Here is a 163,395-nt window from a genome sequence, read left to right as displayed (position 1 = left end):
TTTGTTTATCGTTTTAGTAACTAGGTACTGTGCCCATGAAGCCCAAATAACAGCTATAAACATAATAATATCTATAGTTTGAGCAAGTCTGAACCTTATCTCAACCTCATCAAAGGCCCCAAAGTTGAATATACCTTGCTTAAATAGTAGTGAATTAAACATCCCTAAAATTATATAAATCAAGTACGCAGCACCTAAATGCTTAACATACAACTTAAATGATGAACCATTATTGCCCATTGATAATTATCCTGTGATTGCTGAGTGTTTAAATGCCTAACGCCGCCATAAGCGGTGAGCGACTGTTGGCTATACTGTGTAGCGAAGCGAAACGCAGCCAACTGTTACGAACCCGACTTGATGGCCTTGTTAGCTTTAATTTTATTAGGAATTTGAAAGTGGAACTGAGCAAGGTTATCAAAACCACTATACGCATTTGAGCATAGATCTTTTCTAATTACTTCATATAGTTCTGTAAACTCAGGCGCTTTACCACCTCCAGCAAATTTACTAACAAACTCAACAACTTCTTGAGATGCATATAGGGGTAGCCTGTTTACTTCAACACAAAACTTCCTATTTGCTGAAATTGCATCTTCACTCTCCATGTCATTGTGGTGTGAAAACTTTATTGACACTGCCTCCAGAAACATGTGGTAGTAATCTTGTTTGATCTGTCTAGCTTCAGCGTCTCTTTGTAATTTGGAGTCCTTTAAATACGCCATTTCAGATGTTAATTCATCATTTTTAGCTTTCAACTCCGATTTGAGTTTCTCTATTTTTTCGGCATATTCATGTTTAACTGCGTTAGTTAGTCTTATTTTAATCAGATTCCTAAATAAGAAACCTAGAGTAGCTAAAAGAACTGATGAACCTATAGTCGTGTAAATTATCTCCATAACTTCCCTTTAAAGCTAACGCTTTAGTATTCATGCGTACGCATAATCGTTTGTTGAACTGGGCCGCTACCTGCACGCCGTTTCCGGCTGGTGTGGTTTATGCTATGGGGATTTGCTTTTGATGAGTAACTTTTGATTTGAACCGTTTGTGACTTAAACCGCTACAACCTGACTCATTCCCTGCCTGAACAACCTTCTTTATGGGTATCATTAAACCCATTTTTTCACTCTTTGGCAAGGCTATCTGGCTCTGGCACAGCCTGACTTGCTCCACCTTTCAACATCCTTTGGCAGAGTGACCATCACCGCTGTATTCATTATTCTGGCAACCGCATCAGGTTGCTATCTCGTTCGTACTGTCTCTCCTGCTTGTCCATTTTCTTTACGCTCGCCAGACGTGTCTGCCAGTAACACCGATATCAGATATAGCCGTCCCGTTTGGCAGCGCTTGCACTGCCAGCTCGGTGGGATGGTCCCTCGCTCCTCATTGCTCGCTTCTTCTGATACCTTGACCACTGCCCCACATTGGCCACGTATCATCGCCCGTTTTTTTACCCTGCATGCATTTGCCAGGAACCCATAGTGTCGTATCCTCACAAACCCTCGGGGCAGCACATGTGACAGGTAACGCCCGATAAACGCGTCATGACTCAACGTCATTATCCGCTGTTTGTTACCATTTGCCGAGTCACGATAGGTAAAGCGTACTTGCCCGTCGCAACTATCAACCAGACGAGATTCATGCAACATGCCTTTGCGGGTATAGCGAGCAAGGTAGCTGACCAGCCGCTCGCTGTATTTCAGGCACGCTTTGCTATACACACACCACTTTTTTGGCACATTCAGAGCCTTGTCATTGACTCCCAATTCGCTCAGTGCACTCAACATTTTGCCTCTGAACACCGCAGACAACGCTTTCACCGGATACAGATAACCTTTGCTTATCCCCTGCCACTTGTCACCCATCAGGCTGCCCGCCGGGATGAGGCAATGTAAGTGAATATGCTGCACCAGTGTTTGCCCCCAGGTATGCAACACTGCGGTCATACCCAGCTGACCATGACGCTTTTTGTGCGCAAATGCGCTGAGCGTTGCCCAGGCAGCCCTGAACAAGCTGTTATACACATCCGCTGAGCGATACCGTGCCAGTTCATTCAGTTCATGGGGTAAGGTGAACACCACATGGAAATAGTGGCAGGGCAACAGATTGTGCTGCTGTTTTTCTGCCCACACTTGCGTTACCAACCCCTGGCAACGCGGACAATGTCTGTCACGACAGCTACACCCAATTTCCTGCACCTCGGCGCAACTATCACAGGCCCAGCGTTGATATCCCAGCTTGCCGGTTCTGCACGCCATCAGATGTTCACATACCCGCTTTTGCTGATAGCTCAATGAATGCGTTTGCATGTAGTCCGCCAGACTTTCATTTAGAATGTCTGCAATATGTAAGTGGCTCATTTCACTAGCCCCGGGGCCAGTAAATCAACACCGCCATGGCCCAGCTCCGGCAACCAGTGCAAGTATCCTTCTGTGGTTCTGATATCCTGATGTCCCAGCTGGTGCTGCAACTGATGCAGTGGCATACCTGCCTCAAGCTGATGCGTTGCAAACGCATGACGTAGCGCATGCGGATGACCCGCTTTGCTCAGCCCGCACCGCTGTGCCAGCGCGCGCAGTGGTTTACGAAACGTTGACGCTGATATGGGTCGCTGTGGGTAATAAGGCGCATAAAACAACCAGTCCGTTGGTCTGTACGCACACCAGTATACTCGCAGCTGAGCCAGTACGCTCGGCGGGAGCACCACGTAGCGAGCACGCTTCCCTTTGCCATGCTCGATGTATAAGGTGTTGCGTTCACTGTCTATATCCGCCACTTTTAGCTGCAAGGCTTCGCTGACTCGCAAACCACACCCGTAGCACAGCATAATTAATGTTTTAACTCGCACATGGTCGCAAGCGGCGATCAGCGCCTGGATCTCTCCTCGGCTAATATACGCCGGCGCCTTTAACGGCGCTTTAGGCAAGGCAACATCCAGTGCCAATGGTCGCTTAAGAATGTGCTTATACAAAAACGCCAGACTATTGATGATCAGACTTTGGCTGGCGCGAGACAACCGCCGAATGGAAGGATCTTTAAAGATCTGGTTCAGTTCATCCATTGATACTTCATCCAGCGGTTTATTCACCAAACGGCTGACCTTTTGGAGCGCATCACAATAGGATTTTTCTGTCTTCGCGGAGTAGCCTCGATAGCCAATCTCCAAACGGACTTGTTCGATTAGGGTATTCATCACTTACCTCGGTGTATTGTCTGGGACTATTCCCAAGGTAAGTGTGACTCAGATGGTGTGGTGCTGGATCTCCGCGTAGCGGCTTAGTTCAACGCTTGCGTAAACGGCTAATTTTAGTTGGCTATAATGTGGAGCGAAGCGGGGCCAGCCAACTGAAATTTGTCCGGTTTAACGCACTTGTTAGCTCACTTTATTCCAAAATTTAATGATTGCCTATGCATTAAAAACAAGCCGTTTCTTTTCTTATCTATTATTTTTGTTTCTGGATCTACAAATACTTGAGTAATACCAGAATGGTTATACATTTCTGGATCTAAAGGTCTTTTTGCATACGGGTTATGGAATACAAATAAACCATCACGAATATTCTCCTTTGCAGCTTGTTTGGTTATAGGCGAACCTTCCTCTTCCGACCACCAGACGGTATTTACAAACCTCATGATATCACTATTACCTGACATACTCTCAACTTTACCCCAAGTGGCAGTTGTACTTAAAACAATCGCACTTATATCTGAAAGCTGGTCATCTTCAAATAACCCTAGCTGTATTTCAGCTCCGTTGTCCTTTTCAACAAAGCCTAAATTAACACCTGGTGGGCCATTAGGGTATAAGTGAGGATTGTCATTGTAAGCATCTTCATCGACATAAAAATCATATAACAGTGCCATAATGGGAACTTCACATTGTAAATTGAAGTGGGGCTGTTCGAACGGAGCTACAGCTATAACAAAAGGGTTTCCTTTGACATGTTCAAGCTTAGAGTATTTTTCTTTATACTTTCGATACTTTGAGATAATAGAATTTGAGAGTCGAATAATAGACTCCATATTCATTTCTTTAAATTTTGTTGGAGGTGACTCCATTAAGTCCTTTTCCCACTCTGGGGTTTTACCTGATGCAGCAGCAGCTATCGTAGCTTCAATAACAATTTTTTTACTATTATGTTCAACTAAAAAGTCAGGCGTAGAATAGCTCCACTCCATAGAGTGACCAATTTCTCGGAAAAGGGCGTAGAGATAGATTTCCCAAAAACTTGAATTAAAAGTTGTTTGAAATTCTTTTACAAATTTATTATCTCGATCTGGAAAACCCTCGCACCATCTAAGTAGCTCTTGTCGATCACCTTCCTTTGATTGTCGCATTATAGAGGTATAGTTTTTGTGTAGATCTTCTTCTTTCACTAATGGTTGAAATAATTCCACTGATGATAAACTCCTTGATGAGCTAACAGCTTATTAGCGTGAATACCGGTTAGATCCAGTTCCTGAAACCGTACAGATCCACAGCCAAATCATTTTATTCATAATAAGAACAATAACCTACCACCATTACTCTTGTAGCTCAAGCCAAAATGGCTTTGTTGAAACCGAGCCGTGATCATAGCGAGACTTGGGGGTCTCGTTATGTAAAACTACTAACCTTTTGAATCTAATAAACTAAAAATGATGGCTGGCTTAAACGAGACCTTCAAGCGTGGAGAAAACGAGAAATTTGACTTGATAATTGGCCGCATTCACTTATACCTGTATAAATAAACAGCACTTGGAGTCAAGATGTCTTATTCACCTTTTTTGGAGTCTGTGCGCGTTGAGCTCAGGACCAAGCACTACAGTCTAAAAACAGAGAAAAGCTATCTGTACTGGATCAAAGGCTACATTTTATTCAATGACAAAAAGCACCCTGCTAATATGGGCAACAGGGAAATAGAGCGTTTCCTCAACCACCTGGCCGTTAACCGGGCGGTGAGCGCTGCAACGCAAAATCAAGCGCTGTGCGCCATCATTTTTTTGTACCGTTTTATTATAAAACGAGACATAAAAGGGTTGAACTATTCATTCAGTAAGCGAGATGTCGCGTTACCCACTGTTTTGAGTGCAAATGAAGCGCAAAAGGTGATAGCTAACCTTCATGGCGTACACAAACTCATCGCGTCGCTTTTGTACGGCAGTGGTTTGCGTATCAACGAAGCTTTAAAATTACGTATTAAAGACTTAGATTTTGCCAATAAGTCCATTTTTGTTTTTCGGGGTAAAGGCCGCAAGGACAGATACACCTTGCTGCCTAAGTCATGCTTGCAGGCATTAGAAGAACAAATGGCCGTGGTTAAATCGCTTCACCTAAAAGATCTGAACGCTGGTTTTGGGCTGACTTCGCTGCCACCGGCTCTGATCCGTAAATACGGAAATGCTGTGAAAGACTTCTCCTGGCAATATCTGTTTCCTTCTTCCACTCGATGCGTTCACCCGACAGACGAGTATGTTTGTCGTCACCATTTACATGAGACAGCATTTCGCAAGCAACTTAGGGCTGCGGTGCTGGCTTCCAATATCACCAAACGCGTCAAAGCGCATACTTTCAGGCACTCATTTGCCACTGAACTGCTGCGAAATGGTGCTGATATAAGGACAGTACAAGAGTTGTTAGGTCATACAGATATCAGAACAACCGAGATTTATACTCATATCATGGGCGATAAGTTTGCCTATACAACAAGCCCGATTGATAAACTCTGATATTCGAGCGCGTCACTATTTGTCCAGATATTTAAGAATTGAGCTGCGGTAGGTCCCAGCTCGTAAGCGTCCGAGATAACGGAGCTGTTTGTTAGGTTTGTCTTTGTCGAGGAACTGCCGCGTTATATTTAAGTAGATCACGGCTCGTAAGCGTCCGGGATGTCGGAGCTGTTTGTCGGGTTTGTCTTTATCTCGAGGAACTGCTGTGTGGTGTTCAAGTAGATCCCGGCTCGCATGCGTCCGGGGTGACGGAGTTGTTTGTTAGGTTTGCCTTTATCGAGGAACTGCTGTGTGGTGTTCAAGTAGATCCCGGCTCGCACGCATCCGGGATGACGGTGCTATTTGTTAGGTTTGTCTTTATCAAGGAACTGCTGCGTTGTATTCAAGTAGTTCCCGGCTCGCACACGTCCGGGATGACAAAGTTGCCTACAGCTTGTCTGTAACGAAGCACAGCGGTGTGGTGTTCAGGTAGATCCCGGCTCGCACGCGTCCGGGATGACGGAGTTGTTTGTTAGGTTTGTCTGTAGTAAGGCACAACTTTGTGGTGTTCAGGTAGATCCCGGCTCGCACGCGTCCGGGATGACGGAGTTGATTTTCAGGTTTGTCTGTAATAAGGCACAACTGTGTGGTGTTCAAGTAGATCCCGACTCGTAAGTGTCCGGAATGACTGAGTTGCTTGTCTGGTTTGTCTGTAACAAGGCACAGCTGTGTGGTGTTCAAGTAGATCCCGGCTCGCACGCGTCCGGGATGACGGAGTTGTTTGTTAGGCTTATCTTTATCGAGAAACTGCTGCGCGGCTTGTAAGTAGGTCCCGGCTCGCAAGCGTCCGGGATGACAAGATATATACAGGAGTAAGAAATCTAATTCAGCGTTAAGCGACAGCTCAAAGCCCGTTCACTTATCCAATCCATAGAGTGCATCGGCGGTTTTGCGTAAGTCGACTTCGTCGATAAAGTCGTCGCTGAGCGTTAGAATGGCGTTGAGGTTGTTTTTGAGCTTTTCCTGGCTTAGGCCATTGGGTTTGAGCGCGGTTTGCAGCAGGTGTAGCGACATGTCTGCCAGCAGCAGTTTTTGCTTTTCTGTCCAGTTGTCGTCGCCCTGTTTGGTGCTGTCTTTTAAAATGGCCTGCTCTACTTCGTCGTGCATGCTCCAGCTTAGTTTGAGCAGCTCTCGGCGTGTTTCCTGATCCATGTTTCCCTCCGTTTTTAGGCTTTTTATCTTGTCGGAGGATGGGCCGATGTGCAACGTGCGTTTTGTTATATCTTAGTCGTAGATAGCTTAATTCAGCCCTGTGCAGCCTTTGGGTCTTTAGGATAAAAATGGTCTGGCTGGCGGGCGCATAAAGTAAATTCACGGGTGTTTTTGTAGGGCAGTTTCATAAAGCCTGCCACACCAAAGTCCTGAATACTCATGGCGTATTGCATAATTCGGGTGAGCAGAGTTTTAAACTCCCGCTCTTTGCTGGCATCAAGCAGGCAGTAGTAATGGTGTATTTTAAGGCGGTCGTTGAGCGATTCAAAGATGATACAGCCGGTATGGTGGATCTGGTTAAGCTCGAACACACACTGCACTATCTGCCGTGGTAATTGCAGCTGCTCGTCGGGGTCTTTGCCATCTTCAAAGTAAGAATGGGGGCGCGCAATTTCACTGGTGCCAATGTCCGATACTGTGTATTGCAGCTCGGGCACGTGGTCAAAAATAAATGCTCCGGTGCCGTCGCGCTGAAGTTGTATGGTTTGTCTGGCATCAAACAGGCAGCATTTAAACAAGCCCTTTTGTTCTATCCCCTGCGCCAGCATCACGGTGGCGTTTACGGCATCGGTAAACGCACTTTGCAACGACTCGTCGTGCAGTACCAGGCTGGACTCCACAAACAAAGAGGCATCCTTCCAGTGAAAACTCAGGCCACCTACCACCGGATATTTTGCCAGCCGGCTGATGGATGCCAGAAACGCTTTTTCGCTGTCGCCGGTGTCGAACAAGAACTCTTTATAGTAGCGGTCAAGCTGGGCGTCGTTTACGTCCAGCAGTTGCTGATTATGATCGGCACGGCGTAAAAACTGTTTGCGCGAGCTGTAGACCACGGTATCTGGCTCTTCGTCGATCTCATTAAACCAAAAAGGGATGCTAGCCTTACGAGGCGGTGTTTTTAGTTCGGGTAAATACATGCGTGCCATGGCCGGCATGTTACGCATAAAGTAGTCGCCGGCCTGATCTCGGGTGACTTTGTCTTTGCTCAGCATCGCATCTATCATTCTGGCAAAGGCTTGCGGCAAGCCTAAGCTGGTTGCCGGGATCACAGCCGCACCAAAACGGCAAGACTGGGCACTGGCCAGCGCGTAAATGGTGGATGCCACGCCCTGCTCGTCAAAGCGTGGCGAGGAGCGTGCGCCCGACATTTGCTCATCGCCAATAAAGTACACATCGCCCATCCGGGCATTGGTGCTGCTGATATCCGACGACATCAGATCCATAATATTACTGGCAACCGGCTCGCCATGGGCATCCAGCTGGGCATAGACTGAGCTGCCCCAGTCAACCAGAGAGAAGCTGTCTGTTGCTTCATCCCAGACAATATTCGATGGCTTAATATCGCCATGTACCACAGGCTGTGGCGACATGCCATTTTTGCGATTGCGTAAATCAACCAGCACGTTTCTGAGTTTATTGGCCAGGTGCACGAGCTCATGGGGCTTAAAACGACCGCGTTTAAGTGACCATTGCTCCAGATCCTGACCTTTGGCGCGCGCCATCATCAGGATCCCCTGCTTTTTTGCCCGTTCAAAGGCATAAAACTCGGGAACCATGGGATTTTTAATCTGCGACAGCATATAGGCTTCGTCTTCCAGGCGGTCGCGTACACTCTGCGCCAGGGTAATACGGGAGAATTTAAACACCCACTCTTTGCCCTGCCCGTCAACCCCGGCAAACACAAACCCAAAGGCACCGGAGCCTATTACTTCCACATCACGGTAGCCCAGTAGTGTCAGCTGCTTCTGACAGATATTGAGCCACTGACGGTGTTTTTTTGCGTCTTTATGAGAGAGCAAATAAACCGACTGCTGTTCATTGATGTAAAAGTTATGGATCGACTTTTCTGTCATGGGCCTGTCCGTTTTCGGGTATCCAGTGTTTCTAATGCAAATTATCAGATCAATTAAGAAGATCGGGCATGCTAATTAAAAAAGGCCGACATAAGCCGACCTTTTTATTTATTGTGCGTGTTAGGCGTTTTCAATTTTTGCCCAGGAATCACGCAGACCAACTGTCTGGTTGAAGGTCAATGTGTCGCGCTTGTTATCACGACAGTAGTAGCCCAAACGCTCAAACTGGAAGCCCTGCTCTGGTGCAGCGTCTGCCAGAGACGGCTCCAGCTTAGCATTGGCGATGATCTCCAGAGAATCTGGATTCAGCGTAGTCGCGAAGTCTTCCGCCGCTGCCGGGTTTGGCACATTGAACAGACGGTCGTACTGGCGTACTTCAGCCTCGATACAGTGGCTGGCAGATACCCAGTGGATAACGCCTTTTACTTTACGGCCATCAGCCGGGTTTTTACCTAAGGTATCGGCGTCGTAGGTACAGTAAATCGTAGTAATGTTGCCTGCATCGTCTTCTTCAACGCGCTCGGCTTTAATCACATAGGCATTACGCAAACGTACTTCTTTACCCAGTACCAGACGCTTAAACTTCTTGTTGGCCTCAACACGGAAGTCATCACGCTCAATGTAGATTTCGCGAGTGAACGGCAGCTGACGTGAGCCCATATCCAGTGTTGGATGGTTTGGCGCGTCCAGCATTTCAACCTGCTCTGCGTCATAGTTTTCAATCACGATTTTAACCGGATCAAGTACTGCCATTGCACGCGGTGCGTTTTCGTTCAGGTCATCACGGATACACGCTTCCAGCATACCCATTTCAACCATGTTGTCTTGCTTGGTAATACCAATGCGCTTGCAGAATTCACGGATAGACGCAGGGGTATAACCACGACGACGCAATCCAGCAATAGTTGGCATACGCGGATCGTCCCAGCCTTCTACCTGACCGTTGACCACCAGGTCATTCAGCTTACGCTTTGACATCACGGTGTATTCCAGGTTCAGACGAGAGAACTCGATCTGTTGTGGATGACACTCAAGGCTGATGTTGTCCAGTACCCAATCGTACAAACGACGGTTGTCCTGGAACTCCAGCGTACACAGTGAATGGGTGATCCCTTCCAGCGCATCCGAAATACAGTGAGTAAAGTCGTACATTGGGTAAATGCACCACTTGTCACCGGTCTGGTGATGGTGAGCAAAACGAATACGATAAATGATAGGGTCGCGCAGCACCATGAATGAGCTGGCCATGTCTATCTTAGCACGCAGTACACACTCGCCTTCTTTAAACTCGCCGTTCTTCATTTTTTCGAACAACGCCAGGTTTTCTTCTGGTGAGGTATCGCGGTACGGGCTGTTTTTACCCGGCTCAGTGAGCGTGCCACGGTATTCACGCGCCTGCTCTGGCGACAGGAAACACACGTAGGCAAGACCTTTGTTGATCAGCTCAACCGCGTACTCGTATAGCTTGTCGAAATAGTTAGACGAATAGCAGATCTCACCATCCCAGTTAAAGCCCAGCCACTGCACGTCTTCTTTAATTGAGTTTACGTAATCCAGATCTTCTTTTTCCGGGTTCGTATCGTCAAAGCGCAGATTACACAGACCCTGGTAGTCGCGAGCGATGCCAAAGTTCAGGCAAATAGACTTAGCATGGCCTATGTGTAGGTAGCCGTTTGGCTCTGGTGGAAAGCGCGTGTGCGTACCGCCATGCTTACCGCTGGCCAAGTCCGCATCAATGATGTTTGTTATAAAATTTGTTGGGCGATTTTCTGCTTCCGCCATAGGAACTCATTCCTCTGAAAATTTAGTACCAGTTAACTGAGGCATTATTACAAAAAGTTTGAGCAACGAACAGCGTAAAACTAAGGCGAAAACAGATTTACTTCGCAATTGTGGCGACCTGGGCATAAAACAGCCAAGTCAAAGGCAAAAAGAAGCGTCATTTTTATGACAAATTTTGTTCTAGCGCAATATATCCGTCACACGCTCGCTCTATCATGGGCGTCAACAACAGAGGTATCGCAAGGAAAAACCTATGGCATCAATGAATCTTCACCGCGTTTATATTCCAACGAACGCACGTAACAACCATTACATTTTGGCTGAGTTTAAACCCAGCGACGCATTCTTCGATTGTTTTGATGATGTGCAAAGCTGCTACCAACGCCTGGCCCGAAAGTTGTTTGCCATTTGCGACGAGCACGAATTATTTAACGTTCACGTCATTGCTAACGACAAGCTGCCCATCGTGCGCTATCACGACGAGGCACACAGCCTGCAAACGGATAAGCAGATTTTGTTCTTTTACAATCCAAAGTATCACGAAGGCCACAAGATACATTATGAGGCTGATCATAAAGCACGTAAAATTCGCTTATTGTTCCTGGCAACCGGTGATGAACTGCGCGCCAATGCGGCCAGTTTTCACAGCAAAGTAAAAAAGGCGTTGGACGATCTGAAAGAGCAATACGAGCAGCAAGGCTTGTCTTACAAAGTCCGTGACCATCAGCACTTAACTTATGATATTTTTGCTAAGGTAAAAGGCCACAGAGAAAGTTACGGCTATAAACTACGCAGCTTGTACCCGCGTTACCAGGCGCGTAACTGTACACTGCCAGAGCAGCACTCAGAGATGAGCTATGTGTCTTTCTCTATCCCTATTACCCGCGCTATCAAGACCGAATATCAAAGCCAGATGCGCCCGGGGGATTACACCCAGTTTTACCGCAGTATTGAAGACAGCTTTTTAACTTTGTGCGATCAGCTGCAACTGACCCATGTCGGCTTGGTTGCCGATGGCCGCCAGCCTCTGGTTCGCAGCAGTCAGATTGATAAATCAGACGCCAATCGTGAGTTACAAAAACTGAGCTTTGATACATCCGCTCCAGATGGTCAGGTACGCTCTATCTGGGACGGTGAACACCTGTGCGACACCATGCACTTTGTGGTGGTTGCCAGCGATAAAGACAAAAAAGACGTGGGTTACGGTAAATTTATGAACAACGCCGAAACCATGATCCGCCGTTTAACCGGTAAGCTGCCAATTAACCCGGAGAAGCAAGACGTTATTGTGCGCTTCTTCCAGCATATCAGCTATCAGGATTAAGCTTCTTCAGCGGGGGGCTCTCCTCCCCCGCTTTAACAGATTTTGCACTGCCCCGCAAAACAATAAGTTCTCATCTGACCATCTCCCCGGCTTGCTCGCAGCCCGCTGGTTCACCTCAAAATGGGAGATAAAATAACTCGATAATAGCAATAAGAATCTAGCAATGTACTAATGGATGTCTGTGCAGACATGTGTGTGCAGACATGTCTGCAGATATACCTTTGTGAGCATATGGCAAAGTTAAAAAGAAAAGGCGCCCTCAGGCGCCTTTTTGAAATCATTTTAATTGCTGGAGTAGTAGCATACATCACATACACGCAAGAACTGAATGTTATGTGTAATACGACTATTCCATTGCTGATTGTCATCCTGCCTGTAATGGGTATGCTCTCGCATAAACCAATACCCTTCCCTTTGTTTATATAGCAACTTAAAATTCAGTACATTTTTCTCAGTCTGCCCACTCAGGCATTCTGCATAGGTATCTTCGTTACACGACAGAATAAAACTCATACTGTTGTCGTCTTCCATCTGCCAACGGCCATTAGGGCCGGCAATACCGCCAGTATATATAATCGCCCTGCCATCAGACTGAGGCTCAAGTACCAGGTGTCGGCCGTTGTTATTCAAGTTTCTGGTATCGATGTAAAAAGTCCGCATGTAATCTTCCTGCGTTGGCTCAACCATGTTTGGCAGCTTTGCTATGCTTGCCAGAATAAAAGGCGAGTCCCCACCGAGCTCTCTTATAAAAGCAGTTTGGTTGTTGAAAAACTGCCCATATTTAACCGTCTGCGTGTATTTATCAAATGTATAGCTCAGTGTATCTTGCGTTCTGCTTAATGATACATCCAAACTGTGTTGCTCTCCCGTTACACCATCTGTTGCTTTATAAACTCCTGCTGTTGCAGAGGTGAATTCGAGCATTGTATTCACAGCATTAAATCTTCCTCCCGTCGGCAACTCTCCACCAAGAAGCGGCGAAAGTCCCAAGGTTTGACTGCCCGCAGGAAACTCAGGAATGTCCATCATCTCCAGGCCTCGGTATATTTTATAGCTGTGCCTGGGGGCCATAACATCGTTAAGCCCTTCATAATTGTTCCATTCAGCTTCTGGCACTAAGCCTGTATCAAATGTTGGCACCATTTCAAAACGATAAACAAATTCCAGAGCCACAAAGTCGCCCTTCGCGGCAACGATTTTTGCACTGAGAATGTTGGGGTCAAAGCTTAGCCTTTTGAATGTTTGTGTATTGGTATTCAGAAATTCTTTTACTAATGAACGACCAAAGATGTCTCGCTCCGGTCCGTCACTCAAAATTTGATAGTTATCTCCATCATAGTAAGGAGCATAATGAAACGGCACATGCTGTTTGTAGTCTTCATAGTCAACAGTCAGGGAACCGCCAATCAGGCTAGGCTCGCTGGTACTTGTGGACAGCTTGCTAACGTATACGTCATCAGATAAACGTTGTTCAATGTAGTAGTTGTATTCAAGTGACTTCACATCCCCTTTTGTTAACACAACCAGCTCGTAATCCTGCTCACTGGCATATATTTTTACCGCTATTTTATCGTCTTGTTGTGCAACAACTTCAATAGGTAAAAACTGAGGACGACTACAGTGCGCGATACATTCTGCTTCTCGTGTAGTCAGTTCAATATCATCCAGGTTGTTCCAGTCAAATGCGAAGCCCTTGTTCTTATAAAGCCCCAGCCCTTTATTATCATCCGTAAAATGAAATAGCACATCGCCAGATTGGTTAGACCAGGTACCCTGTACAACATCGTCGGACAAAGCTACCGTCTCTGAGGGATTAGATTCAGGATCTACTGTTACCTGAATAACGATAGTCTGAGCAGACGTATCTTTAGAATCAGACAGCACAAGCGCGATGTTATGAGTATCTACGTCAAAGAGATCTGGCTCGGCAACTAAAGAAAATGCTGTGCCGGTTTGTTCCAACTTCAGCCACTCAGGTAGGTTTTCTGATGAAACACTAACAGTATCCCCTTCTTTATCGCTTAATTCAAAGCGCTTAGTGCTCTGCATATTGGCAGAAATGACCCATGTACCCTCGTTTTTCTCCAAGGTTGGAGCCGTATTGTGAGCTGAACTTTGGCCACCCGGCGTGGCATTACCAGTAGATTCAGATGACCCGCCGCCGCAACCAGCGAGTAAAGCTATCACTAAAGATCCCAATAAAAATCTCATATAATTTCCTTTAAACAAAAAATAGCGACCTGATTGAAAATGATGTTTTATGCTGCTACCAAACAAGGTCAAATCACAATACTGAGACAGACACGGTTATGTAATTACCTTCTAAAACAAAGAGGTAAGGCAAGCAAAAAAATCGAACGGGGATTATACAGAAAAACAAATCACATTGGGCAATAAGCTATCAGAAGAATTGTAAAGAAAAGATCAAAAAAGGCGCCCTGAGGCGCCTTTTTTACAGTACAGGTAACGTGATTACCAGCCTGCTTTTTCTTTAAGTGCAGAACCGATCTCAGCTAGTGAGCGAACGGTCTTAACGCCAGCAGCTTCAAGTGCAGCGAACTTCTCGTCAGCTGTACCTTTACCGCCTGCGATGATTGCACCAGCGTGACCCATACGCTTACCTGGAGGCGCTGTAACACCTGCAATGTAAGAAACAACTGGTTTAGTCACGTTGTGCTTGATGTACTCTGCCGCTTCTTCTTCAGCTGTACCACCGATCTCACCAATCATTACGATTGCTTCAGTCTTAGGATCGTTCTGGAACATTTCCAGTACGTCGATGAAGTTAGTGCCTGGGATTGGGTCACCACCGATACCTACACAAGTAGACTGACCGAAGCCAGCGTCAGTAGTTTGCTTAACCGCTTCGTAAGTCAAAGTACCTGAACGAGATACGATGCCTACTTTACCAGGAAGGTGGATGTGACCAGGCATGATACCGATCTTACACTCGCCCGGAGTGATAACACCCGGACAGTTAGGACCAATCATACGAACGCCAGTTTCTTCCAGCTTCACTTTAACATCAACCATATCTAGTGTAGGGATGCCTTCAGTGATACATACGATTAGCTCGATACCTGCGTCGATCGCTTCAAGGATAGCGTCTTTACAAAATGCTGCTGGTACGTAGATTACAGATGCAGTTGCACCAGTAGACTCTACCGCTTCACGTACAGTGTTGAATACTGGCAGACCCAGGTGAGTTGTGCCGCCTTTACCAGGAGAAACACCACCAACCATTTGCGTACCGTACTGGATAGCTTGCTCAGAGTGGAAAGTACCCTGACCACCAGTGAAACCCTGACAGATTACTTTAGTATCTTTGTTAATTAGTACAGACATTATTTGCCCTCCGCAGCAGCAACTACTTTCTCAGCAGCGTCAGTTAGAGACTCAGCTGCAATGATGTCAAGGCCAGAGTTAGCTAGTACTTCACGACCCGCTTCAGCATTAGTACCTTCAAGACGTACAACTACTGGTACGTTTACGCCAACTTCTTTAACCGCACCGATGATACCTTCTGCGATCATGTCACAACGAACGATACCGCCGAAGATGTTAACTAGTACAGCTTTAACGTTGTCATCAGACAGGATGATCTTGAACGCTTCAGATACACGCTCTTTAGTCGCGCCGCCGCCTACGTCAAGGAAGTTAGCTGGCTTACCGCCGTGCAGGTTTACGATGTCCATTGTACCCATCGCCAGGCCAGCACCGTTAACCATACAACCTACGTTACCGTCTAGCGCAACGTAGTTCAGCTCGAAGCTTGCTGCGTGAGCTTCACGCGCATCTTCTTGTGAAGGATCGTGGAATTCACGGATCTTAGGCTGACGGAACAATGCGTTGCCGTCTACACCGATCTTGCCGTCAAGACAGTGCAGGTTGCCTTCGTCAGTGATTACCAGAGGGTTGATCTCTAGTAGTGCAAAGTCGTGGTTGATGAACATGTCAGCAAGACCCATGAAGATCTTAGTGAACTGCTTAACTTGAGTTGGGTTCAGGTTTAGTTTGAACGCAAGCTCACGACCTTGGTAAGCCTGTGGACCGACTAGTGGATCGATCTCAGCTTTGTGAATTAGTTCTGGTGTGTTGTGAGCAACTTCTTCGATCTCAACACCACCTTCAGTTGATGCCATGAACACGATTTTACGTGAAGCACGGTCAACAACAGCACCCAGGTATAGCTCATTTGCAATATCAGTGCAGCTTTCTACTAAGATTTTAGCAACTGGCTGACCTTTCTCGTCAGTTTGGTAGGTTACCAGGTTTTTGCCTAACCAGTTTTCAGCAAATGCGCGGATCTCGTCTTTGCTGTCTGCCAGTTTTACACCGCCCGCTTTACCACGGCCGCCAGCGTGTACTTGACATTTTACAACCCACTTGTCACCACCGATTTTACCAGCAGCTTCAACTGCCTCTTGAGGCGTGTCACAAGCGTAACCATCTGATACAGGTAAACCATATTCGGCAAAAAGTTGTTTTGCCTGATACTCATGCAAATTCATGATGCTTTATCCAATTTTTTATACTAAAAAAGCTGAATATTTATGCAAATAATCAGCTATCCCAAATTGCGCCCATAGTATAGATCTCAAGGCCTTGTATGAAAACCCCAGTAAGACTAATGGCGCAAAAAAAAAGCTGTATGCGGACATTATGCTCACATACAGCTTAATCTTTAATCTAGATGATTAAACGTCCAGAAGCAGACGCGTTGGATCTTCCAGAAGTTCCTTAATTGTAACCAGGAAGCCAACCGATTCTTTACCATCGATTTGACGGTGATCGTAAGATAGCGCCAGGTACATCATAGGCAGGATTTCAACCTTGCCATTAACCGCCATTGGACGCTCCTGGATTTTGTGCATGCCCAGGATTGAAGACTGTGGCAAGTTGATGATAGGCGTAGACAGCAGTGAACCAAATACACCACCGTTAGTGATAGTGAAGTTACCACCAGTCATGTCGTCAACAGTCAGCTTACCGTCGCGGCCTTTAAGTGCCAGCTCACGGATACCTTTTTCGATTTCAGCAACAGACAGCTTGTCACAGTCGCGTAGTACAGGTGTTACCAGACCACGAGGTGTAGATACTGCGATGCTGATGTCGAAGTAGTTGTGGTAAACGATGTCATCGCCGTCGATAGACGCGTTTACTTCAGGGAAACGCTTCAGCGCTTCTGTAACCGCTTTCACGTAGAAAGACATGAAACCAAGACGGATACCGTGACGCTCTTCAAATACGTCTTTGTACTGCTTACGAAGGTCCATGATAGGCTTCATGTTTACTTCGTTGAAGGTCGTCAGCATCGCTGTTGAGTTCTTCGCTTCAAGCAGGCGGTTCGCGATTGTCTTGCGCAGACGAGTCATAGGAACGCGCTTCTGAGTACGGTCGCCCATTGGTGCCGCAGGTGCTGCTGCCGCTGGCGCAGCTGCTGGTTTTGCCGCAGGTGCTTTCAGGAATGCATCAACATCTTCTTTAGTGATACGACCGCCTTTGCCAGTACCTTTGATTTGTGAAGCATCAAGGCCTTTTTCTGCAATCAAGCGACGTACAGATGGCGTTAGTACATCTGCATTGTCATCGCTTGCAGGCGCTGCTTCTCCCTGTGCAGCTGGCGCCGCTGCTGGTGCGCCACCGGCAACCAGTTTACCAATTACTTGCTCACCCAGAACGGTTTCGCCTTCTGCGTGCAGTTGCTCGCCCATTACACCGTCTTCAGGTGCAACAACTTCAAGCACAACTTTGTCTGTTTCAATGTCTACCAGGTTTTGGTCACGGCTTACCGCTTCACCTGGTTGTACATGCCAAGTTGCAACTGTAGCGTCTGCTACTGATTCAGGAAGTACAGGTACTTTAATGTCCACTTCTTTACCTTCTGCTGCTGGCGCCGCTGCTGGCGCTGCTGTTTGTTCATTTGATTGCGCTGGAGCGGCATCTGACGCGCCCAGCTGTGCGATAACTTGCTCACCAAGAACCGTTGCGCCCTCTTCTTCAGAGATAGCGACAATAACGCCGTCTTCAGGTGCAACGACTTCTAACACTACTTTGTCAGTTTCGATATCTACCAGGTTTTGGTCACGGCTTACTTTGTCACCAACGCTTACGTGCCATGTGGCCACTGTTGCATCGGCAACAGATTCAGGAAGAACAGGAACCTTAATTTCGGTCGTCATCTCTAATTCCTTATTTCTTAATAGTTAAAGCGTCAGCAATCAACGCATTTTGTTCTTTTGTATGGGTCGACATATAGCCACATGCAGGCGCTGCTGCAGCTTTACGACCGGCGTAAGTCAACTTCGCACCACTTGGGATAGCTTCCCAGAAATGGTGTTGTGAACAGTACCAGGCACCTTGGTTTTGAGGCTCTTCCTGACACCATACGAAGTCTTTAACGTGCTGGTAGCGAGCCATGATTTCGTCCATCTCTTTGTGCGGGAACGGATATAGCTGCTCCACACGAACGATAGCGACGTTATTCAGCTCTTGCTTGCGACGCTCCTGTAGCAATTCGTAATATACTTTACCGCTACAGAACACAACGCGCTCGACGTTTTCAGGATTGATATCATCAATCTCGTCGATCATGTTGTGGAAAACACCTTCAGACAACTCTTCCAGGCTAGACACAGCCAGAGGATGACGAAGTAAAGATTTAGGTGTCATTACAATCAGTGGACGACGCAGAGGACGTACTGACTGACGACGTAACATAGCATAAACCTGTGCTGGCGTACTTGGTACACACACTTGCATGTTGTGGTCTGCACACAGTTGCAGGTAACGCTCAAGACGCGCTGAGCTGTGCTCTGGGCCCTGACCTTCGTAGCCGTGTGGCAGTAATAAAGTCAGACCACACAGACGGCCCCACTTTTGCTCACCTGAGCTCAGGAATTGGTCGAATACCACCTGGGCACCGTTCGCGAAGTCACCGAATTGGGCTTCCCACAGTACCAGTGAGGTTGGCTCTGCCGTTGCGTAACCATATTCAAACGCCAGTACAGCTTCTTCTGACAGTACTGAGTCATACACTTCAAACAGACCCTGATCGTCACGCACGTTTTGCAGCGGCAGGTAAGTTGAAGCATCGGCCTGGTTGTGAACAACCGCATGGCGGTGGAAGAAAGTACCACGACCTGAATCCTGACCGGTCAGGCGAATGTCTGTGCCCTGATCAACCAAAGTTGCGTAAGCAAGCGTTTCTGCCATACCCCAGTCTAGTAGCTTTTCGCCACTGGCCATGGTTTTACGGTCATCGTAAATTTTCTTAACGCGCGACTGCGCTTTGTGGTCAGCCGGGTAAGTCGAGATTTTTTCGCTCAACTCTTTAAGCTTCTCAACAGGAACACTTGCCTCATAGGCTGTATCCCAGTCGTGACCAACGTACTTAGACCAGTCTGAAGAGTGCTTGGTCTCAGGTTGAATTTCTTCAACTACGATCTGACCGTTGTCCAGACCGTTACGGTAGTCGTCTGCCAGCGTCTTCGCTTCATCTGCGCTCATTACACCTTCAGATACCAGTTTATCAGCATAAATCTGACGTGGTACTGGGTGCTTTTTGATCTTCTGATACATCAGAGGCTGAGTTGCATTTGGCTCGTCGGCTTCGTTGTGGCCATGACGGCGGTAACAAACCAAGTCGATCACTACATCGCGCTTAAACTTGTTACGGAAATCAAGGGCAACTTGCGTCACGAACGCAACCGCTTCCGGGTCATCCGCGTTAACGTGGAAAATTGGCGCCTGAACCATCTTAGCGATGTCAGTACAGTACTCAGTTGAACGCGTATCTTCCTGGTTTGAAGTCGTGAAACCAACCTGGTTGTTTACCACGATGCGGATTGAACCACCAACACCATAAGCGCGAGTCTGAGACATGTTGAATGTCTCTTGCACTACGCCCTGGCCAGCGATGGCTGAGTCACCATGAATAGTGATAGGAAGTGCTTTAGAACCGCTCTTACAGTTTAGACGGTCAAGACGTGCACGTACCGACCCCATAACCACAGGGTTAACGATCTCAAGGTGTGACGGGTTAAACGCCAGCGCCATGTGAACGTTGCCGCCCTGCGTTGCGAAGTCTGAAGAGTAGCCCATGTGATATTTTACGTCACCAGAACCTGCAGATTCGCCGTACTTGCCCGCGAACTCGTCAAACAGTACTTGTGGGTTTTTACCCAGTACGTTGACCAATACGTTCAGACGACCACGGTGCGCCATACCAATGACCACTTCTTCCTGGCCACTTTCACCGGCACGATGTACCAGCTCTTTCAGCATTGGCACCAGTGCATCACCGCCTTCCAGTGAGAAACGTTTTGCGCCTGGGAATTTAGCACCTAAGTATTTTTCCAGACCATCAGCAGCGGTCAGGCCTTTTAGGATGCGAAGCTTAGTTTCTTTGTTGAATTTAGGCTGTGCGAAGGTAGATTCGATGCGTTGCTGTAACCAACGTTTTTCTTCTGTTGAAGTAATGTGCATATACTCGGCACCAACAGAACCACAGTAAGTGGTTTTCAGTGCGTTGTATAAGTCTTTTAACTTCATTGTCTCTTGGCCTGAAGCAAAAGAGCCAACGTTATATTCTTTTTCCAGGTCGGCATTGTCTAAATCATGATAGGCCAGGTCGAGTTCGCGAACTCGATCACGCTGCCATAGACCCAATGGATCTAAGTTTGCGTTTTGGTGACCTCTGAATCTGAATGCATTAATAAGTTGCAAAACACGAACCTGTTTTGCATCTGCCGCACCTTCTGCAGAAACGATTACTTCTCTGTGTTTGTTTTTAGCAAGGTCAGCAAACTGAGACTTAATCTCTGAATGCTTAACATCAACGTCAACGCCTTCTACCTTTGGCAGTTGATCAAACACTTCTCGCCATTCTTCTGGCACTGAAGCCGCATCATCAAGATACGCCTCATATAAATCTTCAACATATGCAACGTTGCCGCCGTATAAGTGCGAAGATTCCAGCCATGCCTTCATCACACCTTCGTGCATTTATTAGCCCTTTTTCTAGCGCAGAAACTTAAACGAAAACAAGATGGCATGCTGAGCATGCCATCTGTAGATTTAAATATGTATTAAACCGAACGATTTAACAACATAGATTTAATGTGTCCGATCGCCTTAGTAGGATTCAAGCCTTTCGGACAAACGCTTACACAGTTCATGATACTGTGACAGCGGAAGACGCTGAACGCGTCATCAAGGTCAGCCAGACGCTCTTCTGTCGCAGTATCACGGCTGTCAGCCAGGAAGCGATACGCGTGAAGAAGGCCCGCAGGACCGATAAATTTATCTGGGTTCCACCAGAACGACGGACATGACGTTGAACAACATGCACACAGAATACACTCGTACAGACCATCCAGTTTGTCACGCTCTTCAATACTCTGAAGACGCTCTTCACCGCCGGTTGGCTTGTCGTTGATCAGGTAAGGTTTTACCTTCTCGTACTGAGTGTAGAACTGGCTCATGTCGATAACCAGGTCACGGATCACTGGCAAACCCGGTAATGGGCGAACGATGATCTTGCCTTTGCCACCTTTTTGCAATGCAGATAAAGGGGTGATACAAGCCAGACCGTTCTTACCATTCATGTTTACACCGTCTGAACCACACACACCTTCACGGCATGAACGGCGGAAAGACAATGTTGGATCTTGTTCTTTCAACATTAACAGTGCATCTAGCACCATCATGTCGCGACCTTCTTCAACCTCCAGCTTGTAATCTTGCATACGAGGTGCTGAATCTACGTCAGGGTTGTAACGATAAACAGATAATTCTAAAGTTGCCATCGCTTAGCTCCTAGTATGTACGTGCTTTCGGTGGGAATGCTTCACGAGTCTTAGGCGCAAAGTTTACTTCACGCTTAGTCATCGTGTCTGACTCTGGGTGATGCAGAGAGTGGCACAGCCAGTTCTCATCGTCACGCTCAGGGAAGTCAAAGCGCGAGTGTGCACCACGGCTTTCTGTACGGAAGTTAGCAGCAACGGCTGTTGAGTAAGCTGTTTCCATCAGGTTATCAAGCTCTAAGCACTCGATACGCTGGGTGTTGAACTCAGTTGACTTGTCGTCAAGACGCGCAAACTTAAGACGCTCACGGATCTCTTTAAGTTCTTTAAGGCCGTCAGCCATTGCGTCACCTTCACGGAATACCGAGAAGTTAAGCTGCATACATTCTTGTAGATCTTTCTTGATTTGAACCGGATCTTCGCCTTTACCTTTCTCAGATGACTCCCAACGGTTAAAGCGCGCAAATGCCTGCTCAACATCGTCAGAAGATGCGTCACCTGTAGACTCAAAGCCTTGTAGGTAAGTACCCAGGAAGTTACCTGCTGCACGACCAAATACAACCAGGTCAAGCAGTGAGTTACCACCCAGACGGTTTGCACCGTGTACAGATACACACGCGATTTCACCAACCGCGAACAGACCTTCAATGATGCGCTCTTCGCCGTTTTCATTCACGTTCAGTACCTGACCATTTACGTTGGTCGGTACACCACCCATCATGTAGTGACAGGTTGGGATAACAGGAATTGGCTCTTTAGCTGGGTCAACGTGTGCGAATGTCTTAGACAGGTCACAGACGCCTGGTAGACGCAGGTTAAGCATTTCTTCACCAAGGTGGTCAAGCTTAAGCTTAATGTGTGTACCCCAAGGACCTTCACAACCACGGCCTTCACGGATTTCAGTCATCATCGCACGAGCAACAACGTCACGACCCGCAAGGTCTTTCGCGTTAGGCGCATAACGTTCCATGAAACGCTCGCCGTCTTTATTCAGAAGGTAACCACCTTCACCACGACAACCTTCTGTTACCAGCGTACCCGCACCCGCGATACCGGTTGGGTGGAACTGCCACATTTCCATGTCCTGCATAGAGATGCCAGCACGAACCGCCATACCAACACCGTCACCAGTGTTAATATGTGCGTTAGTAGTTGATGCGTAGATACGACCTGCTCCACCGGTTGCCAAAACAACCGCTTTAGACTTGAAGTAAACAACTTCGCCGCTTTCGATGTCGATTGCAGTTACACCGACTACGTCGCCTTTGTCGTTTTTAACCAAATCAAGCGCGTACCACTCAGAAAAAACGTTAGTTTTGTTCTTAACGTTTTGCTGGTACAAGCAGTGTAGCAATGCGTGACCTGTACGGTCTGCCGCTGCTGCTGTACGTGCAGCCTGCTCACCACCAAAATTCTTAGACTGACCACCGAAAGGACGCTGATAAACACGGCCGTTCTCGAAACGAGAGAAAGGCAGACCCATGTTTTCAAGTTCAGTGATTGCCTCAGGACCCGTTTTGGTCATGTACTCGATGGCATCCTGATCACCAATGTAATCAGAACCCTTTACCGTGTCGTACATGTGCCATTCCCAGTTGTCTTCGTGGGAGTTACCCAGTGCAACTGTGATACCGCCCTGTGCAGATACCGTATGAGAACGTGTCGGGAATACTTTAGAGATCAATGCACAAGTTTTGCCTGACTCAGAAATCGCAAGCGCTGCACGCATGCCAGCACCACCGGCGCCAACTACAACAGCGTCAAATTCACGAACATTATATTTCACTTAAACACCCCACAATACAAACAGGCCAACAGCAACATACGCCAGTGCCATCAGATTAAGTACAAAGCCCAGCACAGAACGCATCGTTGAACACTTAACGTAGTCCGTAAGAACCTGCCACAAACCAATGCGAGTGTGGACCATGATGCATACCAGTGTGATGAAAGTTGCCGCTTTAACGGCCAGGTTTGAGAACAAACCTGTCCAGGCTTCATAGCTGATTTCGGGCGTTAGCAGAAAATAGCCAACGATAAATACCGAATAAGCCAGGATGATTAGTGCAGTCGCGCGCAATGACACATAGTCTTGCACACCGTCGCGCTTCAGAGTTGCTTGATTTAAGACCATATCCACACTCCTGCCAGGATGGCTACGATTACCCACAGCGCCAATGCGATTTTTGCACTGGTGTTGCCCGATTCTAATTCTTCCCAGTGACCCATGTCTTGGATCATGTGACGTACGCCACCAATGATGTGGTAAGACAATACAGTCAGGGTGCCCCACGCAATGAATTTTGCAATAAAGCCAGTCATTAGCTCTTTAACAAATTCAAACCCTTCAGGAGAAGAAAGAGACTCAGACCACGCCCAAATGACAAAGGTCAATGCGAAGAATAACGCAACACCGGTTACACGGTGCAAAATCGACGCTTTTGCCGTAGGTGGCATAGATATAGTCGTAAGATCTAGATTTACAGGTCTTTGCTTTTTCACAGTTACTTGCCCATCTTGCTCACAAAGGAGCTCATCTACTTGTTTTTATAAAACCACTTGCGCTGGTTGCACAAATGGCACACTCTAGATATACCTGTTTAAACACTGAGCGGTTCACTTTGTGAAAATGCCAATGTAAAAATAGGTTTACCCACAGACGACACGGTATAAAACCGTAGATAGTATATAAGGCCGAGCGGCCTTTTACAATTCTTGTTTAGATTGAGACGCTTGCGAATTAGCCGATGGTATAATATTTAAACGGCGTAGAATATTTATCATACATTTCTGCATAATTCTCAGAAAAATTGACTTTCCACCCCTATTTTAAGTTAGAATGATCTGAATTTGCTTAACATTAGTATCACAACATAACAATCAGAATATTGTTATTTCATAGGAGATAAATAGATGGCAGATAAGAAAGCCACAGTCCATATCGATGGTCATGATCCGATCGAACTCCCGATCTACTCTGGCACTGCTGGCCAGGACGTAGTCGACGTCCGCACACTTGGCGCTCACGGCTTCTTCACATACGACCCTGGTTTTATGTCGACTGGCTCTTGCGAATCATCTATTACTTATATCGATGGTGCAAAGGGTGTACTACTACACCGTGGTTACCCAATCGAGCAATTAGCAGAGCAATCTAACTACATTGAGCTGTGCTACCTGCTTCTGAACGGTGAATTACCAGACGATGCGCAACTTGAAGAATTTGCAAAGAACATCACGCACAACACTATGCTGCATGAAAAAATTGCGTCTTTCTTCCAGGGTTTCCGTGTTGATTCTCACCCAATGGCGATGCTGTGTGGTGTGGTTGGTGCATTGTCTTCGTTCTATCACGACGACCTGGACATCTCAGACGCTGATCAGCGTATGCGTTGTGCAATCAAACTGGTTGCTAAACTGCCTACCATTGCTGCGATGGCGTATAAGTACAACACAGGCCAGCCGTTCGTTTACCCACGTAACGACCTGAGCTACGCAGAAAACTTCCTGCACATGATGTTCTCAGTCCCAGCTGAAGAGTACAAGGTTAACCCTGTACTGGCCAAAGCAATGGACCGTATCTTCATGCTGCACGCAGACCACGAGCAAAACGCGTCTACTTCAACGGTACGTCTTGCTGGTTCTTCAGGCGCTAACCCATATGCGTGTATCGCAGCGGGTATCGCGTCACTTTGGGGTCCTGCGCACGGTGGTGCAAACGAAGCGTGTCTGACCATGCTGGAAGAAATTGGTACTGTTGACCGTATCGACGAATACGTTGCAAAAGCGAAAGACAAGAACGATCCGTTCCGTCTGATGGGCTTTGGTCACCGCGTATACAAAAACTTCGATCCACGTGCGACAGTAATGCGTCAAACTTGTCACGAAGTTCTGAAAGAGCTGAACATTCAGGATCCATTGCTTGACGTTGCAATGAAACTTGAGCAGATCGCACTGGAAGACCCGTACTTCGTTGAGAAGAAGCTGTACCCGAATGTTGATTTCTACTCAGGTATCATCCTGAAAGCGATTGGTATTCCGACTAGCATGTTCACTGTGATCTTCGCTATGTCTCGTACTGTTGGCTGGATCTCACACTGGAACGAAATGCTGTCTCAGCCAGGTCACAAGATTGGTCGTCCACGTCAGTTGTACACTGGCTACACGGCACGTGACTACAAAAAAGAAGGCGACAGATAAGCAACGCTTAACTGACGCTTTGAAAAGGGTTGCCATTGGCAGCCCTTTTTTGTGCCAGCTCTTCAGACAGGCTTGCAAGCCAATATAAATCCGGTAAAATCCGCCTGCTCAGGCGCAGTAGGAGACCCTTTTGAACGATAACCCTTGCACACAACTTCGGCGTGATTTCCCTATCTTTGAGGTGTCGGTTGACGACCAGCCTTTGTGTTATCTTGACTCCGCTGCCACCACCCAGAAACCCAATCAGGTGATCCAGGCTGTAAAGGATTTTTACCAGTCTCAGAACGCCAATGTACACCGAGGTTTACACACGCTGAGTGAACAGGCAACCACAGCCTATGAGGCTGTACGGGGCAAATTAGCGCAATTTCTTAATGTGCAAAGCCCGGAAATTGTCTGGACCAGTGGTGCTACCGCCTCTTTGAATTTAATTGCGTATGGCCTGAGCGACAGCTTAAAAAAAGACGATGTAATTTTGTTGTCTCCTTTGGAGCATCACGCCAATATCGTGCCCTGGCAACTTGCCGCAAAGCGCACAGGTGCACGTATTGAGTTACTGCCTGTAGATGCCCAAGGTATTCTTCAGCTTGAACAAGCTAAAGCACTGATAGAGAAATTAAAACCCAAAGTGATGAGTATTTGCCATGCCTCTAATGCGCTGGGCAATATCAATGATGTAGCAGCGTTGATAGCGAGCAGTAAAAGCTCAGGGACGGTTACTGTGGTAGACGGCGCTCAATCTTTATTGCATTTGCGCCCGGATTTAAAGCAGCTGGATTGCGATTTTTATGTATTTTCTGCACATAAGGCGCTGGGTCCGACCGGTTTAGGTGGCCTGTATGGACGCTATGAGCTGCTCAATGCCCTGCCCGTTTATCAAAGCGGCGGTGAAATGATAGATACTGTCAGTTTTAGTGGCACCACCTTTCGCCCGGCCCCCGAAAAATTTGAGCCAGGTACGCCCAATATTGCCGGTGTTATCGGCTTTGGCGCAGCCCTGGATTACCTTATGACGCTTGAGCATGATTCTTTGTTCCAGCACGAACAGGCGCTTTATCGCGCTTTAGTTGAACAACTAAGCGAAATTGACGGGATCCGGATTTGGGGCGATACGGCTAATAATGTCGGCACCGTCAGTTTTAGCTACAAAAACGAACACCATTACGATCTGGCAACCTTGCTCAATACCCATGGTATTGCTGTCAGAAGCGGCCACCACTGCACACAACCGCTAATGGCGCATCTGGGCATTGAAGGCACCATTCGTGCCAGCCTGGCGTTTTACAACAACCAGCAAGACATCAGTCGGTTTATTGCAGCACTGAAAGACACCATCAGTTTATTAGAAGAGTAATTATGGACTTATCACACATAGAGCACTCCCTGGCTCAGCACGGTGCCTGGCAGGGCAAGTATCGCGAAATCATGCTACTGGGCAAGGCACTTCCGGCCATGCCAGATGCACTAAAAACGGATGACGCGCTGGTGAAAGGCTGTGAGAGTAAAGTCTGGTTACACCTTGACCTGGATGAACAGCGGCAACGTCTGGTACTGATAGCGGACTCAGACACCCGCATCGTCAAAGGTTTACTGGCAATTATTCTTGCTTGCTATAACAACCAGTTACCGCAAGAAGCAGGTAAACTTGATGCCTACGAGCTGTTTGACAAGCTGGGGCTTATCAAGCACCTGAGCCCGTCTCGCGGCAACGGAGTGCGCGCCATCGTAGAGCGTATTCATCAACAGCTTCAGGTGCTGCAATAGCACCTGAGATACATGCCGCAAATTAGCCCGCTTCGCGCGTACGCTTGTCCAGGTACTTGCGAATAGCCTTTGCCGCAGCAAAAAAGCCAAAGCTGCCCGTCACCATAGTTGCAGAGCCAAATCCGGTCGCACAGTCCATATTCTTACTGCCATCGGCCATTTGCTTAGCTTTACATACACTACCATCACCAGTTGGGTAAACCAGTTGCTCCGTTGAGTAAACACAGTCAACAGCAAACTTACGCTTCGGATTGGTAGTGAAGTTATATTGCTTACGCAGCAGGTATCGGACTTTTGCAAGCAAAGGGTCATGGGTGGTTTTTGCCACATCCCCATAGCAGATCTGACTAGGATCTGTCTGACCACCCGCACCACCTGTGGTGATCACTGGAATTTTTTGCCGTTTACAGTGGGCGATCAGCGCCGCCTTTTCTTTGACTGCATCAATACAGTCGATGACATAATCAAAACCCTGAATATGCTCTTTAATATTATCCAGGGTGATAAAGTCATCTATCACCTCAACCTGACAATCCGGATTGATGGACTGACAACGCGCCTGCATGGCTTCGACTTTAGGCTGGCCTATGGTCTCAGTTTTTGCATGCAGCTGGCGATTGATATTAGTGACACAGATATCATCCAGGTCAATCAGGGTAATTTTACCTATGCCAGTGCGCGCCAGTGCCTCTGCCACCCAGCTACCCACGCCGCCAATGCCTATTACACAGAAACTGGCTTCGCCAAGCCAGTTTAGCTCTGTATCACCATACAAGCGGCCGATGCCACCAAATCTTAAGGATGTATCTTGCGTCATATTACCACTCTAACTCTCTGGGCTTTGCCCAGCTTTGCATTACTTCTGTGTCTGCCAGCTCAGCAAACCGTGCTCCGCCCTGAGGCAAAGCATAAAATGTCATTCTTTCGTTGTCCCACTCAAAGCTCAAACAGTAGGCGTGCAAATAAACTCTGTCGGCTTCACTGCCACCATAGCTGACATCGCCGAGGATGGGCGCTGATAAGCTTTTTAGCGCAACCCGTAGCTGGTGGGTTTTGCCGCTGTAGGGCTTGAGCAAACAGGCTCTCAGGCCAGGCGCTATGCTGGCACTGTAAAAGCGCGTGACAGCCGGGTTGTCCTGACTGGTTAACAACTTATACGTGCCGCGCCGGGATTTAGCCATGTCGCCTTTAACCCAGCCTTGCTTCTTTTTGGGTTTGCTATCAATGAGCGCCAGATAGAACTTATCCACGGCGCGACTGGTAAACAACTCAGTCAGCCTGGCAGCGGCATCACTTGAGCGAGCCAGCACCAGTAAACCGGACGTTACCTTATCGAGTCGGTGTACCGGATAAAGCTGCTCGCCGAGCTGCTCTGCTAATAAGGCAACAAAACCGCTTTCCTGCTCACTGTGAAAACTCACCCCGGCGGGCTTATGTGCCACCACAAAGTCCGGGTGGCAGGCAATTACCTCAAAGGGCGCCATTGAGGTACTCTACGACGCGTTTTAAGTCTTCCGGTGTATCAACTCCGGCATAAACCGGACGACACGCCTTGGCAATTTTGATGCGGTAACCGTGGTATAACACGCGCAACTGCTCAAGCGATTCCTGACCTTCCAGCGGAGAAACCGGTAAGGCCAGGTAGGTTTTTATAAAACCGGCACGATAAGCATAAATCCCCACATGGCGCTGAAAATGCGCCAGTGGAATCTTATTCTCATCCAGCTCCATCATGCTGTCACGCTGAAACGGGATGGAGGCGCGGGAAAAATACAGCGCATTTTGGTGCGCGTCCTGAACGACTTTAACGGCATTGGGGTTCAGTACTTCCTGCACATCCGTCACATCAACGCTCAGCGTAGCCATCGGCGCTTCCTGCGCCTCATGTAGCAAGGTCGCCACCTGAGTAATGTTTTCCGGCGCTAACAAGGGCTCATCGCCCTGCACATTAACCACTAAGGTATCGTCGGCCAGTCCCAGCTGTTCAACCACCTCGGCAAGACGCTCAGTACCCGATTGATGATCTTCTCGGGTCATCAGTACGTTCTCTGTAAAGACTTTAGCGCGCTCAAACACCTGAGTGTTGTCGGTGGCGATATAAACGGCTTTGGCGCCAGATTTTTGCGCCTGCTCGAACACGTGCTGGATCATGGGTTTACCACAAATGTCAGCAAGCGGTTTGCCAGGCAGGCGGGTTGAAGCGTAACGCGCCGGAATAACGACTATGAATTCCACTTTTCGACCTCTTCAAGGGATAATTCACGCGCTTCGTTTTCCAGCAGTACTGGAATGTCGTTTCTGACAGGGTAAGCCAGTTTAGCAGCCGTGCTGATCAGCTCCTGATTGTCTTTGTCAAATCTCAGTTTTCCTTTGCAAACCGGACAAGCAATAATCTCGAGTAATTTAGTGTCAAAGGCCATGGTTGACTATCCCTTTTTGTTTTAATAACGAATTCAGTTGTTGTGTCAGCGCAGCACTGGGCTGGGCTTCTACTTTTAAATAATACCAATTTTCTTTGCCGAATGACTGGCATTTTACCGCGTCTTTTTCGGTCATAAAGACAGCCTGTTCTTCGCACCTGGCAAAGTCGGCTGCGCTGTATGCATGGTGATCGGCAAAATGCAGTGTATCGGTCAGTTCAATGCCATCTGAGCGCAAGGATTGTTCAAATCGCTGTGGGTTGCCAATGGCACTTACGGCAACGCCCTGCGCGGCGTTTTGTGCAACCGCCTGATTGTCTTTCACGCTGAAATAGCCACTGCGAGCCAACTCATAACCAACCCCGTCTGACTCTCCATTATAGACAACCAGATCTGTGTGCTTGAGACGCCCGGGTGATTCGCGCAGCGGGCCGGCCGGTAACAGCAGACCGTTGCCAAAACGGCGCTGTGCATCGACAATACAGATCTCGATATCCCGGGCCAGCTGATAGTGTTGCAGGCCATCGTCACTGACGATAATATCCGGCTTATCTTCTCGCATCAGCATTTCTATGCTGGCCTGACGGTCACCACCTGTCATCACCGGACAACCCAGACGTTTATATATCAGTAAGGGTTCATCGCCCGCTTCTGTGGCGCTGCTGTTGTCCGTCACTCGGTATGGCAGGCTGGGAGGCTTGGCGCCATAGCCCCGGCTGATCACCGCTACTTTCAGGCCCAACGACTCAAGGTAAGGCACCAGCCATAGTACGAACGGCGTTTTACCGTTGCCACCTATGCCTATGTTGCCAACAATAATCACCGGTACGGGCGCTTTATAGACACGCTTGAGACCCAGCTTAAACATTGCCCTGCGCAGTGAGCTCAGTAACCAAAATAAGCCTGACAAAGGCAGCAGTAAGATATTTAACAGCCCCAGGGGCTGGTACCAGCTGCGCTCTAGGCGATTCATGCCTGATCACCATACTGCATCTGGCAAAGCGCTGCATAAATGCCCTTTTGCTCAAGCAGTGCCTGGTGTTTACCTTGCTCGACAATGCGCCCCTGATCGAGTACATAAATACAGTCGGATTGCTCTATGGTAGACAAACGGTGTGCAATCACGATAGACGTTTTATCTTTCATCAGATTATCCAGAGCCTGCTGGATCAAACGCTCCGACTCGGTATCCAGTGCCGAAGTCGCTTCATCGAGAATCAAAATAGGTGCGTTTTTAACAATTGCACGGGCGATGGCGATACGCTGGCGCTGACCGCCGGAGAGCATGACACCGTTTTCACCCACCATAGTATTCAACCCCTCAGGCAAGTCTTTAACAAACTCCCAGACATGGGCCTGCTTTGCTACCTGCTCCAGCTCTTCCTGAGTATAAGCGCGCTCCAGTCCATACATAATGTTATTGGCAATGGTGTCGTTAAACAGCACCACCTGTTGTGACACCAGTGCAAACTGCTTGCGCAGCGACGACAGTGTGTAGTCCTGAAGTTTTACCCCATCCAGGGTGATCTCTCCTTCATCCCAGTCGTAAAAGCGCGGCAGCAGGTTCGATAAAGTCGACTTACCCGACCCACTGCGACCCACCAGCGCGATACTCTGTCCAGCCGGAATTTGTAATGATAAGGATTTAATGACGGCTTCGTCTTTGCCCGGATAACGAAAGGTTACGCCTGAGACTGCAATTTCGCCCTTAACGCTGTCCGCCTCAAGTTTACCGGTGTTCTTTTCCTGCTCTTTATCCAGAATTTCAAAAATACTGGTCGCCGCAGCAATGCCGCGCTGCAGATCGCTGTTCACATTCGCCAGCTGCTTAAGCGGTCTGAGCATCATCATCATAGAGGTCGTCAGCGACACAAAGGTGCCCGAAGAGATGGTGTCTATCATTTCTGGCATCGCGATGATAGCCAGGATCAATGCCATAGCGCTGGCTGCAATAATTTGGATCACCGACACACTCAGTGCGCGCGTTGCATCCATCTTTACACGTTGCTGGCGATTGCGGTTATTTACATCGGCAAAGTGAGTTATCTCTTTGTCCTGACCACCGAAACCGTGGATCACTTTATGCCCGGCCAGCATCTGCTCTGAGCTACGGGTGACTTCCCCCATGGCATCCTGAATATTCTTTGAAATTTTCCGAAAGCGCTTGGAAACCAGGTTCACTATCACGCCGACGATGGGAATAACCACTAAGAATATCAAAGACAATTGCCAGCTGGCGTTGAACATCACCACCAGCAAAAACAGCACAAAGGCCCCTTCGCGGATCATCACCTGTAAAGCACGGGTCACTGCCTGTTGTACTTGCTCAGTATCAAAGGTGATTTTTGAGATCATTTCGCCGTTGGAGTGTTGATCGTGAAAGCTCACAGGTAAGAACAGCATGTGTTCAAACAAAGACTGACGCAGTTTTCTTACTACCTGAGAGCCCACATAGCTCAGACAATACGATGCCATGTAGTTGAAAATCCCGCGCCCAATAACCAGCAACACCACCACTATGGGTGCCATTTTTAACACTTCGGCATTGCGATCTGTCAGGCCATCGTCAATAAACGGCTGCATTAGCTGGACGAACAGTGCATCCATGGCGGCGTAACCGAGCATGCCAATGATGGCAAACAAGGCCGGCACTTTAAAATCGAAGGTGTAACTCAGAAGCCGCTTGTAGATCTGCTTGGCGGATTGTTGCATAGTGTCTCTCTGGTACGTCATAACCCGCGTATTGTAGCTGTACTGATGGCAAAACTGAATGCATTATCTTAAGAACCAAAAACTTTTCCTGTCGCGGGCGGTTTCCAATTGAACTTCTGTCCCGGTTATTTTGAATCGAATCTGACCCGCTGTGGCAGTATCCAGCATCTGGCTGCCCGTCGATTGATAACGCGCTACCACCTCATCGTGTGGCAAGCGCCAGGGCGAGTGGTATCCTCGCGAGAACACCACCCATTTAGGTGCAACGGCAGAGACAAACGCCATACTGGATGATGTATTGCTACCGTGATGGGGAGCAAGCAGTATCTCTGCTGGCAGCTTTGCCCGTTGCAATGCCAACAGTGCCTTTTCTGCAACCTGTTCTATATCTCCGGGTAATAGCAGCTCGGTCGTGCCATCACTTATCCTGACCACGCAGGAATTGTTATTGTCGCTGTTCATTGGCTCAACTGGCCACAGAGACTCGATACTCAGTTTGCCCATTTGCACCGTTTTGAGCATGCATAGCGCCTTACCATCCCCCTGGTGGAACCGTTCCAGGGAGCGGCCACCGTCGTAGCGGTATAAATCAGCTAATCCACCATTATGGTCACTGTCATCATGGCTTATCACTGTATGGAGTAACTTAATGCGATGCGCCCGCAAATATGGCTTAATCACATTGTCAAACAGCGAATAACGGGAAAAATAATTGGCGCCGAGGTCAATCAGCGCGCCATTGCCCTGAGTAGTGACCAGTACCGCCGTGCCATGCCCGACATCAAAAACGTCTACCTGCCAGTCGGGTGGCCGTTCTAAGAGGCTGACCATAAGGGCGGCGGACACCGGAACCCAGGCAAATGGCCGGGTCAAGGTACTCAAACACAGTAATAACGCTATATAGCTCAGTATCACCAGCTCTGGTGCCATCGCGCCACTGTGCCACCAATGATAAGGAAATGCGTTTAACCACTGATAGGCCGAGTTGAGCATGGCATCCGGTACAGCTAAAACGGCCCAGCCCGCGGTCATGACGCTGAGCAGGTGTACTAACAGCAGCGGAAAAATCACCACCGACAACAATGGAATGACCACCAGGTTGACTGGTATGCTACTCATGCTAAAGCCATGATAGGAATAAAGGGTAAGCGGTAGCAGAGCCGCAAATAAGCCACATTGTAAATATAACAACAGCTTAACTCGGGACAGGCGCTGCGACTCACGCACTGTGTTGCGAAACACCACAAAAATAGTGGCCACCGCAAAGAAAGAAAAATACAGTCCCAGGTTAAGCACAGCAAAGGGGTTGGCAATTAAGATCACAGTCAGCGCATAGATTAGGGTTCGTGCAGGGCTCAGGTGCCGGGCAAACAAAAAGCAACATGCGCCCAGCAAGGCCATTAACCAGGCGCGCTGCGCCGATACCTGCATGCCACTGAGCCAGACATAGGCCCCGCTTAAGAGCAGCGCAAAGGTAAAATAACCCAGCTGATAATTATGATGCTGAGCCAAACGCGACCACATTAACACCAGGGCAAGCTTGCACAGAGCAAAGCTCAGCGCAAATACAATGGCCACATGCAGGCCGGAAATAGCCAGCAAATGACTAAGACCCAGCGATTGAAAGTAAGCTTTATCGGCTTGCGGTACCGCGCTTTTGTCTCCCGTCAGTATCACATAGTAAAACCAGCTAAAATGCAATCCACCCAGCGCCTGAGACACCCAAGTGCGATAGGCCGATTGCCAGCGTTCGCTATGAGCGTAACTTGCCCTCTCCACTGACAGGCGGCCTTTGTAGAATATCTGATTGCGAAAGGCATAAAGCTCAGCGTCAAATACCGAGAAATTTTTTCGACTACGAAACAGCTTGAGTGTCGCCATGCCTGTCAGTGTTGCCCCGTTTAGATCTGTGGGCAACGCGCCACTTAATGACACATTGGCACGAACACGACGATACCAGGGTACCTTGTAGTGGCCTATGCTTGCCAGCTCAAGGGTGACATAAAGATTCGCGCCTGTGCCAGCGCCTGTGCCAGCGCCTGTGCCAATGACTTTACTGACATTACCGATGACTTTCACTTGCTGCGCTAAGCCTTTTTCAGCAAGCGGTGGTGCATAAACCAACCAATAGTGACAAATCGTCACAAAAATACCTAAAATAAAACCTGCCAAAACACTCGAAAAAGTCTTAAAATACCCGCAGAGAAAAAGGAGCACGCCTGAGCAGACAAACCACTGCCACTGACCCAGATAAAATACTGAGATCAGGCACCCGCTGATCAGGCCGCAGCAGATCAACATCGATGTAAATGGTTGCTTAACATGCCAAAGAAGACGATCCAAAGGTTTCTACCCGATCACAATAAGATCAAACAGCAAAAGTCGCTGAAAATATTCGGTAGTTTGTTACATGATGCAAATCTTTGGCATTTAAATCGCCGCTCGGCGCGTGGGGCCTTTTCCGTAGGCCTGTTCTTTGCGTTCATCCCTGTTCCTTTTCAAATGGTTCTTGCAGCCGCCCTGGCCATTCCTTTTCGCGTTAATCTGCCCTTGTCAATTGCGTTGGTGTGGATCACTAACCCGCTAACTATGCCCCCTATTTTTTACGCATCCTATCAGGTGGGCGCATTCGCACTGGGTCAGGAAGAGCAACCATTTCATTTTGAGGCCAGCTGGAACTGGCTGGTCGAGAGTCTGTCAACCATAGGGCCAGCCTTCATTGTTGGCTCACTGATCTGCGCCTGTATGGCGGCTCTTTTGGGCTTTTTCGTTATTGATTTTCTGTGGCGTCGCTCTGTCAATAAAGCCTGGGCCGCCCGTAATCAGCAATCAAATTAAGAGTCAGATAAAAAGGCAACGTTAATCCTGGAAATAGCCGTGACATGCAAAGCATGCTACGGCTGCAATACTATGCGCTTAATGTTTGCTGCGTGCCTGGCTATCCAAGCCGTTCAGGCAATCAAATACTTCCATACTGGCACTTTCCATATTTCCCAGCATACTTAACAGTTCATCATTATCACCTTTTGCACTGGCCCGTAATGCAGCAATACCCGACTCATGCACTTTTGCATGTGGAGCTTCCAGTCGCCTAAAATCCGAATAAGCAGAAAAGTTTTCCTGCCCTTCTCCTTCATAATACCATTTACCAAGGCGACACTGATGATGATCGACAAACTGGCTTTCAGCATGAGCACCTTCGCCTTTGCGTATCGCTTTATAAATATTAACTTTCCAGACCAAGTGATCCAGCTTGACGGTTTGTATGAAGGTACTCAAACTGGCAGATGAAATCACCTCAGCCATCATTTTTGACGTCGAGGCCATACTGCCCACCGACTCGTTTATCTCCGACGCCGTCGCCGAAACCGTTTCAGTTTCTTCTGTGCTTTTCTTCACATGGTCAAATGCAGTACTGGTATGAGATGTAGTCACGTTCGTCAGGCTGGCAATTTTGTCTGCCGCTTCTGCCGAGCGGCTAGCCAGCGTTCGCACTTCATCGGCAACCACCGCAAATCCACGCCCTTGTTCACCCGCACGGGCTGCTTCAATAGCGGCATTCAAAGCCAGTAAGTTAGTTTGCTCTGCAATACTTTGTACCTGAGATACAAAGGAGTTTATTTCTGATGCCGATTGCGATAGCTGTTCAAAAGAGGTATTCAACAGGTCTGTCTGGCTGGTCAACCCACACAATACTTCTACACAATTCGTTAACCCCGCACTGATCCCCTGGAAATCCTTTAAACTACCCGACAAACGATCTTCTTCCCCTCTTAATAACTCAGCTGAATTAGCAACATCTAGCCGCACAGCATCCAGCATATCCAACGACAGAAAGAAGTTTTGCACAATGGTGCGTTCTGTCTCAACGGCCTTTGCTACCTCAGCAGATTCCTCATAGGCGGTATGAAGCCTTCCTTCAACCACTTCCAAACGTGCCTTAAGATCTTCATTTTCGGTTCTGAGCAATTGCAGCTCGACATTCTGCTCGGAGCTATTGGTGCGCTTTCTAAAAAACATGCAAATTCCTTGTGAAATAAATCTGACTAACGCCTGCTAAAGCATAGCAAAGCAGCAAAATTACGCCATTTTTAACCTTGGACACCGCAATTAAGACAGGCACTGTGCCTTTGGAGTCACCTACCACAAAAAAGACGATAAACGTGGCAACAAAATCAATCACAAGATAACGCTGGCTCTATAGGAAAAAAGAAAGCGCCTGAGGCGCTTTCTTTTGCCGTACTCGCTAATGTAAACGACTGCGATGTGCTGGCATATTAGGTTCCAAAAATTCCCGCTGCAACTTCTGTTGCAGCTGCGTTTTTCCATCACGCGGGGGAAATTGCAAGTGCTGATCCTTTTGCTCGACAGCCTTTGTCGCCTGAATTGCTTGTTGGCTATTCGTTCCAATCACTGAGCCTAATGGCGTCTGCCGATTCTGACACACCAAGCCGATACAGGTAACATCATCATCTATCGTCAGCCAGGTAATATCAGGGTTGTTTGTAACATCTAACTCTGTCAGGTCGGTATCTCCCGCCAGCAACGCTGTTAGCCTGTGGTTCTGCGACACAGTTTAATCACTAAAACCTGCCGAACAAGCTTAATCAATTAAATATTTCATAATGTTTTGCAAGGTACTGGTAAAAGCAAAAACCTGGTTGACTGAAAGGTGAGACCGATGAGAAGAGGCAGTGAAAAAATTCGCATGAGGAAAGTATCTAAAAAGCGGCAGGTATGCGTGGCCTGCCGCTTGATTCAACACACTTTCTTCTTTCGAAGATAAAGGAACATAAGTATGCGAATTCTTTTGTATTGGTTTTAGGTCAAAAATAAAATAAAACCGATACTTAAGCATTAATTTATCAGAGTCTGATCCCGCCGTCAATTTCTACAACACGACCGGTAAAGAAATCATTCTCGATAATATATTTTGCCGTGTGGGCAATCTCGCCAGCTTCACCCAAACGTCCAACAGGTTTCATTTTCAGCAGACGCTCTTTGGCTTCTGGCTTCATTGCGTCGGTCATTTGTGTGCGGATCACGCCCGGTGCGATGGCACCAACACGAATACCGTAACGGCCCAGCTCTTTCGCCCAGGATGTGGTCATAGCAACAACACCGGCTTTGGCTGCCGAGTAGTTGGTCTGACCCATATTGCCCGCACGTGCCACGCTCGACATATTGATGATAACGCCACCTTCCTGGCCCTCTACCATCTTAGTTGCCGCTTCACGGCCGCACAGGAATACCCCAGTCAAGTTGACATCCAGTACCGACTGGAACTGCTGTAGTGACATTTTATCCGTCACTTCACCGTCTTTGGCTTTTAACAGCAGGCCATCGCGCAGAATACCGGCGTTATTAACCAATACCGCGATATTACCCAAGTCTGCCACTATGGCGCTGAATACCTGTTCAACATCGCTCTCCAGGCTCACATTCGCCACATAAGTTTTTACTTCAACATCCAGTGTTCTAAGCTCAGCGGCTGCACTTTGCAGCTGCTCTTCCTGCATATCTACCAATGCCAGCTTGGCACCCATTTTGGCCATTTCCGTTGCCATCGCAAAGCCCAGGCCCTGCGCACCACCGGTGATCACCACCGTTTTGTTCTTTATATCCATGATATTTCAACCCTGCTTCTGTTACTGCTTTTGTGAATAGAGTTTAAAAATAGCACTAAAATCTTCACTGCCACTGCCCTGATTCTGCATCAGGTTGTAGAGATTTTTTGCCAGTGCCCCCATCGGCGTAGCCGAGTTTGTTTGCTGTGCCGCCTGCATCGCCAACCCTAAGTCTTTGGCCATTAAATCAACCATAAAACCAGGTTTATACCCATTTGACGAAGGCACATTCTCTAATACGTCCGGACACGGATTGTATAGCTCCAATGTCCAGTTGCGACCCGAGCTGTTGAGCATAATTTCGCTCAATACTTTTGGATCAAGGCCGTGGTCAACGCCCATTTGCAGTGCTTCACTGGTGCCTGCCATGAGTATTGATAGCAGCATATTATTACAGATCTTAGCGACCTGACCGGCACCCACTGCCCCGGCATGGAAAATATTCTTGCCCATGTCGTTCAGGACCGTCTGCGCTCTGTTAAAGTCAGCGTCGCTGCCACCCACGATAAAGGTTAGCGTGCCAGCCGCAGCACCTGCAACGCCACCGGACACCGGCGCATCAACAAATGCAATGCCAGCCTGCGCCAGCGTATTACCAACAAACTGCGCTGATTCTGCGTCAATGGTTGAGCAGTCAATCACCAGCGTCGACTTTTCAAGATAGTTGATCAATCCATCTTCGCCAGTATAAATCATGCGAACGTGCTTGCTGGCTGGTAGCATGCTTATCACAAAGTCTGCACCTGCGCAGACATCAGACACATTGTCCGCAGCCACAGCGCCGTGCGCTTCAAGCTGCTTTAACGCCTCAACGCTGAGATCAAATACCGTGACCTGGTGACCGGCTTTTACCAAATTGGCTGCCATAGGGCCGCCCATGTTTCCTAAACCTATAAATCCAATCTTTGCCATGTGTTTATTCCTTATAGATCAGCAAGGGGATGTTCACTCTCTTCCCAGCGTGGCGCAAAAAAGCTGTCAATCACTTTGCTATCTACGTCAGCAATGGTCTTAAATTGCCACTGTGGCTGTCCGTCTTTGTCAATCAGCAGTGCACGTACACCTTCACGGAACTCACCCACTTCACCGCAGCGAACCGACATCGCCAGTTCACGCAAGAAGCAGTCCTTCAGTGACAGGCCTTCTGCACGCTTTAGTTGCGCCTGAATTAACACTGCGCTCAAAGGAGAGCCATGCTTGAGGGCTTTTTGCGCTTTGCTCAGCCATTTATTCTCTGTGCTGTCCAGCGCCAGAATGTGCTCAATCTGGGCCTCCAGGGTGTCAAATTCAGCAAGTTGAGCAAAAGACTCAGCCAGTGGCTTAATTTCGCTGCGTGGTGGAATGTGCGATGCTTCATCAAGAGAGATAAGTAACTGGGTCAGCTTCTCGTGATTGAGCACATTGGTTTTGCCCCAGTTTACTTCGCTGAGATTATGCAGCAGCATATCCAGGCGCTCGCCATCCATATAATGATCGGCCAGGCCAACAAACTTGGCATCGGTGGCATTAATGGAAGCACCGGTCAGGCCCAGGAACAAGCCAACGCCCTCTGGCATCTTGTTCAGGAAGTAGCTACCGCCAACGTCCGGATACAAGCCTATGGTGATTTCCGGCATCGCAATGCGGGATGATTCGGTCACCACACGGTGACTGGCACCGGCCATTAGACCAAGACCGCCACCCATGATGATGCCATTGCCCCAAAGCAGGACAGGTTTATCATAATTGTGGATGTGGTAATCAAGGCGATATTCCTCACCAAAGAAGACTTCGAGATGATTATTGCCATCTTCCGCAGCCATTGCATTGTACAGGCTAACTACATCACCACCGGCACAAAAGGCTTTTTCACCTGCGCCTTTGAGCAGCACCATAGCTATCTGCTCGTCTTCAGCCCAAGCTTTCAACTGTGGATCCAATAAGCGGATCATTTCCAGGTTCAGTGCGTTAAGTGCTTTTGGCGCATTGAGGGTGGCAACCGCCACCTTCATGCCGTTATTACAGTGCGCCAACTCAAATACCACTGGGGCATCTGCCTGGTTCAGTAACTGTAATTCAACCATTAGCCATTCACCCAGTTTGCTTTACGTTTTTCCAAGAAGGCATTGACGCCTTCTTTTTGGTCTTGTGTGTCGAACAATGTCACGAACAGCTCACGCTCAAGCGGCAATGCACTGTTGATGGTGCCAGTGCGACCTTTTTGGATCAGGGCTTTACAGGCGGTCACAGCCACCGGGCTTTGATCTTCTACTTTCTTAGCCAGCTCCAGTGCAGCTTCCAGCGCTTTGCCCTGCTCAACCACTTCTTCAACCAGTCCAATCTGCTGAGCTTTATCTGCTTTGAGGCGTTCACCACATAAGATCATGCGCTTCGCCCAGCCTTCACCGACCAGCCAGGACAGATTTTGTGTACCACCTGCACAAGGCAGCAAGCCCACTTTGGCCTCTGGCAGTGCCATTTGCGCCTGCGCTTCTGCGATACGAATATCACAGGCCAGCGCGACTTCCAGACCACCTCCCATCGCAAAGCCGTTGATGGCCGCAATAGACACACCGCGGAAATCACTCAGGGTTTCAAATGCTTCGCCAAATACGCGAGACATATCCGCCGCAACGCCTTTGTCGCCATCGGCAAACACATTCAGGTCGGCGCCCGCAGAGAAGAACTTTTCACCTTCGCCGGTGATCACCAAAGAGTAAATGTTTTTATCTGCGTTTAGCTCGTTTACCAGCTCTTTCAGACCGACCAGCGTGTCGCGAGTCCAGGTGTTTGCCGGTGGATTGGACATAGTCACAATCGCGATATGGCCTTGTTTTTCGAGTTTCAATTGTGCTGACATAATGATGCTCCTCTACAGTACGCTTGCTGCGCCTTCGGCTAGAATTCGGCGTGCAATGATCACCCGCATGATCTCATTGGTGCCTTCCAGGATTTGGTGAACGCGTACATCACGCAGGTGGCGCTCTAGTGGGTATTCTTTGATGTAGCCATAACCACCGTGGATCTGTAATGCATCATCACAAACCTTAGTACCAACGTCGGTCGCAAAGCGTTTAGCCATGGCACAGTAAGTGGTTTTTTCACTGTCGTTGCTGTCCAGTTTGAACGCCGCCAGACGGACCATCTGACGCGCAGCAACCAGTTCCGTGTTCATATCGGCAATCTTAAACTGCAGTGCCTGAAATGCAGCGAGGGGCTTACCAAACTGCTGGCGCTCCTGCATATATTCTTTGGCTGTGTTCAGTGCCTGTTGTGCAGTACCGATTGAACAGGTTGCAATATTAATACGTCCGCCATCCAGGCCCTGCATGGCAAACTTAAAGCCTTCACCTTCTTCGCCCATCAGGTTAGCCGCCGGAATACGGACATTTTCCAATGTTACCAGGCGGGTTGGCTGGGCATTCCAGCCCATTTTCTCTTCGGCTTTACCATAGATAACGCCCTCGGCATCTGCCGGAACAACAAACGCAGAAATGCCTTTCGGACCGTCTTCACCGGTACGTGCCATCACCACCAGCACATCGGTTTCACCCGCGCCCGAGATAAACATTTTTGACCCATTCAGGACATACTCGTCCCCTTCCAGTACCGCTTTGGTTTTCAGTGATGCCGCATCAGAGCCTGAACCTGGTTCGGTCAGGCAGTAAGATGCCAGTAGCTCACCCATCACCAATTGATCCATGTACTGATCTTTTACTGCCTGAGTTGCAAAACTGGCAATCATCCAGGTGGCCATATTATGTATGGTCAGCATTGCCGTTGTGGCCGTACAGCCCATCGACAATTGTTCAAAGATAATGCTTGAATCAAGACGCGACAGGCCCAGACCACCCGCTTCTTCTGGTGTGTATAGGCCACAAAAGCCCAGTTCACCGGCCTTTTTAATCACGTCTTTCGGGAAAATATGTTTTTGATCCCATTCAGCGGCATGGGGCGCCAGCTCGCTCATGGCAAACTGATAGGCGGTTTCGGCAAAAGCCTGTTGATCTTCGTTGAGATTAAAGTCCATAAAGACCTCACTTGTTGTCATTGCGGGCAAAGTGATGATTCTGCCCGGCGTTATTCTTATGTACCTGAGTCTCAGGCATTACTACGAGCGGCCCGGGCAAGTGCCGGGCCTGATAGGTTAACTGACTGGCGTTATCGCAGGTTGATACTCATATTTGGGCCCGTTACGGCCTCATCGGCAAACCAGCGTGAAGTAATGGTCTTGGTTTCGGTGTAGAAACGCACGCCCTGCTTACCATAGGTGTGTTGGTCGCCATAGAAAGAGTTTTTCCAGCCGGTGAATGAGAAGAACGGTAGTGGCACCGGAATAGGAATATTAATGCCCACCTGGCCTACTTCGATTTCATTCTGGAATTTACGTGCAGCTGCGCCGCTTGCCGTAAACAGAGACGTACCGTTACCGTAAGGGCTGTTATTGACCAGTTCAATGGCCTCTTCCAGAGTATCAACACATACGCAGTTCAGTACGGGGCCAAAGATCTCCTGCTTGTAGATGTCCATGTCTGGTGTGACGTCTGTGAACAACGTTGGACCAACCCAGTTGCCGTTTTCGTAGCCTTCAACCGTAAAGTCTGAGCCATCCAACAGACAAGTTGCACCTTGTTGTTTACCGCTTTCTATCAGCGACAGAATACGTGCTTTTGCCTGAGCCGAGGTTTGCGGGCCATAAGCCGCTTCAGGGTCGTTCCACACACCTGGACGTACTTTTTCAAGACCGGCTTTTAAGTCGTCAATCCATTCTTTGGATTTACCAACGAACACGGCAACCGAGATACCCATACAACGCTGACCCGCTGCACCGACAGATGCACCCACCAGGTTGTTAATGGTTTGCTCGCGACTGGCATCTGGCATGATCACCATGTGGTTTTTCGCGCCTACACAGGCCTGAACACGTTTCAGGTTCTCAGTGCCTTTACTGTAGATGTAAGAACCAACACCACACGAGCCCACGAAAGAAATCGCGCGCACTTCAGGGGCTGTCAGGATTTGGTCTACCTGCTCTTTGGCACCGTGTACCACTTGTAGCACGCCTTTTGGTGCGCCCGCTTCTTCGAACAGCTCTACCAAACGCATCGGTGTAAGAGGATCTTGCTCAGACGGCTTTAATACGAAGGTGTTACCACACACAATCGCCATTGGGAACATCCACAATGGGATCATCGCCGGGAAGTTAAATGGAGTGATCCCCGCACATACGCCCAGCGGTTGAATATAAGAATAAGTGTCAATGTTACGGGCAACGTTCTCAACCGTTTCGCCCATCATCAGCGCCGGCGCATTGGCCGCCTGCTCAACCACTTCAATACCACGCCATACATCGCCTTTGGCATCTTCAAAGGTCTTACCAAGCTCATGGCAGATGATAGTCGCAATCTCTTCCTGGTGTTCTTTTAATAAAGCCGCATAGCGCATCATGATACGCGCTCGTTCTGTTACCGGCACATTGCGCCAGGTTTTAAATGCTTCTTGTGCAGATGAAATCGCAGCCTGAACTTCTTCGTGCGTCGCGCACGGCACCTGTGCCAGCACTTCCTGATTGGCCGGATTGACGACATCCAGCCACTTCTCTGACTGAGACTGGGTAAATTCACCGTTGATGTATAATGGTACCTGGTGCATGTGCACTCCTCCCCCAATTAAAACGAAAAAGCGCCGCTTAATTATTGTCGTTGCGGCGCTATACTTAACTTAAACTTCGACGGCCAATGCCACCGCTTCGCCACCACCGATACACAGTGAGGCAATGCCTTTCGATAAACCGCGATTGCGCAGAGCATGAATAAGCGTTACCAGAATACGCGCGCCGCTCGCACCTATTGGATGACCCAGTGCACACGCACCACCGTTCACGTTTACTTTACTCTGTTCCAGACCAAGCTCGCTGATAGCCAACATAGTCACCATAGCGAACGCTTCGTTGATCTCCCACAGGTCGACATCGTCTTTAGACCAGCCTGTTTGCTCAAGCAGTTTATTCATTGCACCTACAGGTGCCACAGTGAACTCGGCAGGCGCCTGAGAGTGTGTGGTGTGACCAGCAATTTTACACAGTGGTGTTAAACCGTGACGTTTCGCTTCTGATTCGCTCATCAATACCAGTGCTGCTGCACCGTCAGAGATAGAAGACGAGTTCGCTGCCGTGATGGTGCCATCTTTTTTGAACGCCGGACGCAGTGATGGGATTTTATCCGGGCGTGCATTGCCGGGCTGTTCATCAATCGCTACTTCCACGTCACCTTTACGAGTAGCAATGGTGTGGGCAGCAATTTCATTATTAAAGCTGCCGTTTTCAATGGCGGCGTTGGCTTTGCTCAGAGAGCTCAGCGCAAACTCATCCATGTTGTCACGGGTAATGCCGTATTGATCGGCCGTATCTTGTGCGAAGCAACCCATTGCTTTATTGTCGTAAGCATCTTCCAGGCCGTCTGCCATCATGTGATCTTTGATTTCACCATGACCCATGCGCATACCACCACGCGCTTTAGGAATGAAGTAAGGAGCATTAGTCATGCTTTCCATACCACCGGCGATGGCGTTTTTAATGCTGCCTGCTTTGATCAAATCGTGCGCAAACATAGCGGCTTTCAAACCAGAACCACAGACTTTATTAATAGTCGTTGCGCCCGTTGAACGAGCCAGACCTGCATGTAACATCGCCTGACGCGCTGGCGCCTGACCTAATCCGGCTGGCAGTACACAGCCCATGATCACTTCATCAATACTGGCATCTGACAGGCCAGTCTCGGTCATCACCGCTTTGATTGCGGTTGCACCTAAGTCAGTAGCACTGGCACCTGACAGGCTACCCATGAATCCACCCATTGGGGTGCGTTTTGCGGCGACAATGACAACAGCTTCGTTACTCATTAAAAAAACTCCTGTTTACAAGCAAGTTGCTTGCTTTTAGTAATCTCTTACGTCGAGCATACCTAATATTTACGTTTACGCCAACGTAAATCTAAAATCAAGCAAATTGCGATCTCTGAAAGTGTAAAGTTAAGTTGCACATCGAGGTTGCCACTGGCGTGACTTCCGATGTGTCGTCCTCCTCGCCGTTCAGTCGCGGACAACGCGACGATACTGCTGTGTGACGTACCATCTGGAGTGCCTCAGCGGGTCTTCTGTAAGCTACACGAATACCTAAAGTAGACCAGTATGGGCGATTGCGATATGCGACCAATGGATGAAACAAACGCCATACTTTACCTTTACGTAAACTTCACTTATATTGGACAAATCAGTTTTGATGTAAGTGCGTAAACGATGCTAGACAACAAAGAACCAACTTATTCAATCAGCGAACTCGCCAAGGAGTTTGATATTACCACCCGAAGTATTCGGTTTTATGAAGATCAGGGATTACTTTCACCTGAACGCCATGGCCAGACCCGCATTTATTCCAAGCGTGACAAAGTGCGCCTGAAACTCATTCTGCGTGGTAAGCGATTAGGCTTCACCCTGGCAGAAACCGGTCGTTTGTTCGAGCTTTACGACGCCGATAAATCAAGCGCCAAACAGCTTCATACTATGCTGCAACTGATCGAAGAAAAAAAGGCCGATCTGAGTCAGCAAATGGACGACATTAAAGTGGTCCTGATGGAGCTGGTAACAGCGGAGCGCCGCTGTCTGGATACTTTAAAAAATTTAGACGAATAGTGATTGAGCAATGTAGCACTTAAAGCGAGTCGCGGCGAGTGCTTGATCAAGAATAACTCTCACACAGGATAACTACAGATGAGCACAGTATCACTTTATAAAGAACTTAACTTTGGCCTGGGCGAAACAGCGGACATGATCCGTGACCACGTCAACAGCTTTGCCAGCAGCGAAATCGCCCCACTGGCAGAAAAAACCGACGAAGAAAATGCTTTCCCGAATGAAATGTGGCCTAAGTTTGGCGACATGGGCCTGCTGGGCATCACAGTGCCGGAAGAATTTGGTGGTGCCAACATGGGCTATCTGGAACATGTCATTGCGATGGAAGAGATCAGCCGTGCCAGCGCCTCAATCGGCTTAAGTTACGGTGCGCACTCAAACTTGTGTGTAAACCAGATCAACCGCAATGGTAACCAGGCACAAAAAGAAAAATACCTGCCTAAACTGGTTTCCGGCGAGCACATTGGCGCACTGGCCATGAGTGAACCAAACTCGGGCTCTGATGTGGTATCCATGAAACTCAAAGCCGAGAAAAAAGGCGATAAGTTTATTCTTAACGGCAATAAAATGTGGATCACCAATGGTCCGGATGCCGACGTCTTTGTGATCTATGCAAAAACCGATTTAGAAGCCGGTCCGCGTGGGATCACTGCATTCATCGTTGAGAAAAACTTTCCTGGCTTTTCTACTGCTCAAAAGCTCGACAAACTGGGCATGCGTGGTTCGAACACCTGTGAGCTGGTTTTTGAAAATTGTGAAGTACCTGAAGAGAATATTCTGGGTAACTATAATGAAGGCGTTAAGGTCCTGATGAGTGGTCTGGATTATGAACGTGTGGTACTGGCCGGTGGCCCGCTTGGGATCATGCAGGCTTGTATGGATGTGGTTGTGCCTTATATCCATGAGCGTAAGCAGTTCAATCAGTCTATTGGTGAATTCCAGCTTGTACAGGGCAAAATCGCCGACATGTATACGCAAATGAATGCAGCACGCTCTTATGTCTATACAGTGGCGAAAGCCTGCGACCGTGGCGAAACCACCCGTAAAGATGCCGCAGGTGCAATTCTGTATGCCGCCGAGCTGGCAACTAAAATGGCGCTCGATGCAATTCAGTTGCTGGGCGGTAACGGTTACATCAATGAATATCCAACCGGACGCTTACTGCGTGATGCCAAACTGTATGAAATTGGCGCGGGCACCTCTGAGATCCGCCGTATGCTGATCGGTCGTGAGCTGTTCACCGAAAGCCGCTAAGGAGGCAGCATGACAGTACTAAACTCGACTGTTAATAGTCATGATCCGCAGTTTAAGGCAAACCAGGATGCGATGGCGTCTCTGGTTGCCGACCTCAATGATAAGGTCGCCACATTATCTATGGGCGGCGGTGAAGCGCTGATCGCCCGCCACCAGAGTCGCGGCAAGCTATTTGTCCGTGACCGCATTGAACATCTACTTGACGAGGGCTCTCCGTTTTTAGAGATCTCTCAGTTTGCCGCCTTCGGCGTGTATGAACAGGATATTCCCTGCGCCGGTGTAGTGGCCGGTATTGGCCGGGTAAAAGGCGTGGAGTGCATGATAGTGGCGAACGACGCCACAGTGAAAGGCGGTACCTATTTCCCGCTAACGGTTAAGAAGCACCTGCGCGCTCAAGAAATTGCAGAACGTTGCCACCTGCCCTGCATTTATTTAGTTGACTCGGGTGGTGCAAACCTGCCTGAGCAAGATGAAGTATTCCCGGATAAACTGCACTTTGGCCGTATTTTCTATAACCAGGCGCGTATGTCTGCCAAAGGCATCCCGCAAATTGCTGTGGTGATGGGCCTGTGTACCGCCGGTGGTGCATACGTACCAGCAATGGCCGATGAAAGTATCATAGTAAAAGAACAAGGGACGATATTCCTCGCGGGCCCGCCACTGGTAAAAGCGGCAACCGGTGAGGAAGTCAGCGCCGAGGACCTCGGTGGTGCCGATGTGCACTGCAAAGTATCCGGGGTTGCTGACCATTATGCGGAAAACGATGAGCACGCGCTGTCTATCGCCCGCCAATGTGTATCCCGCCTCAATCACCAACGCCCTGTTCGCCCCGTTCTGAAAGACTTTAAAGCACCAAGATACGATATTCGTGAGATCTACGGCATCGTCGGAACAGACCTGAAAAAGCCGTTTGACGTACGCGAAGTCATTGCCCGTATCGTGGACGACTCACAGTTTGATGAATTCAAACGCTACTTTGGTGAAACCCTGGTTACCGGCTTTGCCGAAATTTATGGCCATCCAGTTGGGATCGTCGCCAATAACGGGATTTTATTCTCCGAGTCGGCGCAAAAAGGCGCGCACTTTATTCAGCTCTGTGCCCAGCGTAACATTCCGCTGCTGTTCTTGCAGAACATCACCGGCTTTATGGTAGGTCAAAAATACGAAGCCGAAGGCATTGCCAAACACGGCGCAAAAATGGTTACCGCTGTGTCTTGTGCAGACGTGCCGAAATTTACCGTGCTGATCGGTGGCTCTTATGGTGCCGGTAACTACGGCATGTGTGGCCGAGCCTATGAACCCACCATGATGTGGATGTGGCCAAATGCCCGTATCTCTGTCATGGGTGGCGAGCAGGCTGCCGGCGTACTGACACAGGTTCGTCAGGACGGTCTGGCACGTAAAGGTCAGTCGATGAGTGATGAAGAAGTGGCAGAGTTTAAAAAGCCCATTGTCGAGCAATACGAAAAGCAAGGCCACCCCTACTACGCCAGTGCGCGCTTGTGGGACGATGGCATTATCGATCCTGCCGACACGCGTACGGTTCTTGGTCTGGCGCTTGAAGCGGCTGCCAATGCACCAGAGCAGAATTCAAAATTCGGCATTTTCCGGATGTAAGGAGGCCCTATGTCAGTAACCTTAAATATCACCAAGAGCAAAGTCGCCATTTTGGAGCTTAGCCGCCCGGAAAAGCACAATGCCTTCAATGCTGAGGTCATTGCCGAGCTAATTAAAAGTATTGAATACGCCAACGAGCTGGATATTCGTGCATTGGTTTTAAAAACTAATGGCAAGCACTTCTCTGCAGGTGCCGATCTGGTGTGGATGAAGTCCATGGCCGGCAATAACTACGACGAGAACGTCGCTGATTCTATGGAGCTGGCCAAACTGATGAAAGTGCTGGCAAACAGCCCGCATCCAACGGTTTGTTTGGTTCAGGGCGCTGCATTTGGTGGTGCGCTGGGCCTCATTGCGTGCTGTGACATCGCCGTTGCGACCCCGGATGCTAAATTCTGTCTGAGCGAAGTCAAGCTGGGGCTTATCCCCGCCGTGATCAGCCCCTATGTGATCCGCGCCATTGGCGAGCGTCAGGCACGTCGCTATTTCCTCAGTGCAGAGATATTTACTGCAGACAAAGCACTGAACATGGGCCTTATTCACGAAATCGCCGAAGACTTAGCCGGTGCCGAATCTCACTTTATTGAAACCCTGCTGAACAATGGTCCTGTCGCGGTCAAAAGTGCCAAGGCATTGATCGACGAGGTCGCAGGCCATGCCATTGATGACACACTGATTGCACACACCGCAAAACGGATCGCAGAGATCCGCGTTAGCGAAGAAGGACAGGAAGGCCTGAGCGCCTTTTTCGACAAACGTGCCCCCGGCTGGCAAAACGCGGCCAGCAAGTAAGGAGTACACTATGTTAAAGAAAATTCTGATAGCCAACCGTGGCGAAATCGCCTGTCGCGTCATGCGCAGCGCCAAGCGCCTGGGTCTGAGCACCGTGGCGGTTTACTCCGATGCTGATGCTAATGCCATGCACGTCCAACAGGCTGACGAGGCCTATCACATAGGTCCGGCACCAAGTAAAGATTCCTACCTGGTTGCTGAGCGCATTCTGGACGTTGCTAAGCGTGCCGGTGCGGATTGTATCCATCCGGGTTACGGATTCTTGTCTGAAAACGAAGCCTTTGCCCAGGCCTGTGAGCAGGCCGATATCGCCTTTATTGGTCCGCTGGCCAGTTCAATAGAAGCCATGGGATCAAAAACCCGCGCCAAAGAGATCATGGCCGAGGCCAATGTGCCTTTAGTGCCCGGCTATTACGGCAAGCAACAAGATACTGATTTTCTGGCTCAGGAAGCCGAGAAAGTGGGCTACCCGGTGCTGATTAAAGCCGCTTACGGTGGTGGCGGTAAAGGTATGCGCGTAGTGCGCGAAGCCAGTGAATTTATCAGCGCCCTTGAAGGCGCAAAGCGTGAGGCCGCAGCCAGTTTTGGTAATGACCTGGTGCTGCTGGAGCGTTTTGTCGATAAGCCGCGCCATGTTGAAGTACAAGTATTTGCCGACAGCCATGGTAATTGCGTGTATCTGGGCGACCGCGACTGCTCATTGCAGCGCCGCCACCAAAAAGTCATAGAAGAAGCCCCTGCCCCGGATCTGAGTGCAGAGCTGCGCCGTGAAATGGGTGAAGCCGCCGTGCGCTGTGCCCAGGCTATCAACTACCGCGGTGCCGGTACCGTTGAGTTCTTACTGTGTGGTGACGAGTTCTTCTTTATGGAAATGAACACGCGCCTGCAAGTAGAACACCCGGTGACGGAAATGGTCACCGATCAGGACTTAGTTGAGTGGCAAATTCGTGTCGCCAACAACGAAGTTCTGCCACTAACCCAGGACGAGATCCGTCTCAGCGGCCACAGCTTCGAAGCACGTATTTATGCCGAAGATCCGCAGGAAAACTTTATGCCCTGCTCTGGCGTATTGTCTCACCTGGGCTTCCCACAAGCCAAAGACGGTGTGCGTATCGATACCGGTGTACAACAAGGTGATGAGATCAGCCCATTTTATGACCCGATGATCGCCAAGTTGATTGTGCACGGTCGCGACCGTCGTACTGCGCTGTTAAAATTACGCAGCGCGCTGGCCGAGGTACACCTGGCCGGTCTGAAGAGCAATATTGCCTTCTTACATCATCTGGCAGGCCACCCGGCATTCAGTACCACAGCACCGGATACCCACTTTATTGACACCCAAACCGAGACGCTGACAGCATCTCAGGCGCCCAATGACTTGTTGGTTTGTCTGGCCAGTGCGGCCTATCTGGCGCATCAGCAGGCAGAAAAAGTCACCTCGCCGTGGCAGCTGTCGGGCTTTAAGCTCAACCAGCCGCGTCGCCAGGCATTGCCATTTGCCGACCATCTGGTGATAGCCGAAGCCAGTGGCAATCAGTGGCAAGTGTTTTATCAAGACCTCGACCATACGATGGATGTGCGCCTGGATGGTCACAGCCTGGTCGCTAATCTGGATGGTAAACGTTTGCTGGCGGATGTGGTGATCACCGAAGAGCAGATCACAGTGATGTTCGGTCCCTATCAATTTGATGTGGCGCTTAAGTCTAAGCACTACGTCAGCGAGCATGAACATCAGGAAGCACCATTGGCTGCGCCACTGAACGGCACGGTCGTGAAACACCTGCAAAGTGTTGGCGCTCAGGTGAGCAAAGGCGACCCTGTGGTGGTTATCGAGGCAATGAAAATGGAATACACCCTGAATGCGCCGTTTGATGGCACGCTCACCAGCTATTGTTTCGACGAAGGCGAGCTGGTCAGTCACGGCGCTATGCTTGCGATTGTTGAGGAGGCCTGAAATGGCGAACTATCCAGCCCAGGTCAAAATAGTTGAAGTAGGTGCACGTGATGGCCTGCAAAACGAATCCAGTGTATCAACCGGGGCGAAAATCGCGCTGGTCAATGCACTGGCCGACGCGGGTTTGAAACACATTGAGGCCGGGGCATTTGTCTCGCCAAAATGGGTGCCGCAAATGGCCGACTCCAGTGATGTGATCCAGGGCTTTGTGCGTCGTGAGGGCGTTGAGATCAGCGCCCTTACGCCAAATCTCAAAGGCGCCGAACTGGCGCTTGCCAATCAGGTTGACGAGTTTGCGATTTTCACCGCTGCCAGCGAAGCCTTTACACAAAAAAACATCAACTGCTCCATTGGAGAAAGTATTGAACGCTTTCGCCCGGTGGTTGAGCTTGCACAAAAAAACAACATCAAAGTCAGAGGCTACGTAAGCTGCGTGGTTGGCTGCCCGTATCAGGGAGAGGTCGAACCAAAGCAGGTGCTGTCGGTGTGTAAACAATTATTGGCATTGGGCTGCTATGAGATCAGCCTGGGCGACACCATAGGGGTGGGCACAGCCGATCAGGTCAGACAGCTGCTCACGTTATTACTGTCACATATCCCGGCTGAGCGCCTTGCCGTGCACTTTCATGATACCTATGGCCAGGCTTTGACAAACATACATACCGCACTGGAAATGGGCATTGCCACCATAGATTCAGCCGTTGCCGGACTGGGTGGTTGTCCCTATGCTAAGGGCGCGTCAGGAAATGTTGCCACTGAGGATGTTGTTTACTTGCTGCAAGGACTTGGCATTGACAGTGGAATTGATTTAGAAAGACTGGCAAAAGCAGGCTGGCAGATTTGTGAGGCGCTGGATAAAGCGCCAGTAAGCAAGGTGTCTCTGGCGCTGAAAAACAGCTGCCAGTCATAACAACCGAAAAACAACGAACAACTAGGAGTGGGCTAATGGCCGGTTTCGATAAAGTAGTTTCAAGCTATGAAGCAGCAATGGAGGGCCTCAAAGATGGCGATACCATTATTGCCGGTGGCTTTGGATTATGTGGTATTCCAGAAGGGTTAATTGCAGAAATTAAGCGCAAGCAAACCAAAGAGCTGACCGTGGTCTCTAACAACTGTGGGGTTGATGACTTTGGTTTGGGTATTTTGCTCCATGACCGCCAAATCAAGAAAATCATTGCTTCTTACGTGGGTGAAAACGCCCTGTTTGAGCAACAGCTGTTAGACGGCATTATCGACGTTGAACTGACGCCTCAGGGCACTTTAGCAGAGAAAATGCGCGCAGGCGGTGCAGGTATCCCGGGTTTTTATACCGCGACCGGCTATGGCACCCCAGTTGCCGAGGGTAAAGAAGTCAAAGAGTTCGATGGCCGTCCTTACATTCTTGAAGAGTCTATCACTGGCGAATTCGCCATCGTTAAAGCGTGGAAGGCTGATCGCTACGGCAACCTGGTATTCCGCCACACCGCGATGAATTTCAACCCTATGGCTGCAACGGCGGGTAAAATTACCGTTGCCGAGGTCGAAGAAATCGTCGAGCCGGGCGAGCTGGCACCGAGCGAGATCCACACACCGGGGATCTATGTTAATCGCGTAATTCAGGGTAGCTTTGAAAAACGCATCGAACGTGTCACAACCCGTAAGTAAGGAGATCACCATGGCTTTAAATCGTGAACAAATTGCAATGCGCGTGGCGCAGGAGCTTCAGGACGGTTATTACGTTAACCTGGGCATTGGTATCCCTACTCTGGTTGCCAACTACGTGCCTCAGGGTATCGAGGTAATGCTGCAATCTGAAAATGGCCTTTTAGGTATGGGTCCTTACCCAACAGAAGACCAGGTCGATGCAGATATGATCAATGCGGGTAAAGAAACCGTGACAGCAGCCACAGGTGCGGCTATTTTTAATAGCGCCGAAAGCTTTGCCATGATCCGCGGTGGTCATGTAGACTTGACGGTACTGGGTGCATTTGAAGTGGATCAGAATGGCAATATTGCCTCCTGGATGATCCCGAAAAAGTTAATCAAAGGCATGGGTGGCGCGATGGATTTGGTTGCAGGTGCACAAAACATCGTAGTGACCATGACTCATGCCAGCAAGCACGGCGATTCAAAGTTACTAGAGTCTTGTACTCTGCCGCTGACCGGCGTGAACTGTGTGAAAAAGATCGTCACAGATTTAGCTGTGCTTGAAGTGAAAGATGGCGCGTTCCATTTGCTAGAGCGCGCACCGGGTGTTAGTGTAGACGAAATTATCAGCAAAACTGCAGGCAAACTTATCGTCGATGGCGATGTTCCTGAAATGCAGTTTGCCAGCTAAATAAACACGGTCTGACACGAAAACACCAACTATGTACCGACCTCATTCCCAGTGCCAAAGGCGCTGAGTTACCCAAAATCCCTCGCAAGAGGGATTTTTTTTACCTGTTTTACCCGTAACTGGTGCGATTTTATTCAGTTAATAGCCCATTCATTTACTTTTATATTCTAACGCTTACACTTATAAACTAAGACTTTTCGGCAAGGTGGTACACATACCCCGTTTTGGTCGGTTTATCTTAATTACATCGAAACGTCTTTTGGACGATAAGAAGACGATTGTGATGGCAAGCCACTGGCGTGCCCATTACCGCTGTAACTAACATAAACCCATCGCATGCACTTTGCATCAAAGCCGGGTATTACAACTTTGCCATTTCATTTCTCAACTATGAGGTAACAATGGCAGACAATCACGATAAGTATAGTATCGATAATACTGACTATACGGTGGGCCAGGACAACGTACAAAAATGGGGGTTTGATGTTCACAACCCGGTTTTTGGCGTCAGTGCAGGCCTGATCTTATTATTTCTAATTGCAATCCTGGTCAGCGACGCCGAATCGGCAAAGGCAACACTGGATGGCCTGAAGTGGAAAATCATCGGCGCGTTTGATGCCGTCTTTATGTGGTCGGGTAACTTCTTTGTGCTGTTTTGCCTGGCCCTGGTGCTCTCTCCCTATGGCAAAATCCGCCTTGGTGGCGACGCGGCCAAACCTCAGTACACCACCCTCTCCTGGCTGGCCATGCTGTTTGCCGCGGGTATGGGGATTGGGCTGATGTTCTGGGGCGTTGCCGAGCCGGTGGCCTATTACACTGGCTGGTTTAAAACCCCGCTGAATGTTGTACCCAATACACCTGAAGCTGCGGAAATGGCCATGGGCGCCACTATGTACCACTGGGGCTTGCACCCCTGGGCGATTTACGCCGTCGTCGCGCTCTCTCTGGCTTTCTTTGCCTATAACAAAGGCCTGCCGCTGTCTATTCGATCTATTTTCTATCCTTTGTTAGGCGACAGAGCCTGGGGCTGGCCGGGTCATATCATAGATATTCTGGCGGTGCTGGCCACCTTATTTGGTCTGGCGACCTCGCTTGGCCTGGGCGCACAACAAGCCAGCGCCGGGATCCAGCATGTGTTTGGTATAGAGGCAGGTCTGGGACTACAGATCATGGTGATTGTGGGCGTCACTTTGCTGGCCATCATTTCTGTGGTGCGTGGCATTGAAGGGGGCGTTAAAGTGCTCAGTAACACCAATATGCTGATCGCGTTTGCTCTGCTCCTGTTTGTCATGCTGGCCGGCTTTGCCGTGGCGCTTGGTAATATTCCCACCACCATTATGGCCTATGTAGAGAACATTATTCCATTGAGTAACCCACACGGGCGTGACGACGAAGCCTGGTTCCAGGGCTGGACTGTGTTTTACTGGGCCTGGTGGATCTCCTGGTCACCGTTTGTTGGCATGTTTATCGCGCGCGTCTCTGAAGGCCGTACCATTCGCGAATTTATCATCGCTGTGCTGCTGATCCCGACTTTAGTCACAACCTTGTGGATGTCGGTATACGGTGGCATCGCCATTGATCAGGTGAAATCTGGCGTTGGAGCACTAGGTGAAAATGGCCTGACCCAGGTGCCACTGGCCATGTTTGAAATGTTTGAGCAACTGCCAATGAGCGATCTCTTGTCATTTGTCGCCATCGTACTCGTGCTGGTATTCTTTATCACCTCGTCGGATTCAGGTTCTCTGGTCATAGACAGCATTACGGCCGGCGGTAAAATTGATGCCCCTATTCCGCAGCGGGTATTCTGGGCCACAGTAGAAGGTGCTATCGCTGCGGCGCTGCTGTGGATCGGCGGCACAGAGGCCATACAAGCCTTGCAGGCGGGTGCCATCTCAACCGGTCTGCCATTTACTCTGGTACTGCTGCTGATGTGTCTGAGCCTGATCCTCGGGCTGCGCACAGAGCAGACCAAGCCCTGAATAAAGGTATATCTGTAACAGGATAGGGATTGGAAATGGCATGTTTTAAACATGCCATTTTTGTTTCTATCACATCCACAGCGACTTAATGTCTGTGTGCTGCGAGTAATGGTGCTGAAGTTGTGCCTGAAATAGCTCGGCCGTCGCCAGAGCATCACTGAGCGCGTGATGCGCCACATAGTAAGGCAGACCGTAACGTTTGCGACTGTCGGCCAGGCGAATAGACGGAATAGGCTGGCGTTTTATCCGCTGCCACAGCGTGAGCCGGTTGGTTTCAATGCGATGCTCCAGCGCCATAGTATCAATCAGCGGAAACTCAATCCCTTCGCTCAGCCGCTGCATCAGCGCCTGATTAAAAAACGGCCGCTCAATATGGCGGTAATGGACCACAATGACCTTGCCAGCAAGGCAGGCCAGCAGCTCTTCGAGTATGGTGTCCAGATCGGGCGCTTCACTGACCTGCGAATGAGTTATCTGATGCACCACCACAGATTCTTCGTGCAGTGGCGTAGCAGGCTTTAAGATCCAATGCCTGGCATCGCGGCAATAGGCTCTTCGGGCGTCAAAGGGCACCAGACCGACACTGACAATGTCATCGGTTTCATAATTCAGCCCGGTGGTTTCAAAATCCAGTGCCACGAACTGAGCCTGAGACACTGGCGTGTCGGGCGCCTGTACGCCCGCGGTATAAAATGCCCTGAGCCGCTCATCACTACTTTGCCGTGCTAAATGGGCGAACCGGTTAGGCCAGGATAAAATGTCGCCTTGCATTGCCATTACTTGAGTATCGCCTTGTTCTGGTAGCGGATCTTGAGGTAGCTTTGCGCTTTGTCCAGTACCGCAAATGCTTCTTTGAGGTTGCGCTGTTCAAACTCAGATAGCCGTTTTGGCAAAATATTGTTGTCGGGCTGTTTACCCTGCTCTATTTGCCGGGCCTGATGGCGAATACGGATCATGGCAATATACTCCAGCGCCGCCTCTAAGTCTTCTACTTTACCCGGGGGTAATAACTGCGCCTCTTTGATGTCCTCAAGGCGTTCAAACGAGTTTTGTTTACGAGAGCCGATGGCCAGGGCATGCACACGCACCAAATCGGATAGCGGCGCGGTGCCACGGCGCTTAATATTCAGTGAGTGTTTATGCTCACCGTCCTGCTCCAGTACAAAGTCTTTAAAAAAGCCCAGCGGCGGGGTTCTGCGCAGTGAGTTACTGGCCATGGCCGCTAAAAACCGTGGCGTGATCTTCGCTTTCTTTGCCACCAGCTCACTCAGGCGGCTGGCCAGCTGGGTGCGACCAAACACCCCATCCAGGTCGAAGAAAATAGAGCTGTGTAACAAGGCTTCCGGCTTGGGGTTATCCATCCAATCTTCAAACTGAGCCTGCCAGTCACTGGCACTTAAACGCCATTGCGGATTGGTTGCCATAATGCCCCCGTCACAGAGCTTATAGCCACATTGTGCCAGGCCGTCACAGACAAACTTGGCCAGCGCGGCAAAGTAACTGTCGTGTTTATCAGCCTCAAACGCATCATCCAAAATCAAGGCATTATCCTGATCGGTCACGATAAGCTGCTCATCCCGTGCCATTGAGCCCAGTGCAATAAAGCAGTAAGGCACCGGCGGTTCGCCCAGTTTATCTTCGGCCAGCTCCAGTAAGCGCTGCTTGATGGTACGGCCAATGACCGACATAGCCGTGCCCACCATGTGTGAGTTCGCATCTTCGTTCACCAGACGTACAAACACACTGGCCAGTAATTGCGCATAGTGTGCCAGGTCCTCGACACTTTGTTGCTCCATGATCCCTTTAACAAACAATAAGCTGCTCTGAGACTCATAGCGCAAAATATCCGACAGGGCTATCACACCAATGGGACGACGTTTATGCACCACAGGCAAATGATGCAGATTGTCTCTGAGCATCATCATCATGGCCTCAAACACGTAGGCATTGGAGTCGACTATGGTCAGCTCCCGGGTCATGATAGTGGCAACCGGCTGATTGGTGTCTAACCCCTCCGCTACCACTTTAATTCGCAGGTCTTTATCGCTCAGGATCCCGACAATTTGACCGTCATCATCCTCAGGATCGTCACTGACCGGTTTGCTTGGATCGTACACCAGCAAGGCGGATACCTGCTCTTCGGTCATCAGTTTTGCCGCATCGCGAATTGAGCGCGTCAGCTCTACCGACACCAGCTCGCGCAGTAACAAGGTTCTGACTTTGGCCGTGGTCAGGTCATTGCTGTCGGCCTGATCCGACACCGCCTGGATCAAACCACCACTGTCATCGGCCTCAAAAAAGTCCGCAAATGCCTCGTGCTCATCACAAAATGCTTCAAACAAGGCCACGGGAATACAGTAAACCAGGGTGTCTTCCAATGCCATTACCGGAAAACGTACTTTGCGGTTCATCAGCAAGCCGCGCTGACCAAACAGGCCCCCTTCTGAAATGCGGTTATAGAGCTCACCATTGCGACGATATACCTCCACCGAACCGGCGCGCACCACATACAAATTGGCAATCGATTCTCCGTAGTGCAGTATTTCACTGCGTGCACGGTAATAGCCAACCTCAACCTCGCTGGCAAGTTGTTTGAGCGCGTCCTCGGGTAAATCGTTAAATGGCGGATGTGCAGATAAAAACTGCATGATCTCAAAGTGTTCTATTTGCATAATGACCGTTTTATGACACTGATTATGACTATTGTGGGTAATTGCGCAGATGAACGCAAGAGAAGCACCTGAGTCGGCTTGCTCTACGCATATTTTGTCACACTAATTTTTTACCGTATGACTTGTAATAATGGTCGTTTGCCATCATATTCACAGCGTGCTTTGGAAGCTGACAATACTGCAACTAAGCCTATGATAAAACGTCGTGTTGAAGGAAATGGATCCCGCACGGCGCTGTAGGCAAACGTACGCAAGTAAAAAGAGTCCGACCGTGCAAACCGTGTTCTGTTTGGGCGCTCGGCAAACAATAAGTTGAGTATAAGCTTGAGGTTAAGATGAAACGAATCGTGCTATTTTTAATCACCAACCTGGCAGTCATGCTGGTGCTGGGGATTGTTCTGTCTATCGTCATGTCTGCGTTAGGTCTGTCTAACCGCAGTTATGGCGGCATGTTACTGATTGCCGGTGTATTCGGTTTTGGTGGTGCTTTTATTTCGCTGTTTATGTCGAAGTGGATCGCGAAAAAATCAACGGGTGCTTATATCATTGAGCAACCCCGTAATGAAAGCGAACACTGGCTGGTGCAAACCGTTGCCAATCAGGCAAAACAAGCGGGCATTGCCATGCCTGAAGTTGCCATTTACGACAGCCCTGAAATCAATGCCTTCGCAACGGGCCCCAGTAAAAACAACAGCCTGGTCGCGGTCAGTACTGGATTACTGCACAATATGACTCAGGATGAAGCGGAAGCGGTGCTGGCACATGAAGTATGCCACGTTGCTAACGGTGACATGGTCACACTGACCCTGATCCAGGGTGTCGTAAATACCTTTGTCATTTTCATTGCCAAAGTACTGGCGAATTTGGTGGATGGCTTTCTCAATGGTGACGAAGAAGATAATGGCGTGAGCTGGACGTATATTATTTTCGATATGATTTTCCAGATCCTGTTCGGTATTCTGGCATCCATCATTGTGGCTTACTTCAGCCGTCAGCGCGAATTTGCGGCCGACAAAGGCGCAGCTGATTTAGTGGGTGCACATAAGATGCGTGCCGCCCTTGAGCGCCTGCGCCATAACCATGAATCGCAACTGGAAGGGTCAATGATGGCCTTTGGTATTGCATCAGGCAAAAGCTTGTCTGAGATGTTCGCCTCTCACCCGCCACTTGAGCAACGTATTCAGGCGCTACGTTAAGTATAGTGTTCTAAAAAGAAAAGGCTTCGCAGTGCGAAGCCTTTTTTGTAGATTAAACTGTCTTTCAGATAACTGGTCAGAAAACCGATCAGATAACTACTTTTCTATCCAGGGCGTAACCGATACAACTTCGCTTAACGTATTAAAGCGTGCCGTGTCGTTTTCCCAGTCATCCGTTACCAGAAACTGGCAAACCTGCTTGTCGCAGCTAACACCCGGTGCTGACAAGTTAGGCTCACTGGCAAAGGTTACCTTGACGCCCTTTTGCTGTGGCAGTAAAAAGCCCATGAGCTTGCTGACAAAAAAGCCAGATAAGTCGGACAACAACTCATCAAATTCGTGGTGCAGCTGATACAAGCGTTGCTTGGTCAGATGTGTATTTGTGAAATACGCAGACTCAATTTGAAACTTGATCTGACAGTCGTGCTGCGGATTTTTTGGCTGTGCGACTATCACTGCCTTGTCTTTGTCGAGCTTCTCACTGAATGGCAGCAACAGCTGCGCCTCTTGAGTATAATTAAGCGGCTGCTCGGTGTTTTCTGTGACAATTTTACCTGACTGGATCTGACACGGTGCCAGTGACGCAATGTCTACCAGGTAAAAATTAACCCGGGCAAACTCAAACTCGCCCTTTTCTACCACCTTGAGGCGGTCATAAAAGCCATCATACGAAACCACAAACTCTTCTTGCGCCTGCACGCTACTTGCAGCCCCAGCCAGCCCCAGTAAAAGTGCCAACATCCTATTCTTCATCAAAATAAGCCTTGTTATGTCTGATCATATCGTTAAGTTCTTCAATATAATGCACGCCACGCTCCGAGTATGACAAGAGTCCTGCGGTCAATGCCGTGGCTTCAATCGGCTTTTTCTGCGCGCGCAGCTCAGCACGCGTAGCCCTGAGGTCTTTATAGGCATCATGGGTATTGATGTTTCTAAAATATGACTTAACCGATGCCCGAACCGACTGAAAGGCAGCCACTTCGTGAGCCGCTTCATCGTCACGGCGTTTTGGGATCATCCCGCAGCCCTTTCGATAACACCATTGACCAAAAAAGTTCAACCCGATCCGCGCAAACCGGGATGTGCCCCAGGCCGATTCATTGGCTGCCTGCATCAGCGCCAGCTCTTTGGGGATAATGTCTACCCTGCGCAGCGCCCGCTTGAGATTCTCAACAGAGATGGTCTCGTCCTCTATTTTGTAGAGTTTGAACACCTGTTCGATTCTTTGCTGCTGAATGTCGCTCAGTGGCTCTTCAAACTGCAGCATCATCAGTGCAATTTCAATGCTGGCACGTTGCTGCAAGATCAGCTCGTTCTCCGCTTCAACGTGTGGCTTGATGAAATCAAAGAAACGTTTTTTCTTGGTGGCAATATCGCGAATTTTGCCAAACTCCGGCAACTTTACCTTGTGCAGTGGCTTTTCCACTTCTTTAACCTGAGGTTTCGTCACGGTCACTTCCGGTTCGGGCGCAGGTTCAGTCGGGGCTGGGGGTTTGACGATAAATGGATACAGAATCGCGAATATTGAAATCGCGACAATAATAACTTTAACTAGTAAACGCATGATTCTCCTCACACTAGTACCAACTACCAATTCAAAGTGCTGAAAACACCCGAAAAATGGCGTGACTTCGCAGGTTTTCTGAAGATCCCTAACAGAATAACCCTGCTGTACTTTGCTCTTTCATTTTCAAATTAGCGGACAATGATACCAAAATTTACCACTGAACGCGAATTTCCGCATTCTATCGTAGCTGCCCCTGGCTGAACATCAAAAAATCACCTAGCGCTTTGATTAGTTTTTCTTTTTCCCGGCACGCTCAGTAGATATACTGAACACAATAACGTGTTTAATGAAGGACACCTATGAGCCAGTCTCCATGGCAGCAAAGACAGCTGGACCAGAAAAAACATCGCCCCAATGACAACCGCTCACCCTGGCAGATTGACCGCTCCCGGATCATTCATGCGGCAGCATTCAGGCGCCTGCAGTCAAAAACCCAAATTATGAGCATCGGCGTCAATGATTTTTACCGAACGCGTCTCACCCATTCGCTGGAAGTCTCTCAGATTGGCACTGGGCTATTACGCCATCTCAGAACCCAGCATCCGGATTTTACCTGGTTTCCTTCCTCCAGCCTGATGGAAACCATCTGCCTGGCACACGATATAGGTCACCCGCCCTTTGGTCATGGCGGAGAAATCGCCCTCAACTATTTGCTGCGTGATCATGGCGGCTTTGAGGGCAACGCACAAACGCTCCGGATCGTTACCAAACTGGAACCTTATTCCAAAGGGTACGGGATGAATCTGACTCGCCGCACTTTACTTGGCTTTATTAAGTATCCAGCTTTCATTGATGAGTTATGGCTCTGCCACCCGCAACCCGACCCAAACCAGCGTTTTATCTATGCTCAGCAATGGCTGCCCGCCAAAGGCGTCTATCAATGTGACAAAGACGTACTGGATTGGATCCTGCAACCGTTCAGCGCAGCAGATCGGGCGCTGCTGCAAAGCCACACACCCGTGAATGAGTATAAAGCCAAGACCCGCTTTAAATCGCTAGACAGTGCCATCATGGAATATGCCGACGATTTTGCCTATGCAGTACACGACTTAGAAGACGCCATTGCCACTGAAACGTTGAGCGAGCGGGAATGGCAGCGGTACGCCCTGCCAGAATTGCAAAAGATTGATTCCCCCTGGCTGGATAAGCACCTCGACAGTATCAGTGAACGCTTGTTCTCCCATGACGAGTCGCTGCGTAAAGACGTCATTGGCGAGCTGGTGAATCTGTTTATCGTCAACTGTGAGTTGGTTATTCAGGATCCCGCTTTTAGCGATCCGCTGCTGCGCCATACCGTAAAGCTCTCTGATGAGTTTGAAGCCATTTTAGGTGTGTTAAAGCAGTTTGTTTTTTCAAGGCTTATCCGCGACCCAAAAATGCAGCAAATTGAATTTAGCGGCCAGAATATGCTGATCGATTTATTTGGCGCGTTTCAGAGCGACCCTTTACGCCTACTGCCCCATACCACGCAAGCTCACTATGCGCAGGCAACAAATGAGACCGAGCAAATGCGAGTGCTGGCAGATTACTTGTCAGGCATGACAGATGAATATGCTCGTCGCTGTTATCAGCGCCTGTTTGGCAACAGTCCAATGCAAGCTCCGGTGAAAAGCGGCCCACATATGTGAGCCGTTTCTGTTATCCATCGCAGTGCAATGACCCCTGACAGCAAAATGAGCCTAGTCTGAAAGTTTGGCTACTGGGGTCCCACCTACAAACATCTGCGTTACCGGCATACTTTGGCGCAGCGCAACTGTATTTGCCGCTGTATTACCTAAGAACACGGTCTGAGCTCCTTTTGTAAAACTATCGTTGTGAATACACTGAGGCCGGATTGCCAATGCACTGCCATTGTTAGGCACTTCAAATACAGTAAAGTGGAACTGCTCCGTGGTTACTGTACGGTAGTACCCATCCTCCTGAGTATTATCAAGTCGGCGCCCAAGTAATATTCTGGACACAGTCGGCTCTTTGAACGCGGGGTCAATGCCTGTTGCTGGCAACCAAATATGTGGAAAAGGGTGATGTTCCACAAACAATCCACCCCCTTTAATTGGGCTAAATTCATATTCCGTGATGTACTCAGGGAGTTTTTGGTCATATTGAATACCCCATAAGTCCTGGGTAAAACCCAAATCAAACCTTTCACCAGGTTCAAGCAAAGTTCCGCCATAATACGCCAGCGTTTCGAGATAATTGTTGCGCTCCTGTTCTGTAGGACCAAACTGTAAAAGTGGGAACTTGAGTTCTACTGGCTCTTTGGCACAAGCTGGGTTGAGAATAAGTTGCCCCGTACTCCCGAATACGTTAGATGCGCCATCCAGCCCGGCAATACCTGCACCATCGGTTGCAGCGGTCCAAAAGCCACTTATGGCAAGCGCGTTTTCAGCCACCGGCAGTTGACCTGTTCGCTCGTGATGATATTGGTTCAGCCGTGTGATCAAGTCGCCATCAGGGTTCAATGGAGCCCGCTCACTTTGCACCACCAAGTTCTCGGCACTCGGGTCCAAATGTACGATGGTACCAGTACGAATTGGACCAAACAGACCTGTGGTGGTCTGCAGTAGTTGCCCTTTAGCCTCACGATTGAGTACTGCACCATTGAGAAACTCAAAGTTGTTCTTCAAGTCTGCGTCAGAGACACCTTGCCTGACAAGTTTCCAGCGCTGCTCCTCCATCTGGCGTGTACGATATTCAGACAGTGTTTCTCCCCTAAACCCCTGACTCTTTTTAATGTGACGTGTGACATTTGCTTGCTCCTTAACTTGATTTGCTCTGCGTATGTAGGCGCTTGATTGCCCCCTTGGTCAGTAGAGTCTAAAAATGCCGTTTTTGCCATTACGGTTGATTACCTGAAAGTGAATTGAGACAGAGGTGTATCTTTGCTATCGGTTCTTTTTTGATAATGATGCCTAGAATATGAGAAATACAATACCGGAAGCTTGGACTTTGGTATGGTTGGTGGATACTGTGGTGGTACTGGCGTTTATTGTTGGTTTGTAGATCATGAAGATATACAGATACTTCAACCCGTTCGAACAGGCTGATCAAGACAGTATTGATCTTGTACATCAAGCCGGCTCACATTGACCGGCTTGATATATCGTCAAAGTGCATAGGCGATTATAAACCGAACACCACTTTTTCACTTTTCAGCATTCTACTGCTCAGGTAAGTAAACAGCGCAAACAATGCCAGCGTTAGCCCCGAAGCTAGCCCCAGTGGTGCAAGCGGTAAGGCATTGCCCTTGATCAGCTCTATCATCGCGTATTGCTGAGCGGCGATCGGCAGCCACTGAATGGTCTCTGTGGCGATATCATAGCTGGTCATCATACTCAGACCGACGGGCACCATCAGCACCATAGTGACGTAAGACTGCGCCTCTTTAAACGACTTAGCCATAAAAGAAACAAAAATCAGCATACTGGCCGACATCAGCGCAATGGGGATCCCGATGAGCAGGCTGACTAAAATAAAACGCAGATCCAGGGTGATGCTAAAACCCAGTTGCTCCCAGGCCACCATGGCATAGGCAAACTTTGACACCACCAGTACCAATGCCAGTCCCAGAATCGAGAAAGCGGCAATCGCAGCGACCTTGGCCAGCACAATCTGCACACTACTGATGGGGTGGCTAAGCAGCAGCGCCAGTGAATTACGCTCACGCTCACCGGCACTGGTGTCTATGCCCAGGTTCATGGCTGAATAAAAAATCGCAATGATGATAGACAAAGTGACGATACCAAGAAATAACCCGCCCTTTGCATCGGGCGTGGCCTGATCCTGCGTCTGTACATCCAAAGCACGCATCAGGCCCGGGTCGATACCGCGCGCTACCAGGCGCAGCCCGGCCACTTCGCTGTTGTATCTGAGCAACGCTGTTTCCAGTCGACGGACCGACTTGATCAACTTACTGTCAGACTTATCTGCCACTATCACCACAGTGGCGCTGCGGCCTGTTGCCATATCCTGTTGAAAAGCGGCGTCTATTTCGAGCTGGATCGACTTAGCTTCGGCATCATCGCTGTGGCTTATATCGACGCTGTCCAGATACTGCACCAGATTTGGCGCGCGCTCGGCACCTGAAATGGTGATTTTCAGCGCCTCTGGCGACGCCATTTGCTGCAAAAGCACCGAAAAAAGCAAGCACATCACAATGGGCGCACCAAAGGCATAATACAGCCCGGCCATCACCGAGCGCTTATCTCGATACGCATCCAGCAGCTCTTTTTTAAACAAGATAGTAATTTGCTTCATCATGCTGCTATCCCCTCATCACTGCCGATCAGCGCGATAAACGCTTCTTCCAGGCTTGCTTTACCCGTTTGCTCACATAGTTGCAGTGGTGTGCCCTGCGCAACCACTTTCCCTTTAGCCATCACCACAACGTGGTCGCACAATGCGGCTACTTCCTGCATTACATGGCTGGAGAATAACACGCAATGCCCCTGCGCTTTGAGCATCAGTAATAACTCTCGTAACACGCGGGTACTCATGACATCCAGGCCGCGGGTTGGTTCATCAAGAATGATGTTGCGTGGCTGGTGAACAATGGCCTGAGCCAGTGCGGTTTTCATCCGCTGCCCCTGAGAAAAACCCTGACAGCGACGGTCGGCAATGTCCGCCATTTTCAGCTGCTCAATGACTTTGTCTGTGGCTGTCTGAGCTTGCGAATTGGCCATGCCGCTCAGCTGCGCATAAAACTGAATATACTCTCTGGGCGTCAACCGCTCATACAGGCCACAGGGGTCGGGAAATAACCCCAGCTGCTGCTTGGCCGCCATGGGATCTTCGTGCACCTTAACCCCATCAATTTCGGCATACCCCTGATCAGCCTGTAATAATCCAAATACCGTTCTCAGGCACGTTGTTTTACCTGCACCATTGGGGCCAAGCAGCCCGGTGATTTTGCCGTTTTCGGCGCTGAAGCTCAGTCCATCCAGCGCATTTACCGATGCAATTTGTTTTTTAAGATTATGTACTTTGATCATGTTATGGCTCCTGGCTTGCCACTGCGGGGCCATTGGGGTTCATAAAATAGCGTCTGACAGCGGCTTTCTCCAAACAGCTGGCATCCAGTTCTTTAGGCTCTGTGTGGTTAATAAACTCAGCAACCAGTTTGTCGGCGCAGCTTTGCGCAGCCACACCATGGGTTGCTTGTTCAGCAACTAAGTGCCGTGCATTTTTCATTTTGACCATAGCCAGCTCGGCCCAGCCTGGCGGCGTCGCGGGGTCGAGTCCGCCAGATAGCAACAGGGTTGGAATATCTGTGCTGAGCGGCTGATAAAAATCTTTTCCGACGGCTTCAACCTGCCAGACAGGGCAGCTGGCATCCAGGGATTCAATCATCATGCGGCCAAAATAACTCGCTGAAAAACGCGCTCTTGCTTGCTCCGTTAATAGTGGCCAGTCCTCAGCGCAGACAATCGCACTGTGCATACCCATCGCCAGCGAGCCAAACCCGGAATCACTGCCCATCAACCCGACCAGAGGTAAATAATTACCTTTTGCCGCCTCGCTGATGGCCAGCGGCACCAGGGCGCGGGTGGTATGGCTGTAAAGCGCCATACGGATGGCTGAGCGTACTTTGCTCTGCGTGAGTACCAGTGGGATAGTGTTGTGGGTTCTCGGATGTGGTACCTGAACGCTGGCAGGTTGCGCCTCAAGCTGGGTTAACAGCATTTGATATTGCTGTTCCAGCTGCGGATACTGACCGCGGCAATTCGCTTTATTGGCACAGTCGCTAAAAATGGCCTGCAATGAATCATCAATGGCGTCGCCAATAGCAACTAAGCTTTGCTGCATCGGCACGACCCCATCCAGTGTGGCACTGGCCACAGCTTGTGGGTAGCGACGCATATACTCCTGGGCAATACGTGTGCCATAGGAAGCACCAAACAGATGTAACTTCTGGTAACCCAGCGCCTTGCGGACCGCTTCAAAATCGCTGGCGGCGGCAACGGTGGTAAAGTGACTCAAGTCGGTATTGAGTTTGCTTTTACACTTTTGGGTTTCTTCCCGGCTGTATTCAAAAATGGGCAGCGCATCGTCATTAAAAGCAAACTGCGCCTCAAGAGGATCCATATCACACTGCAACAGAGTGGACTTTCCGGTACCGCGCTGATCCACCAAAATAATATCCCGCTCTTCTCGGGCATAGCGCAACACCCGTGCAAACACGGCAGCAACTTCAATAGCCGACTGCCCGGGGCCGCCGGCAAATGCCATAATGGCCTCAGTTGGGTGCACCTGCTTAATCGCTGGGATCACCGCAAAGTGTATGCTGATTTTTTCGCTATTGTTTGCCGATAAGGGCTGCTCAACACTGCCGCACATCAGCCTGTCCGCCAACCCCTTGGTATAGCAAGGCGTCAGACCGGCTGTGTCTGGACTGGCAGCATAACTCCCTGCGCTACTGAGCAGGCCCAAAGCAATCGCACTTTGCCTGATCAGTGACCGCAAGTGTCCACGTTTTTTTATCATTGTATCGTCCTTTTTTACGCCACAGCGGGCATTGGATACGTTATTTGGCCCAAGTATATCATTGTTAGAAAAGCAGTTCCCTAATCAAAAACTTTCGATTAATCCCCTAATCACATTCACTTATCTTTAAGAGTGATTTATTTCGTTGTTCTTTTTTTGTGTTTTAGTTTAAAAATTCACTGTGACGAAACGTTACACTAAACACAAAAGGAAACATCAATGAAACTATTTTCAGCCCTGGCGAGCTGCATTTTAGCCGCTACTTTAACTTCAACTTCAGTCGTTGCTGACGATACGCAACTGCAAAGTGCACCAGCCAGCTTAGTTGCTGAGCTGACACAAATGTGTGTTGAATGGGCTCAGGATGACGAAGTGACAACCGATGCGCTACGTCAATACGTTTTGCAGTGTGTTAACGAGGAGCTCTCTGCCGGCGGCTACGTGGCCGTGACAGAAGTAGACATCTGATCTCTAAGATCGAAAAAGGCCAGCAATGCTGGCCTTTTTGTTATCGGTTACACACTAACCGAAAGCGTATTTAAGATTTTGCGCTTTTGCGCTTTTTCTCTTCCTCAACCCACTTGCCGTTGACATAGGTCGCTTTCCAGCCTGTGGCTTTCCCTTCGACTTCTGTCATCACGTATTGTGACTTGGTTTTACGGGAATATCTGACAACAGCCAGATTGCCATCGCCATCCTGCTCAGGCGCATCTGCCAGATAGTAAAACTTAGGCGAGATACGATCTCTGAAGCGCTTAAGCTCGGCCACTTTAGGCGCACGCGTTTCCCGCGATTTCGGGAAAGTATGTGCCGCCAGGAAAATACCCGATGCACCATCACGCAGCACAAAATAGGCTTCTGATTTCTCACACGGTAATTCTGGCAAGTGTACCGGATCTTCTTTTGGTGGCGCAGGCTCACCGCTTTTCAGCAGTTTACGCGTGTTTTTACAGTCTTCACTGGTACAATCGAAGTACTTACCGAAGCGGCCAGACTTAAGCTGCATGTCTGAGCCACATTTATCACACTCGATCACCGGGCCGTCGTAACCCTTGATCTTGAAGCTGCCTTGCTCAATCACATAGCCACTACAACCCGGGTTGTTACCACAAACGTGCAGCTTACGCTTTTCGTCTATCAGATAAGAGTCCATCGCGGTTTCACACTTTGGACAACGCTTCATCTGTCTCAGACTTTCGGTCTCCGCGTCTTCCACATCGGCATCAACCGCTTCATCGCCCGAGATCAGGTTCATGGTGGTAGTACAGCGCTCTTTTGGCGGTAAGTTGTAGCCCGTACAGCCCAGGAATACCCCGGTAGACGCGGTGCGGATCCCCATCTTACGACCACAGGTTGGACAGTCGATGTCGGTCTCAACCATGACATTCTGACGCATGCCACCTTCAGCTTCCTCTTTACCTGCCAGTTCCAGCTGACTCGAGAAGTCGGCGTAAAACTTATCCAGTACCTGCGTCCAGACACGATCGCCCTCAGCAATTTCATCCAGACGATTTTCCATTTTGGCGGTAAAATCAAAGTCCATCAGTTCATCGAAGTTTTCGATCAAACGGTCGGTGACAATTTCGCCCATTTTCTCGGCGTAGAAACGGCGGTTTTCAACTCGCACATAGCCACGGTCCTGAATGGTCGAAATGATAGACGCATAAGTTGACGGTCGGCCAATGCCGCGCTTTTCAAGCTCTTTAACTAAACTTGCTTCGCTGAAACGTGCCGGTGGCTTAGTAAAGTGCTGCTTTGGATCCAGCGCCTGCAACTGCACGGTATCGCCCACGGCAACCGCTGGCAGTGCCTGCTCTTCTTCATTTTTCTTACGTACCGCTGGCTGCACACGTGTCCAACCATCAAAACGCAATACACGACCGCGTGCTTTTAGCGTGTAATCGCCCGCACCGACTGTGATATTGGTCAGGTCGTATTCTGCCGGTGTCATCTGACAGGCAACAAACTGACGCCAGATCAGCTCGTAGAGCTTCTTGGCATCGGCGTCTACGCCTTCTACATGGCCAGACAAAATATTTACGTCTGAAGGACGAATCGCTTCGTGCGCTTCCTGAGCGTTATCTTTTGCGCTGTATTTAATCGGTGCACCTGGCAGGTACTTATCGCCAAAGTTATCATGAATATAGCCACGTGCCATTTCAACCGCATCATTTGATAAGTTGGTTGAGTCGGTACGCATATAGGTAATATAACCGGCTTCGTATAAACGTTGTGCCAGCATCATGGTCTTCTTAACACCATAACCCAGGCGAGTACTGGCGGCCTGTTGCATGGTTGACGTAATAAATGGTGCGCTGGGCCGACTCTTACTTGGTTTCTCTTCAACCTTAACAACCTGATACTGCGCTTTTTGCAGTTCAGTAACGGCTTTGTTGGCTTGTGCTTCGTTCAGCGGCTTAAACGCTTCACCCTGATACTTAGTCACAGCAAAACGAACGTCCTGCTCTGCCAATGCAGTATCTGCGTGAATATCCCAGAATTCCTCCGGAATAAAGGCTTTGATTTCACGTTCACGTTCAACCAGTAAGCGTACCGCCACAGACTGAACACGACCTGCTGACAAACCACGTGCGACTTTTTGCCACAACAAAGGTGACACCATAAAGCCCACTACACGGTCTAAAAAGCGTCGTGCCTGCTGCGCATACACCATGTCTGTGTTTAACTGACCTGGCGCCTCAAACGCTTGTGTGATGGCATTTTTGGTGATTTCGTTAAATACTACACGTTTGTATTTGCTTGCATCGGCACCAATCACTTCTTCTAAGTGCCATGCGATGGCCTCTCCCTCTCTATCCAAATCGGTTGCGAGATAGATGGTGTCGGCATTTTCTGCGAGCTTAGCCAGCTCCTGAACCACTTTTTCTTTACCGGGCAGCACTTCATAGTGCGGCTCCCAGCCTTTTTGTGGGTCTATCCCCATGCGGGCAACCAGGTTCGCATAATCTTTCTTTTTTCTGTACTCAGCTTTTTCCTCAGGTGACATCTTTCTCACTTCAGCAGGAGATTTAGTTGCCAGGCCTTTGGTTTTGCCTGCGCCTGAGGTAGGAAGATCACGGATATGACCGACACTGGATTTCACAATGTAGTCTTTACCCAGGTACTTATTGATAGTTTTTGCCTTTGCGGGAGACTCTACGATTACTAGCGATTTGCCCATAGCTGCCTATTTGACTTCTGTCTGGTTGTTGCCCTTCATTGGGCGCGATTAAATATAGGTATATCCACAAATACCAATTGTTACAAGCTTTTCATTCGATCTTTTCGCCAAGCAGTGATTTTATGAACAATTGCTGCTGTTAATTTACCCAGGCGTATAGATTGCTTGATGGAAAGGGCGAATATAGCGGATATAAAAGGAATTTCAAGGGGTAAAGGTAAAGAGGGTAATTTAGGACGAATTTAAGCGAGCTAGTATGGACGAATTTTGGTGCCATCGAATAAAGGCCAGAGTTCCCTCTGGCCTGTACAAATTAGGTCAAGTTAACCTGCATCTTTAACGGTCACCGTATAGGTTATTATTGAGCTTTCCCCCCCCTCAAAGGGACTTGGGATAGTAAACTGAACGGTTAGATTGCCAATGTCCAGACTGTTTGCTGCTTGCTCTCTTGATATTGTAACCGTCGCGCTCTGAACGCCATCATTTGACGCTCTGGACACGGTACCCTGTAACCCACTGACCGTGGCGACGCCGTTATCCGTGGTGATTTGAACTTCTGTTCCTTCTGGTAGCGAATTGCCATAAAGATCTGAGTAATACACAATGAACGTAACATTATCGGTCGCAGGCAAAGTAGGATCTGTTAAATCAATACCAGTAAAATCACAATATGCGTCATCATCTGATACCTCTAAACCCGTCACGCCTACTCTTGGAATGTCGCGCCCATTTGCATCTTTTGCGTTTTCACAACTGGATACTTCAAAGGCAATCTGTGACACAAATGTTGGGCAATTATCGCTATCCAACGCAAGGTAGTCGCCACCCGCGTCTTCCACCAAGGTTGGTGCTCCTGTATTAAGCAAACACTCATTACCCAAATTCTGCACGCCAGGTACTGTGTCTTGCGTCGGAAAAGTGGGGCAATTAGTGTCGTCTAACAAGATATTGTCATCATCATCCAATGTCGGCATACCTCTGAAAAATGCACAGGTCTCCCCAGTTCTAAATTGATAAGTCACATCAGATCTGCTCACCGTAAACCTGACATAAGGAATATTACCAGAAGCGATTATTTCAAACTGTTTTCTCACCTCAACCAACTCACGCGAACAATAGGGGCCACCTTCTGCGTTCATCGCTTCTTCAGAACAAAGTAGACCGTTATAGATGCCATCCCCGTTATCATAGATGCCATTATTATTGGCGTCATTGAATGTTTCGTTGTGGCCTCCTCTGGTGTTATTTGGTTCGCAGGCTTCACCATCACACACTATCGGCTCTCCACAATTATTACCATCGACGTCACATAAAAATTTCCCGTCTTCGTTATGGTCTACAAAGGCTTCTGGCAAGTCAAAGGCGCTGTAAAATTCTCCCTGATCAAAACGACCATTACGTCGCTCTATTAATACATTACCGTCATCATCAAGGGTACTGGGCCGGTCAATAAACGTTTCCTGTCCTTTCGCAGTCACCAGAACGGATACTCTCCCGCCTCGGATCAATATGTTTCCATCTTTGTTTGTTTCCGGCCAGGTACGACATGGCGCAGGCTGGCCATTATACAGATCACAAACGCGGTCTAACGTATTACCCCACTTAGGATCTGTAAACGGCATATCACCCTGACTACGCCACTGAACGGTACATCGTCCATCCACAGCCAAACACTCATAAGTGTTTGTACCACCCTCACCATCTATATTACCGACAATTCCCGCCTCTACCTGCACATTTGCAACGATATTGTCACCAGTTAACTGGTTGAACTGATCACCAAAAAAGATGCTAATGTCATTGGTAAAACCCAATGTATTAAGTGCATTCATATAATAGGTGGCGGCACCGGCATCGAAACTATTTTGATCCGGTACGCCAGAAGACAAGACGATGCCAGACGAAACAGCATTGATCTGTTTATCGGCGGACAGTAAACGAAGGGTCTTACCATCTGGACATTGATCATTCGTTGGATCCGCAGTACATACGTCAATACGCGATTGCCAACAGGTGTAGTCCTCTCCATCAGGTAAGGTTGCTAATTCCTCATCGGAGATGTAACACGCTTCTACTATGATATCTCCAGGAACAATACCCGATCGGATCGTAGTTTGCGCAACGCCTTCATTATCTGTGCTGCCTGTATAAGCAGTTAACAATGCGTCACCAGTGAGATCTGATATTTTGAAGTCAATTCTTTTCTGGTTGAGAGGACGACTATCACTATCTATCAGTTTAAATCTGACTGTAGACGTTGTAGGCACGCCTCCGATGCCAGGAGGAAGACCAATGAAGCTTTGACTAGCATCCAAAAACTGAATTGCCTGAGCTTCAGCCTCTGAGACCGCAAAAGTTATGTTTGCGGGCTGATTAACACCACCACCCGAAACCACAGTTGCAGTCACAGTATCTAAACCGCGACAACCATTCGCTCTATACGTCGTATTTGCCTGACCTTCTTCAGAGCTGACAGACTGGTCAATAGTAGCCAGTCCTTCATCTACGCAGTTAGAGGTAAATTCGACATCGATAGGGTTGAGGTAAAGCGCAGATTTAAACTCATCTACATACACATTTGCGGAAATCACCATGCTTCCGCCAGCTTTCAATGGATTTTCTTCTGACGCGGTTGCCGACAACTCTACAAATAAGCTTTGCAGGCCGACGGAGAAATTTACTCTCCCGTCTTCCCCTTTATATTGTGCGGTGATAGTGCCTGCTCCTCCGGAATCTCCTGGCTGGAATTTAAGCAGAGCGATGCCAAAACGGTCTGTTAAAACACGCCCCTGAGCAGGTAGTAGCTGACCAATATCAGAGGTAACCTCGATAATGTCATTTTCAATATCCTCATCGTCTTTATCTGTGACCTTGATAAACACATCAACCGTATCTGAGGACTCTAACTGGTTAGTGTCGGTACAATTTGTCGACGGCAAATTCGGGTTCAGTTCAATGCTATCGCGCTCACTGTCCCAGCCAGGTAAACAGCCGGTTAGAACTCTGGCATTGATTCGATACTCACCCTCATCGTTCTCGATACCGTCAGAGTGGAACAGAACACCTGCACTTTCAAATACTTCACCCGCCTCGGAAGTATATTTAGCCTTGATTATACCGATACCTTTTTCCTTAGTGGGATTAAGGCTTATTTCGGCGTCGCCATCCTCATTAGTTTGTGCCCGACCATCACTGGGGCTGAGCGTCGCAATAGGCTCTACAGTGAATTCAACTAATACTTTTTCCAGCGGTTTATCATTTTGAAGGACTCTGGCAATAACAGTGCCTTTAGTATTGTCGTCAAGCTGGTTATCTTTATCGATGTTATTTCCGACGCTATCCTTAATACTTATAATTTGAATAGTAATGCCTTTTTCAACCGCGATGATCCCATCAGAATAGAAGCGACCATTTTGGGGCGAAAAACTTGGAATCTCAGGTAACGATACATTAAACGTGCCTAAACCTCCGTTGTCTAAGGCCTTTATATCGAACGAAGCACGACCACTGTCGTCTGTCAACGCCTTACCATTACCTCCGTCATCCAACTCCGCTAGTACCAGATCATTTACAGAAACCACTTGTCCCTGGAGGGCAACGCCATCTCGAGTAAGTGTAACTACAATTTTGCCTGTATTGGATGCACTTAGCGGGTTGCCTTCATCTATTGCATTACCCGGCCCTCTGTCTAGGACTTCAACAAGCATCTGTAAGCCACCATCTCCCGCGCCAACATAGCTGGCAACGGTTCTGGCTACTTCATTACCGGATACTGAGTAAGTTGCCGTAAACGCATCAAGTTGTTGCTCAATCGTCGCTGTTTCTGTCGCGAAAATCTGAATCTCGGCCAGACCATTGGCATTGGTTCTGACTGACTCTGTGGGTTTTGCAAAACGCGCACTGGCTTCAACAGATACAGCGACTTGCACATTGGCAACCGGTTGTTCATTTAAGGTCAGCTGAATTTTAGCCGTCAACGGGTTGGCCAGGGAGAGCTCGCTTGACGCTTGCTCAGAGGCATCAACCAACTGCACGCTCAACTCGTAGATTTCTTTGTCGTAAAACGGGTTACCTGCCGACTCAAAACCAATACGTGCACTGATATCTTCGTTGTATTTAACCTGTACATAACCTGCCCCAACTTTGTCTGTGGCGGCAATGATCAGGCGCGCAGCCCCGTTTGCGTCTGTTTGCACATTTGAGTTGCCATTGGTAACCAATAGGTCTTCACTGTCTACTTCTTTTGAGAACTCGAGTACCTGCCCTGATAGCGGCGTGCCGTTGTCAGTCAAAATTGCGGTCACAGTCGCAACTTCTGCACCAGAAATAGGGTTGCTGGCATCAATAGGCTGGCCATCCGACCCGGTAATACTCATCGCAATTTGGATACCACCGTCGCCGGTCGCGGCATACGGAACCGAACCACTCACAGTACTCTCGCCCACATCAGCGGTAGCCGAAATAGTACCTGCGCCGGCTAAGCGATTGGCGATAATCGTGACTTTCGCTTCACCGTTGCTGTCGGTCAGTTGTGAACTAACCGAGGCAAAATCAGAGAATTCGTCATTGCTAAAATTAACCAGGTTATTGGCAACTGGTGCGCCATCATTGGTAAGTTTTGCCGTGATCGTAATGGGGTTGCTGATACTGAGACTGCCACCACTGTCGGAACTGGTACTCAATACCAGGTCATAATCGGTCGTTGTACCGTCACCTCCCGAGGTGTCTTTTTCAATCGAACCACCGCCACCACAGGCGATCATCAGCAAGCTGAGCAAAGTAATACTAAACCAGCGCATCAGAGACATTTTCGATTCTCCCTTGCAATCTAATAATTTTGAGTTATTTTCACCATGTTAACCCAATTGTGGATCTAAAATCACAACTTTTTGATGGCCGTCATCGATTTTTTCTGTTCATCTTCAACTATCCTGTTAGGCTATAGCGATTTTGTAAAATATAAGCGTTAGGACGATGTCAAAGGCTATGTCACACAACAAAAAAATGAGCCTAACAACCCGTATCATGCTGGGCATGGTATTGGGTGTTATTCTGGGTCTGTTAATACAAACCATACTGGGCGATAAGCCCGAAGTTGCCATCCCGCTGGGCCTGTTCGATTTACCTGTTAAGGGCTTTTTTGTCGATGGGTTATTCCATATCGGCGGCCAGATCTTTATTGCCAGCTTAAAGATGCTGGTTGTGCCTTTGGTCTTTATTTCTTTAGTGGTCGGTACCTGTAGCCTGAGCGATCCCAAAAAGCTGGGCCGCCTGGGTGGTAAATCCATCTTACTTTATTTATCGACTACAGCCATCGCTATCACTGTTGCTATTTCACTGGCATTGCTGATTAGCCCGGGCGGTGGCGTAGCTATTCCAACCACGGCCACATTTGACGCACAGCAAGCCCCGACGCTTGCACAAGTCATCATCGGCATGTTCCCGACTAACCCAATCAACGCAATGGCCAGTGGCAAAATGCTGCAAGTGATTGTTTTCGCCTTGTTGTTCGGTATTGCCATGGCGCTGAGTGGTGAAGCGGGTAAACGCTGTGCCAAGGTGTTCGAAGATTTAAACACTGTGGTACTGAAGCTGGTGACCCTGCTGATGAACCTGGCGCCATACGGTGTGTTCTGTTTGATGGCCAAGTTGTTCACTACCATCGAAGTGGACCTGATTGTTGAGTTAGGCAAATACTTCCTGGTGGTGGTTGCAGCTCTGCTGATCCATGCCTTTGTTAATTACAGCATTATGCTCAAAGTTCTGACCGGACTGAGCCCGCTCACTTTCCTGGCCAAAATGAAAGATGCCTGTATGTTTGCATTCAGCACCTCAAGCTCAAGTGCAACAATGCCGGTTACGTTAGAAACGGCGACGAAAAAACTCGGTGCACATAACTCTGTAGCATCTTTCACTGTGCCGCTGGGCGCAACCATCAATATGGATGGCACCGCCATTATGCAAGGTGTTGCAACCGTGTTTATCGCCCAGGTCTTCGCCGTAGATTTAACCCTGAGTGACTATCTGATGGTAATTCTGACTGCCACTTTGGCCTCTGTTGGTACGGCTGGCGTACCAGGTGTCGGCCTGATTATGCTGGCCATGGTACTCAATCAGGTTGGCCTGCCGGTAGAAGGCATTGCCATTATCATGGGCGTTGACCGACTACTGGATATGACCCGCACCGCGGTGAATGTGACCGGCGACTGTATGGTCACCTGTGTGGTCGCTAAATCCGAAGGCGAGCTGGATATTGATGTGTTTAACGACGCAGACGCCGCCAAAGATCTGGAAGAAAACATGGATTTGGAAAAGCTGTCTAAAAAAGCTTAACTGAACGCATAAACAAAAAAGGCAGGTCGCCTGAGCGCCCTGCCTTTTTTAATGCCCGTTTAAGGGATTATTTTTTATCGTGAATTGCATCCAGGCGAGCCAGTAAACTGGAAGTATCAAAACGACCGCCCCCCAGCGCCTGAACATCCGCATAATACTGGTCAACCATAGCGGTCAGTGACAATGAAGACCCATTGCTGCGCGCTTCGTCCAGTGCAATGCCCAAATCCTTACGCATCCAGTCAACGGCAAAACCAAAATCATATTCGCCAGCAAGCATGGTTTTATAGCGGTTTTCCATCTGCCAGGAGCCTGCAGCCCCTTTGGCAATGGTCTCTACCACTTTTTCACCATCCAGCCCTGCCTGTTTCGCAAAGTGCAGTCCTTCAGCCAGCCCCTGCACCACACCGGCAATACAGATTTGATTGACCATTTTACACAGCTGACCCGAGCCCACTTCACCCAACAGTTGGCTAAAGCGACTGAATGCCGCCATAACAGGCTGCACACGCTCAAAGACTTCAGGCTCGCCGCCCACCATAACCGTCAATACGCCATTTTCTGCCCCGGCCTGACCACCTGATACAGGCGCATCCAGAAATGCAACGTTTTGCTCGGCAGCTCGCTGCGCAACCTCACGTGCTACCTTAGCCGAGGTTGTCGTGTGGTCAATCAAAACGGTATCCGGCTTCATACCAGCCAAAACCCCATTATCGCCATACACAACGGATCTCAGGTCATCATCGTTGCCCACGCACATGAATACCAGCTCAGCATCTGTAACGGCTTCTTTGGGAGTTGCAGCAAATGCGCCCTGATATTCTTGCGCCCAGCGCTGTGCTTTTGTGGTTGTGCGGTTGTAAACGGTCACCTGGAGACCTGCTTGTTGTAAATGACCGGCCATGGGATAGCCCATCACCCCCAATCCGATGAATGCGACTTTGACTGACATAAATTTGTCCTATTTGGCTGTTAAGCTAGAAAGATGGAGTTGTTATACCTGAGCCATCTAAGCATGGCAAATGAAAAATACCAGCTATGAATCAAGTGATTAAAAAGAAAAAACATCAAGGAGCCTGACAGGATGGAGAACATATATCGTTTCAGCGTGAAACTACTTAACGGCGAGACGCTGGCACTCAGATCCTTACAAGGCAGACCGGTGTTGATTGTTAATATTGCCAGCAAGTGCAGTTTTGCCCCTCAACTCAGTGCACTGGAAAAGCTCTATAAAAAGTACCACCCAATGGGACTCGAAATCATTGCTTTTCCTTGTCATCAGTTTGGCCGCAATGAGCCGCTGGAAAACGAAATGCTCAGAGAGTTTTATCAGTCGCATTTCAATTTAAGCTTTCATATCTCGGAAAAAGTCCTGGTGAACGGGCCTGATGCTCACCCACTCTTTAATTACCTCAAGGTAAACACCCGAGGAATAGCGCAAAACCGCGCGATTAAATGGAATTTTACTAAGTTTTTAGTAAACTCAGAGGGCGTATTGTTGTCCCGTTATGCACCCAGGACAAAACCCGAAACCTTAAAATCGATAATAGAGAGTCAAGTGTCCAATGAGAGTTGCCCTATTCAGTTCGCAAAAGTATGAGCTACCATTTTTTGAGCATGCACTTACCCAGTTTCCTGATATTGAGTTTGAATTTTTTGAGCAAGCACTGAATGATAAAACCGTTGCGCTGGCGCAAGGGTTTGATGCCATTTGCGTATTTGTGAACGATCAGGTTGATGCCAATGTGCTAGCCGAACTCGCTGAGCTGGGCGTTCAGAGTATCGCGCTGCGCTGTGCAGGCTTTAACAATGTTGACATAGAGGCAGCACACGCACTAGGGGTCAAGGTGGTACGCGTACCGGCATACAGCCCTGAAGCCGTGGCTGAGCATTGTATTGCCCTGATGCTGACACTGAGCCGTAAAACCCATAAAGCCTACAACCGGGTTCGAGAAGATAATTTTGACCTTAACGGCTTACTGGGTTTTAACCTGCACAATAAAACTGTCGGTATCATCGGCTGTGGTAAAATTGGTCAGGCACTGGTGGCCATTCTCAATGGCTTTGGTGCGCACGTGTTGGTGTACGACCCGAATATTGGCGAAGGCTCTTACACTCAGGTTTCTCTGGATATGCTGCTTGAGCAAAGCGACATTATCACCCTGCACTGCCCACTGACCGAAGCCACCCACCATCTGATCGACGACGCGGCTTTTGACAAAATGAAGCAAGGCGTAATGCTGATCAATACAAGCCGCGGCGCACTGGTAGACAGCAAAGCCTGTATCCGCGCCTTAAAATCCAGAAAACTCGGCTACCTTGGCCTGGACGTGTATGAACAGGAATCTGAACTGTTCTTTAAAAACCGCAGCGATGAAGTCATACAGGACGATGTCTTTATGCGCCTGGCCAGCTTCCAGAACGTACTTATCACAGGGCATCAGGGCTTTTTCACCAAAGAAGCCTTAACCGAAATCGCCCACACCACAGTGACTAACCTTAACGCCATTCGCACGGGGCAGATGCTGGAAAATCAGGTTTGATTAATTTCTGATACCTACAACAAAGCCTGACATCGCCAGGCTTTGTTGTATTCAAACAACTGCTGTTACTTAAAAAAAGCCACATTAGCAAAAACGGCTGTCATCAGCACTGGACAGACAAAGCGTACATACTGAGCAAACCAGTACATCTTACCACTGCATTCCAGTGCCAGCTGGTTACCACGACGCCATATCCAGCCTACCGTGATAAAATAGAACAAGCCCATCAGTGGCAACTGATAATGGGTTAAAATCTGGATCACCAGGCCAAACAACCAGTCGAAATTGAGGATAATAGCCCCTGAGCTTATCAACAGCACAAAGGTTACCAGCCAGGTTGCCTGAGCACGCTTAAAGCCATGATTTTCAACCAGGAATGACACCGGGATTTCGGTGGATGAAATCGTAGATGTCAGCGAGGCTATCGACATTAATATAAAGAAAGTCAGTCCAACGAACAGGCCTATTTCGCCCATGGTTGCAAACAGCTCTGGCAGAATCGCAAAGATAAGCCTGCCCTCGCCGACCAGTTTGCCATTTTGGAAAACTTCAACACCATTATTCTGTGCGATAAACAAAGCCGGGATGATCAAAAGCCCGGCCAGAAACGCCACACCGGTATCCAGCATTGCCACACTAAAGGTGAGTTTTGGCAGGTTTTCATTAGGTTTTAAGTAAGAGCCATAAATCATCATACAGCCCACACCCAAAGACAAAGAGAAAAACGCCTGTCCCATGGCAGCGATGATCAACTCTGGGTCGCCTATTTTGCTAAAATCGGGCACAAGGTACGCTTTAAACCCGGCCGCAGCGCCTTCCAGCGTGCCCATGTAGGCAATCAGCGCCACCAACAGCATAAGTAGCACTGGCATGAGTCGACGCGACCAGGTTTCAATCCCGGATTTTACCCCTTGCAAAATAATGCCAGCCGTCAGCATCAGCATCAGTGGGGTAAAAATAAAGTTCCGTAAGGTCGAATCACCGGACAGAAAAGCACTGGCTTCATCCCAGCCAACTAAGCGTGCAAGTGGCTCAAGCGAATGCGCCAACATCCAGCCGGCAACAATAGAATAGAAGCTGAGCATGACGATGGCACCGGCAAGGCCGATATAGCCCGCAGACGCACCGACTTTAGGCTGTTTTTCCTGCCAGGCTTGTTTTAACGCTTTAACCGGGTTGGCTTGCGCCTGATGCCCCAGATACAGCTCAGTGTACAAAGCGGGTAATGCCAGTAAGAAAATAACGATAAAATAGACCAGCAAAAAAGCACCACCACCGTGGTTTGCTGCCTGCGTGGGGAAGCCCCAAATATTACCAAGTCCGACTGCCGCACCGGCTGCCGCTAACACAAAGCCAAGACGGCTTTGAAAACCTTCACGCACTTGAGCCATAATCGAATGCCAAGTTAATTATTGTTGTAGACTGGCGATTATACGCACTTGTAAACAAATTGCGAGTGTCAGTTAGAGCAAATCGGAACAGCCAGAAATGGTAAGCATTTGCGCGCTCAAATCAGGGCGGTATTGTGCTTACTGACATGGTGTAGCAAACCCATAAACACCTCAGAACCTGGCTTAAAAACTCGAACCGGGCGTTTGCAAAAAAGCCAATTCTTCGGGACTCGACTCCCTGCCTAAAATGGCGTTGCGATGGGGATAGCGGCCAAACTGCTCAATGATCTTTTTGTGCGCCAATTCAAACTCATAATTTGGCAAGGACTTAAACAAGGCATCCGCCTGCTGATGTACTTTGAGGCTCTCACTGTGCATGAAAGGTAAGTACATAAAGGTGCGCTGGGTTTTCTCCAGCTGCTGGTCAAAGCCTTTTTCTATGGCGTGCTGTGCCAGGCATAATGCCAGTGGATCGCTGGCAAAGGCGGCGGGTGTATCACGAAACATATTACGTGAAAACTGATCCAGAACGATTATCTCACACAGCGCCCCCACCGCAGTTTTGCGCCATTCGGCCAGCTCTCCGGCCATGGCCTGCTCGTGTAACTGTGCAAATCTGGTTGTGATTTTATTATCAAACTGGGCTGATTTTTGCCACCAGTCCTGCTCCTGACATTCAACAAACCAGAACTGATAAATTTCCTGATATTCCATGGACACACCTGTGAGTAAAAAATTTTGCTTTCAGAGCGAGTATTACCCGCTCCGGGTGATGTGTCCAGCCAGACTTAGCCTGCGTCTGGTTTATGCAGCTTCCAATAAGCGACTATGGATCACCTGAACCACGGCATCTGATTCACCCTGCTCAACGAGGAAGCACAAGTTATGGCGACTCGCCCCATGGCAGATCAAACGAATATTAAAATCTGCCAGTACCTGCATCAGGCTTGCTTCGCCATGGCGCAACTGAATTTCAGAGCCAATCATAGCCACCAGGGTCAGGTTGTTCTCTACACTTACCTGACAAAACTCACCCAGCTCATCCAGACACGCCTGCGCCAGCTCCGGGCGAGTGGCATTGGGGGCATTATCGAGTGTCAGCGCAACACTGATCTCCGAGGTAGTAACCAGGTCAACTGAAATATTGTGTGCACTTAAAATAGTGAAGATGCGTGCCAGAAAACCACTGGCTAGCAACATCTCTGGGCTTTTCAGGGTCAGCAAGATTTGGTTCTTGCGCTGTGTGACCGCGCGAATACCCGGCTCAGAGCGGTTGTTCTTTTCAATCCAGGTGCCACCGGCATGGGGATCTCTGCTCGAGCCAACAAACACCGAAATGCCACTGCGACTGGCTGGCAAGATAGTAGCCGGGTGCAATACTTTGGCACCAAAGGTGGCCATTTCGGCAGCCTCATCGAAACTCAGCCGGGCAATCGGCCGTGCTTTGTGGCAAAGACGCGGGTCGGTGCTGAAGATACCTACCACATCCGTCCAGATATGGACGCTTTGCGCGGCAATGGCCTCCGCCAGTAGTGCTGCACTGTAATCTGAACCACCCCGCCCTAATGTGGTGGTTTGACCCTGATTATCGCTACCAATGAAGCCCTGAGTCACCACTACCTGCTCAGAAAGCTGCGGTGTCAGGTGGGCCATGGCTGCGTCGCGCGTTGCAGCCACATCGGGTACGGCTTTACCAAACTGGCGGTCAGTTTTGAGCACCTGACGTACGTCAAAACGGCCGCTGGTAACGCCTAAGTCTCTGAGAACCTGAGTGAACAAATAGGAAGAAAAACGCTCACCAAAGCTCAGCATTTCGTCACATTGCTGTGCATCCAGTGCGGGTAACTGAGCCAGCGCATAAAAAGCCTCTTTTGTGTCGTTAAAGCCCGATTCCAGATCTGCATCGAGTGTCAGGCATGCCAGAATGTCCTGCTGGATCTCCATCACAGACTGAAACAACGCCTCGCGCTCAGCCGCATCGACTTTTTGCTGTGTCAGGGTCACCAGGTGATTGGTTACACCGGCACTGGCACTGACCACCACCACGCGAACATCGGGATTATCATGGACAATAGCGGCGCATCGCTGCATGGCTTCGAAGTTTGCAACACTGGTGCCGCCAAATTTAGCAACGACATACTGGGAATTCATTTTATCTCCTTGGGATCACACGCGGCGATCAACATCAATAAGGAGAACTTGGCAATAGGATGGACTAACCATAAAGAAATGACCTCTGCCAGAAGCTCTCCACCTGAAAACGGTGACAGTCCCGAGGATTCAACCTCCAGGACCGAAAAATCATGCCGACGTAGCATGGTTTTCCTCGGCGAGTACCTCCCTCACTGATGGTCACGGGTTATCGTCACCTCACATCAGCTACCTAAGCATCGCGCCTCTTCTGCTTATTTTGCCGGGATTTAACTGAATCCTGGCAAAATAAAAGCCCGCATTTTGAGCGGGCTTGAAAAAGGTATCTTTTAGACGTCTAGGTGTCAAGTATAAAATTGACCCTGTCATTAAAGATTAAATAAATTGCCCCATAAAAAAGGCACCGGCATAACCAGCCGTGTAGGCAATTAACAAATATAGGCTCATTCTTAAGTAGCTCGTAAAGGTTAGAGCCTTTACTTTACTCATTGCAATGATCCCCGCCGCCGAGCCGATGATCAGCATAGAGCCGCCCACGCCTGTCGCATAGGTAAAGGTCAGCCATTGCTGCGGGCTCATAACGATGTCAGCTTTGAGCAAAGCGGCCGTCAATGGTACGTTATCAACTGCGGCACTCATCAGGCCCACCAGATAGCTGGCGTACTGAGGGTCAACGAACTCATACAGCTGAGTGAACATGTTAAGGACACCCACCTCTTTCAGCGCGCCAACTAATAAAAGTACACCCACAAAGAACAGCAAAGTGTCGTACTCAATTTCACGAATATAATCGATGATCTTTTTATTGACGTCCTTTTTGCGCATCAGAAACTGGGCCATCAAAAACATCACCGACAGGCCACAGAGGAAAGTCAGCATGGGCGGGACCTGGTATTGTACGCTCAGATACAGCGTAGTCAGTACGGTCGTCATAAAGATCACCGCGATCGTAATGTCCGTTTTCTCTATCCGGCGCAGCGCTTGCTTTTCAAATACCAGCTGATCTTTCATTCCCATAGACAGCATGGTTGCCAGCAAGAGTACGCTGACAATGGAAGGCGCCACCAGCAATAACAAATCTGGGATCGTGACCTTACCTGCAAGGAAAATCATCAGAGTGGTCACATCACCTGTGATCAAAGACACGCCGCCTGAGTTAACACTGAAGATGATCAATGTGGCATACTTGATAAGCTTCTTCGGATCGAGTTTCAGCGACATCACCACCGCCAGCGAGATAAGCGTTGCGGTAATATTGTCAGAAATCGAAGAAAACAAGAAAGCAAAGCCACCTACCAGGAACATCATTTTGCGTTCACTGATCTGGGTTGGCATTACCCGATGGACGATGTTTTGAATAAAACCTTTAGAGTTCAGATAGGCAACAAAGGTCATCGCAGCCATCAGGAATAACCACAAGGTGGCGATTTCAAGAATGTTGTGATCGAGCTGATGTTGTATAGTTTCTGAGCTTTCGCCATGAAGTGGGGAGATAAATAGGATAATCCAACATAAAGTGCCAAAAAAAAGGGTCGTTTTGGCCTTGTTTACATGGATAATATCCTCTATAACGATAAGCACAAAAGCGACCGCTATCAGGGTTAGGATAATGGGCGTGACCATATGCGTAAACAACCTGTAATCAAAAGTAAAAATTGTGAAAGGTAACGTTTTCGGCGCGGAGTCTATCACTTAGCAGCACACTGTGCCACGAGTAGTTACACATTATGACAATTTTCTTACCTGATACCGTCACAAAATTGATACACACTGGAAAGCTATGATCCCAGCCAAAAAAGTATTAAATACGCTGAATGAACACTGGGGCGTCCTGGAGCTGCTTTTTAAACGCTTTAAGATGGCCGATTTCAGCCTCAAAGATGTACAAAACATCATCAAAATGAAAAACCCCAACTGGTCAAGTGAGCGCATCTATAAAGAAACCAACCGCTTGCTTAATCAGGAAATTATTATTCCTTTGGCCAAATCTTCGCAGCTCGAAATTAACCGTGCCGTGGCCGACTTTGCTAGTTTCTTATTACAAGAAGAACATCTTGGCCTGGCCGAAGAGATCACTGTATTAGTCAAAGATCTGCAACGCCTGGGTGAGCGCCTGGCGCAGGCCGGTGATGAGGGCGATCACAGCGAACTGCGCCGTTTCAGCCGCATTATGGATGAACGGGTGCGTAAAATCGTCAAACTCTACCATCACAATGAAAGCGCCATCATGAACCTGGTCGAGCAGGCCAAGTCCGATCAGGGCAATCTGTCTTTGCAAAAACGCTATCGGGCTGTCATTGAAGCATTTGACGAATATATCGAACCTATGCTGGAAATGGTGGATATTCATGGCCCCTTTCAGGCCTGTTTCACCATCATTGAGCATCAGATCAGTGAACAAATTGCACAAATTGAACAACTTGGCCGGGGTGCACAGGACAAACGTATGCTTGAACAACTGCGTACCCGGATCCTCGATATGCACTTAATCGGCCGCGAAAGTTTAGGTAAAAGCGCCGATATGCTAATGCCACTGCGTGAAGAGCTCAGACGCAACACGCTTATTACCCGCCAGGCGGCCAAAGTGCTGGGCCTGATCCGTAAAAACGGCGTTGATAGCATGCTCGCGCCGGTGCAGCCGCATTTTGTTTCAGACATTCAGCGTTTCAGCCTTGGCCAGCAACGCCATATGGTGGCTTATATGGCTAGCCTCAGCGAGTTTGAGCACGAAGAATATCAGTTACCCGATCAGCAGGATGTGCCCGCTTACCAGAGCCCTAATATTCCTGATTATTCGGATGTACGTAAGTCGTTTAAAGGGTCTGGCAAAAAGCGCACCGCCCTGCTTGGCTTCCTGAGCGAGCAATACCCGTCACTGGAAGCCGATGAAATGCTGTTCCTGTACCAAAAACTGATCAGCGACCCTGAACTGGACATCGCCCAGGATGAGCAACAGCAAACGATGCAAATCGCCAACACCCGCATTCGACTTTATCCGTTCAGTGCAGCGGACAAGCAAACAGATAACCACAATTAGTAATCATCATGACACAGATTAATCTAGACGAACTCAGCCAGTTACAGGCGATCAATAAGAAATTGGTCAGTGGCTACCATATCAGCGAACAGGACACCACACAGTGGCAGGAGCTGGATCAGCATATCGAATCTTACCAGGCACTGTTCAACGCCCTTGGCCACGACCTGCAACACGACAGTCGGGGCTTTTATTATCTGGCCAGCGACGAAAGCACCCCCAACATGGGTAAGATCTCCCGGGCCATCGCGCTAACCATATTTATCCTGATCGAGCACTTTGCCAACCAGGGTAAAGATCCTTTGCGCGCCCTGTTTGACGAAGTATTAGACCTGGAGCTGATGCAGACTCTGGTGCAGCTTAACAAGCACCTGTTTGATCAGCTGGAAATTTTCTCGGGATCCGATCTGCGTAAAGACGTGTGTCTGCGCATGGTGCGCCTGGGACTGGCTCGCGAAGTAGAGCAAGGCTTTTCGCTGCTGGCACCGGTTTATCGTTATATCGATGCACTGATGGAAGTGAACGAAGACAATTACGACGCACTTGAGGATGAAGTATGAACAAGCTGTATGGTCTCAGTAAACTCGCCCTGCTCAACACCGCAGGTTATGCCAAGTGTGTGATCCCACTCGATAAAAGTGCATCTATCTGTGCCCCGAACAACACAGGTAAAAGCTCGGTTATCAATGCGCTTCAATTCCCGCTTATCAACGATTTACGCCTGACCGAATGGGATGGTCACGATCTGGAAGAAACCCGCAAATTCTACTTTTCAAGTGATCAGTCTTATATCCTGCTTGAAGCCAACCTGCCTCATGGCGACGTCGTCATCGGCGTCGCGGGCCTGGGCAAAATTGCCGGTTACGCACATCAGTTCTTTTGCTATAACGGCAAACTCAACCTGGATGACTTTACCCAGGGCAAAAGCATCATAAAATACACCAAACTGTTCAATCACTTGCAGGAAAAAGGCTTTAGCCCGGTTGAGTTAAAGGCCGCGGAGCTGAATGCATTATTGACTGGTGGTGCAACGCCATACGATGGCGACATCAACCTCAAGATGATCCCGCTGAATAATGTTCAGGATGCCGCAGTATATAAAGAAATCTTCCGTCGCATCCTGAACCTGCACAAACTGGGTGCCCATGACGTAAAACGCTTTATGCTCAAGGTATTTGAACGTCATATGTCTAACTCCAAAGTCGACTTTTATGAAGTGTGGCGTCGTGCGTTTGACAAAGTAAATCGATCTCGCCGAGAGCTAAACGCACTGGAGTCTATGCAGGAGCCCATAGCTGCGCTGGAGCAAATGATCGAAGGCGAAGCGACGCTCAAGGGCAAGCTTGCCGCTTATGCACCTAAGCTCGACAAAGCCATTGTGGAGTTTGATGAGTATCAGCAGAGCCAAATTGGCGAGCTCAATGATCAGCTTGAAAACATCGAGCAGGAAAAACGCGACTTTGAAGAAAAGCAACAGCTCTATGTGCAGCAGTCTCGCGATATTGAACGTAAACAAACTCAGATTGAGCAATGGTTTACCGACTATCACGCGCTCAAATCCGAGTTTGAGCTGACCAATCATGCCACGCTGAAAACCAACCTGACGCTGCTGAAAAAAGAGTACGAACAGCTATCGTTCTCGATTAACAGTGCTCAGGGCCAGAGCCTGCACACCCTGGATTACCGGATTGGCGAAACACAAAAGCAGGTTAAGAGCCTGAAACTGCAGATGAAAAACCTGGAGTTCAACCTCTTTACCCGAATGCGTGAAGACCTGTCACTCAAAGAAGTCGAAGAGATCTCGCGTATTCTTAACCCGGATATTTTATCTTTTGCCACCACAGGCAAGGGAGAAGTTGAGATCAGTGACGACGATGCCTTCGGTGATTTCCTCGCGCAGTTGTCCACGGCGGTCAAAGGCGGCGAACTTAAACTGCCCGGCGCCACCATCAAACTGAAAAAGCTGGCGCCGGTACAAATGCAAAGCGGCGAAAACAAAGCCCAGTTGCAGGCAAAGTTAGACGCATTACAGCAATCGTTACTGGAGCTGAAGCAACAGCGCGAAGTGTCTGCCAATGTGGCCGAAAAGCAGCAAGAGCGTGATGCCCTGTACGATGAACTGATGGCCACCGAAGCGGCTCTGAAGCGCTTTGAGCAATTCCAGACCATGGCGCAGTCGGCAGAAGCACAACAGGCATTGCAGGATCAGCTGCAGGCCGAACGTGAACAGGTCGACGACTATCTGCAAGATGTACAGCGTAATGCTGGCTCCATATCCGATCGTCGCTCTATTATCAAGAGCAAACAAGATTTGATCCTGCGCCAGGCGGATCGCCTTAAGCAAGTGAAATCGGAGCGCATCGACCACACGCTGGATTTGTATAGTGGTAAGCAAACCCCCTACCCGGTAGAGATCAATCTGGACTTTGACAACCTGGCGGAAGTGATCCATCAGTTCAACAAAGACTGTCAGGAGCTGCGTAACCTGGATGTCAATGTGCGCAATACCTATTTGCACATTTACAATGCCGGTATTACCAAGTTCGACAACGAAACGGACGACGCGACAAAATACGCCAAGCTGATCAGCGCCTATCACAACATAGACAACGAGCGTGATGCGGTAGAGCGCCAGGCACGGGTTGCACTGACTGAAGTTGCAGCGACCATTAAAGGCCTGCGTGAAGACTTAGATCGCTTGCGCCGGGAAATGAACAGCTTTAATAAGGGTATTAGTCAGCACCGCATCTCGAACCTCAAAGCGTTTAAGATCAATGTGATCCCAAGAAAAATGCTGGTCGAGAGCATAGATACCATTATCGCAACCTCCGACTTGTACGAGCAAGGCGAGAGCTTTGACTTACTAAGCGAGCAGCCAGCCGACAGTAATGCCGTTAACGAGGCCAAAGATCACATTATCAAGCTGGCTAGTGATAAAGCTGGTCTGACACTGACCGACCTGTTTGATATCCGCTTTGAGGTGGTTAACCGCGCAGGCGATACCGAGCACTTTGATAAGATTGACTCTGCCGGTTCGAATGGTACACGGATCACCATCAAGTTGTTGTGTGGTATGTTGTTTATTCGCTACCTGCTTTCCGATCAGGAACAGGCGATGTATCGTATTCCAATTTACATTGATGAAGCGGCCGACATCGACCCGCAAAACCAGAAGGCAATCATCGAAACCGCCCTCAGCTTTGGTTTCGTACCGATTTTCGCCTCAGTGAAACCGCAAATAAGTTGTGATTATCTGGTGCCAATCCGCAGCGTCAATCAGGGCAGTCAGAACTGGGTTGACGAAAAAGACTGGATCGAAGTCGAGCACAGTTAATATCGAAAGGGCACAATTGAGTGCCCTTTTTTGTGATGATCTTCCCACTTCAACTATCGTATACTAAGTTAGGCTTTAAATTGAATGCTTTTAAGGAGTAAACCATGCTGAACCAACTGAAAAAACACCTTGTCAGCACCCGGACCTTTGCCGTTGTGGCAAGTTTATTGATGCTCAGTGCCTGTGGCACTACACCGGATTGGGACTACGACAAGTCTGTTGAGTTTGCCAACTACAAAACCTATGCCTGGTCAGCTGAAGCCAGCTTGCAGGCACGTCCGCAAAACTATCAGGTCAACGGACTAATGGAAAAACGCATTCGTAACGCCATTACCGAGCAAATGGCCAGCCAGGGGTTCAAACTGGCAGACCCGGCTCGGGCCGATATATTGATCAACTACCACGTTGCCGTCGACAAAAAGCTTGAGGTAGATACCTTTAAAGTCAGCTACGGCGCGCGCTGGAATTATTGGGGCTGGGGCGTCGACCACCATACCACAGCACGAGAATATAAAGTTGGTACGCTGGTGGTTGATATCATCGACCGTACTTCTAATCAGTTAGTCTGGCGCGGTGCCAAAGAAAGCCGTTTGCGCGCAAAGCAAACCCCTGAGCAGCGTACCGAGTCGGTCAATAAAACCATCGCCGAGATCCTGGCCAACTTCCCGCCTAAAGTTCAGCATTGATTAGCTACAAAAAAGCCAGTGCCTCTTTCGATAGCACTGGCTTTTTGTACGCTTACACCGTCAATTAAAACTGATAGCCAAACTTCAGATACACCTGACGACCTAACGCGCTGTGAGTCTTGTTATCAATCCCCATAGATTCAGACGGAGCCAAAGGCGCCTCTTCATTAAACAGGTTTGACGCGCCTATAGTTACGGTCAGTTTGTCATAGCCGACATAGCTAACGCTGGTATCAACCGTAGTCCAGGAATCAATTTCATATTTATCCCCGTTGCTGTCTGCAAGATCAAGATTCTTGTCGACATAGTTAAAGCTCAGGTTGGCAATATAATCATCCATTGACCAGTCAACACCAGCCGTCCAGCGGTACTTCGGATGCTGATACTCACCATTGAGGTCTTCAACCACAGTGCTGGTATTGCCGTCATCATCACTTTCAAACGACTGCTCTTCGAAGTTCAGTGTATAAGTGAGGTTATAGTTGAAGCGCAGCTCACCCATCTCAGACGTGGTAAGCAGGTATTCGATGTCTAAGTCCAGGCCATCGGTTTCACGACCACCAATGTTCACAAAGGTATCATTGATTTCCAGAATACGGCCTAAGGTACTGCCCTGACTCGGAGCACGTACCACCAGGTTAGGATCGGTTCCACAACAGTCGACCAGCTTTTGCGCACCAATTTTTTTGATCAAGTCTTCCTGATCATAGTTCCAGTAATCCACGCCTATGCTAAAGGTATCCGTCGCCTGCCAGATCACACCCAGGTTGAAGTTTTCCGATTCTTCCGGTTGCAATAGCTTGTTACCGGCAACGATGGCGGTATATTCGGTTGGCGAACAATCGGCATCGGCGCCAGTCTGCTTACACCGCTCTTTATCGATTACGCTAGGCGATTCGTCGGTGCGGCCCAGGTGTAACTGAACAAGTGAAGGCGCGCGGAATGCTGTGCCCCAGGAGCCACGTACCACAACAGAATCGATGGGTGTCCAGCGAAAAGCCACTTTAGGATCTGTGGTATTACCAAAATCACTGTAATCTTCATGGCGCAGTGCTAACTGAAGTTCCAGGTTTTCCAGTAATGGCGCACTGAACTCCGCAAACACCGCTGTATTGTCCCGATCACCGTTCGCTTGTGTCGCTTCGGTACCAAAGATCTCGCCCCTAAGGTACTGGTTATCCGGGTTGTCTTCTATTTTTTCATAACGGTGCTCAAAACCGAACGCCGCCGACACGTAGCCATCGCCAAATTCAAACAATTCACCAGAAATAGTACCATCGAGTGATTGCATGCTGGATGAGCCGTAACGGGTTGTCGTTGTTTCAAAGAAGTCTAACCCTTCCTGTGTGTTAGTGCTAGGTTCGAATGGGTTCCAACGGCCTTCATCAATGGCTTGTTGCGCAAGACGTTTATTGGGGAAGCCATCAAAGCCTTTTTCAACCGCGCTGGAGCGAATGGCAGAGTAAGCAAACTCCCACTCCCAATCCTGCCACTGACCGCGCATACCCATAACCGCACGATAGTATTCTGAATCAACGTCTTTTTTACGGTTACCAATATCCACCGTACGGCGTCGCATTGAGATATCTACACCATGCAGGAAGTGATCGGGCTGGTTAGCCAAAGGATGGTTCGGGTTATCACCCGCCATGGTGAGTTCAGTAAAGCTTGGGCTGGCAGCGCCCTGAATAAAGGTCGAAGCATGCTGCGCCGAAAACTCTGCAAAGCCCTCTACGCCATCCATGATCTCCTGAACACCGTTGTAGTTAAAGGTAACCCGCTCGGTTGAGGGCACCAGACTCATATGCGGCGCATAGTCATAACGGCATATATCGCCGATTATCATATCAGCAGGACAGACATCATTGCCCCACACGTCAGCGAACAGGGTTTGACGAACCTGAGTGCCATCATCCTCAGTACGCACGACAGGCAGGCGTGCCCATTGCTCGTCACTCAATGACGCACGCTCCACTTCAATACTGCCCGGGAAGCCAGACGAGCTCAGTGAATTATTACCGCCGCGGAAGGTCTGATCCGCCGTGGCCGTGTAGTCCCGGTCTGAGTAAAACACATCACCGCGTTTGAAGTAATCAAGTGTAAAGTTGTGATGGCCTTTGTTGGTAGAGTTACCCCAAAGTAAGGTAAAGTTCTGCTCTTCACCACCACCATCTGCTGTATCAGAGACTTTAGCCGCAACTTCAAAACCGTCAATATCATTGCGTAGGATGATGTTGATAACACCCGCTACCGCATCCGAACCGTAAGTTGCTGATGCACCATCTTTAAGTACATCAATGCGTTTTACCGCAGAAACAGGGATGGTATTTAAGTCAACAAATGAGGTTTCAATGTCTTTTGCAAACGGGCTTACGGCGACCCGGCGTCCATTAATCAATACCAGAGTTGATGACGCGCCCAAGCCACGCAGCGCCACACTGGAGCCGCCGTTTGCTGTGTCATCGCTGGAGTTGCCCTGAGTACTGAAGGTACCCGTGCCCGCAACCGGGAGCTTTTGCAGCGCGCCAATCAGATCGGTTGAACCTGTAGCAGCCAAATCGGATGCTGAAATGGATTGAACTGGCGAGGGTCCTTCCATATCAGAACGCTTAATGTGCGAGCCTGTGACCTCGATGCGTTCGACTTCGCCTTCTTCTGCCAGGGCTGTCTGAAAGCTACCAGCAAGGACTGTTGATACTGCCAGTGCAGTGAGTGTAATCCCCTTTTTCATTCTTACTCTTCTCCATAGTGTTAATTATATTTGTAATTACCAAATATTTTATAACATATAGAAAACACTTTAAGAACACATAAATATACAAGGCAAGATGTGATGTTACTAAAAATACACATTTGAGTGTTTGGTACGAGCACAGACTCAGTATCTATGGCGCTTTGTCGGCCAGTGCGGAGAGATCAAAAAACCCGACACATCTGGCCGGGCTTTTATTGCATTATTTATTGCATTAATAACGGGTATTTAGATAGCCGTATTATTGATGTTTTTAATAAACTGCTTAACAGGTACATCATTGCACTTTAGGTTACGGGCCTGATGGCGGTATTGGTTCAGGCTAGACAGCCCTTCTTTGGCAGCTTTAAGACATAACTCAGTTGCAATCGTGTCATTTTTAGCTACTAGCTTCACTTTTGCCTGGCTGTCTGCAGACTTGGTGTCGGCCTGCTTGGCAAATGAACGAATGTCTTCACCGTTACACTCTAGTGTTTTAGAAAAACGTGATACGAATACACCGTGCTTCGCTCCATATGCACGTGCAGCACTCAGACCTTGCTTTGCCGCGATAGCACATACTTTCGATTCTGGTGAAGCGTCAGCGCTTACAACCTGTGCCCCAGAGGCAGCAGTAGCTGAAAAAGATGCAACCGAGATCAATGTAACAAGAGAGAGAGACTTAAACATAATTTACCCCAAATGAACGAATTGGTGCGCATTATATATACAAGTTTTACCGTGTAAATGGTAAAACTCAACTTTCCTGATCATTTAATAGGCTATTCACAACTCCCTAATCAGGCGCTTTAAAGCGGTTACAATTTTCGCGTTAATTAACAAAAATAGCGGATATAAACCGCCGCATTTGGCACGATAACGGGACCTAAAATCAATCCGATTAAAGGTCCAACAGGACGTGGGAAAATCACGCTTGCCCCTCCATTCACGCAGACAAAAATGATAGACTTAGCACCACTGACTATATGCAAATAAAGAACAACAACGATGAAAGTTATCTCATTCAATATAAACGGCCTGCGCGCTCGCCTGCACCAGCTACAAGCCCTGATCGATAAACACCAGCCCGATGTTATCGGCTTGCAGGAAATTAAAGTGCATGACGAAGCCTTCCCGGTCGCTGATGTTGAAGCGATGGGCTACCACGTGTATTTTCATGGCCAAAAAGCCCACTATGGCGTTGCTATGCTTTCTAAAAAGCCTGCAAAACAGATCCAAAAGGGCTTTGCGACAGACACTGAAGAATCGCAAAAACGTATGATCATTGGCACCTTTGAAAGCGACAGCGGTGAAGATGTCACTATCATGAATGGTTACTTCCCCCAGGGGGACAACATTAACCACGAGACCAAGTTTCCGTATAAACGTCAGTTTTATGCCGATCTCATGACCCATCTGAACAGCACTGCCGATAACGGCGAGCATCTGATTGTCATGGGCGATATCAATATCTCTCCGATCGATCTGGATATTGGTATTGGCGAGCCCAACCGCAAACGCTGGCTGAAAACCGGTAAGTGTTCATTCCAGCCCATCGAACGTGAATGGCTGCAAACATTAATGGACTGGGGTCTCAAAGATACCTTCCGCGAGCTCACGCCAGACGCCTGCGAAAAATACTCGTGGTTTGATTATCGCTCTAAGGGCTTTGATGACAATCGCGGTCTGCGTATCGACGTTGTTCTGGCTACAGAGTCTTTGATGGCCAAATGTGTTGAAAGTGACATTGACTACGAGCTGCGTGGGATTGAGAAGCCCTCAGATCATGCGCCAGTCTGGGCAACTTTTGACTTGTAACTAATATGTTCACCGCGCTTATCGCCATGGGCCTGTTCGCCCTGAGCATCAACAAACACCAGTATCAGACACTGCTACAGACGCCGGCAAGACAAACCGGCGTGCTGGCCAGTGCGCTGGTGCTGGCGCTGTTGTGGCAGATACAGGCAGGGATTTTACCCCAGCTATCTATTCATATTCTCGGGATCACAGCGGTAACGCTCACGCTTGGCTGGCATATGGGCCTGCTGTGTAGCACGCTGGCCACGCTACTGAGTTATTTCCTTGGCCCTATGCCCATCGACAATCTGTGGACATTTTGGCTATTCACAGCCCTGCTTCCGGTCTATCTGAGTTATGGCTTGTTTTTACTTTGCTATCACTTTCTCAGCCGCCACTTTTTTGTCTATATCTTTGTCTGTGCCTTTTTGTGCGGCGGACTGGTTGCTGCCAGTAAGATTATAATTAGTGCGCTTTATTACCTGAGTATCGGGCTGTATGACTGGCCTGTCCTGGTCGACAACTACATTTTTTATGCGGTCATCATGTGGTTCCCCGAAGCGATGCTGAACGGAATGGCCATTACCTTGCTGATCACTTACCGACCTCACTGGGTCAAAACCTTTTATGATAAGGATTACTTAGATAAATGACGCTGCATTATCGCTGCCCCATTTGCTCAGCACCTTTGACTGAACACAATAAAACACTGCATTGTGAGCATAACCATCAGTTTGATGTGGCCAAAGAAGGCTATGTTAACCTGCTGCCCGTCCAGTTTAAAAAGTCTCGCCAGCCAGGCGACAATCTGGATATGGTGCAGGCCCGTCGGGCCTTTTTCGCTACCGACCACTACCAGTTTTTACAATCTCACCTGGCTCAGGCCATTGCCGCTTTGCCCTGTCATGCGGTCATTGATATGGGCTGTGGAGAAGGCTTTTATACGCAGGCTATTGCCAATTCACTGCCCGCAACAAGCCAGGTGTTCGGTGTCGATATTTCAAAACCAGCTATCCGCTACGCGGCAAAACGCTACCCGCAGGTCCACTTTAGTGTGGCTTCAATTAAGGACACCCCCTTTGTTGCCGCTCAGGCAGATGTACTGCTAAGTGTGTTTGCTCCGGTATTTGCCGATGAAATGGCGCGCTTGCTCAAACCGCAAGGCCAGTTGTTGGTTGTAAGCCCGGGTCCCAAACATTTATATGAGCTGAAAACCCATATTTACGATGAAGTACGACTTCATGACGCCCCGGATTGCCCGCAAGGTTTTGTCGAAGCAGAGCAAACCCACCTTGAGCAGACCCAGCAGGTGCCCACAGACGTCATCAAGCACTTGATCAAAATGACGCCTTTTGCATGGAAGTTTAAAGAAAGTCACTACGAGGCACTAGACCAGGCCAGCCATCATGAAGTGACCTTTTCTTTTCTGATCACGCGCTACCAAAAAGCCTGACCAGCTTGCCTACCAAAAGAAAACCTCTGGTTTATCAGAGGTTTTCTTTTGCAAATGCCTTGTCCATTTTTTCAAACATATCTTTGAGCAATTTAGCCAGCTCACGATACTTAGGATCCCGTGAGGCATCGGCCTGATAGCCATTGGCCACCATTTTGTGATAGAGCTCTTTGTACCAGCTATTGAGGGCTGGATTAAGACGAGTGTCCGCCCGCTTTCCGAGCCATAGCAGGCCCTGCACCGGCAAAGACAAGAAGAATAAAGCGATGGTGATAGCCTGGGGTAAGTACGCCATTCCCAAGTACGTTGTTTGGACAAAAACCGAAATAATCGCCAACGCAGGCATTACCTGAAGGGCAAATTCAGTAGCTTTGATCACTCTGAATTCGGGAAATAACAGCGTCAATTCCTTGCGCATTGGCCACTCTTTGGCGTACTGACGTCCAAGTTGCACTTGTGAAATAAGACTTTTCTGCATCATAACTCCCGGGTGCAAGGGCAAATTGTTCACTCATTTATTATTGACCAAAATCGGCAACGGACAACTTACATTTAGTCCATTGAAGAACACCAGGCAACACCATTAACGCGTTGCTTACCTGTTATCGGCCAGCAGCCGTTTTGTGATCAATAAAACACTCAATAAAATACGATAAACCAATCGAGACGGCCTAACGTTTCTCAAAAAAATCGGGTAAAATTAACTTTATACTCGTCAATTACACCTTAGTCTAATATGTAGCTAAATGCGCCTTTTCATTTAGCTTAATACGCAATAACAGTTATTGTCAAAACGGATAGTCATTATGTCATCTACCCATGTTCTGGTACTCAATTGTGGCAGCTCCAGCCTCAAATTCGCAATCATAGACCCAAACACCGCTCAGGAACACCTATCTGGGCTTGCTGAACGCCTTGGCGAAAGCAATCCTCAGATCAAATACAAGCACCAAGGTCAAAAGCACACCGTCGCGCTTAATGCCGGTGAAGCCCACCAGATTGCCATCGACAAACTGGTCGAGCTGGTGAAATCCCTGGGTCTGGACAAAGAGCTGGTTGCAGTCGGTCACCGCGTAGTGCATGGGGGTGAACACTTCACACAATCGGCCCTGATAGATGACACTGTGCACCAGGCTATTGTCAAAACCGCCGACCTGGCACCGCTACACAACCCGGCCAACCTGCTTGGCATCGACGCCGCCATAAAGGCCTTTAGTCACTTGCCTCAGGTTGCGGTATTCGACACCGCCTTCCATCAAAGCATGGCGCCTACTGCGTATCTGTATGCACTGCCCTACGAGCTGTACAAATCCCATGGGATCCGCCGCTATGGCTTCCATGGCACCAGTCACTATTTCGTATCGACTCAGGCTATCAAAGCATTAGGCCTTGAGCAAAAAAGTTCTCGCATTATTACCGCGCACCTGGGTAATGGCTGCTCTGTTTGTGCAATCAAAGATGGTAAGTCGGTCGATACCAGTATGGGACTGACGCCACTGGAAGGCCTGATCATGGGCACTCGCAGCGGTGATATCGATCCGGGCCTGTTCTCCTACCTGGTTAACCAACTGGGTTATAGTGTAGAGCAAGTTGATACTTTACTGAATAAGCAAAGTGGTTTGCTGGGGATCAGTGAGCTGTCGAATGACTGCCGTACCATCGAAGAAGCCGCCGCAGACGGACACCCGCAGGCAACCTTAGCGCTGGACATGTTCTGTTATCGCCTGGCTAAGCAAATTGCCAGCTTTGCCGTGCCTCTGGGTGGCGTGGATGCGCTGGTATTTACTGGTGGCATTGGCGAAAACTCAGATGTTATCCGCGCAAAAGTGGTTGAGCAACTTAGCTTTTTGGGTATGGAGATTGATGCGCAGGCAAACCTGGATGCCCGTTTTGGTAAAGAGGGAGAAATTACCCGCTCAGGTAACACGACCAAAGCACTGGTGATCCCGACCAACGAAGAATGGGTCATCGCCCATGATGCCGCGCAACTGGCACAGGAGCAATAAGCTATGAGCCGTCGTATTATGTTGATCCCCATCTCAACCGGCGTAGGCTTAACGTCCGTGTCGGTTGGCCTGGTGCGCGCGCTGGAGCAAAAAGCCGTTGCGGTTAATTTTTTCAAACCTATCGCACAGCCTCGCAAAGAAGATACCGGCCCGGAGAAATCAACCCTGGTCGTACAGCAAGGCTCATCCATTTCACCGCCGACGCCTTTTGAGCTGAGCTATGCGGAGCAAATGATAGGCGATGGTAAAGGCGATGATTTGCTCGAAGAAATTGTTGAACGGTTTGAAAGCGCCATCAATCCGGGTGAAGTGGCCATCATCGAAGGCATGGTGCCAACGCGCCGTCAGCCTTATGCTGGCCGTGTTAACCGGGAAATCGCTCAAACACTGGGTGCGGATATTGTGTTTGTGCTGACCCCGGGCAACGATAGCAATGATCAGCTCGAAGATCGTCTGGAAATTGCCGCCGGTAACTATGGGGGTGTTGACCATGCGCGGGTATTGGGCTGTATCTTTAACAAGGTCAATGCACCGCTTGATGAAGATGGTCGCGCACGTGCCGATCTGGTCGATCAACACGAGCCGGAACAACTGGAAAACGAACTCAACCGATTGGCCTCTTTGCCTATCTTCCGCAAGCATCCATTTATGTTACTGGGCGCCATTCCCTGGGATTTTGATCTGGTTGCACCGCGTGTAGTTGACCTGAGTAACTACCTGGGCGCGGAAGTGATCAATGCCGGAGACATGGCACACCGTCGTTTAAGACGGGTCACCTTTTGTGCCAGAACCGTGTCAAATATCCTGAACCATTTTACGCCCGGCGCCCTGCTGGTCACGCCAGGCGATCGCTCCGACATTCTGGTTGCGGGCTGCCTGAGTGCCATGAATGGCACTAAGCTGGGCGCGATTTTGCTCACCGGCGGTTTTAAACCCGAAGCCAAGATCATGGAGCTGTGCGAGCAAGCGATGGCAACAGGCCTGCCGATTTTGGCAACCACAGCAGATACCTGGCGCACCTCTTTGTTGCTGCACAACTTCAACATGGAAGTACCAGCAGACGACGAACAACGTATCGACAAAGTCAAACAGCATAACGCCGATCATATTGACGCCGACTGGTTAGACTCGCTGGCTCAGGGCGTGGCGAAAACGCGCAAGTTATCACCTCCGGCATTTCGTTATTTGCTGACCGATTCTGCGCGTAAAGCCAACAAAACCATTGTACTGCCAGAGGGCAACGAACCTCGTACGATTAAAGCCGCAGCCATTTGTGGCGAGCGAGGCATTGCCAAAACAGTGCTGCTGGGAGAGCGCGAAGAAATCGAACGTATTGCCGCCCAACAAGGGGTGGAGCTTAACGACAATGTCACTATCCTCGACCCCCATAAAGAGGTTGAAAAGTACATAGCGCCTATGGTCGAGCTGCGTAAAAACAAAGGTCTGACCGAAGTCGTCGCGGCTGAGCAATTGCAGGACAACGTCGTGCTGGGCACTATGATGCTGGCCGAAGACAAAGTAGACGGCCTGGTGTCCGGTGCTGTCAACACGACCGCCAACACCATTCGCCCGCCGCTTCAGCTGATCAAAACGGCGCCGGACTCCTCTTTGGTCAGTTCAGTATTCTTTATGCTGCTGCCCGATCAGGTGCTGGTCTATGGCGACTGTGCCATTAACCCCGATCCAACCGCAGAGCAGCTGGCCGATATCGCGATTCAATCTGCCGAATCTGCCGCTGCATTTGGTATTGAGCCGAAAGTGGCGATGATCAGCTACAGCACCGGCACATCGGGCCAGGGGGCTGACGTTGATAAAGTGCGCGAAGCGACGCGCATTGCGCAAGAAAAACGCCCGGATCTGGATATTGACGGACCACTGCAATACGACGCCGCCATCATGGAAAATGTTGCACGTAAAAAGGCGCCAAACAGTAAAGTCGCTGGTAAGGCAACGGTATTTGTATTCCCGGACCTCAATACCGGCAACACCACCTATAAAGCGGTTCAGCGAAGCGCCGATCTGATCAGTATCGGGCCTATGCTGCAAGGTATGCGCAAGCCTGTTAACGACCTCAGCCGCGGTGCATTGGTTGATGATATTGTCTATACCATTGCACTGACAGCTATCCAGGCAGGACAAAACGACCAGTAGTCAGTCTGGCTTATCTGTCGCCCAATACGGGAAGCACACACGCTTCCCGTATTACAACTTAACAGAGTGTGCAGCCAACGGAAAAAGGTTTATTTTGACCATGCTTGGCTATACTATGAAAGAGTCACAAGTGTCAGGACTCGGATATGTCGAAGCAAACATTGCAGGTATTGCCGCACAATTTTACCATCCATAGTCTGGATAGTGATCAGGCTGTGCCCGCAGCAGTGATGTCTGCCGAGATATTTTTTATTGCAAAAACCTCGGAAGAACTTTCAATTGTCTGCCCAAGCGACCTCAAGTTTGACAGTTTCGCCACCGAGCCACATTGGCGCGCATTGGAGGTGATTGGGCCACTAGGTTTTTCGCTGACCGGTATTATGGCCAATATTTCTGGCGTGCTGGCCGCAGCGAATGTGTCTATTTTTTCGATTTCCACCTACGACACTGACTATATTTTGGTTAAAGAAGCACAACTTCCTGATGCCATTAAGGCACTCAAAAAAGACGGATACTTGTTTGTCTGATGCACTTATCACAGCAGATTAATTACGCACCGATTGCGCAAATTGCCAATCCCATCATGCACATTGCCAGTCCCTTTACCGGCAAAGTACACCCCCTGAGCCAGCACCCGGAGCCTTTGTTTGCCAGCGGCATGCTGGGACCAGGCGTCTGTGTGAAATTAAATACCGCGATGATGCTGGCTCCCTGCCCGGCCAGGGTTGAAAAAATCAGCCTGCAGGGCTGCGAATTTATACTGCGGGCAAAATCCGGGCTGTTAATGCTGCTCCACCTGCTATTGCCAACTGAATATCGCAAAACCGAGCACCTCATTCAGCACAGTTATGGTAAAAAGCAGGTCGCGATGAACGACGTCTTATGTTATTTCGATGTGCCGGGCGATATTGAGATCCTGGGTACCCTGATACTGCTTAATGCAGATAAGCTGGGACCCTGTTATTATCCATTGAATCAAGTCACTGCGGGCAAAGATCCGCTTATTACACTATCCAGGGCATGTAATTTATGACCACTATTATGTACGGTATCAGCAACTGCGATACCATTAAAAAAGCCAAGAAATTCCTCGAACAACACAACATCAGCTATACCTTTCATGACTACCGCAAAGACGGACTGGACGCGCAAATGCTGGCTGAGTTTGTCGATGCGCTGGGCTGGGAAAATGTACTGAACAAACGCGGCACAACGTACCGGGCACTCAGTGATGAGGACAAGCAAAACCTTGACGCAGACAGTGCACAAAAGCACATGTTAGCCGCACCGGCAATGATCAAGCGCCCTATTTTGCTGCATGCAGGCCAGTATCACCTGGGTTTTAAAGCACCGCAATATCAGGATATTTTCTCGCTATGAGTGAGACTCACAGTGAAGTAGTGGCGCTCGCAAGAGCGCTCATTCAGCGCCCTTCGGTGACACCTGAAGACGCCGGATGTCAGGCCATGATCAACGCGCGCCTGAGTGCGCTGGGGTTTAACGTCGAAGAGCACTTCTTTGTTGACACCCTCAACACCTGGGCACGCAAAGGCAGTGAAGGCCCGCATTTTTGCTTTGCCGGTCACACCGATGTGGTGCCCGTCGGTAACGAGCGAGACTGGCGTTATCCGCCATTTTCAGGTGAGATACACGACGGCATGTTGCATGGCCGGGGTGCAGCCGACATGAAGGGTTCTCTGGCTGCCATGGTGGTTGCCACTGAGCGTTTTATCGCACGTTTTCCGAATCATAAAGGCTCGATCAGTTTTTTGATCACCTCAGATGAAGAAGGCCCATTTATCAACGGCACCACTAAAGTGGTTGATTTACTTGAAGCCAGAGATGAAAAAATAGACATGTGTCTGGTGGGCGAGCCCTCATCGCGGGACAGCCTGGGTGATGTAGTTAAAAATGGACGCCGTGGTTCACTGACCGGGCACCTGACCATCAAAGGTATCCAGGGCCATGTTGCCTACCCCCACCTGGCCAGAAACCCAATCCACCAGAGCACGCCGGCACTGACCGAGCTCAGTACAACACAATGGGACCAGGGTAACGCGTTTTTCCCGGCCACCAGCTTCCAGATCTCGAATATCCATGGCGGGACCGGCGCTGGCAATGTGATCCCAGGCAGCCTGGATGTTCAATTTAACTTTCGCTTTAGTACCGAAGTAACCGCTGAACAGTTAAAAGTTCGTGTCTGTGGGATACTCGACAAGCATGGTCTGGATTATGACTTACACTGGACACTCAACGGCCTGCCGTTTTTAACCGAGCCCGGGCCGTTATTAAATGTGACTCTGGATGCCATCAAAACGGTGACGGGCATTGATGCCAACCCGGAGACAACCGGCGGCACCTCTGACGGGCGATTTATCGCACAAACCGGCTGTAAGGTGATCGAACTGGGGCCAGTGAATGCCACTATCCACCAGGTGAATGAATGCGTAAGCACAGAATCACTCGACCAGCTTGCTGAAATCTACGAACTGATTTTGGAAAAGTTGCTTACATGAGCCAGCTCAGCACACTTGCATCCCAGGCCAGTGGCCTCTGTGACAACCATTTAGTCCCATTTGGGGGCTATGCGGTTCACCGCGCCATCCAGCGTGATCTCAGTGCGCTGAGTGAGGCCGCTGAGCGAGCCGGGTTTAGTTTCAGCATAGCCTCGGCCCATCGCGACTTTCATCGTCAGTGCCTGATTTGGAATAACAAGTTTCTGGGGGTGCGCCCGGTGTTAAACGCTCAGAATGAAGCTGTAGACTTATCTGTGTTAACCCCTGAGGCCTGTGTGCACGCAATTATGCTCTACTCAGCCCTGCCCGGTGCCAGCCGTCATCACTTTGGTACCGACCTGGATGTTTATGCCCGCAACTGCCTGCCTGATGGACAACATTTGCAGCTCGAACCCTGGGAATATGAGCAAGGCGGACCTTTTGCTGAGTTTAATGCCTGGCTGAGTGAGCACCTTGGCGAGTTTGGTTTTTTTCGGCCCTACCAGCGCTATCAGGGCGGTGTTGCCGCCGAGCCCTGGCATATCAGCCACAGGCTCAGTGCAACAAGAATGATGGAAGCGGTTTCTGTGGAAACGCTGGCTGCTGTGATCCACAGTCATGATGTGGCAGCCAAACACACTATTTTGCAAATGTTGCCGACGCTTTACAGCCAATACATCGACAACATTTGTGAGTAAATCAGCAATAGGCGTTCCCTATTGCTGCCGGTAATGTTCAAAAAACCGCTGCATCCTGGCCATGGCGGGTTCCAGTTCATCCATGTGGGGTAAAAATACCAGTCGGAAATGATCTGGTTGAGGCCAGTTAAACGCCCTGCCATGCACCAGCAGTATTTTTTCTTCGCGCAGCAAGTCCAGCATCATACGCTCATCGTTTTTTACATTGAAATGTTGCGTATCTATTTTGGCAAATGCGTACAATGCACCCATAGGTTTAACGCAGGATACACCCTGCATATCATTCAGCCCCTGCCATGCAATCTGACGTTGCTCATACAAGCGCCCGCCAGGCTCGATTAGAGCGTCGATAGACTGTACGCCACCCAATGCCTGCTGGATAGCAAACTGTGCCGGAACGTTAGCGCATAAACGCATAGACGCCAGCATGTTCAGACCATCAATGAGATCTTTCATCGCCGCCACTTTGCCGCTGAGCACCATCCAGCCCATCCGCAAACCAGCTGCGCGATACGTTTTGGCAAGCCCGTTAAAGGTGATGACAGGTAAGTCGTCACATAAAGACGCAATTGACCAGTGTACGGCTCCATCGTAGAGGATCTTTTCATAGATTTCATCGCTGAGCAGCAACAGGTTGTGCTCTCTGGCAATGTCGATCAGCCCCTCCAGCAGCGCTTTGCTATACACGGCGCCGGTCGGATTGTTGGGGTTGATTAGCACCAGAGCCCGGGTGTTAGGGGTAATTTTGGCACGAATATCGGCCAAGTCAGGAAACCAGTCGGCCGCTTCATCACATAAGTAATGAACCGGTTTACCACCTGACAACTTAACAGATGCCGTCCATAACGGGTAATCCGGGGCCGGGATCAAGACCTCATCACCGTCGTTAAGCAGCGCCTGCGTGACCATCTGGATAAGCTCGCTAACGCCGTTACCAATGAAGATGTTATCTACACTGATATTTGGCAGGTTTTTCTGCTGGTAATGCTGATACACAGCGACCCGGGCAGAATAAAGCCCTTTTGAATCACAATAGCCCTGAGCATCCGACAGATTGCGAATGATGTCTCGGTGCATATCTTCAGGCATATCGAAGCCAAATGCAGCCGGGTTGCCAATGTTAAGTTTGAGGACCTTAGTGCCCTCATCTTCCATTTTCTTTGCCTGTGATAGCACAGGACCGCGAATATCGTAGCACACCCCGTTGAGTTTGCTGCTTTTAGTAATTTTTATCATTATTTCTCCCTATTCAGGCCACTAGAATAACGCTCCAGCGACAGGAAGAAAAGCAGATTCCGAACAGAGAATGAAAGGAAGATTTTAGAAAAGAGTAACACTGAGGGCACCACAGTAATGTAACGCCTGCACAGCGAAAAACAGCTCATAACACGCTGAGCTGTAATGGACATTTACACTTGCAAACGAATACCAACCTACGCGTTGGCCATCAGCCATTGTTGCAGCTTGGCAGTAGAGCCAATCACTTGCTGAGATAAACTGCCCAACGCGTCTTTGGCAGCGTTAACATCACCCTGAAGCAGCAACATTTCTACTTCACGGGCACTGTCGGACAAACTCATTGCACCAAACTGGGCCGCATTCGACTTAAGACTATGCGCGTTGCGCGTCGCCGCCTCCAGATCAACCGGCAAAGACTCTCTTACTTCGCGCTCCAACCGCTCGAACTCACTGATGCAAAATACCAGGGTGTCTGAAAATTGCTCACCTAACAGGGACTGCATCGTATCCAGGCAAGCTTCATCAATCGTTACATTCATATTAGTCCTTTCACTATATTGGCTAACAAACCCACCAACAGCCTCACTTACAGTTAATGCTAGCTAAGAGGGCCCTAAACTGCAAACTATGATATGATCTGTGACAGAAAAAACAGTAAAATAATGCGATGAAACGTCCCCTTTGCAATCACTGCCAGTTTCCTGAGCAGACTTGTGTCTGCAAGTTCCTTGGCAAGCCGCTCAAAAACCACTGTAAGATACTGGTGTTACAGCACCCCAGTGAAGTCAAAGTCGCTAAGAATACGGTTCGCCTGTTATCATTGCAACTTAGTAACCTTGAGGTCGTTGTCGGTGAGTCTGAAACCGATTTTGCGCAAGTGCGCGAGCAACTTCAGTCAGTTCAATGCGCACTGCTTTACCCTTCTGAAAACGCTATGGCGCTCTCTCCCTCCCAGGAACAAGCAAATCGGCCAATCATAGAGACCTTGGTGGTACTGGATGGCACCTGGAAAAAAGTGCACAAAATGCTGATGCTCAACCCCTGGCTGATGACACTGCCCCATGTCTCATTCGCTCAACTGCCTGAAAATCAGTACCATATACGCAAAGCAGAGCAAGCCTTTAGCCTCTCAACACTGGAAGCAACAGCCCATTTTTTACATCTTTATGAGCAAGTCTCACCCGCGCCGCTATATCAGGCACTGGCTGGCATGATTGAACAACAAACCAGGCAAATGCCTGAGCATGTAAAACAGAGGTACTTACGTGACGAGTAATCGGTCGAATAATCGGTCGAGTAATAGTTCGAACGGTCGGTTAAAGCGGCAGTTTTTTCGTGACGGGCCAGATTATCGCTTCGGCGACCAGGCCAGCTTTGATGAAATTAAAGCCACCTTTGGCTTTAAGACCATTACCTTAGGTGCCTGGGTCAGTAAAGATGAGCAGCACATAGCCGCCAACTTACTCTACGATGCGCTGGCCGACCTCACCCAACTCCTGTCACTGCCCCCTTTTGCAATTGGCCTCAGAGGCACTTTAAATTTAGCTTTTGGTAGTGGTGGGCAGGCTGGTGTGCAGGCACATTACGACAGCACAAAACGCACTCTGGCACTGGCAAAAAATGCAGGAGGAGGCGCACTTGCGCACGAATGGTGGCATGCTTTCGATCATTACATTGCCAGGCACATGTTCAGCGAAGTGGGTGCGCATGACTTTGCATCGGCGCTGTGGCTCGTGCAACCACCTTTGCTAAGCCACCCGCTTAATCAACAGCTTGATGATCTCTTTCGCATTTTGTTTCTGGATAGCAGCACACAGGAGCCGAGTGATTATTTTAAACGTGCAGCGTTACTGGATAAAGCGCGCGGTAGTCAGTATTACGCCCGACCTCAGGAGCTCACTGCTCGTGCTTTTGAATGGGTCATAGCCAGTCAGCCTCAGATCCGCAATGCTTTTTTAGTGGATGATGTACTCGGCTCGGAACTCCAGCATCAGGGCGGTTTTCCCGATGCAGCGATTGCTGCAGCAACGCTCAACTCGACTATAAACTACTTTCAGATGCTAGGTGCTGCGTTATATCGTCAAGCGCAATAAACTGCGCTAACCAGTCTTGATACTGGGTAAATGGTAAGGGCCGGGAAATATAAAATCCCTGGCCAATATCACAGCCAAAGGCCTGCAACATCTGGTAACAGTGCACACTTTCGACCCCCTCGGCGACCACCATAGATCCCAGACTGTGCGCCATATCACAGGTGGCCTTGCAGATCGTCTGATTGGTAGCAGAGCTGGCTATATTCATCACAAAGCTTTTATCAATTTTTATCTCATCAACACCCAGCTGACTGAGATAAGCCAAAGATGAATAGCCCGTACCAAAGTCGTCGATGGCCATTTTAACGCCCAGGCGCTTAAAGCCATCAATGATCTCATTGAGATCCGCCTCATTGGCTAAAGTCGCAGATTCAGTGATTTCCAGCATCAGTTGCGAAGGCGCAAGACTAAGCTGGCTTATCAGCGTGATCAGTTGCACCGCCAGCTCCTTTCTGCCAATGTCTTTACCCGACACATTTAGGGACAACACATGCTGCGGATAGAGACGACACAACTCAGCCTGGGCAGATAGCGCCTGCTCAACAACCCAATCCGTGATCTCAGGGATCATACCAGAAGTTTCAGCAATAGGGATAAACTCATCAGGCGGGATCATTCCTAACTCTGGATGATGCCAGCGCAATAACACCTCTGCACCGAACACTTCCCCCTGTTGCAGCTTGACCTGAGGCTGAAAATACAAAGTAAACTGGTTTTGTGATATCGCATATTTCAACGACGATGCCACTTTGATCCGCCGTTCTAGTGACAATGAGTCATTCTGATCGAACAAATGCCACTTTTGAGTGCCAAGCGGGCGTGCAGAGATTGCCTGTAAAGCCCGCTGCATCAGCGCTTCTGTGGTTTGTGCATGAATGGGATTGCTCGCAACACCAATTTCGAGCTGATCGACCAGCAACTCGCCTTTAAAGTTTACTCCCTCTTCAAAAATGGAGGCCAATAAGCAGGCATATTGCTCTACCTGGCTCAGCTCCAGCTTACCCCGCAGTACAATAGCAAACAGAGCGTCGTCCAAACGGTAAATTTGGGTCTTACTGTTTGGCTCAGCCGCAATCGTCACCCGGCCATAGGTATCCAGTTGAAACTGCACTTTTTTTAACAAAGATTTCAGCTGCATCGCCGCATAATCCCAGCCCATATTTAGCCTGATCACCGTCAGTACTTTGGGCCTGAACATAATCAAAGTATGGTGCTGGTGGGTACTTTGCAGACCATCTAAGGCTTTTTGTAACATGTGTCGGTTGGGTAGTCCCGTTTCTTTGTCATGATTGGCGTAGCGTAGTAGCAGCAGCTTTTTCTGTCTCTCATGCCAGTAAACATAATAGCCAAGCAGCAATATATGCCCCGTCAACAAAGCATGATTAAGCACATAGTAATGTGAATTGGCAAACACACCTAACTGCCCCAACATCAAGATCACCAGTAAAAGCAGCGCAGGCATAAAAGCAAACGCCAGCAACCGGGCTTCATATTGATATTGTCGGGGCTGCATCCAGAGTAAATACGCGACATAGGCCGTAACCACCAACCCGGCCATCACCTGAAACAATAACTGATAGCTGGCATGCAATGGCGCACTGACACACACAACCAGCAACAAGGCCCACAATAATCGCCATACATAGTGCTTATGCTGCTCATTCAGCCGTTTTTGCGCGACAAAATAATGAAAAAAGCATAAAGCACACGCTAATGACAGCAAGAAAAACTGACTGCTATACGTTGCCAGTGCACCACTTACAACCGCTGGATACAGCAGCGTATTGATACCACTCTGTGCGCCACTGACAAAAGCAACCAGCAATACATATGCCGCAAGCGCCAGTAATCCTGGCCTGAATTGAGTCACTGCCATCATCAACAGAAACAATGCCAAAAAGTAGATGCTGCCCGCTTCAACACCCAATAAAAAGACTCGGCTACTAAAGCGTTGTACAAACTCGGATTCATTCTCTGCACTTATCGAGAGCCACTGAGGGTGGCTACCCTGCGCCTGAATATAAAGCTGCGCGCTGTATTTACTTCCTGGGACTTTAACATGTGGTAAGACTGCCTGGGCAGGTGACACGAGCTCTTTGGCAGGGGCAACCAGCGTATATTGAATTAACTTACCGGCGCGCTCCAGATAAAACTTTAGTACACCCTCAATGGGCTGAGTATAGATAACTTGTTCATGCTGTACATTTGGAGGAATATCGACCCGCACCCAAGTTGCGACCCCACGCTGCAGCTTGACGATCTGCTCTGTCTCTGTCATTTGTGTTGTGACTTGACGGATCTCAGCCAGGCTCAGCTGATTGGTTGCATCATTATAAGCTTTGAGGGACATTGCCGCCTGCTCACCTGCCAATAGCGCATCAGCTCGAGCATGGCTGTCCAGCAGCAAGGCTGTCATCATAACCAAAAATACCGCCATCATGCGTATCACGCCTGACCACATCCCAACCTCCTTGAGCAAGTGGCATAGTTCGATCAATCAGCGGGCCGGTTATACCAATTTCACCTAATACCTGTTCAATTTGACGGAGCAAATTGGTATTACAACAGTGCCCAGTGTTACTGGTTTCAGGGATTGCCAACATCAAGCGAACATGTTCAATAATGCACGCTGCGATGTAGCTTTGATGTTAAGTATGGAAGCTGAAGTTTGAATTGCCAGTATCAAGTTAAAAAATCTTCATTTTTGCTGGCAATTGAAAGGGAGGGCTTGGTGCTGTATGGCACGTACTTTCCCGGTACGTACCACACAGTTTATTCGGTGCAATATAAGCTTTTTTATTAGCGATTGTCGTCGCTTATCCGGCTCGCGATGGCGCTGTTCTGGCCTTTGTATTTCGCATCTTTACGCATGTTATATGGTGCCTCAGCGGGGCTGCTCAGCGTCTCAAAGCTCAGCGCGCCAATCTTCATCTTTGGTCTCAAAGCCAATGGCAATTTACCTGAGTTATAGAATTCCAGCACAATATTCCCTGACCAGCCCGGATCAATGCGATGTGCGGTCACGTGGACCATCAGACCCAATCTGGCAAGCGAGGAGCGGCCATCCAGCCAGCCAACCAGATCGGCTGGCAAAGTCACAGATTCATAGGTCATGGCCAGTGCCAACTCACCCGGGTGAAGGAAAAAAGCCTGACCATCCTCAAGTACAATCTCGTCACTCATAATGGACTCCATCGCCGCGTTGATCTGCTCCTTAGGGCCACTTAAATCAACATAAGGTGCGGCATGATCCTGAAACACCCGGAACTTATTACCCAGACGCAGGTCAACGGTTACCCCTGAGATCATCTCATCGCCCGGCGATGGCACAATTTGAATGTGTTGATTTTTTATTGCTTCTTTTATGTCTCTGTCGGAGAGTCTCATTGCTTAGTCATCCGTTATTAGAATTTCGACTCCTTGAGTCGATTTCGATTGTAAATACAGCATACTGCTCACCAACTGCGCGCAGTAAATATAATGATCTTTTATCGCCAGTGCCTGAGCTGTGATGTTAGCCCCTTGCTCTGAGTTTTCCCGAATGCCCGTATCCAATGGAATTTCAGCAAGTAACGGGACACCATGGCGAGCAGCCAACTTCGCTCCCCCTTCACTGCCAAATATTGCATTTTTGCCATCGCAATGCTGACACGTAAAGTAGCTCATATTTTCGATAAGGCCGATGATCGGCAGATTAACTTTGTTGAACATCGCAATGCCCTTTTGGGCATCAGCAAGGGCCAGGTCCTGTGGCGTTGTTACCACAATAGCGCCGCTGGCAGGGACTTTTTGCGTCATGGTCAGTTGAATGTCGCCTGTACCCGGAGGCATATCTACTATCAGGTAGTCCAGCTCCCCCCATGCGGTCTCATTTAGTAACTGAGCAAGCGCCTGTGACGCCATCGGGCCACGCCACACAGTTGCGTCGTCCTGAGCGACTAAAAAGCCGATGGACATCGCCCTGATCCCATCTTTCTCAAACGGCTTTAAGGTCTTTTCGTCTAGTGCTTCAGGCTGTTGTCCTGTCAGTCCCAATAATGAAGGAATAGAAGGACCATAAATATCGGCATCCAGAATCCCAACCTGAGCACCCTGAGATGCCAATCCCGCAGCCAGATTCACGGCGGTTGTTGACTTGCCAACGCCGCCTTTGCCCGAAGCCACCAACACAATATGCTTGATTTGCTTAAACTGGGTTGTACCGGCCACGGCTGTGTGGCAGGTAACGCGAATGTCGGTGTTCAAGGAATCACTCAAATGTGAGGCCAGTATCTCGCCTTGCCCGGAGGCTGCAAAGGGTAAGGTCAATGACACTTGCCAGCTCGTGCCTTTCGCTTGCCCCTCTACTATCTCCGTTATCCACTGCGTATCGATCCCCATTGGAAAAATCGCACTACGGTAGTGTTGCAGGTGAGTTTTAATCTGTTCTTTGATGGGGTCCTTCCTCGTAAATAGTTTTTCAATACCAAACATACAAATAAAACGCCTTGAGGTGATGAAATGGGCGCTGGAATTATGTAACATTCACCTCATTAAAACCAGTCAAATTCGCGTCTGCCGGGATTTTCCCGGCCGTTCTGGTCAGTCTTTTAGCAATAATTGACGCACAGACCGGGCCGAAGTTTTTGTGCTCTGTATAGATGAGGTTAAAAAAAAGCACCGAGTCAGGTGCCAGTCAGCCTATCTGCAAAGCCAAACTGAGCCGCTCTATTTTCATGGAATAACTATGACAAAGAGAAAAATTCTCATAACGAGTGCACTGCCCTATGCCAATGGACCGACTCACCTGGGTCACCTGTTGGAATATATTCAAACTGATATCTGGGCACGCTTCCAGAAGCAACAAGGCCACGAAACCTATTATGTGTGCGCCGACGATGCACACGGCACCCCGATTATGCTCAATGCACAAAAGCAGGGCATTACACCGGAAGAAATGGTTCAGCAAGTCAGTATTGAAAGACAACGAGACTTTGCCGACTTCAATATTGAATTTGACAACTACCATAGCACCCACAGCGATGAAAACCGCGAGTTGAGTGAGTTGATCTATACGCGTCTGAACGACAAAGGTCACATCAAAAAGCGCACTATCTCTCAGCTGTTTGATCCTGAAAAGAGCATTTTCCTGCCGGATCGCTTTGTGACCGGTACCTGCCCAACCTGTAAAGCAGAAGACCAAAATGGCGATAGCTGTGATGCCTGTGGTGCAACATATAGCCCAACTGAGTTGATTGACCCTAAGTCTGTAATGTCGGGCGCGACACCTGTGCTGAAAGATTCCGAGCACTTTTTTTTCGACCTGCCCGCATTTGAAGACATGCTAAAAACCTGGCTGCACTCTGGCAGTCTGCAGGCTGAAATGGCCAACAAGCTGGATGAATGGTTTGCAGATGGCTTGCAGCAATGGGACATCAGCCGCGATGCGCCATACTTTGGCTTTGAAATTCCAGGTGCGCCAGGTAAATACTTCTATGTCTGGCTGGATGCGCCGATTGGCTACATGGCCAGCTTTAAAAACCTCTGTGACAAACAGGGCCTGAACTTTGACGAGTTCTGGGCTGAGGGGTCTGACGCTGAGCTTTATCATTTTATTGGTAAAGACATCATTTACTTCCACAGCCTGTTCTGGCCGGCTATGCTGGACGGTGCAAACTTCCGTAAGCCAAACAACGTCTTCGCTCACGGCTTTGTCACCGTAAACGGCGCGAAAATGTCGAAGTCAAAGGGCACTTTCGTCAAAGCACGCACCTACTTGGAGCACCTGGATCCTGAGTATTTGCGTTATTACTACGCCGCTAAACTGAACAGCGGTGTTACTGACCTGGATCTGAACCTGGAAGATTTCGCCCAGCGCGTTAACTCAGATCTGGTTGGCAAGGTCGTCAACATCGCCAGCCGCTGTGCCGGCTTCATCACCAAAAAGTTCGGTGGTAAGCTAAGCGGTACCGTAATGGATGAAGCGCTTCTGAGCAGCTTTGTGGCAGCCAAAGACAGTATTGCCGGTCATTATGAAAACCGCGAATACAGCCGCGCTGTACGCGAGATCATGACACTTGCTGACAAAGCCAACCAGTTTATCGACGCCGAGGCGCCGTGGGTCTTGGCTAAAAATGAAGACACCTTAGAGCGCGCCCATCAGGTGTGTTCAATGGGTCTTAACCTGTTCCGCGCATTGCTGACTTATCTTAAGCCGATCCTGCCGGGCATGGCGGCCAATGTTGAAGCCTTTTTAAATACCGAGCTCAGCTGGGATAGCCTGGAAACCCCACTTGTTGACCATGAAATCAACAAGTTTAAGGCACTGATGCAACGTGTTGAACTGGATAAAGTCACTGCCATGATTGACGCTTCGAAAGAAAGCCTGGAGAAGAAAGTGGGCGGTCAAAGCGCTCAGCCAGCGGCTGACAGCCCGCTGGCTAAAGAGCCCATCGCCGACGAAATCGAGTTCGATGATTTTGCTAAAGTTGACTTACGCGTGGCAAAAATTGCCAATGCCGAGCACGTCGAAGGTGCAGATAAGCTACTGAAGCTGACATTGGACTTAGGCGGTGAAACTCGTCAGGTATTTGCTGGCATTAAATCGGCCTATGCACCGGAAGATTTAATCGGCAAGCTCACTGTAATGGTTGCCAACCTGAAGCCACGTAAAATGCGCTTTGGTATGTCACAAGGCATGGTACTGGCCGCAGGCCCAGGTGGTAAAGAGATTTACATTCTTAATCCGGATGAAGGCTCACAGCCTGGCATGCGTGTAATGTAAACCGCAACCCGGTTAAAATGGAATCAAAAACGGGCCACAAGGCCCGTTTTTTGTTAAAACTACTTAGGCGTCCTGTGACAACTGGTCGCGTACTGTCATCAGGGCATAGCCCAACAGATTGAGTCCTTTCCACTTCTGAGGGACGCTTGCAAACTCGTGATCCTCAGCCAGACCAATCCCCCAGATTTTATCCACCGGACTGGCCTCAACCAGGATTTTCTTGCCAGTTGAAAACAAGAATTCCTTCAGTTCAGGGTTTTGAGCAAACTTCAGCATGTTTGCACTGACAACAATATCGAATCGCTTAGCATTCCAGGTGGCTTCATCAAAACCGGTGACAGCTCTGCCCAACTTTTTGGCCTCACCGGGGTGGCCACATTGTAAAATACGCTGCGTCACGTCATGATTATCAAATAGCATCGCCTTATGATACATCATATAGTGCTCGGCGGTTTTGAAGACCAGTCCATCCTGCTCAAAGCGCGCCGGATACCATTGACTGAAACAAGATTTAGAGACACCTGACTTGGCTTTTTGGTGGCCCCAGAAAAAGACAAATTTTGGTTTTTTTGCTTTCGCAATCTGCTCGATTAACTGCGCGTTACTCGTTACTACCACAAAGACTCCCTATGTGTGATTTTTAATACTCAGGGGCTTATCAGCGCCCCTCTGTTTCCAATTGCTCAGTGGGTTAATGCATGGACTATAATGAACTTGTGCTCGTCCATATTAGCGACGCTAAATCCATGTGACTCATATAACTTTACCAGATGCGCTTCACAGCAAAGATACAATGCGGGCCAGTTTAAGTTTTTCGCCTTGGCAATCGCAAACTCAACCAAAGCTGTTGAGATGCCTTTGCCACGCTGTTCTGTTGGCACATACACGCCATCCTGCCAGTATTGGTAGTCTGGGTGATTAGGGAATATTTGGTGCTTAATTTCACCTGCACCAACCAGCTCATCGTCAATATAGGCGGCAAACCCTGTGCGCGAATCAGAGGACGATATTTTATCAATCACACTCTGTATTGTGGCATGGGGGTCTTTATACCAATTTGCTTAATTAAGTGTGCTATTTTGAGGCGAGAAAATAGGGTCGATAACAAGGCAAAAATTTTGCTATTTAGTTGTTCTAAATGAGAGATTTTTAACGCAGTTAGCGTCATATTTGCTCCGTCAAATTGAACAGGTATTAAGTGAAATTGGTATTACTGTCCCATTGCTGGTAATACCAATTGGCGATGACTCCTAAGTCCGAATGGCTGCACGCTAATTCTGAGACTTTCACTTGGGCTGTTCTTTATTGTTCTCTTGATATCCAATTTTTAAACTCAAAGCCTTCAGAGCACAGACATAATATGCACTCATTTAAGCCTTTGCCCTACTTAGTGTAACCATGTGCCCACAAATGGATAAGCCATATACTACAGCAATATGGTCTATGTTGCTTTTACAAACGAACGATACTTCTCATTGTGCATGGACCTTAAGCGCGGCTTTGTTCCTCAAGCTCGTCGCCTTTAGGTGGGGTATATGGCACCTTAATGGTGACTTCAATGCCTTCTCCCGGGGTTGAACTCGCCGAGATCTCGCCTTTGAGCAGCTGCGTGACCAGGTTATACACTATGTGCATGCCCAAACCGCACCCCCCCTGGCTTCTTTTGGTGGTGACAAACGGGTCAAACAGAGTTTTCAACCCCGTTTTTGACATCCCTATCCCGTCATCGCGATAGGTCAGCAGCCAGTGTGTCTCAGCCATATGGGTTGTTACGTCGACCTTGCCTTTTGGATGCTTTTCAAAGCCATGGATCATTGAATTATTAAACAGGTTGGTCATGATCTGGTAGATAGCGCCCGGATAGGTATTTACCAGCATGTCATCGTCTCCTGTGATGGACAAGCTGATCTCTTTACCTTTGCTGAGCGGTAACAAAGAACTGAACACATCGGCAATATAGTCTTTCACATTGATATCCCGCTCTACCTCACTAGACTGATCTACGGCAACCTGTTTGAAGTTGCTGATCAGCATCTGAGCCCGGTCCAGATTACGCAGGATCAGTCGGTACCCCTCTTGCTGCTCGGCATTTGAGCGCTCTAAATCTGTTTGGCGTAACTGCTTCTTCTGCAACTTTTCGTCGATATTATGCAGACACTCCTGATTGTGTGTCAGCGCCGTAATGGCCACCCCCAACGGCGTATTTATCTCATGCGCGATTCCGGCCACCACGTTACCCAAAGACGCCATTTTCTCGCTTTCTATCAGCTCTTGCTGGGTGCGCTTGAGCTCCATCATGGCCTGCTCGAGTTTCTGGTTTTTCTTATACAGTTCATCCGTGCGCATCGCCACTTTGATTTCGAGCTGCTCGTTCAGCGTTTGTAGCGCATTTTGATGTGCTTTTAATTCTGCTATATCTTTTAATGCCCCCACAATACGCTGTGGCCGACCATGATGGTCACGACTTACGACCTTGCCTCGCTCCAGCACCCAGCTCCACTGATCTTTTAGTGTTTTAACCCGCATGGCGATTTCATAAGTATCCTGCTCACCTTCAAGGCATGATTCGATCTTTTCCTCCCACGCAATACAATCTTTTGGATGCACAAACTGATCTATGTCTTCAACCGTCATGGTGGTTTGGTTTCTGCCATAATCAATGCGCGGCTTTACGCAGTAACGATAAACTTTTTTGTCTTCTAGATGCCAGTCCCATAATTCGTCTCCACTGGCCCATAAGCTCAGCTCCAGGCGCTGTTGCAGCTCGTTCATCACCCGGTTGTCATTCACGACCTGACGGTAGCGGGCCTGACGCTGCCTGAGCCACAAAGCAAAGCTCAGAGTTAGTGCCACAATATAAAAGGTTTTTGAATACCAGTCCCACCACCAGGGCGCCTTAATGTGAATGGTAAAACGATGTACTGGTGACTTTTGGTTAAAGCGGTTTACGGTATAGGTCTGAACCTGATAATTACCGGGCTCCAGCTTGAGCAGGTTGATCTGCCTGACGCCATCGGCCAGCTTCAGCCATTTGTCACTCAGCCCGACAATCCGATAAAAAAAGTTCAACCGCTCTGAGCCATAATCCAGGCTGGAATAATGCAAAGAAACAATATCCTGATTGTGCGTGAGCTCCAGTTTTTCGGTCAGCTCAGGTGCCAGCGTCAGTTCACTGCTGGCCTCGGGGTGTAAGACTTCACCCAGCAATTCGATATTAGAAATAAGTAATGGCCGGATCCCAAAGGCAATCCGGATCTGCTCCGGATAAAACTGATTAAACCCTTTGGCGCCACCAATAAACACCCGACCATCCGGTGCCAGCCAGGCGGCGTTATAGTTAAACTCATTATCCTGTACACCATCAACCACCAGGAAGTTGTCGATGTTGTGGTCGTGAATATTCACCCGGCTCAGGCCACCACTGGTACCAAGCCAGACATGCTCCTGCTGGTCAAATACCATGGCCCAGATGGCTTCATTGGCCAGGCCATCCGCCACTCTTAATACCTTTTCGACCTCAAACTGTTGATTGATAATGCTGACACCAGACTCACTGGCAACCCACACAGCACCAAGCGAATCGCGGGACAACATAAAGACAATATCTGACGCCAGGCCATTATTGGTGGTGAGTGATTTGATATTCTGGCCATCGTAATGATATAGACCATCACCAACACTGCCAAAATAGAAGCCGTCGCCATCCACCAGTACCGACGACACATGGTTAGGTACCGACACAGATGGTGCAAAAAAAGGCATCAATTGGTTCTGGGCTTCGTCATAATAGAGTAAACCTAAGGTGCGGGAGCTAAGCAGTACCAGCTGTTTGAACACCGTAATGTCGTTAAAACTCAGTTCCGGCCCGTTACCGAAGTCGGGGGTAAAGTAGGTGACCTCGCCGCTTATCAGGTTAAGCCTCGCCACCCCAGCGCCGCGTGAAGTCAGCCAGGCATGATCGCCGACAATCAGCACCTTAGTGATAAAACTGTTCGCAAAACGCGCAAGCTGCGGATAGAGCTGCTCCGCTTTAACAAACCTTTGCTGCTCAAAAATATAACCGCCGTTGGAGGTTGCCACCCATAGCCTGTCAGAGGCATCCAACGCAAAGCTACGTACATCTGAGTTAGTCAAGGGGGCGTGTGGATAGTTATATTCGCCCACGTGGCCAAAGGTTTCACTCAGCTGGCTGATAAAGTGTAACCCACGGGTTTCCGTTCCAATCCACAGGTCACTGTTACTATCGCGAAACACCGAAAGAATACTACTGTCCTGTAAACCGGATTTATTGTTGCCCCGTTTGTACCAGCGCTTTTTGATATCGCCCTTCATATTGAGCAAGTACACGCCATGACTGGTTGCAACAAATAGCTCCCCGGCCGATGCAAACACCGAATGCAGTACCAGGTTTGTATCCCGCGCAATGTTACTTTGCCACAACGCTCGCTCAAACAGCGTATCATAGGCGGTGAGCTGATTATCTTTGCCAATCAAAAAGGCACGCTCACCACTGACCGTTAAAGATTTAAAGTCACCCGCTAACAGCAATGTCGTGAGCCCGGTTTGGCGATTATTAACAACCAATCCCTGATCGGATAAGTAATACACCAGATTTTTATACACAGTCACATAGCGGATGAAGTCGCCTTCCAGCGCAAGCTCTCGCGGCTCTAAAGTGGCTTTGTCTATGACGTAGTAAAAACCATCTTCGGTGGTCACCGAGATAGCAGCCCCCTGACAGCCAATGGATTGCACTCTGTCGGATGGGATAAGCGGGCTAAAATCACTCAAAAAGCTTTGGAAACGCCCCGTGACGGTATGATAAACACTGAGGCCGGTGCTGGTGCCAATCCACAACGACTCGCCACTGTGGCACAAGGCCGTAATAAAAGCGCCTGCCAGTGAAAAGGGATCTTGCTGACGACTGATAAACTGCTTAAAGGAGTGGCCGTCAAAACGATTGAGGCCCGCCTGAGTCCCTATCCAGATATAGCCGAGCTGATCTTCCTCAATCGCCGTAATACTGACCTGACTGAGGCCAGACTCATAGTCGTAATGACGCATTACCTGCGCGGTATCCGAAAACACTGGCACTGCCAAGAGGTTTGCAGAGCATAGCCACAGCACCACTGTGAGCAGGATGCAAAGCTTGGTTTGTTTTTTGTGTTGCTGATACAACCCGTTCACCTTTTATGCAGGCTCTTTGTTGTAACTATAGCAAAACTTTACAATCCGGCTGAGATGTTGCTTACCTTGCTAACAACACGTGTCATCGTGCTCTGTCAGCGCAAATTCTGTCATTTCACCATCGCCTCTTAACAGCCGGTAGCGGCTTAGGCGCCCCTGTTCTAATTCGACCAGGCTGATTGCTGACGCGCTCACCAGGTAGCGTTTTTTAGGGCTGTCACTGTGATGTTTGCGCACCGACAGTTGCCAGCGTTTTGTGAACAGGTTAAACGGGCTCCAGGGCGCAAACAGCCAGGTGTCCAGCTTTTCGAGCACATGTAGCAATCGCTTGGGAAACTCATTTTTGATCCCTGATGAGGTAAGCTGCCAGATGCGATTATCATGGCGGCCAAATCGAGCGGCCACTGAGAAACAAAACGAATAATGGACGTCCCCCGAGAGAATAATGGTTTCTGAGGGCGTATCTTCGCGCTTAAAAATGTCGATCAGCTTTTTCGCGGCTCCCTCATGGGCCATCCAGTTTTCAACATCAACCACCAAAGGATGCCCACAGGCATTGAATACCGCCTGTATGGTTTCAATGGCCTTAACCCCAAACACCGGCGCCGGGCTGACCAACAACACGCTGTCCTGATCCAGCATTTGCTCCTGCAGTTCCATCAGGGTTTCCCAGTCCATCAGCCCGCTTGGTTCATTAAAGTCCTGCTCATTGCGCCAGCGGTGTGTGCGTGTATCCACTACCACCACTTTGGGTTGTGTTTCCAGGCAATAGTGCCATTGGGTAAAACGGTGCAGGGCTTTGTCAAAGCTGGTCAGCGCCCATTTATTGTGCGCAGTCAGGCTTTGTGTAAATCCGTCGAGCAGCTTACCGGTTACAGCCAGCGCATCATTGCCCATGCCCTGAAACAGCCAGTAACTGATCAGTCCGTTGGCGATGATCCGACGGCTCGCCGGCGAATTGGCAATATTTTGCTCCCAGCGCGCGGTCAGGTTCCAGTCGTCGGTTACATCATGGTCGTCAAACATCATCAGGGTAGACACATTGGCAAACAAACGCTGTGCGGCGGGCAAAGTATCTATAAACCCTTCCAGTGCCCGCTTATCGGCGGCAAATTCCAGTGACTGTGCGTGGTTCAGCGACTGTCCGTGCAACTGCGGCAAGTCAACTAACTGCCAGGCCTGAGAACTGAAATTAAGCACATAGCAGGCAATAAATTCTTCCAGCGTAACCAGGTGGTTGCCAGCCTTTACACTGGAGAAATGAACTTCGTCTTTTTTCAACCAGTGGCCCAGCGTCCATTTACTGCGCTCCTGCCAGGGCGTTTTTGGCAACCAATGATGGCGCTGATAGAGCTGCTGCTGTAGCGAGTCAGGCAAGCTCAGCGCAACATTGTCCTCAGGATAGATTTCAAGCTGCGCGATCAGTGAATGCGCCGCCATCAGCATAGGCCCTGCCACATCGTCTGCATAAATCTGGTCGCCGGACATAATTAATAGAGCGGGCCGTTTAGCACTATTGTGTAAAGTATCGCTCAGGTAATCGTCTGCGCTTGCCAGACTATCACGGCTGTGATGATGGGGGTTACGACAGGAGCCATGCAACACACTGCGCAAAGTATTGGGGATCATTAACTGAGGCGCCTCGGTATAGCTGAGCTCACTTAAGTCCAGCCATTGACCGTCCGCCTTTACGCGATAGCTTAAATTGGTATCGCACGCAAAGCGGCCTGCTTTTGGCGTAACCAACACAAAGCAAAGATACAGGTAAGTCCCGAGGCGTATTTCGCTCAGCTGTGACTCCACGTCAGTGCCCTCAACTTCAACCTCAAAGTCGGGTGCTGCAGTAGTTACAAACTGCAGGCAAAATTGCGTGGGTTCTGCCCGGCGCACCATAGGGCCGAGCAACACATAAGGTAAATGGGCGCTGTTAGCTGGCATTACCACGCTGAGCAAGGCCAAACAAACGGTAGAAGTTTTCCGTTGTGGCGCAAGCTAACTCCTTGTAACTAATCCCTTTTAAATCCGCAATAAAATAAGCAACATCCTGCACGTAGGCAGGCTGATTGGTTTTACCACGATGCGGTACCGGTGCCAGATACGGCGAGTCCGTTTCAATCAGTAGTCTGTCGAGTGGTAAACGTTTTACGACATCTTGCAGCTCAACAGCATTCTTAAAGGTCACAATCCCGGAAATAGAGATATAAAATCCCATATCAATGGCTTGCTTAGCCATCTCCCAGTTTTCGGTGAAACAATGCAAAACACCGCCACACTGCTGCGCGTTATGCGCACGCATGATATCCAGGGTGTCCTGCCTGGCGTCGCGGGTATGGATGATCAATGGCTTGCTCAGCTCATTGGCAATATCAATGTGCTGTGCAAAACTGTCTCTTTGCACCTGGTGGGTGTCTTTTGAATAGTAGTAATCCAGGCCCGTTTCGCCGATGGCCACCACCTTAGGGTGTTGTGCCAGCTCTCTGAGCAATACCGGGTCCAATGCATCGTCCTGGTTAAGCGGGTGTACGCCGCAAGATGCAGACACATCGTCAAAGGGTAAAATCTTTTCCAGCATGGCTGGAAATTGCGCCAGGGTCACGCTCACACACAAAAAGTGCTCCACCTGTTTGGCTCGGGCATCGGTCAGGATCTCAGGCAGGTCTTTACCTATTTTATCAAAGTCCAGCCTGTCCAGGTGGCAATGAGAATCTACAATCATAACAACTCTTACATGGTGTAGGTGGGCTTGCCGGAATTCAGCTTAGTGCCCAGTATTTTTACTATTTTATCGTTCAGCAATTCGTCTTCGGCTTCAAACCCCACACCAATGCCGGGTGGATTGGAGTTCTGCGCTCCTTGTGGCGTGATCCAAACGACTTTACCGGTAACAACGTCTTCTTCCAGCGCATCGGGTAAAGTAATGCGCAACGTCAGTGCCTGCCCCATCTCGTAGCGACTATTGGTTTGCACAAACAAACCACCACTTTTCTGATACGGCATATAACTGCGATATAATTCGTCATTGTCTTCAAAATCAACGAGTATTTCTTGCACCTTGACTCCTATCTTAAGGTTTGCTGCAACTGATAGCACAATCGTGACAGACTCAGGGACAAGTTTAAGCCTAACACAGTTTGCTGGTCTACTGAAAACCGCCTTATGCTGGTGATAGCCGCCTGCGCTTTGATGAAATCCAGCTGTCCCGATGCCATTTTAGCGTTGATGGCGGCCACGGCAAACCCGCAAAATATTTTGATCAAGCTGATGTCTGCCTGCAAAGCCTTGCTCAGTGTGTCACTATTTACCCCTTCTCCAAGACGCTGCGCCTGCTGCCACAAAGCATCGATATCACCCAGCTGCTGTGCCTGTGCCCATCTGAGCAATAAAAGCGGCTGCGAGATAAACTGACTGACCCAGGGATATTGCCCGCTATGGACCCCCTGCTCTGCCAGCCATTGCTCAACCCCCCTGCCATCGACTACCGCCACATTCATCTTGTTGCAGCGACTCAATACTGTGGCTGTTACGCGGGCGGTATCATTACACAGTAGCAGTAAATAGCGGCCTTTGGCGGGCTCTTCCAGGGTTTTTAGTAATGCATTGGCCGCAGACTCGGTGAGTTTTTCTATGCCATCGATCACCACCACTTTATTGCCACCCTGCTGTGCTGAGTGAAAGATAAAGTCGTTCAGACTGCGTATCGCATCAACACTGATGCTTTGCGACTCAGCGGCGATCAGTAGCTTGTCCGGATGATTGTCAGCTTCCAGTAACAAACAGCTTTTGCATTGCCCGCAGGCAACGAGTGATGTGCCTGCTTGCTTACATAGTAATGCCGCAGCGAGCGTGTGTGCAAACTCCAGCTTTCCCACTCCCGCCATGCCATACAGCATCTGCGCATGATGGAAACGCTGTTGCTGATAACTGGTATGCAATTGGGTAAAAACCGATTCTAGCCAAGGATACATCTGGACACTCGCTAATCGTTTTTACTGTTACGATTTGTTGCAATCACAGCATCTACCACTTTGAGGCAATCCGACAGCACCGATTGTTTGTCCTGGGATGCATCAATCACACTAAAGCGCGCGGGGTCGGCCTTAGCCTGAGCCAGGTAGCCCTCACGGGCACGATGTAAAAACTCCATTTTTTCATCTTCGAGGCGATCCAGCCCTTCACCGCGCTGACTGACGCGTTGCAGGCCCAGCTGAGGGTCTAAATCCAGGATAAGGTTCATATCTGGCTTGAAGCCACCTAAGGCCAACTCATTAATGGTTGTGATCGTCTCAAGGTCGATGCCACGTGCGTAATGCTGAAAGCTGAATGTTGCGGCATCAAAGCGATCAGAGATCACCACTTTACCAGCTTCAAGGGCCGGACGGATTTTTTCCTCGACGTGTTGTGCACGGGCCGCGCCAAATAACATCAACTCGGTCATTGACCCCATTTCTGGAGTACTGGGGTCGAGGATAACGCTACGGACTTTTTCACCGATTGGCGTACCGCCCGGTTCGCGGGTCAGTACCACGTCATACCCTTTTTGCTCAAGATAATCGGCAATGCCCTGGATCACTGTTGTTTTGCCCGCACCGTTACTGCCATCACAAACCAACATAAAACCTTTACTCATACACACTCTCTGCGGTACCACGCGATACCGTATACAATTACCTGAAAATGGCTGCCATTATAGCGGTTTCGTGTCGCTATCAGTAGGATTAATTCATTGAATAGTGTACCGTTTAGTGCATTAATCGATTTTCGCAGGGAAAAATAATGCAAATTGATCTTCATCACGCTATGACCTGGGTGATAGCCCGAGATGCCGGCTTCTCGCCTGCTCAGGCCAACACCATTGCCCATGCGGCACAATATGTGGATGATGCCACCAACTATGGCCACATTGAATTTAGCAATGGCGCTGCCTATGAGCGTATTGCGACCGCCCATAAAATGCTTGAATATCGCAACCTGGACAGTCTGAAAAACATGAAAGTCTGGGTGCCATTTCATTTTTTACCGGGCAATGGCGGACTACCGGCGGGGCAAAATCCCAGTGGCAGCTTTATTCAAAAGCTCATTTGTCAGCCTCACTCGTATGTGGCCAAAGACATGGTCGCAGAGGTGTTAGCGGACAAAGACCGCCCTAATTCACTGCACAGACTGGGTATCACGGCACACGTGTTTATTGACACCTGGGGTCACCGGGGCTTTGCCGGTGTTGACCACCCAGTCAATCATGTGCGCGATATCAAAGATCACAATGGTCAGACACATCACTCGCTGATCGCAAAAGTCAGCGGATATTTTGCCAATATCCTGCAAGACAACATTCCCAGCCTGGGCCATGGTCAGGCGTTGTCTCATCCGGACTTGCCCCACCAGCACTGGTCTTATCAAAATGGTTTAGGGGAGCACATTGAGCGCAATAACCCGATTGACTTTTTGCAAGCCGCAGACGAGCTATGCAAGGTTTTTCAGACGTACCTGGTCAAGCCCATCACCGGGCTATCGCCGAATGTAAAACAGCAGATTGCACAGTGTTTTGCTCAGTTCACCAGTGATGATCCTGAGCTGCGACACCAGCAGTGGCTGGATGCCATTGCCGCCGACCACTTTGGTCTGGGTGCCCACCAGCTCAGTTATATCGCCAAAGGTCCGGGATCCTGGAAGTATCAGGCCCTTGGCACCACACTGGCACAGGGCGATGAGGCTTGCTACGAGTACCACCCGGACTTTATGCACAGTGACTGGAAGCACTTTCATGATGCGGCGAAAAAACATCGCCAAAGTATCATTGTGGATATTCTGCCCAGATATGGGATCTGTGTCAGTTAAACCCGCTTGCACCGCTAACTGGCTCTGAAGCGGTGCAGCCAAAGCTATTGTTTTTTGAGTGTCACCGGCTGACCTTTAACGCCGGCATAAAACACCACTATCTGCGCGGCTTCTTTACCTACGCTTTTACCCCAGTGCCAGGTATCGACGACCTCAACCAGGGTATCACCCGCTTTGATGTGGATGATATCCCCGCTTTGTGTTTCGACCTGTAACTCGCCGCTTAACAACAGTCCGGCATTAATATACGGGTGCTTATGCGTTGGCAGCGTCTGTCCCGCGGGAATGGTAAAACGCATGATCTGCACCTCTGGCTGACCTTGAGGATAGGCAGGTAAAACTGCACCATTCCAGCTGTGCTGCTGTTTTGTCAGGGTTTCAACCTGAATTTTTCCGCTGTGCGCTTGCTCAGCACTGACACTCATAGAACTCAGCAGCAACAGGGTCGAAAAGGAAAAAGCGATATTGTTCATAGGTGTTGTTCCGTCGTTATTTCCCCCACCCTAACGCATTAATGTGGGTTAATTGTGAAGTACCGTCTCGGTGATCTGGCGCTGCGGTGAGAGCCTGAGCATGATGTCGCATTGCTCTGGCAAAGTTGCTAATCCCCACTGTGTCAGACGCTGAAAAAACTGCACAAAATGCGCCACTTCCGACTGTGACATGCGGCGCGCCTGAGTGCCAGACAGGCTAAGCTTTTGCTCTTGTTCAAAGCGCCAGCGGGCAACATGAGTAAACGCCTGCGCATTGAGGAAAATGAGCTTGTCCAGCTGCGCAAACAGCGGCTGATAGTCTGCTTTAAGAAAGTGATTAACCGCATGGCGATAGCGCCCTTCTGGATCCTGGTTTTGTTCTAACGAATTAACCGGACCACTGAGTTGTTGCTCAGTTTGTGGCTCGACGCCCAGGCACCAGCCCTCAACAATGAGGACATCCAGCGCCTCAGTCTTTGTCCACTTTTCCGGCTCAAATGGTTCATCCGTAGACTTGTCGAAGCGGGGTAAGGTCAAAGGTTGACGGGCTCGAAATTGCGCAAGCACGTCCCCTGCTAATTCGGTGTTATGCGTGCCGGGGACGCCACGGGTTTGAAACAAAGGGTGAATATCTGCGGCACGTTTTGCGCGCTCGGCCCGGCTCAGATAAAAGTCATCCAGCGATACACATTCAGCATTAAACCCGCATTGTATCAGATAGGCTTTTAAATACGTCGCCAGAGTTGATTTGCCACTGCCCTGTGAGCCACTGATCCCAAGGCACAAAGGCACCTGTTGCTCAACCTGCTGCGCCAGCCAGCGCGTAACCGGTGCCAGTGGCTGGATATACTGCGCATCCAGGCCCTGATTGTCACAAAATGCCTGCTGCCAGGGCGACAGAGTCCGAGATTTATCCATACGAAACTGAGCTAGTTTGTCAGCTCATATTTGTAACCCGCACCATAAATGGAGTGAATAAACTCGCTGTCAGGAGACAACTGCGACAACTTTTTGCGGATCTTTTTAATGTGGCTGTCTATGGTGCGGTCACTGACGATGCGGTCGTCGTCGTAAATGTTGTCCATCAGTCGCGAGCGATTATAAATACGCCCCGGATGTGCAACCAGCGTTTGCAGCAACACAAATTCAACCTGAGTCAGTTCAACAGAGTTATTCTGATAACTCACGAACAAGGTGTTTTCGTCCAGTGTCAATTGCTCAGACTGTGGCACATTCGACCCGACCCGACGCAAAATGGCTTTAACCCGGGCAACCACTTCTCGTGGGCTGTAGGGCTTGCAAACGTAATCATCGGCCCCGACTTCAAGACCCAGTAGCCTGTCTATTTCTTCGACTTTGGCGGTTGTCATGATGATCGGTACCATAGAATGACGGCGCACTTCCCGACAGATCACGATACCGTCGACATTGGGTAACATCAGGTCGAGCAAAATAATATCGGGTTTAAAGCTTTCCACGGCGGCCATGGCATCGGCGCCATCATGCACCATGTGGAGCTCATAGCCTGCCTGGGTAACGTACTTGCCCAAAATGGTCGCAAGTTTTTGCTCGTCTTCTATGATCAGTACTTTTTGCATTTTAGGCGTTCACTTTCACCTTGGGTCTTCTCTTACCCAAAGCTAAGTGAAATCGCTTGAATTTACAACCCTTTTAAGTAAAACGCATCACCACAGCCAAGCCTCCTAACTCACTCTCGCGCGCTGAAATTGTGCCATTATGGGCCTGAACTATGCTGGTACAAATGGCCAGCCCAAGACCTGAGCCGCCCGAGACCCGATCTCGGGCCTGTTTAACGCGAAACAACCGGTCGAACAATTTATCCAGCAGCTCGGGGTCCACGCCGGGAGAGCTATCTTCCCAGACGATCTCTGTTTGTGCGCCCTGCTGTTTAATGGTCACCCGAATTTGCCCAGGATTGTGCAGCTCTGAATCGGTATAGCGCAGCGTATTTTGCATCAGATTACTAAACAGCTGCGTCATTCTTCTGTCGTCACACGTCATCAGGCTCCGTGCGTCTCCTTTAAGCTGGTACTCAAAGCCGCGGTTGGTTAGCTGCGCCTGATGATTGCCAAAGGTTTGCTCGACCAGTTCGCCGAGACAGTGTGATGACATTTGATAACTCAGTGAACCTCTGTCCGACATAGAGAGCTGGTGCAAGTCATCCACCAGCTGAGTCAGGCGACTGATTTCTTCATGTAAGGACTGCAACTGCGCGGGATCTGTGTCTATCACACCATCGATCATGCCCTCCAGCTCAGCTTTAAACACAGCGATTGGCGTGCGCAGTTCATGAGAAATATCGGCAATCCACTGTTGTCGGGCTTGCTGGTTTTCCCGCAGGGTCTCGGACAGCGTATTCAAGTCTCTTGCCAGCATGCCCAGCTCGTCATTACTGTCGGGGTTTAGACTGCTCTGATAATCGCCTCTAGCCAGGTTTTGTGCGGCGCGGCGCAGCGCCAGTACCGGCGCTACCAGAAAGTGACTGAACGGGATAGCCAGTAAACTCGACGCTATCAGGGCCACAATGGCGATGTACATAAACCAGTTTTTTTGTCGCTCTGCAAATAAGCTGTCAAAGCGATTGCTGATAACCAGGCCATCTTCCAAACCCACGTACCCCAGCACTGGTGACAATGGGGAATCCGACTGATGTACAGGCTCCCATAAAGTGCTTCTGGTTGTCGTCAAAGAACCAATCACCTGCTCACCCGCGGCGTTTTTAAATACCAGTCGACCACCCATACTATCAGAACGTCCTCTGGGGGGTCTGCGCTTTTGATGAGGGTGATCTCCGCGCTCGCCTCTGGGCGGGCGATCCGCGCCGGGCTTTGGCCGTCTGTCGGTGTGATATTGCGCCTGAGGGGCTTGCTCATTGCGCATGCCACGACCGTCCCAACCAGGTTCCGGACCCCGCTCAGTGAGATCTGATGGTCTGCGCGGGCGCTGCATGGCAGGACTGTCGTAACTGTCATAGGAAGGGGTCGCAGTGGACGAAGTGGCACTTCTGCCGTTCCCTCGTAGTTCTCTTACCAGCTGATGCCAGGCGGGATGACGAGGATATACCCAGTCGTCTCCATAGCGAGCAAAGTTGTCACGAATGCTTGGCATCAGCGCAACCAGCCGGGCGCGGCTGTTTTGCTGAATATAATCACGAAAGCTCTTTTCAAATGCCGCCTGATTAGCAAAGTAAATCGCCATGATCAATACGGTGTTGACCAACAGCAAAATAGCCAGCAGCTTGTGCCGTATTGTCAGTTTCATGGTATAACTACCTCTGTGAATGGAATTCAGAACATATAATACCAATTGTACTTAATACTTGGTCAATTTGACGGAGCAAATAGGACGCTAACGGTGTTAAAAATTTCTCATTTATAACAAATAAATAGCAAAATTCTTGCCTGGTTATCGACTCTATTTTCTCGCCTCAAATAGAACACTCAATTAAGCAAATTGGTATAAGACCAGATGCTAATCAGTATGTAAGGTCAATGTGCAAATAGTGTGGAAGTGGTGACAAAATTTACCAAAGCAGGAACACACCTGCGTGCCTGCTTGGGTGGCTGGCTTGTCGGATGCCAGACAAGCCAGGTTGCTAAGAAGATGAAGGCGGCTAATTAAACTGCACGATTTCCAGGCCCAGCATATAGCCATCGCCTTCGCTGTTATTACCGCACCGGATGACTTTCACATGGGCATTCAAAGGAGGAATAGAGCCACCGTGGCTGTCGATAAATACCTCCAGCATTTCATTCATTTCCAGTGGCTCGTCCACAATGATTGAGAGCCCCGTGGCACTTAAGTCGTGGCAGATGCCTTGCAGTTTATGACCCGTGGACAACACCGTTAACTGTGCCTGGGTATTGACCATCATGCGCATAAAGCGCCGTTTATCCTCGTGTATCATGGCGTGCTCCACTCTTTATTATCATTGCTTGCCTGCAAAAAATTACCTGGGAATAATTTGCACCATATTTTTTATTTTTTCCGATAAGGATTGCATTGAAAAAGGTTTAACCACATACGCATCGCAGCCTGCATCAAAGCCTGCTTGCTTCTCCTGCTCCGATTCAAGGCCTGACACCATAAGCACCGGAATGTCTCTGGTCTCTGGCGTATTTTTTAGCATCCGACACGTGTCGTAGCCATCCAGCCCGGGCATGCACACATCCAGCAAAATCACATCCGGCGGATCGGCTATCGCATTAGACAGGCAGCTCTTGCCCGACTCAGCATAACTGAACTTAAAGGCATCAGACAAAGCCATAGAGAGCATTTCAAAATTGAAATACTCATCGTCAACCACTAACACATGCGGCGTTTTCATCCTGCTCCCCTGTGTGGACATAGTCAATGCCGCTTCCTTTTCACAATCCAAAAATAGTTTCCTCTTAATAAGGTAATTGCCCCAATGCAAATTGCAAGTCAAAACACACTATTCGATCTCATTTAACGCATTGGTGATCCGTTTGGCCGAAATCGGATAAGGCGTTCCTAGTGTTTGAGCGAATAAAGACACCCGAAGTTCCTGCTGCATCCAGAAAATCTCGTCAAGTGCCGCAGGCATAGGGATCCCTTTTGGCTGTTTGTTACATTTATCGCTATACGCCGCCGCCACTTTTTCCAGCTCCAGCACACATAAACGGTCGCGGTTAGGATCAACAGGCAGTTTTTCTAGGCGTTTTTCAATGGCTTTCATATAGCGCAGTAAGTCAGGCAATTTATGCGCCCCGTGCTGGCTGACAAACCCTTTGAAGATCAGGCTTTCCAGCTGAGACTTGATATCTCCGTGCGCGGTGATCATGGTTAAATCAACCCGCCCTTTCATGCGCTTGTTAATGCCATGCGCAATACTCAGCACCTGCTCAACCGCTGACGCAATATCTACCACTTTGTCTCCCAGTTCAGCCCGGACATATTCTTTGGCTTTTTCAAAGTCCTGCTCAGAGCGGATCGCGGTGTAATCTCCCAGTAAGGCATCTATTCCCGCTGCAGTACAATCGTCGATCAGGTCGTTAATTTTACCAAACGGATTAAAATACAGCCCCAGCTTGGCTTTATTTGGTAAATGCTGTTGTAAATATTTCACCGGTGAGGGCACGTTCAGCATCACCAGTCGACGCAAACCGAGGCGATGCGCCTGTTGTGCCTTGAGCGGATGGTCAAATAAACTGATTGAGGTGCTTTGCTTGTTATCTACCAGCGCCGGGAAAGCTTTGATCTCATAGCCGCCCTGCTTTTTGGTGTATTCCTCAGGGAGGTCACCAAACGACCACTGCGTCAGCCCCTCCTGCTCTATGCCCTCTTCGGCCACTTTTGACAGCGTTTGCGTGACCTTGCCTTGTAATTTGGCTTTGAGTGCATCGAGGTCATAGCCATGCGCAATCACCTTGTTGTGTTCGTCCAGCACCTGAAACTGCATTTTTAAGTGCGATTCCAGTGCCCCGAGATCGAACGCCTCAGCGTCAACTTTAACCCCCGTCATACGCAACAAGCGATTGGCCAGGGCTTCAAGAAAACCGCCCTGCATCGGCTCTATGGCAGCGAGTACCGCATCGGCATAGTTGGGCGCCGGAACAAAGTTGCGTCGCAGGCTTTTTGGCAGGCTCTTGATCAAAGAGCAGATCAATTCATGGCGCAGTGCCGGAATATGCCAGTCAAACCCTTCATTAGCCACCTGGTTAAGCAGTGGTAAGGGGATGTTCACCGTCACGCCGTCAACGGGCTGACCGGGCTCAAAATGATAGCTCAAAGGCAACATCAGATTGCCCTGTTGCCACACGTCTGGATAATCCAGCGCCGTAATGTGTGACGCTTCGTGCTGCATCAGGGCATCTCTGTCCATATGCAAAAAGCGTTTGTCGGTTTTTTTCTTCTCTTTCCACCAGTGGTTGAATGCAGCCCGGTTATTGACATCGGCCGGGATCCGCTGCTCATAAAACGCCTGCATCATATGCTCATCAACCAGAATATCCCGGCGACGCGCTTTGTTTTCCAGCTCCTGAATATCTTCAATCAGGGCCTGATTGTGCTTTAAAAAGGCCTCATTTTGACCCAGTTGCTGCGCAACCAGCGCTTCTTTAATAAACAGTTCGCGACACAGCGCCGGTTCAATCTGACTGTAAACCGTACGCTTTTTGCCAACTATGATAAGGCCGTACAGGGTTTGCTGTTCAAAGGCGATGACACAGCCTTGCTTCTTTTCCCAGTGTGGTTCACTGTAACTGCGCTTAACCAGATGCTCCGCCAGCGGGGCAACCCAGTTAACATCAATCCTGGCATTAATGCGGGCATAGAGCTTACTGGTTTCTACCAGTTCAGCCGCCATCACCCACTTTGGACTTTTCTTAAACAGGCCAGAGCCCGGGAAAATATGGAACTGGCTGTTACGCGCCCCTTTGTAGAATTTTTTCTCGTCTTTTTGACCTATGTGGCTCAGCATGCCACTGAGCAGCGCCTGGTGAATGGCTTCGAAGCTGGCGTCGTTGCCTGAGGCTTTGAGGCCCATTTCTGTGCACACTGTGGTGAGCTGATAAACAATATCCTGCCACTCTCTGACCCGCATATAGGCTAAAAAGTCTTTCTGACACTGCTTTGTGAACTGGCTACGGCTGAGCGCTTCCTGCTGCTCCTCCAGATACTGCCAGAGGTTCAAAAACGCCATAAAATCCGAGTCCGGATCTTCAAATCGACCATGCTTTTCATCCGCAGCACCGCGTTTTTCCTGCGGCCTTTCTCTGGGGTCCTGAATCGACAGTGCCGCTGCGATAATGATCACCTCACGCAATGCTCCCAAAGGAGCTGCTGCCAGTACCATGCGGGCCAGGCGCGGATCAATTGGTAAGCGGCTGAGCTTGCGCCCGGTCTGGGTCAGTGTGGTTTGCTCACGTCTGGCGGCAAGCTTAACGGCCCCCAACTCTTCAAGCAGCGTGACACCATCTGTGATATTGCGGTTATCGGGGGCTTGCACAAACGGAAACCGCTTGATGTCGCCCAGGCCCAGCGCCAGCATTTGCAAAATAACCGATGCCAGGTTGGTGCGCAGAATTTCCGGATCGGTAAATTCAGGACGCCCCAGGAAATCTTCTTCTGAGTACAGTCGGATACATACGCCCGCGGCAACCCGGCCACAACGGCCCATTCGCTGATTGGCACTGGCCTGAGAAACGGCCTCAATCGGCAATCGCTGAACCTTAGTACGGGCGCTGTAGCGGCTGATCCGCGCCGTGCCCGGGTCAATAACATAGCGGATCCCAGGGACTGTCAGTGAGGTTTCAGCCACGTTGGTTGACAGCACAATACGACGGTGACTGTGGGCGGAAAAGATACGATTTTGCTCGGCATTCGACAAACGGGCATACAAAGGCAGGATCTCAACTCCTTTGAGGTTACGCTTACTCAGCGCATCCGCCGTATCGCGAATTTCCCGTTCGCCATTCATAAAGATCAGAATGTCTCCAGGGCCTTCTGCACATAGCTCGTCTACGGCATCGAAGATCCCCTGTAGCTGGTCGTTTTCGGCTTCACTCTCATCCCCACTGGCATCAATCACGGGGCGATAGCGCACCTCTACCGGATAGGTACGGCCCGATACTTCAATGATGGGGGCATTATTAAAATGCTTGGAAAAACGCTCCGGATCGATTGTCGCTGAGGTAATGATCACCTTCAGATCTGGGCGCTTAGGAAGCAGGTTTTTCAGATAGCCAAGGATAAAGTCGATATTCAGACTGCGCTCGTGGGCTTCATCTATGATGATGGTATCGTACTGGTTCAGGTATCTGTCTTGCTGGATCTCTGCCAGCAAGATACCGTCGGTCATTAATTTGATATAGCTCTTATCAGACACCTGATCGCTGAAACGGATCTTAAAGCCTACCTCCTGGCCAAGCTCACAATTAAGCTCTTCGGCAATCCGGTTTGACACGCTGCGCGCGGCCAGACGTCGTGGCTGAGTGTGACCAATATAGCCATCAACACCACGACCCAGTTCCAGACAGATTTTAGGTAGCTGAGTGGTTTTACCTGAGCCGGTTTCACCCGCAACTATCACCACCTGGTTCTCGGCAATGGCTTTTTTAATGTCGTCTTTTTTCTGGCTAACCGGCAGCGACTCGGGATATTGCACCGTCGGCAGTTCAGCCAGACGCTTTACTCTAAGCGTTTTACTGTGCTCTATGTCACGCGTTATCTGAGTAAGTACCTTTTGTTGTTTCGCTTCGTCTTTTATTTTTTTGACGCCCTGAAGACGTTTTTTAAAGAGAAACTGATCCTTTTTGAGGCAATCCGCTATGTTCGAATACAACGACTGCAAATCCACTACACGACACCTTGTTACTGAGAAAATCGTCGCGTAGTCTAACAAAAAGCATGCAGTCAGCCCAGTCCCTTTGACAAGGACCGCTACCTTAAGGATATTGTAGAATAGCTACCACACCGAATGGTGCCAAATATCGCCGACACCACATTCATCAGGCATCGAAATATGCCCTCAGGAAAACGTGCATCAGAACTCACACAAAGCGATGTCCCGATTCATAGGTATCGTGGAGGTGCTTATCAATGGCATAAAGTACGTGGGTACGACTGATCACCCCAACCAGCCGGCAGTCACTGTCACACACCGGATAGATTTTAGGTTTATCGGCGGTCATTCTGTCTGCCAGCTTTAGGATACTGTCGTCCGGGCTGACACATAAAGGCTCGGCATTCATCACATCAGCCACTATACTGTGTGATTCGTTCTGATAAGTAGCTTCGAGCATAGTGCGGATACAGTCTTGCTCTGATAAAAAGCCCACTACACGCTGCATATCGTCGATCACGGGCCCTCCGGCCTGACCACTTTGCAGTAGTTTTTCTACTGCCGACTCAATACGCATGTCCGCTTTAAAGGTCACCGGACGATGATTAAGATAGTCTGCTACTTTGACAGATTGCATATTTCATTCCCCTAAAAAAACACCAGCTTCATATTAAATAGTAGCTGGCGTTACAAAAATTGCCTAAGTTTGCAAACCTTAAGCACACTATTTAGAGGTGTCTTTGTCCTCAAAAATACCCACATAGGTAGACTGAGTGTTGGACTTGCTGGCCCGATACATGCCCTTGGTGTTAAATGGCATGCTGATATTGCCCTTGGCATCTAAAATAATCACACCGCCGGTTCCGCCCGCGCGTAACATAGGGCCAAAAATCACGTCCTGCCCGGCTTGCGCCACGGATTTGTCCTGATACTGCACCCGCGCGCAGATATCAGCGGCAACGTTATAGCGAATAAAGTACTCACCATGCCCGGTTGCTGACACCGCACAAGACTCATTGTCTGCAAAGGTCCCTGCACCAATAATCGGCGAGTCACCAACACGACCAAATCGTTTTGCTGTCATACCGCCGGTCGATGTGCCCGCGGCCAGGTTGCCCTGTTTGTCCAGCGCAACGGCGCCCACTGTGCCCATTTTATATTGCTGCGGTAACTGTTGATGCTGTGCCTGATAGTCTTTGTTGCTCTGTTCGGCTTGCTCCAGTTTCTTGCGTGCTTTTTGCCAGGCTTCATAACGATGCGGCGTGTCAAAATAGTCATTATTAACAAACGGCATACCTTCACGCTTGGCAAACTCCTCGGCGCCTTCGCCACTGAGCATCACGTGCACCGATTTCTCCATGACCGCTCTTGCCAGCTCGATGGGGTTTTTAACATGTTTAACACCGGCAACCGCGCCGGCCTGGCGGTCTCGTCCGTCCATGATCGACGCGTCCAGCTCATGCGCCCCTTCATAAGTATAAACCGCACCTTTTCCGGCATTAAAGAACGGCGAGTTTTCAAGCACTGTAATTGCCACAGTGATGGCATCCAGGCTTTCACCACCTTGCTCTAACACGGCATAGCCCTGCTCAACGGCCACTTTAAGCGTCTGCCTATAGGCTTTTTCCTGTTCTGGTGTGAAACGTGACTTTTCAATCGTGCCGGCACCACCATGAATAGCAATCGCGATGGGTGTCTCAGGTTTGGCTGCAAAAGCGGGGTGTACCGCGCTCAGGGCGGCGAATAAGGATGAGGTGATAAAGATACGGCGCATGTTGCGTTCCTGTTGTTCTTTTATTGTGGAACCAAGTTGCCGGAATTGAATTTCGAATACAAAAAAAAGCGATAAAAAAAGCGCCCTTAGGCGCTTTTTAGCAATAGATAGTCATTACTGACTTAGCTTGCCTGACGCTTTGCTTTCAGACGAGCCAGACGGCCAACCTGATGTGTAGAAGTCAGGAAAGAGAAGATAGGTGCCAGGTAACCACGCTTACGCAGTTCCAGGTATGCTTCATCGCTCAGCTCGTTCAGCTTGCGCTCGTCTACCAGGTAGATACCGTTGATGTCTTTCTTCTCACCAGCGATTTCAACCGTCAGAGTTTGTTGTACAAGTAGCTCTTTTTCAGCCAGGTACTGAGTGAAAGCTTCAGTTACACGAGAAAACTCAATGAAGTTAACCAGTGATTCTTTGCGACGCTCCAGGTACTCAGTCTCTTTACCGTCTTCGAACAAAGCGTTACCTTCTTCTTCGCCTACCAGCGGGCTTGCTTCGTCAATAACGATGCCGTACTGATCTTGCTCCGGGTGCTTAACCAGACCAAATGGGTAACGAGATGCAGCCAGTGGTGCGATACCCGCAGTCCACTCGCCATCTTGTACAAACAGGTTTTCACCTGGCTCAAGACCAAACAGGGCAACAGCCTGGAACTGGCCGCTTTCAGTGTTCTTAACAAATGCCATCGGGAATTCAGTCGCAACACGTGCAAACTCGTGTGCAACAACCGGGATCAAGTGCTGAGATTTCAAAAATTCTACGTTAATGCCATTTTTTACTTTGATGTTGGCATGTTTTTCGTTGTGTAAAGGCTGCACTTGTTGCTCCGCCATAATACTGCTCCGTTTTATCGTAAAGTTGTTATTTATATGTGTCCAAGGCTATAGCTTTTAAACACAAATTGGAAGTGAATTTTCTATCTATATAAAAAATTCATATCACTGCCTATTTACTGGGCATATTTGCTATTATTTGCACTCAAACAGGTTAAATCTTGCCCAACCCGTATTGCCGGATTTGGGTTAGTAAATCTCTGTGCTGTGGCGCCAACTCAATGGCACGCGAACGCTGCCGGGTGATTTGGGCAACACGCCCGGTGACTTGCTTCTGTTGTGCACTTGACAGCCGGTTATTATCTGTACACGTTGGATAAGACATGCCATACAAGACGTACAGGTAATTATCCAAATTGAACACATCAAATTTTCCTGAAAAATCATATTGATCCGGCACATTATAACGCCAGCGTTCAAGCTGTGCCTGAAGTGTAGGCGGAATGCTTGTGAGCTGGCGGTTATCTTGCCAGAATGCACTGTCATCTCTGTCCGAAATGCAATAATGCAATTTGATGAAGTCAATCACCTTATCCCACATATTTTGCACCACCTGATTAAACTTCTCTGCTGCGGTGCTAAAACCCTGTGGCGCACTGGGCAAAGTGTCAGCCAACATTTTTGCTGTCACATCAAAAACCAGTAAACCCGTTGCTTCCAGCGGTTCAACGAAGCCCTGAGACAAACCAAGTGCTACACAGTTGTGTTTCCAGGCACGGCGATGATACCCCACCCTCATATCTATACTGCGAACTTCTAGCGAGTCAAGATCTCGCCCGACATAACGTTCCAAGTCAGTATATGCCTGTTGCGCACTGGTGTGATTAGAAGAATAAACATGCCCGACTCCCCGGCGTGTGTATAAGCCAATATCCCAGATCCATCCTGCTGTTTGCGCGCTTGAGCGTGTAAAAGACGCAATTGGCGTGGTATCGTCCTGATAAGGTACTTGTACCGCCAACGCTTTGTCAGCAAAAAGAATATCGCTTTTGTCAACGAACGGTTCGGCCATCGCCGAACCCAATAATAAAGAGGCAAACCCGGTACAATCAATGTAAAGGTCTGCTGTCACTTCACCGACACTAGTCACTAAAGATTGTATTGCACCGTCCGCATCAAGTTTCACCTCTTGCAAGTCAGCATTGAAATAGTGGACACCGCATGTCTCGGTTGCATGTTGTTTAAGTAGCTCTGAAAACGCGCCAGCGTCTAGGTGATAAGCATAACTGGCAGCCCCCTGATATTGTGGCTGAGTGATAAGTTTAGGGGCGCGATTATGTTCGCACAGCGCTGACTGTATTCCAACTAGATCAGCGAGAGGATGAGTTTGTTCCGCTAGCCAATGTTTAATCAGCGTATCCTCTGCTGCAAAATAATCAAAGGGATGATAATACGCGTGCCCTTGCCCGCCTTTCGCTTTCATCCACCCTTCAAAACGTATCCCTTGTTTAAACGCGACGTTACACCGCTGGATAAACTTTCCTTCATCGATCCCGAAGTATTCTAGCGTTTGCCTCATCATAGGCACAGTGCCTTCGCCAACCCCTATCGTAGGGATATTTTCCGACTCCATCAGGGATACTTCTACACAGCTGCCATCAAAACGTTTGACTAAATGGTTCGCCGCCAGCCACCCGGCTGTCCCTCCACCTACGATCACAATTTTCTCTATCATTTGTTCACCAATAAAAAAAGGAGCCGAAGCTCCTTAAGTTACATTAATACGCGTGATATTAGTAGCGTACTGATACACCCAGGCTGTAACGTGTCGCCTGTTCGTATTCAAACAATGGGAAGCCATCGGCGTAACCGCTGTTGTCAACCTGGTATTGGTGATTACCGTACTGCTCTGATGATTCACCTGTTAGATTAACTACATCAAACTTGAAGTCGATGTTTTCATTGAAGTGATAAACCGCACTCAGGTCAATCGAGCCAAAGCCATGATGTAAACGGTTACCATATGCGCCCGTTTCACGGATCATATAGTCACTACGATAGTTGTATGAAATACGTGCGTAGAAGTCTTCATTCTCGTAGTAAGCCGTCGCGTTATAAGCATACTTAGAGCTATCGGTCAGCTGAATGCCGCCATCGCTGAATACGCGTTGCGTCTCACCTTTGCCGTTGACAAACTCAACATTGTCAGCTTCACCTTTCGTGTAGGTGTAGTTAACCAACGTTCCGAAGCCATTACCGAAGTCTTGCTGATACTGAAGCTCAACCCCTTTCACTTTGCCGCCTGGGCCATTGAAGTTTTCTTCAATTTCCCAGCCATTTTGGGCTTCTGAATCACCGTTTTGCGTCGGCGTATTACTCAGAGTAGGCAAGCCAAACTTCTGGATATCTTCGGCAATTGCATCGCGACGATTAATGACGATGAAGTTTGATACGTCCTTATAGAAGACTGTTGCAGCAACTAATGACGTAGAATTAAAGTACCACTCCACACCTGCTTCAGCCTGATTAGCTGTAAATGGCACCAGGCCAGGGTTACCCAGAATAACCTTTTGGTTGTCTGGCAGGTCGTCCGCAACACCTTCTAGTGACGGGTTAAAGTACATGTCATTGTACTGAGGACGAGTCATTACCTTCGCTGCAGCGAAACGCAGGATCATATCTTCCTGAAGGTCATAGGCCAGGTTGAAACTTGGTAGTACTTCTGAATAATCAGAATCTTCGCTAGTTCGTGCAGTCGCTACAGCGCCTTTATAGTAAATTGATGAAGCATCAGTTGAGACATAACGTACCCCGAAGTTACCGCGATACTTCTCGCCACTGTACTTGGCCATTAGGTAAAGGGCGGTATTTTCTTCTTTAATGTGACTATACGCACCAAAGTCCTCAGTTCTACCTGTGATGCTTGCTTTTGCCCAACGCTTCATTGCATCAACATCATAAGCTTGCATTGTCAGGTTATCGGCACCCACGTCATACGCGCCTAAACCCTGACCGTCCAGTGAATAAACTGGATCAAAACCTGCCGACTGGGTGAACTCAAAACGACGGCTGGTCGCTTCGTGTTCACCGTAGCGGAAACCGGCTTTGATTGATGTGATCAGGTCGCTTTCAAGCATATATTCAAAATCAGCCTGGAAGAACTGCTCTTCATCCGTTTTTGGTGTTGCATTGAAGTTTGTGCCTGTACCCATAGTCAATGAACCATTTGGCATATCTTCTGTTACACCCGGGACATAATTAGCCAGGTCCACTCCCTGCCACTTCTGATGACCAGAAGTGAAGTCATAGGTGCCAGTCAGGTTCATAGGTGCAGAGTCATTCATGACCATTTCAAAGTCAGTACCACCTGAAGAGTTTGTGTCACCTGCAACTAGCTCAAGCTTGTAATTATCACCAGTGTATTCAAGTTTGATATCCAGGTAATCAGAGTTCATCGTCGCTTCACGCGGACGCATCTGATAAAAAGCCACACCCAGGTCACCCGCCATTGGCGTACCCGGCGTCGCTTCTGTGCCGTCACCGTGGATAAAGGCTGTTGATTTGCCTTCACCATCACGTGTTAGCCAGACAGCAAAGTTAGTGTTGTTTGCGTCCATTTTCATATCAAGGTAGTTGACCACGATATTGACAGAATCGCTTGGCGCATACTCGAAAGTAGTGGTGAAAGCTGTGCGCTCGCGCTCTTGCTCAAAACCAACAGGACCTGCACCCCAAGCCCAAAATGCTTCGTTGCCCTGACGCTGTAATTGACGCGTCTGATTCACTGCTGAGAACAGGAAGCCTAAATCTTCACTGTCATTTTTCCAACTGTACATGCCAGAAAACTGCGGGTCAGTTTCACCGGAATCATCTGAGTGTTGGAATTCTAGAGAGCCATAAATCGTATTAGGATCCATGTCTAGCGGCGTGCGTGTTTTAACCACTACAGTTCCGCCTACACCACCTTCGATGATGTCGGCCTGAGATGACTTGTACACTTCAAGGCCACCAACCAATTCAGAGGGAAGCAGCGTATAGTTGAAAGAACGCTTAGCTGGCTCAAGCACGAACCAACCGGTTGATGCGACGTTTTGGCCATTTAAAGTCGTTTTTGTGAAGTCAGAGCCTGCACCACGAATTGATACTGCGTCGCCTTCTCCAAACTGTCCTTGAACAGTGATACCCGGTACACGCTTCAAAGACTCCGCGATATTCTTGTCTGGAAACTTACCGATATCTTCAGCAGTTACAGCATCTACCACGCTGTCTGCAAAACGCTTGGTATTCAATGAAGCTTCCAGTGAGCGGCGAATACCACGCACTTCAATAACTTCAACATCTTCTTTAACGCCAGTCTGGTTTTCTTCAGCAAACGCCACGCCTGTCACACCCGTACCCAGGATTAGGCCAACCTTTGCTGCAAGTAAGCTTTTCTTAAAATTATTAGCTAACACAGGATTCCCCTTGAATCATTTTGTTGGTTTTTAAATCACTTCTGCCCAGTGATGATGACAACGCTGTCATCTAATAACAAACCATACACCCAAAATTACAGATTCGCTACATCTTTTTGTGTGGCTAACATAAGATTTTTTCAACAAAAATCTAACCCACTGATATAGAAAGAATAAATAATTAATTGGTTATAGTTTGTTACAAACGAGGTGAATATATCACAAGCTATGCGCTTTTTTACAGTGATTGCGATGAGTTATGTAGAAGATTTGGACCTAATTAATAAACTAATCTAATTTAGGTGAGCTGTGCTATCTGATTATTCTATCAAACGTTCGGGCAGAAGCGTATTCAAGGTGATAATAGATCTCAATGACAACGCTGTCATTTTATCTTTTTCATACTTAATTTGTCCAGTGTATTTATATGACAAATTCGCGACTAGGCCTGTAAATATAGGAAGAACCTCTGCCAGCCCCCGGCAAAACAAGCAGATAACGGCTTTTACGCCGGATGAAAATTTATCACGCGGTTGTCTCTTACATTGAAATCTGCGCTGTGTTTCACTAATTCAGCCAGGCAAGTGACGCTGTGAACTTTTTGTTCTTGTGCGTGCCTGGCTGCTACTAACCATTAAAAAAAGGACTAACCTATGATATGTAATATCAAAACATTAGTTGGGGCGTCGCTGCTGTGTGTAGCAGCAACGGCTCAAGCTCAACCCGCTGACACTATGCAGGTGACGGATTACAGCACCTTCTACGAGACCCAAGTGAACAGCGCATCCTGTGGTGGTTACTGGGACGAGCGTCGTGTCTGGGTGTGTGACTACCGCACGCAGCTGGTGAATGTCTCTTACAAAAAGTGCCATTATAAGCTGACCGCAAAACACAGCGCCGTCACTGCACCCGCCTGGGACACTCGGACAGTCTTGTCTAACCAAAGCTGTCCTGCAAACTGGACCATTCCGGGCCCGGACCACTATGCGCCAGGTGGTGTCTATGTACACCAGCATAATAGCTACTTTACTCAGCAGGAGCAGCAGCGCGTGCCATACAACTGTCGCTGGGAAACGCGCTCTGTGTGGGTACCTAATAGTGGCAACTACTGCCCTATCGCGCCGCAACAATAGTCAGACACAAAAAAGCCCGGTCGAATTATTCGCCGGGCTTTTCAACACAATCAGGCTGTGTTCGATTTATTTGCTCAAATCAAGCATCAGCTTGTTCAGGCGAGCCACAAAGCCAGCCGGATCTTTCAGGCTACCACGCTCTGCAAGCAGCGCCTGGTCCAGCAATACTTCTGACCACTGTGCAAACTTGTCTTCGTCCTGTTCAACATTCAGGTGTTTAACCAGCTGGTGCTCAGGGTTCAGCTCAAAAATTGGCTTAGATTCTGGCGCAGACTGACCGATCGATTCCATCAGCTTTTGCATCTGTGAACTCATGTCGTGGTCATCTACCACCACACACGCCGGAGAGTCGGTCAGTCGGTGCGTAAAGCGTACTTCTTTCACTTTATCGCCCAGCGCTTCTTTAATGCGCTCTACCAGACCTTCGACCTGCTTCTCGCTCTCTTCCTGTGCTTTTTTGCTCTCTTCGTCTTCCATATCGCCAAGATCAAGATCACCACGGGTGATTGACTGGAACGGCTTCTCAGCAAATTCTGTCAGGTGGCTCATCATCCACTCATCTACGCGGTCCGACAGCAACAGTACTTCGATGCCTTTCTTACGGAAGATCTCCAGGTGCGGTGAGCTCTTCGCCGCTTCAAAGCTGTCTGCAACTACGTAGTAAATCTTGTCCTGACCTTCGGCCATGCGTTCAATATACTGCTCAAGCGACACATTTTGTACGCTCTCATCAGTGTGGGTAGAGCTGAAGCGCAGTAGCTTAGCAATCGCTTCTTTGTTTGCAGCGTCTTCAGCCGGGCCTTCTTTGATCACCTGACCAAACTCGTTCCAGAAAGTCTGATAATCTTCTGGCTTGTTCTTACCCATGCGGTCAAGCATTTTCAGGATACGCGACGTACACCCTTTACGGATAGCCTGAGTTACTTTGTTGTCCTGCAGAATTTCACGCGACACGTTCAGTGGTAAGTCGTTTGAATCCAGCAAACCTTTAACAAAGCGCAGGTAGCTTGGCATAAACTGCTCAGCGTCATCCATAATGAATACGCGTTGTACGTACAACTTCAGACCAGTCTGGCGGTCACGGTTCCACATATCGAAAGGCGCTTTTTTCGGGATATACAGCAAGCTGGTGTATTCCGTTTTACCTTCTACTTTGTTGTGTGCCCAGGTCAGTGGCTCTTCCCAGTCATGGCCAACGTGCTTATAGAATTCTTTGTATTCTTCGTCGCTGATCTCAGACTTATCGCGCGTCCACAGTGCTGTGGCACGGTTAATGCCTTCCCACTCGCCCGGTTGTGCTTCGATTTTTTCACCATCCGGACCTTCAGACTCTGGCACTGGTGCTTTGTACATTTCAACCGGAATTGAGATGTGATCTGAGTACTTAGTGACGATTGAACGCAGGCGGAAATCATCGGCAAATTCCAGCTCTTCTTCACGCAGGTGAAGAATGATCTCAGTACCGCGCTCGGCTTTTTCAATGTCCGCCAGGGTATATTCACCCTCGCCTTTTGACTGCCATTCAACTGCCTGAGTCTCGCCTGCTTTACGCGTACGTACAGTCACTTCATCAGCAACAATAAAGGCAGAATAAAAACCAACACCAAACTGACCGATCAGCTGAGAGTCTTTTGCTTCATCACCTGTCAGGTTTTTAAAGAATTCTGCTGTGCCAGACTTAGCGATAGTCCCCAGTGAGCTGATCACTTCGTCACGAGTCATACCGATACCATTGTCAGAAATGGTTACCGTCTTCGCGTCTTTGTCGGCGCTGATACGTACGCGCAGCTCAGCGTCACCTTCGTACAGGTCGCCGTTTTGCAGCGCTAAAAAGCGTAACTTGTCTGCGGCATCCGACGCGTTGGAAACCAGCTCACGCAAAAAGATCTCTTTGTTTGAGTACAAGCTGTGGATCATCAACTGGAGCAGTTGCTTAGTGTTGGCACTAAATGAATGATTTTCTTTAGTATTTTCTGTAGTCATTTGGTACACCCTAACTTATTTGGTACACATAGTAGTACATGGTTAATCAGTTAACTTGCGTTATGTTCAGGTATATTGTGCTGGGTAAGCGTTTTTCAAGGGTGGTAAAAGAAAAAAGTTGCGGATAGTGTCGTTTTGCTGAAAATGTAACCAAGAAAGCCCTTTCGGGCTTGTACTAAATCGCTTTTCTGCCGCTAAAGGCATGCATCAGGGTCATGCCGTCTACCAGCTCAAGCTCGCCACCGACCGGCATACCGTGGGCAATTCGCGAGGCGGTCACGTTATGCTGATGGCACATTTCACCAATAAAGTGAGCAGTGGCCTCCCCTTCAACCGTCGGATTGGTGGCCAGAATAACTTCATTGATGTTGCCATTGGCAAGCGTTCTTTCCAGTACATCCATGCCGATTTCGTTCGGACCAATGCCATCAAGCGGCGATAAATGCCCCATCAATACAAAATACAGGCCCTGGTACTGACCGGTTTGTTCAATCGCCAGCACATCGCTTGGGGATTCCACCACACACAGCAGCCCGGTGTCCTGGCGTTTTATATTGCTACAGATATCGCACACCGGCGTTTCTGAAAAAGTACGGCAGGATTCACAGTGGCCGATTTTATCCATGGCGTTGAGCAGGCTTTGACCAAGCGCCGTGCCACCACTGCGGTCTCTTTCTAACAGGTGAAAGGCAATCCGCTGTGCCGATTTAGGCCCAATGCCAGGTAAACAACGCAAGGCTTCAACCAAAGCTGAAAGTGAGGGAGATAATTGCATAATAAAGCATTCTTAATTCATCTAATGGCCGCCATCTTACTATGGCTGATATGACAGCGACAAGCCAAAGATAGAGGATACAGCAATGCCCCGACGGGCAAGAAAAAGGCGGGCAATCTCAGAGTGTTGGATCTCATGGGTAAGGGTGAGTACCCGCCTGAAGGACGTAAATTGTATCTTGTGGTGTTTGGCTTAGCTCTTAGCCACCAGCTCTTTGGTTACCTGATCTATGCCAACTTCGCTGATCCGCGCTGTGATCTCTTTTTGTTTAGCGCTAAGCAGTGAGATGCTCTCGGCAACCAAGTCGTACACCTGCCACTCACCCGCTTTGTTTTTGCGGAATTTGAATACAATGTCGATGGTAGGCGCATTAGGCTCAACAATTTCGGATTTCACCGACGCGAACTTGCTGTCGTCGCTCACAACCGGCTCAATAAAGTTAACCTGCTGGCCTTTATAGCTCATCAACGCATTGGCATAAGTGTTGGCCAGGTATTGCTCAACCGCATCAATAAAGGTCACGGCCTGATCCCGGTTGATCTCGCGTACGTGCTTGCCAAGCAGTTTAAAAGACACATATTTAATGTCGATGTGTGGCATCAGTTGCTCACGCACCAGCTTTTTCAGCTGTGCTTTTTTCTGCACTTCTTCCAGCGTATTCAGTTTGCTGATATCCACAAACAACTGGTCGCCAACCGATTTGATCAGGCCATACGGGTTGCTTTGTGTGTCTGGTGCAGCAAGCCCCGGTACGCTGCTAAACGCCAGTACTGTCACCAGTATAAGTTGCATTAGTCTTTTCATGATCCACTCCCATAACGGTTAATGGGGCAAGTTTAGCGCTAACTTTGCAGATGAAAAACACACAAATTTGCACCATATTAATGCCACTTTGGCACCAATAATATTTACCATATAAATCAACAACCTAACTTTTTGGTGCCAAATCAACATCAATACTGTGCCATTTAACGCCTTTTTAATAGCAAGTTCTAACCCGACAATAGCCATATTCCTTTATATACTCGGTGACTAATCATTATGATCAGATTAACCACACTTGCGCTGCTCCTGCTAAGCGCGCTGGCCATGCCGGTAGCGGCACAACAACACGGCTATGCTATTCATTACATTCATGGTGAAGGCAGTGTCGACGGCATTAAATTAGCGTACCAGTACCATCCTGAGCTGGCATTGCCTCAAGCCTGGCGCCACTTTGACATGCACTTTGAAAGTAGTATCAATTTCTGGCGTTACGGAGACCAAAACCGCCACGACACGAATTTTGTACTGGCGGTTTCGCCGGTGATCCTATATCCCTTCACCACCTTTAATGGCCACCCGGTTGCAGTGGAATTTGGGATCGGCATTGCCCTGCTGGATGATACGCAATTTGCAGGTAAAAACGTCAGTACGCATTACCAGTTTGAAGACAGACTGGGGCTGGTTTATCAGCTGGACGATGCCAATATCGCCATTCGCTATATGCACTACTCCAACGCCGGGTTTAAAAGCCCTAACCCCGGGCTGGATTTCTTATCCCTATCCTATTCAGCGTATTTTTAGCCAGTTTGAATCTCTGCCCGGTTAGCCGGGCGAGACATCAACCAGTTAATGCAAAAACCTTTAGCCCTGGACTGTAAGAACTCAGACCGGAAATTAATTTCTGCGTTCCTTTATCGGTCCCTCACAGCTTGACAATCAAGCAGTTTATTCTAGTCTCCAAAGACCAGAATAAGTTTCTCACCGACTATGGTATATCAGCGTTTTGCCAGAGCAACAGGTCATCGGAGCGCTACAGCTTGTAGAGCCAGGGGGAACTTATGACCAGCAAACAGTCCTGTCAAACTACAGCAGCATCTTTGCTCTTTTCAATGATTTTATTCAGCTCACACAGTGCGGCACAAGGTGATGAACTTGATACATTTATGGAGCTGAGCTTAGAGGACTTGCTTGATGTCACGGTGTCATCAGCCTCCGGCGTTGAGGAAACGTTGCGCGATGCCCCGGCGGCTATGGTGATCATTACCGCAGCGGATATCCGCCAGCGCGGTTATACCAGTATTGATGAAGTGATTTTGGATCTGCCCGGCTTTGATAGCACAGTCACCAATGGTAATGGTGGCGTTATCACCTACCAGCGCGGCTACCGCACGCCCCTCACCCAGCGCACGCTGATGCTGGTTAATGGCATAGTCGATAACCATTTGTGGTATCACGAAGCCACTTTGTCAAAAAATTATCCGTTGTCGAACATAGCACGAATCGAAGTACTATATGGTCCGGTGGGCGCTGTGTATGGCCCCAATGCATTTTTAGGGATAATCAACCTGGTTACGTCCGACGCCAAAGAGACTCACCAGAATGATGACTTTTTTAAAGTGAACGTTCAGTCGGGCAGCTACGACACACAAAGCATTGATATCGCTGCGGGCGGCAGTCATAACAAGCTGACCTACAACCTGTCCGCTAAATACTATTCAAGTGATGAAGCCGACATAGACGATCTGGCCCCCTGGGGCTTTGTTAGTAACGAACTGTTGAGTAACCGGGATATCTGGGGGCCCGTGATTTATGACACCGCATTATCTGCCAATTGTGCAGCCGATGGTTGTCCTCACGGTTCTAAATACAATGATTTTGGCGCCTACCACGACCCACAACGGGAATGGGGAATTTTGGCCGATGTCGGGTTCAAAAACCTGACGTTAGGCGTTATTGAATGGGATATGCGCCATGGCTGGGGGCCGCAATACCCCCACGATAGAGCGCAACCTGCGGCTCAGTGGTATCGCAACTCAGAGCAATATTATCTGCGACATGCAGGGACTTTAAAAAATAAAGTACAAGTAGATACCCTGCTGCTGAGCAGAAAAAGTGGCAATGGCGGGTACTGGGTCGAGTCCTTTCCCGGCTCCACCGCCTTGAGTGGCCCGGATGTGGTCTCTACCTTAACCATTTCGCACTGGCGAACCAGCAACAAAAGCTGGCTATTTAAGCAAGATTACGAGTTCGATTACACTGAGCAGTTTAAGATCAGCGGCGGCATTAAATTTGAAGACAAAGAACTCACCAAAGCCTACGATGCCTGCGGTTATTTTGCCGAAACCTTTTGCTCATCAGATACGCCCGAAACTGCCGGGGATGGCGTTGCACAAAATACAGACAGCACCATCAATATTCAACCAGATACGCTCAGCCGGATGCCGGACGAAAACCTGGCTAGTCTGACTGACCGGGGCGCGTATATTCAGGCCATCTGGAGCATCAATAACTGGCGAGTGAATGCCGGCGTAAGGTACGACAAAAACAGCCTATATGGCAGTACCACCAACCCCAGGGCCTCTGCTATTTATTTTTTGTCAGATAAATCAACCATCAAAATGCTCTATGGCACGGCTTTTCAGGAGCCAGCCCCGATACAACTTTGGGGTGGCTGGAGCGGCCGCTCTGCCAACCCTGATCTGAAACCCGAAAAGGCGGAAAACTTTGAGTTCATTTACATGTATCAGCAAGACAACTGGCTGCATGATTTGTCTTTGTTTACTGCCAGGTATGACGACGTCGTAAAAGAAGAGGCCGAAAACGCCGGAAAACGCAGCACCTACGGCCTGGAATATCGCGGTAAGTTTGAGTTTAGTAACTTTATAACAGGTGCTGCAAGCATCTCAGGCTATTTATATTACACCCGCACAAAAACCAAAAGCAGCGTTAGCTACGATCACACTCTGGGCCTGTGGGTGGGCAAGGGGATCGAAAACTGCCGGGACATCGCAAACAATAATACGCTCACCTACAACCCCTGCCAGGATATGGATGCAGAGCTTGGCGATATCGCACCACATAAAATCAACGCAGGGCTTAATGTGCCTGTCAATGAGGCGCTTAATGTTAATATCAGGGCCAACTGGGTCTCAAGTAAGCCGCTATATTTGAGAAACACATTGCGTGCCAAGGACAGAAAGAATGACGCCTATTTAACGGTAGACGCTAATATCATTTACCGGTTCGAATCGTTCGAAGTGGCATTTAAAATCAAAAACCTCTTTGATGAAATCTATTACCACTCAGGCGCAGAAGCCGCAGCCAGTGGTGATGATTTTGAACAGCGCTCAGTGGGCTGGGCAAACTCCCTAATCCCTCAGCCTAAGCGCAGTTTTATGCTCTCGGTGAGTATGCAGTTTTAATCCGTTTTTTCTGCTAACAGCCCGCACTTAGGTCATTGATTCTCGCACTTGCTGTAGGCGCTGAGCTGCTAGGAGTTCACAATCAAGTGCGAAAGGTTACACGAAGTGACTGACAAGCCATGCTGAGCTCAACGTAAAACGCTTACTATAAATTGATTAGTAAACAACCAAAGACAAAACATATTGTTGCAATCAGAATGCTTAAAAACGGAATTCTAAACCAGTATTTTTGAGCCAACAGCAAGTATGAAAAACCGAAAATAGAAGGCAACACTGAAAACCACACGTTATTTGTAATAAGCTGCATATGTAAAATTGCTAAAGGTATATAGATTGCTGCAAAAAAAATAGCCCCTAAACTATGGCTTGCATTAAAGCCAACCCAAGCCCGCCAAACTGTAGTTTCCTTCGTTATGACTGGAGATGTACTTTTCATTGCAACGACAACTTCTGCATTATATGCATCAAACTTGTTAGAAAAGAACGTAAAAATCAGATGGATTAAGCCTAAACCGCCAAATATTGCTGCCCCGATAATAAATAGGATTTGTGAAATCACTCTTAACTCCATTAAGAAACATAGTAATTTGCTCCCTCCCAAAATATCAGAACATAAACCGATAAACTGGGCAGCATTGCAAAGTTTTATAGTCCCACGGAACAAACCAAAAGTAAACAAGGTGTTGCATTTGACGCGGGGTAAGGATTACGATAATGGTTGAAAAGGGTGGCACACATCGGTAATTTAAGCTCTGAATTTTGACATGTAGCCAGGTTCAGACAAAGCCAGGGCCAATTTCTGGCGACACTCATTCAAAGTCGAGGTTCTTTAGTGTAGAAAAAGTAAGCCATTTTCAGGTGGGTGTCGCTTGTTTTTTCGAGTATCAAGCGGCTTTCATACACCAGATTTGACAATAGCTCAATCTGTTGCCTGCACTAGCCAAAACGCAAACTTAGTTAATAAACAACAAAGAAAAGTCCCTTAGCAAGTGGCTCCGATCTAGATTCTAATCTATGCGGAATGTTTGCATTAAAAGTAGTTAAACAATTTTGTTGTGCACTTATTTTATTGCCTGCTACATAAATATCTAATTTACCTTGCTGCAACCATAGGTGCTTAACTGAACCTCTCACATTAGCTGAAAAGGATGTTTTTCCAGCCTCATTAAAATAAAATTGATAAATTTCAGTAGTAAAGAGACCACTTTGCTTTTTCAATATATGGCAGGTAAATGGGCTGTCAACTTTACTGATAATATTATCTTTTGCTGCTCTGGAGGTGCTGATATTCAAAGCTCGTTCGGGCGGTTGAACTAATGTTGCTAGCTCATAGTTCATAGCTTCTGCCAGTTTTGCCAGTACCGCAATTGTTGGTACGGTTTGACCTGACTCAATTTGGGCTATCATTGAGCGACTAACACCAGATCTATCCGCCAATGCTTGTAAGCTTGTGCATTCAGCAGAACGATAGCTACGGATCAACTTGCCTATGTAATCAAAACTTAAACCATCACTCATAATATTGACTCTCGAATTTCCGTTATACTGGATATTTAATCCAACATATTACACACATTTACTGTAAATGATAGAGTGGAGCTGAATAAAACATATACAAGGTATGGACGATGCTATTAAAAGGTAAAAAGATTTTAGTGACGGGCGCAAGTTCAGGAATAGGTATGGCAGCAGCTAAGTTATTTTCTTCAGAAGGCGCATCTGTCGCACTAGCTGCACGTAGAAAAAATAAGTTAGATGCGTTAGTTGCAGAAATAAAAAGCGCAGGTGGCATCGCAGTAGCGATTGAGGCCGATATATCTAGAACTAAAGGTGTTACAGAAATGATGGAGCAAGCAGTTAACCGTTTAGCTGGTCTTGATGGCGCATTTAATAATGCAGGTACCATAGGCAATTTTTCCCCAATGTTGAATCAGTCTGAGCAAGATTGGGATGAGACGATAAATGTGAATCTAAAATCGGTCTGGTTCAGCAGTCAATGGCAGATGAGATACTTTCAGACCAATGGCATCAAAGGCTCGATTGTAAACACTTCCTCATGGTTAGCTTCCGGTGCCTTGTGTGGTTCGAGCGTATATTCAGCATCCAAAGCTGGCATTGACGCATTTGTTCGCGCAGCTGCTATTGAGGTTGCCAACAGCGGTATACGTATAAATAGTGTGAATCCTGGTGGCATCAATACCGAGATGACAAGAGAAGCATTTAACCATGACAAACTTATTCTAGATATGTTTTCACAACAGCATCCAGCAAAACGTTTAGGTGAGCCTACTGAAGTTGCCGAGCTCGCCTGTTGGTTGCTTAGCGAACGTGCAAGTTTTGTTAACGGCCAAGCAATCCATGTTGATAGTGGCTACACCATAGGTGGCCAACGGGGCAGTTAGCTACGTTGTTTAATAGCTGTATTACCCAATAAAAAACAGGCTTAAAAACGATATTAGAAAACCAAAGTAGAGAAATATTTATGTTTAAAAAGATACTAGCCATTTCCTTATTGATAACCTCAATTTCCTCGTCACAAGCCACTGAGGGCAACTTTTCAATAACCAAATTTAGGGCGGAGAGGGACATTAAAAAGGTATTAACCCTTACACAACGCCAGCAGGCTATTGTAAAAATATCTGCGCTGTCGGCTCTTGAATTAACAGAAGCCCTTCAACAAGTTGTCGCTACATCATTAGAAAAAAAATATATAGGGCAGCAAGACGTGGTGCTAATTTTGACTCAGCTTACTTCATACTATGGCTTTCCTCGGGCAGAAAAATCCATTGATGCACTTGCTTCTTCAATTGATAAACATTTATCACTCACATTACCACCCGATACAAGTAAAGCGCGATATAAGAAAGGAGTAGAAGAGTATACTAAGCTGGATAATAACGGGTATCAAACAATTATTACAGCATTTAAACCTATGTCAGTAGGGTTAACAGACACGACTTACCAACTATTTGGTGATGCTTTTGGTATACCAGGGCTTACAATTAAAGAGCGGCAATTAGCGACAATTAGTGCACTCGCCGCACTGGGTACAGCAAGACCTCAACTTCAATATCACTTAGGTACAAGTATACAAGTAGGCTTAACTAAAGCGGAAATAATGGATATGGTAATATATATGCAATTTTTAGCTGGCATGCCAGCTGCTTACAATGCAGCTCTGGCGGCAAAAGAAGTGTTTGCAGCAAAGTCAGAAAACCCTTATACGGACTAACTTGTACTAACTCTACAACAAGCGCTGCTGTATTGTGGCGCCTCGATAATAAAAACGCAAAAGCCACGAGTAATTGACGATTTGTAATTCCACAATAACCAATAAAGGCGACACCTAACCAATAAAGGCGACACCCACCCTTAAACTCACCTAACCAATGAGGCTATGTTCTAAATTGAATTTGAAATATAGTGGATTCTTGGTTCACCAAGGGCTTTGAGCAGCCAGGTGCACACATTTCAGCTCGGAGTATTTGAAGATAGACAGAGTAAGACAATACAAAAGCGTCCCCTAAACTGAGTTTGGGTGAACAGATATGTCGGTCAGTTCGGAGCTAACTCGAGCAATGCTAGCCCAATAACCGCTCACATCGAGTCAGATTAACACGTCGCTTTTTGTTAAGGTGCTCACAGTAATCTGTCATTGCCTGCTTTCGCCCTACTGCACCATGAAACACCTTGGTAAACTGGGTGGTAAGCTTAAGCCAATTGTCTGGCTCTATCTGCAACCTGGCCAGCAGCGGCTGACTATCACTGATGTAACCCCGTTTATCTGCACGCATACATCGGCCTGTTAATTCAACCAACTGAATGTAATAGGTCAAATCAAACGGAAGACCACTTGGCATATTTGTTCTAGGGTTTCCTGCAAAGCGCCGCAAGCTTTTAGGTTGTTTGCCCTGCCGCGCGCTCTCAATACGCTTTTTGATACTGGTATAATCCGAGGATTCTGGGGTGTCTGCCATTTTGGCTCTGATTGGATTCAGGTCAACATAAGCCATACAAGCTGCCAGTGCAGCAGTATCAAGTAAAGCTTGTGACTTGAATCGCCCCTCCCAAAAACGCCCCGTGCAACCATCTTCTTCATTAGCTCTGCGAGCAATGCTCTCATTAAGTACTCGCATAAACCAACTGATGCTTGCAAGCCGAAGTCTGAATTCAGTAATATCAGCCGCAAGCATACTGCGCTCTGACTCGCTCAGCTCATCACCATTGATGTATTTTTGTGTCAGCCAGTTGCCTTTAAACAGCTTGTGCCAGCGAATGACTATCGCTTTATCTGATAACCTTTCAGCTTTTTTATCATCGACATACAGCACAATATGCGTATGATTGCTCATGACCGCGTAGCCACATACTTCGATGCAAAACACTTTTGCCAGCGTCAGTAGTTTTTCTTCTACCCAGTCTCGCCGATGCTCATATGAGCGGCCCGTTAAGCGGTCTTCGCCGCATAAAAACGCCCGACGAACACACCTAGAAATACAGTGATAATATTTGGTATCGCTTAAGCTAACCTGCTTCTTCCTTGCTGTTGGCATAGTCCATTGTCCTCAATCCTTTGAGCGTGTTCTAAGCGTAGACGCCACATCAAAAGTGTGCCATTTTTAGGTGGGTGTCGCTTGTTTCCCGTTTTTCTTCTACCCAGTCTCGCCGATGCTCATATGAGCGGCCCGTTAAGCGGTCTTCGCCGCATAAAAACGCCCGACGAACACGCCTCGAAATACAGTGATAATATTTGGTATCGCTTAAGCTAACCTGCTTCTTCCTTGCTGTTGGCATAGTCCATTGTCCTCAATCCTTTGAGCGTGTTCTAAGCGTAGACGCCACATCAAAAGTGTGCCATTTTTAGGTGGGTGTCGCTTGTTTCCTTCGGTTATGTGCCTGATTTACCAAGCCTATATTGCTCTATACTACCAACCAGAAAACAAATACCAACATAAAACCAAATAGTACTTGCTACAATTTGCCATATATCAAACCCCGACGGAGTTACAAACGTTGGAATGGCGATTAAACCACGCAACGTACAAAGCAATGCAATGGTAATTAAAGCCGAATGTAGTAAAGGGACTTTGCGAATTAAGCCTACCGCAGAAAAAGCAAAAACAGAGCAAGCAAACATTAAACCTGCAACAATTACAGTGCCAATAGGTGCAAGTAAAGTACCTTGAACTGCTGAATCTATAATCGGTTGAGGTGCTCGAGCAAATACAAACCAACTAGGGCCACCGATAATACAAAGAAGATGCCAAATAGCGGAGGCTGATGCAATAACCCCAGCGCTGATTAACAACTTCGATTTAACACTAAAATTCAATTCGAGCTCCAATACTTCACTGGCACATAACGCTTGCCTAACCGGCGCGAAATAGCAGGCTAAAATTAGCGACAAAGGAGCGCAAGCCTGCTGTTTTGCGTCCTTTGGTTTAGGCACTTGTTATACTTACCCGTCACTAGACTCTATCTTGTAATAACCATCTCCGCTATCAGAATATGACATACCACTATATTGATACAAGACAATAGAGATACAAATTAAGGTTGCTGCAATATTAGTTTTTTTAATTGAGTTGTAATAGTGAGTTTTAAAATTAGGTGATACCTTTAAGTATAGAAATGTTGCAAAGAGCAGCGGCACAGTAATTATTAAAATTAGCCCAGCAACGAAAAAATGAGTCAAATAATCTTCATAGTAGTATGGGAAAAGCTTATCCCATACTAGTGAAAAAAAAGTGAAGTAAATAAGAATACATATAAATGTCGAAGCAATTGATACTAAAACTTTTTTCATCCACCGAACTCTAGGTAAGTATAACAATTTATTCTACCCCAAAATGTCGGAACATAAACCGACAAAACGGGCTGTATTACATAGCCTCATAGTCCCATGGAACAAACTCAAAGTAAACAATCGGTTGCGACCTGCAAAAACACATTTGTGTGAAAATTGGACAAAACGGCACGTAATAATGTTATTGGACAACAGCCAAAATACTGTTTATACATCCAGTACCAACTTTGCCAGCTGGAACGCTCATGAAATCACCTTTTCTACTCATGCTGCAAGCGCAGATGTACCTGCGACGTTACGCCTAACGCACCATTGAAGCGTACCAAAAATGGATGCCGCATTTAGCCGCTTTAACGATATGCGACACCCTATGCTATATACCAAAGGGGGACAGCGAAGTTGAACTATTTCTTAACCACTTGGTAAATTGCCAGAGTGCTGCTCAGGGACCGCAAGCACGCACTAAAAAGCCCGACTAACCTAGTCGGGCTTTGTAACTCATAAATATCGTGTCGGATTAATCGCGTGTAATGCGGATCACCGGGCGTTGCTGACAGGTTTTGCCCAGCAAGCAACTCAGTGCATCGCGCACGGTATCGACGCTAAAGTCGAGCAGTCTCACCTCGGGTGCTTTGATGCGGCCGTTGCTGACATCATCAAGTAACTGGCGGCCCATAAAACACAAGTGCTGCTGGGCGCACAGGCTGTTGGCCATCCAGGCGCCGGCGACCGATACCACGCCAATGTTAGGCGCTTTCTCAAAAAGCAGCTCTTCGGGAATGGTGCCAAAGCCATTAAGACAGGCAATGCGACCGCAAAACCGCAAATGGCGCAGGTCATCTAAAAAGGAGTCGCCGCCTTGTGTATTTAAAATACAGTCAAAGCCGCCTGGTCCCATTTCTCGCTTGATTTGTTCACACACCGACTCCGACTCGCAGTCGAACACCCAGTCTGCACCGAGTTTACTTAGCCTCTTGTGATGCTCTTTCTGTGCAAAGGCAAACACCTGAGCACCGCGCTGTTTGGCGTATTGCACGGCAAAATGGGCCACGGCGCCTTGTGCGCTGTTGATAGCCAGTGAGTCGCCATCCTGCACCTGCATTTTATCCAAAGCCAGCAGTGCCGCCATGCCCGCATTGGGTAATGACACCGCCACTTCGCCACTCATGCCATCGGGTACTTCCGACACCGCGTGACTGGGTACAACTGCGTACTCTTTCAGCATCCCCTGCTCTGCCAGACTGGCATTAAACAATACCCGACTGCCTTTAGGCGGAAATACCCCTTTAGCGGCTGAGACCACAGTTCCGACGGCATCCAGTCCCAAAATGTGCGGGTATTGCCACTGGCAAAACCCGTCTTTCGCCATCCGTGCGTCCAGGTGATTCAGGGCCACATAATCTATGGCAACCAGTAACTCGTTATCTCCCGGCACTGGCATGGCGTGCTCTGCCATCGCTAAATCAAACTCAGCGCCACATTGACGCAGCTCCAGTGCTCGCATGGTGGTTTTTTCGACTGACATGGTGGTTTTCTCCACTTTTCGACCCTTTTGAGGCCGGATTGCCCATAACTTTAATTTTCCGATTATGGGCAAAACTTCGCAATTGTTGCTATTAAACCATCTTGGTCTCTGTCAAACAACTCAATATTGTGACAGGTGTTTAAATCCTGTTAACGGCTATTTTTCAATCACAGGCTCGTTTGCGCTGTCTTGCAAACCTTCCTTCGCGCTGTCGTTTAAGGTAAGCAGGCGATAGAACACGGGCGTGAATAGCAAGCCAAATACCGTTACCCCAATCATGCCAAAGAACACCGCATTACCCATTGCCTGACGCATCTCTGCACCTGCGCCTGACGCCAGTACCAGAGGGACCACACCAGCTGTGAACGCAATCGAGGTCATCAGGATAGGACGCAGTCGTAAACGACACGCTTCCATAATGGCTTCCAGATGCGTTGCACCGGATTTATGCTTATCGCGGGCAAACTCGACCATCAGAATCGCATTCTTCGAGGCCAGTGCTACCAGTACAATCAGCGCAATCTGGGTGAAGATATTATTGTCACCGCCCAGCATATACACACCTGCCAGCGCAGAGAATATCGTCATTGGTACTATCAATATAATGGCCAGTGGTAAACGCAGGCTCTCGTATTGGGCTGCCAGCACCATAAAGACCAGTACCACTACCAGAGGGAACACATACACCATAGTATTGCCCGCCAGAATTTGCTGATAGGTTACCTCAGTCCATTCATAGCTGATCCCTTCCGGTAAACTCTCAGCCAGTACCGATTCAATCGCTTCTTTGGCCTGATCTGAGCTGTACCCCGGCGCCGGGCTGCCGTTCAGTTCTGCGGTCATATACCCGTTATAGTGCATCACCCGATCCGGACCTGTGGTGGGTGTCACCGTAACTACGGAGCCCAGCGGCACCATGTTGCCGGCGGCGTTACGTACTTTCAGGTTGTTGATCTGCGATTGCTTAGCACGAAACTCAGCATCGGCCTGTGCTTTGACCTGGTAAGTACGGCCAAACAGGTTAAAGTCATTCACATACACAGAGCCCAGGTAAATTTGTAGTGCATTGAACACCTCATCCAGCGGAATGCCCTGCAATAGTGCCTGCTCACGGTCAACATTAATGTCCATTTGTGGCACCTGAATACGGAAGCTGGAGTACAGACCCGTCAATGCCGGATGTTGTTGCGCCTGACCAATGGTATTCTGAAGCGCTGCAAACAAGGCTTCGAACCCTTTATTACCTCTGTCCTGAAGCTGTAATTTAAAGCCACCTGTGGTACCCAGACCAAGAATTGGCGGCGGTGGGAACACTGCAACAAAGGCTTCATCAATTTGTGCAAAACGCATGTTCAGCTGCATCGCAATCGCATGGGCAGACAGGCTTGGATCCTGACGCTCAGAGAAATCAGCCAGTGGCGTAAACACAATGCCGCTGTTGGTACTGTTGGTAAACCCGTTCACCGACAAGCCCGGGAACGCCACGGTGTGTGCCACACCTGGTACTTCCAGTGCAATTGCCTGCATTTGTTTAACCACGGCTTCGGTTCTGTCCAGGCTGGCCGCATCCGGTAGTTGCGCCACCGCAACCAGGTATTGCTTATCCTGCTGGGGAATAAAGCCACCCGGCACTGAGTTGAACAGGCCAACGGTTGAACCCACCAGCGCTAAGTACACCACACCCACGACCACACTCATGCGGATCAGTTTTTGTATCAGCTTCTCGTAACCCTGCGCACCTTTGTCGAACATACGGTTGAAGGGTTTGAACAACCAGGTGCCAAACAGTTTGTCGAGCACGCGGGTCAGGCCGTCTTTCGGCGCATCATGCGACTTTAACAGCAAGGCCGAAAGCGCAGGCGATAAGGTCAGCGAGTTAAAGGCCGAGATCAAGGTTGAAATGGTGATCGTCAGGGCAAATTGCTTGTAAAACTGGCCCGACAGTCCGGTAATAAAGGCCGTTGGAATAAACACCGCACACAATACAAAGGCGATGGCAATAATCGGGCCGGTTACTTCAGTCATGGCAATTTTAGTTGCCTCAAACGGGCTGTAGCCGTCGGCAATATTACGCTCAACGTTTTCGACCACCACAATGGCGTCGTCCACCACAATACCTATGGCCAGTACCAGACCAAACAAAGACAGTGTATTAATCGACACGCCCAGCATCTGCATGATGGCAAAAGTACCAATCAGTGACACCGGCACGGCAATTAATGGAATGATAGACGCACGCCAGGTTTGCAGGAACACCACCACAACCACAACTACCAACAAAATGGCTTCCAGTAACGTTTGGATAACTGCATCAATTGAGCCACGTACGAATACGGTAGGGTCATAGGCAATTTCATAGGTCATGCCCGCCGGGAAGTCTTTTGCCAGACGCGCCATTGTCGCACGTACGTTGTCAGACAAAGCAATGGCATTAGAACCCGGACGCTGGAATACCGGCATTGCCAGCGCAGGCTGGTTGTCCAGCATAGCGCGCAGCGCATAGTTTTCCTGGCCCAGTTCAACACGCGCAATGTCCTGCAAGCGTGTGATCTGGCCCTGCTCGCCCACTTTGATGATCACCTGCTCAAATTCATCAATCTGAGTTAAGCGGCCTTTTACATTCAACAATACCTGAAACTGGTTCTCATCCGGTGAAGGCTGAGCACCCAAAGAGCCCGCGGCAACCTGCTGGTTTTGCGCACGTAAAGCATTGATCACATCACCTGCTGTCAGGTTACGCGCTGCCAGTGCATCGGGGTTTAACCACACACGCATAGAGTATTTGGCACCACCGAATAGTTGCAGGTCGCCCACTTCCGGCAAACGCTTCAGCTCATCTTTAATATAGATGTCGGCATAGTTGGCCATGTAAGAGGTATCCTGCTGACCATCCGGAGACACTAGATGCACCACCAGTGCCAGGTTAGGTGACGACTTTTGCGCCGTCACACCCAGGCGTTGTACTTCCTGAGGAAGGCGTGGCAAGGCATTGTTCACCCGGTTTTGCACCTGAACCTGGGCCTGATCCAAGTCTGTGCCCAAAGCAAAGGTCACAGTCAGGGTAAGACGGCCATCGCTGGTTGCCTGCGATGAATGGTACAGCATGTTTTCCAGACCATTGAGCTCCTGCTCAAGCGGCGTTGCGACGGTCTGACCAATCACTTTGGGGTTCGCACCTGGGTAACTGGCGTTAACCACCACGGTTGGTGGGACAACTTCTGGGTATTCGCTGACCGGCAACTGAAACAGCGAGATGGCGCCGGTGATCACAAACACCAGCGAGAGCATGGCCGCAAAAATCGGCCTGCTGATAAAAAAGTGAGAAAAGTTCATAATTGCCTCTTAGTTTGCAGCGCTAAGCTGAGTGTCGCGCTGTGCAATCACAAGACGGGTATCATCCAGGTTCAGCGTCACCATGTTTGGGGTGATAGGCATGCCCGGACCAACGCGTGCAGGACCATTGGCTGCAACTTTATCGCCCGCTTCCAGCCCCGATTTAATCGCACGGAATGCACCGTAGCGCTCACCCAGCTCTACCAGGCGGTATTGCAGCGTGTTATTGGCATCGACCGTGAGTACAAAGCGGTTTTTCAGATCCGTTCCAATGGCACGCTCAGGCACCAAAGGCATGGTTGCTGCATCAGCCGAGCCCAAAGAGATACGCGCAAAGGCACCTGGTTTCAGGCCGTGTTGCTGCGCATCAAATACTGCACGGACCCCTAAAGTGCCCGTATTGGGGTTAATTTCGTTATCGATAAAATCAACCACGCCAGGCACAGATGCCCCACCATTGATACGCTGTAATTGCACCGTGACCGCATCGGTGGCATCAACACCAGCAAACTTGTCACTCCAGGTGCGCTCGTCGACATCAAAGTAAGCATAGATCTGCTGATCCGACACTATGGTTGCCAGCGTGGTTTCTCCGGCGCTCACATAATTACCTTTGGTTACGATAGCACGCGAAATCACGCCGCTGATGGGCGCTTCAACCTGACTGAACTCCAGATCAAGGCGCGCTTTTTTCAGCTGTGCGGCGATTGCATCACGATTAGCCTGTGCCTGGCGCAACGTTGCTGCACGCTGCTCGGCAAGCTCGGTTGACATGGCTTTTTCAGCCACCAGCTGTTTGGCACGGCGTGCTTCGCTTTTAGCTTGCATTAAAGCCGCATCGGCACTGACCAGCTGTGCGTTTAGGGTTTCAACCTGCACTTCAAACGGGCGCGGGTCGAGTCTGAACAAAGTCTGGCCCTTTTCAATTCTTTCACCTTCTTTGAATGTCATCTGCTCTACCTGACCAGATACACGGGGCTTAAGCACCACCCGCTCCGGCGCTTGCAAACGCGTGGTAAAGGTATGCCACGACTGCACCGGGGCCATTTTGACCTGTGCTACATCAATGGTCAGCGGTGGCGGCTGTTGCTGCCCTTCCTGTGCATTTGGTTGGCTACAACCGCTGAGCACCAAAGCAAGCGCGACCGCACTGAGTGTATAGCTAATTTTATTCATGACATTCTCCGACAGTATGAGTTGCTATGATGGTACGAAGAATTACCGTGAAGAAAAATGGTGGTTTTTTAAAAACATTAGTGCCAGAATGGCACCAATAAACTTTTCTTTGTGTTGAAAGGACAGATTATGGATACCACCAGCCGGTTGATTATGTTGCTCGAAGTTGTTGAGCAGGGGTCGTTTTCTAAGGCAGCTGAACTGAGAAATATAGACCGTTCAGTGATCTCCAAGCAGATAGGTAAGCTTGAAGAAGAGCTGGGCGTGCGACTGCTTAACCGCACTACCCGATCATTTTCCCTAACTGCAGCCGGCGCTGAAATGGTAAAAAAGGCCGCAGACTTGCGCCTGCTGTTACAGGATACGGTGCAATTGGCGGAAAACTATCACCAGGAGCCCAGGGGCTTATTGCGCATTACTGCATCGAGCTATATCGGCCAACATTACCTGATGCCGGTCATCAACGATTTCCAAAAACGCTTTCCGCAGGTCAGTGTTGAGATACGTATGGATGATAGGGTCGTGGATATGATCTCAGAAGGCTATGATCTGGCGTTTCGGGTTGGAGAACCCCGCGACTCCTCCCTGGTGGCCCGAAAAATTGCCCGTAATAGAATGCTGATCCTGGCAACCCAACGCTTTATTGATACATACGGCGAGCCAAAAACCATGGCCGATCTGGCAGACTTACCCGCCGCATCATACAGCAGCTCACACCTGCGCTTTGAGGCAATCAGCTATATCGACGAAGATGGCAAGCCACAGGAGCAGCCCATTACGCCAGTGTTTCGCTCCAATGATGCCGAAGCCCTGATGAGCAAAGTACTATCGCACACCGCGTTTTTTACCGCGCCGGCCTTTTTCTTTGCCGACGGAGTAGATACCGAGCAGCTGGTGCCTTTGCTGACGCACGTCAACCTGCCAGACTATAGTGCAGTATATGCGGTTTATCCGCACCGGGATTTACCGGTCAGAACCCGGCTCTTTCTGGATGCGGCACGGCATTATATCGGTGAGCAAAAGCCGCGCTGGGAGCGCAATATTCCCGGTATTGATCAGCTTTATCAGGCTAACAAAAAATAATTGCGCAGCGCGGGAATATTTATACTCATACTGAATATTCAATAATGACAGCGGCAAAATAACCATTGATTAGACATTTTGTCCGCTGTAAGACCCGTTCTTACTGGTGAGCGGTAGGTTCTCGAATTTATCTCAAACTCGCATACATCAATAATGTTATTTCACAAAGAGTAATACATGCGCGTCTACAGTATTACCTAAGCCTTTATTTTTCATAGTAATACAGTTTTAATTTGCCTGTTTTCCAAGATGTTAACACAACCAATAAAGTCATGTTCTAGCCATATATATTGCACAGAGATGCCATGAATTTTTAGCCTCTTTGTCTTTTTTGGTTTCTATAGTACTGCCCCTGAAACAATTACAGAGCCAGGACTATGAAATTAAAATTACTAACACTCGCAATGTTTTGCGGCAGTGCCGCTTTACTCACCGGTTGTTCTGACAGCGATAATGAGATCGAATTCAAAACACCCGCAAAGGAGCAGCAATCGGATGATGGCAAACAGCCAGCAGACGACAAACAACCGACTGACGATAAGCAACCAGCTGACGATAAACAGCCGACCGACGACAAGCAACCGACCGATGATGACAAGCAACCTGAGGAGCCTGTGATCGCCCCAGGCACCCTGCTTGAGTTGCGCGTGATGGAAACCACGGACTTGCATGCCAACCTGATGAACTTCAACTATTTCTCTAATAAAGAAGACAACAAGGTTGGTCTGGTCAAAACAGCAACTCTGATCCGTCAGGCACGTGATGCGGTGAAAAACTCCGTACTGGTCGACAACGGTGATCTTATTCAGGGCAGCCCGCTTGGCGACTACATGGCTAAAATCAAAGGCCTGGAAGACGGTGACGTACACCCGATTTATGAGGCGATGAACACCCTGGAATACGATGTTGCCAACATCGGTAACCATGAATTTAACTTTGGTCTGGAGTTTTTAGACGAAGCCATAGACGATGCTAAATTCCCTTATATTTCAGCCAACGTATTTGTAGACGATGGTGACGATGATCCAAGCAACGATTTGTCAGTGTTCAAACCTTACCTTATCAAGGAAAAGCAAGTTGTTGATAAAAATGGTGACACACAAACGCTGAAAATCGGTTACATCGGTTTTGTGCCACCGCAGATTATGCAGTGGGACAAAGCTAATCTCGAAGGCAAAGTTATTGCAAAAGACATTGTCGATATGGCCAAGCATTATGTGCCTAAGATGAAAGCAGCCGGTGCAGACATCATCATCGCCATTCCGCACTCCGGACTGGAAACGGCAGAGAAAAAGCCGCTGGCTGAAAACGCCAGCTACTACCTGTCCAAAGTCGACGGCATTGATGCCATCATGTTTGGTCATGCCCACGCCAACTTCCCGGGACCGCGATATGCAGGGCTTGAAGAGCATGGCGTAGATAATGAAAAAGGCACCATCAATGGCGTTGCCGCGGTTATGCCGGGCTTCTGGGGTAATAACCTGGGTATCATCGACATGACGCTGGAATACGGCAAAGATGGCTGGCAGGTGAAAGACACCCA

At 48.8% G+C, this 163,395-nt stretch carries 133 protein-coding genes, 2 pseudogenes and 1 riboswitch (1 of these 136 cut by a window edge); of the genes and pseudogenes, 46 read left to right on the top strand and 89 right to left on the bottom strand.

Annotated features, from left to right (window positions below; genetic code table 11):
- From L1285_RS08180 to L1285_RS08160, 5 genes are all read right to left on the bottom strand, one after another.
- The coding region (locus L1285_RS08180; protein WP_235411833.1) for a hypothetical protein at positions 1-240 on the bottom strand (240 nt) is incomplete at its 3' end.
- A gap of 104 nt (positions 241-344) precedes the next feature.
- Positions 345-899, bottom strand: a complete 555-nt coding sequence (locus tag L1285_RS08175; protein WP_235411831.1) for a hypothetical protein — start codon at positions 897-899, stop codon at positions 345-347.
- Positions 900-1,241: 342 nt separating this feature from the next.
- The gene (locus L1285_RS08170; protein WP_235411830.1) at positions 1,242-2,360 is read right to left on the bottom strand and encodes an IS91 family transposase; all 1,119 of its coding nucleotides are present in this window, start codon (positions 2,358-2,360) and stop codon (positions 1,242-1,244) included.
- Positions 2,357-3,193, bottom strand: a complete 837-nt coding sequence (locus L1285_RS08165) for a tyrosine-type recombinase/integrase (protein ID WP_235411828.1) — start codon at positions 3,191-3,193, stop codon at positions 2,357-2,359. Before L1285_RS08165 ends, L1285_RS08170 begins: the two co-directional genes overlap by 4 nt.
- 185 nt (positions 3,194-3,378) lie before the next feature.
- Positions 3,379-4,398 (bottom strand): glycosaminoglycan attachment site, encoded by a 1,020-nt coding sequence (locus L1285_RS08160; RefSeq protein WP_235411826.1) that lies wholly within the window; start codon positions 4,396-4,398, stop codon positions 3,379-3,381.
- Between the two features lie 351 nt (positions 4,399-4,749).
- Here L1285_RS08160 and L1285_RS08155 point away from each other — a divergent pair, with 351 nt between their 5' ends.
- Entirely contained in the window at positions 4,750-5,709 is a 960-nt protein-coding gene (locus L1285_RS08155; protein WP_235411824.1) for an integron integrase, read from the top strand.
- A 426-nt stretch (positions 5,710-6,135) separates the two neighbouring features.
- Here L1285_RS08155 and L1285_RS08150 read toward each other — a convergent pair whose 3' ends face one another.
- The 4 genes from L1285_RS08150 to glnS all read right to left on the bottom strand — a co-directional run bounded on the left by L1285_RS08150 (position 6,136) and on the right by glnS (position 10,595).
- The gene (locus L1285_RS08150; protein WP_235411823.1) at positions 6,136-6,429 is read right to left on the bottom strand and encodes a hypothetical protein; all 294 of its coding nucleotides are present in this window, start codon (positions 6,427-6,429) and stop codon (positions 6,136-6,138) included.
- Between the two features lie 174 nt (positions 6,430-6,603).
- Complete coding sequence (locus L1285_RS08145; RefSeq protein ID WP_235411821.1) at positions 6,604-6,900, bottom strand: hypothetical protein; 297 nt, start codon at positions 6,898-6,900, stop codon at positions 6,604-6,606.
- 92 nt (positions 6,901-6,992) lie between these two features.
- Positions 6,993-8,813: a protein kinase domain-containing protein gene (locus L1285_RS08140; protein WP_235411819.1), complete on the bottom strand. Its 1,821-nt coding sequence runs from the start codon at positions 8,811-8,813 to the stop codon at positions 6,993-6,995.
- 120 nt (positions 8,814-8,933) lie between these two features.
- Complete coding sequence (gene glnS / locus L1285_RS08135; protein WP_125782089.1) at positions 8,934-10,595, bottom strand: glutamine--tRNA ligase; 1,662 nt, start codon at positions 10,593-10,595, stop codon at positions 8,934-8,936.
- Positions 10,596-10,848: 253 nt separating this feature from the next.
- On the opposite strand from glnS, the gene L1285_RS08130 reads away from it, so the two are divergent.
- Positions 10,849-11,919, top strand: coding sequence for a DUF3083 family protein (locus L1285_RS08130; protein WP_046003819.1), 1,071 nt, complete (start codon positions 10,849-10,851; stop codon positions 11,917-11,919).
- Between the two features lie 282 nt (positions 11,920-12,201).
- On the opposite strand, the gene L1285_RS08125 is transcribed toward L1285_RS08130, so the two are convergent.
- The 9 genes from L1285_RS08125 to sdhC form a co-directional block, all read right to left on the bottom strand.
- Positions 12,202-14,130, bottom strand: a complete 1,929-nt coding sequence (locus tag L1285_RS08125) for a hypothetical protein (protein ID WP_235411817.1) — start codon at positions 14,128-14,130, stop codon at positions 12,202-12,204.
- A gap of 261 nt (positions 14,131-14,391) precedes the next feature.
- Complete coding sequence (sucD, locus tag L1285_RS08120; RefSeq protein WP_010381473.1) at positions 14,392-15,264, bottom strand: succinate--CoA ligase subunit alpha; 873 nt, start codon at positions 15,262-15,264, stop codon at positions 14,392-14,394.
- A complete protein-coding gene (gene sucC / locus L1285_RS08115; RefSeq protein ID WP_046003816.1) occupies positions 15,264-16,430 on the bottom strand; it encodes an ADP-forming succinate--CoA ligase subunit beta in 1,167 nt (388 codons plus the stop codon). Before sucC ends, sucD begins: the two co-directional genes overlap by 1 nt.
- A 186-nt stretch (positions 16,431-16,616) precedes the next feature.
- Entirely contained in the window at positions 16,617-18,101 is a 1,485-nt protein-coding gene (gene odhB / locus L1285_RS08110) for a 2-oxoglutarate dehydrogenase complex dihydrolipoyllysine-residue succinyltransferase (protein WP_235411815.1), read from the bottom strand.
- Positions 18,102-18,111: 10 nt separating this feature from the next.
- Positions 18,112-20,925, bottom strand: coding sequence for a 2-oxoglutarate dehydrogenase E1 component (sucA, locus tag L1285_RS08105; RefSeq protein WP_046003814.1), 2,814 nt, complete (start codon positions 20,923-20,925; stop codon positions 18,112-18,114).
- 83 nt (positions 20,926-21,008) lie between these two features.
- The gene (locus tag L1285_RS08100) at positions 21,009-21,728 is read right to left on the bottom strand and encodes a succinate dehydrogenase iron-sulfur subunit (RefSeq protein ID WP_046003813.1); all 720 of its coding nucleotides are present in this window, start codon (positions 21,726-21,728) and stop codon (positions 21,009-21,011) included.
- Positions 21,729-21,738: 10 nt separating this feature from the next.
- Positions 21,739-23,511, bottom strand: a complete 1,773-nt coding sequence (gene sdhA / locus L1285_RS08095) for a succinate dehydrogenase flavoprotein subunit (RefSeq protein WP_010381483.1) — start codon at positions 23,509-23,511, stop codon at positions 21,739-21,741.
- Positions 23,512-23,859 carry a succinate dehydrogenase, hydrophobic membrane anchor protein gene (gene sdhD / locus L1285_RS08090; RefSeq protein ID WP_046003812.1) on the bottom strand — a complete coding sequence of 116 codons (348 nt, stop codon included), beginning with the start codon at positions 23,857-23,859 and terminating at the stop codon, positions 23,512-23,514.
- Positions 23,850-24,227 carry a succinate dehydrogenase, cytochrome b556 subunit gene (gene sdhC, locus L1285_RS08085; protein WP_081694265.1) on the bottom strand — a complete coding sequence of 126 codons (378 nt, stop codon included), beginning with the start codon at positions 24,225-24,227 and terminating at the stop codon, positions 23,850-23,852. The genes sdhD and sdhC overlap by 10 nt, the downstream gene beginning before the upstream one ends.
- Positions 24,228-24,638: 411 nt before the next feature.
- On the opposite strand from sdhC, the gene L1285_RS08080 reads away from it, so the two are divergent.
- From L1285_RS08080 to L1285_RS08070, 3 genes are all read left to right on the top strand, one after another.
- The gene (locus L1285_RS08080) at positions 24,639-25,925 is read left to right on the top strand and encodes a citrate synthase (RefSeq protein WP_235411813.1); all 1,287 of its coding nucleotides are present in this window, start codon (positions 24,639-24,641) and stop codon (positions 25,923-25,925) included.
- A gap of 130 nt (positions 25,926-26,055) precedes the next feature.
- Positions 26,056-27,279: an aminotransferase class V-fold PLP-dependent enzyme gene (locus L1285_RS08075; RefSeq protein ID WP_235411811.1), complete on the top strand. Its 1,224-nt coding sequence runs from the start codon at positions 26,056-26,058 to the stop codon at positions 27,277-27,279.
- A 2-nt stretch (positions 27,280-27,281) separates the two neighbouring features.
- Entirely contained in the window at positions 27,282-27,689 is a 408-nt protein-coding gene (locus tag L1285_RS08070; RefSeq protein ID WP_125718969.1) for a SufE family protein, read from the top strand.
- A 22-nt stretch (positions 27,690-27,711) separates the two neighbouring features.
- On the opposite strand, the gene tcdA is transcribed toward L1285_RS08070, so the two are convergent.
- The 7 genes from tcdA to L1285_RS08035 form a co-directional block, all read right to left on the bottom strand.
- Entirely contained in the window at positions 27,712-28,506 is a 795-nt protein-coding gene (tcdA, locus tag L1285_RS08065) for a tRNA cyclic N6-threonylcarbamoyladenosine(37) synthase TcdA (RefSeq protein ID WP_235411809.1), read from the bottom strand.
- A gap of 1 nt (position 28,507) precedes the next feature.
- Positions 28,508-29,173, bottom strand: a complete 666-nt coding sequence (locus tag L1285_RS08060; protein WP_235411806.1) for a TIGR01621 family pseudouridine synthase — start codon at positions 29,171-29,173, stop codon at positions 28,508-28,510.
- Positions 29,160-29,924 carry a 3-deoxy-manno-octulosonate cytidylyltransferase gene (gene kdsB, locus L1285_RS08055; RefSeq protein WP_235411804.1) on the bottom strand — a complete coding sequence of 255 codons (765 nt, stop codon included), beginning with the start codon at positions 29,922-29,924 and terminating at the stop codon, positions 29,160-29,162. The genes L1285_RS08060 and kdsB overlap by 14 nt, the downstream gene beginning before the upstream one ends.
- Complete coding sequence (locus tag L1285_RS08050) at positions 29,912-30,109, bottom strand: Trm112 family protein (RefSeq protein ID WP_010381495.1); 198 nt, start codon at positions 30,107-30,109, stop codon at positions 29,912-29,914. Before L1285_RS08050 ends, kdsB begins: the two co-directional genes overlap by 13 nt.
- Positions 30,099-31,082: a tetraacyldisaccharide 4'-kinase gene (gene lpxK / locus L1285_RS08045; protein WP_235411802.1), complete on the bottom strand. Its 984-nt coding sequence runs from the start codon at positions 31,080-31,082 to the stop codon at positions 30,099-30,101. The genes L1285_RS08050 and lpxK overlap by 11 nt, the downstream gene beginning before the upstream one ends.
- Positions 31,079-32,821, bottom strand: a complete 1,743-nt coding sequence (gene msbA, locus L1285_RS08040; protein ID WP_235411800.1) for a lipid A export permease/ATP-binding protein MsbA — start codon at positions 32,819-32,821, stop codon at positions 31,079-31,081. The genes lpxK and msbA overlap by 4 nt, the downstream gene beginning before the upstream one ends.
- A gap of 63 nt (positions 32,822-32,884) precedes the next feature.
- A complete protein-coding gene (locus tag L1285_RS08035; protein WP_328285027.1) occupies positions 32,885-35,122 on the bottom strand; it encodes a DNA internalization-related competence protein ComEC/Rec2 in 2,238 nt (745 codons plus the stop codon).
- A 21-nt stretch (positions 35,123-35,143) separates the two neighbouring features.
- On the opposite strand from L1285_RS08035, the gene L1285_RS08030 reads away from it, so the two are divergent.
- A complete protein-coding gene (locus L1285_RS08030; RefSeq protein ID WP_235411796.1) occupies positions 35,144-35,659 on the top strand; it encodes a DUF2062 domain-containing protein in 516 nt (171 codons plus the stop codon).
- Between the two features lie 78 nt (positions 35,660-35,737).
- Here the strand turns inward: L1285_RS08030 and L1285_RS23955 are convergent, their stop codons facing one another.
- The 10 genes and pseudogenes from L1285_RS23955 to L1285_RS07980 all read right to left on the bottom strand — a co-directional run bounded on the left by L1285_RS23955 (position 35,738) and on the right by L1285_RS07980 (position 45,327).
- The gene (locus L1285_RS23955) at positions 35,738-36,127 is read right to left on the bottom strand and encodes a CZB domain-containing protein (protein WP_235411849.1); all 390 of its coding nucleotides are present in this window, start codon (positions 36,125-36,127) and stop codon (positions 35,738-35,740) included.
- A 30-nt stretch (positions 36,128-36,157) separates the two neighbouring features.
- A pseudogene (locus L1285_RS23950) lies at positions 36,158-36,418 on the bottom strand (methyl-accepting chemotaxis protein); the annotation flags it as partial.
- 649 nt (positions 36,419-37,067) lie between these two features.
- Positions 37,068-37,394, bottom strand: coding sequence for a hypothetical protein (locus tag L1285_RS08015; RefSeq protein ID WP_235411795.1), 327 nt, complete (start codon positions 37,392-37,394; stop codon positions 37,068-37,070).
- A 292-nt stretch (positions 37,395-37,686) separates the two neighbouring features.
- A complete protein-coding gene (locus tag L1285_RS08010) occupies positions 37,687-38,448 on the bottom strand; it encodes an SDR family oxidoreductase (RefSeq protein ID WP_235411793.1) in 762 nt (253 codons plus the stop codon).
- 21 nt (positions 38,449-38,469) lie between these two features.
- Positions 38,470-39,360 (bottom strand): 3-hydroxyisobutyrate dehydrogenase, encoded by an 891-nt coding sequence (mmsB, locus tag L1285_RS08005; protein WP_235411791.1) that lies wholly within the window; start codon positions 39,358-39,360, stop codon positions 38,470-38,472.
- An 11-nt stretch (positions 39,361-39,371) separates the two neighbouring features.
- Positions 39,372-40,511, bottom strand: coding sequence for an enoyl-CoA hydratase/isomerase family protein (locus L1285_RS08000; protein WP_235411790.1), 1,140 nt, complete (start codon positions 40,509-40,511; stop codon positions 39,372-39,374).
- Positions 40,511-41,287 carry an enoyl-CoA hydratase gene (locus L1285_RS07995; RefSeq protein WP_046003798.1) on the bottom strand — a complete coding sequence of 259 codons (777 nt, stop codon included), beginning with the start codon at positions 41,285-41,287 and terminating at the stop codon, positions 40,511-40,513. Before L1285_RS07995 ends, L1285_RS08000 begins: the two co-directional genes overlap by 1 nt.
- Positions 41,288-41,299: 12 nt before the next feature.
- Positions 41,300-42,457 (bottom strand): acyl-CoA dehydrogenase family protein, encoded by a 1,158-nt coding sequence (locus tag L1285_RS07990; RefSeq protein ID WP_235411788.1) that lies wholly within the window; start codon positions 42,455-42,457, stop codon positions 41,300-41,302.
- Between the two features lie 131 nt (positions 42,458-42,588).
- Positions 42,589-44,079, bottom strand: a complete 1,491-nt coding sequence (locus L1285_RS07985) for a CoA-acylating methylmalonate-semialdehyde dehydrogenase (protein ID WP_125782052.1) — start codon at positions 44,077-44,079, stop codon at positions 42,589-42,591.
- 69 nt (positions 44,080-44,148) lie between these two features.
- Entirely contained in the window at positions 44,149-45,327 is a 1,179-nt protein-coding gene (locus L1285_RS07980) for an acetyl-CoA C-acyltransferase (protein WP_235411786.1), read from the bottom strand.
- A 396-nt stretch (positions 45,328-45,723) separates the two neighbouring features.
- On the opposite strand from L1285_RS07980, the gene L1285_RS07975 reads away from it, so the two are divergent.
- The 9 genes from L1285_RS07975 to L1285_RS07935 all read left to right on the top strand — a co-directional run bounded on the left by L1285_RS07975 (position 45,724) and on the right by L1285_RS07935 (position 56,029).
- Complete coding sequence (locus tag L1285_RS07975; RefSeq protein ID WP_046003794.1) at positions 45,724-46,116, top strand: MerR family transcriptional regulator; 393 nt, start codon at positions 45,724-45,726, stop codon at positions 46,114-46,116.
- A 78-nt stretch (positions 46,117-46,194) separates the two neighbouring features.
- A complete protein-coding gene (locus L1285_RS07970) occupies positions 46,195-47,370 on the top strand; it encodes an isovaleryl-CoA dehydrogenase (protein ID WP_054016869.1) in 1,176 nt (391 codons plus the stop codon).
- A 9-nt stretch (positions 47,371-47,379) separates the two neighbouring features.
- Positions 47,380-48,987: a carboxyl transferase domain-containing protein gene (locus L1285_RS07965; RefSeq protein ID WP_235411784.1), complete on the top strand. Its 1,608-nt coding sequence runs from the start codon at positions 47,380-47,382 to the stop codon at positions 48,985-48,987.
- A 9-nt stretch (positions 48,988-48,996) separates the two neighbouring features.
- Positions 48,997-49,779 (top strand): enoyl-CoA hydratase/isomerase family protein, encoded by a 783-nt coding sequence (locus L1285_RS07960; RefSeq protein WP_235411782.1) that lies wholly within the window; start codon positions 48,997-48,999, stop codon positions 49,777-49,779.
- A 10-nt stretch (positions 49,780-49,789) separates the two neighbouring features.
- Positions 49,790-51,733 (top strand): acetyl/propionyl/methylcrotonyl-CoA carboxylase subunit alpha, encoded by a 1,944-nt coding sequence (locus L1285_RS07955; RefSeq protein ID WP_235411780.1) that lies wholly within the window; start codon positions 49,790-49,792, stop codon positions 51,731-51,733.
- Between the two features lies 1 nt (position 51,734).
- Entirely contained in the window at positions 51,735-52,643 is a 909-nt protein-coding gene (locus tag L1285_RS07950) for a hydroxymethylglutaryl-CoA lyase (RefSeq protein ID WP_235411778.1), read from the top strand.
- A 35-nt stretch (positions 52,644-52,678) separates the two neighbouring features.
- Positions 52,679-53,377: a CoA transferase subunit A gene (locus L1285_RS07945; RefSeq protein WP_046003788.1), complete on the top strand. Its 699-nt coding sequence runs from the start codon at positions 52,679-52,681 to the stop codon at positions 53,375-53,377.
- Between the two features lie 10 nt (positions 53,378-53,387).
- Positions 53,388-54,050 (top strand): CoA transferase subunit B, encoded by a 663-nt coding sequence (locus L1285_RS07940; protein ID WP_046003787.1) that lies wholly within the window; start codon positions 53,388-53,390, stop codon positions 54,048-54,050.
- A gap of 401 nt (positions 54,051-54,451) precedes the next feature.
- Positions 54,452-56,029, top strand: coding sequence for a BCCT family transporter (locus L1285_RS07935; protein ID WP_235411775.1), 1,578 nt, complete (start codon positions 54,452-54,454; stop codon positions 56,027-56,029).
- Between the two features lie 69 nt (positions 56,030-56,098).
- Here L1285_RS07935 and L1285_RS07930 read toward each other — a convergent pair whose 3' ends face one another.
- Both L1285_RS07930 and L1285_RS07925 read right to left on the bottom strand, forming a co-directional pair.
- Positions 56,099-56,806, bottom strand: a complete 708-nt coding sequence (locus tag L1285_RS07930) for a 3'-5' exonuclease (RefSeq protein WP_235411774.1) — start codon at positions 56,804-56,806, stop codon at positions 56,099-56,101.
- Complete coding sequence (locus L1285_RS07925; RefSeq protein ID WP_235411771.1) at positions 56,806-58,701, bottom strand: DUF294 nucleotidyltransferase-like domain-containing protein; 1,896 nt, start codon at positions 58,699-58,701, stop codon at positions 56,806-56,808. Before L1285_RS07925 ends, L1285_RS07930 begins: the two co-directional genes overlap by 1 nt.
- Before the next feature lie 335 nt (positions 58,702-59,036).
- Between L1285_RS07925 and htpX the strand changes: the two genes are divergently transcribed.
- Positions 59,037-59,897 (top strand): protease HtpX, encoded by an 861-nt coding sequence (gene htpX / locus L1285_RS07920; RefSeq protein WP_235411769.1) that lies wholly within the window; start codon positions 59,037-59,039, stop codon positions 59,895-59,897.
- 96 nt (positions 59,898-59,993) lie between these two features.
- Here the strand turns inward: htpX and L1285_RS07915 are convergent, their stop codons facing one another.
- A complete protein-coding gene (locus L1285_RS07915; protein WP_235411767.1) occupies positions 59,994-60,650 on the bottom strand; it encodes a DUF2987 domain-containing protein in 657 nt (218 codons plus the stop codon).
- The gene (locus L1285_RS07910) at positions 60,640-61,464 is read right to left on the bottom strand and encodes a glucosaminidase domain-containing protein (RefSeq protein ID WP_046003833.1); all 825 of its coding nucleotides are present in this window, start codon (positions 61,462-61,464) and stop codon (positions 60,640-60,642) included. The genes L1285_RS07915 and L1285_RS07910 overlap by 11 nt, the downstream gene beginning before the upstream one ends.
- 299 nt (positions 61,465-61,763) lie before the next feature.
- Here L1285_RS07910 and L1285_RS07905 point away from each other — a divergent pair, with 299 nt between their 5' ends.
- Entirely contained in the window at positions 61,764-63,092 is a 1,329-nt protein-coding gene (locus tag L1285_RS07905) for an anti-phage deoxyguanosine triphosphatase (RefSeq protein WP_235411765.1), read from the top strand.
- 51 nt (positions 63,093-63,143) lie between these two features.
- On the opposite strand, the gene L1285_RS07900 is transcribed toward L1285_RS07905, so the two are convergent.
- From L1285_RS07900 to L1285_RS07885, 4 genes are all read right to left on the bottom strand, one after another.
- Positions 63,144-64,091: a hypothetical protein gene (locus L1285_RS07900; protein WP_235411763.1), complete on the bottom strand. Its 948-nt coding sequence runs from the start codon at positions 64,089-64,091 to the stop codon at positions 63,144-63,146.
- 496 nt (positions 64,092-64,587) lie between these two features.
- Entirely contained in the window at positions 64,588-65,724 is a 1,137-nt protein-coding gene (locus tag L1285_RS07895; protein ID WP_046003780.1) for an ABC transporter permease, read from the bottom strand.
- Positions 65,721-66,455 (bottom strand): ABC transporter ATP-binding protein, encoded by a 735-nt coding sequence (locus L1285_RS07890; RefSeq protein ID WP_235411761.1) that lies wholly within the window; start codon positions 66,453-66,455, stop codon positions 65,721-65,723. The genes L1285_RS07895 and L1285_RS07890 overlap by 4 nt, the downstream gene beginning before the upstream one ends.
- A 1-nt stretch (position 66,456) precedes the next feature.
- Complete coding sequence (locus L1285_RS07885) at positions 66,457-67,947, bottom strand: alpha/beta hydrolase (RefSeq protein ID WP_235411759.1); 1,491 nt, start codon at positions 67,945-67,947, stop codon at positions 66,457-66,459.
- Between the two features lie 219 nt (positions 67,948-68,166).
- Between L1285_RS07885 and L1285_RS07880 the strand changes: the two genes are divergently transcribed.
- Positions 68,167-68,415: a hypothetical protein gene (locus L1285_RS07880; protein ID WP_235411757.1), complete on the top strand. Its 249-nt coding sequence runs from the start codon at positions 68,167-68,169 to the stop codon at positions 68,413-68,415.
- A 70-nt stretch (positions 68,416-68,485) separates the two neighbouring features.
- On the opposite strand, the gene topA is transcribed toward L1285_RS07880, so the two are convergent.
- Complete coding sequence (gene topA, locus L1285_RS07875; protein ID WP_235411755.1) at positions 68,486-71,128, bottom strand: type I DNA topoisomerase; 2,643 nt, start codon at positions 71,126-71,128, stop codon at positions 68,486-68,488.
- 323 nt (positions 71,129-71,451) lie between these two features.
- On the bottom strand, positions 71,452-75,936 hold the full coding sequence (locus L1285_RS07870) for an Ig-like domain-containing protein (protein ID WP_235411753.1): 4,485 nt from the start codon (positions 75,934-75,936) through the stop codon (positions 71,452-71,454).
- A 178-nt stretch (positions 75,937-76,114) separates the two neighbouring features.
- On the opposite strand from L1285_RS07870, the gene L1285_RS07865 reads away from it, so the two are divergent.
- Positions 76,115-77,461 (top strand): dicarboxylate/amino acid:cation symporter, encoded by a 1,347-nt coding sequence (locus tag L1285_RS07865; RefSeq protein ID WP_235411751.1) that lies wholly within the window; start codon positions 76,115-76,117, stop codon positions 77,459-77,461.
- Between the two features lie 67 nt (positions 77,462-77,528).
- On the opposite strand, the gene L1285_RS07860 is transcribed toward L1285_RS07865, so the two are convergent.
- Complete coding sequence (locus L1285_RS07860) at positions 77,529-78,413, bottom strand: NAD(P)-dependent oxidoreductase (RefSeq protein ID WP_235411749.1); 885 nt, start codon at positions 78,411-78,413, stop codon at positions 77,529-77,531.
- Positions 78,414-78,545: 132 nt separating this feature from the next.
- Between L1285_RS07860 and L1285_RS07855 the strand changes: the two genes are divergently transcribed.
- Positions 78,546-79,061 (top strand): glutathione peroxidase, encoded by a 516-nt coding sequence (locus L1285_RS07855; protein ID WP_235411748.1) that lies wholly within the window; start codon positions 78,546-78,548, stop codon positions 79,059-79,061.
- On the top strand, positions 79,027-80,004 hold the full coding sequence (locus L1285_RS07850; protein ID WP_235411746.1) for a 2-hydroxyacid dehydrogenase: 978 nt from the start codon (positions 79,027-79,029) through the stop codon (positions 80,002-80,004). Before L1285_RS07855 ends, L1285_RS07850 begins: the two co-directional genes overlap by 35 nt.
- Before the next feature lie 65 nt (positions 80,005-80,069).
- On the opposite strand, the gene L1285_RS07845 is transcribed toward L1285_RS07850, so the two are convergent.
- The 4 genes from L1285_RS07845 to nhaD form a co-directional block, all read right to left on the bottom strand.
- Positions 80,070-81,395: a sodium-dependent transporter gene (locus tag L1285_RS07845; RefSeq protein ID WP_235411743.1), complete on the bottom strand. Its 1,326-nt coding sequence runs from the start codon at positions 81,393-81,395 to the stop codon at positions 80,070-80,072.
- Positions 81,396-81,578: 183 nt separating this feature from the next.
- Entirely contained in the window at positions 81,579-82,109 is a 531-nt protein-coding gene (locus L1285_RS07840; protein ID WP_235411742.1) for a DUF924 family protein, read from the bottom strand.
- A gap of 90 nt (positions 82,110-82,199) precedes the next feature.
- Positions 82,200-83,546, bottom strand: coding sequence for a lysine-sensitive aspartokinase 3 (gene lysC, locus L1285_RS07835; protein WP_235411740.1), 1,347 nt, complete (start codon positions 83,544-83,546; stop codon positions 82,200-82,202).
- 84 nt (positions 83,547-83,630) lie between these two features.
- Positions 83,631-83,804, bottom strand: a riboswitch (Lysine riboswitch).
- Between the two features lie 117 nt (positions 83,805-83,921).
- Positions 83,922-85,169, bottom strand: a complete 1,248-nt coding sequence (gene nhaD, locus L1285_RS07830; protein WP_046003766.1) for a sodium:proton antiporter NhaD — start codon at positions 85,167-85,169, stop codon at positions 83,922-83,924.
- 157 nt (positions 85,170-85,326) lie between these two features.
- On the opposite strand from nhaD, the gene L1285_RS07825 reads away from it, so the two are divergent.
- The 4 genes from L1285_RS07825 (at position 85,327) to L1285_RS07810 (ending at position 90,603) form a co-directional block, all read left to right on the top strand.
- Positions 85,327-86,583 carry a hypothetical protein gene (locus L1285_RS07825; RefSeq protein ID WP_235411739.1) on the top strand — a complete coding sequence of 419 codons (1,257 nt, stop codon included), beginning with the start codon at positions 85,327-85,329 and terminating at the stop codon, positions 86,581-86,583.
- 8 nt (positions 86,584-86,591) lie between these two features.
- On the top strand, positions 86,592-87,143 hold the full coding sequence (locus L1285_RS07820; protein WP_235411737.1) for a condensin complex protein MksE: 552 nt from the start codon (positions 86,592-86,594) through the stop codon (positions 87,141-87,143).
- On the top strand, positions 87,140-89,917 hold the full coding sequence (locus tag L1285_RS07815) for an ATPase (RefSeq protein WP_046003763.1): 2,778 nt from the start codon (positions 87,140-87,142) through the stop codon (positions 89,915-89,917). Before L1285_RS07820 ends, L1285_RS07815 begins: the two co-directional genes overlap by 4 nt.
- Before the next feature lie 104 nt (positions 89,918-90,021).
- Entirely contained in the window at positions 90,022-90,603 is a 582-nt protein-coding gene (locus tag L1285_RS07810) for a DUF4136 domain-containing protein (protein ID WP_235411735.1), read from the top strand.
- Positions 90,604-90,667: 64 nt separating this feature from the next.
- Here L1285_RS07810 and L1285_RS07805 read toward each other — a convergent pair whose 3' ends face one another.
- A complete protein-coding gene (locus L1285_RS07805) occupies positions 90,668-93,334 on the bottom strand; it encodes a TonB-dependent receptor plug domain-containing protein (RefSeq protein WP_046003761.1) in 2,667 nt (888 codons plus the stop codon).
- A gap of 249 nt (positions 93,335-93,583) precedes the next feature.
- Complete coding sequence (locus L1285_RS07800; protein ID WP_235411734.1) at positions 93,584-94,024, bottom strand: exonuclease III; 441 nt, start codon at positions 94,022-94,024, stop codon at positions 93,584-93,586.
- A 318-nt stretch (positions 94,025-94,342) separates the two neighbouring features.
- Between L1285_RS07800 and xthA the strand changes: the two genes are divergently transcribed.
- The 3 genes from xthA to rlmA are packed head-to-tail and all read left to right on the top strand — an operon-like array spanning position 94,343 to position 96,584.
- A complete protein-coding gene (gene xthA, locus L1285_RS07795; RefSeq protein ID WP_235411732.1) occupies positions 94,343-95,152 on the top strand; it encodes an exodeoxyribonuclease III in 810 nt (269 codons plus the stop codon).
- A 5-nt stretch (positions 95,153-95,157) separates the two neighbouring features.
- The gene (locus tag L1285_RS07790; RefSeq protein ID WP_235411730.1) at positions 95,158-95,784 is read left to right on the top strand and encodes an energy-coupling factor ABC transporter permease; all 627 of its coding nucleotides are present in this window, start codon (positions 95,158-95,160) and stop codon (positions 95,782-95,784) included.
- Positions 95,781-96,584, top strand: a complete 804-nt coding sequence (rlmA, locus tag L1285_RS07785; RefSeq protein WP_235411728.1) for a 23S rRNA (guanine(745)-N(1))-methyltransferase — start codon at positions 95,781-95,783, stop codon at positions 96,582-96,584. The genes L1285_RS07790 and rlmA overlap by 4 nt, the downstream gene beginning before the upstream one ends.
- A gap of 34 nt (positions 96,585-96,618) precedes the next feature.
- Here the strand turns inward: rlmA and yfbV are convergent, their stop codons facing one another.
- Entirely contained in the window at positions 96,619-97,062 is a 444-nt protein-coding gene (gene yfbV / locus L1285_RS07780) for a terminus macrodomain insulation protein YfbV (RefSeq protein WP_125719001.1), read from the bottom strand.
- 328 nt (positions 97,063-97,390) lie between these two features.
- On the opposite strand from yfbV, the gene L1285_RS07775 reads away from it, so the two are divergent.
- From L1285_RS07775 to L1285_RS07745, 7 genes are all read left to right on the top strand, one after another.
- Positions 97,391-98,590 (top strand): acetate kinase, encoded by a 1,200-nt coding sequence (locus L1285_RS07775; protein WP_235411727.1) that lies wholly within the window; start codon positions 97,391-97,393, stop codon positions 98,588-98,590.
- A 3-nt stretch (positions 98,591-98,593) separates the two neighbouring features.
- The gene (gene pta / locus L1285_RS07770; protein WP_235411725.1) at positions 98,594-100,741 is read left to right on the top strand and encodes a phosphate acetyltransferase; all 2,148 of its coding nucleotides are present in this window, start codon (positions 98,594-98,596) and stop codon (positions 100,739-100,741) included.
- Positions 100,742-100,887: 146 nt separating this feature from the next.
- Positions 100,888-101,268, top strand: coding sequence for an ACT domain-containing protein (locus L1285_RS07765; protein ID WP_046003753.1), 381 nt, complete (start codon positions 100,888-100,890; stop codon positions 101,266-101,268).
- On the top strand, positions 101,268-101,774 hold the full coding sequence (locus L1285_RS07760) for a PTS glucose transporter subunit IIA (RefSeq protein ID WP_235411723.1): 507 nt from the start codon (positions 101,268-101,270) through the stop codon (positions 101,772-101,774). Before L1285_RS07765 ends, L1285_RS07760 begins: the two co-directional genes overlap by 1 nt.
- Entirely contained in the window at positions 101,771-102,121 is a 351-nt protein-coding gene (locus tag L1285_RS07755) for an ArsC family reductase (protein WP_235411721.1), read from the top strand. The genes L1285_RS07760 and L1285_RS07755 overlap by 4 nt, the downstream gene beginning before the upstream one ends.
- A complete protein-coding gene (gene dapE / locus L1285_RS07750) occupies positions 102,118-103,257 on the top strand; it encodes a succinyl-diaminopimelate desuccinylase (protein WP_235411719.1) in 1,140 nt (379 codons plus the stop codon). Before L1285_RS07755 ends, dapE begins: the two co-directional genes overlap by 4 nt.
- Complete coding sequence (locus L1285_RS07745; protein WP_235411717.1) at positions 103,254-103,934, top strand: M15 family metallopeptidase; 681 nt, start codon at positions 103,254-103,256, stop codon at positions 103,932-103,934. Before dapE ends, L1285_RS07745 begins: the two co-directional genes overlap by 4 nt.
- An 18-nt stretch (positions 103,935-103,952) precedes the next feature.
- Here L1285_RS07745 and L1285_RS07740 read toward each other — a convergent pair whose 3' ends face one another.
- Positions 103,953-105,170, bottom strand: a complete 1,218-nt coding sequence (locus tag L1285_RS07740) for a pyridoxal phosphate-dependent aminotransferase (RefSeq protein ID WP_046003748.1) — start codon at positions 105,168-105,170, stop codon at positions 103,953-103,955.
- Positions 105,171-105,367: 197 nt separating this feature from the next.
- Positions 105,368-105,712 (bottom strand): Hpt domain-containing protein, encoded by a 345-nt coding sequence (locus L1285_RS07735; protein WP_046003747.1) that lies wholly within the window; start codon positions 105,710-105,712, stop codon positions 105,368-105,370.
- 128 nt (positions 105,713-105,840) lie between these two features.
- On the opposite strand from L1285_RS07735, the gene L1285_RS07730 reads away from it, so the two are divergent.
- Both L1285_RS07730 and L1285_RS07725 read left to right on the top strand, forming a co-directional pair.
- Positions 105,841-106,449 carry a tRNA-uridine aminocarboxypropyltransferase gene (locus L1285_RS07730; RefSeq protein WP_235411715.1) on the top strand — a complete coding sequence of 203 codons (609 nt, stop codon included), beginning with the start codon at positions 105,841-105,843 and terminating at the stop codon, positions 106,447-106,449.
- Entirely contained in the window at positions 106,439-107,266 is an 828-nt protein-coding gene (locus L1285_RS07725; protein WP_235411714.1) for a CLCA_X family protein, read from the top strand. Before L1285_RS07730 ends, L1285_RS07725 begins: the two co-directional genes overlap by 11 nt.
- Here L1285_RS07725 and L1285_RS07720 read toward each other — a convergent pair.
- From L1285_RS07720 to L1285_RS07710, 3 genes are all read right to left on the bottom strand, one after another.
- A complete protein-coding gene (locus L1285_RS07720) occupies positions 107,214-109,727 on the bottom strand; it encodes a putative bifunctional diguanylate cyclase/phosphodiesterase (protein ID WP_235411712.1) in 2,514 nt (837 codons plus the stop codon). The genes L1285_RS07725 and L1285_RS07720 overlap by 53 nt on opposite strands.
- Positions 109,728-110,065: 338 nt before the next feature.
- Complete coding sequence (gene dcd, locus L1285_RS07715) at positions 110,066-110,653, bottom strand: dCTP deaminase (RefSeq protein ID WP_125781960.1); 588 nt, start codon at positions 110,651-110,653, stop codon at positions 110,066-110,068.
- A 3-nt stretch (positions 110,654-110,656) separates the two neighbouring features.
- Positions 110,657-111,739, bottom strand: coding sequence for an Mrp/NBP35 family ATP-binding protein (locus tag L1285_RS07710; RefSeq protein ID WP_046003743.1), 1,083 nt, complete (start codon positions 111,737-111,739; stop codon positions 110,657-110,659).
- Positions 111,740-111,992: 253 nt separating this feature from the next.
- On the opposite strand from L1285_RS07710, the gene metG reads away from it, so the two are divergent.
- Entirely contained in the window at positions 111,993-114,029 is a 2,037-nt protein-coding gene (gene metG, locus L1285_RS07705; RefSeq protein WP_235411710.1) for a methionine--tRNA ligase, read from the top strand.
- A 63-nt stretch (positions 114,030-114,092) separates the two neighbouring features.
- On the opposite strand, the gene L1285_RS07700 is transcribed toward metG, so the two are convergent.
- The 8 genes from L1285_RS07700 to tmk all read right to left on the bottom strand — a co-directional run bounded on the left by L1285_RS07700 (position 114,093) and on the right by tmk (position 123,843).
- Positions 114,093-114,647 carry an NADAR family protein gene (locus L1285_RS07700; protein WP_235411708.1) on the bottom strand — a complete coding sequence of 185 codons (555 nt, stop codon included), beginning with the start codon at positions 114,645-114,647 and terminating at the stop codon, positions 114,093-114,095.
- A gap of 65 nt (positions 114,648-114,712) precedes the next feature.
- Positions 114,713-115,051 (bottom strand): GNAT family N-acetyltransferase, encoded by a 339-nt coding sequence (locus L1285_RS07695; protein ID WP_235411707.1) that lies wholly within the window; start codon positions 115,049-115,051, stop codon positions 114,713-114,715.
- Between the two features lie 466 nt (positions 115,052-115,517).
- Positions 115,518-119,207 carry a two-component regulator propeller domain-containing protein gene (locus tag L1285_RS07690; protein WP_235411705.1) on the bottom strand — a complete coding sequence of 1,230 codons (3,690 nt, stop codon included), beginning with the start codon at positions 119,205-119,207 and terminating at the stop codon, positions 115,518-115,520.
- Between the two features lie 78 nt (positions 119,208-119,285).
- Positions 119,286-121,154: a metallophosphatase gene (locus tag L1285_RS07685; protein ID WP_235411703.1), complete on the bottom strand. Its 1,869-nt coding sequence runs from the start codon at positions 121,152-121,154 to the stop codon at positions 119,286-119,288.
- Entirely contained in the window at positions 121,144-121,932 is a 789-nt protein-coding gene (locus L1285_RS07680) for a TatD family hydrolase (protein WP_235411702.1), read from the bottom strand. Before L1285_RS07680 ends, L1285_RS07685 begins: the two co-directional genes overlap by 11 nt.
- Before the next feature lie 8 nt (positions 121,933-121,940).
- Positions 121,941-122,267, bottom strand: coding sequence for a PilZ domain-containing protein (locus L1285_RS07675; RefSeq protein ID WP_046003737.1), 327 nt, complete (start codon positions 122,265-122,267; stop codon positions 121,941-121,943).
- Positions 122,268-122,275: 8 nt separating this feature from the next.
- Positions 122,276-123,181 (bottom strand): DNA polymerase III subunit delta', encoded by a 906-nt coding sequence (gene holB, locus L1285_RS07670; protein WP_235411700.1) that lies wholly within the window; start codon positions 123,179-123,181, stop codon positions 122,276-122,278.
- An 11-nt stretch (positions 123,182-123,192) separates the two neighbouring features.
- Positions 123,193-123,843 carry a dTMP kinase gene (gene tmk, locus L1285_RS07665; protein ID WP_235411698.1) on the bottom strand — a complete coding sequence of 217 codons (651 nt, stop codon included), beginning with the start codon at positions 123,841-123,843 and terminating at the stop codon, positions 123,193-123,195.
- A gap of 146 nt (positions 123,844-123,989) precedes the next feature.
- Here tmk and L1285_RS07660 point away from each other — a divergent pair, with 146 nt between their 5' ends.
- Positions 123,990-125,051 carry a DUF6765 family protein gene (locus L1285_RS07660; protein WP_235411696.1) on the top strand — a complete coding sequence of 354 codons (1,062 nt, stop codon included), beginning with the start codon at positions 123,990-123,992 and terminating at the stop codon, positions 125,049-125,051.
- Positions 125,052-125,095: 44 nt separating this feature from the next.
- On the opposite strand, the gene L1285_RS07655 is transcribed toward L1285_RS07660, so the two are convergent.
- From L1285_RS07655 to L1285_RS07600, 12 genes are all read right to left on the bottom strand, one after another.
- The gene (locus tag L1285_RS07655) at positions 125,096-125,524 is read right to left on the bottom strand and encodes a cupin domain-containing protein (RefSeq protein WP_235411694.1); all 429 of its coding nucleotides are present in this window, start codon (positions 125,522-125,524) and stop codon (positions 125,096-125,098) included.
- A 48-nt stretch (positions 125,525-125,572) separates the two neighbouring features.
- Positions 125,573-126,442 carry a kinase gene (locus tag L1285_RS07650; RefSeq protein WP_235411692.1) on the bottom strand — a complete coding sequence of 290 codons (870 nt, stop codon included), beginning with the start codon at positions 126,440-126,442 and terminating at the stop codon, positions 125,573-125,575.
- An 11-nt stretch (positions 126,443-126,453) separates the two neighbouring features.
- The gene (locus tag L1285_RS07645) at positions 126,454-127,122 is read right to left on the bottom strand and encodes a response regulator (protein ID WP_235411690.1); all 669 of its coding nucleotides are present in this window, start codon (positions 127,120-127,122) and stop codon (positions 126,454-126,456) included.
- A gap of 73 nt (positions 127,123-127,195) precedes the next feature.
- Positions 127,196-128,806, bottom strand: a complete 1,611-nt coding sequence (locus L1285_RS07640; RefSeq protein ID WP_235411688.1) for an ATP-binding protein — start codon at positions 128,804-128,806, stop codon at positions 127,196-127,198.
- Positions 128,807-129,158: 352 nt separating this feature from the next.
- Positions 129,159-129,452, bottom strand: coding sequence for a PilZ domain-containing protein (locus L1285_RS07635; RefSeq protein ID WP_235411686.1), 294 nt, complete (start codon positions 129,450-129,452; stop codon positions 129,159-129,161).
- Positions 129,453-129,494: 42 nt separating this feature from the next.
- On the bottom strand, positions 129,495-129,893 hold the full coding sequence (locus L1285_RS07630) for a response regulator (protein ID WP_010381687.1): 399 nt from the start codon (positions 129,891-129,893) through the stop codon (positions 129,495-129,497).
- 87 nt (positions 129,894-129,980) lie between these two features.
- Complete coding sequence (gene hrpA, locus L1285_RS07625; protein ID WP_235411684.1) at positions 129,981-133,865, bottom strand: ATP-dependent RNA helicase HrpA; 3,885 nt, start codon at positions 133,863-133,865, stop codon at positions 129,981-129,983.
- A 193-nt stretch (positions 133,866-134,058) separates the two neighbouring features.
- A complete protein-coding gene (locus tag L1285_RS07620; RefSeq protein WP_054016805.1) occupies positions 134,059-134,487 on the bottom strand; it encodes a CBS domain-containing protein in 429 nt (142 codons plus the stop codon).
- A gap of 87 nt (positions 134,488-134,574) precedes the next feature.
- On the bottom strand, positions 134,575-135,624 hold the full coding sequence (locus L1285_RS07615; protein WP_235411682.1) for an isoaspartyl peptidase/L-asparaginase family protein: 1,050 nt from the start codon (positions 135,622-135,624) through the stop codon (positions 134,575-134,577).
- Between the two features lie 122 nt (positions 135,625-135,746).
- Positions 135,747-136,457: a SapC family protein gene (locus L1285_RS07610; protein ID WP_138546828.1), complete on the bottom strand. Its 711-nt coding sequence runs from the start codon at positions 136,455-136,457 to the stop codon at positions 135,747-135,749.
- A gap of 154 nt (positions 136,458-136,611) precedes the next feature.
- Entirely contained in the window at positions 136,612-138,132 is a 1,521-nt protein-coding gene (locus L1285_RS07605) for a tryptophan halogenase family protein (protein WP_235411680.1), read from the bottom strand.
- 58 nt (positions 138,133-138,190) lie between these two features.
- Positions 138,191-140,851: a TonB-dependent receptor gene (locus L1285_RS07600; protein ID WP_235411678.1), complete on the bottom strand. Its 2,661-nt coding sequence runs from the start codon at positions 140,849-140,851 to the stop codon at positions 138,191-138,193.
- A 653-nt stretch (positions 140,852-141,504) separates the two neighbouring features.
- On the opposite strand from L1285_RS07600, the gene L1285_RS07595 reads away from it, so the two are divergent.
- A complete protein-coding gene (locus tag L1285_RS07595) occupies positions 141,505-141,984 on the top strand; it encodes a hypothetical protein (RefSeq protein WP_235411676.1) in 480 nt (159 codons plus the stop codon).
- Positions 141,985-142,050: 66 nt separating this feature from the next.
- Here L1285_RS07595 and htpG read toward each other — a convergent pair whose 3' ends face one another.
- From htpG to L1285_RS07580, 3 genes are all read right to left on the bottom strand, one after another.
- A complete protein-coding gene (gene htpG, locus L1285_RS07590; protein WP_235411675.1) occupies positions 142,051-143,967 on the bottom strand; it encodes a molecular chaperone HtpG in 1,917 nt (638 codons plus the stop codon).
- Positions 143,968-144,142: 175 nt separating this feature from the next.
- Positions 144,143-144,742 carry a recombination mediator RecR gene (gene recR / locus L1285_RS07585; RefSeq protein WP_235411673.1) on the bottom strand — a complete coding sequence of 200 codons (600 nt, stop codon included), beginning with the start codon at positions 144,740-144,742 and terminating at the stop codon, positions 144,143-144,145.
- Between the two features lie 192 nt (positions 144,743-144,934).
- Complete coding sequence (locus L1285_RS07580) at positions 144,935-145,546, bottom strand: MlaC/ttg2D family ABC transporter substrate-binding protein (protein ID WP_046003720.1); 612 nt, start codon at positions 145,544-145,546, stop codon at positions 144,935-144,937.
- Positions 145,547-145,783: 237 nt separating this feature from the next.
- Between L1285_RS07580 and L1285_RS07575 the strand changes: the two genes are divergently transcribed.
- Positions 145,784-146,308, top strand: a complete 525-nt coding sequence (locus L1285_RS07575) for an acyloxyacyl hydrolase (protein ID WP_235411671.1) — start codon at positions 145,784-145,786, stop codon at positions 146,306-146,308.
- A gap of 257 nt (positions 146,309-146,565) precedes the next feature.
- Positions 146,566-148,929: a TonB-dependent receptor plug domain-containing protein gene (locus L1285_RS07570; RefSeq protein WP_235411669.1), complete on the top strand. Its 2,364-nt coding sequence runs from the start codon at positions 146,566-146,568 to the stop codon at positions 148,927-148,929.
- 145 nt (positions 148,930-149,074) lie between these two features.
- Here the strand turns inward: L1285_RS07570 and L1285_RS07565 are convergent, their stop codons facing one another.
- Positions 149,075-149,488 (bottom strand): LIC_13387 family protein, encoded by a 414-nt coding sequence (locus tag L1285_RS07565; RefSeq protein ID WP_235411667.1) that lies wholly within the window; start codon positions 149,486-149,488, stop codon positions 149,075-149,077.
- Between the two features lie 398 nt (positions 149,489-149,886).
- Positions 149,887-150,447, bottom strand: a complete 561-nt coding sequence (locus L1285_RS07560; RefSeq protein WP_235411666.1) for a helix-turn-helix domain-containing protein — start codon at positions 150,445-150,447, stop codon at positions 149,887-149,889.
- A gap of 110 nt (positions 150,448-150,557) precedes the next feature.
- Between L1285_RS07560 and L1285_RS07555 the strand changes: the two genes are divergently transcribed.
- Positions 150,558-151,331: an SDR family NAD(P)-dependent oxidoreductase gene (locus L1285_RS07555; RefSeq protein ID WP_235411664.1), complete on the top strand. Its 774-nt coding sequence runs from the start codon at positions 150,558-150,560 to the stop codon at positions 151,329-151,331.
- Positions 151,332-151,411: 80 nt separating this feature from the next.
- Complete coding sequence (locus L1285_RS07550) at positions 151,412-152,161, top strand: carboxymuconolactone decarboxylase family protein (protein ID WP_235411662.1); 750 nt, start codon at positions 151,412-151,414, stop codon at positions 152,159-152,161.
- Between the two features lie 349 nt (positions 152,162-152,510).
- Here L1285_RS07550 and L1285_RS07545 read toward each other — a convergent pair whose 3' ends face one another.
- The 6 genes and pseudogenes from L1285_RS07545 to L1285_RS07520 all read right to left on the bottom strand — a co-directional run bounded on the left by L1285_RS07545 (position 152,511) and on the right by L1285_RS07520 (position 160,769).
- Entirely contained in the window at positions 152,511-153,482 is a 972-nt protein-coding gene (locus tag L1285_RS07545; RefSeq protein ID WP_235411660.1) for a transposase, read from the bottom strand.
- A gap of 91 nt (positions 153,483-153,573) precedes the next feature.
- Positions 153,574-153,723, bottom strand: a pseudogene (locus L1285_RS07540) (transposase); the annotation flags it as partial.
- A gap of 94 nt (positions 153,724-153,817) precedes the next feature.
- Positions 153,818-154,378: a hypothetical protein gene (locus L1285_RS07535; protein ID WP_235411658.1), complete on the bottom strand. Its 561-nt coding sequence runs from the start codon at positions 154,376-154,378 to the stop codon at positions 153,818-153,820.
- Between the two features lie 874 nt (positions 154,379-155,252).
- Entirely contained in the window at positions 155,253-156,260 is a 1,008-nt protein-coding gene (locus L1285_RS07530) for a zinc-binding dehydrogenase (protein ID WP_235411656.1), read from the bottom strand.
- A 156-nt stretch (positions 156,261-156,416) separates the two neighbouring features.
- Complete coding sequence (locus tag L1285_RS07525; RefSeq protein ID WP_235411654.1) at positions 156,417-159,593, bottom strand: efflux RND transporter permease subunit; 3,177 nt, start codon at positions 159,591-159,593, stop codon at positions 156,417-156,419.
- 9 nt (positions 159,594-159,602) lie between these two features.
- Entirely contained in the window at positions 159,603-160,769 is a 1,167-nt protein-coding gene (locus L1285_RS07520) for an efflux RND transporter periplasmic adaptor subunit (RefSeq protein ID WP_235411652.1), read from the bottom strand.
- 129 nt (positions 160,770-160,898) lie between these two features.
- Here L1285_RS07520 and L1285_RS07515 point away from each other — a divergent pair, with 129 nt between their 5' ends.
- The gene (locus L1285_RS07515) at positions 160,899-161,852 is read left to right on the top strand and encodes a LysR substrate-binding domain-containing protein (protein WP_235411650.1); all 954 of its coding nucleotides are present in this window, start codon (positions 160,899-160,901) and stop codon (positions 161,850-161,852) included.
- Between the two features lie 377 nt (positions 161,853-162,229).
- Positions 162,230-163,395 carry the 5' portion of a bifunctional 2',3'-cyclic-nucleotide 2'-phosphodiesterase/3'-nucleotidase gene (locus L1285_RS07510; protein ID WP_235411648.1) on the top strand. It continues 1,000 nt past the right edge of the window, so the window shows 1,166 of its 2,166 coding nt (coding positions 1-1,166); it begins with the start codon at positions 162,230-162,232; its stop codon lies off the right edge, out of view.

It is taken from the genome of Pseudoalteromonas sp. DL2-H2.2 (assembly GCF_021532535.1).
In the GTDB taxonomy this organism is placed as follows: domain Bacteria; phylum Pseudomonadota; class Gammaproteobacteria; order Enterobacterales; family Alteromonadaceae; genus Pseudoalteromonas; species Pseudoalteromonas rubra_A.
Note: the sequence above shows the minus strand (reverse complement) of the source record. Positions and strands in the feature narration are given on the sequence as shown.

What these genes read in the sequence shown, in the direction of transcription:
- lysC (WP_235411740.1), bottom strand. Translation starts at nt 83,546, where the DNA reads ATGAATTCCCAGTATGTCGTTGCTAAATTTGGCGGCACCAGTGTTGCA.
- L1285_RS08140 (WP_235411819.1), bottom strand. Translation starts at nt 8,813, where the DNA reads ATGACAGAAAAGTCGATCCATAACTTTTACATCAATGAACAGCAGTCG.
- L1285_RS08170 (WP_235411830.1), bottom strand. Translation starts at nt 2,360, where the DNA reads ATGAGCCACTTACATATTGCAGACATTCTAAATGAAAGTCTGGCGGAC.
- L1285_RS08125 (WP_235411817.1), bottom strand. Translation starts at nt 14,130, where the DNA reads ATGAGATTTTTATTGGGATCTTTAGTGATAGCTTTACTCGCTGGTTGC.
- L1285_RS07685 (WP_235411703.1), bottom strand. Translation starts at nt 121,154, where the DNA reads ATGCCAGCTAACAGCGCCCATTTACCTTATGTGTTGCTCGGCCCTATG.
- sdhD (WP_046003812.1), bottom strand. Translation starts at nt 23,859, where the DNA reads ATGGTCTTAAATCAAGCAACTCTGAAGCGCGACGGTGTGCAAGACTAT.
- L1285_RS07755 (WP_235411721.1), top strand. Translation starts at nt 101,771, where the DNA reads ATGACCACTATTATGTACGGTATCAGCAACTGCGATACCATTAAAAAA.
- L1285_RS07985 (WP_125782052.1), bottom strand. Translation starts at nt 44,079, where the DNA reads ATGCACCAGGTACCATTATACATCAACGGTGAATTTACCCAGTCTCAG.
- L1285_RS08070 (WP_125718969.1), top strand. Translation starts at nt 27,282, where the DNA reads ATGGACTTATCACACATAGAGCACTCCCTGGCTCAGCACGGTGCCTGG.
- L1285_RS07860 (WP_235411749.1), bottom strand. Translation starts at nt 78,413, where the DNA reads ATGTCAGTCAAAGTCGCATTCATCGGATTGGGGGTGATGGGCTATCCC.
- L1285_RS08035 (WP_328285027.1), bottom strand. Translation starts at nt 35,122, where the DNA reads ATGTTGATCTGCTGCGGCCTGATCAGCGGGTGCCTGATCTCAGTATTT.
- L1285_RS07645 (WP_235411690.1), bottom strand. Translation starts at nt 127,122, where the DNA reads ATGCAAAAAGTACTGATCATAGAAGACGAGCAAAAACTTGCGACCATT.
- L1285_RS07915 (WP_235411767.1), bottom strand. Translation starts at nt 60,650, where the DNA reads ATGAAGAATAGGATGTTGGCACTTTTACTGGGGCTGGCTGGGGCTGCA.
- L1285_RS07930 (WP_235411774.1), bottom strand. Translation starts at nt 56,806, where the DNA reads ATGGCAATGCAAGGCGACATTTTATCCTGGCCTAACCGGTTCGCCCAT.
- L1285_RS07560 (WP_235411666.1), bottom strand. Translation starts at nt 150,447, where the DNA reads ATGAGTGATGGTTTAAGTTTTGATTACATAGGCAAGTTGATCCGTAGC.
- L1285_RS07975 (WP_046003794.1), top strand. Translation starts at nt 45,724, where the DNA reads ATGCTAGACAACAAAGAACCAACTTATTCAATCAGCGAACTCGCCAAG.
- tcdA (WP_235411809.1), bottom strand. Translation starts at nt 28,506, where the DNA reads ATGACGCAAGATACATCCTTAAGATTTGGTGGCATCGGCCGCTTGTAT.
- L1285_RS07620 (WP_054016805.1), bottom strand. Translation starts at nt 134,487, where the DNA reads ATGCAATCTGTCAAAGTAGCAGACTATCTTAATCATCGTCCGGTGACC.
- L1285_RS08165 (WP_235411828.1), bottom strand. Translation starts at nt 3,193, where the DNA reads ATGAATACCCTAATCGAACAAGTCCGTTTGGAGATTGGCTATCGAGGC.
- L1285_RS08155 (WP_235411824.1), top strand. Translation starts at nt 4,750, where the DNA reads ATGTCTTATTCACCTTTTTTGGAGTCTGTGCGCGTTGAGCTCAGGACC.
- L1285_RS07855 (WP_235411748.1), top strand. Translation starts at nt 78,546, where the DNA reads ATGGAGAACATATATCGTTTCAGCGTGAAACTACTTAACGGCGAGACG.
- L1285_RS07960 (WP_235411782.1), top strand. Translation starts at nt 48,997, where the DNA reads ATGTCAGTAACCTTAAATATCACCAAGAGCAAAGTCGCCATTTTGGAG.
- L1285_RS07815 (WP_046003763.1), top strand. Translation starts at nt 87,140, where the DNA reads ATGAACAAGCTGTATGGTCTCAGTAAACTCGCCCTGCTCAACACCGCA.
- L1285_RS07945 (WP_046003788.1), top strand. Translation starts at nt 52,679, where the DNA reads ATGGCCGGTTTCGATAAAGTAGTTTCAAGCTATGAAGCAGCAATGGAG.
- odhB (WP_235411815.1), bottom strand. Translation starts at nt 18,101, where the DNA reads ATGACGACCGAAATTAAGGTTCCTGTTCTTCCTGAATCTGTTGCCGAT.
- L1285_RS07825 (WP_235411739.1), top strand. Translation starts at nt 85,327, where the DNA reads ATGATCCCAGCCAAAAAAGTATTAAATACGCTGAATGAACACTGGGGC.
- sucD (WP_010381473.1), bottom strand. Translation starts at nt 15,264, where the DNA reads ATGTCTGTACTAATTAACAAAGATACTAAAGTAATCTGTCAGGGTTTC.
- L1285_RS07660 (WP_235411696.1), top strand. Translation starts at nt 123,990, where the DNA reads ATGCAAATTGATCTTCATCACGCTATGACCTGGGTGATAGCCCGAGAT.
- L1285_RS07905 (WP_235411765.1), top strand. Translation starts at nt 61,764, where the DNA reads ATGAGCCAGTCTCCATGGCAGCAAAGACAGCTGGACCAGAAAAAACAT.
- htpX (WP_235411769.1), top strand. Translation starts at nt 59,037, where the DNA reads ATGAAACGAATCGTGCTATTTTTAATCACCAACCTGGCAGTCATGCTG.
- L1285_RS07735 (WP_046003747.1), bottom strand. Translation starts at nt 105,712, where the DNA reads ATGAATGTAACGATTGATGAAGCTTGCCTGGATACGATGCAGTCCCTG.
- L1285_RS07870 (WP_235411753.1), bottom strand. Translation starts at nt 75,936, where the DNA reads ATGTCTCTGATGCGCTGGTTTAGTATTACTTTGCTCAGCTTGCTGATG.
- L1285_RS07845 (WP_235411743.1), bottom strand. Translation starts at nt 81,395, where the DNA reads ATGGCTCAAGTGCGTGAAGGTTTTCAAAGCCGTCTTGGCTTTGTGTTA.
- L1285_RS07745 (WP_235411717.1), top strand. Translation starts at nt 103,254, where the DNA reads ATGAGCCAGCTCAGCACACTTGCATCCCAGGCCAGTGGCCTCTGTGAC.
- pta (WP_235411725.1), top strand. Translation starts at nt 98,594, where the DNA reads ATGAGCCGTCGTATTATGTTGATCCCCATCTCAACCGGCGTAGGCTTA.
- L1285_RS07765 (WP_046003753.1), top strand. Translation starts at nt 100,888, where the DNA reads ATGTCGAAGCAAACATTGCAGGTATTGCCGCACAATTTTACCATCCAT.
- L1285_RS07515 (WP_235411650.1), top strand. Translation starts at nt 160,899, where the DNA reads ATGGATACCACCAGCCGGTTGATTATGTTGCTCGAAGTTGTTGAGCAG.
- L1285_RS07880 (WP_235411757.1), top strand. Translation starts at nt 68,167, where the DNA reads ATGAAACTATTTTCAGCCCTGGCGAGCTGCATTTTAGCCGCTACTTTA.
- L1285_RS07740 (WP_046003748.1), bottom strand. Translation starts at nt 105,170, where the DNA reads ATGATAAAAATTACTAAAAGCAGCAAACTCAACGGGGTGTGCTACGAT.
- L1285_RS07800 (WP_235411734.1), bottom strand. Translation starts at nt 94,024, where the DNA reads ATGTTTAAGTCTCTCTCTCTTGTTACATTGATCTCGGTTGCATCTTTT.
- L1285_RS07885 (WP_235411759.1), bottom strand. Translation starts at nt 67,947, where the DNA reads ATGATAAAAAAACGTGGACACTTGCGGTCACTGATCAGGCAAAGTGCG.
- holB (WP_235411700.1), bottom strand. Translation starts at nt 123,181, where the DNA reads ATGTATCCTTGGCTAGAATCGGTTTTTACCCAATTGCATACCAGTTAT.
- L1285_RS07640 (WP_235411688.1), bottom strand. Translation starts at nt 128,806, where the DNA reads ATGAAACTGACAATACGGCACAAGCTGCTGGCTATTTTGCTGTTGGTC.
- L1285_RS07545 (WP_235411660.1), bottom strand. Translation starts at nt 153,482, where the DNA reads ATGCCAACAGCAAGGAAGAAGCAGGTTAGCTTAAGCGATACCAAATAT.
- L1285_RS07550 (WP_235411662.1), top strand. Translation starts at nt 151,412, where the DNA reads ATGTTTAAAAAGATACTAGCCATTTCCTTATTGATAACCTCAATTTCC.
- L1285_RS07680 (WP_235411702.1), bottom strand. Translation starts at nt 121,932, where the DNA reads ATGATTGTAGATTCTCATTGCCACCTGGACAGGCTGGACTTTGATAAA.
- L1285_RS07925 (WP_235411771.1), bottom strand. Translation starts at nt 58,701, where the DNA reads ATGCAAATAGAACACTTTGAGATCATGCAGTTTTTATCTGCACATCCG.
- yfbV (WP_125719001.1), bottom strand. Translation starts at nt 97,062, where the DNA reads ATGCAGAAAAGTCTTATTTCACAAGTGCAACTTGGACGTCAGTACGCC.
- L1285_RS07970 (WP_054016869.1), top strand. Translation starts at nt 46,195, where the DNA reads ATGAGCACAGTATCACTTTATAAAGAACTTAACTTTGGCCTGGGCGAA.
- tmk (WP_235411698.1), bottom strand. Translation starts at nt 123,843, where the DNA reads ATGAGTAAAGGTTTTATGTTGGTTTGTGATGGCAGTAACGGTGCGGGC.
- L1285_RS07730 (WP_235411715.1), top strand. Translation starts at nt 105,841, where the DNA reads ATGAAACGTCCCCTTTGCAATCACTGCCAGTTTCCTGAGCAGACTTGT.
- nhaD (WP_046003766.1), bottom strand. Translation starts at nt 85,169, where the DNA reads ATGGTCACGCCCATTATCCTAACCCTGATAGCGGTCGCTTTTGTGCTT.
- L1285_RS07580 (WP_046003720.1), bottom strand. Translation starts at nt 145,546, where the DNA reads ATGAAAAGACTAATGCAACTTATACTGGTGACAGTACTGGCGTTTAGC.
- L1285_RS07760 (WP_235411723.1), top strand. Translation starts at nt 101,268, where the DNA reads ATGCACTTATCACAGCAGATTAATTACGCACCGATTGCGCAAATTGCC.
- L1285_RS07630 (WP_010381687.1), bottom strand. Translation starts at nt 129,893, where the DNA reads ATGTCCACACAGGGGAGCAGGATGAAAACGCCGCATGTGTTAGTGGTT.
- L1285_RS07865 (WP_235411751.1), top strand. Translation starts at nt 76,115, where the DNA reads ATGTCACACAACAAAAAAATGAGCCTAACAACCCGTATCATGCTGGGC.
- L1285_RS07570 (WP_235411669.1), top strand. Translation starts at nt 146,566, where the DNA reads ATGACCAGCAAACAGTCCTGTCAAACTACAGCAGCATCTTTGCTCTTT.
- dapE (WP_235411719.1), top strand. Translation starts at nt 102,118, where the DNA reads ATGAGTGAGACTCACAGTGAAGTAGTGGCGCTCGCAAGAGCGCTCATT.
- L1285_RS07775 (WP_235411727.1), top strand. Translation starts at nt 97,391, where the DNA reads ATGTCATCTACCCATGTTCTGGTACTCAATTGTGGCAGCTCCAGCCTC.
- msbA (WP_235411800.1), bottom strand. Translation starts at nt 32,821, where the DNA reads ATGCAACAATCCGCCAAGCAGATCTACAAGCGGCTTCTGAGTTACACC.
- topA (WP_235411755.1), bottom strand. Translation starts at nt 71,128, where the DNA reads ATGGGCAAATCGCTAGTAATCGTAGAGTCTCCCGCAAAGGCAAAAACT.
- L1285_RS07940 (WP_046003787.1), top strand. Translation starts at nt 53,388, where the DNA reads ATGGCTTTAAATCGTGAACAAATTGCAATGCGCGTGGCGCAGGAGCTT.
- L1285_RS07655 (WP_235411694.1), bottom strand. Translation starts at nt 125,524, where the DNA reads ATGAACAATATCGCTTTTTCCTTTTCGACCCTGTTGCTGCTGAGTTCT.
- L1285_RS07635 (WP_235411686.1), bottom strand. Translation starts at nt 129,452, where the DNA reads ATGATACACGAGGATAAACGGCGCTTTATGCGCATGATGGTCAATACC.
- L1285_RS07890 (WP_235411761.1), bottom strand. Translation starts at nt 66,455, where the DNA reads ATGATCAAAGTACATAATCTTAAAAAACAAATTGCATCGGTAAATGCG.
- L1285_RS07610 (WP_138546828.1), bottom strand. Translation starts at nt 136,457, where the DNA reads ATGGCGGAGCAACAAGTGCAGCCTTTACACAACGAAAAACATGCCAAC.
- xthA (WP_235411732.1), top strand. Translation starts at nt 94,343, where the DNA reads ATGAAAGTTATCTCATTCAATATAAACGGCCTGCGCGCTCGCCTGCAC.
- L1285_RS07950 (WP_235411778.1), top strand. Translation starts at nt 51,735, where the DNA reads ATGGCGAACTATCCAGCCCAGGTCAAAATAGTTGAAGTAGGTGCACGT.
- L1285_RS07530 (WP_235411656.1), bottom strand. Translation starts at nt 156,260, where the DNA reads ATGTCAGTCGAAAAAACCACCATGCGAGCACTGGAGCTGCGTCAATGT.
- dcd (WP_125781960.1), bottom strand. Translation starts at nt 110,653, where the DNA reads ATGAGACTCTCCGACAGAGACATAAAAGAAGCAATAAAAAATCAACAC.
- rlmA (WP_235411728.1), top strand. Translation starts at nt 95,781, where the DNA reads ATGACGCTGCATTATCGCTGCCCCATTTGCTCAGCACCTTTGACTGAA.
- L1285_RS07820 (WP_235411737.1), top strand. Translation starts at nt 86,592, where the DNA reads ATGACACAGATTAATCTAGACGAACTCAGCCAGTTACAGGCGATCAAT.
- L1285_RS07955 (WP_235411780.1), top strand. Translation starts at nt 49,790, where the DNA reads ATGTTAAAGAAAATTCTGATAGCCAACCGTGGCGAAATCGCCTGTCGC.
- L1285_RS07790 (WP_235411730.1), top strand. Translation starts at nt 95,158, where the DNA reads ATGTTCACCGCGCTTATCGCCATGGGCCTGTTCGCCCTGAGCATCAAC.
- L1285_RS07990 (WP_235411788.1), bottom strand. Translation starts at nt 42,457, where the DNA reads ATGGACTTTAATCTCAACGAAGATCAACAGGCTTTTGCCGAAACCGCC.
- L1285_RS08050 (WP_010381495.1), bottom strand. Translation starts at nt 30,109, where the DNA reads ATGGCCTTTGACACTAAATTACTCGAGATTATTGCTTGTCCGGTTTGC.
- L1285_RS08130 (WP_046003819.1), top strand. Translation starts at nt 10,849, where the DNA reads ATGGCATCAATGAATCTTCACCGCGTTTATATTCCAACGAACGCACGT.
- L1285_RS08175 (WP_235411831.1), bottom strand. Translation starts at nt 899, where the DNA reads ATGGAGATAATTTACACGACTATAGGTTCATCAGTTCTTTTAGCTACT.
- htpG (WP_235411675.1), bottom strand. Translation starts at nt 143,967, where the DNA reads ATGACTACAGAAAATACTAAAGAAAATCATTCATTTAGTGCCAACACT.
- L1285_RS07650 (WP_235411692.1), bottom strand. Translation starts at nt 126,442, where the DNA reads ATGGATAAATCTCGGACTCTGTCGCCCTGGCAGCAGGCATTTTGTGAC.
- sucA (WP_046003814.1), bottom strand. Translation starts at nt 20,925, where the DNA reads ATGCACGAAGGTGTGATGAAGGCATGGCTGGAATCTTCGCACTTATAC.
- L1285_RS07805 (WP_046003761.1), bottom strand. Translation starts at nt 93,334, where the DNA reads ATGAAAAAGGGGATTACACTCACTGCACTGGCAGTATCAACAGTCCTT.
- L1285_RS07935 (WP_235411775.1), top strand. Translation starts at nt 54,452, where the DNA reads ATGGCAGACAATCACGATAAGTATAGTATCGATAATACTGACTATACG.
- metG (WP_235411710.1), top strand. Translation starts at nt 111,993, where the DNA reads ATGACAAAGAGAAAAATTCTCATAACGAGTGCACTGCCCTATGCCAAT.
- L1285_RS07850 (WP_235411746.1), top strand. Translation starts at nt 79,027, where the DNA reads ATGAGAGTTGCCCTATTCAGTTCGCAAAAGTATGAGCTACCATTTTTT.
- L1285_RS08100 (WP_046003813.1), bottom strand. Translation starts at nt 21,728, where the DNA reads ATGGCAACTTTAGAATTATCTGTTTATCGTTACAACCCTGACGTAGAT.
- L1285_RS07720 (WP_235411712.1), bottom strand. Translation starts at nt 109,727, where the DNA reads ATGTGGTCAGGCGTGATACGCATGATGGCGGTATTTTTGGTTATGATG.
- L1285_RS08010 (WP_235411793.1), bottom strand. Translation starts at nt 38,448, where the DNA reads ATGGATATAAAGAACAAAACGGTGGTGATCACCGGTGGTGCGCAGGGC.
- L1285_RS08000 (WP_235411790.1), bottom strand. Translation starts at nt 40,511, where the DNA reads ATGGTTGAATTACAGTTACTGAACCAGGCAGATGCCCCAGTGGTATTT.
- L1285_RS23955 (WP_235411849.1), bottom strand. Translation starts at nt 36,127, where the DNA reads ATGGCTGAGGTGATTTCATCTGCCAGTTTGAGTACCTTCATACAAACC.
- mmsB (WP_235411791.1), bottom strand. Translation starts at nt 39,360, where the DNA reads ATGGCAAAGATTGGATTTATAGGTTTAGGAAACATGGGCGGCCCTATG.
- L1285_RS08080 (WP_235411813.1), top strand. Translation starts at nt 24,639, where the DNA reads ATGGCAGATAAGAAAGCCACAGTCCATATCGATGGTCATGATCCGATC.
- L1285_RS07595 (WP_235411676.1), top strand. Translation starts at nt 141,505, where the DNA reads ATGATATGTAATATCAAAACATTAGTTGGGGCGTCGCTGCTGTGTGTA.
- L1285_RS07710 (WP_046003743.1), bottom strand. Translation starts at nt 111,739, where the DNA reads ATGTTTGGTATTGAAAAACTATTTACGAGGAAGGACCCCATCAAAGAA.
- L1285_RS08145 (WP_235411821.1), bottom strand. Translation starts at nt 6,900, where the DNA reads ATGGATCAGGAAACACGCCGAGAGCTGCTCAAACTAAGCTGGAGCATG.
- L1285_RS07520 (WP_235411652.1), bottom strand. Translation starts at nt 160,769, where the DNA reads ATGAATAAAATTAGCTATACACTCAGTGCGGTCGCGCTTGCTTTGGTG.
- L1285_RS07965 (WP_235411784.1), top strand. Translation starts at nt 47,380, where the DNA reads ATGACAGTACTAAACTCGACTGTTAATAGTCATGATCCGCAGTTTAAG.
- lpxK (WP_235411802.1), bottom strand. Translation starts at nt 31,082, where the DNA reads ATGAATCGCCTAGAGCGCAGCTGGTACCAGCCCCTGGGGCTGTTAAAT.
- L1285_RS07840 (WP_235411742.1), bottom strand. Translation starts at nt 82,109, where the DNA reads ATGGAATATCAGGAAATTTATCAGTTCTGGTTTGTTGAATGTCAGGAG.
- L1285_RS08060 (WP_235411806.1), bottom strand. Translation starts at nt 29,173, where the DNA reads ATGGCGCCCTTTGAGGTAATTGCCTGCCACCCGGACTTTGTGGTGGCA.
- L1285_RS07615 (WP_235411682.1), bottom strand. Translation starts at nt 135,624, where the DNA reads ATGCGCCGTATCTTTATCACCTCATCCTTATTCGCCGCCCTGAGCGCG.
- glnS (WP_125782089.1), bottom strand. Translation starts at nt 10,595, where the DNA reads ATGGCGGAAGCAGAAAATCGCCCAACAAATTTTATAACAAACATCATT.
- L1285_RS07555 (WP_235411664.1), top strand. Translation starts at nt 150,558, where the DNA reads ATGCTATTAAAAGGTAAAAAGATTTTAGTGACGGGCGCAAGTTCAGGA.
- L1285_RS07995 (WP_046003798.1), bottom strand. Translation starts at nt 41,287, where the DNA reads ATGTCAGCACAATTGAAACTCGAAAAACAAGGCCATATCGCGATTGTG.
- L1285_RS07980 (WP_235411786.1), bottom strand. Translation starts at nt 45,327, where the DNA reads ATGAGTAACGAAGCTGTTGTCATTGTCGCCGCAAAACGCACCCCAATG.
- L1285_RS07605 (WP_235411680.1), bottom strand. Translation starts at nt 138,132, where the DNA reads ATGATAGAGAAAATTGTGATCGTAGGTGGAGGGACAGCCGGGTGGCTG.
- L1285_RS07575 (WP_235411671.1), top strand. Translation starts at nt 145,784, where the DNA reads ATGATCAGATTAACCACACTTGCGCTGCTCCTGCTAAGCGCGCTGGCC.
- sucC (WP_046003816.1), bottom strand. Translation starts at nt 16,430, where the DNA reads ATGAATTTGCATGAGTATCAGGCAAAACAACTTTTTGCCGAATATGGT.
- L1285_RS07525 (WP_235411654.1), bottom strand. Translation starts at nt 159,593, where the DNA reads ATGAACTTTTCTCACTTTTTTATCAGCAGGCCGATTTTTGCGGCCATG.
- recR (WP_235411673.1), bottom strand. Translation starts at nt 144,742, where the DNA reads ATGCAATTATCTCCCTCACTTTCAGCTTTGGTTGAAGCCTTGCGTTGT.
- L1285_RS07810 (WP_235411735.1), top strand. Translation starts at nt 90,022, where the DNA reads ATGCTGAACCAACTGAAAAAACACCTTGTCAGCACCCGGACCTTTGCC.
- L1285_RS08030 (WP_235411796.1), top strand. Translation starts at nt 35,144, where the DNA reads ATGCCAAAGAAGACGATCCAAAGGTTTCTACCCGATCACAATAAGATC.
- L1285_RS07895 (WP_046003780.1), bottom strand. Translation starts at nt 65,724, where the DNA reads ATGATGAAGCAAATTACTATCTTGTTTAAAAAAGAGCTGCTGGATGCG.